Source organism: Pseudomonas sp. Tul2A7 (genome assembly GCF_054790505.1).
Genome location: NZ_CP186499.1, coordinates 4,333,015 through 4,563,700, shown reverse-complemented (window position 1 = coordinate 4,563,700; position 230,686 = coordinate 4,333,015). Strand labels below are relative to the sequence as shown.

Genomic DNA, 230,686 nt, shown 5'->3' with positions numbered 1-230,686 from the left:
TTTACGCAGGTCTGGTGGGCGCGTTCATGACGTCGCTGTACACCTTCCGCCTGATCTTCATCACGTTCCACGGTGAAGCCAAGACCGAAGCCCACGCCGGTCACGGCATCTCGCACTGGCTGCCCCTGTCGGTGCTGATCGTGCTGTCGACTTTCGTCGGCGCCATGATCGTGCCACCGCTGCACGGCGTACTGCCAGAAAGCGTTGGCCATGCCGGCGGCGAAGCCAAGCACAGTCTGGAAATCGCCTCGGGCGCCATCGCCCTGGCCGGTATCCTGCTGGCAGCGCTGCTGTTCCTCGGCAAGCGTCGCTTCGTCACGGCCATTGCCAACAGCGGCATCGGCCGTTTCCTTTCGGCCTGGTGGTTCGCTGCCTGGGGCTTCGACTGGATCTACGACAAACTGTTCGTCAAGCCTTACCTGGCGATCAGCCACGTACTGCGCAAAGACCCGCTCGACCAGACCATCGGTCTGATCCCGCGTATGGCCAAGGGTGGTCACACTGCCCTGAGCCGCACCGAGACCGGTCAACTGCGTTGGTACGCTGCTTCGATGGCTGCTGGTGCCGTGCTGGTTATCGGCGCCATCGTGCTGGTAGCGGTCTGATATGAACCTTGCGAATTTGCGAAAGGAAACGAGCCCGTCATGATTCTGCCTTGGCTAATCCTGATCCCCTTCATCGGCGGCCTGCTGTGCTGGATGGGTGAGCGCTTCGGCGCTACCCTCCCCCGCTGGATTGCGCTGTTGACCATGACCCTGGAACTCGCCCTCGGCCTCTGGCTGTGGGCCCACGGTGACTATTCATTTGCGCCGGCGCCTGGCGCCGATCCGACCTGGGCGCTTGAGTTCAAGCACATCTGGATCCAGCGCTTCGGCATCAGCGTGCACCTGGCCCTCGACGGCCTGTCGCTGTTGATGATCCTGCTGACCGGTCTGCTGGGTATCCTCTCGGTACTCTGCTCGTGGAAAGAGATTCAACGTCACGTTGGCTTCTTCCACCTGAACCTGATGTGGATCCTGGGCGGCGTTGTCGGCGTGTTCCTCGCCCTCGACCTGTTCATGTTCTTCTTCTTCTGGGAAATGATGCTGGTGCCGATGTACTTCCTCATCGCGCTCTGGGGTCACAGTTCTTCGGACGGCAAGAAAACCCGGATCTACGCAGCGACCAAGTTCTTCATCTTCACTCAGGCTTCCGGCCTGATCATGCTGGTGGCGATCCTCGGTCTGGTACTGGTCAACTTCAACAACACTGGCGTGATTACTTTCAACTACGCCGACCTGTTGAAAACCAAGATGTCGATGACCACCGAGTACATCCTGATGCTCGGCTTCTTCATCGCCTTCGCGGTCAAGCTGCCAGTGGTTCCGTTCCACTCGTGGTTGCCTGATGCCCACGCCCAGGCGCCGACTGCCGGTTCCGTCGACCTCGCCGGTATCTTGCTGAAAACCGCTGCTTACGGTCTGCTGCGTTTCGCCCTGCCGCTGTTCCCGAATGCTTCGGCCGAGTTTGCGCCGATCGCCATGACCCTCGGTCTGATCGGGATCTTCTACGGTGCGTTCCTCGCTTTCGCACAAACCGACATCAAGCGTCTGATCGCCTTCTCCTCCGTTTCCCACATGGGCTTCGTGTTGATCGGCATCTACTCCGGCAGCCAACTGGCCCTGCAAGGTGCAGTGATCCAGATGCTGGCGCACGGTGTCTCGGCAGCCGCACTGTTTATCCTCAGCGGTCAGTTGTACGAGCGTCTGCATACTCGTGACATGCGTGAGATGGGCGGTGTGTGGTCGCGTATCGCTTACCTGCCGGCGATCAGCCTGTTCTTTGCAGCCGCATCCTTGGGCTTGCCGGGTACCGGTAACTTTGTCGGTGAGTTCCTGATCCTGATCGGCTCCTTCGCGAGCTGGCCGTGGATCACCGCGATTGCCACCTCCGGTCTGGTGTTCGGTTCGGTCTACTCGCTGATCATGATCCACCGTGCCTACTTCGGTCCGGCGAAATCGGATTCGATCCTGCACGGTATGGACGCTCGCGAACTGATCATGGTGCTAGGCCTTGCGGTGTTGCTGATCTACATCGGCGTCTACCCGCAACCGTTCCTCGACACTTCTGCCGCCACGATGCATGGCGTTCAGCAGTGGCTCGGCACCGCCTTCACTCAACTCGCTTCGGCCCGGTAAGAGCGCTATGGAATTCACGATTCAACACTTTATTGCGCTTGCGCCACTGTTGATCACCAGCCTCACCATTATCGTGGTGATGCTGGCAATCGCCTGGCGCCGCAACCACTCGCAGACCTTCCTGATCTCGGTCGCCGGTCTGAACCTGGCCTTGCTGTCGATCCTCCCAGCCCTGAAAGTCGCGCCTCTGGCCGTGACCCCATTGCTGCAAATCGACACCTTCGCTTGCCTGTACATGGCGCTGATCCTGGTCGCCACCCTCGCCTGTGTGACTCTCGCCCACGCCTATCTGGGCGATGGCGGTTCGGGCTACCCGGGCAACCGTGAAGAACTCTACCTGCTGATCCTGATGGCCGCCGCCGGTGGTCTGGTTCTGGTCAGCGCGCAGCACCTGGCCGGTTTGTTCATCGGTCTGGAACTGCTCTCGGTACCGGTTTACGGTCTGGTGGCTTACGCCTTCTTCAACAAGCGCTCGCTGGAAGCCGGCATCAAATACATGGTGCTGTCGGCCGCCGGTTCCGCATTCCTGTTGTTCGGTATGGCGCTGCTGTACGCCGACTCGGGTTCGCTGAGCTTCGTCGGTATCGGTCAGGCGCTGGCTGCGACTGGCCTGCCAAGCTCGCTGGCGCAACTGGGCCTGGGCATGATGCTGATCGGTCTGGCGTTCAAGCTGTCGCTGGTACCGTTCCACCTGTGGACGCCGGACGTTTACGAAGGTGCTCCGGCACCGGTCGCCGCGTTCCTCGCGACCGCTTCCAAGGTTGCGGTGTTTGCGGTGATGGTGCGTCTGTTCCAGATCTCCCCTGCTGCCAGCAGCGGCGTGCTGAGCGACGTGCTGACCGTCATCGCCATCGCCTCGATCCTGTTCGGTAACCTGCTGGCCCTGACCCAGAGCAACCTCAAGCGTCTGCTCGGTTACTCGTCCATCGCGCACTTCGGCTACCTGCTGATCGCCCTGGTGGCGAGCAAAGGTCTGGCGGTGGAAGCCATCGGCGTGTACCTGGTCACCTACGTGATCACCAGCCTCGGCGCCTTCGGCGTGATCACTCTGATGTCCTCGCCGTACAACGGCCGTGATGCGGATGCCCTGTACGAATACCGCGGCCTGTTCTGGCGTCGTCCGTACCTGACCGCCGTGCTGACCGTGATGATGCTGTCGCTGGCGGGTATCCCGCTGACCGCTGGCTTCATCGGCAAGTTCTACATCATCGCTACCGGTGTTGAATCGCACCAATGGTGGCTGGTCGGGTCCTTGGTGCTGGGCAGCGCCATCGGCGTCTTCTACTACCTGCGCGTGATGGTCACCCTGTACCTGATCGAGCCAAACCTGCGTCGCCACGACGCCCAGCTGCACTGGGAACAGAAGGCAGGCGGCGTGATGCTGCTGGCCATCGCCCTGGTCGCGTTCTTCCTGGGTGTGTACCCGCAGCCATTGCTGACTCTGGTTCAGCAGGCGGGTCTGGCGGGCTGATTGCTTGGCTGGCTACACATGAAAACGGCACCTTCGGGTGCCGTTTTTGTTTTTACGGGATTCGACATCACCGGTGTTTGGGAAGCCCGCTCCCACAGGTTTCGGCGCTGCTCACCAACCTGAGTTACACCCGGATTAATGTGGGAGCGAGCCTGCTCGCGAAGGCGTCGGCACATCCAACATCTGACATTGCGCTATCGCGAGCAGGTTCGCACCTGCAGTTTGCCTTGCTGTCAGCCAGTGACAGTCGTTCCGTCATAGCCATTATGAATGGTGAAACTTACAACCTGGCCATCGTCATAGTAGACATAGATCCAACCATCTGACTGAGTACTGCGCTGCACATCTTCCGAACCGGAAACACTGACAGTCACCGCAACATCCCCCGCAGGCTGTCCCGAGAATGCGGACGTCACACGAATGCCATACCTCCAACGCCCATCAATCTGACTGGGGCCGTCCCTTTCAGTGATCTCGACCTTGTTGTGTCCAAGAGACATTGGCATTTCGCCAGACTTGAGGAACCACCCCAGCAATGCCAAGCGCATTGCGAAATTGCCACTTTTGCTGCTGTTGAAGCAATCCAGCGACCAGCTCACTCCGCTCTCCTTCATGGTTTGGACCAGCGGATGCAGGGTGACCCCGAGGTCTACTGCTTCCGGGGTAAACTCCGGCAATACGGGCAGGCCAATTATTGGGCTATCGGGTTTGGGTCGCACAGTTAGGGTATGCCTCGCACCCAGGCAGGGATAGACCGCTTCACCTCCGAAAACCTGCGGGAATGTATCGAGCTCGACATCCAGGGTATGAACAAAATCTCCCGTTATCACCCGCCCCGGTAATTGCCAGTCGGACAGCACTGGACTGGTCAGCCGTAAACCGAAAATACCGCTTTGACCCTCCGCCGAAGAAATGAACCAAGACAGCTCGGGTGCTTCCACTTTCTGCGGCGTTCCCAGTGGCGGGACTACGGTCAGCCCCTCCGCAGTGCCCCACATGTCTTGCAAGGTGACGTAAGTACCCCACAAGTGATTACCGTCTTTGAATGTGAGAGTCAGTAAGCGGGTTTTTCCTGCCGGCAGCACGAGATCGTGCAAGTCCAACTCAACGTTCTGACCGCCCAGAGTTAGCTGGGCTTGCTGCGCCCAGTCATCGTGCAATCGGGCGTTAACCTCATAGAGCTGGGTCATGACAACGCCGTCGTTATCGTTGGTGATATCCGCCACGACTTCACTTTTGCCCACAGTTTCAGGTGTGTAGGCGTAATAAGCCCAACCATCGCTGTCGGTCACAGTGGTATCCAGGATGTCCTCCTGGCCGTTGAGGCGCCATTGCACGGCCACCCCTTCGGCCGCCTCGCCACTGTTACCGGACAAGATCTGAACCCGCAACTTCACGCTTTGCCCGGAGCCGACCACCGGATTGGCGAGTACCGGGGTAGAGTCGCCGATTCCGTACAGGGACTCGACCACCTTGAAGGTGCGGGCGTCTGACCATCCAGAACTGTCCCCCTCATCTGTCTGCTGTACCTCAACGGCGTATTCGCCGATGGGCCAAGGCTCCTTGGCAGTCCAGTTCCATTGCCTTACACCGCGAATGGTGTCAATCAGCTTCTCGGAATCGGCATGACGCAGCACTATCTCCCCTCGGGTTTCACCTTTGCCTCTGATCGTGGGGGTGCGCGATGCATTATGGCTTTCTCCCGGCGCTTCAATGATGGGTTTTTGCGGCAGCTCTTTCACCGTGAAGCGATGAGGTCCACTCCATTCGGACACGGGTCCACCAGCCTTTTGTTTGGCCTGGAGGGCGTTCGTTCCGGGAGTCAACGGCGTCTCGACCGTAAACTCCAGAATGCCGTCGACGTCCGCGTTGTGCTCATGCAACGTAGCCCCCTCCTCAAGCCGCACGGTATGCAGTGCACCGGCCAGACCTCTGACCTTGATGGTCGGCCGTGTCGAGGTTCTGGCGCCCGGCATCGGTAGTAGAAATTGCGGGGCTTCAGGTTTTTCCCCCACCTCCACGGAGAACGTACATTCATCACTGGGATCGGAATCCACCGTGTTGACGGTCTGCACAACCTTGACCGTGTTGATGCCCGGCGCCCAATCATCCAAGGGTGTAAAGGTACGGCTTGTTCCGCCGTCGCTGAAGTCGCCAGCCACCGGATGGTTGGCCCCGGTAAACATGGCCAGGTTGACGCTACCCTCCCAAACGCCGGTAATCATCAAAGCCTCGTCCGCTGCCGCCGGGTCGGGGGGTGGGCTGATCATGGGTTTCGGTGGTTTGATTTTGAAGTTGATCACCCCGGTATCAGGAGAATCCTGCCCGGCTACTGCCTGTCTGGCCTGAACAACTTTGGGACCCGGTTGCCAGGTGAAGTCATTGGTCCAGCTCGTGTCGGTCACCTGCACAGGGCCAAGATCAGTACCGCCGCTCCAGACCGTCACCGTCGCGCCAGGCTCACAGGTGCCTTGCACTTGCAGGGCGACGTAGCTTTCCCCCTCTTTTGGGGTGGTGATTTGCGGTGCCAATGGTTTAACCCTGAGTGTAACCGGCTTGCTGGCATCGGAATCCGCAGAGTTCACCGTCTGTACGACCTTGACCGTGGTGCTTCCAAGTGCCCAGTTCGCCGTCGGTGTGAAGGTGCGGGTATCACCACTGCCGGTGAACTCGCCTGCCACCGGTACGCCGTGTTCAGTCAGCATTTTCAGGATGACGGTACCCTCCCAAACGCCGGTAATGATCAAAGCCTCGTCCGCTGCCGCCGGGTCGGAGGGTGGGCTGATCGTCGGCTGCGATGGCTTGATTTTGAAGTTGATCACCTCGGTATCAGGAGAATCCTGCCCGGCTACTGCCTGTCTGGCCTGAACAACCTTGGGACCCGGTTGCCAGGTGAAGTGATTGGTCCAGCTCGTGCCGGTCACCAGCACAGGGCCAAGATCAGTACCGCCGCTCCAGACCGTCACCGTCGCGCCAGGTTCACAGGTGCCTTGTACTTGCAGGGCGACATAGCTTTCCCCCTCTTTTGGGGTGGTGATTTGCGGTGCCAATGGTTTAACCCTGAGTGTAACCGGCTCGCTGGCATCGGAATCCGCAGAGTTCACCGTCTGTACGACCTTGACCGTGGTGCTTCCAAGTGCCCAGTTCGCCGTCGGTGTGAAGGTGCGGGTATCACCACTGCCGGTGAACTCGCCTGCCACCGGAGCGTTTGCGTCAGTGAACATTTGCAAGGTGCGAGTACTGGACGAAACACCGGTAATGGTCAGCGCTTGATTCTCCGCTGCCGGGTTGGGCGGCTGATTGATACTCGGTGCAGGCGGTTTCACCAACACAGTCACTGGGTCGCTTACCTCAGACGGTCTATTGTCGACCGACTGCCGAGCCGTGACCTTGGTCGCACCCACTGCCCAGTTATTGCTTGGAGTGAAGGTGCGCCTTTCCCCGCTGCCGGTAAAATTGCCAGTCACCAGGGAGCTGGTTACAAAAATCTCCAGGCGGTCAGCATTAGGCACAACACCGGTAACGATCAGCGTCTGTTTCACTGCAGCCGGGTTCGGCGGCAATTCGATTACCGGTTTGGGTGTATTCACCCACACATTTATCGGAACGCTTGGTTCGGACGCGACCCCGCCCATGGTCTGCACCACCCTGACACGGGTAAGACCTAATGCCCAATCTTCCGCCGGTAGGAAGGTCCGGGTCGTTTCGCTACCGGTGAATCTGCCAGCAACGTGCACTCCTGACTCGGTGAACATTTGCAGGATAATGGCATCGGAATCAAAAACGCCCGTAATAGTCAGCGCTTGATCCGCCGCGGCCGGGTAAGGCGGTGCGTCGATTGCCGGTTTGGGCGGTTTCACCGCCACCGTCACCAGGGCGCTTGGATCGGACGCTACACCGCCCACGGTCTGTACAACCTTGACGTTGGTGGTGCCCGTTACCCAGTCCGTCTCAGGGATGAATGTGGGGGCCACACTACTGCCAGTGAAACGGCCAGCTACTGGCGCGTCAGCCTCGGTGAACATTTGCAGGGTGACAGTGCCGTACGAAACACCGGTAATGGCCAGCGCTTGCTTCTCCGCGGCTGGAATGGGCGGCTGCCTGATCACCGGTGGAGGTGGTTTCACCTCAACAGTAAACACAACGCTGGGATCGGACTCCGCAATGCCAGCGTACTGTATTGCTGTGAGGTCGTGCTTACCGGGTGACCACAGTGCGTTTTCGCTAACCCACCAGATGCCATTTGATTGAAGCGTCTTTGATAATGAACCCCCTCCTGAACGCCGGACTACAAGCCTTGCATCCTTGTGCCCAACTGTTCCACGAACGATGGATTTGGAATCAAACTCTACGCTCGTGATCGTCGGGCGGTCCGGTTTTATAAGAAACGCCTTGGCAACGGCCAATTCTGAAGATTCCCCCCTCACGCTCTGTTTTGCAGTGACGGTGTACTCACCGGGCGGCCATGCTGAAGTGCCGGTAACCGACCAGGCACCGTGCGAATCAAGCGTCTTGGTCAATAGAGGATAGGTGGGTTGTGCCGAGTGGAGAATTTGCAGTTCTGCCCCTTTGAGCCCGTCTGTGCCGCTGACGGTGAGTATCCTGTCGGGAGAGACGCTGAAAGAAACGATCACCGGCTTGAACAGCACGGTGAAACTTTCCGGGACGGCCCAATCGGATACTTCACCGTTCAGCGTTTGCCTGGCGGTCATCATGAAAGGATCAGCCATCCACAATGATTCTGTAAGCTCGGTCGACCACTTTCCGAGACTATCGGCTTGCTTGGTTGCAAAAACTATAGTGCCAACACCGGCCTCAAACAGTTCGACCACGGCGCGAGGGGCACCGGTTCCACTGATTGTTGGCCGAGGCGTACGTACAACCCCCGGATTGGAAATCGTTGGAGGCTTGAGCGGGTTAGGGTTGCTTCCAATTATTCTGAAAAGATGACTTGTAGCCCAATCACTGTATTCCCCAGTGAAAGACTCCAGGTATCTAAACTTGCAGTAAATACCCGTTGCATAAGGTAGTTCATTGGGCACTTCGAATGTAACCGAACGAACTCCAGGTCCACCCGAATATCGTTTCAACAGAGCATCGTCGGCATACCTGAAGAACTCCAGCATCCATCCGACATGTGGCAGTGACACATGTGTGGACGCGTAGAAAGTGAATCCAGGATGAACACCACCACCGGCAGGCAAATAAATCTTGGGTACAGTCACAAAACCCTTACCCGATAGATCATCGTTATTACCTTCGATTTCATTCCCGTCAGACATGATTCCATTCTCCAAGATGCGCAGTGTGGTATCCGCGCCGATAACGACGTTCTACCTTCAGAACCACACAACGACTACCTGTCAAACCTGACAGTCCCGACGAACGGATTCGGTCGTTCTAAACCCCAGCATGGAAATAAAAAACAGAGAAAACTGAAGAATTCATTATTAAAAAACGCTCTGTACCTGTCAGGTTTGACAGGTTACGGCGCTTCCATTTTTCGTTAGCGTGATCCTGCCGGGCATTGCATCCCCCAATGCCACCCTTCTGGTAGGAGAACCACCGTCATGGCCGATGACAACAACTCGCTGATGAATTCACTCGTCAAGACTGAAGGTTCGTTGAAAAAGGGACGAGTCGATTTTGCGAAGGCCATGCAGAAAATGGGCTTCACCTCGGTTTTCGATATCGTTCGTTTGTCCAGGCCGGCGTTCATTCGCCAACTCGCCACGCTCTCTGACGCCAATGCCGGGCTGGCTTATGACAATGCCATGGCGTACGCGGCGCTGATCGCGCGCTTGTATCGTGAGCACAAGACTTCGTCCGGAACATTCCAGCAACTTGCCCAGCGCACGGGAATTCGTGCGCTGGCGCCGCTGGGGCCGACGTTTTCCAATCTGTTCAATGAGAACTGGGACGAGTTTTGCAAGGTCGACGCCATGGCCGCTCTAGATGGGCCGGTGGCTTTTCTGATTGAACAGAAGGTGTTTAACGAGCAGCTGGAGGGAACCAGCAATGACCCCAAACGCATCTTGCTGGACAGACGCCGCCCCGACCTGAAAGACCTGTTGATCACCCACGAAAGCACCTTTACCCCAAGGCCGATGCTGGAAATCGTCAATGAAGTGCTGGGCCGCAACCTGCGCACTTACCTGGATGGCAATGCGGCCGACAAACCCAAGTCTACTCATCAGGTGCTGGCCGAGCGGCGTTACCCCTTCGAACTGCCCTACAACTTCTATCACCATCAATGCCAATTGGCGCTGGCCGATAAAAAGCCGCGACTGGGGGAGTTGAATTACCGGGCCAGTCGGGTCTTGCCGATCCAGCAGCAAGCAACCAACCAATATGGCCGAGTGACCGTGCCGGTGCAGCAGGCGCAACGGCTATTGTCCGGGTTGAGCCCACAGCAGCAGGCATTGCTGATCGAAGCCTCGGTGTTCAGCAATTTCTATCTGACACGCCATGACCTGCTCAGGGGCTGGAAGAGCGCCGGCACGACTCATTTACGCCCTCATGCACCCTTGGGGACCTGTTATCTGCTCCCCCTGGCCCAAGAAGACATCGGCACGGTTACCCCGGCGGCGGATGTCCCCACCCTTGCGTCGGGAGACGGAGAAACAAACGTGACAAACGTCACCTTTCGCAAAGCGGATCAAACCGAGAACGGTATTGTCGGGCTCAGATCCATAACTTTTACTTCAGAAAAAGGCTGGTTACTCAACTGCCTGCACGCGCCCTCAGGCAACACGCTGACCACCTACCTCACGGTCGATCCGGCGTTACCCCGACCCGCCGAGGACGGATACACGGCCAGATTCGATCTGCTGACTGCCACCGGCACCGTTGCTGAACCGGTGAACCTGGCCCGCCAACGCTTCACCCTCACCCTTGATGAGGAATACAACCTGAGTGACCCGGAGCGGGATTTCTTCAAAAAAGCCTATGGGGTCGAAGTCACGCAAAGCTCGCCGCTGTGGCAGTTGACCCTGCTCACCGACTTCATGGCGCACACCGGCCTGCACGCCGAGCAGGTGGAAAGACTGCTGTGCCAACGCCAGTATGCGGTGCGTTTGTCAGCCAACTGCCCGAGCAGCAATGCGCAACACACCGGTGTGACGATCCCGGGCATTACCGGCAAGGTATTGGCCTTTCCCCACGCGAACCACTATGGCGCCTGCTACGTCAACGGCACTGGCACCGGGGCGGATCTTTACGACAGCGAACTGGCACCCACCCCCGAGTCGGTCATTCGTGACCAATTCGACAATGCCATGGGGCTGGAGCAAGACACGCTGGGCGACAACAAGCGCTGGCGTATGACCAAGACCTCACTTGAGCGTCTCGACCGTCTGCAACGCATGATCCGTCTGCAGCGCTGGAGCGGCATTCCCTTTGCCAAACTGGACACATTGATCATCAGCGCCATCCGCGCCGAGGGCGAAACCAACCTGGGCATGGAACTCAATGAAAACACCCTGCGCGCTCTGGGGGTCTATCGCTACCTGAACCAGCGTTACGGCATCGAGCCCGAAGAGTTCGCGGCGCTGATGCACGACCTCTCGCCCTACGCCAGCGGCAAGGATGAGGTGCCGTTGTTCGATCAGGTGTTCAACCGGGTGCAACTGTTCGACACACCGCTGATTCTCGATCAAACGCCCATTGACCTGGCCGCCACCGATGCCGCTACGCAGAAAACCCTGCTGCAACTGTGCGCCGGCCTCGGTGTACAACCGACCGAAGATTCATTGCTGTTGATTGCCAAACAGACCAACAGTTATCTGAATTCCTTGAAACGTGACCTGCCCACCATTTCTTCGCTTTACCGTCAGGCGCGAATTGCCCGGCTTTTCGGCTACTCCGTCGCCGACTTGCTGACATTGGCGGGATTGCTCGGTGGCGGCGCCTACAAAACGGCGCTGGCGAGTGGCCGGTTGAGTCCGCAGACAGAAACACCGGCTGCGGACATCCTCGATGTGCTGATGCAACTGGACTGGGCTGTCGACTGGCTCAAGGACAGCCAGCAGACCGTCGCGCAATTGCAGCAACGTCTTGGGCCCGATGTGCCGCTGGCGGCAGACCAGGGCGAGGATGACCTGCAAGCCAGAAGGGCTGCGTCCGCTCCCCTGCCCGACGACCTGCTCGAACGCCTCGCCCGATTGCAGACCGACACCCAGCGAAGCCGTGTTACGGCGCAACAGATTGCCGCACTGGGCTTGCCCCGCTATGACAATAGCACCCCCGATCCGTTGGAAATCGACTGGCCCTTCTTATTGGTCAACCACGATCTGCTCGATGAAGACGGCCTGTTACCCGGGCCCGATCAACCACTGACGCTGATGGACGAGCCCATCACCTGGCTGCAGGCAATCGTTGCTGGCCTGGTCAAAGACCTCAAGCTGACACAACCGGTCAAAGAGCTCTGCGCAGACAAAATCGTCGAACTCTTGCTCGCCGCCCACGACCGGCAAACACAGTTGCTTGAAGGGTTGTTCCAGGAAACCGCCAAGCTGCCGACGGAGCGCTGCGTCGCGGTGATCCACTGGGCGCATTCTTCGGTTTACAGCGTGTTGCTCGAGGCCCTCGAAGATGAAGTCACCTCCCGGCTGATCGAACACTTCCAGCGCGTAGCGCGCCATGCCGAGATCGCCGTGCAACTGCGCTTGAGCAACAGTGCATTGCGTCTGTTCGTGGTCAATCCGCACATGCTCGACGGTGATCTGTACAGCGGCGGCAGCGAGCCCTCGCTGAGCGACCTATATCTGTTCGAACGCTTCAGTCATTGGTTCCACAACCAAAGCCAATCGGAAGACAGCCTGCTGAGCTACTTCAGCCTTGCCAACCCACCTGCGGACAAACTGAAAAACAAAGCCCTGCGCAAGGCCGTCGGCGAATCGGCCAACAGCGCGCTGGCCCGACTGCTGGAGTGGTCCGAAACAGAAGTAAGCGCGCTGACCGAGACCCTTACCGAAAAACGTGCCCGCTCGATGGCAGAGGTGGATTGGGTACGTCGTTGTCAGGCGACCTGCCGCGCCAGCGGGCTCTCCGCCGCTGCACTGCTACGAGCCACCGGGTTGCATGACCAGAGCCCGCTGGAGGCCTGGAAAACCGTCGGTGATGCGGTCACGGCCGCCAGCACTCGCTCTGACGCCACACTTGCCAATGGTTGAGGAATGATCATGACGACTGCCTTTGACGCGCCCCTGAATGAGTCATTGCGTGACGCGATGCTCGCACTCTATTTGCACGAAGCCGTGCCCAACGATCCCTACCTGATCGAGCTGGGACTCGCCGCGCAAATCAAGACGGCCAACGACCTCTATGAATATTGGCTGCTGGACGTGCTGGTCAGCCAGAATGTGCCGACCAGCCCCGTAGCCTGCGCCATTGCCAGTGTGCAGCAACATACCAACAGCATAATGCTGAACATCGAACCCGGTTACGGCAATGACAGCCTGACGTCTGAACAGATCAATACCTGGCACGGTGGCCTGAACCGTTACCCGATCTGGGCCGCGATCCAGCAACTGCACTACTTTCCGGACATCTATCTGGACCCGACGCTACGGTTGACCAAGACCGCCAGTTTCGAGCAGTTCGAAAACGACCTCAACCAGGCGCAGATTCAACCCGACACCGTACAGGCGGCGGTACTGGCGTACCTGGGACGCTTTGAAGAAGTCGCCAATTTGAAGGTCTGCAACGGCTACATTCATGGCGAGGACTTCGCCAACAGCACCTATTACTTCATTGGTAAATCCCCGGCGGAAAACGCGTACTACTGGCGCTCGCTGGATATGAGCCAACGGCCGGTGAAGAACCCCGAAGCGACACTGGCCACTACGCCTACCAAATATGACAAGCCCCTGCCCAACGCCTGGACCGACTGGCAAAAAGCCAATGTGCCAATTTCGGAAAAAGCCCTGGAACACACCATCCGCCCCTGCTGGTTCAATAACCGTTTGTTCGTGATCTGGGCCGAGGTCGAGCTTCAGGACATGGATGCAATCAAGGACGAAACAAGAGCTGACACCGTCATTCTGTATCCGCGGTTCCGGTTATACGCCAGCTACAAGAAATACGATGACAACTGGAGCACGCCCCGGGTCTATATCGAAAATTATTGCCAGACGCCTGCGCTGATTGCAAAACCACTGGAAGCGATTCAACGGGAGACTCAGACCATTGCGGTGTATGACCATTCGACATCGCCGGAATCCATGTTTCTGGCTCTCTACTCTAATTACATTCCTGATCCGTCCACTCCGCCAGATATAACCGGCGATAAAGACAAGTACGATTTTCTAAGGACGGTACAAGTCGACAAAAACTTTAATGTGACGTCATTGTTCCCATCTCTGGGCGTTGTACCCAATGAGAAGCCAGGCAAGACGGCGCCATCACCCGAGTCCGACGAACAGCGTAGAGCTCATGTATTGTTGATCGGGTACATCTTTGCCAACATCGGCGAAAACCGTTTTCAATACTGGCTTCCAACAGCCCGACTTGTATTTGGCGCGGTAGATTACACAGCACCTGATACAGAGAAGAACACTTGGGACTATAACGATTGGCAATCACGAATCAAGAGCGGCGAGAGAGACATTGATCTTATCTATGATCGAACCACTTCCGAGATCAAGTTTGGCGTTACGCTTAACGAGGGATTTGATGACCTCCAGACTATTAGTTTCACAGTCTTCGACAGACTCGGCGCTGCCGCCGTTAAATTGAATCTAGTGTTCAGTCAGCCGAACCAGCAAAGCAAGTGGCTGACATTGCTGGCGGGCTCAACCATAGAATCCTACAGCGGCTTTATGGAGAGCCCGGATACATTTTATTGTTTCAGAGGTTCTCCAGATGACATCAGAAGTCTCATTTGCGATCCCGAGTCCACTAACCGAACGCAATTCTCTATTCCTCCAATCATGAACGGGGAGACGGCATCTCTCGCGGGAAAACTCGCCTCCTCATTCATACTTTCTTTACTTCGGGATAATCCCTTTCAGATAAAATTTGCTGACTTTTGGCGCTTCACTTCGGGCGTCGGAGGATCCTGGATGCCACTCAGACCAGACGTATCTCGTTATTGGACTGAGAGATTGGGCTATCAACTTTTCCTCGGACACCCTCTGAATGTGGAATCCGACAAGTTTCCAGATAAACCCGATAAAATGCGCAGGCTCAATAACTTCCAGATCGTCGACAGCTTGCCCAAGGACTCAAAAGCCTGGTATCGGTTCAATATCAACCAGACGACTCTTCAGCCCGAAGGTTGGCCAGTCGAGTGGCCCACCGATCCGAAAAAGATGAAAATCCCTCTTATCTATGGCGTGATGGTCTACCAACAGACCCCTATCATGAACACCCTTTTGGGAGGTGCGCTGAAGGCGGTAACCGTCGGCTGGTCGGAAGTACCGGAAAACGAAATACAGATTGCTCCGAGTATCAATACCCTGGGAGACAGTACTTCCTTGGGCAAAGCACAATTCATTGACTTCACGGGTTCAAGCATAGCGCTCAGCGAAGTACCGCCACCCCACGCGTCGGCTCGGGCGCCTATCCGAATGAATACCCTGTTCGCCCGCCAGTTGATCAAACTTGGCGAAGAAGGCATGGAAGCACTGCTGAGCTGGGATACCCAGACGCAGCAAACAGAGCCACCCATCCCCGATGGCCTCGGCGCACAATCGATGGATTTCGCGGGCGCCTACTACCGGTATTTCCTCGAACTGTTCCTGTACCTGCCATGGTTGATCGCGCACCGCTTGAACGAAGAACAACAATACGACGAGGCCACGCACTGGCTGTCGTTTGTCTTCGATCCTTCACGCCAGAGCAGCGACTCCGGCCACTCCGGTTACTGGCAATCGGTGCCACTGGAGCACGAGGTATGGCCCACCCCTCCCGATCCAAGCCAGGCCATTCTGTACCCGGACGATCCACACCAGATTGCCCTGAGTTTTCCGGTGCACTTTCGCAAAGCGCTGTACGCGCTCTATATCGATATCGAAAGCAATCGGGCAGACCAGGCCTATCGGGAACTGACCCCGGACGGTCTGGCCGAAGCCAAGTTGCGTTATGTGCGCATTCTCGACTTGCTGGGACCGCGCCCGGACGTTCGCCAGTTCGACGACTGGATCTCCACCGCACTGGGCAAATTGAGTTCGGCGAAGAATGACGACCTGCGCGAATTCGAAAAACAATTGATCAGTGCTCAACGCCAGCTTCAGGCACAGCCACCGTTGCGCATCGGCAAAACGCCGGACTCCGAAGCCGCACCGTTGCTGTGTCTGCGCCCCTGGGAAAACGACTCATCGCTGTCCGGTGACGACAACCCGTATTTGCGCCGCCCTTTCAACCCAAACTTGATCCGGTGCTGGGATCGGGCCGATAGCCGGCTGTACAACCTGCGCCACAACCTCGACATGGCGGGCAATCCGTTGAACCTGCCATTGTTCGCCGCGCCGCTGGATCCGCGCGCCTTGCTCGCCGCCTGGGGCCAGGGGCTGTCGGGCGCGGCGCTGAGGGGCCTGTTGAGTCCGCAGATTCCGCATTACCGCTTTACGTTCATGTTCGCCCTGGCACAAAACGCAGTGGACAGTGTGATCCAGTTCGGTTCGACCTTGTTGTCGTTGATCGAACGAAAGGAGTCGGCGCAGTACCTTGAGTTGCAACAACAGCAGGCGTGGAATCTGGCGAAAGTGGCGGTCGATATACAGATTCAGGTTTGCAAAACAGATGAAAAAAACGAGCTCGCTCTGCAAGCCAGTCAGAAAACCATTGCGGGACGGGTCTCCTATTACCAGCAGTTGTTAAAGGATGGGCTAAGCGCCGATGAACTTATCCCCGGTGAGCTACTTAATCTCGCTACCACATCTGAAAAGAGTGCACACATCATTTCAGGTACTGGAGCTCTGGCCAGATTGATCCCCAACGTTTTCGGATTCAGTACTGGGGGAGCAGATTGGTCAGGACCTTTTACTGCAGCCGCTGAGGGCTTATTGGCTGATGCAACGGTCAGTCGCAACTTGATGAACCTCACCGAATTGAAATCCCGATATGACCGCCGCACCCAGGAATGGACCCAGGCCTGCGAACAGGCTCTACTCGAAGCCGAACAGATCAAGGCGCAACTCGCCCTTTACGAAGAACAACACAAGGCCACCGAACTGCAATTGCGCCAGGCGCAAACCGCGCTGAACCAGGCCCGGGCGACCCACGATTTCCTGCTCAGTGGCAACCGCTTCAGCCGGTCCCAGACCTACGACTGGCTCAACAGCAAGTTTGCCGGTTTCTACAACACGGCCTTCACCACCGCCCAATCGCTGTGTCAGGCAGCCGAGGCCTGCTGGCAGTACGAAATGGGTGATTTCACTCGAACCTTTATCCGTCCCGGTGCATGGAACGCCAGCTACCGCGGTCTCGGTGCCGGCGAAGAGCTGAAAATGAGCCTGCAACGGATGCATGCCGATTACCTGAAAAACAACAGGCGCGACCTGGAAATCCGCAAAACCGTGTCGCTCAAAGACCTTGCGTCCAAGTACCCGAAAGTCGTCGGCAACAAGACCTGGGAAGAGATCAAAGAAGCGCTGAACGACAGCGGCAGCTGTGAGTTCGAACTGACACAGGAAATGTTCGACGATGATTACAAGGATCAGAATCATTACCTGCGGCGGATCAAGACCATCAGTGTGACCCTGCCGATCAGCATCGGGCCCTATAAAGATATCTGCGCCGTGCTGACGCAGAATTACAGCAAGGTCGAAATGGCCGCCACCGCCGGCACCGCCAAGGAAAACCTGCGCGTCAGCCAACAGATCGCCCTCTCCCACGGCACCGATGACAACGGCATGTTCCAGCTTAACTTTCAGGATGAGCGCTATCTGCCGTTCGAATACACCGGGGCCATTTCAAGGTGGAGTCTGGCCCTCACCAACCTCGCGGATCGGCCGGCCCAGATCAAATCCCTCACCGACATCATCGTGCACGTGTGCTACACGGCCAGACGCGAGGGCGGTTCGCTATGAACGAACAACAGCAGCAACAGTCGACGATGCAAATCAACACCCCCGCGCTCCCGAAAATGGGCGGCGCCATCCAAAGCATCGGCAAGGGCTGGGGAGCCGTCGGTACCAACGGTGCAGCGTCGCTGGAGTTACCGCTGCCGATTTCCCCCGGTCGCGGCTTTGCCCCATCGCTGGGCTTGAATTACAAAAGCGACGTGGGCAACAGCCCGTTCGGAATCGGCTGGCAAATGATGGTCGATGCCATCACCCTGCAGACCTCCAAAGGTGTCCCGGCCTACGATGGCACGGATCCAGTCATGGGGCCTGGCGGTGATGTGTGGATGCCCGAACGCAGTGAAAGCGACGGCACCTTGGTTTCCCGCATCGCCACCACCTACAACGGCGAGCCGCTGGGAAAAACCTACACTGTGGTGCGCCACTGGCCACGGGTCGAGGGTTCGTTCGCCTTGATCGAGCATTGGTCCACTGCGACGGATGCCGCGGGATTCTGGCTGATCCACGGCGCCGACGGCAGCCTGCATGTGTATGGCACAAGCGAAAGCTCGCGCCGGGTCGATCCGGCCGACCCGCAACGTGTCGGCGTCTGGTTGATAGAGGAAAGCCTCAACACCCGGGGCGAGCACATTATTTACGAATACAAGGCCGACACGGATTCACCCGCACCACCGCAATTGCGCGACTACCGTGCCCAGCGCTACATAAAACGCGTGTGTTATGGCAACGCCAAGGCCCACCCACATCTGTACGCGTGGAACGCCGACAGCTGGAAAGCACAACAGTGGCATTTTCACCTGGTGTTCGATTACGGCGAACGCAGCACCGATCTTGAACAGGTGCCTACCTTCGATGAACAACAACTCTGGCCGGGTCGCAGCGACACGTACTGGATCTACAGCTACGGTTTCGAGCTGGGTACCCGCCACCTGTGCAAGCAGGTGTTGATGTTTCATGACTTCCCCGAGGAACTGGGCGATAAACCGGTTCTGGTTCAGCGCCTGCTGCTGGAACACCGGTCAAGTCCATTGGGCTACCAACACCTGACCGCTGCCCATATTCAGGCCTACGACGCACTGGGCCAGATGGAAAGCCGGCCGCCAACGGAGTTCAGCTATAACGCCTTCGACCTTGATTCGAAGGATCAGGGCTGGGCGCAATTCCCCGACATGCCCGGGCTCAACGACGGTCAGCGTTATCAATTGGCCGACCTGTACGGCGAAGGCATGCCGGGGGTGCTGTGCCGTTACGATCAAGCCTGGTATTACCGCGAGCCGCTGCGCTGCGAAAGCGGTGACGACAACGTGTGCTACAGCGACTGGAAACGCCTGGAGCACATTCCAGTGGCCGATAGCAGCAAACCCTTTCACCAGTCGCTCACCGACCTGACCGGCGATGGCAAGCTCGACTGGGTACTCGCCATGCCGGGGGTGTGCGGTTTCTTCACCCTCGATCCAGAACGCAATTGGTCTGACTTTGTGCCCTTCGATGCCTTCCCCAATGAATTTCTGCATCCCATGGCGCAAATCACTGACCTGATGGGCGACGGCCTGAGCGACATGGCACTGATCGGCACCCGCAGCGTGCGCTTGTATGCCAACCGTCGCGCGCAAGGGTTCGCCGATGGTATCGACGTACCTCATGAGAAAAAAACCGTCGAGGGTGATGACGATGAACTGCCGACGCTGAGCAACACCCCGCTCGAACTGGTGGCGTTCGCCGATGTGCTCGGCAGCGGCCAGCAACATCTGGTGCGCATCCGCCACAACGAAGTCAAATGCTGGCCCAACCTGGGACGCGGGCGTTTCGGCAAGGGCTTTGTGCTGAGTGCCCTGCCGTTTGCCGCCCACGAATTCAACGCCGCCCAGGTATTGCTGGCTGATCTTGACGGCTCGGGGGCCGCCGATCTGATCTTCCTCGAAACTGAACGCCTGCGCATATTCATGAACCGTTGCGGTCAGGGTTACGAGCAGACGTCGACCAATCTGCCCTGGCCCGAAGGCGTGCAGTACGACCGACTCTGCCAGGTCAGCACCGCTGACCTGCAAGGGCTGGGTTGTTCCAGCATCGTCCTGACGGTGCCGCACATGACGCCACGACACTGGCGCTATGACTTCGTCAAAGCCAAGCCCTATCTGGCCAACCGCACCTGCAACAACATGGGCGCCAGCACCGGCGTGACCTATCGCAGTTCGGCACAGGAATGGCTGGATGAAAAACGCGAGCAACACGCGATCGGCATAGACAATCCGGTGTGCCGACTACCGTTTGCCATGCACCTGGTCAGTCGGCAAACACAGCTCGACGACATCACCGGTAATCGACTGACACAGTGTTTTACCTACCGTGGTGGCCATTACGACCGGCGTGAGCGCGAGTTTCGCGGCTTTCGTTTGCTGCAACAGACCGATACCGAAGCCAGCGCGGCGGAGCGTGCATCCGCCGGTTTCACCGCCCCGATCCTGAGCAAGACCTGGTTCCACACCGGTGACACTATCGATCCTGCGAGGGACGGCTATTACGATCGCGATACCTTGGCCGTAGACTTGCAACCCACGCTGTTGCACCACTACCACTTCAACGATCGGGCAACGCAACCCTTCACCGACCCGGATGAAGACACGGCCCATGAAATAGCCCGCGCCCTGAGCGGCCGGGTGCTGCGTTCGGAAGTCTTTGCGGCCGACGACGACCCGAAAACTGCTGTGCCCTACGTCGTACAGGAACATCGCGCACTGGTGCGGGTGCTGCGTCCCAAAGGGGTACACCAGCCCTACGCGGTGCTGCAACCGATGGACCTTGAGTCGATCAGCTACCAGTACGAGCCCTCGATTGATGACGACCCGTCATGCCAACATCAGATCAAACTTGAGCGGGACGAATTCGGCATATGTCTCCATGAGTTCACTGTGCATTACGCACGGCGCAAAACCGTCGAGGATACGCCGCCCTTCAGTGACGATTATCAGAAGACCTGGTGGAGGGACGCCCATGACGACGCACAACAAAACTGGTACCTGACGCAAACCAAAATCCTGCCGCTGCATTTGCCGGACCCCGAGGCGTGGCGTTTGAACCTGCCCTTCCAGATTCGCAGCAACGCCCTGGTTCTGCCGAAGCAGGCACTGACCCCGGCCACGATCAATTACGCGCATTTCCTTGAACAGAGCAAGGACGACGGCGAGTGGGCAGCACAATCGGTGCTGAAAGGGCTGTCCTTGCAGCACTACATGAACCCCGAGGACGGCGAAACCCCACTTGCACCGGGTCAGGCGAGCTTCGAAGGCCTGCCCGCTCATGTCGAAATAGCGGAACTGGATGAAGTCGCCCTGAGCGCTTATGACAAACTCAAGGATGAGCATGGCAACATGCCATTCAACCTTAAAGACAAACTCGAATCGCCTGAGGTGGGCTATCACATCATGGCGCTGTTTTTGCCCGAGGCGGCCGGGCAAGTGATTAAAGACCCGGGCGACGCGAAGAACTACCTGTGGTCGGTACATCGGGGATTCCCCATCTACCAGCTCGACGGGTTTTATAACGTCTGCAAGTACCGGGAAACCCGCAGTCACGGCGAGACACAGATCACCTACGACGCCTACGCTTGCCTGACCACCGCCGTGACGTTGCCCGACGGTTGCACCACTCGCACCCTTGGGGTCGATTACCGGACCTTCCTGCCGGCGGCCGTCGAGGATGCCAATCGTAATGTCCAGGAGGCACGGTATAACGCCTTCGGCGAGCCGCTGGTGATCAGTTTCCAAGGTACCGAGCTTGGGCAACCCGTGGGGTTTCACAGGTTGGACACCTATGTCCCGCCACCGGATCGCGACCCGGCCATCGCCATTGCCGATCCGAAAAAAGCCATCGGCAACTTTGCCAGCGTCGGTTTCAGCGACCCGTTCAGCTGGATGGGACGGATTTCCCGCACCTCGCCCCCCGCCCCGGCATGGCTGGCGTGGGCCAGGGGCGAAGGGTTTGTGCTGCCCGACGGGCACCTCTGCGACCGAGCGCGGCAGCACCTGGCCGGGCTGGAAAACCTTACCCCTGACGAGGCCCTGCTCAAACAGCAGATCGACGCGGCACAGCGTGAGCCGGTGTTTTCAGCAGCCCTGCAGGCCGACCGCTATCCCGGCGACGAAGCGATGCAAGTACGGATCAGCATCGTCTGCTGGGACGGCTTCGGCCGCACACTGCAAACCAAACAGGAAGTCGAGCCGGGCAAATCCTGGCGGGTCGATGCAAACGGTGAGCTGATCCTCAACTCCGATGGCACCCCGGAGGAGTCCGAAGTACCGCGACGCTGGCGCGTCAGCGAACCGGTGGAATACAACAACAAGGGCGAAACAGTACGGATTTATCGTCCCTACTTTGCCGATCAGCCGCGTTACATCAATGATCGGTCGATGCGTCAGCATGCCATTTTCGATCAACAGTTCTACGACGCGGCGGGCCGTCCGAGCGAAACGGTGCTGGCCAGAAAAATGCTGCAAGGCGATCCGCCGCAACTCAAACCGTTGCGACGCCAGGTGTGGTACTGGATCTGGTGCAATGTGGCGTTCGACGAGAACGATCTGTTTGAGCCGCCGCCAGAACAACGACGAAGCAACTGGTGGAGGAGCCCGCAAACATGATGACTGACACCCCACGCTTGTCCGCCGTCGACGGCCGTGGCCTGCCAGTGCGGCAGGTTGCGTACTGGCGCGAGGCTGTCGAGACCGAGGCTCGAATCACCCGTCAGTTGCATGACGCTGCCGGACGTTTGCGGGCACAGCGTGATCCACGCCAGCTGACGCCTGCCAACCTCACCACGCTTTATTCGCTGTCCGGCCAGGTATTGAGCACCAGCAGCGTCGATGCCGGATGGCGTGTCAGCCTGTTGGGTGAGGCACATCAATCGGTGCTGAACCGGGATGGCCGAGGCACTGAGCGCCGGATGGAATACGACAAACTGATACGACCGCTTGCGCTCTTCGAGCAGGCGGTGGACGGTGAACCGTTGTGCACGGAGCGTTTTGGTTATGGCAGCAGCGAGCCGGCATTTGCCACGCGCAACCAGTGCGGGCAACTGATTCGCCATGATGATCCGGCCGGCACGCAGTTGTTCGAACAGTTCGGGTTGAGCGGTGGCGTCATGCAGCAGACTCGACATTTTCTGCGCGCCCTCGATTCTCCCGACTGGCCCGAACCGCTGCCCGACCGCGACGTATTGCTCGAAACCGACGCCGGGGCTACAAGCCGCTCGGTGTTCAATGCCCTGGGCGAAACCATTGAACAGACTGATGCCAAAGGTCACCGCCAGTTCTTTACACAGAATCTCGCCGGACAGTTGCACGAAGTACGCCTGCAACTGGATAAACATCCCCTGCCGAAAACTCTGGTCCACGCCATTCAGTACAACGCCCAAGGCCAGACCGAGCGGGAAATCGCCGGCAACGACGTGATCACCGCACTGCAATACGATTCAGAAGACGGCCGCCTGACCCGGCTGCAAGCCAGACACGGCAATGACAGCCTGCAAGACCTGCGCTACGCCTATGACCCGGTCGGCAATGTAATCAGCATCGAAGACGCCGCGCTGCCGATTCGCTACTTTGCCAACCAGCGCGTCGAGCCGATCAACCGCTATGGGTATGACAGCCTTTATCAACTGGTCAAAGCAACGGGATGGGAGGCCGGCAGCGCCAATCAAGGCCCGCTATGGTCGCCTTTCAACGATCCGGCCGCAGTCACCCGGTACACCCAGACCTATCGCTATGATCGCGGTGGCAACTTGCTCGAACTGACTCACGAAGGCGCGCAAAAACACGGCCATCGCCTGCTCGCCGCCGCCCAAAGCAACCGCTGTCTACCCGTGTTGAATGACGTGGAGCCGGACGAAGACGACTTCCGTAACGGCTTCGATGCCAACGGCAATCTGCTCGCCCTGCAAGCGGGGCAGTCGTTGCATTGGGATCCGCGCAACCAGTTGCGCGAAGTCAGAACGGTTGAGCGTGACACCGCGCCTGGCGACAGCGAGCGCTACGTCTACGGCGCCGACGGCATGCGCCTGCGCAAAATCCGGCAAACGCAAACCAATGCCCGGACGCTGATCGCCGAAACCCGTTATCTGCCTAACCTGCAAATCCGCACCCACAGCGGCACGGGCGAAACGTTGCAGGTCATCAGTATTCAGGCCGGACGCAGCAGCGTGCAGGTGTTGCACTGGGAATCCGAACCGCCCAACGACATCAACAACGATCAACTGCGTTACAGCCTCAGCGACCATTTGGGTTCCTGCACGCTGGAACTCGACAGTGCGGGCCAGATCATCAGTCATGAGCGCTATCACCCGTTTGGCACCACCGCGTGGTTTGCCGGCCGTGAGGAAATCGAGGCGAGTTATAAAACGCTGCGTTATTCGGGTAAGGAGCGGGATGCGACGGGGCTTTATTACTATGGGTTCAGATATTACGTGGCGTGGTTGCAGCGCTGGGTTAATCCGGATCCGTCTGGTGCAAGCGATGGTCTGAATTTTTTTGGATTTTGTGGGAACAACCCGGTCGGCAGAACTGATCCCGATGGACGCATGTGGCAAGACGCCGAAGAACCTGCGTTGGACGCTGCGCTTGAGCAATTTCTGGACAACGAGACAGCGTTGAGATTTGGCTATGGCCTTGCGCCGTACAGCGATGCCTCCCCTGATACTGACGATGATGAGCCAATGGATGACCAGCAATCACCTGACTCATACCAAGACGACGCTTCGCCAAGCGAGTCCGATCCCGGTAGCCCCATGAGTCCAGGCAGTCCGGATAACCCGCCTTCCCCGACCACAGACCAACACATTGTTCTCGACCTTCTGAATGCAGCGGCTCCGGAGTTACGTTACGACTGGAACGGTAGGAGCTTACTCATCAGGGACAACTTCGGCGGGAAGGTCTACCGAGCCGATCAGCGCAAGCCTTATGAAGTGCTCCGGGATGGTTTCAACCCTTCGGATGAATTCACAGCTGTTAAAAAAATGATCAGCGGCGAAGCATTGATTGTTTCCGAAACTCTTGAAGGTGCGTTCTTTTACGCAGCCAACAGCAATTACGAACTCAACTTCTATGAAATAGATGCCACTGACGTAAGAGGCGTCTCTTTGACGGAGAACCTGGTTGTTAATAGTCCTGCGATGCTGGCACATCTCGAAGTCACCGCGAGCGACTCCCCATCCGAGCAAACCGGGGAAGCCAACAGAATGCATGAGGCGCATTTAAGACATAGTGATCTGGTACACCACGGGCGCCCCATAGTGTCGTTGGGATTGTTAACGGATGAAGTGGAGCGAGTGCGACGTGCGACGTTGCTCTGATCGTTAATGCAGACCGCAGACCCAAAGTCCCACAGGTTTGCGTGGCGTCCACACAATCCAGGTTCAGCCACATGACGAAATTGTAATTCCCTCATCACCTTGGCGTTATCCGCAGCTTGCAACGATGTGACCCGGCGACCAATGCCGGCGGGCCCTTGCCTGTCGCACAACAAAACCCACGCCGAAGCACGTTCCCGTTCTGCCGAACCCAAGGAGTGTTTGATGGTTAACCCTAGAAAAATATCGATGGCCGCTTTAGCGGTGGTGGTCGGCTCAGGGCCGTCCGTGGTGTTTGCAGAAGACAAGCCCGAAGGCTTTGTCGAAGGCAGCAGCCTGACGGTGCTAAACCGCAATTTCTACTTCAATCGTGATCATCGCAATGGCCAGTCCAGCCCCACCGGCAACGGTTATTCCGAAGCCTGGGCGCATGCCGTGATCAGCAAGTTCGAATCCGGTTTCACCCAGGGCACCGTCGGGGTCGGTGTCGATGCGTTTGCGATGATCGGGCTGAAACTCGATACCGGTGACGGGCGCAACGGTGGGCGCAGTTCGTTTGATGTGTTGCCGGTCAACAGCGACGGCGAGGCGCGGGACGAATACACCAAGGTCGGTGGCGCTGCGAAAGTGCGGGCGTTCGATACGGTGGTCAGGGTCGGTGATGTGTTCCCGGCCAACCCGATGGTCGCGGCCGGTGACTCGCGCTTGTTGCCGGAAAGCTTTCGCGGCGTGACGGCGACCAACACCAGCATCGACGGTCTGTCGGTGCAGGGTGGCCGGTTGCATGCGATGAGCCAACCGGTGTCCAGCGACATGCGCGAGAACTTCGCGACCTTCTACGCAGGCCCGGTCAGTTCGCCGTGGATCGCGTATGGCGGCGGCGATTATGTGCTGAACAAAAATCTCAGTTTCAGCCTGTACTCCAGTCGCCTCAAGGATGCGTGGAATCAGTATTACGCCGGTACCGCCTGGACCTATCCGCTGTCCGATGATCTGTCGCTGTTCGGTGGCCTGAACTATTACAAGGCCGTCGATGAAGGCAAACAACTGCTCGGCGAGTTCGACAACAACATCTGGAGCGGCCGCGTTGGCGTAAAACTCGGCGCCCACTCCGTCGCCCTCTCCCACCAGCGCAACAACGGCAATGACGACTTCGATTACCTGCGCCAGTCCGACTCGATCTTCCTCGACAACTCGATCCAGTACAGCGATTTCAACTCGCCGAAAGAGCGTTCGTGGATGGTGCGTTATGACCTCGACATGACGACCTATGGCGTGCCCGGTCTGTCATTCATGACCCGTTACGCACGCGGCACCGACGCCGATTATTCCAATGCCAACGCGGTGTACATGCGCCGCGATGCCGAGGGTAATCCGCTGACCGATCAGAAACGTTGGGAGCGCGATATCGAAGTCAAATACGTGGTGCAAAGCGGCTCGATGAAAGACCTGTCGCTGCGTTTGCGCCAAGCCACCACCCGCGCCACGGCGTTCGAGTCGGATCTGGATGAAGTGCGGGTGATTGTCGAGTATCCGCTGGCGATTCTTTGATTGCGCGGTTGATGCAAATTCACCTTTAGAAGCTCCTTGCTCCTTTGGTAAGAGGTGAATCTTTTGGCGTCCTTCGGGGCGCCTTTTTTTGCTCTGTGTTTTGCCGTGGTTATGTTTTTCAGGTTTAGGCCCGGCCCTCACCCTAGCCCTCTCCCAGAGGTAGAGGGGACTGACCGAGTTGGCTGTTGAAGATACATCGACCTGAAAAACCGAGGCGTACTCTGGTTTTGAATGGCTCAAAAGCCTGCTCCCTTTCCCCCTGGGTGAGAGGGGACTGACCGAGCTGGTTGTTGAAGATATATCGACCTGAAAAACCGGGGCGCACTCTGATTTTGAATGGCTTGAAGATCTGCTCCCTTTCCCCTGGGTGAGAGGGGACTGACCGAGCTGGTTGTTGAAGATATATTGACCTGAAAAACCGAGGCGTACTCTGATTTTGAATGGCTTGAAGATCTGCTCCCTTCCCCCTCGCCCCCTCGGGGGAGAGGGCTGGGGTGAGGGGGCAGGATTTTGAGGTCAATGCAAAAACAACGGTTAAAAACTGGCCATTAATAACTACGCGTTTGGATCTACGTTATCCAGCGCCTTGTTCACCGCCAGTTCACCAAGCATGACGACCTGCGCAATTCCGAGCAGAGTCTTGCGATGGGTGCCGCCTAATAGCGCGGCGAAGTCACCGAGCATCACCGTGGCCGAGGCCAGGGATTCGCTGGCATTGGCCAGTAGTGATTCGGTGTCGGCTTTGGGATTGACCAGGAACATCTGGTTGGGGATGTACGGTGCGGACATGATGGCGGCTGAGGGTTTGAGGTAGAAATCGAGGGCGCGGTCGGCGGCTTCGTGGAGTTTTCTAGTCTCAATGGAGACGTAGGGGGATGTTGAGTTGGCGTCAGGGATGGTGTCTGTTTCGGGGGGATTTGGGGTTGGCTTTTTCATAAGGTTCATCTTCTGTTCTGATAGTGGAGCTGGCCCATTCGGTTCCAATCGAAAGGGTGGCAGCTGTACGCAGGTTGGAACCCGGGGAACAGAAAACCCGACAGACTCGAAGTCTCCCGCGCACAGCTGCCATAACGAACTGCATACCATCAAAGGTGTGCAAGCATACGTCATGAAAAGTGCTTTCGCTTTCTGTAAAGCCACGGGGTTCCAATCCCGATCGCTGAATTGGCAGCGACCCACACAGGCTAGAGAGCTGACGTCCGACGGACAACCTGAAAACATTGTGGGAAGGTTCCGCACTTCCCACACAACCTTTAAACATCACGAATTGAAATACAGAACGTGTAGGAGCTGCCGAAGGCTGCGATCTTTTGATCTTTAAAATCAAAGTCAAAAGATCGCAGCCTTCGGCAGCTCCTACACGGGACCGCGTTTCGCCGTAAAGGATTCAGCTCCCGCCGTTCCGACACACGCCCATCACGCTGTACTTGATGGTGTAGAGCTGACCTTTGGAGTCCTCGTAGGTCATCGCGGTGGGCACGACATTGCACGCCGCCTGCGGCTTCACCACGCTCACCAATTTGGCCACGTCCAGCTTCATTCCGTATTCGTAATCCTTCACCACCGGCGGCGCTTTGCCCTGGTTGGCGGCGTACTGTTCCATGGCTTTGGCGTTGGCGCTGAGTGCACGTTCGAAAGTGCGGTCACCGCCACCTTCAGCCAGCACATTCACAGACATCGCCATGACAGCGGCGAATGCGATCAACTTGAGTACTTTCATATCCATTTCCTTCCCGTCCGGGCGTAAAAAAAGCCCGGCATCGATGCGCGATATCGGGCTTGTTCAGGTGCAGCAGGCTTACAGATCGCGGGTCTTGTCGTCTTTCTTGTCAGTGACGACAATCGGGTTGCCGGCGGCTTTTTCCTTGGCGACGAACAGTTCCATGGAGCGGTCGTTGCTGCTCATCATCCGCTCGAATGTGCGGTCACCGCCGCCTTCGGCCAACGCCACGGAAGAGATCGCCAGAGCGGCGGCGAAAGCACTGAGTCGGGCAAGTTTCATCGTTGATTCCTCGTTTAAGTAACTGACGGGATCAAGGTAACAATCCGAACCTTGCGTGACGGTGGCGGGGAAATTACATATCCGTTATGTATCGGGCACTCTTTCGAAGCCGGACACAAAACCAACTGTGGGAGCCTGCCTGACTGGCGATGAGCGCGAGCGCTCGTTTTTACTGAGCATCCTTGCATGATGCAAAGTTGAGGCGACTGCTTCAGATTCCTCAAAGATTTGGTTTTTCTATCCCGCCCCGAGCTTTTGGTCTTACAGCGATATAAAAACTCGGAAAATCAGCATGAGGGGAAACAGATCTTTTGACGCTGGTTGCTTCCATATCCAAGGCCTTCAAAATTTGCGCAGTATTTTTCCCATTGGGCGTTGTGAAAAAAGCTTCTTTCAACTCAATAGAATCACTTGCAAATTTTTCGGTTGCCGCCAACGTCTCCTTATTCTTCACTTCATTACGAACCATCATGGATGGGTAATCAGTTATACCCATATATGCAGCCTGAACCAGCTGAACATCACTTGCAAAAAACTGCTTCGTTTTGCTTTCTTTATAATTACCTCTGAAAACCCAAACGCCTGACGGGTGATATTCATTGATAAATTCATCCTTGATGACCTGCCCGTCACTTCCATGGTTTTCAGGAAAAATCATTCTGCCAGAGCTGATTTTTACAGCGTCTATAGGCTTGTGCTCCAGAAGCGTATTAAGTTGCGTAATTCGAGCAATGTTATTCTGGAAATAATCAGAAACACGACTCAAAAACTCCTCATTGACCTTCACCGTATTAATCTCGGGGATTGCATCAGGAGCGTCACGCGGTAAGTCATTCAAGAAATTATCAACTTGATCAAGGCGCTCTTGCTTAGTCGCTACGTTGTTTGGAGGCACCGGACTAAGTCCTGTGTACTCCCGCAGGGAAACGGGCGAGTTCCTCAATACACGAAACAAATTCAACCCATCAACGTCCCACGCTGGATCCGGATTCACCCATCGCTGCAACCATGGTGCGTAATACCGATAACCATAATAATAGAGCCCGGTAGCATCGCGTTCCTTACCCGAATAACGGATGGTTTTGTACTTCGCCACCAACGCACTTTTACCTGCCCAGCACGCCGTGCCACCAAAAGGGTAATAGTGTTCCAGGCTTAATACTCCCGCCCCCTCATCCAATTCCAGAGTGCTGGAACCGAGATGATCACTCAGGCTGTAACGCAGTTGATCGCTTTCCGCGCCATCAGGCCAATGCAGCATTCGCACCTGATTACGCCCGGCCTCGACACTGATGACATGCCGCTCTTTACCGGTAGTTTCGCGATGAACTTCAAGACCCGGCAGGTAACGCACTTCTGATTTAAGCGTCTGCCCGGATGTCTGGCTGAGGCGTGTTTTACGCAACCGATGGCCGGGTCGGTCGTAGACATAACCTTCGTCGTCATCCGGCTCGTCCTGGCGTTGCACCAGCGTCACTCGTCTCAGTTGATTGCGCACATCCCAGCTCATGGCCTGTCCGCGCTGCAATTCCAACTGATTGCCAGCGAGATCAAATCCTTCCGAAATCTGCGGTTCTCCCGGCAGGGAACCATCGTCGCGCTGGGCCAGACTTCGATTGCTGCAAGCAGAGGTAAACATCGAAAAACCCGGCGCACCGCTGTGATGACGGGTGAGCAGATTGCCCGCCGCGTCGTAGGCGAATGTCTGGGTGTAGTTGCGCCGCTGATTGGGGTCCAGCGGTGTGGGCAGCAGATCCGGTAATGCCGGGCCATGGCTCGGCTGGCTGACCTCCCAGCCCTTGGCTTCGACCATTTGATACCGGCTGTCATAGCGATAGCGGCTGACCGGTTCGATGCGCTGCTGATTGAAGTAAGTCACGGCCTGGGTTTTGTCTTCAAGGCTGACGATATTGCCCACCGGGTCGTAGACGTAATTTAAATCTTGCAAAGGAGTTTGCGCGCCAACACTGGCGACCAGTCTGAGCAGCCGACCGTCATCACGGCTGTATTGCGCTTGGGTGATAACACCATTACCGGCAGTTTCACGTTCAATCTGTTCGTGCGCGTTGTAACGGATATCACTGACCAGGCATTTGGGTTGTTTACCTTCACCGGCAGGGAGAAGCCATGTCGCGGAAAGTTCGCCCGCCACGTTGTATTGACGGGTCTGGACATTGCCCATGGCATCGGTCTGCTCTTTCAATTCGCCCGTCGGATAGAAAACGTAGCGGGTGACGTAGGACTGCTCCTCCAGCAACACATCACGGTGTTCAGGGTCGCTGGGCCAGTCGGGCAGATCGAGGTCCCTCAGCATGCACCGCGATTCCACCAGCTCGGCACCGGCCAGACCATAGTTATGGATGAGCCGGGTCCCCGCCGGGTCATCATGGCGGATCAGGCGACCGCACTGATTGTGCTGGGCAAAGACATCATCCGCATCGGCATAGCTCAATCGCTCAACCACACGAGGCAGTTCGCCACGGGCCTGCTCCGTCACAACAATCGGGCGCTGCAGGTCGTCATAATCACGATGCCATTCGCTACCTCGGGCGTCCCAGGAGCAACGTAATGAGCCGGCCTGATCCGGCAGACTCAATTGCCACCCGGCGTCGACGCTGTCCGTCAGCAATGCCTGCCCGCTCAATCCGTACGTGGTGGCCAGGTTCGGCTGCGGCGCCGTTCCCCACAATCGCGGATCCCACGATGCCACCTGACGCCCCGCTGCATCGAACACTTGCCGGGTAATGCGCGGGTCGATGTCGGGCGAGTCCGGATGCCGGCAGTAGCCGACGCTGCGGATCATCAGCGAACGGGAATCGATGACCGATAGCGTCGGCGTGGCGGTGTCGTGGTGAATATTCATGTTCACAAGCGCCCTTTCTCACCTTTGAGTGAAGAATGAGCGCTTTTGCGGTTTACCGATACTGTAAGAACTAACAGGTGCCATCCCGGCGATGGGCGAGTTGATAGAGCGCCGGCAAGATCAGCAGCGTCAGGATCGTGGAGGACAAAATCCCGCCGATCACCACGGTCGCCAGTGGCCGCTGCACCTCCGCACCTGTGCCGGTCGCCAGCGCCATCGGAATAAACCCCAGCGACGCCACCAACGCCGTCATCAACACCGGCCGCAAACGCGTCAACGCACCCTCATGGATCGCGTCCGACAACGACCGCCCCTCCTCACGCAAATTACGAATAAACGCAATCATCACCAAGCCGTTCAACACCGCCACCCCGGACAACGCGATAAACCCGACACCCGCCGATATCGACAGCGGAATATCGCGCAACCACAGCGCCATGACCCCACCGGTCAACGCAAACGGAATCCCGGTAAACACCAGCAAACCGTCCTTCAGGTTGTTGAACATCATGAACAACAGCCCGAACACCAGCAGCAGCGCAACCGGCACGACAATCTGCAAGCGCTTGGCCGCCGATTGCAGCTGCTCGAACTGGCCGCCCCAACTGGTCCAGTAACCGGCCGGGACCTGCACATCACGCTCGATCACTTCGCCGGCCTCGCTGACAAACGAGCCGATATCACGCCCGCGCACGTTGGCGCTGACGATCACCAGACGCTTGCCGTTCTCGCGGCTGACCTGATTCGGGCCGAGCACCAGGTCGAGGCTGGCGACGTCTTGCAGCGCGATAAAGCCGATTTGATTCGCCGCTCCATTCAAAGGCGCCGGCACCGGAATCAACAACGCCGACAGTCCGTCGATGTCCTTGCGCATGGCATCTGACAAGCGCACGACCATGTCGAAACGCCGATCCCCCTCATACAACGTCCCGGCCTTACGCCCGCCGACTGCAACGGCAATGGTGTCCTGCACATCCCCGACGTTGAGCCCGTAACGCGCCGCCTTGTCGCGATCAATGTTGATGGTCAGCACCGGCAAGCCGGTAGTCTGCTCAACCTTGACCTCGGAGGCGCCGTTGACCTTCTGCATCGCGGCGGCAATTTTCGCAGCCGTGGCATTGAGCACGTCTATATCATCACCGAACACCTTCACTGCGACGTCACTGCGCACACCAGAGATCAGCTCGTTAAAGCGCAACTGGATCGGCTGCGACAGTTCATAGTTACTGCCCGGCAACGTCGCGGCGGCGGTTTGCAGTTCAACCATCAAGGTTTCGCGAGACTTGCCCGGGTCCGGCCACTGCTCTTTCGGCTTGAGCATCACGTAGCTGTCAGAGATGTTCGGCGGCATCGGGTCGGAGGCGATTTCGGCGGTGCCAGTTCGGGCAAAAACACGCTCGACTTCCGGCACCTTCGCCAGAATCAGCGTTTCCAGCCGCTGCTGCATGTCCACCGATTGCGTCAGGCTGGTGCCCGGCACACGCAACGCTTGCAGGGCAAAATCGCCCTCACTGAGGCTCGGTACAAACTCGCTGCCCATGCGGCTGGTGAGCACGCCACTGAGCACGATCACGCCCAACGCCGCGCTCACGGCCACCGCGCGATTGGACATCACCCATGCCAGCGCCGGCGCATAAACGTGACGTGCGCCGCGCATCACCGCGCCCTCTTCTTCCTTGACCTTGCCCGTGACGAACAACGCAATCGCCGCCGGCACAAAGGTCACCGACAACAGCATCGCGCCAAGCAAAGCGATGACCACAGTGAACGCCATCGGGTGGAACATTTTCCCTTCGACGCCGCTCAACGCGAAGATCGGCAGGTACACGACCATGATGATCAACTGGCCGAAAATCAGCGGTCGCCGCGCCTCTTTCGCTGCGGCAAAGACTTCCTTGAAACGCTCGGCGCGAGTCAGCAAACGGCCGTGATGCTGCTGCGCATGGGCGAGTCGACGCAGGGTGTTTTCGACGATCACCACGGCGCCGTCGACGATGATGCCGAAGTCCAGCGCGCCGAGGCTCATCAGGTTGGCGCTGACCTTGTTGCTGAACATCCCGGTGAAAGTGAACAGCATCGACAGCGGAATCACCATCGCGGTAATCAGCGCCGCGCGGATGTTACCGAGGAACAGAAACAGAATCGCGATCACCAGAATCGCGCCTTCGATGAGGTTCTTTTTCACCGTGGCGATGGCTTTGTCGACCAGGTGCGTGCGGTCGTACACCGGCACGGCGATCACGCCTTGCGGCAGAGATTTGTTGATCTGTTCGAGCTTGCCGGCGACCGCTTGCGAGACCGTGCGGCTGTTCTCGCCGATCAGCATGAACACGGTGCCGAGCACTACTTCGCGGCCGTTTTCTGTGGCCGCACCGCTGCGCAATTCGCGGCCGATTTCCACGCTGGCGACGTTCTTCACCCGGATCGGCGTGCCGTCGACATTGGCCATGACGATGTTGGCGATGTCCTCGGTGCTCGCCACTTGCCCCGGCGCGCGGATCAGCAATTGCTCGCCGCTGCGTTCGATGTAACCAGCGCCGACGTTGGCGTTGTTACGCTCGAGCGCAGTGACCAGATCGGTAAGGGTCAGCTTGTAGGCGGCCAGGCGTTTCGGATCCGGCGCGATCTGGTATTCCTTGGCGAAACCGCCGATGGTGTTGATCTCGGCCACGCCCGGCACGTTGCGCAATTGCGGCTTGATGATCCAGTCCTGAATCACCCGCAGATCGGTCGGCGTGTAAGCGGTTCCGTCGTCCTTCAGTGCGCCCTCCTTGGCTTCCACGGTCCACAGGAAGATCTCGCCGAGGCCGGTGGAAATCGGCCCCATGACCGCTTCCGCACCTTCGGGCAATTGCTCCTTGGCGATCTGCAGACGCTCGTTGACCAATTGGCGGGCGAAGAACAGGTCGGTGCCGTCCTTGAAGATCACCGTGACTTGCGACAGGCCGGAGCGCGACAGTGAACGGGTCTGTTCGAGTGCCGGCAGACCGGCCATCGCCGTTTCAATCGGGAAGGTGATGCGCTGCTCGGTTTCCAGCGGTGAGAATCCGGCGGCGCCGGTGTTGATTTGCACCTGGACGTTGGTGATGTCCGGCACGGCATCGATCGGCAGTTTTTGATAACTGGCGATACCGAGGCCGGCCATGAGCAGAACGGCGAGCAGGACGATGATGCGCTGCTCGATGGCAAACTGGATCAGGCGTTCGAACATGGGAGTCTTCCGGATCAGTGGCTGTGCTCGGCTGAGGCTTTGCCCAGTTCCGATTTGAGGACGAAGCTGCCGGCGCTGGCGACTTGCGCGCCCGGTTCCAGGCCTTGGGTGATTTCCACATGGCCGGCGGCGCGGCGGCCCAGCTCAACCGGGCGCGCTTCGAAACCGTCGTCGGTGCGCACGAATACCGTGGGCTTGTCCTCGACGGTCTGGATCGCGGTTTCCGGCACGGCGACTTTCGCTTCGCGGCTGTCGGTCGCCACCAGCGCAGTGACGAACAACCCCGGGCGCCACGAGCCTTGGGGGTTTTCCAGAGTGACGCGAACGGTTGCCGTACGTGTCTGTTCGCCGAGCAAGCTGCCGACGTAAGCCACGCTGCCGACCACTTCCGCGTTCAATTCCGGGGCGCTGACGGTGACCGCTTTGCCGACTTGCACCTTGTTCAGATCCTTCGGTGAAACGCCGAATGTCACCCACACTCGCGACAGATCCGAAAGGGTGAATGCAGCGGTGGTTTCATCGACCACCTCGCCCGGCGTCAGGTGTTTTTCCACCACCACGCCGTCGAACGGTGCGCGCAATTCGTAGCGATTGCCGCCGGTGGCGACCACGCTGCCGCTGAGCACGCTGATCTTTTGCCGCGCATTGCTCACGGCGATTTCGGCTTCTTGCAGTGCCTGGCGCGCCTGGAGGAAATCCTGCTCGGCGGAGATCTTGTCCTGCCACAGCTTTTTCTCACGCTCGTAGGTGGTGCGCGCCAAGGCCAGGCGACGCTGCGCGGCAGCCTGTTCGCTGCGTTGATCGGAGATCTGCTGACTGGCGATCACCGCCAGCAACTGGCCCTTCTTCACCGTTTGCCCGAGGTTGACCGCCACCGACTCGACCACGCCCGGCACGCGCGGTACGACGTGGGCGGTGCGGTCTTCGTCAAAGCGCACTTCGCCGGGGAACGGCAGGCTGCGGCTGATGTTCTGCGCTTTTGCTTGGGCGAGTTGAATACCGGCAGCCGTGATCTGCTCGGCGCTCAATTCGATGTGCCCTTCTTCGGCATGTTCAGCCGCTGCACCTTCTTCAGCGTGATCGGCATGTTCGGAAGCCTCATCGGCATGCGCGTCGATGCTTGAGTTGGCTGACCACTGCGAGCCGATACCAATGCCCAGCGCCAACGTCGCCACCGCGACAATCATCAATTTTTTATCCATGGAAACTCCTCTGCGTCATACCTGCGCGCAGTTGTCTGAAAAGTGAAATTCAAGGGCTGACGCTGAGGTCGCCGAAGATCCGTTCAATGCGCACGCGGGCGTCGGTCGCTTCGCTGACGGCCTGGATGTATTGGCTGCGAGCGCTGATCAGCGTGCGCTGGGCGTCGAGTACATCGAGGAAGCCGAACTTGCCCATTTCGAAACCACGGGTGGCGCTGTCGACCGCACTTTGTGCGGCGGGCAGGATGGTCTGGTTGAACGCAGTGACCTCGCCGTTGGCGGTCTGCCATTGCTCGAGACTGGTCTGGATTTCCGTGCGCAATCGCAGCTCGGTGGCGTTGCGCAGATCCCGCGCCTGATCGGTGCGGCGGGCGGCGGCGAGCACGTTGCCCTGATTGCGGTTGAACAGCGGAATCGGCATCGACAGCCCGACTACGTTGACCCGCTCGCGCTCGGTTTCGCTGTACTGGCTGCCGATGCTCACGGTGAGATCGGGAATGCGCTGGGACTTTTCCAGGCCCAACGATGCTTCACGCTGATCGATCTGCAACTTGGCCAGACGCAGTTCGGCGGTGTCGTTCAAACGCTCGAGCAATCGTGTCGGTGGTGGTACGGCCGGCATGCTTTGCGTGGGCGCCTGCACCTTGGTCGAGGTCGGTAGCGGCGCGCCCATGACTTGCGCCAATTGCTGATAGGCATTGGCCTGATCGCGCTCGGCGCGGCTCAATTCAAGGCGCACTTGGGAGAGCTGCACTTGCGCCCGCGTGCCTTCGACCGGTGATGATTTGCCTGCTTCGATCCGGCCTTGCGCCACGCGCACACCGTGCTCGGCCAATTGCAGCGACTGGCGCGACAGCTGCAAACGTTGCTGCGCGGTTTGCGCGCTGTTGAACGCCTGAATGACATCGGCGCGCAGGGCATTGCGCTTGCGCTCCAGTTCGATACCGGCGGCATCTTGCGCACGGCTGGCGACGTCGATGCGCGCGCCGCGTTTGCCGCCCAGTTCGATTGGCTGACTGAGCATTACCGTGGTGGTGCGCGAATTGCGACGGGTGTCCTCGGCCTCCCACGACACTTCGGGATTGGGGATCAGCCCGGCCTGTTGGCGGTCACCTTCGGCAATGCCGATTTCCCATTGCGCGGCGGCTAAATCCGGGTTGCTGGCGAAGGCGCTTTGCAGGGCTTGATCCAGCGTCAGGGGCGCCGCGTTCGCAAGGCTGGTACAGGCCAGCAACAGGATGCCGCTGGCAGTTTTTTTCAGGCGTGATCGCGCCGTCAGTTCTATTAAACCGGGCAATGGAAGACTTCCTTTATTCAATAATCTCGGATGCCGCCACGGTAGGGTTTTGAACTTATCGGCAAGGTGACTGGAATATTACAAATCCGTTATCCACGGTTTTCCGAAGTTGTTTTGTTCTAGGATGCGAAGTGCTGGCGGCGTTATCGAAATACATCGAAACAAAAACGCGCTAGTTATCTGCTGAATTGCACTTGCCGGAATAAAAGTCATAGGGATTTTGTGGCTTGTGCTGCGACCGGCTGTCGCAGAGCACCGTTTTAAAGCGCTTGGTGGTTGACCCTGTAGCCACTACAACCTTTATTGTCCGCACTCCCCTCACCCCAGCCCTCTCCCGGGGGGAGAGGGAGCTGACCGAGGTGTCTGACACTTTCCATCGACCTGTTAAATCAAGTCGATTATGGATTCAGTAAAGTTTTTTCACGTCGGCGTAGTTCTGAAATATCCCGCATTCAGTCCCCTCCCCTCCCCTCCGGGAGAGGGCTAGGGTGAGGGGCCTTTTTAACTAAATACCCATTAAATAAAAGTGGTGAAAGATCATGCGAATCCTTGTCGTCGAGGACGAGCTTAAAGCTGCCGAATACTTGCATCAGGGTTTGACCGAAAGTGGTTATGTCGTTGACCACGCCGCCACCGGTGCCGATGGCCTGCATCTGGCGCAACAACAGGCCTATGACCTGATTATTCTCGACGTGAACCTGCCGGAACTCGACGGCTGGGGCGTGCTGGAACAACTGCGTCGCACCCATTCGACGCGGGTGATGATGCTCACCGCGCGCGGGCGTCTGGCCGACAAGATTCGCGGCCTCGATCTGGGCGCCGACGATTATCTGGTCAAGCCTTTCGAGTTTCCCGAATTGCTGGCGCGGGTGCGTACGTTGATGCGTCGCAGCGAAAACATCCCGGTGCCGCAGGTGTTGAAAGTGGCCGATCTGGAACTCGATCCGGGCCGCCATCGCGCGTTTCGCGGGCAACAGCGTATCGACCTGACCACCAAGGAATTCGCCCTGCTGCACCTGCTGATGCGCCAGTCCGGCGAAGTACTGACGCGCACACAAATCATCTCGCTGGTGTGGGACATGAATTTCGATTGCGACACCAACGTGGTCGAAGTGTCGATCCGCCGTTTGCGGGCGAAGATCGACGACCCGTTCGACAGCAAACTGATCCACACCCTGCGCGGTGTCGGCTATGTGCTGGAGGCACGGGAATGAAGCCCTCCAGCCTGTCGATGCGCCTTGGTTTGACGGTGAGTATTCTCGGCGCACTGTTGGTGGTGTTTCTGGCGATCCTCGCCTATTTCGCGTTGACTCATGAACTGAACGCGCTATTTCGGGACAGCCTGGAAAAGAAGATGGCGCAGGTCGAACACAGCCTGTCGCTGTACGTCGACGCCAATGAAATCAGCGGCAAGCCGCATATTCTGCTCGATCAGGTCATGGGCCATGACAACCTGACGTTGACGATTTATGACCGCTTGAATCTGCGCTCACCGCTGCTCAAATCCGGCAGTGGCTTGACTGATCCACGGGTTGAATTGAAGGCAGTGCGGGCAACCACTGATCAATTGACCTACTCCGACAGCATTGATGCCGAAGGGGCGAAATTCCTCACCGTGTCCAAGCTGATTCGTCTCAAGGACGGCAACAGCGTGCCGGTGCTGCTGTCGATGGACAACGCCCATGATCAGGCTTTGCTCAGCGCGTATCTGCGCTCGACGCTGATTGCCTTGCCGTTGCTGCTGGTGTTTATCGGCCTGACGGCCTGGGGCGCGGTGCAGCGTGGGTTAGCACCGCTGCGCGAATTTCGCAAAGTGGCGGCAATGGTCTCGACCCAGGACCTGGAACACCGGCTGTCGGTGGTAAACATGCCGCAAGAGTTGAGTGAACTGGCGCAGGGCATCAACTTCATGCTGCATCGGCTGGATGCCGGGGTGCAGCAGTTATCGCAATTTTCCGATGACCTGGCGCATGAGCTGCGTACGCCGATCAATAACCTGATGGGCAAGGCGCAGGTGACCCTTTCGCGCGAGCGCTCGGTGGATGAGTACAAAGATGTGTTGGTGTCATGCACCGAGGAACTGGAGCGCGTGGCGCGGATTGTCTCGGACATGTTGTTTCTGGCGCAGGTCAGTCATCCGTCGGCGCTGGCGCCGTTTGAAGCGGTGGCGCTGGAGGTTGAAGTCGCGAAAGTGGCCGAGATGTTTTCGTTGTCGGCGCAGGATAAGAACATTCACTTGAACGTCGTTGGCAGTGCGACGGTAATGGGCGATCGGCTGATGATTCAGCGGGCGATCTCCAATCTGTTGTCGAATGCGCTGCGCCACTGCCCGAACGGCAAAACCGTGACGTTGCTGATCGAACAAGGAGCGACCCAGGCCTCCCTCCTGGTCAGCAACCCCGGCGCCGGGATTGAAGCGCAGCATTTGCCACATCTGTTCGACCGCTTCTACCGTGTCGACAGCAGCCGCTCGCGCTCGCAGGGCAGCACCGGATTGGGGCTGGCGATCGTGCGCTCGATCATGAGCCTGCATCAGGGTGTGGCGGAGGTGAAGAGTTTGCCGGGGGCGATGACCGTGTTCCGGCTTGGGTTTCCTGCGGTGCCGACAATGGCCCCTTCGCTTGCAGGCAAGCTCCCACAGTGATTTGCGGGGTACTCAGGTTTTGTGGGCACCACTGAAACCTGCAGGCCTTCGTCTGCTCGCGATCGCGGTGGGTCCTGCAACATCTGCACTGCCTGATACTCAGCCTTCGCGAGCAGGCTCGCTCCCACAGGGGCAGTAGTCATCCACAAAATATGTGGACGCCGCCAAAACCTGTGGGAGCGAGCTTGCTCGCGAAAGCGTCGGATCAGGCGATATCCATGTTGAATGTCAGTAAGCAATCGCTTGCAGGCAAGCTCCCACAGTGGTTTCGGGTGCACTCGGAATTTGTGAGCGACGCAGAAACCTGTGGGAGCTTGCCTGCAAGCGAAAGCGGTAGATCAGGCGCGAAAGAAAACGGCACCTTACGGTGCCGTTCGCCTTTCACATTTCCAACATCACTTACGCGCATCCGCCCAGGATTTCAGCAGTTCGTTGTAGCTCACGGTCTCGCCTTTCGGCTTCTCGTTGGCCAATTTCGGTTTCGGTGCGCCCGGTTGATCGAACCAGTACTGCGCGTCGCGCTCCGGATTCATCTTCGGTGCACAAACCGCTTGGGCCTTGGAGCGTTCGAGGCGGGTCATGATCGCGTCCTGATCCTTGGCCAGACCATCGAGCGCCTGTTGCGGGGTCTTCTCGCCGCTGGCCGCTTCGGCGATGTGGCTCCACCACAGTTGCGCCAGACGCGGATAGTCCGGCACGTTGGTCCCGGTCGGGGTCCATTGCACGCGGGCCGGGCTGCGGTAGAACTCGACCAGACCACCGAGTTTCGGCGCCAGATCGGTCATCGCCTGCGAGTTGATGTCCGACTCGCGAATCGGCGTCAGGCCGACGATGGTTTTCTTCAGCGACACGGTTTTCGAGGTGACGAACTGCGCGTACAACCACGCTGCCAGCTTCTGTTTCTCAGGCGTGGATTTCATGAACGTCCACGAACCCACGTCCTGATACCCGAGCTTCATGCCCTCTTCCCAATACGGCCCACGCGGCGATGGTGCCATCCGCCACTTCGGCGTGCCGTCGGCGTTGACCACCGGCAGGCCCGGTTTGGTCATGTCGGCGGTGAACGCGGTGTACCAGAAAATCTGCTGAGCAATGTTGCCCTGCGACGGCACCGGACCGGACTCGGAGAAAGTCATGCCCGCCGCTTCCGGTGGCGCGTATTTCTTCAGCCAGTCGACATACTTGGTGGTGGCGAACACTGCCGCCGGGCCATTGGTGTCGCCGCCGCGAGTCACGCTGGAGCCGACCGGGTGGCAGTCCTCGACACGAATCCCCCACTCGTCCACTGGCAAGCCGTTGGGTATGCCCTTGTCGCCGCCACCGGCCATGGAGAACCAGGCATCGGTAAAGCGCCAGCCCAGTGACGGGTCTTTCTTGCCGTAGTCCATGTGCCCGTAAACGCGTTTGCCGTCGATTTCCTTGACGTCTTCGCTGAAGAATTTGGCGATGTCTTCATAGGCCGACCAGTTCACCGGCACGCCCAATTCGTAGCCGTACTTTTCCTTGAACTTGGCTTTCAGATCCGCACGTTCGAACCAGTCAGCGCGGAACCAGTACAGGTTGGCGAATTGCTGGTCAGGCAGCTGATAGATCTTGCCGTCCGGCGCGGTGGTGAAGGAGATGCCGATGAAGTCCTTGATATCGAGCGTCGGCGAGGTGAAGTTCTTGCCTTCGTTGGCCATCAGGTCGGTGATCGATTCAGTCTTGCCGTAGCGAAAGTGCGTACCGATCAGATCCGAGTCGTTAACCCAGCCGTCATAGATGTTCTTGTCGGACTGCATCACCGTCTGCATTTTCTCGACCACGTCGCCTTCTTGCAGCAGGTCGTGGGTGAGCTTGATTCCGGTGATTTCGCTGAAGGCCTTGGCGAGCACTTTCGACTCGTATTCGTGGGTGGTCAGGGTCTCGGAAACGACCTTGATGTCCATGCCGCGAAACGGTTCAGCCGCCTTGATGAACCACTTCAGCTCTTCGAGTTGCTGCTCGGCCGTCAGGGTCGACGGTTTGAATTCACTGCCGATCCATTTTTTCGCCGCGTCCTCGTAGGCATCGGCCCAGGCGGATGCGCTCAAACCGCTGAGTGCCAGCATGGCTGCCAATGAAATGCTATGTCGCAGCTTATTGTTTTTGTCGAACATAGAGACCTCCTGTTTAAGTTGTGGAGCCGCGTTGCCGAACGACTCGACTAGCCCCAACGCATCACAGCCAACAGCCACACCAGGGACAACGCGGACGCCACCCAGATGCTCCAGTCGGTGGCGCCGATCACCAGCAAATGCAGGTAGGCGCTGCCGAGAAGACCGATAAACAAGCGATCGCCACGGGTGGTGGCAATCGGTAGAAAACCTCGCCGCAGGATGCTCGGCGAACGCAATTCCCAGGTGGTCATGCCGACCAGAATCAGGCCGATGACGATGAAGAATGCTGCGGTAGGCGTGGTCCAGCTCATCCATTCCATCATCAGCTCCTCAGACTCGACCGAGGGCAAAGCCCTTGGCCACGTGGTTGCGAACAAACCAGATCACCAGCATGCCCGGGAGAATGGTCAACACCCCCGCCGCTGCCAGCACACCCCAATCGATACCCGAAGCGGACACCGTGCGCGTCATCACCGCTGCAATCGGCTTGGCGTTGACCGAGGTCAACGTGCGTGCGAGCAGCAGTTCGACCCAGGAAAACATAAAGCAGAAAAACGCCGTGACGCCGATGCCGGAACCGATCAGCGGGATGAAAATCTTCACGAAGAACTTGGGGAAACTGTAGCCGTCAATGTAGGCCGTTTCGTCGATTTCCTTCGGCACCCCGGACATGAACCCTTCGAGAATCCACACCGCCAATGGCACGTTAAACAGGCAGTGCGCCAAGGCCACGGCGATGTGCGTATCGAACAGACCAATCGACGAATACAGCTGGAAGAACGGCAGCAGAAACACCGCCGGCGGCGCCATGCGGTTGGTCAGCAGCCAGAAAAACAGGTGCTTGTCGCCGAGAAAGCGGTAACGCGAAAACGCATAGGCCGCCGGCAACGCCACGCTCAGCGAGATCACCGTGTTCAAACTCACGTAATACAGCGAGTTGAGATAACCGGTGTACCAACTCGGGTCAGTGAAGATCACCTTGTAGTTCGCCAGCGTAAAGGCCTGTGGGAAAAGTGTCAGGCCGCCGAGGATTTCGGTGTTGCTCTTGAACGACATGTTCAGCAGCCAGTAGATCGGCACCAGCAGGAACAGGATGTACACCAGCAACGGAATAAGCTTTCTTTTGCTCATGGCCGGGCCTCAGCGGTTGGCGTCGGAGTGCGTCATGGCGGTGTAGAACAGCCAGGACACCAACAGGATGATCAGGAAGTACACCAGCGAAAACGCCGCTGCCGGACCGAGGTCGAATTGCCCTACGGCCATCTGGGTCAACGTCTGACTCAAGAAGGTCGTGGCATTGCCCGGCCCGCCGCCGGTGAGCACGAACGGCTCGGTGTAGATCATGAAACTGTCCATGAAGCGCAGCATCACCGCGATCAGCAGCACGCTCTTCAGTTTGGGCAATTGGATATGGCGGAACACCGCCCAGGCCGAGGCCCGGTCGATCCGCGCAGCCTGGTAATACACGTCGGGAATTGCGCGCAATCCGGAGAAACACAGCAGCGCCACCAATGAAGTCCAGTGCCAGACATCCATCACCAGCACCGTCACCCAGGCGTCCATGGTGTTGGCCGCGTAGTTGTAGCTGATGCCCATCGCGTTGAGGCTGGAACCGAGCAGGCCAATGTCCGCGCGGCCGAAAATCTGCCAGATCGTGCCAACCACGTTCCACGGAATCAGCAACGGAATCGCCAGAATGATCAGCACCACCGATGACCAGCGGCCCTTGGTTGGCATCGTCAGCGCAACAGCGATGCCCAAGGGAATTTCGATCAGCAGCACGCACGCCGAATAGATGAACTGGCGCAGCAATGAGTCATGCAAACGCGGATCGAGCAGAACCTGCTTGTACCAGTCAGCGCCGACGAAGTAGCGGCTGGACTGGTCGAAGATGTCCTGCACCGAATAGTTGACCACGGTCATCATCGGGATCACCGCACTGAATGCCACCAGCAGGAACACCGGCAACACCAGCCACCAGGCCTTGTTGTTCTGCACCTTGTTCATGGCTGCACCTCTTCATCGGCTTCAAGCAGGAATTCATCGGCATAAACCATCAGCCACTGCGCCGGGAAACTGATGTACGCCGTGCCCTGCGGCACCGGTTTGTCTTCGGCCAGACGTACTTTCAGCGGTGCGCCGTCGAGGTCGAGGGTCATGATCTTGTAGGTGCCGAGGTCTTCGACGTGTACGACCCTGGCCTGCATCGCGTCATCAAACGGCTCGTCCCACACATGAATAAACTCGGGGCGGATGCCGACCTTCAGATTCTTCCACTGACCGTGTTCGATATGGCGTTGCATGGCGTCGGACAACGGCAAATGCGTCGAGGCGAAACCAACGCCGCCGGGCTGCGGCTGCACGTCGATCAGGTTCATCCCGGGGCTGCCGATGAAATAGCCGACAAAGGTGTGGCTCGGCCGCTCGAACAATTCCCGTGGCGTGCCGAACTGGACAATCTGGCCGCCGTACATCACCGCGATCTTGTCGGCGAAGGTCGAGGCTTCCAGTTGATCGTGGGTGACGTAGACCATGGTGATGTTGAACTGCTCGTGGATCTGCTTGAGCTTGCGTCGCAGCTTCCACTTCAGGTGCGGGTCGATCACCGTCAGCGGCTCGTCGAAGAGGATTGCGGAAACGTCGTCACGGACCAGACCACGGCCCATCGAGACCTTCTGTTTTTCGTCGGCGGTGAGGTTGCGCGCCTTCTTGCTCAGCAGATTTTGCAGGTCGAGGACTTCGGCAATTTCCTGCACCTTGCTGTGCACTTTCGCCTCGGCCATGCCCTGATTTCGCAGGGGGAAAGCGAGGTTGTCGAACACGGTCATGGTGTCGTAGACCACCGGGAACTGGAAAACCTGGGCGATGTTGCGCTTCTCCGGCGTCAGGTCGTTGACCGCTTTGCCGTCGAACAACACGTGGCCCTGCGAGGGGCTGAGCAGGCCGGAAATGATGTTGAGCAAGGTCGACTTGCCGCAACCCGACGGCCCGAGCAACGCGTAAGCGCCGCCCTGCTCCCAGACGTGATCCATCTCGCGGATCGCGTAATCCTCCGCGCCGCTCGGGGTTTTGCTGTAGCTGTGGGCGAGGTGCTGCAAACGGATTTCGGCCATCAGGCAACCCTCGCGACACGCCGGCCCGGTGCTTGCACCAGACGGCCCTGCGCATCGAAAACAAACAGTTTGTGGGTCGGAATATAGATGCGGATCGGCGCATCGACGTCGTATTCGTGAACCCCGGGCAGGTGCAGCACCAGCAGGAAATGCTCGTTGCGCACGTGCAGGAAGGTTTCCGAACCGCTGATCTCGGCGACTTCGACGGTGACCGCCAATTCAAGGTCGTCATCGTTGCTCGGCACCAGCGAGATGTGACTGGGGCGCACGCCAAAACGGAACTCGCCCTCGCCCACCGGACGCAGATCGACGTTCAACGGAAAGTGTACGAAGTTGGCAAAACTCACTTCGTTGCCGGCAATGCGCCCGGGCATCAGGTTGATCGGCGGTTCGGAGAACAGTTCGGCGGCGAGCACGGTTTGTGGCTGGTGATAGACCGAAGTCGACGGGCCGCTCTGAATCACCCGGCCTTCGTGAAGAATGGTCGTGGTGCCGCCCAAGGCCAGCGCTTCGTTGGGTTCGGTGGTGGCGTAAATGGCGATGGTGTGGCGCGCCTTGAACAGCTCGCGCATTTCCTGACGCAGCTCTTCGCGCAGTTTGTAGTCGAGGTTGACCAGCGGCTCATCGAAGAGGATCAGCTCGGCGTCTTTGACCAATGCGCGGGCCATGGCGGTGCGCTGCTGTTGACCGCCGGACAGTTCCAGCGGATAGCGCTGCAGAAACTTCTCGATGCGCAGCATCTTCGCGGTTTCCTGCACTTTGCTGTGGATGATCTCTTTCGAGACCCCGGCCTGACGCAGCGGCGAGGCAATGTTCTCGAACACGGTCATGGTCGGGTAATTGATGAACTGCTGATAGACCATCGACACGTTGCGCAGCCGCACCGGGCGTTGGGTGACGTCGACGCCGTTCATCAGGATGCGACCGCTGTCGGGCTTGTCCAGACCGGCCATTAACCGCATGAGGCTGGTTTTGCCGGACAGCGTGCGGCCGAGCAAAACGTTGAAGGAACCGGCTTCGAATTTCAGACACGCATCGTCGATCCAGGTCTGGCCCTCGACGGTACGGCTGACGTGCTCCAGGGTGAGTGACATGGCTCGGCCTTTTTATTATTGGAGTCAAGGGACCTGTGCACAGAAGCGAGTTTCGTGCCAGAAACGGCAAGTGGTTGATTTGTCGTGAAAATCGTTGAAAGCGTGGGGAACAGGCGTTCATTGCTGAACACATTTGAACAGTCGGGCGATTGACAATGAACAATAGTGAACAACACTCTATAAGCGCTTTTTCCCCGATCTCATGGACGCCGAAGATCCCTGTAGGAGTGAGCCTGCTCGCGATAGCGGTGTGTCAGTCGATGCAATTTTGTCTGATAGACCGCTATCGCGAGCAGGCTCACTCCTACAGGGGATCTGTGCAGGTTTCGAAGATCGGGTTCATAACAACAATAAAAATCGCTGCATCAGAGGCCCACTGCCATGGCCGCACCCGCCCCGCCGCTGTCCCACGACGCGATCGTCCAGACTTCCTGGCAACGTTGCCGCGCGTTCGGTCTTGACCACCAAAGCACGCCAGCCTTCGATCAATTGCCTGCCGCCGGCATCGCGCAGTTGCTCGACAGCCATCATTCACTGGTGCAGACCACGCACCAGGAAGTCCTGCCCTATTACGAAAACATCCTCAGCAATTCCAACTGCCTGATCATGCTCGCCGACAATCAGGGCCAGGTCCTGACCTCGTGGGGCACGCAACGCTTTATCGAGCCGAATCTGGCCCGGGGTTTTCAGGCGGGGGCGAGCTGGATGGAGCGCTGCAGCGGCACCAATGCGATCGGCACGGCGCTGGCCTGCGAGCAGGCCGTGCACATCGAACACGATGAACACTTTCTCAAAGCCAACCGCTTCATGACCGGTTCCGCCGCGCCGATTTTCGACGCCGAGCGCAAAGTGATTGCGGTGCTCGACGTGTCCAGCGACAGCTACCTGCCGCCCTCGCACACCTTGGGCATGGTCAAGATGATGAGCCAGACCGTGGAGAACCGGCTGATCCTCAACCTGTTCCATGGCCAGCACTTTCAACTGACCTTCAACACCGGGTTGAACAACCTCGACAGTCAGTGGGCCGGGTTGTTGATCTTTGATGAGAGTGGACAGGTGTTGTCGGCCAATCGTCGGGCCGACAATCTGCTCGGTGTGCGCTTGTCGCGGGTCAGCGTTGAAAGTCTGTTCAAGGTGTCGCTGCTGGAGTTGATCAATCAGCCCGACGGGTTGCCGTTTGCCTTGCAGACCTCCGGGCGTAACAGGTTTCAATGTTTGTTGAAGCGGCCGAAACAGGCGTCGGTTCAACCGCGCGTTTTTGCTGCTGAACCCAAAACCGCCGCGCCCACCGCCATCAGTCTCAACACCCTGCACTTCGGCGACAGCCGCGTGGAAAAAGCCGTGCGTCAGGCTGAGCGTTTGCTGGAGAAAGACATTCCGCTGCTGATCCATGGCGAAACCGGGGTCGGCAAGGAAGTTTTCGTCAAAGCCCTTCATCAAGCAAGCTCCCGCAGTAAACAGGCATTTATCGCCGTCAACTGCGCGGCGATCCCCGCCGAACTGGTTGAGTCAGAACTGTTTGGCTATGAGAAAGGCGCGTTCACTGGCGCCAATCAGAAAGGCAGCATCGGGCTGATTCGCAAGGCGGATAAAGGCACGTTGTTTCTTGATGAAATCGGCGATATGCCGTTGCCGACGCAGGCGCGGTTGTTGCGGGTGTTGCAGGAGCGTTGTGTGCAGCCGGTGGGCAGTAGCGATTTGTTCCCGGTGGATTTGCGGATTATCTCGGCGACTAACCGATCTTTACGCGAACAAGTGCAGTTGGGGCGGTTTCGTGAGGATTTGTATTACCGCATTGGTGGGCTGACGCTGGAGCTGCCGCCGCTGCGGGAGCGCAGTGACAAGGAGGCACTGTTTAAACGGTTGTGGGAACAGCATCGTGAGCCGACGCAGTGGGCGGGATTGAGCCAGGAAGTGTTAGAGCTGTTCAGTCGTCATCCGTGGCCGGGGAATTTGCGTCAGGTGAGTAGTGTGATGCAAGTGGCGTTGGCGATGGCTGAGGAGCAGCCGGTGAGGCTGGAGCATTTGCCGGATGATTTTTTTGTTGATCTGGAGATGGAGCCGGTGGAGAGTGCGGCGCCGTTGGGACTGGATTTGAATGATGTGGAAGCGTTGAACCGGGAGTTGAAAGCGGCTGGGGGGAATATTTCCCATTTGGCACGCAGGCTTGGGGTGAGCCGCAATACTCTCTACAAGCGGTTGCGGCAGATTGAAGGTTGAGTGAACCCCTTCCCCTCACCCCAGCCCTCTCCCGGAGGTAGAGGGAGCCGACCGAGGTGTCTGGCGTGGTGCATCGACCTGAAACACCCGGTCGATTATGGATTCGGCGCAAATCGGTCAGGTCGGTGTATCTCCTGAACATCCCCCATTCAGTCCCCTCTCCTGGAGGTAGAGGGAGCCGACCGAGGTGTCTGGCGTGGTGCATCGACCTGAAACACCCGGTCGATTATGGATTCGGCGCAAATCGGTCAAGTCGGTGTATCTCCTGAACATCCCCCATTCAGTCCCCTCTCCTGGGGGAGAGGGCTAGGGTGAGGGCGAAAATTCCGGCTCAACATGCGCAACCGAAGCCGCCTCCAATGTGCGCAACCCCACCAGTACAACAACCACCATCATGGTCCCAGCGCCAATGGCGACGCCAAACCCCGCCCGCGCGCCCCACGCATCAATCACCAACCCCGCCAGCATGCCGCCCAGAGCAACGCCAATGCTGATACCGGTGGTCATCCACGTCAGCCCTTCGGTGATCCGCGACGGCGGGATGATGATCGTCCCCAGCTTCATGACCACGACCATCGTTGGCGCAAACGAAATCCCGGCTATAAACAGCGTCGCTGACAGGACATAAACGTCCGTGGCAAAAATCGGCAGCACGCCGGTGAACGCCGTGACCAATATCCCGATCAGGAACTGTTTTTCGATCGCCAGCGAAACCCTCATCGCACCGAACGTCAGGCCCGCCACAAGCGAACCGAACGCATAGGCAGCAAGGATGAAAGTCGCCGACGCCGGCCAGCCTTGTGCATTGGCGAAAGCCACGACGGCGACATCGATTGCTCCGCCAATGACCCCCATCGCCAACAACGCGAGGACAATGGTGCGAACGCCGGGGATCAGCAGGGTTGAACCGCTATGGCTGGCGTGGCCCACGACAACTTTGGGTTCGGTCTGGCGTTGCAGCAGAAACGCCGTGACCCCGACGGCCAGCAGCCCGACCGCGACAAGGGGCCCCGCTTCGGCGAAAAAACTCACACTCAAACCGATCGCCAACGGCGGGCCGACGATGTAGGCCATTTCGGTTAGGACCGTGTCCAGCGAGAACGCCGTGTGCAACTGCGGCTTGCCCCGGAACAACTGCGACCATCGGGCGCGGATCATCGACGGCATGCTCGGCATCGTCCCCGCCAGTGCCGCCAGAACAAACAGCAGTGCGGCTGGAGCGCGCAAGTAGACGGCGGTGATCAGCGCCAGCAGCATGGCAATGCTGAACGCGGTGACGACGGGCAGTACGCGACTCTGGCCATGTTGATCGACCAGTCTCGAGATGTAAGGGCCGAGCAGTGCATTGGCCAGGGTGAACGTCCCGGCGACGGTGCCGGCCAGCCAGTAAACCCCGGTTTGCTGGACCAGCATGGTGATGATGCCAATGCCGATCATTGCCTGCGGCAAGCGTGCGATAGAACTCGCGAGCACTAGCCCGGTGGCGCCGGGGGTCGTTAGCAGTTCGCGATAGTGATTGGCCATGGTGTTTCCCTTACATGATCGTCACCGCTCAGCATCCGGCTGAACGCGTTGCCGACATCAAGACCTACGCGAACGCCAAAAGCAACCCTCACCCCAGCCCTCTCCCAGGGGGAGAGGGAGCTGACCGAGGTGTCTGGCGTTGTGCAGCGACCTGAAAGACCGAGTCGGTTATGGATTTAGTACGGAGCATTGAGGTCGGAGGATCTCTTTGACGCCATTCCCCTCACCCCCGCCCTCTCCCGGAGGGAGAGGGCGCTGACCGAAGTGTCTGGCGTTGTACATCGACCTGAAAAAACCAGTCGATTATGGATTCAAGGCAGGTTCAAGTCGGCGTGTCTCTTTGACACCCTCTCCCTCACCCCAGCCCTCTCCCGGAGGGAGAGGGAGCCGACCGAGGTGTCTGGCGTTGTACATCGACCTGAAAAGTTGTATCGATTATGGATTCGGCAGAAATCGCTCAGGTCGGCGTATCTCGCAAGCATCCCCCATTCGGTCGAGAGGGTTAGGGTGAGGGGCTTTTCTTGCGGCCAAACAAAAACCCGCACAAGGCGGGTTTTGTTGATCGTTCCCACGCTCCGCGTGGGAATGCAGCCCGGGACGCTCCGCGTCCCTGATCTCAGTCAGCCAGACGCCAGGTAGTCCCACCCTTGCCGTCTTCCAACACAACGCCCATTGCCGTCAGCTGATCACGAATCCGATCCGACTCAGCCCAATCCTTACCCGCCCGCGCCGCCAGACGCGCCGCAATCAGCGCATCAACCTCTGCCGCATCAACACGCCCTTCAGCGCCCGCCTGCAGGAAGTCATCCGCCTCCAACTGCAACACACCCAACACACTCGCCAGCTCTTTCAGACGCGCCGCCAGACCTGCCGCCGCATCGAGATCGCTCTCACGCAGACGGTTGATCTCACGCACCATCTCGAACAGCACGGCACAAGCTTCCGGCGTACCGAAGTCATCGTTCATCACCGTGGTGAAACGTTCGACAAACGCTTCGCCGCCGGCTGGAGCCACGTTCGGCAGGCCTTTCAACGCGTGGTAGAAACGCTCGAGAGCGCCTTTGGCGTCCTTGAGGTTGTCTTCCGAGTAGTTGATCGCGCTGCGGTAGTGGCTCGACACCAGCAGGTAGCGCACGACTTCCGGGTGGTACTTTTCCAGCACGTCGCGAATGGTGAAGAAGTTGTTCAACGACTTGGACATCTTCTCGCCATTGATGCGAATCATGCCGCAATGCATCCACGCGTTGGCGTAGGTCTTGCCGGTGGCCGCTTCGCTCTGGGCGATTTCGTTTTCGTGGTGCGGGAACTCGAGGTCGCTGCCGCCGCCATGAATGTCGAAGGTCTCGCCGAGGCAGCAGGTGGACATCACCGAGCACTCGATGTGCCAGCCCGGACGCCCGGCGCCCCATGGCGATTCCCAGCTCGGCTCACCCGGTTTGGCGGCTTTCCACAGCACGAAGTCCAGCGGGTCCTGTTTCGACTCGTCGACTTCGATGCGCGCGCCGATGCGCAGGTCTTCGATTTTCTTGCGCGACAGCTTGCCGTAGCCCATGAACTTGGCGACGCGGTAGTACACGTCACCGTTGCCCGGGGCGTAGGCGTAACCCTTGTCGATCAAGGTCTGGATCATCGCGTGCATACCCGGAATGTGATCCGTGGCGCGCGGTTCCATGTCCGGCTTCTTGATGTTCAGGCGCGCTTCGTCTTCGTGCATCGCGGCGATCATGCGCTCGGTCAACGCTTCGAACGATTCACCGTTCTCGTTGGCGCGGTTGATGATCTTGTCGTCGATGTCGGTGATGTTGCGCACGTAGGTCAGGTCGTAACCGCTGAACCGCAACCAGCGGGTCACCAGGTCGAACGCGACCATGCTGCGGCCGTGGCCGAGGTGGCAGTAGTCGTACACGGTCATCCCGCAGACGTACATGCGCACCTTGTTGCCATCCAGCGGCTTGAAGACTTCTTTGCTCTTGGTGAGCGTGTTGTAGATCGTTAGCACGTTATTTCCCTTGACGCTGAATCACTGGCCCCACGAATCACGCAGGGTCACGGTACGGTTGAATACCGGCTGACCTGGTTTCGAGTCCTTCAAATCGGCAACGAAGTAGCCTTCGCGCTCGAACTGGAAACGGTCTTCCGGCTGTGCATTGCCAAGCGATGGCTCAGCACGACAACCGGTGAGTACCTGCAGCGAATCAGGGTTGATGTTGTCGAGGAAACTCGCGCTGTCTTCGGCCTTCTCAGGGTTGGCCGAACGGAACAGGCGATCGTACAGACGCACTTCGCACTCAACGCTGGCGGCGGCCGGCACCCAGTGGATCACGCCTTTGACCTTGCGGCCTTCCGGGTTCTTGCCCAGCGTTTCCGGATCGTACGAGCAACGCAGTTCGACGATGTTGCCATCGGCGTCCTTGATCGCTTCGTCGGCACGGATCACGTAGCTGCCGCGCAGACGCACTTCACCGGCCGGTTCCAGGCGCTTGTAGCCCTTCGGCGGCTCTTCCATGAAGTCGTCACGGTCGATGTAGATTTCCCGAGCGAATGGCAGAGCGCGAACGCCCATGTCTTCTTTCGGGTGGCGCGGCAGTTCGAGGTTTTCGACCTGGCCTTCCGGGTAGTTGGTGATCACGACTTTCAGCGGACGCAGCACGCACATGGCGCGTGGCGCGGTGTGATCGAGGTCGTCACGGATGCTGAATTCGAGCATGCCGAAGTCGACCACGCCGTCGGAACGGTTGGTGCCGATCATTTCGCAGAAGTTGCGGATCGATTTCGGCGTGTAACCACGGCGGCGGAAGCCCGACAGCGTGGACATGCGCGGATCGTCCCAGCCGTTGACGTGCTTTTCATCGACCAGTTGCTTGAGCTTGCGCTTGCTGGTGATGGTGTAGTTGAGGTTCAGACGGCTGAACTCGTACTGACGCGGGTGCGCCGGCACTGGCAATGCGTCGAGGAACCACTCGTACAGCGGACGATGGCTTTCGAATTCCAGGGTGCAGATCGAGTGGGTGATGCCTTCGATGGCGTCCGACTGACCGTGGGTGAAGTCGTAGTTCGGGTAGATGCACCACTTGTCGCCAGTCTGGTGGTGATGGGCGTGGCGGATGCGATACATGATCGGGTCGCGCAGGTTCATGTTCGGCGAGGCCATGTCGATCTTCGCGCGCAGCACGCGGGCGCCGTCCGGGAACTCACCGGCGCGCATACGGGCGAACCAGTCGAGGTTTTCTTCTACCGAACGGTCGCGGAACGGGCTGTTTTTGCCCGGCTCGGTCAGGCTGCCACGGTATTCCTTGGCTTGCTCTGGAGTCAGGTCGTCAACGTAGGCTTTGCCGGCCTTGATCAGCTCAACGGCCCAATCGTGCAACTGGTCGAAATACTGCGAGGCGTAGCGCACTTCGCCGGACCACTCGAAGCCCAGCCATTTGACGTCGCTTTCGATTGCGTCGATGTATTCCTGGTCTTCCTTGGCCGGGTTGGTGTCGTCGAAACGCAAGTGCGTGACGCCGCCGAACTCCTGGGCCAGGCCGAAGTTCACGCAGATCGACTTGGCGTGGCCGATGTGCAGGTAGCCGTTGGGCTCCGGCGGGAAACGGGTGACGATCTGGGTGTGCTTGCCCGAGTCCAGGTCTGCCTGGATGATCGGCCGCAGGAAATTGACCGGCACGGCAGGGCCGGACTTGGCATTCGAGGTAGGGTCGACAGTGGGCTTGCTCATAGGATCCTTGACTTACATGTGCGCGGCCGCAGAGGGGGCCAGACAAAACAAAGCCGCTATCATAGCCGATGCTGTCAAGGGGCTGACAGAGCACGGCCTATAAAGGAGCGCATTTAATCGCAGGGATTTGGAAAAACAGCCTCGAAATTCGCGCCTGTCACGCTAAACTGCGCACCTTGGCCCACGGGCTGAACCGGTAACGGGCGCAAATGTCCCATTACCCACGAATTCCTTATAAAACGCTTCATTGAAAAAGAGCACCGATCATGACTCAAGTCAAACTGACCACCAATCATGGCGACATCGTCATCGAACTGAACGCTGAAAAGGCGCCGATCACCGTCGCCAACTTCATCGAGTACGTCAACGCCGGTCACTACGAAAACACCGTTTTCCACCGTGTCATCGGTAACTTCATGATCCAGGGCGGCGGTTTCGAGCCAGGCATGAAAGAAAAGAAAGACAAGCGTCCAAGCATCCAGAACGAAGCCGACAACGGTCTTTCCAACGAGAAATACACCATTGCCATGGCCCGCACCATGGAGCCGCATTCGGCTTCCGCGCAGTTCTTCATCAACGTCGCCGACAACACCTTCCTCAACCACAGCGGCAAGAACGTGCAAGGCTGGGGCTACGCGGTATTCGGTAAAGTGACCGCTGGCACCGACGTTGTCGACAAGATCAAAGGTGTTTCGACCACTTCCAAGGCCGGCCACCAGGACGTACCAGCAGACGACGTGATCATCGAGAAAGCCGAGATCATTGAGTGATATTGCTGATTTCAGACTTGCATCTGGAAGAGGAGCGCCCGGACATAACCCGGGCGTTTCTGGATTTGCTCGCCGGACGCGCCCGCTCGGCGAGTGCGTTGTACATTCTCGGCGACTTCTTCGAAGCGTGGATTGGCGACGACGCCATGACGCCCTTCCAGCGTTCCATCTGCCAGGCCCTGCGCGAACTCAGCGACAGCGGCACGGCGATTTTTCTGATGCACGGCAATCGCGACTTCATGCTCGGCAAGGCCTTCTGCAAGCAGGCCGGCTGTACGTTGTTGAAGGATCCGAGTGTCGTGCAGTTTTACGGCGAGCCCGTGCTGTTGATGCACGGCGACAGCCTCTGCACCCGCGACGTTGGCTATATGAAGCTGCGGCGCTATCTGCGTAATCCGATCACGCTGTTTATCCTGCGCAATCTGCCGCTGAGCAGCCGCCATAAACTGGCGCGCAAACTGCGCAGCGAGAGCAAGGCGCAGACGCGGATGAAGGCCAATGACATTGTCGATGTCACGCCGGAAGAGATTCCGCGGATCATGCAGGAATTTGGCGTGAAAACCCTGATCCACGGCCACACTCACCGCCCGGCGATTCACAAGTTGCAGCTTGGTGAACAAGCGGCGAAGCGGATTGTGCTGGGGGATTGGGATCGGCAGGGTTGGGCGTTGCAGGTGGATGAGAGCGGCTACGCGTTGGCGCCGTTCGACTTCGCCCCGCCACTGGCTTTGCCGCACGGCTAAAAGCTTTACCCCCTCACCCCAGCCCTCTCCCCCAGGGGGGCGAGGGGGAAAGGGAGCCGACCGAGTGCTGTTCAAACCTGAGTTCGACTCACGATTTCAAATCATGCTTTACCCAACCGGAGCTCAACTCGGTAGCTCAGGTCGGCGTACCTCGAAAGAAACCCACGATCAGTCCCCTCTCCCTCCGGGAGAGGGTTAGGGTGAGGGGCTTTTGACCTTAGTGCCCTGAAGCCGCCGGCCCCGCCTTGGCGGCAAACGGCGGCTTCGCCAGCCACACAATCAGAATCAACCCCATAAACCCCCAGCCCAACAACGTGAAGTAATCCACGGTGGACAGCATGTACGCCTGGCTCGTCAAAATCTGATCCATCTGCGCATAAGCCGATTGGCTCGCCCCGCCCAAATGATTCAAGGTCTCGCGCGTCGCCGGTTCAAAGGTACTGATGCTCTCACTCATATACGCATGATGCTGATCCGCGCGGCGAATCCAGATCCACGTAGTCAACGAAGCCGCAAAGCTACCACCCAACGTCCGCAGGAAAGTCGCCAGACCCGCGCCGTCAGCAATCTGACTCGGCGGCAGGTCCGACATGAGGATGCTCAAGGTCGGCATAAAGAACAGCGCCACACCAATACCCATGAACAACTGCACCAGCGCGATGTGCTGGAAATCCACTTCATTGGTGAATCCGGCGCGCATGAAGCAACTCAAGCCAATCGCCAGAAACGCCAGCCCGGCCAGTAAACGCAGGTCGAACTTGTTCGCATACTTGCCGACAAACGGCGACAGCAGCACCGGCAGAATGCCGATCGGCGCCACGGCCAAGCCGGCCCAGGTCGCGGTGTAGCCCATCTGCGTCTGCAACCACTGCGGCAGGATCAGGTTGATGCCGAAGAACCCGGCGTAACCCAGCACCAACACCAGCGTGCCGATGCGGAAGTTGCGGTAGGCGAACAGCCGCAGATTCACCACCGGGTGCTGGTCGGTCATTTCCCAGATAACGAACACCGCCAGCGCGATCACCGAAATCGCCGCGCCGATGATGATGAAGTTCGACTCGAACCAATCCAGGTCATTGCCCTTGTCGAGGATCACCTGCAACGCGCCGACACCAATGATCAGCGTGATCAGCCCGACGTAATCCATCGGCTGACGGCTGGTTTCCACCGGACGTTTGGCCAGTTGCGAACGCACCACCATCACCGCAAAAATCCCGATCGGCACGTTGATGAAGAAGATCCACGGCCAGCTGTAGCTGTCGGTAATCCAGCCACCGAGAATCGGCCCGGCAATCGGTGCGACCACCGTGACCATCGCCAGTAACGCCAGGGCCATGCCTCGCTTCGCGGGCGGATAGACCGCGATCAACAGGGTTTGCGTCATCGGATACAGCGGCCCGGCGACCAGACCTTGCAGGACGCGGAAGCCAATCAATTCCGGCATCGACGTGGAGATACCGCAGAGAAACGAGGCCAGCACAAACAGAATCGTGGCCCAGAGAAACAGCTTCACCTCGCCGAACCGACGGCTGAGCCATCCGGTCAGTGGCAGCGCAATGGCGTTGCTCACGGCGAACGAGGTAATCACCCAGGTGCCCTGCTCCGAACTCACCCCGAGGTTGCCGGAAATCGTCGGCAGCGCCACGTTGGCGATGGTCGTGTCGAGCACTTGCATGAAGGTCGCCAGCGACAGGCCGATGGTGCTGAGCAACAGGCTGGGCGGCGTGAAAGAGGCGTTATTGCTCATTGTGAATCCTATGAAACCTGATTAGCGCCGGGCCCTTTGTGGGAGCGAGCCTGCTCGCGAAGGCGGCCTTTCAGACAAATAAATGCTGAATGACCCACCGCTTTCGCGAGCAGGCTCGCTCCCACAAGGAAAAGATTCAGCGTTGCGCGGTTTTGCTGACCGCAGCGCTGTTGTCGTGGATCAGCTGCGCAATCATCGCGTCGGCTTCGGCCAGTTGACGGTCGTAGACGTTGGTGCTGAACGAGGCTTTTTGCGGCGGCTGCTGCGCCAGCACTGGGCCGCTCTGGTCGTGCAGGTTCACTTCAACATTGGTCGACAGGCCGACACGCAGCGGATGCTTGGCCAGTTCTTCGGCGTTGATGTGAATCCGCACCGGCACACGCTGAACAATCTTGATCCAGTTACCGGTGGCGTTCTGCGCCGGCAGCAGAGCAAACGCGCTACCGGTACCGGCGCCGAGGCTGTCGACGGTGCCGCTGTATTTCACGTCGCTGCCGTAGATGTCGGACTCGATATCGACCGGCTGACCGATGCGCATGTCACGCAGTTGGGTTTCCTTGAAGTTGGCGTCGATCCACAGCTGATCCAGCGGAATCACCGCCATCAACGCCGTGCCCGGTTGTACACGCTGACCGAGTTGTACGGTGCGCTTGGCGACGTAACCGGTGACCGGCGCGATCAAGGTGCTGCGGGCATTGGTCAGGTAGGCCTGACGCAGATCGGCGGCGGCCGACATCACGTCCGGGTGCGACGAGACCACGGTGTCATCGACCAGTGCGCTGGTGGTTTTCAGTTGCTGCTTGGCGTTGGCCAGGGCGTTTTGCGCCGAGGTCAGGTCGTCGCGAGCGTGGGACAGTTCTTCCTGGGAAATCGCCCCGCCCTGCGCGAGGTTTTTCCGGCGGTTGTAGTTGTCCTGGGCTTTCTGCACTTCGGCCTGTTGCGCGTTGACCTGAGCTTTCATACCGTCAACGTTGCTGTAGAGGCCGCGTACCTGACGCACGGTGCGCGCCAGTTTTGCCTGCGCACTTTGCAGGCCGACTTCAGCGTCGTTCGGGTCGAAGTTGATCAGCACCTGACCTTCGTGAACCAGATCACCATCGTCAGCACCGATGCTGACCACGGTGCCGGTCACCAGCGGGGTGATTTCAACGACGTTGCCGTTGACGTAGGCGTCGTCGGTGCTTTCGTTAAAGCGCCCGATGAATTCGTGATACGCCCAGACGCCGGCGCAGGCGAGCGCGACGACAACGGCCAGCAGCAACAGCATGACTTTGCGTTTGCGCGGGTTGCCGGTGTCGGGAGTGTTGCCTTGAGCTTGGGTGTTTTCGGCAGTGGCCATGACAATTACCTTGAATTAGTTGTGCGGCGTGGCTGGGCTGGCGTTGACTGCGGTCAGGGTGTCACCCTGGAAGCCGCCGCCCAGCGCTTGCATCAGTTGAATCGACAGGTCGATCTGCTCGGCATTGAGATTGGCCAGTTGACGCTGGGCCTGGAGCAATTGCTGCTCGATGCTGAGCACGTCCAGGTAGTTGCCGATGCCGGAACCGTAACGCTGGACGACGGTGTTGTAAGAATCCTGCGCAATGTCGGTGGCGTGTTGCTGCGCGCCGATCTGCCGACCGATGTCACGCAACTGGTTGATCGTGTCGCTGACATCGCCCAGTGCTTTCACCAGACTTTTGTTGTACTGCGCCACCGCCAAGTCGTAATCGGCGTCGCGAGCATCGAGGTTGGCGCGCAGGCGTCCGCCGTCGAAGATCGGCACCGAAATGGTCGGGGCAATGTTGAAGAAGCGACTGGCCGAGCCGAACATCGCGTCGCCCAAAAGGGATTCGGCACCGGCCGAAGCCGTGAGGTTCAAGTTGGGATAAAAGCGTGTTTTCGCCGAGTCGATGTCTTTGCTCGCCGCCTCGACGCGCCAGCGCGCAGCGACCAGATCCGGGCGCCGACCGAGCAGTTCCGCCGGCAACACCGACGGCACCGCGACGTCGCTGGCTTGCAGGACTTTCGGTCGGGCGATTTCGTTGCCGCGATCCGGGCCTTTGCCAAGCAGCACGGCCAAAGCGATCTTGGCACTGTTCAGGCGCTTTTCCGCGTCGATCAGGCTGGCTTCGGAACTGGCTTCCAGACTCTGGGTTTGCTGGAACTGGTACTGGCTGTCGATCCCGGAACTGAGGCGACGCTGGCTCAGGTCGAGCATTTGTCTGGTGCGTTTGAGGTCTTCGTTCGCCAGGTCGTAAACGATGTGCGCCTGCCCGAGATCGCTGTAAGCGCGAGCGACGTCGGCGGCCAGGGTCAGTTGTGCAGCCTGACGATCGACTTCAGCGGCACGGGCCTGACCGAGGGCAGCTTCCCACGCATCGCGCTGACCGCCCCACAGATCGAAGTTGTAATTGAAGCCGGCGCTGACATTGCGCACCGTCGAATAAGCCCCACCCTGCCCCAGCGGATCCTGATCGCGAGCCAGACGCGAACGACTGATGCCGGCGCTGGCGTCGAGGGTCGGATAACGTTCGGCATCTTCGGCATACGCGGCAGCGCTGGCCTGATGGGCGCGCGCTTCGGCGATTTGCATGTCCGGGCTGTCGTGCAACGCTTCGCGGATCAGGCCATCGAGTTGCGGGTCGCCGAGGCTGGTCCACCAGTCGCTTTTCGGCCACGCGGCCGGCGACAGGGTCACGCCGTTGAGGGATTGGCTGGCGTTGAGGCTTTTCGCATCAAGGCTTTTGCCTTGAGTGTCGAGGCCGCTGTAGTTGGCGCAGCCGGCGAGGATCATCGCCGACAGCACCAGCGTCAGGCTGCTGCGCAAGGTTTTACCGCTCATTGTGTTCACCTAACCGCTGGATGGTGATCGGGTCACCGGCTGCCAGCAGGATTTTCTTGAGGATGTATTCCAGAGTCTTCAACTCGTCCGGAGTGACGGCGCCGGCCAGTTCATTCATCGCATCGGCGCCGATGTGCGGCAGGCGATCGGCCAGTTGCTGGCCTTGTTCGGTCAGCTTGAGTTGCACCTGACGGCGATCGCCTTCGCTGCGCTGGCGAGCGAGGAAACCTTTCTGCTCCAGACGATCGAGCATGCGCGTCATCGAACCGCTGTCCAGCGACAGGTGCCGGCACAGCTCGGCCGGGGTATCGACGCCGAACTGGGCCATGATGATCAACACCTTGAACTGCGCGGCGGTGATGCCGTGGGGCTCCATGTGGGTGTCGATGATCCGGTCCTTGAGCAGCGCAGCACGGCCAAGCAACAGGCCGAGATGGCAATGTTTGAATTCGTCCGGGGTGAAGTGCTTCATTTGCTCACCTAATAACTGCCTAGGCAGTGAATGTATGTCGAGATGTTACTGCCTAGGCAGCGAATGTCAATGGAATAGTTAGGAGGCTTGGTAATTAGTTGACCAGTGGACTGGGTTTTATTACGTGGGCGCCCGCCTTCGCGAGCAGGCTCGCTCCCACAGAGAACGCATTCAATGTGGGAGCGGGCCTGCTCGCAAAGGCGGCAACACGGTGCAAGGGATGATTGCTTTCTAAGAATCGCCTGATGGGCGGGCTTGAATGCCTTGGCTAACGTACGCCGCTCACTGGCCGATACGTAAAGCCCTCTTCATGAAACGTTTCAAACTCCAGCGCCCGCTCCAGCTAACGAAATTGATACACACGCTATGTCTGTCGTTACTTTTCGCACCCAGCTACGCGGGCGCGGCTAATTGCGCGTTCTACCCGGGTCATCATCAAACAACTATCACTATGCAAGTACCCGCTACACTTTCGATTCCTCGTGATACACCTAACGGCACCGTGATATATGAAAGTCCTCCCTTCACAATGGGACCTACGCCCAGCTCGTATAAATGTACTAACGAGTTTTCATATGGTGTTCAGAACAACGTCGGTGTGTCTAAATCGGGCGACCTTGTTTACGCAATCGGAAACACCGGGCTCGCATGGCAGTGGTCCTACAAAGACAATGTAACCCTACCCATTTATCCGGGTATTCGCCGAGAGGCGGGCGGATACGGATGGGACACCACAAGACACGTGCTACGGCTATTCAAAATAGCGGATGTAATCGATGTACAGAAAATACCGGCAGGAACACTTGGGATTTTCCATGCAGATGGAGTGTCACCACTCGCAATGGCGACCAATGGCACAACGATTGTGCCTCAATCCTGTGAAACGCCTGACATCAAAGTAGACATGGGGTCGCATGACATAAGTAGCTTTGCCAATAACGGAGCGTATTCCGAACCCGTCAAATTTAACATCAATCTCAATAATTGCCCGGCAGGCATAAACAAAGTGACTTACACCCTCAAGCCCACCTCAACTTCCCCCTCGCAAAACTCCACGCGAGGCATCGTAAAGCTGAGTGCAGATTCGACTGCTCAGGGGGTGGCTCTGCAAGTACTCAATAGCGATGGAAACCCCTTGGTTTTACATCAAAGCTATGTATTCGCGGACTATTCCTCTGCGGGAGGCAACTTGAAGATCCCCCTGAGCGCTCGTTACTTTCGCGTCGCTGAAACAGGTGGCAATGGCGGTTTTGACAAGGGCATGCGCGCCGGTACAGCCAACGCAACGATTGCATTTGTCATGAGTTACCTTTGAATCCATTGATGGGTTGCTATAGCCAATTGTTCGCGCAGCCCTCTTTAAGAATCGTCTGATTTTCACCATGCCCGGCCGCTCCTACTGTGCCGGGATGCGATTGAAGAACTACCTCCATCAGATCAGCCCGGTCCTGTCCACACCCCACGCTGCGCGACGTTTGTTGCGCATTTTTGCGTGGGTGTTGCTGGTGGGCATCCTCGGCGGCGTGTACAGCTTTCTGCTGTTCACCTTCAACAACGAAATTTCTCAGCGGCGCAGCTACATGAGCAGCGCCATCGCCGAGGCGCACACCTTTTTCACCACCCGCGAGGCGCTGCTGGAAAGCCTGAGTTTGTCGGCGACTCGCCAGACCGCGTTGAGCGCGCCGCTGTCCGAGGAAGAAATCCGGCTGCTGCTGGGACAAACCCCAGGCAAGCAATGGAGCATCTGGCTGACCCAGCGCATGCGCGACTATCTGCAAGCGCGCAAATTGAATCTGCTCTACGTCAGCAGCGGCGCCGAGGCGCAGGTGCGCCTGTACAACACAACGCCCATGGCTGGCGATTTTCCGCGTGCGATGCTTGATCGCCTGGAAACCTTCAAACGCGACAACACCAGCGCCCTCAAAGAAATCTGGCTGACCCACCATTTGCAAGGGCACTCGCAGCTGTACATCTTCATTCGTCTGGATGATCGCGATCCCGATTCCGGCTGGCTCGGTCTGGAAATGGACGACCGTGAAGTCTCCAATGCGCTGAGCGACCACAGTGCCGGCGAGTTCACCATGTTCAACTCGCAAGGGATGCCGCTGTTCAGCAACAGCCACAAGCCGCCCCCCGGGCAGGATCTGCCACTGCTGCGCCAGCAGGATTTCTTCGGATTCGTCGGCGACGGCTGGCTGCCCGAGCAATTGGTATTGCGCAAACAGCTCAAGTCATCGGACTGGCAACTCACCTACTCCATCGACTTGCTGGCGGTGCTTTGGGCCTTGTGGCCGCAGATGCTCGGCGCACTGGTGTTCTGTCTGGCGAGCATCAGCCTGGTGTGCCTGCTGACCCGGCGTCTGGAACATCGCTTCATCACGCCGACACTGCACCGGATTCAGGCGCTGGTGGAAAGCGAGCTGTTCAGCCGCGACGTGATCCAGACCGCACCGGTGGCACTCTGCGTGTTGCGCCGCAGCGATGGCCAGGTGGTACTGGAAAATACCCTTGCCCAACAATGGCTGGGCACGTGCAGCCAGCAACTGGGCCCCGGCTGGATTCGCGCTGCGTTTGACGACAATGCGCCCTGCCTGACCGACTATTTCGACACCGCTGATGGCCGGCACCTGTACCTGAGCTGCGCGCCGACCCGCTACAAAGGTGAAGACGTATTGCTTTGCGCCTTCAGCGATATCAGCGCGCGCCGGCAAATCGAAGCGGCGCTGGAGCAGGCGCGCCAGTCGGCCGATGCCGCCAACGAAGCGAAAACCCTGTTTCTCGCGACCATGAGCCACGAAATCCGCACGCCGCTGTATGGCGTGCTCGGCACCCTCGAGCTGCTCGCCCGCACTCGGCTTGACAGCCAGCAGCAAAGCTATTTGCGCGCGATCGAAGGCTCGTCCGCGACGCTGCTGCAATTGATCTGCGATGTGCTCGACGTGTCGAAAATCGAGGCCGGGCAACTGGCGCTCGAGCTGAGCGATTTTTCCATCGTTGCGCTGGCGCAGGAGGTGGTGCAGGGGTACGCGGCGGCGGCGCAGAGCAAAGGTTTGCAGCTGTATGCGTGCTTTGATCCGCAACTGCCCGACAGCCTGGTGGGCGATGTCAGCCGGGTGCGGCAGATTCTTAATAACCTGTTGAGCAACGCGGTCAAATTCACCGATTCCGGACGCGTGGTGTTGCGGGTCAAAGCGCTGTCCCGTGAAGGCGAACGCGTCTGCGTGCAATGGCAGGTGACGGACACCGGTCGCGGCATTGCCCATGCTGATCAAGCATTTATCTTCGAACCGTTCTACCAGACCCAAGGCAATAGCCATGCGGTCGCGGGCACCGGCCTGGGCCTGCCGATCTGTCTGCGGCTGACGAATTTGATGAACGGCACGCTACGCATGGTCAGTGAACCGGGGCTGGGCAGCAGTTTTTCCCTGACCTTGCCACTGGAGCAGCGCGCGGGCAGCGGATTGCCCGCAGCAGCGCCGAAGCTGGCGGGTGAAACCGTTTACGTGGTGTCGCCGGTACGCGAACTGGCTGAAAGCCTCGCTGGCTGGCTGCGCCGCTGGGGCGCCCGACCGCATCTCGGCGCGCCGGACAACCACGAATCTGCCGACGCTGGCGTGTTACTGGAACTGTACCCGGCACCGATGGAGCCGCGCGGCGAACTGCACTGGTCAGGGCCGCGGGTAGTGGCCAGCAGCGATGCGGCCTGTGAGCCGCAATGCACGGACAAAGGCTGGGTGGCGAATCTGAGTGACCTGGCCGCGATCCGCCAAGCCGTGCGTCAGGCTCAGGGCGGTCAGACCATTGAACATCCGCAACAGGCAGAAACCCTGGCGCTGGCGCCGCTGCACCTGCACATCCTCGTGGCCGAAGACAATGCAATCAACCAGTTGATCCTGCGCGACCAATTGCAAGAACTGGGCTGCACGGTCGCGTTGGCCAGCGATGGCGAAGAGGCCTTGTCACTGTGGCAGGACGACACCTTCGATGTCGTGCTCAGCGACGTCAACATGCCACGACTCAACGGTTATGAATTGGCCAAAACCTTGCGCCGCCTGGGCTGCACCACCCCGATCATCGGCGCCACCGCCAACGCCCTGCGCGGTGAAGAGGCCCTGTGCCTGGCGGCCGGCATGAACCACTGCCTGGTCAAACCTTTTACGCTAAGAGCCTTGTCGATTGTCCTGGCTCCCTACGAACGAGTCGCCCATGAAGTCCTCTAGCCTGCTGATTGTCGAAGATCATCCGTTCCAGCACCTGTACTTGCAGAATCTGTTCAACGAGCTGGGCGTCTTCGATCTGGAGTTTGCCCGGGACGGCGAAGAAGCCTTGCGGCGCCTGAAGAACCGCGAGTTCGATCTGGTCCTCACCGATCTGCTGATGCCGGGCATGGACGGCGTGCAGTTCATTCAGGGCCTGGCCGCGCAACCCTCGCGCCCGGCACTGGCGATCATGAGCGCTGCCTCGCGGCGCATGCTGATGGGCGCGAGCCTGGTGGCGAGCAACCTGCAGGTCAAAGTCATCGGGCTGATTTCCAAACCGGTCAATAGCGCGGCCCTGCGTTGTCTGATCGAGCAGTTACAGACGCTGCGCCAGGCCGGCCCGGTCGCGACGCAGCCCGGCATTGATCGGCAAAGTATTGTGCATGCCTTGGACAAGGGTGAATTACAGGCCTGGTTCCAACCCAAAAAGGCGCTGGACAATGGCCGCATCGTCGCCGCCGAAACATTGGTGCGCTGGATGCATCCCGAACATGGCACGCTGTTGCCGGGGGCATTTCTACCGGCGCTGATTGCTTATGACCTCGAAGAACGGCTGCTCTGGCGAATGCTGGAACAGGCGATTGCCGCGCAAAGCGTATGGCGCCAGCAGGGCTATGACATTCCGGTGTCGATCAATCTGCCCACGCACCTGCTTAACAGCCATGATCTGCCCGACCGCATCCTCGCTTTCGTGCTGCAACATGAAGGCCTGCCGGCGCGGATCTGTTTCGAGTTGATGGAATGCTCGGTGCCCGATGACATCAGTAATTTCTATGCCGGCGCCTGCCGCTTGCGGATCAAGGGTTTCGGTTTGTCTCAGGATGATTTCGGCAAAGGCTACAGTTCTTACATGAATCTGGTGTCGGCGCCTTTCACCGAGCTTAAAATCGACCGCGCGCTGGTGCAGGGTTGCAACAGTAACGCCGAGCTGGCCCAGGCGCTGACCAGCATTGTCACCCTGGGTCGGCAACTGGGCCTGACGGTGGTCGCCGAAGGCGTGGAAACCGCGCAAGAACTTGCTCTGTTGCGTAAGATCGACTGCACTCAGGTTCAGGGTTTCCTGATCTCCCACGCCGTGTCTGCGGAGCAGTTCCAGCAGTTGCTGACCCATGATGGACCGGCCAATGCCTGGTGAACCCCAGACGCTGTTGACGACACCGTTTGCAACCGAGGTCTTTGTGTCCAGACACTTTTCCACTTTGACTGATCAGGCGTTGTAATGCCGCAGCCCAACGCATTTCTGGAAAGACTCGCCAGCAGTTCGCTTCGCCTGAACAAGAGCTTGCTGGTGCTCGGTGCGCTGGTCCTGCTATTGCTGGGCATCAGTTATCTGGGCGTGCAGCGCATGGTGGAAGAACAGCGCGATACCCTGCAGTTCCACTTCGCCCGGCTGATGGAAAACATTCACGAGCAGGAAGCCTTTCTCGACGCGATCTCAAGGGCCAGCGCCAAGGGTGTGTACCTTTCCGAAGCTGTGACGCCGCCTGTTGTCCAAAAGCTTTTGCCCGAAGAAGGGCCGAACATTTACGAAGGCCGTGGGCTGCCGTTTTCGCTGCCGTTCAGCGTAAAGATCGATCCGGAGCGAATCGCCCCCAGCCAACACCCCAAGGTGTTTGCCCTCGGCAGCTATCTGGCGGCTTATTACAGCGCCTTCTGGGCAGCCTCGCATTACCAGTCGCCGCAGGTGATCCTGCTCAATGGGCCGGACAATTTCGATATCGCCGTGCCCGCCGCCGGCCGTTTGCGTGGTGCAGGGCCGACGCAGATAAGCACCTTCGTCGAGATCATGACCCGGATGAGCATGCAACGGCGCACGCAGACTTCAGCGCAGGTTCACTGGGAGCCCTACGCGTTCGCCGAGGAGGACAACGTTACCCCGACTCTGCTGGCCTACGTGCGGATCAATCTGAGCAAACCGACGCAGGCCATCGAAGGCGCCAACGCCTGGGCGGTGGTCGGCTCGCTGCTGAAACTGTCCCAGGTCAACAACATCGAGCGTTTGATGGCGTGGTCGATTTACGACGACTTCACCCTGCTCACGCCCGACGGTACGGTGTTGATCGGTGCGCTGAAGCCCGGTCAAGTGCTCAATGAAGGCGCGAATCTGACCGCAGATGGCCTGGTGTTCCAGCTGACCAGCCCCGGCGAACGTCCGTGGATGGCAATTTACGTGATCAGTGTGCAGAGCTTTCTCGATTACGCGCTGTGGCCGTTGCTGTGCCTTTTGGTTCTCGTGCTCGCCCTGCTCGGCAGTGGCCGGGCACTCAATCGCTGGTACACCCAGCGCGTCATTCTTCCCGCGCAAAGTGCCCACGCGAGCATCGCCGAAAGCGAAGCGTTCAGCCGCGCGGTCATCGACACCGCGCCCACCGGTCTGTGCGTGATCAGCCGCCGTGATCATCAGGTGTTGCTGGAGAACCAGCGCGCCCAGCAATGGCACGACACCCGCGAACTGATCAACCTGCTCGACCGGCAGGCAGCGACCGGCCAGGGCCATGCCGAACTGGAAATTGACGGTCGGCATTTGCATGTCGCGTTCGTCGCCACCCGTTATCAGGGCCAGGACGCCTGGCTGTGTGCACTGCACGATGTGACCCGCCATGTCGAAGACGCGGCGGCGCTTGAGGTCGCGCGCCAGGCCGCTGATTCGGCCAATCGGGCCAAGAGCCGGTTTCTGGCGACGATGAGCCATGAAATCCGCACGCCGCTGTATGGCGTGCTCGGCACGCTGGAACTGCTCGGTCTGACCACGCTGAACCCGCGTCAACAGGCTTATCTGGACACCATCCAGCGCTCGTCGGCCAGTCTGTTCAAGCTGATCAGCGACGTGCTGGATGTGTCGAAGATCGAGGCCGGGCAAATGAATCTCGAGCTTCAGCCGTTTTGTCCGCTGGAGCTGACCGAAGACGTCGTGCGCAGCTTCGGCGCGTTTGCCCGTGGCAAAGGTTTGCAACTGTATGCCTGCATTGATGCGGCGCTACCGGATCAATTGCTCGGTGATGCGCAGCGCATTCGCCAGATCCTCAATAACTTGCTGAGCAACGCCATCAAGTTCACTGACAATGGCCGTGTGGTCATGCGCGTTCATGTGCTGCAAAACACGGGCGGTCGCGTCGAGGTGCAGTGGCAGGTAAGCGATTCGGGCGTGGGCATTTCCCAGGCGCAGCAACAGCAGTTGTTCGACCCGTTCTATCAAGTCAACGAAGCCGACAGTCATGCCGGCGCCGGGTTGGGTCTGGCCATTTGCAAGTGGCTGTGTGAGTTGATGCAGGGTCAGTTGAACGTGGTCAGCGAGCCGGGACTGGGCAGCCGCTTCAACTTGCAACTTACCCTGGATTGCGCGCCTGGCAGCCTCGCCGATTGCCCATCGTTTATGCCCGGTGGCGCCGCCGTATATGTACGGGCGCCGGTGGCCGAACTGGCGCAGCATCTTAGCGCCTGGCTTGACCGCTTTGGCCTTGATTGCCGCCTGGTGACGAACGAACTGCCGCCCTCCTCGGCGCTGCTGGTAGACCTCGCGCCGCTGCCCAACGCCACCGTATTCGATGGCCCGCGAATCATCGCCATGGCGGGCGGCCCCAATCCGGCGCAGGTGAGCGGCAGCGGCTGGCTGGTTGATGCCGACGATGTACGTGCAATTGGCTGGGCAATTGCGCTGGCCCGACACGGCGCCAGTCACCCGCGCGAGCCTTCGCAGCAGGAAAACAGCCGAGCACTGAATCTGCGCGTGCTGGTGGCCGAGGACAATACGATCAACGCGGCGATCATCAAGGAACAACTGGAGGCGCTGGGCTGTTCGGTAGTCGTCGCCGCCAATGGCGAACAGGCGCTGGTGCAATGGGCACCCGGACGCTTCGATCTGCTGCTGACCGACGTCAACATGCCGATCATGAACGGCTACGAGCTGGCCGCCGCACTGCGCCAGCAGGATGCAACGCTGCCAATCATCGGCGTCACCGCCAATGCCCTGCGCGAAGAAGGCGAACGTTGCGCCGCCGTCGGCATGAACGCATGGATGGTCAAGCCGCTGAACCTGGCGACACTGCGCACGCAGCTGCAAAGCCACTGCCAGACAGTGATCGCGCCGGTGGCAGACGCCACGCCGACCCTCTCACCAAAAATGCGCGAGCTGTTTGTCGCGACCCTGCGCCGCGACGTTCAGACCACACTGACCGCGCTGGATGCGGCCAACGCCAGCAGCGTCGCACAGCAACTGCACAGTATTGCCGGGGCACTCGGCGCCGTGCGGGTCGAGGCCCTGGCCTGCGCGCTGGTCGAGCTGGAATGTCGCCTGACCGGCATGGCGATCACCCCGGCGCTGGCCCTGCAAGTGCGCCAACAGCTGGCGCGTCTGACTGACCTGCTCGACACCCTCGAATAATTTCACTCTGGATAAAGCACCCATGGAAACCTTCAACGTTGTCATCGCCGATGATCATCCCATCGTCCTTCTGGGGGTACGGGAACTGGTCGAGCGTGACCGACGCTTCAACGTGGTGGGCGAGGCAGTGTGTCCCGATGGCTTGATCGAGTTGCTGAAGTCTCAGGCGGTGGACCTGTTGATCACCGATTTCAATATGCCCGGTGACTCGCGCTACGGTGACGGCCTGAAGCTGGTGGAATACGTGACCCGGCATTTTCCCGAAGTCAGGGTGCTGGTCCTGACCATGATTTCCAATCCTCTGATCCTGACCCGCCTGCAGGAACTCGGTGTGCTGGCGGTGATTCAGAAAAGCCAGCTGCACGCTGAAATAGAAGTGGCGCTCAAAGCCATTGCCAAAGGCAACCGGGTACGCCACAAAGAACCAGCCCCCACGTCCGTGCTGAACGATGGCGCGGATCTGGATGAACGCTTTTCCCGACTGTCGCCCAAGGAACATGAAATTCTGCGACTGTTCGTTCAAGGCCAAGGCGTTAACGAAATTGCCAGGGGATTGAACAGAAGTGCCAAAACCATCAGTACGCAAAAAATCTCGGCCATGCGCAAACTTGAAGTCAATAGCGATCAAGAGTTACTGGCTTATTGCATCGAACGCAACTTGTTCAAATAAACAACTGTGCACTTGCGCGTAACATCCGCGCATCTAGGAATCGTCTGATGTTCCACCGCGAACCCGAGTTCTATTGTGTTGCTTTAACCCCACCAATGGAAAAGCAACATGAAAAGACTGTCTCGCACACTTCTCGCCCTGTCGATCTTCGCTGCCGGTAATGTTCTGGCGGCCGATCCGGTTGTGCCGACCAAGGCTGGCAGTGGGACCATCAACTTTACCGGCACCATCAACAACGATGCCTGCTCGGTGGAAGGCGCCGGCAAGGACAAAACCATTTCGGTAAACATGGGTGAAGTGTCGATCAAGGACATGGGCACCGCCACTGCGCCAAAAGGTAACGGTACGCTGAGCGTCGAGAACTTCGACATGAAGATCAACTGCAACGCCGGGACCAAAGTGGCGATGATCTTTGAACCGACCAAGGGCGCAGGCTCGGGGATCGAAACCGGTACCAAGGTCTTGAAACTGATCGACGGTCTGGGTTCTGCGAAAGGCATCGGCATCGCTCTGCTGGATGCCAATGGCGCCGTGATCGACCTGACTTCGCCGACCACCGCCCGCATCGAAAACACCCTGCAGGACAGCAACACCACCCTGAAATTCTCGGCAGCCTACGTCACCACCGTTGACCCGAAACTGGCGGTAGCCGGCCGTGGCGACGCGACCCTGCCGTTCACCCTGCAATACGAATAAACCGCGCGATCCTTGAACACGGTGCAGGGCCGACTGGCCCTGCACTTTCCTTCTCTATGCGCGGTAACTTTCCATGTTTTTACGTCACTCTCTATCCCTTTGCGTCGGCCTTCTGGGCCTGTTTGCCGTCAATCAGGCCATGGCCGGTATTTCCTTGAGCAGCACCCGGTTGATTTTCGACGGCAAGCATAAGGAAGCCGGCATCACCGTGCGCAACAGCGGCGCAGACGTGTTGATTCAGTCCTGGGTCGATACCGACAGCAACGAAACCGGCACGGTGCCTTTCGCCGTAACCCCGCCGCTGGTGCGCGTCAGTGGTGATGAGCAACAGATTTTGCGGGTTATTTACGAAGGCACCGGCATGCCCACAGACCGAGAGTCGGTGGTGTGGTTGAACGTGCAGGAAATCCCGCAATCGGCAAAAACCGCCAATACCCTGCAGTTGGCGGTGCGTCAGCGCATCAAGGTGTTCTTCCGCCCTGCCGGTTTGAAAAACAACGCCTATCAAGCCCCGGCCGAGCTGACCTGGAGACTGATCGAGCGTGCCGGTAATAGTGTGCTGCTGGTAAAAAATCCGGGCCTGTATCACGTGTCGATTGCCGATATCACCGTGCAATCCGGCGCAACCAGCGAGCATCCCTTTGATTCAATGATGATTGCTCCGGGGGAACAAAAAGAGTTCGTGCTCAAACAACTTCACGCAATCAATTCGCCCCGCCTGTTATTCAGCAGCATCAACGACTATGGCGCCCGAGACCGTTATGTCGCGCAACTTTCCAGCAGCGCCGAAGTTAGCGCCAGTCTGGATAAACAAACACCATAACTCGCGTGCCGCTTTAACAGCCGCACTTTCACTGTATTTCTCTTCGCTCCGTTAGTTCGTACCGGAGGTGATATAGGGTTCCTGCATGTTTTTATTCAAGCGCGATGGCCTGGCGCCGCTTTCGGTTGCCCTGGTGTTCAGCACGACATGTCTGGCCGACGCCGATGAACAGTTCAATATTTCGTTTCTGCAAGGCGCGACATCCGCCGTCGATCTGCAATCGCTGCTCGCCGGCAGCCGCGTACTCCCCGGTACTTACCGGGTCGACCTGTACGCCAACGACACGCTGGTCGGCCGTCGTGACATCGATTTTCGGCGGCCAACTGGCAGCCACAAGGTCGAGGCCTGCCTGACCCTGGACATGCTCAAGCAAGTGGGCGTGGATATTGGCAAGCTGCAGGCCAGCGGCAAACTCGACGTCGCCGATGCGGATGCCTGCCTCGATCTGCCCGCGCTGATTGACCATGCCACCGTGCGCTATGACGTGCCGCGCCTGCGTTTGCTGGTCAGCGTGCCGCAAAGTGCCATGGAGCGTGGCCGCCGTGGTTATGTCGACCCGGCGCTGTGGGACGAAGGTGTACCGGCGGCGTTCATCAATTATCAGGTGAGCAGCAACCGCAACAGCACCGATGCAGAGACCACGTTTGCCAATAACATTGGCCTGCGCAATGGCATCAACCTCGGCGGCTGGCGCTTGCGCAACGAATCCAACTTCAACAGCAGCACCGGCCGGCCGAGTACCTTCAAGAGCAACCGCAGCTATCTGCAACATGACGTCACCGCGTTGAAAGGCCAGTTCAGTGCCGGGGATATTTTCTCCGATGCCGACCTGTTCGACAGCGTGCGCTATCGCGGCTTGAAACTGGCCTCTGACGACGGCATGCGCGCCGACAGCGAGCGCGGCTATGCACCGGTGATTCGCGGCATTGCGCAATCCAGCGCCACGGTGGAGATTCGCCAGAACAATTACATTCTGTACACCGCCAACGTACCGCCCGGGCCGTTCGAGATCAGCGACATCTACCCCAGCGGCTCCAACGGCGATCTGGAAATCACGGTGATCGAAGCCGACGGTCGACGCCGGGTGACGGTGCAGGCGTTTTCCAGCCTGCCGATCATGGTGCGCGAAGGTCAGCTGAAGTACAGCGTTTCAGCGGGCCGCTACAACAGCAACAGCGATGATCAGCAGACGCCGGAATTTATCAGCAGCACGGTGGCTTATGGCGTCAGCAGTAACCTGTCGGCGATTGTCGGCACCCAGGCCACCGAGGATTTTCAAGCACTGTCGATCGGCGCCGGGCGCAATACGGCGATCGGTGCGATCTCGCTCGACCTGACCCACTCCAGCAGTCGCACCTTCGGCCAGACGCTCAAGGGCAACAGCCTGCGCGCGCTGTACGCCAAGACGTTCACCGGTACTGACACCAACTTCACCCTCGCCGCTTATCGCTATTCGACCGAGGGCTATCGCACCTTGAGCGAACACGTCGAAGAACTGAGCCGTGAGGGTGAGCAGCGCACCGGCAATTCGAAAACCCGCACTGACCTGACCATCAACCAGAGCCTGGGACGCAACCAGGAATTCGGCAGCCTTTACCTCAACGCTACTGACCAGCGCTACTGGGGCCGCGGGGGCTCGCAAAGTCTGTCGGCCGGATACAGCAACTACTGGCGTGACGTCAGCTACAACCTCAGCGCGACCTACACCAAGGATGTCGGCAACTATGGCCCGGCGAACAACGACACGTTGCTCAACCTGTCGCTGTCTTTCCCACTAGGCTCAAAGCCCCGCGCGCCGCGCGCGTTCGTCTCGGCCAGCACGCAGAAGGACAACAGCAGCACTCAGGTCGGCATCAATGGTTACCTGTCCGAAGACAGCGACACCTATTACTCGGTGCAAGGTGGCAACAGCAGCACCGGCGGCAGCAGCGGATCGGCCAACCTCACTACCCGCACGTCGGTAATGGACATCAGCGCCGGCTACAGCCAGGGGCGCGGCTACAATTCGCAGAGTCTCAATGTTGCCGGTTCCGTGGTCGGCCACGCGGGCGGGATCAACCTTGGGCAAACCGTCGGCGAAACTTTCGCTCTCGCGCAGGTCGAGGGTGTGGAAGGCGTGAAGATCGCCAGTTTCTCCGGGGCCAAAACCGCTGGCAACGGCTTCGCCGTGGTATCCAATGCGCAGCCGTATCGGGTCAACTGGATCAGCCTCGACACCCGCGACCTGGGCGGCGACTTTGAAATTGAAAACGCCACCCAGCAAGTGGTGCCACGCCGCGGGGCGGTGGTGCTGGCACGCTACGCGAGCAAGACCGGTCGCCGTGTGCAATTTGCCTTGTTCGATGCGCAGCACCAGCCGATTCCCTTCGGCGCGTCGCTTGAAGATGGCGCGGGTAAGCAACTGGCAATCTCCGACCCGAGCGGCAAGGCACTGGCGCTGGTGGAAAGCGACACCGGGACGCTGACCATCAACTGGCAAGGCCAGCGTTGTGAAGCACCGTATGCGTTACCTGAACGTGACAAGGCGTTGAATTACGAGCGGGCCTCGCTGGTGTGCCGCCCGCCCCCAGTTAATCTGCCGTAAGAAAAATCCTTGCCTGCCGCAGATCAGTGTAGGAGTGAGCCTGCTCGCGATAAGGCCATCAGCAGCACCATTGATATCGACTGAAAAAACGCTATCGCGAGCAGGCGAAGGCCTACAGGGGAACGCATTCCAAATGTAGGCCTTCGCCTGCTCGCGATTGGAACGACTCGGTTCAGGAAAACGTGCGATCTAGAAATCCCGCTTGTAGAAGATATCCAGCGAACTCGCCACACCACTTGCAGCCTCGACATAGACCTTCTTGCTCAGCTTGTAACGCAGCGCAATGGTGCTGGCCGGTTCAAACACGCCCACGCCATAACGCAAACTGAGCTTCTCGGTAATATTGCCGCTGGCCACCACGCTGGTGGCATCGCCGCTGCCCGCCGTGTCGAGCTGGAAATCCTGAATACCCAAGTCCTTGGCCAGACTGCTGGTGACCCCGGAACTGCCCATCAAGCCCAGACCCAACGCCGCTTGCGCGAGCATGTTGTTGTCTTCGCCGTTGGTGCTCAGCGGTCGACCGAGGACCAGATAGGAAAGCGCCTGCTCCTGGCTCATCGCCGGCTCGGAGAAGATCTGCGTGGTCGGCTGCTCGGCGCTGCCGCTCAGGCGAATACCGGCGATCACGTCGTCGGTCTGGCGGATCGCTTCGATGTCCAGATAGGGCTGATCGAGGGGGCCGGCGAACAACAGACGTGCACGGCGCACTTGCAGGCGCTGGCCGTAGGCACTGTAGCGGCCGTCGTTGAGCCACAGTTCGCCACGGGTATCCATGTTGTCGCCGATGTGCACATGGCCTTGTACGTTGGCGGTCAGGCCAAAACCGGCGAAGGCCAGTTTGTCTTCGCCAACCACCACGTCGATGTCCATTTTCATCGCCAGCGGTGGTTTACCCTCTTCGGTCTGCGCACCAACAATGATTGTGTCATCGGAGACTTTTACCGTTGATGGCGGCAATTCACGCACGGTGATTTCGCCTTTGGGCACCTGCACTTTGCCAGCGATTTTCAGCTCGTCGCCGGCCATGGAAATCTTCAGGTCCGGCGCCATTTCCAGCTTGGCATACGGCTCGACGGTGACCGGCAACTGCGTGCCTTTCAACGCCAGATCGACCACCAGCGCCTGACCCCAAGCGACGTTACCGGTCAGGCTGCCCTGCCCGCTCTTGCCGCTTTTCCAGCCGCCATCGAGGCGTACCGATTCGCCGGCAATTACGGCGGTGAGTTGCAGGTTCTGCAGCTCCATCGGCAACTCGGCGCCGGACACTTCGCCGTCGCTGAGTTGCACGGTGCCGTTGACCAAAGGCGCGAGCAGCCCGCCGGAAATCGTCCCGCTGCCATTCAGGCGCCCGGTGAGTTTTTCAACCATCGGCACAAACGGCCGCGCCACCGACAGGTCCAGCCCGCTGAGGCGGAACGAGCCGCTCAGCGGTTTGTTTTTCGGCAGTGGATTGAGCTGTGCCTGCACCAGCAACTCGCCGAGTTTGCCGCCGACGAAATTCAGTTCGGTGTCGACGCGTTTCGGCGTCAGTTTGCTGGTGAGTTTCAGGGTCTGGTACGGGAAGTCCAGCCACTGATCCTTGTCCTTCATGCGCAAGGTGCCGCCGCTGGCGTCGATGCTGACCACGCCGTTCGGGCCGCTGGCCGGCAGATCCAGTTGCAGATCGGCATTGAGTTTGCCTTGCCAGGCGAAGTCTTTCGGCAACCATTGCGCCAGACTTTCGATCGGGAATTGCTTGAGGTGATAGCGCAGTTTCGGCTCCGGCATCAGCCGCTGATCTTCACCGCACAGGCTGGCATTGCCGGACATCCAGCAATGCGCGCCGAAGTTGATTTTGCCGTCAGCCAGACGTTCGAGTCTGGCCGGGCTTTGCAGTTTCCAGTCCTGGCCGCCGGCCTGAATGTCACCACTGGCCAAACGGCCGCGCCAGTTGCCCTTGTCCAGATTGCCGTCCAGACCGAGGGCCAGTTTCAGCTTCGGCCCGATCAGGTCGAGGTCGAGTTTCTGCTTTTTGATATCGCCCTGAGCGCTGGCGGTCAGCGTGCCCAACGCGGTGTCGCCGGCCTGAATGCCCGCGCCTTTCAGATCGATCTTCGCCCGTTGCGCGCTGTCGAGGGTGGCGTCGAGGTTGAGGCTTTGCAGGCGATTGTCCTGGAAGGCCAGTTGCGAACCTTGCAGGTCGAGTTTGCCCTGCGGTGCTTTCAACGTGCCGGCGACATTGACCTGCCCGTTGACCTGCCCGCGCAGTTGCGGCCAGAGCTGGGCCAGACGCGACAGCTTGATATCGATCTGCCCGGTGAGTTTCTGTTGCAGGCTGCCCTTGCCGTTGATGCTGTTGTCGCCGAGGCGGATTTGCAGGGCATTCAGATTCCACTGTTCGCCAGCGCCATCAGCCTTGGCCTGGAGGATCGCCGGTTGCCCGCGCAGTTTGCCTTTCAAGTCGAGGTCGGCGGTGAGACTCAGGCGCTCGTTCTTCATTTCGCCTTGGCTTTTCAGCGGTCCAGCTAACGTGCCCGGCAACTCGGCGACCCAGAAAGCCGGATTCAGCGCCGACAGTTCCAGCGCAGTGTCCCAGGCGATGCCATCGGCGAACTGCACATTGACGTGACCTTCCGCTTTGCCCTGCCCGGCTTCCATTTTCAACTGCGGCAAAGCGATCTGTTTAAGGCTGCCGCTGAACGGACTGCTCAGGGTAAACGCACCCGCCGGGCCATCCATTGCGGCGGCGAAGTTGCCGAGGTATTGGCCGTCGGTGTAGGAGACTTCGCCAGTAAACGTACGCAAGGCGACTTGTGGCTCGTCGATTTCGTTATAGAGACGATGCCACGGGAAATCCTGCCAGTTGATGTTGGCTTGGGCGCTGAGGCCTTTGCTCCAGTCAACACTGCCGGTGAGTTTCAGGCTTTGTTTATCGTTGGCCGTCAGGTCGAGGCCGGCAATCTGCGCGCCGCTGGCGTCGACTTTGCCTTGGAGCAGCAGCGCCACCGGGCCTTTATCGGCGGGCAGCGTGGCGTTGCCGTTGAGCTGGTAGCCATTTTTCAAGTCGCCTTCGCCGGTCAACAGCAATTGATTGAGTTGCAGGGTGTCCGGCAGGTCGGCGCTCGGTTTGAACGCGTCGCTGGTGATGCGCACTTTGGCCGGCAGGTTTTCCGCCAGCGGTTGCAATTCACCGCTCAACTGGCCGTCGAGGTAACCCCGGCTGTCGGCGTGCAGGTTGAGGGTTTTCAACAGATCGCCGTCGATCTTCAACGCCAGTGTCCACGGCCCCGTGCCGGGAGATGGCAAGGTCAGGTCACCGGCGATGTTCAGCGGCCAGTTGCCGGTCGGCGTGAGTGTTCCGGACAGGTTCAGGCTGAGGTCGTCGCGCTGCAACTTCACGCTGTCGATCTGCATGCCTTGCGCGGTCCAGTGCGCCGCCAGTTGCAAGCCCTTGAGCTGTTCGCTGCCGTTGAACAGCAGACTGCCAACCTGCACGTCGCCCAGTTCGATGGCCACCGGCAATTGCAGATCCGGCAGTTTGATCGGGCCGCTCTCGGTGGTTTCTTCGCTCGGCGGGAATTGCAAAATGACCTGATCGGCCTTGAGCTGTTCGATGCACAGGGTCATGCGCGTCAAGCACAGCGGTGACCAGGCGAAGATTGCCTTGTCCAGTTCGACGCGGCTGCTGTCCTGCTGCCACAGCAGATGATCGGCGCTCCACTGCCCGCCGAGACGACCCTGGAAATTCTCCACTGTCAGACCCGGCACGAGGCCCAGCACCCAGCGGCTGCCAGCCGCCGTGCCGAGTACGGCGGTGATGCTCAATACAATCAACAACAGCAGCGCCAACAACGCCAGCGCCGTAATTTTCAAACCACGCTTCACAGCTCAGGCCCCATGGAAAAGTGCAGCCGGATGCCGCCATCGTCGTCGAGTGCGTGGGCCAGATCGAGGCGGATCGGCCCCACCGGCGAGACCCAGCGCACACCAATACCGACCCCGGTCTTGAGGTTCGGCAGTTCGAGTTTGTTGAAAGAGTTGCCCTGGTCGACGAAGGTCGCCACGCGCCATTTCTCGGCGATCGAGTATTGATACTCGACGCTGCCGGCGACCATGTAGCGGCCACCGATCCGATCGCCATCGGAGTTTTTCGGCGACAGACTCTGGTAGTCGTAACCGCGCACGCTCTGATCGCCACCGGCAAAGAAGCGCAACGATGGCGGAATCGAGTTGTAGCCGTTGGTCGCGCTGCCGCCGACCTGCACGCGACCGAGAAAGCGGTGCTTGTCGAACACCGTGGTCAGGCCTTTGACCAGCGCGGTGCCATATAAAAGGTTGTTGTCGGAACCCAGGCCTTCCTTCGCCACTTTGCTTTCGAAGCTCAGGCGATAGCCGTTGTGTGGGTCGATGCGGTTGTCGCTTTTCAGGTAGGAATAGCTGATACCTGGCATCAACAAGGTACTCAGGCCGGAGTCGTCGCCTAGTTCATATTCTTCACGCTGCCATTTCAGCGAGATCACCCGCTGCCAGCCGCTCGGTAATTTGCTGTGCCATTCCGGGCCGAAAGTCAGCAGTTTGCTGAGCGTGTCGGAACCGTCGATGTCTTCGAACTGATAACCGCCGGCCCAACGCAATTTGTCGGTCAGCGGCGGGTCGAGCGGGATGTCGTAGAACAGCCCGACGTTTTGCCGTGGCGCCGACAGCTCGGCTTCCCAGCCATAACTGTCGCCTTGCGGGTTGACCCAGTGGCGTGTCCAGTTGGCTTTGATGCGCGGGCCGACGTCGGTCGAGTAACCGAGGCCCAGGCCCATGGTGCGCGGCTTGCGTGTGTCGAGTTTGACGTCGACCGGGATCACGTCATTTTTCGCTGTCGTCGGTGCGGCATCGACGCGCACGCCTTCGAAATAGCCGCTCGATTGCAGGTCGCGATTGAGTTCGGCGATCAGCTCGGAGTCGTACGGCTCGCCCTCCTTGAACGGCACCATGCGTTGCAGCAGGTCTTCGTCGAACGGCGTGTCGCCTTCGAATTTGACTTTGCCCAGCGCATAACGCGGGCCGCTTTCGTAGATCAGTTCGATGTCGGCCACCCCGGCGCGCGGGTCGACCATGAGTTTTTGACGGGTGAAATGGCCACTGAAAAAACCGAAACGCGAGGCCTGATTCTGAATAAGTCTTTTCGCGTCTTCATAACGCCCATGGTTAAGCACCGCGCCGGACTTGAGCGCGTCGCTTTTCGGGACTCGAAAGGATTTGAGGGAGGCCGCCGGGCCGTCGACACGGATGGTCACGTTACGCAGGTGAATCGGCTCGCCGGGATCGATGTTCAACACCAGGCGCGGTTTGTCGCCGCCCTTGACGTCACTTTCAATCTGCGGCTGGTAGTAGCCCAACGCCTGCGCGGCTTTGCGCGCCTGCTCTTCGGCACCGCGACTGAAGCGCTGCAGGGCTTCTTCGTCGCGATCGCCGAGGCTGCCGATATAGCCTTCTATATTGGCCTTGAGTTCATCGTTGGACGGTTTGATCCGCACATCCAATTCGCTTTGCGCCAGCGCCGCGCAGCTGGTTAACAGCACGAGCACGCCACTGGTAAATCTTCCTGGAAACTTCATAGGCGCGGATGCTATCACGGGCTTGGGAGCGTGATAGAACAGGAAATTTCCCGAGAAGTTCGATTGTTATGCTGTTGCAGTTTGTAACACCTGCGGATTGGCGTGGAAAAATACGTGTTCACGCACCGGGCCGACGGCAACTTCGCCGATCTCTTGGTAACCCTGCCTTTTATAGAATTCCAGATAGCGCGGGTTGCCAGTGTCGAGCACCACGCCTTGCGAGGTTTCATCGACCGCGCACCAGTTGTGCACGGCGCTCAGCAATTGCTCGCCGAAATGTTTGCCCTGGAACTGCGGGTGAATGCCCAGCAGCGGCAGCATGTGCACGGAATCACTGGGCACGCAGGCGGCAACGGCATCGTGGTATTCAAGGTAGCGCCGGGTGCAGCGGAATCCGGTGCTGAGCACCATGCGCAAACGCCACGCCCAGCTTTCGGTGATGCCCAAACGGCGTTGCGGCGGCGCGATCAGGGCGATGCCGATCAGGCGATCGTTGACCAGCAGGCCGATGGCCGGCAGATCCTGCAGAAAGTGTTGTTTGACCAGTTCTCGCACCGTCGCCCGCACGCGCTGTTCGTAGCCGGGGCGCTCGGCTTCGAACAGGTAAGCGAAGGTCGGCTCATGGCGATAAGCCTGATAGAGCAGCGATCGAGCTTCGCGGGAGTAGCCACGGTCGAGCATATGAATGTCGGCGATGGCGGTCTGGGTTTCAGGCATGACGGTGATTCTCCCCGGGGCGCGTGCAAATGGCGGCGCTCTTGTTGGTACGAACCTTTTACGGGTGGCGTGGTTCCCCACAGGTATAGACCAAGTCGGGATCTTCATCGACCAGGCGGCCGTCAATCGCGAGCAGGCTCACTCCTACAGGGGTACGCATTCCAATTGTAGGAGTGAGCCTGCTCGCGATGACGCCGGCCCTGACAACATCTATCTGGCAGGCAAAGACGATTTCCCCTACCCCACACTGGCCCCCATCCCACATGTCAGCTAGCATCGCCCTTTTGCCAGGACTGCCGACCATGAAGATCGTTTCCTTCAACATCAACGGACTGCGCGCCCGTCCGCATCAGCTGGCAGCGCTGATCGAAAAACACCAGCCGGATGTTATCGGCCTGCAGGAAACCAAGGTCCACGACGATCAGTTCCCTCTGGAAGAAGTCCGCGCCCTCGGCTATCACGTGTACTTCCACGGCCAGAAAGGCCATTACGGCGTGGCGATGCTCTCGCGTCAGGAACCGATTGCGATCCACAAAGGTTTCGCCACCGATGAAGAAGACGCCCAGCGCCGCTTTATCTGGGGCACCTTCGCCGACGCCAATGGCGTGCCGGTGACCATCATGAACGGCTATTTCCCTCAGGGTGAAAGCCGCGACCACCCGACCAAATTCCCCGCCAAGCAGCGTTTCTACAGCGATCTGCAAGCGCTACTGGAAAGCCAGTTCCACAATGAACAGCCGCTGGTGGTGATGGGCGATGTGAACATTTCCCCGGAAGACTGCGACATCGGCATCGGCCCGGACAACATGAAGCGCTGGCTGAAAACCGGCAAATGCAGCTTCCTGCCGGAAGAGCGCGAGTGGATGGCACGCCTGAAAAATTGGGGTTTGACTGACAGCTATCGTCACCTGAACCCGGACGTGACCGACATGTTCAGCTGGTTCGATTACCGCAGCCGTGGCTTTGAAGATGAGCCGAAGCGTGGCCTGCGCATTGACGTGATTCTGGCGTCCCATGGTTTGTTGCCGCGGGTGAAGGCAGCGGGTGTCGACTATGAATTGCGCGGGATGGAAAAGCCGTCCGATCATGCGCCGATCTGGCTTGAACTGGCCTGATCTAAAGCCTTACGCAATACCTGTAGGAGTGAGCCTGCTCGCGATAGCGGTGGATCAGTCAATATCTAAGTTGATTGATCCACCGCTATCGCGAGCAGGCTCACTCCTACAGGGGATCGCTGTCATCTTTCGGTCATGCACCTGACTTAATCTCCCCGGCAATCCCCTTGGCTTGATTCGGTGCCGGCATGACCCTGCGTGTTCTGTGCGTTTTTCTCTTGAGTGCGTGGCTGACGGTTTCTGCCGCCGCCCTGCCCCTTCCTGAAAACGGCCCCGCGCTGCGCATTCAAGGCTCCAACACCATCGGTGCCGAACTTGGACCGGCTCTGGTCGAAGGTCTGCTGCAAGAACAGGGCTTGCTGAAAATCCACCGCGAAACCCCGGACACCACCAACGAGTTGCGCATCGTCGGCCAGACCGCTCAAGGCAAACGCGTGATCGTTGAAGTCGCCGCCCACGGTTCCAGCACCGGTTTCACCGCGTTGAAAAATGCCAGCGCCGACCTTGCCGCCTCCTCCCGCGAAATCAAGGACAGTGAATTGCAGGCCCTGCAATCACTGGGCGATCTGAAAAGCGCCGCCGCCGAGCAAGTCATCGCCATCGATGGCCTGGCGATCATTTTGCATCCCGACAATCCACTGCAACAACTCGACACCGAGCAACTGGCGCGGATCTTCGCCGGTGAGGTGAAAACCTGGGAAGACCTCGGCGGACGTGGCGGCGCTATCCATTTATATGCGCGCGATGATCAGTCCGGAACCTACGACACGTTTAAGGAGTTAGTCCTGAGTCGTCGTGGGAAAAGTCTGAGCAACGCGGCGAAAAGGTTTGAGTCCAGCGAACAATTGTCCGACGCCGTCAGTACGGACCCGCAAGGTATCGGCTTCATCGGTTTGCCTTACGTGCGCCAAGCCAAAGCCGTATCGATTGCTGATGGCGCATCGCAGTCGATGCTGCCGCTGAACAGCCTGATCGCCACCGAAGACTATCCGCTGTCCCGGCGATTGTTCTTCTACCTGCCGCCCGACAGCAACAATCCTTGGGCGCAGGCGTTGGTGGAGTTTGCGCAAAGTCGTCAGGGCCAGGCGATTGTTGCGGCCAACGGCTTCATCAGCCAGACCGTGCACGCCATGACGGTGGCACCGAATGCGCTGATGCCCGAGGGTTATCAATCCCTCAGCCGTCACGCCCAGCGTCTGACGGTGAATTTCCGTTTCGAGGAAGGCAGCGCGAATCTCGATAACAAGGCGCATCAGGATCTGGCGCGGGTGTTCGACTATATAAAGCGCCACGACAAGACCGAGCGCGCGGTGACATTGGTTGGGTTTGGTGATGCCAAGGACGACCCTGCGCGGGCGGACCTGCTGTCGAAGCTGCGGGCGATGGCGGTGCGGCGAGAATTGGTGAAGAACGGCGTGGTGTTGCGTGAGGTTCGTGGCTTTGGCGCGTTGATGCCGGTGGCGGCGAACAATGCGGATGAGGGGAGGATCAAGAATCGGCGGGTTGAGGTTTGGGTGTATTAGCCCTACCCGATCGTTCCCACGCTCTGCGTGGTAACGCCGCCATGGACGCTCCGCGTCCACTGTGACGCGGAGCGTCACGGGATGCATTCCCACGCAGAGCGTGGGAACGATCAGGTGGATCAGCGCTCGCTACGCAGCATTTCCTTCGGCACATACTTGCCGATCTCGAACTTGCCGATCGCCGCGCGGTGCACTTCGTCGGGACCGTCGGCCAGGCGCAAAGTACGTTGCATGGCGTACATGTAGGCCAGCGGGAAATCGTTCGACACCCCGGCCCCGCCATGCATCTGGATCGCCCGGTCGATCACCCGCAGCGCGACGTTCGGCGCAACCACTTTGATCTGCGCGATCTCGCTTTTCGCCACTTTATTGCCGACGGTGTCCATCATGTACGCCGCTTTCAGGGTCAACAGGCGCGCCATGTCGATTTCCATCCGCGAGTCGGCGATCTTGTCGACGTTACCGCCCAGCCGTGCCAGCGGTTTGCCGAACGCCGTGCGGCTCACCGCACGTTTGCACATCAACTCCAGTGCACGCTCGGCCATGCCGATCGAGCGCATGCAGTGGTGAATGCGGCCTGGGCCGAGACGACCTTGCGCAATTTCAAAGCCGCGGCCTTCACCCAACAGGACGTTTTCATACGGCACACGTACGTTGTCGAACAGTACTTCGGCGTGGCCGTGTGGTGCGTCGTCGTAACCGAATACCGGCAGCGGACGGACGATTTTCACCCCGGGTGTGTCGACCGGCACGAGGATCATCGAATGCTGGGCGTGGCGCGGTGCATCGGGATTGCTCAGACCCATGAAGATCAGGATCTTGCAGCGCGGATCACAGGCGCCGGACGTCCACCATTTTTTGCCGTTGATCACCCACTCGTCACCATCACGCACGGCGCGGGCGGCCATGTTGGTCGCGTCAGACGAAGCCACGTCCGGTTCGGTCATGGCGAACGCCGAGCGAATCTCGCCGCGTAGCAACGGTTCGAGCCAGCGTTGTTTCTGTTCTTCGTTGGCATAGCGAACCAGCACTTCCATGTTGCCGGTGTCTGGCGCCGAGCAGTTGAACGGCTCCGGCCCGAGCAGCGAGCGACCCATGATTTCCGCGAGCGGCGCGTATTCGAGGTTGGTCAGGCCGGCACCGAGTTCCGACTCCGGCAGGAACAGGTTCCACAAACCTTCGGACTTGGCCTTGGCTTTTAGCTCCTCCATGATCGCCGTCGGCTGCCAGCGATCGCCTTGGGCAACCTGGCGTTCGAACACCGCCTCAGCCGGATAAACGTAAGTGTCCATGAACGCGGTCACGCGCTCACGCAGTTCTTGCACCTTGGGCGAATAAGCGAAATCCATGATCAATTACCTTCTTGGGCAGAGGTTGTTCAAGTCATGCAATCGATGCTAGAACAGCGCTGATAATTTACCTAGCCTATTCTCGGCGTGTATAAACATTCATCACCGATATATGATCCAGTGATCGTCAGCCCTTAAAAACAAGAGAAACCGCGTTATGAATCTGAGCAAGGTCGACCTCAACCTTTTCATCGTCTTCGACGCGATCTATACCGAAGCCAACCTGACCCGCGCCGGGCAGATTGTCGGCATCACGCAGCCGGCGGTATCCAACGCCTTGGCGCGGTTGCGCGAAACCTTCAACGATCCGCTGTTCGTGCGCACGGCTCAGGGCATGGTGCCGACGCCGATGGCGCAGAACATCATCGGCCCGGTGCGCAACGCGCTGTCACTGCTGCGTGTGTCGGTTCAGGAAAGCCGCATTTTCAACCCGGCACAAGCGGTCAAGACCTACCGCATCAGCATGACCGACCTCACCGAAGCGGTGATTCTGCCGCCGCTGTTTCAGCGCCTGCGCCGCTTGGCGCCGACCGTGATCATCGAAAGTTTCCTGTCCAAACGCCGCGAGACCACCAAGGAACTCGCGGCCGGACGCTTGGATTTTGCCGTGGATGCGCCGCTCAACACCGACCCGCAGGTGCGCCACGTCAAGCTGATGGAAGACCGTTACGTGTGTGCGATGCGCAAGGGGCATCCGATGGCGGGCAAGGAAAAACTCTCCCTGGATGATTACTTGTCGCTGACGCATATCCACATTTCCAGCCGCCGCAGTGGCCTGGGGTATGTCGATCTGGCGCTGGGCAAAATGGGCATTCAGCGCAAGATTGCCCTGCGTTCACAGCACTATTTGATGGCCTCGCAAGTGATGCAGCAGACCGACATGGTCATGACCGTACCGGAACGTTTTGCCCGTCGGCATGAATTGCAGGCGTTCAATCTGCCGGTGAATGATGTGCCGCCGGTGGAGACGCATTTGTACTGGCATGAAAGCACCGATCAGGATCCGGCGAATCGCTGGATGCGCGAGCAGATGATCGAGTTGTGCCAGCAGGTGACGGCGCAGGAGAAGAAGCTCGATAAGGTGTAGGGCTTTGAACCGCGGCGCTGCCATCGCGAGCAGGCTCACTCCTACAATTGGTTGCATTTCTTCAGATGAAACACGGTCAACTGTAGGAGTGAGCCTGCTCGCGATGAGGCCAGCATGAACACCACAGATCATCCTGCTTGACGTAAACGTCAACCTGCCATTAGCTTAGCGCCAAGACCTTTTTCCGAGCGCTTCCATGAGCAGCCAGACTTACAGCATCTCCGACCTCGCCCGCGAGCTGGACATCACCACCCGGGCGATCCGCTTTTATGAAGAGCAAGGCCTGCTCAGCCCTGAGCGCCGTGGCCAGGAACGCATCTATTCGCCGCGCGACAAGGTCAGCCTGAAGCTGATCCTGCGCGGAAAGCGCATTGGTTTCTCTCTGGCCGAGTGCCGCGAACTGATCGAGCTTTACGACCCGTCCAGCGGTAACACCAAACAGCTCAACAGCATGCTGACGAAAATCACTGAGCGCCGCGAGCAGCTGGAGCAGCAGTTGCTGGATATCGAACAGATGAAACTGGAACTCGATACTGCTGAAGAGCGCTGCGTGCAGGCGCTGGAGCAGACGCTCAAGAGCCAGCAGGCGATCTGACAAACAACACAAATCGCCTGTAGGAGTGAGCCTGCTCGCGATAGCGGTGTATCAGTCGAACAAATATTATCTGACACACCGCTATCGCGAGCAGGCTCACTCCTACAAGGGTTCTCCACGAATTCAAAAGAGCAGGTCAACCGCCATGTCCCTCCCCTCCCAAGTACGCCTGATCGAAGTCGGCCCGCGCGATGGCCTGCAGAACGAAGCCCAACCGATCAGCGTTGCCGACAAGGTGCAACTGGTCGATGCTCTCAGCGCCGCCGGCCTTGGCTATATAGAAGTCGGCAGTTTCGTTTCGCCGAAATGGGTACCGCAAATGGCCGGTTCTGCCGAGGTGTTCGCGCAGATTCAACGTAAGCCCGGCGTGACCTACGGTGCACTGGCGCCGAACCTGCGCGGCTTCGAAGACGCCATAGCCGCCGGGGTCAAGGAAGTCGCGGTGTTCGCCGCTGCCTCCGAAGCCTTCTCGCAGCGCAACATCAATTGTTCGATCAGCGAAAGCCTGGCGCGCTTTGCGCCGATCATGGAAGCGGCGAAACAGCACGGCGTTACCGTGCGCGGTTACGTGTCCTGTGTGCTCGGTTGCCCGTACGAAGGCACGGTCGCGCCGGAACAAGTGGCGATGGTCGCGCGCGAGTTGTATGCGATGGGCTGCTACGAAGTATCGCTGGGCGACACCATTGGCACCGGCACCGCTGGCGCGACTCGGCGCCTGTTCGACGTGGTTTCAGCGCAAGTGCCACGGGACAAGCTCGCCGGGCATTTCCACGACACCTACGGTCAGGCCATGGCCAACATCTACGCCAGCCTGCTCGAAGGCATTTCGGTGTTCGACAGCTCTATCGCGGGCCTCGGCGGCTGCCCGTACGCCAAAGGCGCGAGCGGTAACGTTGCTACCGAAGATGTGGTGTACCTGCTCAACGGCCTCGGCATCAAGACCGGACTCGACCTGGACGCCTTGATTGCTGCGGGTCAACAGATCAGCGCGGTGCTCGGCCGCCCGAGCGGTTCGCGCGTGGCCAAGGCTCGCAGCGCACAGTGAGGGGACAAGGTGTTACCGCTGTGTCCGGAATGTGGGTTGAAGCGAGTAACACGGAAACAAATTGTCTGGTTTCGTCGGAGTGAAAAAACACCGAAATTCTCAAGCTATTGATTTACAAAGGATTTTAAAAGTTGGCACGGCTTCTGCTATCTCTATGGCATAACAAGAATAAAAAGCGGCAAACCAATAAAAACAAGACGTACCGACTCTGACATAACAAAAACAACACGGCAGAGACGCAGCTAACAGATTTTTTTGGAGAAGGTGTACTTTTCAGGGTGCTCTCAGGAGTGACCCGCAACCGGGCAGAGAACAATAAAACTACCTTCAGGTAGCTCCCGAATCGGTTGGATCGCTTAGCGAGAAAGTAGATCAGCGCTCAAAAAAATACGTTTGCTCTTGACCCCGGATGGGGGTCGCCAAAAACAGCGGTAAAGGGCCACGGTTGCCAAAAACAACAACAGACCGACCCTCAATAATAAAAAAGAGCACGCGACGACAAAATTAAAGGGGAGCCTCGGCTCCCCTTTGTGCTTTCTGTGATTCCTCTTTCCAACACCGATCCCCTGTAGGAGTGAGCCTGCTCGCGATAGCGGTATACCATTCAATATTTTCATCGACTGACACGACGCTATCGCGAGCAGGCTCACTCCTACAGGGGGTTGGGTTTGTGTCAGGCCTGCTTTTCGCGCAGCTCCTCGATGGTTATTTCACGCATTCTGAATTTCTGAATCTTGCCCGTCACCGTCATCGGAAACTCTTCGACGAACTTGAAGTGCCGTGGCGTCTTGAAGTGCGCGATGCGCTCCTTGCACCAGGTTTGCAGTTCCAACTCCGAAGCGCTGTGGCCGGGATGAAATTTGATCCAGGCAACAATCTCCTCACCGTAACGCGAGCACGGAATGCCGATCACCTGCACGTCCGCCACCGCCGGATGGGTGAAGAAAAACTCTTCCAGCTCACGCGGATAAACGTTCTCGCCGCCACGGATGATCATGTCCTTGTTACGCCCGGCAATGTTGACGTAACCCTCCTCGTTCATGCTCGCCAGGTCGCCGGTGTGCATCCAGCCGGCCTCATCGATGGCTTCAGCGGTGGCCTGCGGATTGCTCCAGTAGCCGAGCATCACGCTGTAGCCACGGGTGCACAGTTCGCCGATGGTGCCGCGCGGCACGAGGTTGCCGGCTTCGTCGATGATCTTGCTTTCCAGCTGTGGCTGGGTGCGGCCGACGGTGGTCACGCGCAATTCCAGCTCGTCGTTCGGGCCGGTTTGCAGCGACACCGGGCTGGTTTCGGTCATGCCATAGGCGATCTGCACTTCGCTCATGTGCATCTCGCTGATGACCCGGCGCATTACCTCGATCGGGCACGTCGCGCCAGCCATGATCCCGGTGCGCAGGCTCGACAGATCGAACTCGGCGCGTTGCGGCTGATCGAGCATGGCGATGAACATGGTCGGGACACCGTAGAGGCCGGTGGCTTTTTCTTCGGCGACGGTTTGCAGGGTCAGTAAAGGATCGAAGGCATCGTTGGGGTAAATCATCGTGCTGCCGTGGGTGATGCAGCCGAGGTTGCCCATGACCATGCCGAAGCAGTGGTACAGCGGCACCGGGATCACCAGGCGGTCGTGCGGGGTCAGACCAATGCTATCGCCGACCATGTAACCGTTGTTGAGAATGTTGTAGTGGCTGAGGGTCGCGCCTTTGGGGAAACCGGTGGTGCCGGAGGTGTACTGGATGTTCACCGGCTGATCAAAGTGCAGGCTGTTGCTGCGTTCGTGTAGTTGCTCTTTAGAGACACTGGCTGCCATATCGGCCAATTGCGACCACGGCAGGAAACCTGACGGTGGCTGCGGGTCGAGGCTGATCATTCCACGCAGTTCTGGCAGACGTTCGCTGCGCAATTGGCCGATGGATTGCTCGGCCAGTTCCGGCACCAATCCCAGCAACATGGTGTGGTAGTTGGAGGACTTGAATGCCCCGGCGCAGACCAGCCATTGGCAGCCGGATTGTTTGAGCACGTATTCGAGTTCGGAGCTGCGATAGGCCGGGTTGATGTTGACCAGGATCACGCCGATTTTTGCGGTGGCGACTTGAGTGATGCACCACTGCGCGCAGTTCGGCGCCCAGATACCGAGGCGATCCCCCGCTTGCAAACCCAGAGCGAGCAGCGCTCTGGCGTGCAGGTCCACCGCGTCGGCCAGTTGTCGCCAGGAATAACGCAGTTGCTGATGGCGGACGACAAGCGCCTCGCCGTCAGGGTACTGCGCGACCGTTTGATCGAACTTCTGCCCGATGGTCATCGCCAGCAAGGCTTTGTCCTGAGAGCCACGGGTGTAGCTACGCTGCGGGTTTGCACTGGGTTGATCCATGACGACCCCTATTGTCTTTATTTATGGGTTGCCGACGATCACTTGTAGGAGTGAGCCTGCTCGCGATCTCGATCCATCAGTCAACATTTACGTCGACTGACACAACGCCATCGCGAGCAGGCTCACTCCTACAAAAACCAATCAGCTTTCAATCTTGAACTGCCCCTACTCTCGCTCAAGTTGACGTTAACGTAAAGGATGATTGACACCCATCCGTCACAGGCTTACGTTAACGTAAAGGTGGGAGCCGAGTGCGCGCTCTCCCCACCCTACAAAAAAGCCAAAAGGTGACCCATGAGCTATCCATCCCTGAACTTCGCCCTCGGTGAAACCATCGACATGCTGCGCGATCAGGTTCAGTCCTTTGTCGCCAAGGAGATTGCCCCGCGCGCGGCGCAGATCGACAGCGACAACCTGTTCCCCGCCGACATGTGGCGCAAGTTCGGTGACATGGGCCTGCTCGGCATCACCGTGCCGGAAGAGTACGGCGGCGCGGGTCTGGGTTACCTCGCGCACGTGGTGGCGATGGAAGAAATCAGCCGCGGCTCGGCCTCGGTGGCGTTGTCCTACGGTGCGCATTCCAACCTCTGCGTCAACCAGATCAACCGCAACGGCAACCACGAACAGAAATCCAAATACCTGCCGAAGCTGATCAGCGGCGAGCACGTTGGCGCACTGGCGATGAGCGAGCCCAACGCCGGTTCCGACGTGGTCTCGATGAAGCTGCGCGCCGACAAACGCGGCGACCGCTTCGTCCTCAACGGCAGCAAAACCTGGATCACCAACGGCCCTGACGCCAACACCTACGTGATCTACGCCAAGACCGATCTGGAAAAAGGCCCACACGGCATTACCGCATTCATCGTCGAGCGCGACTGGAAAGGCTTCAGCCGCAGCAACAAGTTCGACAAGCTCGGCATGCGCGGTTCCAACACCTGCGAACTGTTCTTCGATGACGTTGAAGTGCCGGAAGAAAACATCCTCGGCGTGCTCAACGGCGGCGTCAAAGTGTTGATGAGCGGCCTCGATTACGAGCGCGTCGTACTGTCCGGTGGCCCGACCGGGATCATGCAGTCGTGCATGGACCTGATCGTGCCGTACATCCACGACCGCAAACAATTCGGCCAGAGCATCGGGGAATTCCAGCTGATCCAGGGCAAAGTCGCCGACATGTACACCCAACTCAACGCCAGTCGCGCCTACCTCTATGCGGTTGCCCAGGCCTGCGAACGCGGTGAAACCACCCGTAAAGACGCCGCCGGGGTGATCCTCTACACCGCCGAGCGCGCCACGCAAATGGCCCTCGACGCGATCCAGATTCTTGGCGGTAACGGCTACATCAACGAATTCCCGGCGGGTCGCTTGCTACGTGACGCCAAGCTGTACGAAATCGGCGCCGGCACCAGTGAGATCCGTCGCATGCTGATCGGTCGCGAACTGTTCAACGAAACCCGCTAAACGGAGCTGACCATGGCTACCTTGCACACTCAGCTCAACCCTCGTTCAGCGGAGTTCGCCGCCAACAGCGCGGCGATGCTCAAACAGGTCGACGCGCTGCACACCCTGCTCGCCCAAGTGGCGCAGGGTGGTGGCGCGAAAGCTCAGGAACGCCACACTTCACGGGGCAAATTGCTGCCGCGCGAGCGCATCAACCGCTTGCTTGATCCGGGTTCGCCGTTTCTGGAAATCAGCCAATTGGCCGCCCATGCCGTGTATGGCGAAGAGGTTCCTGCCGCTGGCGTAATCGCCGGGATCGGCCGGGTCGAAGGTGTCGAGTGCATGATCGTCGCCAACGATGCGACGGTTAAGGGCGGTTCGTACTACCCGCTGACCGTGAAAAAACACCTGCGCGCGCAGACCATCGCGCAGCAGAATCGCCTGCCGTGCATCTATCTGGTGGACTCCGGTGGCGCCAACCTGCCGCGCCAGGATGAAGTGTTCCCGGACCGCGAGCACTTCGGGCGGATCTTCTTCAACCAGGCCAATATGAGCGCGATGGGCATTCCGCAGATCGCCGTGGTCATGGGCTCCTGCACCGCAGGCGGCGCTTACGTGCCGGCGATGGCGGATGAAGCGATCATGGTGCGCAATCAGGCGACGATTTTCCTCGCCGGCCCGCCATTGGTGAAAGCTGCGACCGGTGAAGTGGTCAGTGCCGAGGATCTGGGCGGCGCCGATGTGCACTGCAAGATTTCCGGGGTCGCCGACCACTACGCCGAGAGCGACGAACATGCCCTCGCCCTCGCCCGCCGCAGCGTCGCCAACCTTAACTGGCGCAAGCTCGGCGAGGTGCAGCAGCGCGCGCCGATTGCGCCGCTGTACGCCAGCGATGAGTTGTACGGCGTGGTCTCGGCCGATGCCAAACAACCGTTCGACGTGCGCGAAGTGATTGCGCGACTGGTCGACGGTTCGGTGTTCGATGAATTCAAGGCTTTGTTCGGCACCACGCTGGTGTGTGGCTTTGCGCATCTGCACGGCTACCCGATCGCGATTCTGGCGAACAACGGCATCCTCTTCGCCGAAGCCGCGCAGAAAGGCGCGCACTTCATCGAACTGGCCTGCCAGCGCGGCATTCCCCTGCTGTTTCTGCAGAACATTACCGGCTTCATGGTCGGGCAGAAATACGAGGCCGGCGGCATCGCCAAGCACGGCGCGAAACTGGTAACAGCGGTGGCTTGCGCCAAAGTGCCGAAATTCACCGTGATCATCGGCGGCAGCTTCGGTGCCGGCAACTACGGCATGTGCGGCCGCGCATACGATCCACGTTTCCTGTGGATGTGGCCGAACGCGCGCATTGGCGTGATGGGCGCCGAGCAGGCGGCGGGCGTGTTGGTGCAGGTCAAACGCGAACAGGCTGAACGCAGCGGCCAAAACTTCAGTGCCGAGCAGGAGGCCGAGATCAAGCAACCGATCCTCGACCAGTACGAAGAGCAGGGTCACCCCTACTATTCCAGCGCACGGCTGTGGGACGACGGCGTCATCGATCCGGCGCAGACCCGCGATGTGCTGGCCCTGGCCTTGTCCGCGTCGCTGAACGCGCCAATCGAACCGAGCCGCTTCGGCGTGTTCCGGATGTGATTTTTTGTGGGAGCGAGCTTGCTCGCGAATACGGTTTGTCAGGTACTGGAAATGTCGACTGATACAACGCTTTCGCGAGCAGGCTCGCTCCCACAGGAACCGTGGAGACGGATGAATATGAGTGACTTCAACACCCTCGAACTGCAAAGCGACCCACGCGGTTTCGCCACGCTGTGGCTCAACCGCGCGGAAAAGAACAACGCGTTCAACGCCGAGATGATCCGCGAACTGATCCTGGCGCTGGACAAAGTCGCCAGCGACGCCAGCCTGCGTTTCCTGCTGGTGCGCGGCCGTGGCAAGCACTTCAGCGCCGGCGCCGATCTGGCGTGGATGCAGCAATCGGCCGAACTCGATTACCACACCAACCTCGACGACGCCCGCGAACTCGCGGAGCTGATGTACAACCTCGCCAAGCTGAAGATCCCGACCGTGGCCGTGGTGCAAGGCGCGGCGTTTGGTGGAGCGCTGGGGTTGATCAGTTGCTGTGACATGGCGATTGGCGCCGATGATGCGCAATTCTGCCTGTCGGAAGTGCGCATCGGCCTGGCGCCGGCGGTGATCAGTCCGTTCGTGGTGCAAGCCATTGGCGAGCGCGCGGCGCGGCGTTATGCGCTGAGCGCCGAACGTTTTGGCGGCCAACGCGCACGGGAAATCGGTTTGTTGTCCGAAAGCTATCCGGCCGCTGAACTTGATCAGCAAGTTGAACAGTGGATAAACACCCTGTTACTCAACAGCCCCGCCGCGATGCGCGCCAGCAAAGACTTGTTGCGCGAGGTCGGCAACGGTTCGCTGACCCCGGCGCTGCGCCGCTATACCGAAAATGCCATCGCCCGCATCCGCGTCAGCCCTGAAGGTCAGGAAGGCTTGCGCGCCTTCCTGCAAAAGCGTCCGCCGAGCTGGCAAGCCGCAACCACCACCAAGGAGCCGCGTTGATGAGCGCACCTGTTCTCACCACCTTGCTGGTGGCCAACCGTGGCGAAATTGCTTGCCGTGTGATGCGTACCGCCAAAGCCTTGGGTCTGACCACGGTCGCCGTGCACAGCGCCATCGATCGCGAGGCGCGGCACAGCCGTGAAGCGGACATTCGCGTTGACCTCGGCGGCAGCAAAGCGGCCGAGAGTTATCTGCAAATCGACAAACTGATCGCGGCGGCCAAAGCCAGCGGCGCGCAGGCGATTCATCCGGGTTACGGGTTTCTCTCGGAAAACGCCGGATTCGCTCGCGCCATCGAAGCCGCCGGGCTGATTTTCCTCGGCCCACCTGCCTCGGCCATCGATGCGATGGGCAGCAAGTCCGCTGCCAAAGCGTTGATGGAAACCGCCGGTGTGCCTCTGGTGCCGGGTTATCACGGCGAAGCACAGGATCTGGACACCTTCCGCGATGCCTGCGAACGCATCGGTTATCCGGTGCTGCTCAAAGCCACGGCTGGCGGTGGCGGCAAAGGCATGAAAGTGGTCGAGGACGTCAGCCAGCTGGCCGAAGCTCTGGCCTCGGCACAGCGTGAAGCGCAGTCATCGTTCGGCGATTCGCGGATGCTGGTGGAAAAATATCTGCTCAAGCCGCGTCACGTGGAAATCCAGGTGTTCGCCGATCAGCATGGCAATTGCCTGTACCTCAATGAGCGTGATTGCTCGATCCAGCGTCGCCATCAGAAAGTCGTTGAAGAAGCGCCGGCACCAGGATTGTCCCCGGAGCTGCGTCGGGCGATGGGCGAAGCAGCCGTGCGTTCGGCGCAGGCGATTGGTTATGTCGGTGCCGGTACGGTGGAGTTTCTACTGGATGCGCGCGGTGAATTCTTCTTTATGGAGATGAACACGCGGTTACAAGTGGAGCACCCGGTGACCGAGGCTATCACCGGTCTCGATCTGGTGGCGTGGCAGATCCGCGTTGCCCGTGGTGAGGCGCTGCCGATCACTCAGGAGCAGGTGCCGTTGAACGGCCATGCGATTGAAGTGCGCTTGTACGCCGAGGATCCTGCGAATGACTTCCTGCCGGCAACCGGGCGTCTGGCGTTGTATCGCGAATCGGCTGAGGGGCCTGGGCGCAGGATCGATAGCGGGGTTGAGGAAGGCGATGAAATTTCGCCGTTCTACGACCCGATGCTCGGCAAGCTGATTGCCTGGGGTGAGGATCGTGAACAGGCGCGACTGCGTTTGCTGAGCATGCTTGATGAGTTCGCGATTGGCGGTTTGAAAACCAACATCAACTTCTTGCGGCGGATCATTGCGCACCCTGCGTTCGCGGCGGCGGAACTGGATACCGGATTTATTCCGCGCTATCAGGAGCAATTGCTGCCCGCCACGGGTACGTTGAGCGATGCCTTCTGGAACGCAGCGGCTCAGGCGGTTGCGCAGAGTCTGCCGCAGTTGGCGCGCCAGGATGACCCTGCTTCGCCCTGGTCGCTCAACAGCGGTTTGCGTGCGGGTCTGCCACGGGAAATCACTCTGCATTTGACTTGCGAGGGGCAGGACAGAGCCTTGACGCTGAGCGCCGCTGACCACGCCAGACTGTCCGGCGAGGTGCTTATCGTCGAGCACGAAGGCGTCCGTCGTACGTTGCGTGCGATTCGCCAAGGCGATGCGCTGTACCTGCAATGGGAAGGTGAGTTGCGGCGCATCGAAGCGTACGACCCGATCAGCGCTGTCGAAGCCAGCCACAGCCATCAGGGCGGCCTGACGGCGCCCATGAACGGCAGCATTGTCCGTGTGCTGGTCGAGGCCGGGCAATCGGTCGAAGCCGGCGCGCAATTGGTGGTGCTGGAAGCGATGAAGATGGAGCACAGTATTCGCGCGCCGCACGCCGGGGTGATCAAAGCTCTGTATTGCCAGGAAGGTGAAATGGTCGGCGAAGGCAGCGCTTTGGTTGAACTTGAAGAAGTGTGAATGTGAGGATCGATCCTACGCCTGGCGAGGATCGATCTGACTAGTAACGCGCCGTTGCCTGAACCACAACACCGATGATTCGACACTCATCGGTCAGCAGCGCCTTTGGCCACGTCGGATTGAGCGGCACCAGGTAACGCTGGCCGCCCTCTTCGTCGAGTTTGCGAAAAATCGCTTCAGGGCTGTCGGGCCACTGAGCGATCACCAGTTTGCCGGGCACCGCCTCGGCCGCCGGATCAACCAGAATCAGCATGCCTTCGGCGATGCTCTGGCCACTGGGAGCGGTCATCGAATCCCCCGTCACCGTCAGCCAGAACGCCGGGCCACGCGCGTGGTAATCCGTCAGTTCGAAACGCTGTTTGCCTGATGCCTTGGCGTAGGATGCCGCATCGCTCTCGCGCACCTCGCAGGTCGTCTGCCAATCGCTGACCGGGTAACGGAAGTAAGGGTTGTACTTCTGCGCCAGCGGCATGTCGTCGTCAGATGTTATTTGCGGTTCCCGGATCACCAGCACCACTTCCAGAAAATCCATGCCCAGCGCTTGCAGCACGCGATTCATTTCCGTGATGCCGGGTTCGCGACGCTTGTTCAGCCAATGGCCGATCCCGCCCTGGGACATGCCGACGCGCTCTCCGAGCTCTGTTTGAGTGATTTTGAGTTCACTCATCTTGGCCTTGACCAACTCAATCCATTTATCCATGTGCGGCACCTTAGCGGACGCCCTGCGGGCTACAAAACACAAATTGTAGTATTTAAATTTTAGTAATGACTACAACACGTACTATTCTGAGGTTCACGGATTTCCCCTCAACAAGGAGTGCCCTTCATCATGAATATCAGCAGCAAAGACTTGCCCGATCTGCAAATGGACACCACTTTCAGCTCGCCTCAGGGCAATGCGGCAGCCCAGCGAGCGCTGGACTATTACTTGAAACCAGCTGTGTCAGAACCCGAGGTCGACGAACGTTTTTTCGATGTCAGGCGCCATCTGAGCGGCGAAGAAGCCTTGGTGCACGCCTCGGATCTGTTGCGCTGTGCCGCAGCCACGGCGTTCAAGGCAGCGGAAAACCTGCAAGGCGCGAGTCGCGACCTGGCTTTTTCAGTGGTGCACATGGTGGATATGGCGCGGGCGATGGTCGACCATTCGCTTGATGGCGATGAAGCGTGAGGAACGGAAATGCAGACGGACAGGAAAGAATTTTCCAATCGCGCAGATAAAAACATTTGACTTGCAAATGATAATGATTATTATTGCATGCAGCTGGTCGCGAGATCAGTCGATGGACCAGAGACCTTAGGTCGGTCTTCTGGACTATCTCCTCATCAGGCTAATCACGGTTTTTGACCCGGCTTTTTGCCGGGTCTTTTTTTGCCCGTTTTTCGGGCTTGTGGCTTCAGGCTAATGAAGTCTTCAGGTGTTGCAAATTCTATGGCGCGGACAATATCAAAAGAATATCGAATGACAAGCCAACCCCGGCCACATTGGGGCAAACTAATGACAATTAGCACTTGAGAATCAATCGCACACTCTCTAAGCTGCATCCGCGTCATGGAGGACGCCCCCCGCCACACCCCGCAATTCCCCTCGGTTTCAGCCCTGCCTGCGTGTACAGTAACGGCCATAAAAATCATATTCAGGAATCGATTATGACCGTGGCCAAATCTTCGTTCGACATCAGCGCCAACTTCGACAGCGGCAACATCCAAGTCATCGACATCAGCAATCCGCTCAATCCGGTTCTGGCCATTCGTCCGGATACGCGCAGCGCCCACTTTCAATGGTTTCACTTCAAGGCCAGCGGCTTGCACGTCGGCCAGGAACACTGGTTTCGCCTGAACAACGCCAGCCAATCCACGTACAGCAAGGGCTGGCCGGGTTATCAGGCCGTAGCGTCTTATGATCACGTCAACTGGTTCCGCGTGCCGACCATTTTCGAAGGCGACTGTCTGCGTTTCTGCCTCGAAGCCACCCAGACCCACGCCTGGTTTGCCTATTTCGAACCCTACAGCCGTGGCCGTCACGACTGGCTGATCGAGCAGGCACTGAGCAAGGCCGGCACCGAATTACTGGCGACCGGTAAAAGCATCGAAGGTCGTGACATTCAGTTGCTGCGCAAAGGTTCGGGAGCCGAAGGCCAACGCAAAATCTGGATCATCGCTCAGCAACATCCCGGTGAGCACATGGCCGAATGGTTCATGGAAGGCGTGATCGAGCGCCTGGAAAGGCACGATGATCCGGTGCTGAACAAGTTGCTCACCAGTGCCGATCTGTACCTGGTGCCGAACATGAATCCGGACGGTGCGTTCCATGGCCATTTGCGCACCAACGCCATGGGCCAGGATTTGAACCGGGCCTGGCAGAACGCCAGCCAGGAGATCAGTCCCGAGGTGCTCTTCGTCCAGCAGCAAATGGAAAAGTACGGCGTCGATCTGTTCCTGGACGCCCATGGCGATGAAACAATCCCCCACGTATTCACCGCCGGCTGCGAAGGCAATCCGGGCTACACGCCGCGCATCGAGAAGCTCGAAGAGCACTTCCGCAATCACCTGAAACACACCACCAAAGACTTCCAGACCAAGTACGGCTACACCCGCGACGAACCGGGCCAGGCCAACATGACCCTGGCCTGCAACAGCGTCGGGCAGAAATACGACTGCCTGTCGCTGACCCTGGAAATGCCGTTCAAGGATCATGACGACCATCCCGACAAGGAAACCGGCTGGTCGGGCAAGCGCTCAAAACAGTTGGGTAAAGACGTGCTGACGACCATCGCCGACATGGTTGATACCCTGCGCTGATCCCCCCTCCGTCCCTCAAGAGATCGCAGCTTGTCTGCGATCTTTTGCTTTCTGCCATTCGTACTTTCGCGCAAACAGGTTGCAAAATAAAACCCGAATCAATACCGTAATCAAGGTTTTATTTTGAAACCTAAAAGGATGCGGGATATGAAACCTCTCAAAAGCAGTGTCGTTTTGCTTTTCTCTGTGGCCTGTGGGCTGGCCGTGGGCAACGTGTATTACGCCCAGCCTTTGCTGGACGCGATGGCTGAAGCGTTTGCGATGTCGCCGGCGACTATCGGCATCGTCATCACCCTGACGCAAATCGGTTACGGCATCGGTCTGGTGTTACTGGTGCCCCTCGGCGATCTGCTCAATCGACGCCGATTGATCGTCACTCAAACACTGCTGTCGGCAGTGGCGTTGTTGATGATCGCGCTGGCGCCCAGCAGTGTCTGGCTGCTGCTCGGCATGACGTTGACGGGGCTGCTCGCCGTGGTCACGCAGGTGCTGGTGGCTTACGCCGCCACACTTGCTGTCCCGGCACAACGCGGTCGCGTGGTCGGAGTGGTCACCAGCGGCATCGTCGTCGGCATCTTGCTGGCTCGCACGGTTGCTGGCGGTATGGCCGATCTGGCTGGGTGGCGTGCAATCTACTTTCTGTCAGCCGGGCTGACCCTGGTGATGGCATTGCTGCTGTTTCGCGTGCTGCCCAAGCATGAACCCCCGCAGCCGACGACTGGCTACATCGCACTGATCGCCTCGGTGTTCAGCCTGTTCAAAGAAGAACCGGTGCTGCGCCAACGCGCGATGCTCGCCCTGCTGACCTTCGCCAGCGCGATGGTGCTGTGGACGCCGATGGTGTTGCCACTGGCCGCGCCGCCACTGTCGTTGTCGCACAGTGAAATCGGTCTGTTCGGACTGGCCGGCGCAGCGGGTGCGCTGGCCGCCGCACGGGCCGGGCATCTGGCTGATCGCGGCCTCGGCCAATGGGTCAGCGGACTTTCGCTGTTGCTGATGCTTGCCTCCTGGCTGCCAATCGCCCTCACCCAATCCTCATTGTGGGCATTACTGCTTGGTGTGATCACCCTCGATTTGGGTCTGCAAGCCGTGCATGTCACCAGCCAAAGCATGATTTACGCTGTGCGCCCCGAAGCGCAAAGCCGTCTCACCGCCGGTTACATGTTGTTTTACTCGATCGGCAGCGCGCTCGGCTCCATCGGCTCGACCGCGATGTACGTGTGGGCCGGCTGGACCGGCGTGTGCCTGCTCGGCGCGGGCATCAACGCCGTGGCGCTGGCGTACTGGTGGCTGACCCTGAAAAGCGGCGCACCGGCACGATGCGCCACTCAAGCGGGTTAACTGCGATCGCGACCGCGCAACATACTGTCGAGCACCTCGTCGCGGCGGATCCAGCCATGAAACAGCGCCGCCGCCAGGTGCAGCAGCACCGTCAGGAATAGCAGATAGGCCAGATAGCCATGCGCCTTGCGCAGCAGCGCAAACAGCTGCGCGTCCGCCGGAACGATCGCTGGCAACTGCAACGCTGTGCTGAGCATCACCGGCTCACCCGAAGCGCTGATCATCGCCCAACCGAGCAACGGCAACACCAGCATCAACGCGTACAACAACAGATGTGAAGCCTTGGCCGCCAGCACTTGCCAACCCGGCAGATCCGCCGGCAGCGGTGGCTGGCGCGTAGTCAGTCGCACCAGCAAACGCACAATCACCAGCGCCAGAATCGCGATGCCCAGCGGTTTGTGCAGATGGATCAGCCATTCATGCCGCTCGGAAACCGAGGTGACCATGCCGGCACCGATAAACAGCATGGCGATGATCATCAGCGCCATCAGCCAGTGCAGCAGGCGCGCCAACAGGGCGAAATGCGTCGGTTGGGTTCTCATGGACGAGCCTCCTGCTTGGCAGCGGGCAACTGGCTGACTTCGCTGGTGCGACGCAGATAGGAATTGGCGTAACCGGCGGAACGGGCCGCGAGCAATGGGTCGTCGGAACCCTGAATGCCGGCTGGCAGTACCAGCGGGTCATAGTTGATGTCACGGCATTCGCCGCTCAGTTGCGGCTGGGTCTTTTCCAGCACCAACGTGCCCGCATTCAACACCTTGCGCCCTTGGGGCCAGGTCTTGCTGGCGTCGTTCACCGGATCCTCAGGATTGGCCAGGGTGATGTTCAACTGAAAGCGCAGCGATCCTGCGGCCAAACGTTGCACCAGATCCTTCTCAAGAAAGTCGCCGCCCTCAGGCGCAGTGGCGCCCGCCGCATCCCGCGCCAACGGCGTCATGCTCCAGCGTACGGCCTGCTTTTTACCGCTGGCGTCGACCAGATAGAACGCGTTGACGCTGTTATAGGTTTCGGTGGCGTAACTGGCCGAAGGTTTGGCGGTCTTCACCCAGGTCAGAAACGGCACGGTTTCCGGGTGCGAGGCAAAGAACGCCGGCACCTTGCTCGGATCCGGTTTACCAGTAGCCGGATCCGGCGACTGCGCCTGCTGCAATTGATAAAACGCCTCAGGCGTACCGACCGGGAACACCGGCATGCTGTTCATCCCGGTGCGCCACTGCTGCCCATTGGCCTGGGTGAACCGCAACGCCAGACTGCGAATCGGCACGCTGCTGTCCGGTGCGTACGGATTGCCCGCTGGCAGCGCGAAACGCCCGACCACCGGCGTCTGCGGTTCGTTGAACACCTGCGCAGTGGAAAACACCCGTGCCTCACCACTGCTCTCGAAATGGCCGATCACGCACACGCCTTTGGCGTGGTTACGGCGAAACCCGGGGTGTACGCCGTTATTCTTCTCCAGCACATCGACCAACGCTTTTGGCGTCAGGCGTTGTGGGTCAAAGTTGCCGTGAACGTAGGCAAACGCCCCGGCCACCGCGGCGACAACCACAGCAATGCCGCCCAGACGCAGAATCAGGCTCGCCGCACTCAGTGGCGGGCGCTGCGGCCCGCCGGGCGGTGCAGCATCGGGTGATGAACGATCAACCATGAAAAACTCCAGGGCCATCGGCCACAAGTAGGAAGAATCAGCAAGACGCACCTCGTGTGGATTTATTCCCCGCCTCGGTATTTATTTTTCCGAACGTGGAATAACCTCCAGCGACGGGCGTCTCCCTAGTCCACAGCGTAGTGACTAGCAGAATTTCATGAGCGAATTCGACGAACAGTTGAGAGAAATCATTCCCAGATTGCGCCGCTTTGCCGTGTCACTGACACGCAACAGCAGCAGCGCCGACGATCTGGTGCAAGCCAGCCTTGAGCGGGCGCTGTCGAGTTGGGGCGACAAACGCGCCGACGGCGATTTGCGTGCCTGGCTGTTTGCGATCCTGTATCGGCAGTTTCTCGACGCCCATCGCCGCTCCCGACGCTATGCGCGAATGCTCGAATTCTTCACCGGGCGCGACGATGCCGAACCCTCGGTGGAGCGCACCGTCATTGCCCAATCGACCCTGCAAGCGTTTGACCGTCTGCCCAGCGAACAGCGCGCCCTGCTGCTGATGGTGTCGGTGGAAGGCCTTTCCTATAAAGAGGTCGCCGAGATCCTCGGCGCCCCGATCGGCACCGTGATGTCGCGCCTGTCCCGCGCCCGCCAGGCCTTGCGCCAACTCAGCGACGGCGAAATCAGCAGCCCTTCTTTGCGGATACTCAAATGATCAGCCTGCCTCCCAACGAGCGTGACCTGCACGCGTATGTCGACCACCAGCTCAGCGACGCCGACCGGCGTGTGCTGGAGACCTGGCTAGCCAGTCACCCGGATGAAGCGGCGCAGGTTCGCGCCTGGCAACAGGATGCCCAGCAATTGCGCGCGGCACTCAGCGGCGCATTGCAGCAGCCGGCCAATCCGGCGCTTGATCCAGCGATGATCCGCCAGCGCCGTCAGCGCCAGTCGCGTCGTCATCTGGTCAGCGCGGCGGTATTGCTGATCGCGGTCAGCGTCGGCGGATTCAGTGGCTGGCAGGCGCGGGAAATAACCCTTGTGCGCACGTCCATGTTGCCGATGACCGATGCGTTGCAGGCCTATCGGCTGATTGCCCAGCAAGGCATGCTGCCAGCCGATTACAAAGTCGACAGCGATGGTGACATGCAGCGCTGGCTCGATCGTTATTTCAACCGGGCCAGTCGTTTACCGGATCTGAAGGCGGCCGGGTTCGAACCGGTCAGCGGGCGCTTGCTCAGCACTGATGAAGGTCCGGCGGCGATGGTCATGTATGAGGATGGCAGTGGGCACAAGGTGAGTTTCTACGTGCGCCCGCCGGGGCCGAAAAACACCTTTTTGCCGCGTGGCAGCCGCAGTGATGGCGACTTGCAGGCCGAGTACTGGTCGGGCGGCGGGTACAACTATGCGATGGTCAGCCCGGTCGATACACCGGCGGCGCAACAGCTCAAGCAATCGCTGCAATTCTGAGAGTTCCACCTCTCCCCTGTGGGAGCGAGCCTGCTCGCGAAGGCGCCAGATCAGTCGCATCGTTGCTGAATGACACACCGCATTCGCGAGCAGGCTCGCTCCCACAAGGGATCAGCGTCAGGCTCAGAAACCTACGTCGAGCACGACATTGTCCAGATAAGTACCGGCCGGCGGCGTGGTCTGGTCGGTGTAGATCTTCGCGTTGTAGTTGAAGATCTGACTGCCCGTGCCCAAGCCGTTCCCCGGATTGACCTCGGCGTCAGTACTCGCCCGCCGTGCCGCGCCGACACTGCCCCAGCGCGTGGTGCCGGCGCTTTTGAAAATGTCGTAAGCCAGATAATTGCTCCCGGAAATCATCCGGCGCCGCCCGCCGACACTCACCGCGTTCTGCCCGTCGCTCAACCCCACGGTGTAGGCACTGCCCTTGGTGCAGGCCAGATTGATCGTCTGACCGGTCACCGGGGTAAAAGCGCTGACCACCGGCGCGCTGCCGAAGGCGATGTTCGGCGCAGTAATCGTGCAGTCGTTGGACACCGTCAGATTCACCGTCAACGACGTCGTGCCGCTGGCGATATCGCGCCCGAGACAGATGGCACCGATGCCGATCCCCGAGCAGTAATTCCAGTTCCAGAAAATACTCAGGGTCTCGGTGTACACCCCGGCGGCGACATTGCTGCCAATGGTGGTACCGAGATACAGCGGCACCGTTTTCGGCGTCGTACCGTTGAGCAGGCCCAAGGCATCGATGATGCCGTTACGCGCAAAGTCATAGGCCGTGCCGCGCGTCAGCGGGTAGCTGGTGCTGTTGTTGGCGTAGATCGTGTAGCTGATGACATCGCCGGTCGGCCCGACCAGACCACCTTGAGTAGAAGAAACAGTGCCCCAGAAGTGGTCGTTACTGGTCAGCAGGGACAGCAGCGAACCGGTGCAACTCAAACCCGCATTCAATGTGGAACTGGGCTGCGAAGTCGTGCGCACGGCAATCGAACTGAGCGTACCGAACGCCGCCGGCGTGGTGCTGACCACCGAACACGCAGCCTGCACCGCCGCTGGCAGCATCAGCGCCAGCAACAGAAGCAAGCGTGCGCCGATCATTGACACACCAACGGGCCAATCAACGGCACCTGATCCTGATTCAGATCGACACTGAACTGCGCCTGACAGGTCTTGCCGTCGGCCAGCGTCACTTGCAGCGAGTTCTGCACCTGCAGGTTTTCCAGATACACCAGCCCGTCCCAACCGACCACCGTCCGCGTGCCGCTCTGCTGGTGCAAAACACCCGCGCCCAGCGGCAGTTCTCGCTGCTGCGCGTCGACCAGGACGATGCTCGCGGCGATCACCCGGCTCAGCGGAAACTCCAGCAGATAACCGCTGCCTCGGCGCACGGCAATGCGCTGTTCGACGTTGGGGCTGCGCACGTTGGCCGGCAGATTCAGGGGGTCGATTTCATACTTGCCGCGGTAATAAGCGCTGCTCCACGGGACCAGCAGATGACCATTCTTGTCGGTCTGACCGACCTGCTGGTTTTCGTAGCGCACCGGAATGTCGGCAAAACCATCGGTGCTGACCACCACAAACGCGTCGTCGATGCGGTTGGCAGCAAACACCTGACGGTCCATCCATACCAGCGAACCACTGGCATCGGCCCAACGGGTTTCGGCGTCAGAAGTACCGTAGACGCCGGCCTGCAACTGCACCGATTGCAGACGCCAGGTGACGTCGGCCTGACGATAATCGGCGCCGTCCCCCTTGGCGTAACCCAGATTGAAACCTACACCGCCCTCGGTCGGCACCGCGCGACTGTAATTGACCCGCTGCTGGCTCTGCCCGGTTTTACTGCGATCACTGCTGATCGCCAGGCTGCCACGCAGATCGAACGGAATCACCAATTGCGCCTGCACCGCCCAGTTGCTGTCGCCGATCTCACGGTTGGCCGACAGGTAGAAACTGCTGTTGCGCCACAGCGGTTTGCTCCAACTGAGGTTGAGCAGCCGCGTGCGCGAATCGTCCGCCGCGCGCACATCGAAATAACCCGCGCCGAGACTGCCCCAGCGGTCGAGGTTGAGACTCAGCGTCGCCTGTTCGCTGCGCCGGCTAAGGCTGATATAGGGGCTGTCGACCACAGTCAGGTCGGCATATTGATCGTGGCGTTGCAGGCGTTGGTAGGAAAAGCTGAACCGCTGATTACTGTACTGATAGCCCAGGCTTAATTGCTGACCACCCTCGCCGTCAAAACGGCTCTGACTCACAGCGCTGTTGAGTACACCGAAGTTACCGAGCTGCCAATTGCCGCCAAGGCCGCCCAGTGTCAGCGAGTCCGCCGCTTCGGCATGGCTTTCCAGAGTGAAGCTATCGCTGACGCCATAGCGCAGGCTGCCGGAGGTGACACCCGGCCCGTAGTTGAAATCCTTCAAACCGTAGTCGCGACGCAACGTACCGGCGGCCACAGAAAAATCGCTCAAACCTTTTTGCAGCAAAGTGCTGGTGACATAGAACGGCACCGTGGTCGAAACTTGCCGACCGAGCGCATCAGTGGTCACTACGACGGCTTCGCCCGCACCGTTGATGAAAGGAATATTGGTCAGCGTGTACGGCCCGGGCTGCAAATCTGCGCTGCTGGACTTGTAGCCATTGATGAACAGATCCACCGAGGACGGCACCGCCGCTTCACCGGCAAATTGCGGCAACGGATAGGTCACCAGATCCGGGCGTACGGCAAAGTCCCGCGAGAACTGCACGCCGCCCAGACGTACCGAATTGCTCCACGGCAACGCACCGCTGATGACGTCACCGGCCTCGTAGGTGAGCATTCGCTCATCGTCGGAGTAACGCCAGGTGGTGTCGTAGCGCAAGTAGCCGTTGTCCAGCGTGTTGAGCGAATCACCGGACAAGGTTTGCCGATACTGCCCGGTGTTGGACAGCGTGCCCCAGCTGTCGAACAGCCGCACTTCGTTCCACGCTGCCAGGTAAGTGCCAGCATCGTCGGTGTCATTGAGGTACAGGTCATAGTTGAACAACGTGCCGAAACTGCTCAGCGCCGGCGTTCGCGGATAGCTCTGGCGATTACCGATGAACTGTTCCGGTAGCCAGTCCGGCGGCACGTCCAGCAGCAAGCGTTGACCAACACTGTCGTAATCACTGTGCAGCCCCGCCAGGCTGTCGAGATCGACCTCGGCGCCGAGGCTGTCGGGCAGTTTCATGCCGGTTTCGCGCAATGCCGTCGCCGGGACAAACAAGCGCCCGTCGCGCTGCTGCACCGCCACTACGCGCCCGGTATTCATCTGATTGACCACCAATTCCAGAAACAACTGCGCATCACTCACGGCCTCCATGCCGCTAGGTGGCGGCGGCAGATCGCCGGCCCCGGATGGTTGAACGAACATCAGGCAACACGCGCCGGTGATGAGCCACAACGGACGCTGAATACGGCGAACCCGTCCTGGGTTCATACGCGCTTTACGTCCGTCAATGGACTGAATCCTCCCTGATACCGCTTTAGCCGACGCCAGATGCCTGCGCTACGACTCACTCACTTGGCGGGCGTGATGCTCTGCACCTGTGCCGCGCCATTTACTCGTACCTGCAATGCCGAATCATTGGTCAGCGGCGTCGGTGCCGGCCAGCGCATCACCGCGCCGGGCAGTACGTAACCCAGCAGCCCTTCGGCCAACGGTTTGCTCTGCCCGGCCTGTTTGATGGCCACGTCAGTCAGTCGCGCATGCACCGCGCCCTGATTGCGCACTTCGACATAAGGCTTGCCGTCCACCGCCACCGTGCGCCAGCTCAACTGCGGCAGGCCGACACCTTTGGGATCGCGCGCGCGGGTGCTGTCTTCTTTGCTCCACAGCCCGGCGCCATAGGCAAACAGCGGTAACGAGTAACGCATCTGGAAGCGAATCGCCGCCGCGGTTTTTCCGCCGTCAGCGGCGGCTGGTTGCGCGGAGGGAATTTCGTCGATGATGATCCGGTAGGCCAGTTCCTGCCCCGGCGGTACGTCCTTGGTTCGGGTCAGGCGCACCAGTTGTTTCTGCCCCGGCTCGATTTTCGCCACCGGCGGGCTGCCGATCACGTCGCGCTGGTTCTGGTATTGCTCGGCGAAACCACTCTGGCTCCAGCCGAATACGCGGATCTGCAGATTGGCCGTTTCGCTGCCACGGTTTTCCAGCCACAGCGCACTGGCCTGTTGATCAGCCTCCAGCACCGGATCGATCGGCCAGATCAGTACCGAACTCGCCGCTTGTGCCTGGCTTGCCCCAAGCATGACCATCGTCCACATCACACAGCGCACGAAAGAATGCCGTGACGTCACTGACCCCATAAACCTGCTCCTTGTCGGCCATTCAACTTCGCCTTACCACGACAGTTGCACCTGCAACACGTCGCTGTACGTCCCCCCAGGCTGATTGCCCGGCAATTGCACCTGACCGTAAATCGGCAGGCTGATGTTGTTCGCATCGCTGTAGGCCACCGCCACGCTCTGGCCAATGCCCAGGCTCTGGCTGTACGCCGCATCGCGAAACAGCGCATACGCCACCCGCGCACTGCCGCTGTTGACCTGCATGTGCCGGCCACTGCTGTTGTACTGGCCGCCATCAACGCTCATGTTCAGCGTCACCCCCGGCGTGCATTGCAATTGCACCCCGCCGGTCAGCGCGACCTGCACGGTGCCGGTGGCCAGCGCCGAACGTGAACCGAAGTTCAGCCCGCCATAATTCGACACCCCGCCCACCACCAGACACCCGGCAGTGACCGTGGCACTGACCTGAAAGCTCTGGCTCGTCGCTGCGGTCAGCGGCAGCGGTGCACTGCCCGCACAGAGCAGGAGCAGCGCGGCACAGCCATGGCGGCGCATGGCATCAGAACGTCAGTTCAACAGCGACGGTGTCGGTGTACGTCCCCGCCGGCAAACCGGCCTTGCCCACCGCCTGACCGTAGATGTTCACCGTCTGCGCGACACCGGTGCTGGCGGCGAGATTGATCGTCCCGTCGATCGCCAGCAGTTGCGAGTGCCCGGCATCGGTGTACAAGTCGTACGGCACGTAATTGGCCACCCCGTCGTACAACGCTCGGGTGCCGCCCGGCGACATGCCGTCATGTGAACCGGCGCGCACCTTGACCGTCGGCGTGGTGCCGCTGGAGCAGAGAATCGACAGCGCCCCGCCACCACCGCCCAACACTTGCCCGGTGGCCGTGGTGAACAGGCTGTTGGCGGTGCCGAAGTTCAACGCACCGAAGTTCAGCCCGGTGGAACCGCCCGCACCGTTGACCTGACAACTGCTGATCAGTATCAGGCTGGAGGTGATCTGGCCGGTGACCGTGGTGGCGGCATTGGCACTGGAAACCAGCGCCAGGCCAAGCAACGACAAACCTATCCTTGATGCAAACGTACGCATGGTGTCCGTCCTCTACGGGGTTACCAGTCGAGCGTCACCGTCAGCGTGTCGGTATAGACACCTGCCGGTACCGCACGGGTATTCGCCACCACCGAGCCAAATACCGGAATGGGTATCTGCGCAGCGCTGGTGACAGCGAAATTGTGTTGCTGGCCGATGCTGTAGCTCCGGGCGCCGGAGGGATCGACGAACAGCTGATAGGGAAGAGTCTGGCGGCCGTTGCTCAGGCGCCGGGTATTGCCGTCACCGTGGGTGCCGCCGTCGATGGTGACGGTGAAACCGGTGACCGAGGGGTTGCAGGCGACGTTGAGCTTGCCGCTGCTGTCACCGTCGAGACTGGCCTTGATCGGTGCGTTCCAGGTGGGCCCCTGAAGGCCGAAATCGAGGGTGCCGAGGGCACTGACCGGGCTGTCGGGAGTACTGGTGTTGGTGACTTCGCAGCCGGCAATCAGGATCAGCCGCGCATTGATCTGCCCACTGACCGCCGCTTGCGCCTCGTCTGCGAGCAATGCCAGCGTACCTGCCGCCACCACCATCCAGTGTTTTCCTGTCATCGCGACCGTCCCTGCTCCTTTACGCTGACTCAATCACCGCGCTCATCATTGAACGCCTTCCTTGTGCACCCGCGTCCACCGGTGCCTGTTGCCATCGCGATCACCAGGTGACCGTTACCTTGACCAGATCCGAATAACGCCCGACTCGCGGCACTTCGGCCAATCGCTCGATCCGCGCGTACAGTGGCAGCTCCACTGTGCCGCTGTCCGGCACCCGTCCGCTGACCGGCACATCCACCACCAGCGGCAGCCGTCGCGCCGCGTCCTGATACAAGCGGTACGGAATCGGTTTGCTGCCCGTCGAAGCGGCCATATAGCGGACCTCACCGACACCGCCATGCAAGCCACCGTCGACGCGCATCTGGTACGGCGTGTCCGGATTGCATTCCAGGCGTGGCAGGCGTTGATTGGTCAACGCGGCGGCCAATGGCCCGGCGGGGTCATCGAGGCGTGCGGTGCTGCCGAAGTCGAGCACACCCAGTTGCTCGATGCCGGCGTTACGCTGCTGGCCGACCAACTGGCAGCCGCGCTGCACATCGACGCGCACTTCAACCTGAAGATCTGCCGCATGAACAGGCGCAACGAGTGCCCCCAGCAGGCCCATGACCACATGTACATTCACTGCGCCGTTCCTTGTCAGTGATCACTTGCGACGTCGTTTCTGTGATTGAGGTTAGCAACGGTCGACGATTCCGCCAGTCGATTGGATCCAGGGATCGCCCGGGATATGTTTCGAAAGGTTGGCAACAGGTAGAGCCTTGTCGCTAAAAATAGCTGTACGTGCCGCACAAATTTGTTCAATTACCGCCCACTGTCGATCCGCTGTGGTGGCTGGCCAACCCGGCGCCTGGTTACACTGTGTCGCCGCGCTCCCGGGAGCCGGTCTTGACGAACACGGAGACGCCCACAGTGCCTGTCCACCCGCCGAAACGATCGCGATTGATCCAGCGCTGGCCGGCGTTGCGCCGCTGGTTGGGCAAGGGTTTGCCGGCCGGTGCCGGGCATGACGCCAGCGCCCAGTCGATCCGCGATTACTTCCGGCACAAGGCCGGCGGTCAGGGTTACACCCTCAGCCACAGCCAGCAGCGCGTCATTGATTGCATGGCGCAGCAGGCCAGTCTGCTGTTTGGCGCCAGCAACCGAACCGCGCCGAGTCTCTATCTGTTCGGCGCCGTCGGACGCGGCAAGAGCTGGTTGCTCGATGGCTTTTTTCAGGCCTTGCCGATCACCCAGAAACGGCGCCTGCATTTCCATCAGTTTTTCGCGCAATTGCATCAGGGCATGTTCAGCCATCGCGAGCAGGACGATGCTCTCGAAGTGACCCTCGACGAACTGCTGGAGGATTGTCGGGTGCTGTGTTTCGACGAGTTTCATGTGCATGACATCGGCGATGCCATGCTCATCACCCGGCTGTTCAAGGCACTGTTCAAACGGCGAATTCTGCTGTTGGTGACCTCCAACTATGCGCCGGAAGGGCTGCTGCCCAATCCGCTCTATCACGCGCGCTTCAAACCGGTGATCGAACTGATCAATACGCGCATGCAGGTGATGGAAGTCGGTGGTCCGCACGATTACCGCAGTCAGGCGCGCCACTCTGCACATCAGATCTTCACTCAGGGGCATTACGTGTGGCCGGCCACGCCAGCGCAACGCACCGCTCTGGAGCTGCCGCCGGCCGATACGCCAGCCATTCGGTTATCCGTCGGCAGCCGGCAGTTTCAGGCTCGATTGTGTGAAGAGCGGCGTGTTGGTTTTACCTTCAGCGATCTGTGTGAACAGCCAACGGCGGTCATGGACTATCTGGAGCTGTGCCGACGTTTCGATCGCTGGATCATTGATGATCTACCAGAGCTGGGGGAATGCTCGATTGCCGCGCAACAGCGCTTCATCAATCTGATCGACGTGCTGTACGACCAGGACAAACATCTGACGCTACTCGGCCGGCGGCCCTTGCGTGAAAGCCTGGACGGCCACGCCATTGACCTGGCGCGCACCCGCAGCCGCTTGGGGCAATTGCAAGAGATGCACAACGACGACTGACCACACAGCTCATGTGGGAGCGAGCCTGCTCGCGAAGGCGGGGTGTCAGTCAACACATAAGCAGACGACACTCCGCTTTCGCGAGCAAGCTCGCTCCCACAAAAGGCATCTGAAGTTTCGCCACCTATCCAATTTCAAATCCGGGTATTGCCGTTATCATGTCGCCCATCCTCAGTGCCCCAGCGGCGCGCCCCTGATCAATAGCGAACACCAACATGCACACCCTTGCTCAATTACGCGCCGGCGAGTTGTCGGGCATTACGCGACTGGATCTGTCCTGCGGACTGACCGAGTTCCCGCGCGAGATTTTCGATCTGGCCGATACCCTGGAAATCCTCAACCTCAGCGGCAACCAATTGAGTAGCCTGCCGGATGACTTGCACCGTCTGACACGCCTGCGCGTGCTGTTCTGCTCCGACAACCCGTTCACCGAACTGCCGGCCTGCCTCGGCCAGTGCGCTGCCCTGACGATGATCGGCTTCAAGGCCAACCGCATCGTCAACGTACCCGGCAACGCTCTGCCACCAGCGTTGCGCTGGCTGATCCTGACAGACAACTGCATCGAGAACCTGCCGAGCGAACTCGGTGATCGCCCTGCCCTGCAAAAACTCATGCTGTCCGGCAACCGTCTGCAAACGCTGCCGCCCTCCCTGAGCAACTGCCATCGCCTGGAGCTGCTGCGCATCTCTGCCAACCGCCTGAGCGAACTGCCGCAGTGGCTGCTCAACCTGCCGAGCCTGACCTGGCTGGCCTACGCCGGTAACCCGCTGGAGACCGAGGCGGACGCCGCCGCGCTGGAAGCGACACCACAAATCTCCTGGTCGGCGCTGCGTCTGGAACAGCGTTTGGGCGAAGGTGCCTCGGGGGTGATTTCCCGGGCGAACTGGCAACGCGACGATGGCTCAGTGACACCGGTCGCGGTGAAGCTGTACAAAGGTGAAATGACCAGCGACGGTTCGCCGCTGCACGAAATGAATGCCTGTATCAGCGCCGGCCTGCATCCCAATCTGATCCGGGTCGAAGGGCGCATCATTGGCCATCCCGACGGCCAGCAAGGCTTGGTGATGCAGTTGATCGACCCGTCGTTCGGCAACCTCGCCGGTCTGCCGAGCCTGGCGTCTTGCTCACGAGATGTTTACGCCGATGATTGCCGGTTCACTGCCGAGGTCGCGCTGAACATTGCCAAAGGCATCGCTTCGGCAGCCGATCACTTGCACCAGCAAGGCATCACCCACGGCGATCTCTACGCGCACAACATTCTGTTGAATGAGCGCGGCGATTGCCTGCTCGGGGATTTTGGTGGTGCGTCGTTCCACGCCATTGCCGATACAGCGGAAACTCGCGCGTTGCAACGCATCGAAGTGCGTGCGTTCGGGATTTTGCTGGGGGAATTGCTGGCGCGCATCGACTCGGGGTTGAGTGATGAGCGGCGTGCGGTGCTTGAGGAGCTGGAGCGGCGTTGCTGTCAGGCGGAGGTGCTGGCGCGGCCGGGGTTTGACGAAGTCATTCGGCAACTTGAGAATCTGTGACCGCTGCGCGGTCAATCGCGAGCAGGCTCGCTCCTACAGGGGATTTGTGAACGCCACAGATCCAGTGTGGGAGTGAGCCTGCTCGCGATGAGGCCATCACTGACGAAGTCGATCAGCCCGCCAGGCCGACAAACATGTCCTGCACGTCATCATGGTTGTCGAGGCCTTCAAGGAACGCTTCAACCTCAGCCATCTGCTCGTCGCTCAAACCGCTGACCGGGTTCTTCGGTTGGTAGCCGAGCTTGGCCGACAGCACGGTGAAGCCTTGCTCTGGCAGCGCTTTCTGCACCGCATCGAGATCAGTAGGATCGGTCAGGAACAGCGTCGCGCCCTCTTCGCCCGGCTCGAAATCCTGAGCACCGGCTTCGATCGCGGCCATTTCCGGATCGGCGTCCGGAGTGTCCGGCGAGGCTTCGATCATGCCGACGTGGTTGAAGTCCCAGGCCACCGAGCCGGAAGCGCCCAGTTGGCCCTTGCGGAAGGCCACGCGGATTTCCGCGACAGTACGGTTGATGTTGTCGGTCACGCACTCGACGATCAGCGGCACCTGGTGCGGGGCGAAGCCTTCGTAGGTCACGCGATGGTATTGCACGGTTTCACCCAGCAGACCGGCGCCTTTCTTGATCGCGCGATCCAGGGTTTCTTTTGGCATCGAGGCTTTCTTGGCCTGTTCGACCACCAGACGCAGGTGTGCGTTGGTGGTGGTATCGGCACCGTTGCGGGCAGCGATGGTGATTTCCTTCACCAGTTTGCCGAAGATCTTGCCCTTGGCGTTGGCTGCCGCTTCTTTGTGTTTAACCTTCCACTGTGCGCCCATTACTCACTCTCTTGATCTGTGGCGCCGAGACATCTATTGGCCGACGCGTGCCGGCAAGTTTATACGGCCTAAAGTCGGCAATCGACCAAAAAAACAATGTGGAATCGACATCTTCACCAGACCTTGTAGGGCGATTCTGAAAACACCCTTTGACATGACCTTTCGGCGCTGGGGTTTCGTACCCTCTTAAACCCGTATTGCCTGACAGAGCCTGTTCGAATGCTCAATGACAAGGAAAGTCCGTTTACCCTGACCCTGACCAATAGCGGTTTATGCCTGCCGGTGTTGCGCTTTCGCGGCGAGGAAGCGCTCAACCAGCCGTACCGGTTCGACATCGAACTTATCGGTCTGGCCCCCGCCGTGGCGCCGGGTACACTGTTGCAGCAACCGGTATTCCTGCGCCTGGACGACCATCACGGGATTCACGGGATCATCCACAGCGCCAGTTGTGAACATTGCGGTACCCATCGCATCGGCTATCGCCTGATGATAGTGCCGTCGCTGCAACGGTTGGCACAGCCGAGCAGGCGTCGGGTGTTCGTGCAACAGAGCGTGCCGCAGATTCTCCAGCAGTTGCTCGCGGAAAATGCTCTGCCCGCCGAGGGCTACCGGATTGAAATGACCGTGGGGTGCTATCCGGTGCGGCCGTTCTGCATCCAGTTCGAGGAAAGCGATCTGGCACTGCTGCACAGGCTCTGCGAGGAAGAAGGTATCCACTATCACTTCGAACACCGCGCGGACGGTCACGTCGTGGTTTTCGCCGATGACAGCCTGAGTTTGCCGCAAGAACCGGCCCTGGTGCCGTTCATGGATGATCAGCAAGCGCGCTCACCCTGCGTCAGCGCGCTATTCCAGCATCACCACGCCGCCCCCATGACGACACTGCCCACGGTACGCAATCGGGGGCAGCGGACCATCGACGAGGACGCTGCCAATCAAAGCCGATCAATGGCCCGGCCGCCGGTGCTTTCTCTGGAACAACGCCACAGCGAACAACGCAGTCGACGGCACTTGGAACGACAACGCTGCCACCTTCGTTCGGTCAATGGCCGCAGCGACCGTATCGGGTTGCTTAGCGGACATTTGCTGCAAGTCAGCGAACATCCGATCAACAGCTTCAACGAACAATGGCGGATCACTGCCATTAGCCATCAGGGTCAACACCCCTCGATTCTTGACCCGACGCCGACGGTACACCGCTATCACAACGATTTCACTGCCCAACCGTGGTCGACAGACTTTCGCCCGCCGCTTAAACAACAGCGCCCGAGCATCGCCGGGTATCACTTGGCGAACGTACTTGGTGTCGAGGGACAACCGGCAAGACTCGACGACCAGGGGCGCGTCGCCGTCAGGTTGTGGCCAGCGGATTCAGCACCCAATGACGATGCCAATGCCGATGCGATATGGCTGCCCATCGCCATGACCAGGGCCAACGGGCGAATCATCCCTGAGGAGTTACCCTGTGTCGGCAGCGAAGTGTGGGTGAGCTTTCTCGACAGCGATCCGGATCGGCCCATTCTGTGCTTGGGCAACTCACGCAAGCCCCCGCCCCGCGAGTCACCGCGCGCCCGCGACAGCAGCTTATTGCTCGACTGGCTGCTCAATAGCGACGCCCATTAGCCCCGATCGGCAGGAGCTGCCGCAGTTCCTGCCTGTGCAGCAGTGCATTAACCTTTGTCAGCCTTGCCGGCCGCTGCGGCGAATTTCGCCAGGCGCACGTCGAGATGCCGAGGTCGCCGCCCGTGATCCTCGGCGCGCTCCTTGCGGCGGATCGCATTGCGCACCATCAACGAGCCGAGGTAACGGATCGGCTCCGGCGGGAAATAACCCAGCGGCCCGTTGACCAGCGGCGAGCGCGTCCACGGGTTGTCCAGGCCTTGCACCAGTGACGCGAGAATCTGCCCGCCCATATGACACGGGCCGACGCCGCTGCCCGAATAACCGAAACCGTAAAACACATTGCCCGCGCTGCTCATCTGGCCGAAGAACGGCAAGCCAGTGACCGAGCGATCCGACGGGCCGTTCCAGGTGGCATCTACTTTTACATCGGCAAACGCCGGGAAGAAGTCGGCGAGGCTGTTTTTCAGCAGGCCGGCATAAGGCGATGGCTGATCGAACACCGGCAGCATGCGCCCGCCAAACGCGAAGGTGTTGCCACCCTTGCCGAGCATGATCCGGCCGTCGGGGGTGTTGTGGTAGTAGTGCACGAAAATCCGCGAATCGAGCACCGTCACGCCGCTGGTCAAACCGATCTCCTGCAACAGCTCCGGGCGCGGTTCGGTGATCAACATATCGCTGGAAACAATCGCCACGCTGCGCTCGAATTGCGGGAAAGCACGGGCCATCCACGCGTTCATCGCCAGCACCACGCGATCGGCAACGATGCTGCCGTTCGGCGTCTGCAGGCGTGCGGGACGCCCTTCTTCCAGCCCGGTCATTGCCGTGTTTTCGTGAATCTTCACACCCAACTGCAATGCCACCCGACGCAAGCCACGCACCAGTTTGCCCGGCTGCACACTGGCCGCTGCCGGCGAGAACCAGCCTTCCAGATGCTTGCTCGAACCGGCCATGCGCTGCACATCGGCGAGCGGACGCTGGGAGAACGAGTTGATGCCATTGCGTTCCAGTGCGGCAATCACCGCATCGGTCGAGCCGACTTGCGCGCGGTTGGTCGCGGTGTACAGCGTGCCGTCGAGACGGTAATCGGCATCGACGCCGTACTGCTCACAGAACTCGCCGATCGCGTGGATACTGCGTTCCGATTCCTTGACCAGACGCACCGCTTCCTCGACGCCAAACAGGCGCTCAAGGGTGAAATATTTCGCCGACCACGACAACGCACATCCGCCATTACGGCCACTAGCTCCGGCGCCACAGATGTCCGCTTCGATCAGCAACACATCGAGTTCAGGGTTCTGTCGCTTGAGCATGATTGCTGTCCACAACCCGGTGTAGCCGCCGCCGACAATGCACACATCGGTGCGGACCTCGCCCTGCAACGGCGGGCAGGGTTCAGACGTATCGGCCTGCAAGGCCTGCTCCAGCCAAAACGGTCTCATGGGAAGGTTCTCCAGTCAGTAGGCCACAACAAAGCCTGCCGCGAGCACCGCAGCAGGCCGTGAGGCAAGGGGTTTCAGGAGCGCAGCGGTTTGATCGTCAGCGGGCAATTGGGGATTGAGGCGCGCGGTTCCATCACGCCAACCGGGCGGCTGTTCCAGTGCGGAATCAGCACCAGCGCCGAGAACAGTGCGCAACCGGCGAAGACGATAAACACCGTCACCGAGTCGAAGTAACCCGGCAGCAAACCGCCAAGTACCGCACCGACCGAGCCGCAGCCGTTGACGAAACCGGCAGCGGTGGCGCCGGCCTTGGCTTTGCCGAAGTCGATCGCGGCGGCACCGCTGATCATCGAGTCCGGCCCGTACAAGGTCAGCCCCATGACGAACAGCAGCGCGACCACCAGCAACACACTGCCGCTCTGCAACGCAGCCATGAACAGCGCCAGCGTCACGGTCAGCGCCAGCAGGCTCAACACGCAGGCCGGCATGCGCCGGGCACCGAACAGTTTGTCCGAAGCCAGGCCGATCAGGATCGGCCCGAGCAACCCGGCCAGTTCAAACGAAGTGGGAATGATCGCCGCGCCAACCTTGCCGACACTGGGCATCTGTTCAAAGACAATCACCGGGCCCCACAACAGAATCGCGTAACGCGCCGGTTTCAACATGAAATACGCCAGGCCCAGCACCAGCACCGTGCGGTTACGGAGGATTTCCTTTAACGGCTCCCAGACACTGAGTTTGCTGTTGGCCTCGGTTTCTTCCGCCGTCAGTTCCGGCTCCGGCTCGACCGCCGGCAAGCCGACATCTTCCGGTTTATTGCGCTGGAAGATAAAGAACAACACCGCCACGACGGCGACCACCACCGCACTGGAAATGAACGCCGCGTGCCAGGTGCCCATCAAGGTGTACGCCCACCAGCCGGCGAACGGCGACGCCACCAGACCACCAAAGGCGTAGCAGGAACTCCATAACCCGAGCACTCGCCCGCGTTGTTGGGAGGGGAAAAAACTACCGAGGTTTTTGCACAATCCCGACCATCCGGTGGACTGCGCCAAGCCCTGAATCAACATGCAGGTGGCGAAGATCGGCAACGTGGCGTAACTGCCCATCACTAGCGCCGCTGCCGCGGAAATCAGTAGACCACCAAGCACCACGACCCGAGGACCAAAGCGGTCGGCGAGCATGCCCCAGGTGAACTGGCCGAGGGCATAAGCCGCCAGATAAATCGCATCGAGGTTGGCCATGGCCATCTTGTCGAGCATGAAGGTCGGGTCTTCGGCGATGCCCAGTTTGGCCACCGAAAACGCTTTGCGGGTGAAGTAGAAAGCGGCGTAAGCAAGCCAGGTAATCGCGAAAATCTGCACGCGCCAACGCGCAATGGTGCCGATGTGCTTGTTCATGGTGGTTCTGACCTCAGGGTGTGAGTGTGCCGGCAGAATCGTTAAGCAAAACGCCTGTGTTTTTATTGTTGAGCACTGCGATATCACCCCGTCCCTACGGCGATATCGGTCAGATGAGTCCTGCTGTTGCATGCACAGGCTCATGGCGACCGTGCTGCCCGAGCGGGCAGTCAGCGATGGCGTGAGCCGATCAAAGCAATTACTGTTTAATAAATAAAATCGATTTATCGTATTTCACACATAAGCTCAGCTTGTTACTGACTAAACGATCAGGTGACTTCATGTCGATGTCCCACGCCCAACTCAAAGCCTTCCACGCCGTGGCCGTGCATGGAAGCTTCACCAAAGCCGCCGGGCGCCTTTTTCTCACGCAACCGGCGATATCCGACCAAGTGCGCAAACTCGAAGAGCGTTTCGGCGTTTTGCTGTTTCACCGCAATAAACGTTCCGTGCGCCTGACCGACTTGGGCGAGCGCTTGCTGGCGATCACCCAGCGCCTGTTTGTGATTGAAGCCGAAGCGCAGGAATTGCTGCAGGAATCCCAGGCCCTGCAGACCGGCAGCCTGATTCTGGCGGTGGATGCGCCGGTGCACGTGCTGCCGCAGATCGCGCGGTTCTGTGAGCGCTATCCGGGAATCAGCGTAAAGATCGAGACCGGCAACACCGATGAATCGCTGTTTCGCCTGTTCAACTATCAGGCCGACTTGGCGTTGCTCGGGCGGGATGTCAGCGATGAGCGCTTGCTCTGTGTGCCGCTGCGCAACGATCCGATGGTAGCGTTCGTTTCGCGCAATCATCCGTGGGCCGAGCGTGAATCGATCTGCCTGGCAGACCTGGATGACACGCCACTGGTGCTGCGTGAACACGGTTCGGTGACCCGGCAAACGCTGGAAGAGGAAATGGCGCGGGCGGGGTTTCGCATTCGCCCGGCGATTCAGGTGGAAGGCCGGGAAGCAGCGCGTGAGGCGGTGGTGGTCGGGATTGGTGTCGGCGTTGTTTCGGCGGCGGAGTTTGGTGCGGATTCGCGGGTGTGTGCGTTGCCGATTGTCGACTGCACGCGACGGCTGACGGAGACGCTGGTGTGTTTGCGTGAGCAGAGCAATCGACGGGTGGTGGCGACCTTCCTCGATATGGTTCGCGACAGCCTTGCGTGAACAGTTCCCTGATCGTTCCCACGCTCTGCGTGGGAATGCCTCAACGGTCGCTCCGCGTTCGGCTTTGGATGGGACGCAGAGCGTCCCGGGCTGCATTCCCACGCAGAGCGTGAGAACGATCACGGGGCGGCTGGCGCCAGACCAAAGAACGCCTGAATCAAGCGCAACTCCCGGCGCCGCTCCATGCAGCCGATCATGTGCCGATTGACCAGCCCCTCGCCGACAATCGGAATCGCCACCACCCTCGGGTCATGACTGACCTCCACCGACGACACCACGCCAACACCCAACTCGGCCGCCACCGCTTCGGTCACCGCCTCTCGACTATCAAGTTCCAATAACACCCGCGGATGGATCGATGCCTGCGCACAGGCCTGATCAAACGTACGCCGGGTGATCGAACTCGGTTCGCGCAGCACCATGATCACCTGATCCAGTTCTTTGAGTTTCACTTCCCCGGAGCGCATCGCCCACGGATGCCCTGCCGGCACCAACGCGCAAATCCGTGATTCGCTCAGCGCTTGCAGATGCAGGCCTTTGCGCGGCTCGACTTCGGTCAACACCGCCACATCGGCGTGTTCCGACAACAACGCCGCGAGGGTTTCCTGAGCATTGCCCAAGCGCAGATTCACCGTGATCCCCGGATAGCGTGCACGCAGGCTGGCGAGCATCGGCATGACCATGTGCGGCCCGTCCGCCGCCACTTCCAGCCGCCCCGTCAACAGCTGCCGGTTGGCTTCCAGCATGGTCTGCGCCTCTTCTGCGAGGCCAAACATTGCGCGGGTAATCGCCGCGAGTCTGGTGCCCTCCTCGGTCAGTTCCACCCGTCGCGCGGTGCGCCGCAACAGGGTGATCTGATAGTGCTCTTCCAGCGCCTTGATATGCCCGGTGACTGCCGGCTGGCTGATAAACAAGCGCGCAGCGGCGCGGGTGAAGCTGCCTTCACGGGCCACGGCGTCGAAAGCGCGGAGCTGAAACAGGTTCATGAATAACTCTCGCTGATGGCTGGCATAACAACAAACAATTTGATTGATGCAACGGCGAATTGCAACGTATGCCCCGTAGCTTCATCCCACAGCGCTATCCGAGGACACACGAATGAGTATCGCCGAACCCATCCTGCTCACTCCCGGCCCGTTGACCACTTCGGCCCGCACCCGCCAGGCGATGCTGGTCGACTGGGGGTCATGGGATGACCGCTTCAATCAACTGACCGCCAGCCTCTGCGAACAACTGCTGGCGATCCTCAACGGCGCCGCCACTCACCACTGCGTGCCATTGCAGGGCAGCGGCACCTTCGCCGTCGAAGCGGCCATCGGCACTTTGGTGCCGCGTGACGGCAAAGTGCTGGTGCTGATCAACGGTGCCTACGGCAAGCGTCTGGCCAAGATTTGCGAAGTGCTCGGCCGCTCTTTCAGTACCTTCGAAACCGCCGAAGATGAGCCGACCACCGCCGCCGATGTCGACCGTTTGTTGCGCGCCGACAGCGACATCACCCACGTAGCGCTGATTCATTGCGAAACCAGCACCGGCATTCTCAATCCGCTGGCGGAGATTGCCCAGGTCGTCGAACAACACGGTAAACGCCTGATCATCGATGCCATGAGTTCCTTCGGCGCACTGCCGGTGGACGCACAGAAAGTGCCGTTCGACGCACTGATCGCCGCCTCCGGCAAATGCCTGGAAGGCGTACCGGGGATGGGTTTTGTCTTCGCTCGCAAAGAGGCGCTGGCCGCCGCTTCCGGCAACTCGCATTCGCTGGCGATGGACCTGTACGACCAGCACGCCTACATGATGAAAACCGGGCAATGGCGCTTCACTCCGCCGACCCACGTGGTCGCGGCGCTGCACGAAGCGTTGCTGCAATACAACGAAGAAGGTGGCCTGCCGGCGCGGCATGCGCGCTATGCCGCCAACTGTCAGGCACTGATGGACGAGATGGGCAAGCTCGGTTTGCGCAGTTTCCTGCCGGCGGCGATTCAGGCGCCGATCATTGCCACGTTCCATGCGCCGCAAGATCCGCGCTATCAGTTCAAGGATTTCTACGAGCGGGTCAAGGCCAAGGGTTACATCCTTTATCCGGGCAAGCTCACTCAGGTCGAAACCTTCCGTGTCGGCTGCATCGGCCATGTCAGCCCGGACGAAATGCGCCAGGCCGTAGCGGCGGTCGGCGAAGTGCTGCGCGAGATGGAAGTCCTCGAAATCTAAGAACACCACCAATCCCCTGTAGGAGTGAGCCTGCTCGCGATGAGGCCGTGCCAGTCGACGAAGATGTTGAATGATCAACCGCTATCGCGAGCAGGCTCACTCCTACAGTTTGAATTGCATTGCCAACTCAGGAATTTGATCAACATGAACTACGCAAACCCAACCAAGCTGCAAGCCGCGATCCTCGACTGGGCCGGCACCGTGGTCGATTTCGGCTCTTTCGCGCCGACGCAGATTTTCGTCGAAGCCTTCGCCGAGTTCGACGTGCAGGTCTCCATCGAAGAAGCCCGTGGCCCGATGGGCATGGGCAAGTGGGACCACATCCGCACCCTTTGCGATCAGCCGCAAGTGGCCGAACGTTATCGCAAGGCGTTCGGCCGCACGCCAAGCGATGACGACGTGACGGCGATCTACAACCGCTTCATGCCGCTGCAGATCGAGAAGATCGCCGAGCACTCGGCGCTGATTCCCGGCGCGCTGGAGACCATTGCCAATCTGCGTCAGCAAGGGATCAAGATCGGTTCCTGCTCCGGCTACCCGAAGCAAGTGATGGACAAGGTCGTCGAACTGGCTGCCACCAACGGTTACATCGCCGATCATGTGGTTGCCACCGACGAAGTGCCAAATGGCCGTCCGTGGCCGGCCCAGGCCTTGGCCAACGTGATCGCGCTGGGCATCGACGATGTCGCGGCGTGCGTGAAGATCGATGACACCGTGCCGGGCATTCTCGAAGGCCGCCGCGCTGGAATGTGGACCGTGGCGCTGATCTGCTCGGGCAATGCACTGGGTCTGGATTACGCCGGATTCCGCGCCTTGGGCAGCGATGAACTGGCCAGCGAACGCAAGCGCATTCACGCGCTGTTCGAAGACTCGCGCCCGCATTACATGATCGACACCATCACCGATCTGCCGGAAGTCATCGCTGACATCAACAAGCGCCTGGCCAACGGTGAGATGCCGCAATCGAGCTGATTCCTGGCGCTGGCTGCAAACGAAAACGCCAGCGTCTGCACGACGCTGGCGTTTTTTTTGGCAAAGCCCTGATTCAACGTATTGAAACTCCGATCAGCCTCAGGCAAATCCGCCAAAGCGGATTACAGTTAAAGCATGCCGTCGCCCAAGAACGGCCGTTTTGACCCTGATCTGTGAGGAAACACCGTATGCCGTGGACAAGTTCCGAATCGCGCTACAGCACCGTCTCGGTCCTGTTGCACTGGCTGATGCTGGTCCTGTTGGTGCTGGTTTACGCCAGCATGGAGTTGCGCGGTCTCTTTCCCAAAGGCAGTGGCGGGCGCACGCTGATCCGCGAAGTGCACTACATGCTCGGCCTGACCGTGTTTGTGCTGGTGTGGTTTCGCCTGCTCGCGCGCAGCATTGGCCCGGCGCCGAAAATCTTCCCCGCCTCGCCGCAATGGCAAACCGTGCTGGCGCGGCTGATGCACTGGGCGTTGTACCTGTTCATGATCAGCATGCCGATTCTGGGCTGGCTGATCACCAGCGCCGAAGGGCATCAGGTGATGTTCTATGGCTTTGATCTGCCGCTGCTGGTCGCGGAGAACAAGGAGTTTGCCAAACAGGTCGAGTACTGGCATGTGCTCATTGCCACGATCGGCTACTGGCTGATCGGCCTGCATGCGCTGGCGGGGATCTATCACCATTATGTGGTGCGCGATAACACCCTGCTGCGGATGATGCCCAAGCGCGGTTGAGCGTCAGGGGCTGGCGATAAACCCGCGCCGCCCCTGCAAACCTCCGGTATGAATGAAGATCAGCCGTATGCCTGCTGCGAACCTGCCCGCCTCGACTTGCTGTTTGAGCGCCAGCAACGCCTTGCCGGTGTACAAAGGCTCCAGAAGTATGCCGCTGGCCTGCTCGGTTTGTTCGATGAACTCAAGCAACGCCGGATCGACCTTGGCAAAACCGCCGCGGCTGGCGTCGATCAGTTCATATCCACCGGCGCCCTGACCAGTTGACTGAACAATCGCCTCGACCTGCGGCGCCACGCCGTGATCTTCAGGTACTGCGAGCGCGCCATAGACCGGATGCGCGCCGGCCTCGGCGAGGACCAGCCCGGCGAGTGTCGTGCCGGTGCCGCAAGCCAGCCACCATCCGTGGTAATCGCTCCAGCCGAGCGTGGCCAATTGCGCTTGCGCCTGTTCCTTGATCGCGGCACAACCGAGCGCCCCCGATAAACCGCCACCACCCTCGGGCACCGCATACAACTGCGGATACTGCGCGCGCCAAGGCTCCCAGAATCCCGGTTCATTGCGTGCGCGATAGCCGCCGTAACCCATCCAATGCAATTGCATGCCGAACGCCTGCAGATCCAGCACCGTCGGAGTTTCCTGCGCGTGCCCGCGCAACAGGCCCACGGTTTTGAACCCCAGCCGTTTTCCCGCCGCCGCCAACGCATGCAGATGATTAGAGTGAGCCCCACCGAGACTGATAATGCCTTCGGCACCCGCGCGATCGGCGGCTTTGAGGTGTTCGAAGAGTTTGAACCACTTGTTGCCGCTGATCAGTGGGTCGATCTGGTCGAGGCGCAGGATCGCGACTTCAATACCGGCGGTTTTCAGCCAGTCGAGGTGAAGGTGTTCGAGAGGGGCTTGGGGTAGCCAATCGGAGGGAGGCAAAAGCATGGGGGGCGATTCGATCTGGACAGAGCTCGCATTCTAGTCGCTCACAAGCAGCCATCGCGAGCAGGCTCACTCCTACATTTGTTCGATGGTGTTCACTGCATCTGTGAACAACACAAACCCTGTGGGAGCGAGCCTGCTCGCGAAGGCGTCGTGTCAGTCGACAGGTCTATTGGCTGACACTTCGCTTTCGCGAGCAGGCTCGCTCCCACAGGTCAAGCAGCGTTGCTTAGAGCTCAGCGGCGAGGCGCGAGCCCTGGTTGATCGCACGCTTGGCATCCAGCTCGGCCGCGACATCGGCACCACCGATCAGGTGCACATTCTGCCCCGCTTCAACCAAACCATCATGCAGTTCGCGCAGCGGATCCTGCCCTGCACAAATCACAATGTTGTCCACCGCCAGCACTTGCGGCTCGCCGGTTTCACCGATGCGGATGTGCAGGCCTTGGTCGTCGATGCTCAGGTATTCAACGCTGTTGAGCATTTGCACCTGTTTGTTCTTCAGACCGGTGCGGTGAATCCAGCCAGTGGTTTTACCCAGCCCATCGCCGACCTTGGTTTTCTTGCGCTGCAACAGGAACACCTGACGGGCCGGTGCATGCGGAGCGGCTTTGATACCCGCCACGCCACCGCGAGCCTCCAGTTTGGTATCAATGCCCCACTCTTTCCAGAACGCGGCGCGATCCTGACTGGTGGCCACGCCTTGGTGAACGAGAAATTCCGACACATCGAAACCGATACCGCCGGCGCCAATCACCGCTACGCGTTTACCCACCGGTTTGCGCTCAAGGATCACGTCGATGTAGCTCAGCACCTTGGCATTCTCGACACCCGGAATCGCCGGCAGACGCGGCGCAATGCCGGTGGCGAGGATGATTTCGTCGTAACCGCCTTCAACCAGTTTCGCCACATCGACGCGGGTGTTCAGGCACACCTCGACATTCGTGGTCTGCAGCTTGCGCTTGAAGTAACGCAGGGTTTCAAAGAACTCTTCCTTGCCCGGCACGCGCTTGGCGATGTTGAACTGGCCGCCGATTTCACTGGCCGAATCGAACAACGTCACCTGATGGCCACGCTCGGCGGCCACGGTCGCAGCGGACAACCCGGCAGGGCCGGCGCCAACCACCGCAATCTTCTTGATCTGCTGCACGGGCAGGTAGTTCAGTTCGGTCTCGTGGCAGGCACGCGGGTTGACCAGGCAACTGGTCAACTTGCCGCCGAAGGTGTGATCGAGGCACGCCTGGTTGCAGCCGATGCAGGTGTTGATTTCGTCGGCGCGGCCTTCGGCGGCCTTGTTGACGAAGTCCGGATCGGCGAGGAACGGCCGCGCCATCGAGACCATGTCGGCATCACCTTCGGCGAGAATCTGCTCGGCGATTTCCGGGGTATTGATGCGGTTAGTAGTGATCAGCGGGATCTTCACCGATCCACGCAGCTTGGCCGTAACCTTGCTGAATGCCGCACGCGGCACTTTGGTGGCGATGGTCGGGATCCGCGCTTCGTGCCAGCCGATGCCGGTGTTGATGATGGTCGCGCCGGCCTGCTCGATGGCTTTGGCCAGGGTGACGATCTCATCCCAGGTGCTGCCGCCCTCGACCAGATCGAGCATCGACAGACGGAAAATGATGATGAAGTTCGGGCCGACGGCTTCGCGGACACGGCGAACGATTTCCACCGGCAGGCGCATGCGGTTTTCGTAGCTGCCGCCCCAACGGTCGGTGCGGTGGTTGGTGTGCGCGGCGAGGAACTGATTAATGAAATAACCTTCCGAGCCCATGATTTCGACGCCGTCGTACTCGGCGGTCTGCGCCAGCACCGAACAGGTGACGAAATCGCTGATCTGCTTCTCGATGCCTTCTTCGTCCAGCTCTTTAGGCTTGAACGGGTTGATCGGCGCCTGGATCGCACTCGGCGCGACTTGTTTCGGGCTGTAGGCATAACGCCCGGCGTGGAGGATCTGCATGCAGATCTTGCCGCCCGCCTCATGCACCGCGCGGGTGACGATGCGGTGCTTGAGCGCTTCTTCTTCGGTGGTCAGCTTGGCCGCGCCGGAATACACGCCGCCCTCGTCGTTCGGGCCAATACCGCCGGTGACCATCAGGCCAACACCGCCGCGCGCACGCTCAGCGAAGTACGCCGCCATGCGCTCGAAACCGCCCGGTTTTTCTTCCAGGCCGGTGTGCATCGAACCCATCAGGGTGCGGTTGCGCAGCGTGGTGAATCCCAGGTCCAGCGGGGCCAACAGGTGCGGGTAATGAGCGGCGGTCATCGGTAACTCCACAACGAGCAATCACGGAAAAGTTGCGGGGGCTCTGCGGCTCCCGTCAGTCATGTTCGTCAGACTAAGAGTCGCATCGCTGTCACTCAATGACCGTAACTGACAACTTATTGATCCAAATGCGCAGCGCCCCTTGGCAACCCGGTCCATGGGCCCTACCCTAGTCGCCATACCCTGTACCCGGTAGTTGTTGGTTTACATGCGCAAACTTTTGTATCTGTTCTTTTCCATGGCCATTGTCGCCGCTCTGACCACCTACGCCATGTGGGCGGCGGATCGGCCGACGGGACATTACTTGTCGGACCTGCGTATCAAGCTGGCGGTCGACCAGGGCACGCCCGCCGACCGTGGCAATCTGCTTGGTATCCAGCCCGAATTGTTTCCCACGGACTACCAGAGCCCCGAGCGCCTGCGTCGTAAACTGGCGGCCTACCTTCAGCAAGCGCAGGATCAAGGCTTGTTGAACGACAAAACCGTCGTGGTGTTGCCGGAGAACGTCGGCACCTGGCTGCTGCTCAGCGGCGAGAAAGACGAGTTGTATCAGGCCCCGACCCTCGCCGAAGCAATGAACTGGCTGGCGGCGAGCAATCCGTTATTGTTCGCCCGCGCCTGGCTCAGCGCCCACGGCAAAGACCGTCTCAACGATGCGTACCTGCGCATGAAATCCAAGGCCATGGCCAAGGACTATCAGGCGCTGTTCGGTGGTCTGGCCAAGGAGTTTCATGTGACGCTGGTGGCCGGCTCGATCGTGCTGCCAGAACCGAGCATCCGCGACGGCCAGCTCAAAGCCGGCAGCGGCGCGTTGTTCAATAGCAGTGTGGTGTTCAGTCGTGATGGCGTGCCGCTTGGCCAGCCGCAACGGCAGATGCACCCGGTGTTCGATCAGCGAGAAGTGATCGAAGGCGCAGACAAACACTTGCTCAATGTCGTCGATACTCCGGCCGGACGCCTCGGCGTGCTGATTGGCAGCGACAGCTGGTATCCGGATAACTACCGCAAACTCGACGAGCAAGGCGCGCAATTGGTCGCGGTGCCCGCGCAAGTACTCGGTCATCGTGCCTGGAACCTGCCTTGGCGCGGCTACAAGAGTTCCAACACCCCGAGCTCGGTCAGCCTCAAACCCGGCGAACTCACCGAAGGCCAGGCCTGGCATCGGCTGACCCTTACTGCACAACCGCCGAGCAGTCGAGCGATTGCCGGCATGAGCGTTTTCCTGCGTGGGCAGTTCTGGGACAAGGCCAGTTCCGGCCAGAGTTTCCTCAGCAGCAACGGTCAGCAGTTTGCCGATGGCGAGGCCCGTGGCGCGCGCTTGCTGAACATCTGGTTGTAAACCATGAAGCCGCTGCCGATGCGCCTTGGGGATCTGTCGGTGGGCTTTGTGCACAGCCTCGCCGATGCCGTGCGCAGTCATGCAGCCGATCCACAGCCGTTGCTCGAGCAATATGGTCTGGACCCCGCGCGACTGGCCGAGGCCGGGGCGCGTTTGTCGATTCCGCGCTATATGCGCCTGGGCCACGCGGCGATTCAGTTGACCGGCGATTCGGCGCTGGGCTTGCGCATGGGCCAGCTCAGTCGCCTGAGTCAGGCCGGGCTGGCCGGCGTCACCGCCGCACAAGCGCCGACCGTGCGTGAGGCCGCGCGCTGCCTGATCCGTTTCGAGGCGTTGTACGGTTCCAACTATCGCGGCCAGTCCAGCTTCCACGAAGATGCCCATGGCGCGTGGCTGCGTTTCTATTCGATCAGCCCGTACAACGCCTATAACCGTTTTGTCGTGGACTCCATCATCGCCGGGTGGCTGCATCAGCTCTCCAGCGTCAGCCGCGAACCGCTGCGCGCTGAACGTATCGAAATCGAATTCGAAGAACCGGATTACCGCGATGCCTATAGCGTGTTGGGCGATTGCCCGATCCAGTTCGGTGCAGAGCGTAATCAACTGCGCCTGAGCCTCGACAGCCTCGCACAGCGTAATCCCGAGCATTGCCCGAGTACCTGGCGGCATCTGCTGCAACTGTGTGAACGGGAACTGGAGCAATTGACCCGAACCCGCAGCCTGCGCGAACGCATCACTCAGCTACTGGGGCCTTTGCTCAATGGTGGCCGGGAACCCGACCTGGAAGAAGTGGCGGCACGCCTGAAGCTGCCTACCTGGACCTTGCGGCGTAAACTGGCCGAGGAAGGCACGCAGTTTCGCGCGATCCTCAACGACACGCGCCGGGATCTGGCGATGACGTATATCCGCGATACTGAACTGGCCTTCGGTGAAATCGCCTACTTGCTGGGTTTTGCTTCAGCCGAAGCATTCCAGCGAGCCTTCAAACGCTGGAGCGGTCAGACGCCCGGCGAATTCCGCCGCAGTCACCGCAAAACGGCATAAAAGCAGCTGCTAGTTACAAGCTTCAAGCTGCAAGTTAAAGCTCGGTGGCGTCTTCGGCTGGCTCGGGTTGGTCCAGTTCAAAGGCCTGGTATTCGAGCAGCTCTTCTTGATATTCATCCATCGCGTAATCCCCCTGCTGCTCTCTTGAATGGGCCTGAGCAAATGCCCAGTGCCTCGAGCTTAACGTGCTCGTGTGAAGGAAAAGTGAAACCCGGCCTTCATGAATAAAACGTAGCAGGTGGTCAGGAATTTATCGCGGGAATTTTGTCAGGGGAATGTAACGAGATTTTAAGTGCATCAGAAACCACTGTGGGAGCGAGCCTGCTCGCGAAGGCGTCGGCCCCTTCAGCACATAGGTGACTGAAAGTCCGTCTTCGCGAGCAGGCGCGCTCCCACAGGAAATTGGGTCAGGCCGGTTATTGGCCGGACGCTGGCATCGCCGGAATCGGCTCGGAGGGCGGAGGGATGTCCGGGTTGGCCGGTGGCGTGATGGTTTCGGTCGCCGGTGCCGGTTCTGCGCTCGGGGCCGGAGTGATCGGCGCCGCCTCTGCGGGTGGCGCAACCGGTTCCGACGTCATTGGCGCGGCCTCGGCAGGCGCGGGAGCCGGCTCCGTTGCAGGCACAGGGGTTGCGGCGGGTGCTGGTGCTGACGCAGGCGTTGGCGTTGGCGTTGGCGTTGGCGCCAGCGCTGCCGGAGCAGCCTTCGCCTCAGGCACGCCGAGGTCAGCCTTCGGCTTCTCTTCAATGTGCGCAGCTTTCTTTTCTTCCGCCGGCAGGAACAACTCGACCAATGTGAAGAAGCGCTCATAGAACTTCTGCGACGTCACCGTCTCGCTGGCGACCTTGACCATCGAATCGTCGGACGAGCCGATCGGCATCGACACCGAACCCAACACGCCTACGCCGAGACTGGCCGAGTTGTTGGTCTTCTTCAGCGCATAACGATCCTGCAAGGCGTTGGCAAACATCGTCGCATGGTGCCCGGCGCTGCCGTCATCGGCGCAGACCACGTTGAAGCTGATCTCCATATGGGTATCGCCGGTTTGCTGGAAACTCTTGTGGCCACTGACCAGTTTCGGGTCACTGCTGGTGATGATGTAACCCTGACTGAGCAACGCACGACGGGCCGCTTCGCAACTGACCGAATCGGTCACCGGGTAATTGCGCGAAAACGTGCCGGAGTCATCGAAGTTCTCATGCTCATACATCGGCTTGTCTTTCGAACAGCCGGCAACAGCGGTCAACAACAGCGCCAACCCGACAACACGCATGGGAGTGGAAATCAACATTGAACATCCTGAGAGAAAACAGTCCGGGGCGTATTGTGCAACAGATCACGCCCCCGCGGCGCATGGATTAGTGTCTTAAAGCAGTTACAACTCTATCGACCGTCAGTTGCGGGAAAAAGTCGCAACGCCAAGTGATCGATGAACACGCGCAATTTCGCCGTGGCGTGGCGACTCGATGGCCATAGCACCCAGAACTGCCCGGTGTGCTCCAGATGCGCGTCGAGCACCCGCTGCAAGCGGCCTTGCGCCTCGGCCTCGCAGGTCATGAAATCCGGTAGACAGGCAATGCCCATACCGGCCAGCACGGCATGGCTCACTGCCTCGATCGACGTACTGACCAGCCGAGTCGGCAACGTCGGCTCGGCGGCGCCCTCCGCGCGAATCAACGGCCAGGCTTCCAGTTTGCCAGTAGCATGAAACGTATGCCGAAGGCACGCATGAGTTGCCAGGTCGCCGGGCGTTTGCGGCACACCGCGCTGCTGTAAATAAGCGGGGCTGGCCACCAGCACCATGTGAAACTCGCCCAACGGTCGCGCCATCAGTCGCGAATCCCGTGGTTTACCGGTGCGGATTACGGCGTCGAAACCTTCTTCAACCACATCAACCATGCGATCGGTCAAATCCAGATCCAGTTCAATCTGCGGGTACAACGCCATGAACTCGTTCATGACCGGCATCACCAGTCCATGCACCTGAGGCAGGCTGATGCGCAACTTGCCATGGGGTTTCGCAGCCGCATCGCACAACTCGAACTCCGCCGCCTCGACCTCCGCGAGAATCTTGCGACAGCGCTCCAGAAACAGTGCGCCTTCACTGGTCAGCGTAACGCTGCGAGTGGTGCGTTGAAACAGCCGCACGCCGAGTCGCGCTTCCAGCCGCGCGATACTTTTGCCCACCGCCGACGATGACACCCCTTGCAGTCGGCCAGCCTCAGTGAAACTGCGCGTCTCAGCGACCTGAACAAATACCGAAATACTGCCAAGGCTATCCATACCAACCTCCCATTGCTGACATCCGTGTCCGATATGTTCGGAACCTTAACCCGTTTTTCGCCGATGTGCAGCGCCCTACCCTGTGCTCCTCGTCAACTTTGCACATGGATGCCGGCTAATGAACGACGCACAACTCAATTGCCCCACACTTGAACACCCTCTCGATAGCCAAGAGCGATTACCCCTCGGCGCCCTGTTGGCGTTGGCCACCGCCGGATTCATTACGGTCATGACCGAAGCCATGCCCGCCGGCCTGTTGCCGCAGATGAGCAGCGGCCTGAATGTGTCCCAGGCGCTGATCGGGCAACTGGTCACGCTGTACGCGATCGGTTCGATACTCGCAGCAATTCCCCTGACGATCGCCACCCGCGGCTGGCGCCGCAGACCGCTGTTGCTGTCCGCCATCGGCGGCTTTGCCATCGCCAACAGCATCACCGCTCTGTCAGAGCTGTACTGGCTAACCCTGATCGCCCGCTTTATCGCCGGGGTATTTGCCGGTTTGCTTTGGGCACTGCTGGCGGGATACGCAAGCCGCATGGTCGCCCCGCACCTGCAAGGCCGCGCCATTACCGTGGCCATGCTCGGCGCGCCGCTTGCGCTGTCACTGGGGATACCGGCAGGCACCCTGCTCGGCACCCTCGTCGGGTGGCGCTTGAGCTTTGCCATCATGACCGCGCTGACCGTTGGGCTGGTGATCTGGGTACGCTGGCAAGTACCGGACTTCGCCGGCGAACGCGTGGGAAAACGCATGCCGCTGCGTCAGGTGTTTACCTTGCCGGGCGTGCGATCGGTATTGCTGGTCACCCTCACCTACGTCGTTGCGCACAATCTGCTGTACACCTACATCGCGCCTTTCCTGCAACCCTCCGGGCTAGATGCGAGTGTCGACCGCGTGCTGCTGGTATTCGGCCTCGCCTCGGTGCTGAGCCTGTGGATCGTCGGCAGCCTGATTGACCGCTGGCTGCGCGAACTGGTGTTGATCAGTGCCGGGTTGTTCCTACTGTCCGCGATAGCACTGGGCCTGTGGCGCGACTCGCCAAGCGTGGTTTACATCGCCACCGCTGTTTGGGGCCTGGCGTTTGGTGCAATGCCCTCGCTGCTGCAAACCGCCTCGGCGAAAGCTGCGAAAGAGGCTGCCGATACGGCGCAATCGATGCTGGTTACGCTGTGGAATGTCGGGATTGCTGGCGGAGGGTTGGTGGGTGGTTTGTTGCTGGGGAACCTTGGTGTGGGGGTATTTCCGTGGTTTGTTGCTGGATTGTTGGTGTTGACGCTGTATGTGGCGGCAATGGCTCGGGGCCATGGTTTTCCAAGAGCCGAATGAGACCGAATGCGCTGTTGGGTTGAGGTCAGACAGCTGGAAATCGGTCGATTGGCAGGTCGCCTTCGCGAGCAGGCTCACTCCTACAGTGGAACTGAGTACATCAGACAGAGGATTGGTCGGCTGGCAGGCCGCCTTCGCGAGCAGGCTCGCTCCTACAGTGGGATTGAGTACATCTGACAGAAGATTGGTCGGCTGGCAGGCCGCCTTCGCGAGCAGGCTCGCTCCCACAGGTTTAATCTGTGTGCGGCCCACGCGGCAAAGCCGCCCCACTCAACAGGATGAGCGTTAGCTCGGCTGCAGCTTTTGATCTTGATCCACCGGTCCCGTCGGCAGGCTGAGTGGAGGGATTTATCCGGGGGTGGGAGCGCAGCGACCGTTCGACGAAGTCGAACACATCGAGAGGAGGTGCAGCGAAGCAAACCGTAGGCGATGCCCCCCGGATGAATCCCGGAGCGAAGGAACCCCGAGCTTTAGCGAGCGGGCCGAACGTTGGGACAAGCCTTTTTGGGTACTTTTTCGGCGTCTGGAAAAAGTGCCTCGCCGTAAGGGCGAAACCGCCAGCGGCCGCACCCGCAGCAACGGATATTCACCCAAAACCCCAAGAACATGGTCGGCCCAAAGGCCGCCACGACCCAACGCCCAAAAAAAAGCCCCGACCTATACAGGCCGGGGCTTTCACATAACAGCTCAATCAGACATCAAAACCGCTTGATCTCAGCCTGAGCTTCCAACTGCTTGCGATACGCAGCAAAGTCCTGCTGTCCCTCACGCGAAGCAAGGAAGCGACGGTACTGAACCTTCTCTTCATCCGTCGGTGCAGCCGCTTCGTTGACGCCATTAAGACGCACGATCATCAGACTGCCATCCGCCAACGTCACGCTGGTGAACGTCGGCTTGTCCTTGGCAGCCGGCTTCGGCATACGGAACAACGCTTGCAGCACCGCCGGATCAACACCTTCCTGACCACGGGTGGCCGCTTCGGTGGTTTTCCAGTTCTGCCCCTCAACCGCTTTGTCCAGCGGAGCCTTGCCGTCACGCAGATCAGCAATCAGCTTCTCGGCCTTGGTCTTGGCAGCCGCGCTGGCGTGCTCTTTGGTCAACTGAGTGCGGATCGCCGCATTCACGCTTTCCAGCGGCAGTTGCGCAGGCTTCAGGTGTTCCTTGGAGCGCAGCACGATCACGGTTTCCGGATCCAGCTCGATGGCGGTGCTATTGGCACCCTCGTCGATCACTTCGGTACTGAACGCAGCAGTAACCACGGCACGGTTGGCCGCAACACCTTCGCCACCTTCACGGCCGAACGGCTTGGAGGTGTGCACGGTCAGCTTCAGATCCGCCGCTGGCTGAGCCAGGTCAGACGCTTCGAACGCCGAGTCTTCCAGTTGCTTGGTTGCCTCGACGAAACGCTGCTCGACCTGTGCGGCTTTCAGCTCGCGGGTCAGCTTGTCTTTCAGGCTGGCCAGGGTCGGCACTTCCGGCGCTTCGACACCCAACAGCTTGATCAAGTGGTAACCGAAGTCAGTACGAATCGGCTCGGACACCTGGTCTTTCGACAGGGAGTACAAGGCTTTTTCGAACGCCGGGTCGTAGACGCCCGGACCTGCATAACCGAGGTCACCGCCATTGTTGGCCGAACCCGGATCCTGCGAGAACTCTTTGGCCAGCGCTTCGAACTTCTCGCCCTTGGCCAGACGCGCCTGGACTTCGTCGATCTTCGCTTTGGCCTGAGCCTCGGTGGTCTTGTCGTTCACTTCGATCAGAATGTGCGCGGCACGACGCTGTTCCGACAGGTTGGCGATCTCTTTCTGATACGCCGCCTGCAGGTCTTCGTCCTTGACCGTGACCTGATCGAAGAACGACGACTTCTTCAGCTCTACGTAATCGATGATCACTTGGTCCGGAGTCATGAACTCCTTGGCGTGTTCGTCGTAGTAAGCCTTGACCTCGTCGTCGGTCAGTTTGACCGCAGCCGGGTCAGCCTTGACGTTCAAGGTGGCGAAATCGCGGGTCTGTTTTTCCAGACGGGCAAATGCCAGCACTTCGGCGTCGGTGACGAAACCGCTGCCCGCCACACCGGCGCGCAGTTGGCCGATGAGCATTTCCTGAGCCAGCATCTGGCGGAATTGCATACGGCTGTAACCCAGTTGACGGATCACCTGGTCGAAGCGCTCGGAGCTGAACTTGCCGTCCACCTGGAATTCAGGTGTTTGCAGGATCACTTGATCCAGTGCGCCTTCGGAGAAAGCGAATTTCGCTTGTTCGGCGCCTTGCAGCAGCAGCTTGCGATCGATCAGACCCTTGAGGGCCGATTCGCGGAGCATTTTTTCGTCGAGCAAAGAAGCATCGAAGTCTTTGCCCAGCTGTTGCATCAGCTGACGGCGTTGCATATCAACGGCCTGGCTCAGCTCGTTCTGGCTGATTTCATCACCGTTGACCTTGGCCGCCTCATTCTTGTGAGTCGTGGCCTGGAAAATGGCGTCGAAACCGGTCAGAGCCATCAGTGCAACGATGACCCCGATAATGGTCTTGGCAATCCAGCCTTGTGAATTGTCCCTGATATTCTGCAGCATGCGTCCCCCAGAAACGGTTGAACTTCAAAATTAGGCAACCGTGGAGCGTGGGTAGAATCCGGATAGAAGAAAGGCGCATCCGAGGATGCGCCTTCTCGTAACTGGCGGAGCGGACAGGGCTCGAACCCTCGATCCCGGCGTTACAGGCAACTGTTTCAGCTACCTGCTCTACCGCTCCGCTGCCAAGTCAGGCATGACCCCGACCCGGATGGGTAAAAACCTGAAAACTTAGTTAACAGCTTCTTTCAGTGCTTTACCGGCTTTGAAACCTGGCTTCTTGGCAGCCGGGATTTCCAGAGTCTTGCCGGTTTGAGGGTTACGACCGGTACGAGCCGGACGGTCCGTCACGGAGAAAGTACCGAAACCAACCAGAACAACGGAGTCGCCAGCCTTCAGAGCGCCAGTGACGGATTCGATTACAGCGTCCAGCGCACGGCCAGCAGCAGCTTTCGGGATATCAGCGGATGCAGCGATAGCATCAATCAGTTCCGACTTGTTCACTCTAAGTCCCCTTATATCTATTTTGAGATGATTCTAAGTTTTTTGGTGAAAGCAAAAACGAGTGCTGAATGGCCTACAGACACTTAAGAGCCGCTTTATAACAAGGGCTCTAAAAAACTGTCAAGGAAGCCCCCCAGGCAAAAGCGTATTAATGCGTGCTAATTCTTTCCTTAGAGTCAGACTCACGTTTTTCGTCCTTGGCAACTATCTCCGGAGCCACATCCGGCAAGGGCTCCGGCGCGTATTGCAGCGCAATTTGCAGGACCTCGTCAATCCATTTAACCGGTTTAATCTGCAGATCCTGCTTGATATTGTCAGGAATCTCCTTCAGATCACGCACGTTCTCTTCCGGAATAATCACAATCTTGATTCCGCCGCGGTGAGCCGCCAGCAGTTTTTCCTTCAGACCGCCAATCGCCAGCACTTGACCACGCAGCGTGATTTCGCCGGTCATGGCGACATCGGCGCGCACCGGAATGCCGGTCAACGCCGACACCAGCGCCGTGCACATGCCTACACCGGCGCTAGGGCCGTCCTTCGGGGTCGCCCCTTCCGGCATGTGGATGTGCGTGTCGCGCTTCTCGTGGAAGTCCAGAGGAATGCCCAGGCTCTTGGCACGACTGCGGACCACGGTCAGCGCGGCAGTGATCGATTCGACCATCACGTCGCCCAGCGAACCGGTCTTGATCAATTGCCCTTTGCCCGGCACAACAGCGGCTTCGATGGTCAGCAATTCACCACCAACCTGAGTCCAGGCAAGGCCGGTGACCTGACCGATCTGATCCTGTTGCTCGGCCAGACCATAGCGGAATTTACGCACGCCGAGGAAGTGTTCCAGCAGTTCAGCTGTCACTTTCACCGAGAAGCGTTTTTCCATCGCATGCTCTTTGACGGCCTTGCGGCAGACCTTGGCGATCTGACGTTCAAGGCCACGCACACCGGCTTCACGGGTGTAGTAACGAATGATGTCGCGGATTGCTTCGGCGTCGAATTCCAGTTCGCCTTTCTTCAGACCGTTAGCGGCGATCTGCTTTGGCGAGAGGTATTTGACGGCGATGTTGATCTTCTCGTCTTCGGTGTAGCCCGGCAGACGGATCACTTCCATCCGGTCGAGCAGCGCCGGCGGGATGTTCATCGAGTTCGAGGTGCACAGGAACATCACATCCGAGAGGTCGTAATCGACTTCCAGATAGTGGTCGTTGAAATTGTGGTTCTGCTCTGGATCGAGCACTTCCAGCAACGCCGACGCCGGGTCGCCACGCATATCGCTGCCCATTTTGTCAATTTCATCGAGCAGGAACAGCGGGTTGCGAACACCCACCTTTGTCATCTTTTGAATCAATCTTCCCGGCATCGAACCGATGTAAGTCCGGCGGTGACCGCGAATTTCCGCTTCATCACGCACGCCACCGAGGGCCATGCGCACGAATTTACGGTTGGTGGCGTGAGCGATCGACTCTGCCAGCGAGGTTTTACCCACGCCCGGAGGACCGACCAGGCACAACACCGGGCCACGGATTTTCTTCACGCGTTTTTGCACGGCGAGGTATTCAAGGATACGTTCCTTGACCTCTTCGAGGCCGTAGTGATCGGCATCGAGAATATCTTCTGCGCGTGCCAGGTCCAGGCGAACCTTGCTCTGCGCCTTCCACGGCACTTGCACCAGCCAGTCGATGTACGAGCGCACCACGGTGGCCTCAGCGGACATCGGCGACATTTGCTTGAGCTTGTTCAGCTCGGCAGTGGCTTTGGCCAACGCGTCTTTCGGCAGACCGGCAGCGTCGATACGCTTTTTCAGGTCTTCGATTTCGTTGTGGCCTTCGTCGCTGTCGCCGAGTTCTTTCTGAATGGCCTTCATCTGCTCATTCAGGTAGTACTCGCGCTGACTGCGCTCCATTTGCTTTTTGACGCGACCACGAATGCGTTTTTCGACTTGCAGCAGATCGATCTCGGCGTCCAGCAAAGCCAGAACGTGTTCGACACGAGCCGACAAATCGATGATTTCGAGGATTTCCTGCTTCTGCTCGATTTTCAGCGCCATGTGCGCCGCCATGGTGTCGACCAGACGACCCGGCTCATCGATGCTGTTGAGCGAAGAAAGGACTTCAGCCGGGACCTTCTTGCCCAGCTGTACATATTGTTCGAACTGCGACAGCAGTGTGCGCACGAACACTTCGGATTCGCGCTCTGCAGCGTCGACTTCTTCAATCAGCGAGACTTCAGCACGGCAGTGGCCGTCGACTTCGCTGAAGCGTTCGACGGTGCCACGCTGCTCACCCTCGACCAGAACCTTTACGGTGCCGTCAGGCAGCTTCAGAAGCTGTAGAACAGTGGCGATGGTACCTACGCGATAGAGAGCGTCTTCACCGGGATCGTCGTCAGCCGGGTTTCTCTGGGCCAGCAGCAGGATCTGCTTGTCGCCCGCCATCGCGGCCTCGAGGGCTTCGATGGATTTCTCGCGCCCCACGAACAGCGGGATAACCATGTGCGGATAAACCACGACATCACGCAATGGCAGGAGAGGCAATTCGATGGTTGTCTTCATGATTTCGCCTCTACGGCGGCCATATGGCCGTAATCAGATGGAATTGAGCTTGAAACCAAGATGGGGGCTGCCTTGAAAAAAAACAAGCGCAAAGCGGATGTAATAAATGACATAAAAAAAAAGAGGCCCGAAGGCCCCTTCTTTATTCCAGCAGACTGGACGCTTACGCGTCCGGTGCTGCCTTGGCCGTCGGCTCACTGTTTTCGTAAATATACAGTGGCTTGGACTTGCCTTCGATCACGCTTTCATCGATCACGACTTTGCTCACCTCGGACTGCGAGGGGATTTCATACATCGTGTCGAGCAGTACACCTTCGAGAATCGAGCGCAGACCACGGGCACCGGTTTTACGTTCCAGGGCACGCTTGGCGACCGATTTCAGCGCGTCGGTGCGGAATTCCAGATCCACGCCTTCCATCTCGAACAGCTTGGCATACTGTTTGGTCAGAGCATTTTTCGGCTCGGTGAGGATCTGCATCAGCGCAGCCTCATCCAGCTCGTCCAGCGTCGCGAGGACCGGCAGACGACCGACGAATTCCGGGATCAGACCGAACTTGACCAGATCGTCAGGCTCGACTTCACGCAGGGATTCACCGACTTTCTTGCCTTCTTCCTTGCTGCGCACTTCTGCGTTGAAACCGATGCCGCCCTTGGTGGAACGGTTTTGAATAACCTTTTCCAGACCGGAGAACGCACCACCGCAGATGAACAGGATGTTACGGGTGTCGACCTGCAGGAATTCCTGCTGCGGATGCTTGCGGCCACCTTGCGGCGGTACGGAAGCGACCGTGCCTTCGATCAACTTGAGCAAGGCCTGCTGCACGCCTTCACCGGAAACGTCCCGGGTAATCGACGGGTTGTCGGACTTGCGGGAAATCTTGTCGATTTCGTCGATGTAGACAATACCCATCTGGGCCTTCTCTACGTCGTAATCGCACTTCTGCAGCAGCTTCTGAATGATGTTCTCGACATCTTCACCCACGTAACCCGCCTCGGTGAGGGTGGTTGCGTCGGCAATGGTGAACGGAACGTTCAGCAAGCGGGCCAGTGTTTCGGCCAGCAGGGTCTTACCGGAGCCTGTCGGGCCGATCAGCAGGATGTTGCTCTTGCCGAGTTCGACGTCGTCAGCCTTTTTGTCACGCTGGTTCAGGCGCTTGTAGTGGTTGTACACCGCTACGGCCAGAACCTTCTTCGCACGCTCCTGACCAATCACATACTGATCAAGGATGCCGCTGATTTCTTTAGGCGAAGGCAATTTATGCGCGCTGCTTTCGGCCTGGGCTTCCTGCACCTCCTCACGGATGATGTCATTGCACAGGTCGACGCACTCGTCGCAGATAAAGACCGAGGGGCCGGCAATCAATTTGCGCACTTCATGCTGGCTTTTGCCACAGAAGGAGCAATAGAGCAGCTTGCCGTTGTCCTCGCCGTTGCGGGTGTCAGTCATTCGTTCGATCCAAATCCGATAGGCTTGCAACACAAGATGAAGGCTATTGCGGGCTTTTTCAAGCCCGCCGCTGATCAGACAAGCCGACCAAGCCTATTTTGAGCTGCTTATTTTAAGCTGGGCGCTGGTTGATCACTTCGTCGATCAGGCCATATTCCTTCGCAGCTTCTGCACTCATGAAGTTGTCGCGATTGGTATCGCGCTCGATTTCTTCCAGAGTACGGCCGCTGTGCTTGGCCATCAGCGTGTTCAGACGCTCGCGAATGAAGAGGATTTCCTTGGCGTGGATTTCGATGTCCGACGCCTGGCCCTGGAAACCGCCCAGTGGCTGGTGAATCATCACGCGCGAGTTCGGCAGGCAGAAACGCTTGCCCGGGGCACCTGCGGTCAGCAGGAATGCGCCCATGCTGCAGGCCTGACCGATGCAGGTGGTCGACACGTTCGGCTTGATGAACTGCATGGTGTCGTAGATCGACATGCCCGCTGTCACCGAACCGCCCGGGGAGTTGATGTAGAGATGGATGTCCTTGTCCGGGTTTTCCGCTTCAAGGAACAGCAGTTGCGCGCAGATCAGGTTGGCCATGTAGTCCTCTACCGGACCAACCAGAAAGATCACTCGCTCCTTGAGCAGGCGCGAATAGATGTCATAGGCGCGTTCGCCACGAGCAGATTGCTCGACAACCATCGGGACCAGGCCGCCGGCGGCCTGGATATCAGAGTTCTGCTGAATATAAGAATTACGGAACATGCTCTGCAGTCGCTCCCAAATAGTTATGTCTTGAATACGCATAAGCCAGCTCGAGAGCTGGCTTATGGTGTGTACTTCTTAACGCAAAACCAATCAGTCGGCTGTTGGAGCTTCTACCGGCTTGACTGCTTCTTCGTAAGAGACCGCTTTGTCGGTCACACTAGCTTTCTGCAGAACAGTATCCACAACTTGCTCTTCCAGCACAACCGAACGCACTTCGTTCAGCTGCTGCTCGTTTTTGTAGTACCACGACACAACCTGCTCAGGCTCCTGGTAAGCGGAAGCCATTTCCTGAATCATTTCGCGGACGCGAGCGTCGTCAGGCTTCAGGTCGAATTGCTTGACCACTTCAGCAACGATCAGACCCAGCACAACGCGGCGCTTGGCTTGCTCTTCGAACAGCTCGGCCGGCAGTTGATCAGGCTTGATGTTACCGCCGAACTGCTGAACAGCCTGCACGCGCAGACGGTCAACTTCGTTGGACAGCAGAGCCTTAGGCACTTCGATCGGGTTGGTGGCCAGCAGACCGTCCATTACCTGATTCTTGACCTTGGATTTGATCGCCTGACGCAGTTCGCGCTCCATGTTCTTGCGAACTTCAGTGCGGAAACCGTCGATGCCGCTTTCCTTGATGCCGAATTGAGCGAAGAATTCTTCGTTCAGCTCTGGCAGCTTAGGCTCGGAAACAGTGTTGACAGTTACGGTGAACTCGGCGGTTTTGCCAGCCAGGTCCAGGTTCTGATAGTCCTCTGGGAAGGTCAGGTTCAGAACGCGCTCTTCACCGGCTTTAGCGCCAACCAGGCCTTCTTCGAAGCCTGGGATCATGCGGCCGGAACCCAGTACCAGCTGAGTGCCTTTGGCGGAGCCGCCAGCGAACACTTCACCGTCAACCTTGCCAACGAAATCGATGTTCAGTTGGTCTTCGTTCTGGGCAGCGCGATCTGCCACTTCAAAACGAGTGTTCTGCTTGCGCAGGATGTCGAGCATTTTGTCCAGGTCAGCGTCAGCCACGTCAGCGCTCAGGCGCTCAACGGTGATGCCGTCGAAGCCGGCAACGGTGAACTCAGGGAACACTTCGAATACAGCAACGTATTCCAGGTCTTTGCCAGCTTCGAGCGACTTGGGCTCGATCGAAGGCGAACCAGCAGGGTTCAGCTTCTGCTCAACCACAGCTTCGTAGAAGGAGGACTGGATCACGTCGCCTACAGCTTCCTGACGAGCATCAGCACCGAAACGGCGCTTGATTTCGCTCATTGGCACTTTGCCTGGACGGAAGCCAGCAATCTTGGCCTTTTGGGCGGTCTGCTGCAGACGCTTGTTGACCTGAGTCTCGATGCGCTCAGCCGGCACGGTGACGCTCATGCGGCGCTCGAGAGCAGTAGTATTTTCAACAGAAACTTGCATGGATATTCCTCGTTGCACAGACGTTAGCCGGCCGTTTCCGACCCCAGAATCAAGGGCATGCATTCTAGTGGGTCAAACTCAAGAAGTCACCCTACTGAAAACGGGTAAAAAAACAGCAGGCATTTTATCGGGACCGCCACACCAATGCAGCGCGCCCCACAGGCGAATACAACCAATCACGCCAGGGCTCTGCGCCAACCGCTTCTATATATAGAAGAGACTGCCGATCACTCCCTGACGGCCGTTCTTGCAAGCAAGCCCGGCGAGCAGTGCAGCATCATCGAGCAACATAAATACGACGAAGCGCCCTACTCCTGCGTCCCGAAACCGGCCATGCCGGTTTTCAAAACCGCAAAACAAAAAAGGCGCCAGACTGTTAAATCTGGCGCCTTTCGAAATATGGGGTGGACGATGGGGATCGAACCCACGACAACGGGAGTCACAATCCCGTGCTCTACCAACTGAGCTACGCCCACCATATTGCGTAACAAAAAAGCCAAACAACTTCTTTGTTGAAACCTCACCAGCCCGAAGACATGAATGAAGCTTTAATTGGTGCGGATGAAGAGACTCGAACTCTTACGCCTCGCGGCGCTGGAACCTAAATCCAGTGTGTCTACCAATTCCACCACATCCGCAGGTGAAGCTTTAAAGCAAAGGCGCCAGACTGTTACATCTGGCGCCTTTCGAAATATGGGGTGGACGATGGGGATCGAACCCACGACAACGGGAGTCACAATCCCGTGCTCTACCAACTGAGCTACGCCCACCATATCGCGTTACTTGTGCCAAAGCTGCCTAATGGCGCACCCGGCAGGACTCGAACCTGCGACCATCCGCTTAGAAGGCGGATGCTCTATCCAGCTGAGCTACGGGCGCCTTATTAATCTGTACTCTTAAAGGACTACAAACTAAGTGCTTTCCAGTGTTGCAGAACCTTGATTCCGCTTCACCTTCTTAACCAGTGCTAGGCTGTGCCCGACAAGTGCGACGAATAGTATAGAGCGCTCCGAAGGTCGTCAAATCCTTTTTGAAAAAAATTCATTTAATTAAAGGAGTTAGAGGAATTTGCTGACCAAGCGCCTTTGCCCTCACCGCTCGACATGCGAGAATGCGTTCTCATTTTTTCCCCTCTCGATGGTTAATCACGCGCAATGACTGCACAACTAATCGACGGCAAATCGATCGCCGCCAGCCTGCGCCAGCAGATCGCCCAACGAGTTGCCGAGCGTCGCCAGCAAGGCCTGCGCACTCCCGGCCTCGCGGTGATCCTGGTCGGCAGCGATCCTGCCTCTCAGGTTTATGTCTCGCACAAGCGTAAAGACTGTGAAGAGGTCGGCTTCCTCTCTCAAGCCTACGACCTGCCCTCCGACACCACGCAAGACGCGTTGACCGATCTGATCGATCGCCTCAACGACGACCCTGCAATCGACGGCATCCTGCTTCAGTTGCCGCTGCCCGAGCACCTGGACGCCTCCAGACTGCTGGAGCGCATCCGCCCGGACAAAGACGTCGACGGCTTCCATCCTTATAACGTCGGCCGCCTGGCCCAGCGCATTCCGCTGCTGCGTCCATGCACGCCTAAAGGCATCATGACGCTGCTGGAAAGCACCGGCGCTGATCTTTATGGCATGGACGCAGTGGTCGTCGGCGCTTCCAACATCGTCGGTCGCCCGATGGCGATGGAACTGTTGCTGGCCGGCTGCACCGTGACCGTGACCCACCGTTTCACCAAGGATCTGGCCGGCCATGTCGGCCGTGCCGATCTGGTGGTCGTGGCCGCCGGCAAGCCGGGCCTGGTCAAAGGCGAGTGGATCAAGGAAGGCGCGATCGTGATCGACGTCGGCATCAACCGTCAGGACGACGGCAAACTGGTCGGTGACGTTGTCTACGAAACCGCCCTGCCCCGCGCCGGCTGGATCACCCCGGTACCGGGTGGCGTCGGTCCGATGACCCGTGCTTGCCTGCTGGAAAACACTCTTTATGCGGCAGAAACCCTGCACGCGTGAGTGGTACTTTCAGCACTAAGAAAAACCCGCCTCGTGCGGGTTTTTTCATGCCTGAGAAAAAACTGTAACCGTTCGCCGGAAACCCCTCTTTTTACAGGCCTTTTCACGAGATTTTCAGGTCACTCAAACAACCATCGACAGATCTTCAGCCATACTCCTAGAATGCGACGCTTTGAAGAAATAACCCGTTACAAACTAACGGAATATCCAACTTTTATGAGTTCGCCCGCGTGAAAATTCGTCTTTCGATTCTGAGCCTGTTTCTTGCTTTTACAGGCACATTCATCACGCCAACGATCAACGCTGCGGAAACCACCGCTGCCCCACGTGACGCTTCGAGCCTGAAGATCGCCTCCGGCAGCGCCCTGCTCATGGATATGCAGACCAACAAAGTCATCTACTCAAGCAACCCTGACGTGATCGTGCCGATCGCTTCTGTCAGCAAGTTGATGACCGGACTGGTAGTGGTTGAAGCCCGGCAGAACATGGACGAATGGATCAATGTCGATATCAGTAACACACCGGAAATGCGCGGTGTGTTCTCCCGAGTCAAACTCAAGAGTGAACTGCCGCGTCGCGAGATGTTGCTGATCGCCTTGATGTCTTCGGAGAACCGCGCGGCCGCCAGCCTCGCGCACCACTATCCGGGAGGTTACGCGGCCTTCATCGCGGCGATGAACGCCAAGGCCAAGGCACTGGGCATGACCAGTACGCACTTTGTCGAGCCGACCGGCCTGTCGGAGCGTAACGTTTCCACCGCCCGTGACCTGAGCAAGCTGCTGGTGGCCGCGCACAAGTACCCGCTCCTCAGCGAACTGACCACCACCAAGGAAAAAACCGTGTCGTTCCGTAAACCCAATTACACCCTGGGTTTCCGTAACACCGATCACTTGGTCAATAAAGCCGACTGGGACATCAAGATCACTAAAACCGGCTTCACCAACCCCGCCGGGCATTGCCTGGTTCTGGTGACGAAAATGGGCAATCGCCCGGTCGCGTTGGTGATTCTCGACGCGTTTGGCAAGTACACCCATTTTGCCGATGCCAGCCGCATCCGCAGTTGGGTGGAAACCGGCCGAAGCGCCAATGTCCCTGCTGTGGCTCAGCAATACAAGGCGCAGAAAAACCTCAAATCGCGCCAGAGCGGCGTGGTGGAGGCCTCCAAATAACCCGTCGCACAAGAAAAAGCCCCGAACCTTCGGGGCTTTTTTTCATCTGTGAATCAGTCATTGGGCAGCGGCATCTGGTCGTCATCAGGGATGCCATCGCCCGCACTCGGATCCCGCGAAGGCTCCGGGGTCAAGATATTGGGCCGGGCCAACGGATCACGCAGCGGGCTGTCCGGATTGAGCACTGGGTCAACCTCTGGTTCTGGTGTAGTGGGCACGCTATCCGGTTTTTGGTCATCGAAGCTTGAATCGGTACTCATACGCACCTCACATCAAGGTTTCAGATTGGCTAACGGGTCATAAGGCTTGGCCGGCTTCTTGGCATCCTCGCCGGGCTCGACGTCGAGAGGCGCTTTGGCGGGGCCGACAGGATCGACCTGCGGATCATCAAGATCGGGCGAGTCCGGATCGAAACCCAAATCATCTCCCGAGGAATGCTCGGAGGAATGCGGGCCTTTCGCTGCTGGGGAATCTTTCATATCGCCTCCTGATTCACCCGCAAAACACGGGATGTATAAATAGGAGGCTTGCCGGGCGCCGTCGTGCCCGGCAGATGACGAACGGAAAACTCAGTGTGCGGCCAACGCCTTGCGAGCCTGCGCCGCTTCATTTTCCTGACCGGCCTGGGCCAGTTCATCGGCCGCTTTGAGCCAGCGCTGACGGTCAATGGCTGCCGGGATCTGCGACGGTTTCTGAATCAGCACGGCCCAGCCACCGGATTTCTCCAGTGCCGACTCAAAGGAACTGAAACTCATCAGTTCGCGACGGTTCATCCCGGCACGCAGCAAGACCTTCTGTTTGTTGCGGTCGTAGCCGGACAGGATCGCGTAACGCGGCTCGGCCCAGAACGCCGAGCCCTCGCTGAAGCGCACCATCACCGGATAACCCGCCGCCACTTGGGTCAACAGCGCGGGCAAATTGCTGTCCAGCGGATACACCACCATGCCGTACTCGCGGGCAAGGTTTTGCAGATTCTGCTGCAATTTGTCTTCGGCACCCGGCAGGTGCAATGGTTTCTCGAGCAGCCCCGGGGTAATCACGATGCCCTGCTGTGACAACAGGCTGGCCAGCACTTGCGGCCCACTCTGATTGGCTTCGCCGCGATAGAACGTGCCGCTGAGTTCGACCCGTTCCGGCAGACGCTTGACCTCGGGCGCCACAGTGCCTGCACACCCGGCCAACACGGCCGCACAACCCGCCACCAGCAGTGCCGCACGAATTCGAGAAAATACCTGCACCATCGTCACTCTCTGTTCAGACGCCGGTCATCGTGTTCCGGCAACGCCTGCGATCATAGAGCCGCGTCAGGCTGCGGTATAGCCTTAAGCGGCAGACACATCGATTGCATAGAGCAAACTGATTGGTCGCAATCGACCTTTGGTCAATAGTCTGAAACACCCCATTGTCTAGACTGTCACTGAAACAGAGCGAATTGAAAAAGTGTGGGCCCGATGCAGGGCGAAGAGGAGGCACTGATGAGCCTGACCATGACCATCGTAATGTTGATTGCCGGCTGGCTGGCCGTGGCCGCTGCCATGTTGTGGGGGGTGCTGCGGATTTCGCGGCGCCACCATCATCATCCGGTTCAGCCTGCTGCGGTTGCGAAGACCGAGAAGCATCGGGTACACCACGCGGCCGCGCACTAAGGCTGCACGGCAAAGGCAAAAGCCCCTCACCCTAGCCCTCTCCCAGAGGGAGAGGGGACTGACCGGGGTGACTTTCGAGTTACGCCGACCTGAAATACCCAGCCGAACTCAAGTTTGAAAACCACACAGATCGGCTCCCTCTCCCTCGGGAGAGGGCTGGGGTGAGGGGCTGATCTTGCACGGCATAGAAAACCTGAAATGAAAGAAGGCCGCTTGAACTGAGTTCAAGCGGCCTTTTTTTGGCTTATTGGCGGTTACGCCTGCTCAGCCAGCTTCTTCTGCCTCGCCCTGCGAGACATCATGTTCAGCACTTCAATCGCTGCCGAGAATGCCATCGCCGCATACACGTAACCTTTCGGTACATGGGCGCCGAAGCCTTCAGCGATCAAGGTCATACCGATCATGATCAGGAAGCCCAGGGCCAGCATCACCACCGTCGGGTTGTCGTTGATGAACTTGGCCAGCGGCTCAGCAGCAAACAACATCACCAGTACCGACACCACCACCGCGATGATCATGATCGGCAAGTGTTCGGTCATGCCGACCGCGGTAATGATGCTGTCGATCGAGAACACCATGTCGAGCATCAGGATCTGGCCAATAGCGGCAGCGAAACCGAGGGTAACCGTCGAGGTCGCCGACTTCGGATCTTCCGGTGCCGGGTCCATGCTGTGATGGATCTCGGTCGTGGCTTTCCAGACCAGGAACAGACCACCGGCAATCAGGATCATGTCCTTCCAGGAGAACGCCTGACCCAGGATTTCGATCACCGGCGCAGTCAGTTGCACGATGAAGGCGATGGTGCTCAACAGCGCCAGACGCAGGATCAACGCCATGCCGATACCGATGCGGCGCGCCTTCTGCTGATATTGCTTAGGCAGCTTGTTGGTCAGGATCGAGATAAAGATCAGGTTATCGATGCCGAGCACGATTTCCATCACCACCAATGTGGCCAAAGCAACCCAAGCGGTGGGGCTGGCGGCGAGCTGTAACAGATATTCCATGGGTCAGTCCTGACTCTGTGTAAGACGAATTAGATGGTCTTGGAGGAAGATTCGGATTTTTCCGTGTCTTTTTCCGGTACTTCTTTTTTCTCGATCAACCCGCCGGTGGCATCGCTGAGTGCCTGCTCGGCAGCTTTATGCGTGTCGTCAATCGCTTGCTTGGCGCTTTCGGCGGCTTTGCCCATCAGTTGCTGGGCGCTTTTTTCAGCCTGATCGCAACCGGCAAGAAGCAGTAAAGACGTAAACATCAATGCTGGGATTGTGTATTTCATAAGGTTTCCTTCGAATGAACAGACAGGCTCACAGACCGGCCGTCGATGGCTGGGCATTCTAGGGAGATGAACACTTCAGGAAAATTCGTATTTTTAGCGGCTATACTTCGGTTTTCACGAACTGTAGAACGTCATGCTCAATTACCGACAAATGCATTACTTCTGGGTCGTAGCCAAGACCGGCAGCATCGTGCGCGCCTGCGAGCAGCTTAATCTGACCCCACAAACCATCAGCGGGCAAATTTCCCTGCTTGAACAGACTTATGGCATCGAGTTGTTCAGACGGGTCGGCCGGCAACTTGAATTGACCGAAGCCGGGCGACAAGCCCTGCCCTACGCCGAGCAAATGTTTCAACTGGGCGGCGAACTGGAACTGATGCTGCGCGCACAACCCAACGAACAACAGATCCTGTTCCGCGTCGGCGTGGCAGACGTGGTGCCCAAGTCCATTGTTTATCGCCTGATCGCGCCGACCATGGAGTTGAACGAGCCGCTGCGCATCACCTGCCGCGAAGACAAACTCGAGCGTTTGCTCGCCGATCTGGCGATCCAGCGCCTGGATCTGGTGATTTCCGACAGCCCGATGCCCTCGCACCTCGACATCAAGGGCTACAGCCAGAAGCTCGGTGAATGCGGAATCAGCTTCTTCGCCACCCCTGAACTGGCAGCCAGATACGGTCAGGATTTTCCACGCAGCCTGCATGGCGCGCCGCTGTTGATTCCCGGCGCAGAAACCGTGGTGCGCAGTCGCTTGCAGCGCTGGTTTGCCGAGCAGCAGATCCAGCCGCAAATCGTCGGCGAGTTTGATGACAGTGCCTTGATGCAGGCCTTCGGCCAATCCGGCAGCGGGATTTTTATTGGCCCGAGCGTGATTGCCGATGAGGTGAAGCGCCAGTACGGCGTCGAGTTGATTGGCCAGACTGACGCGGTGACCGAGTCGTTCTATGCCATTTCGGTGGAGCGCAAGGTCAAGCACCCCGGCATCGTTGCGATTACCGAAGGTGCCCGACGCGAACTGTTTACTGCGTTATGAGGCCTCGGCGCACATTTCGCGCGGTTTGAGCGTCATCAGCACCATGGCGAGGAACACCGACAGCAAGATGAATCCGGCGGCGGCAAAGCCGAGGAAACCCAGCCCTGCGCTGTCGATGACCCGACCACCCACAATGGCGCCCAGGCCGATCCCCAGATTGGCCCCGGCGATGTTCAACGAAGCGGCAAAGGCCGGCGCTTCCGGCGCGGCTTTCATCAGGCGCACATGGCTGACCAGGAACAACGCGGCCTGAGTCACGCCCCAGATCCCCATCGCCACCGCCAGCCCCAGCGGCGAATGAATGTTCGGCACCAGCGAGACCATGCCGGCAATCATGAATGCACAGAACAACACCGACGCCCCCAGCGGATGCCGGTCTACCGCACGACCACCCAGCGAGTTGCCGATCAGCCCGACCGCGCCGAAGGCCATCAGGCACCAACCGACCACGGTGCCGTTGAAACCGGCGAGGCGCTCAAGAATGTCGGCCAGATAGGTGTAAGCGGTAAACATGCCACTGAACACCAGAATCGACAGCACGATATGGCCGATCATCAACGGGCTGCGCAGGATCTTGAACTGCGAACGGAAGCTGACCTGATGCTGGTGCAGGCTGGTTTTCGGCAGGTAAACAAACAGTAGCAAGGCCTTGGCAAAGGCGATTACCGCCAGAATACCGAAGGCACTGCGCCAGCCGAAGGCGTCGGAAATCAGCGTGCCGACCGGAATGCCAAACACAGTGGCGCAAACAATACCGAAACCGATCTTGGCGATGGCGCGCCCGGCGAAATCCGGGCCGACGATGTCCACGGCGGTCTCGCTGGCCAAGGCCCAGAACACCGGCAGACCGAGCGCCGGAATCAATCGGGCAATCGCCATTACCCAAATATTCGGTGCCAGCGCGGCCACGGTATTGGCCAGGCCAAACATGATCAGGATGCTGATAAACAGTTTGCGTCGCTCGAAGCGGGCGAAATACGCGGTCAGGAAAGGCCCGAACATCGCCACCGTAAAAGCGAACAACGTCACCAGCAACCCGGCCTGCGGGATGGTGACTGCTAGGTCTCGGGCAATCGCCGGCAACAGGCCGACGATAACGAATTCCGTGGTCAGCACCGTGAACCCGGCAGCGGACAACAGAAGAATGGGCAACAGCATGCGCAACTCCAGCAAAACGACGACACCAGCGTTGACCCGGAGGCCCGCTGGCAGAGTTTGAAAATAAGGATGCGCAATCTTAACAGAGTGTGTCCGGGCTGACTTGCACAAACCTGCCGACTTTGTTGCCTGATCCGGTGGCAGATCGTCACATGCCTGAAGGATAAGGCCTACGCTGTGATAAAGTCCGCGCCCTGAAAAACGTACAGCCTGTTCAACGACCGGTTTATTGGCGTTGATGTCGCGTCAACACTTTCGGTTCGTGGCGGTGGTCTGCCCCCTGTTTTGCCATCGCTTTTCGCAACCTTGCACCCTATAAAAAATCAGAGATGCCGCTATGACTGCTTCATCCCCTTCTCTATTGCAACGCCTGAAGAACCTGAGCCTGGTCGCCCAGATCCTCATCGGCCTGATTGCCGGTATCGCCTTGGCGATGTTTGCCCCGGACGTGGCAAAAGACACCGCGTTCATCGGCAAAGTGTTCGTCTCGGCGTTGAAAGCCGTCGCGCCGATCCTGGTGTTCGTGTTGGTGATGGCCTCGATTGCCAACCACAAGCACGGCCAGGAAACCCATATCCGCCCGATCCTGTTCCTCTATCTGCTGGGCACCTTCGCCGCGGCAGTGGTGGCCGTGATCGCCAGCATGGCGTTCCCTTCGCATCTGGTGCTGTCCACCGAAAACGTCGCGGTTACCGCGCCGGGTGGCATTGCCGAAGTGTTGCAGAGCCTGTTGCTGAGCGTCGTGGATAACCCGGTGAATGCACTGATCAACGCCAACTTCATTGGCATTCTGGCGTGGGCAATCGGCATGGGCGTCGCGATTCGCCATGCTGGTGACACCACCCGCGAAGTGCTGGGGGATCTGTCCAACGGCGTGACCTTGATCGTGCGCGTAGTGATTCGCTTTGCACCGCTGGGTATTTTCGGTCTGGTCGCTTCGACGCTGGCCACCTCCGGTTTCGGCGCATTGATCGGTTACGCACACCTGCTGGCCGTGCTGCTCGGCTGCATGCTGTTCGTGGCGCTGGTGATGAACCCGCTGATCGTGTTCTGGAAGCTGCGTCGCAACCCGTACCCGCTGACCCTCAAGTGCCTGCGTGAAAGCGGCATCACCGCGTTCTTCACTCGCAGTTCGGCGGCGAACATTCCGGTGAATCTGGAGTTGAGCAAACGTCTGGGTCTGCATGAAGACACCTATTCGGTGTCGATCCCACTGGGTGCGACCATCAACATGGCCGGTGCGGCGATCACCATTACCGTGTTGACGCTGGCGGCCGTGCACACATTGGGTATTGCCGTGGACATTCCGACGGCGATTCTGCTGAGTGTTGTCGCCGCGATTTGTGCCTGTGGCGCTTCGGGTGTGGCCGGTGGTTCGTTGCTGTTGATTCCGTTGGCGTGCAGCCTGTTTGGCATTCCGAGCGAAATTGCCATGCAGGTGGTGGCGGTCGGTTTCATTATTGGTGTGTTGCAGGATTCGGCAGAGACGGCGCTGAACTCGTCGACTGATGTGCTGTTTACCGCTGCGGCGTGTCTGGGTGAAGAAGCGAAAGCCCAGCGCACTGCGTAACAATTGCTGCAATGAAAAGCCCGCCGAGGTGTGAACCCGGGCGGGCTTTTTTGTGGCTGAGATTTTTCCCCCTCACCCCAACCCTCTCCCCCCAAGGGGGGCGAGGGGGAAAGGGGGCAGACCGAGTGTTGTTCAAAACCTGAGTTCGACTTGATAGATCAGGTCGGCGTATCTCGAACCAACAACGCGATCAGTCCCCTCTCCCTCCGGGAGAGGGCTAGGGTGAGGGGCTTCTGGCTGTTTAGAACGCGCCCATGTAATCACGTTTGCCCACTTCCACGCCGTTATGACGCAGCAGCGCATAGGTGGTAGTGACGTGGAAGAAAAACTGCGGCAAGCCATAAGTCAGCAAGTAAGACTGACCGCTGAAGCGCTTCTCTTTCGGCGTGCCCGGACGGGTTACGATTTCGATGCCTTCCTTGCCATCGATCTGCTCTGGCTTGATCTCGCCGATGAAGGCCAGAACCTTGGCGATCAGCGCTTGCAGCTCGGCGAAGGTGGTTTCTGTGTCGTCGTATTTCGGCAGCTCAACTTCAGCCAGACGTGCCGAAACACCTTTGGCGAAGTCGACGGCGATCTGCACCTGGCGGGTCAGCGGGAACATGTCCGGGAACAGACGGGCCTGCAGAAACGCGTTCGGATCGATGTTTTTCTCGGTGGCGTGGGCTTCAGCCTTTTTCAGCACATCGCTCAAAGCGTTGAGCATTTGTTGAAAAACCGGGACGGATGCGGCGTACAGGGAAATGGTCATGGCAGTCTCGTGTAGTGGCTGGGTGGAACAAGGAGGCGATTATAGCCATGCTTGATGACCACACGGCTTGCCTTTTGTTTGGCAAGGATTAGGCTAGGCGCCTTCGACTGCAGAGGGAACGCGCGATGACCACAGAACCAGAATCCACCTTCGACGAGCCACGGCTCAACGCCACGGAAATCCGCATCCTCGGCTCGTTGATCGAGAAACAGGCCACCAGCCCGGAAACCTATCCGCTGACGCTCAATGCGCTGGTCACGGCCTGCAATCAGAAAACCAGCCGCGAACCGGTGATGAACCTGACCCAGGGCCAGGTCGGCCAGAGTTTGCGGGCGCTGGAAGGTCGCGGTTTCGCCAAACTGGTGATGGGCAGTCGCGCCGACCGCTGGGAGCACAAGGTCGACAAGGCGCTGGAACTGGTGCCGGCGCAGGTGATTCTCAGCGGATTGATGTTTCTGCGCGGCCCGCAGACCGTCAATGAGCTGCTGACCCGCAGTGGGCGCATGCATGAATTTGAAGATACCGAGCAAGTGGTGCATCAGCTTGAGCGCTTGATCGCGCGCGGGCTGGCGGTGTTGATTCCGCGCCAGGCCGGGCAACGTGAAGATCGTTATACCCACGCGCTGGGTGATCCGGCGGATATCGAGGCGATCATGGCGGCACGGCAGAATCCGTCGGATCGCGGAGCAAGCAGTGGCGTTTCGGTTGAGCGCATCGAAGAGCTCGAAGCGCGAATCGCCGCGCTGGAAGAACGCCTGGCCCGCCTCGAATAATCACCCCTGAACCAATGTAGGAGTGAGCCTGCTCGCGATAGCGGTGTGTCAGTCACATCATGTTTGGATGACACACCGCTGTCGCGAGCAGGCTCACTCCTACAAGGGATCTGCGTGTTATTCACCATTCCAGTAGTCCACACCATCCGCCTGCCGCGCCACCGCGACAAAACCTGAGGCATTGCCCTCGGCATCCACCTTGAAGTTATCCATCACCGCATATTTGTTCGAATCCGGGTATTCGCAGATTTCCGGCTGTTGCTGGGTGCTCACCGCCAGATAACGCAGTTCGGCCTGGCTGGTGTTGATGATCTGATGCGCCTTCTCCGGCCCACCCGGCGGACAGGCGATCACATCACCTTCGCGAATCGGAAAACGCTCGGCGCCGAGACGCACCTCACCCTCCCCGGCCACCACGTAGAACATTTCTTCGTTGACCCGATGACTGTGAAACGGGCTGCCACGCATGCCCGGCGGCAAGGCGTACAAGCGATAACCGAGTTTTTGCGAACCCAATTGCTGACCGACGCGGGCCATGCGCTGCTGATAGCGGCCGGCGGTTTCGCCTTCCGGGGCCAGGGCTTCGGGCAGGGATTCGAGTTCGACCTGATGCAGGTTGAGGATGGGCGGGTGCATGGGAGCCTCGGTCACGGTTTTTGTGGTGGGCAAGTCTGGGCTTGCTGGGGAGGCAGTATAGGCAATCGAAGTTTGAAACCGAGTCGCGGCCTTCGCGAGCAAGCTCGCTCCCACAGGGGAACGCATTCCAATGTGGGAGCGAGCTTGCTCGCGAAGAGGTCCGCCAGATCAACACAAAACCAAAGAATCAGCTCCGCGCAAACGCCACCGCCGCCGCAAACTGCTCTTCATTCGGGCGCACGCCGGTGTACAGGACAAACTGCTCCAGTGCCTGAATCGCTATCACCTCAAGCCCGGTAATCACCCGCTTGCCCTCGGCCCGACCTCGCACGATCAACGGTGTCTCCGACGGAATCGCCACCACATCAAATACCGTCTCAGCCGCAGCAATAACTTGAGGCTCAAACGCCAACTGCCCCGCCTCCGGCCCGCCATCCATGCCCACTGGTGTCACATTGATCAGCATCTGCGGGCGTTCCTCGCCCAGTTCCGCCTGCCAGCGATAACCCAGCGAATCCGCTAACGCACGCCCTGCCCGCTCATTGCGCGCAACGATCAAACCGTTTTTATAACCACCGTCACGCAGGGCGCTGGCCACCGCTTTGGCCATGCCGCCGCTGCCTCGCAGGGCGAAGGTCGAATCCTTGGGCACCGCGTGGGTTTCCAGCAACTGCGCGACGGCAATGTAATCGGTGTTGTAAGCCTTCAGATGGCCGTCGGTATTGACGATGGTGTTGATCGACTGGATCGCTGCCGCCGATGCATCCAGCTCATCGACCAGCGCGATACAGGCTTCCTTGAATGGCATCGACACGCCGCAACCGCGAATGCCCAAAGCGCGAATTCCGCCCACGGCGCCTGTCAAATCCTGGCTGCTGAACGCCTTGTAATAGAAATTCAGGCCCAACTGCTCATACAAATGGTTATGAAAACGCAGACCGAAATTGCCTGGGCGCCCTGACAGGGACATGCACAGCTGAGTGTCTTTGTTCGGGTTCATCTGCATGAAACTTCTCCTTCAAACGCACTTTCGGATAGACGGGATTAGCCAGGCCATCGGGTTCTGAACGATCATAAAGGCCTGTTTTAAACGTGTTCCGTGGCCCTTGCACGGCCCGGTAAAGAAGCCGGTACAGACCTTACACAAAATTTACCCAGCGGCTGTGCTGATTTTCAGAATTTCGCTGTCTTAGAAGTATCCCCGCGACAACTGTGGGCCTGGTGCAGGCCCTCCGCCGGGTCGAAGAACCGAGGACTTATCATGATTCGTAAACTCCCCATTCTGGCCTTGCTGATTGGCGCACTCGCTGTCACAGGTCAGGCAGAAGCCGGTGGTGGCCACGGCTGGCAAGGCCCTGCGGTGTTTGGCGCGATCGTCGGCTCGGCCATCATCGGCTCGGCACTGATCAACCAGGATCGGCCGGTGTATGTGCAACAACAGCCGGTTTATGTTCAACCGCAACCGGTCTACGTGCAGCAGCCACCACCACCGGTCTACTACCAGCCGGCGCCGGTGTATGTGCAACAGCCGGTTTACATCCAACAGGCCCCCGTCTACTACGGCCCGCCTCGCGGTTATTACGGTCGACCACATGGCTACTATGGCGGTCCACGCTGGTAACCAAAAAACAGAGCCCCGCTTTTATAGCGGGGCTTTTTTATGACCGTTGGTCGGCGAGCGTCTGAAAAAATCTCGCCAAGGTCGCTGTGAGGACAGTTTTACCGGCTAAAGTCGGCATGATTGACTCGACCGTTATGTAGATTTCCACAAAACGGTCACTTATTTGTCATGACGGAACCGCAATCTGAATCCGTCCGTAAACAACAGGTTGATAACAACAAGGACGACTGTATGCCAACACAAAACCCGCACCGCATCGTCGGCCTGTGCACCTCAAGCAAGGTGTACAGCGCGCTGACCGAACTCAAGCACCTGGAAGGCCATCGCTGCGCCAAGTTTCTTTCGCTGCTGGCGGAGAATCTGGTGCACAAAGGTTTGCTCAACGAACGCGAAGTCATGCACATGCTCGATCAAGTGGTCGATTGAGCCAGCCCTCAACGGCGTCAATGACTACTATCGAAAGCGTTGATTGTCCGTAGAAGCGGCGAATCTCTAAGGTAGCTCCATTGTTAGATGGAGGTACTCGTCATGGCTCAGGTTCAAATCATGTCCGTTATCGGCAGCGCCGTTCCCGCCTCGCTCAGAGCCTCGGGCTTGCTCGCCTGCTGGTATCTGATGCGCGACGGTGAAGCGATCAGCGGCCCGCTCACTTCGCTGCCCGCTGCGCAGGCACTGTCGCAGAAGATCGTCAGCGAGCCTTTCCACGCTTAAGGCAGTTGCACCTTGGGCTTGGTCTCGGCGAACAACGCCCAGCTCGACATGAACAGCGCCGCGATCAACGGCCCGATCACAAAGCCGTTGAGGCCGAAAACTGCCAGACCGCCAAGGGTCGAAATCAGAATCATGTAATCGGGCATTTTGGTGTCCTTGCCCACCAGAATCGGTCGCATCACGTTGTCCACCAACCCGATCACAAACACCCCGAACAAGCCCAGAACCACGCCTTGCCAGATCATCCCGCTGAGCAGGAAATACACCGCGACCGGCGCCCAGACAATCCCCGCGCCCACTGCTGGCAGCAACGACAAAAACCCCATCAAGACCGCCCAGAGCAATGCGCTGGGGATGTCGAGAAACCAGAAAATCGCTCCGCCCAGCGCGCCTTGAGTCACCGCGACTACGAGATTGCCCTTCACCGTCGCCCGTACCACGCGGTTGAACTTCAACTGCAAGCGCCGCTTGTGGCCTTCCTCCAGTGGCACGGCGGTGCGCACTTTGCGCGCCAGTTCGGCGCCGTCGCGCAAGAAGAAAAACAGCAAGTACAGCATGATGAAAAAACTCACCACGAACTCGAATGTGCCCTGGCCGAAACTGAACGCCTGACTGGCCAGCACCTGGCTGCCCTGCATCGCCGATTTGACGATTTTCTCGCGCAGGCCATTGAGTTCGCCCATGCCGAAACGGTCGAGCAAGTGCTGAAAGTATGGCGGCAAGCTGTGCTTGAACTGCGCCAGATACGCGGCAATGTCCAGCTCGCCGCTTTCGATGTTCTTGTAGACCGCCGCGCCTTCCTGAACCAGCAGCACACTGAGGATGATCACCGGCAGAATCGCGATCACCAGGCAGATCGACAAGGTACACAGCGACGTCAGGTTGCGCTGCCAGCCGAATTTCGCCTGCAGCCGGCGTTGCATCGGCGCAAATACAATGCCGAGAATCACCGCCCAGAACACCGCGCCGTAGAACGGCAAGAGGATCCAGATAAACGCCACCGTGACCAGCAACAGCAGCACGGTGAGGGATTTGAATTGAAGGCTTTTTTCGTTCATGTCCGATCCATGTCAGTCAGGCGTCATGCACGCCCCGATGCTTAGTCAACCGGGGCCTGCACGAGTGCCATCTTTATTCATGGAGCATAGATCCAGATCAACAAATCCCCACCGCATCTGACTTACCCTGCCGCGCTTTGCGACCGACACCGCCATGACCTCTATCCTCGCCGCCCCCGAACTGCTCGCTCCCGCCGGCACCCTGAAAAACATGCGTTACGCCTTCGCTTACGGCGCCGATGCGGTCTACGCCGGCCAGCCGCGTTATAGCCTGCGGGTGCGCAACAACGAGTTCGATCACGCCAACCTGGCGTTGGGCATTCGTGAAGCCCAGGCGCAGGGCAAGCGCTTCTACGTGGTGGTCAACATCGCCCCGCACAACGCCAAACTGAAGACCTTTCTCAAGGATCTGGCGCCGGTCATCGAAATGGCGCCGAATGCGCTGATCATGTCCGACCCGGGGCTGATCATGCTGGTACGCCGGCATTTCCCGCAGATGCCGATCCACCTTTCCGTGCAGGCGAACACGGTGAACTGGGCGAGCGTCGAGTTCTGGCAGCAACAGGGTCTGAGCCGAATCATCCTGTCGCGAGAATTGTCGCTGGAGGAAATCGGCGAAATCCGCGAACAGGTGCCGGGCATGGAGCTGGAAGTGTTCGTCCACGGCGCATTGTGCATGGCCTATTCCGGGCGCTGTCTGCTGTCGGGTTACATGAACAAACGCGACGCCAATCAGGGCAGTTGCACCAACGCCTGTCGCTGGAAATACTCGGCGCAAGAGGCCACGGAAAACCAGCTCGGCGAGATCGTCCAGACTTTCCAGCCCGAGCCGACCCTGGGTCTGGGCGCGCCCACCGATCAGGTGTTCCTGCTGCAGGAAGCCAATCGCCCCGACGAGTTGATGCCGGCGTTCGAGGACGAACACGGCACCTACATCATGAACGCCAAGGACCTGCGCGCGGTGCAGCATGTCGAGCGCCTGACGCGCATGGGCGTGCATTCCTTGAAGATCGAGGGGCGGACCAAATCGCACTTCTATTGCGCACGCACTACCCAGGTGTATCGCCGGGCAATTGATGATGCGGTGGCCGGGCGTGAGTTCGATCGCAGTCTGATGACCGATCTGGAGTCACTGGCGCAGCGTGGCTACACCGAGGGTTTCCTGCGTCGGCATGTGCATGACGAGTATCAGAATTATCAGAATGGAAGTTCGGTGTCGGAGCGTCAGCAGTTTGTTGGCGAGCTGACTGGGGAGCGGCGTGAGGGGCTGGCTGAGGTCAAGGTGAAGAATCGCTTTGCACGGGGTGATCATCTGGAATTGATGACGCCCATGGGCAATTTTCATTTTTATTTGCGTGAGTTGCAGAGCCTCAAGGGTGAGGCGATCGAGGTGGCGCCGGGGGATGGGCATACGGTTTATATGCCGATTCCGGAGGTTGTGGATTTGCGGTTCGGGTTGTTGATGCGGGATATCGGTGTTGCCTGAAATGGCCCCCTCACCCTAGCCCTCTCCCAGAGGGAGAGGGAACCGATTGGGGGATATTGGAGAAATCCACCGACTTGAAAGCACGCCAGTGAATCCAAAATCGGCTTTTCTGACCAAGCACACTGGACTTGGTTGAATCCATAATCGACTCGGTCGTTCAGCTTGGCTGAATCCATAATCGACTCGATTGTTCAGGTCGGCGTATCACCCGAGACACCGCGGTCGGCCCCCTCTCCCTCCGGGAGAGGGCTGGGGTGAGGGTAGCTTCTCCTACGCAACAAACTCCTCCCGCAACATCGCTACAAACGCCTCCCGCGCCGGATGCACCCCAGCGTTTTCATGCCAGTAAAACAAATTGTCGACGGCGGTCAATTCAGGAAACTCATAGCCCACACACCCAGCCCCTTTCGCGTACTGCTCAAACACGCCCTTGGGCACCAGCGCCACCCCCGCTCCGGCACTCACACAACCGACAATCGCGCCATAACTGGCGAGACTGACGATCGGCAGCGACAACCCCTGACGCAACAGCCAATGCTCCAGCGCCGCCCGATACGGACAGCCTTGCGGCCACATGAACACGGTTTTGTCCTGCAGGTCATCGATGCCGCGCACTGGCCCGAACGACGTCGATGCAATCAGCAGCAATTCTTCGCGATACATCGGCGTGCGCCTGAGCTGCGAACGTTCGACATCCACCGCGACAATCGCGCCATCGAGGCGGTGGCTGACGGTGTCGTCGAGCAACTGCGCCCAAGTGCCGGTGGTGAGTTCCAGCGCGACCTGCGGGTAGCGCTTGTGAAACTTTGCCAGCAAGCGCGGCAAGCGCCCGGTCGCCGAAGATTCGATCGCGCCAATGCGCAACGGCCCGGACGGTTCGGACGAAGGATCAACCGCGCGTTTGGCCTCGGCGGTCAGCGCCAGAATCTTTTCCGCATAGGCGAGAAACGTCTGCCCCGCCGGACTGATGCGCAACCCGCGTCCCTCACGCAGAAACAGCGCAACGCCCAGTTCCGCCTCGAGCGCCTTGATTCGCGCAGTGATGTTCGACGGCACGCAGAACAGCTTTTCCGCCGCCCGCGCAATGCTGCCGAGCTCGGCTACGGTCTTGAACATACGGATCTGCGCCAGCTCCATACTCATCACTCTGAGTGAACATTCTGCGCAGTATAAGTCAGTTGTGGCGAATGATTGGCGACCCGGATACTCGGCGCATCGACACCACCGAGCGCCTGATCATGCCGCACCCTTCCCCGTTGAAAATCCTCTTGGCGATGGTCTTCGTCGTTGCTTGCTGGGCCTACTCGCCGACCGGTATTCACATCGGCCTGCAAGCCTACGACCCCGGACATCTGGCGTTGCTGCGGTTTCTGTTGGCGTCGTTGTTCATGGCGCTGATCGCCGTGTTTAAAGGCATTCGCCTGCCGCACTGGCGCGATGTGCCGCTGTTGTTTGCCTTGGGTTTCTTCGCCGTGAGCCTGCATCACGTGGCATTGAACATCGGCCAGCAAAGCGTCAGCGCCGGCGCTTCCAGCGTGTTGGCGCAATCGAGCCCGTTATTCAGCACATTGCTGGCGCGGTTCTTGTTCAAGGATCGGGTCAGCGCCTGGCGTTGGGGCTGTGTGTTACTCGGTTTTGTCGGCGTGGTGATTGTGGTCAGCGGCGATAAGGGCTTGGGCGCTATCGATGTGCATGCACTGCTGATCCTGTTGGCGGCGGTTTCATGGAGCGTTTACTTCGCTCTGCAAAAACACCACGCGCGGCGTTACGACGGTTTCAGTCTGGCGTGTTACGCGGTGTGGTCGGGGACGTTGATGCTGCTGGTTTATCTGCCGGGGCTGAGTGACGCCGTGATAAATGCGCCGTTGCGGGTGCAGTGGGCGGTGTTGGCATTGGGCGTATTTCCCAGTGCGCTGGCTTATCTGGCGTGGGGCTTTGTGCTCAAGCATGTGGATTTGAGCCGGGCGACGATGACGTTGTATTTGATACCGCTGACGGCGATGGGGATTGCTTCGTTTGGTTTGGGCGAGCGACCGACGTTGCAGGTGCTGGTGGGGTCGGTGGTGGTGTTGATCAGTGTGTTGGCGTTGAATCTGGAGCGGCAGATTGGTCTGGTCAGGACAGCCCGGATCTGATCTGAAATCTGTTTTGAAGCGTATGCCGTCTTCGCGAGCAGGCTCGCTCCCACAGGGAAATGCGTTCCAATGTGGGAGCGAGCCTGCTCGCGAAGGGGCCAGCACAGACAACGCATTAATCAAATGCCAATCACCGATCAGCGCCGATCATCCGACAACGGCGTCGGCTCATCCGCGGGCGGCACATCCTCATCATCAGCCGCCGGATCCTGCCAGTCCTCCGGCCGATCAGCATCGCTCAACGGATCACGCCCCGGGTTCATCCCCGGCGGTGCATCGTGATCGGCCAGTGTCGGCTCATCGGTACCTGGCATCGGCCGGGTTGGGTCGGTGGGCAGCACACCGCCCTGAAACAGCAAATCATTAGCCATGACACACCTCACTCAGGAGGTCCGGAATACCCGGGCCGTACAACTTGGAATCAGGCCTGTGTACCGCGTGCTATCGAACAGACCAACGGCGCTCAACCCTGCGCGGAAAAGCGGTCGCGGCTGTTGGTCAGGTGCAGCCACATTGCAGCACGCGCGGCGTCCGCATCCTGACGCTTGATCGCGTTCAGAATCGCCTCATGTTCCAAGTGGGCCAGTTGCCCGAGCTTGCTCAGATCCGCCGCACCGCGTTCAGCAGCATTGATCCGGTTACGTGGAATCATCGCACTGCCCAGGTGTTGCATGATTTCGCTGAAGCAGACGTTGCCGGTGGCTTCGGCGATCAGCAGATGAAAGCGTCGATCGGCCTCGACGCAACTGTCGTTGTTATCGAGCAGACGTTGATAGTCGTCGAGCGCCTGACGCATTTGCAGCAATTGCTGCTCGGTACGCCGTTGCGCCGCCAGCGCCGCCGCTTGGGTTTCCAGGCCCAGACGCAGTTCGAGAATGCTGCGCACACCGAGTGCGGTATCGACATTCAGGCGCAAGCCCTGCTCCGGCGCACGCTCGATGACAAACGTGCCGATGCCGTGCCGGGTCTCCACCAACCCGGAGGCCTGCAATTTGGAAATCGCCTCGCGCACCACCGTACGGCTGACACCGTGCTCCTGAACGATGGAATTCTCCGACGGCAGTTTGTCGCCGGGCGACAGCTGACCAAGAAGAATGCTCTGGGTGAGTTTCTCCACCAGATCATGGGCGAGGTTGTGCGCACGTTTGCGAGCGGGAGCGTCGAGGTCTTCTTGCATGGTCGGTTCCGGTGATCGGGGCTTGCCGATCGTAGCATTGCGAGGCTGGCTGACGGGATTGATTCTAACGGCTCAACTTGTATGACAACATTCAAATAAATCGGAAGAAATCAGGACATCTTGGAGATTACTCGTGCGCAGCCGGGGAAATTTATCGTGACCCTAAAGGTGAAAAACCCAATAAACGCTAGGATAAAATACCAAAAAGCATAAGAAACCGGCCTTCCAGATAAAATTAATCGGCACTTCCCACTTGTAGGACAAAAAATCTCAGTTGTATGATGTCTAGCAACAACGCAGCACCTGCCCTACCCCCGCATAAAAATAATCAGTGGGAGAAAACCAAGTGAAAACCTCCGTCTCCGGGATGAACGAGGGCGTCGATTCGACACTCGCATCAGCCATCTCGAAAGTGAAACGCCACGTCCTGCCGCTCTTCGTGATCATGTTCATCGTCAATTACATTGACCGGGTGAACATCGGTTTCGTCCGCACCCACATGGAACACGACTTGGGCATTGGTGCCGCCGCTTATGGCTTCGGCGCTGGTCTGTTCTTCATCGGTTACGCGCTGTTCGAAGTCCCGTCAAACATGCTCCTGCAGAAAGTCGGCGCACGCATCTGGCTGACCCGCATCATGTTCACCTGGGGCCTGGTTGCCGCCGGCATGGCGTTCATCCAGAACGAAACCCACTTCTATGTCTTGCGCTTTTTGCTCGGCGTTGCCGAGGCCGGGTTCTTTCCCGGGGTGATCTACTACTTCACCCGCTGGCTGCCCGGCGCCGAACGCGGCAAGGCGATTGCGATCTTCCTCAGCGGCTCCGCCGTGGCCTCGTTGATCTCCGGCCCGTTGTCCGGCCTGCTTCTGCAAATCAACGGGCTGGGCATGCACGGCTGGCAATGGATGTACTTCATTGAAGGGATGTTTTCCGTGTGCCTGTGCGTGTTCGTCTGGTTCTGGCTCGACGCCAAACCCCACGACGCGAAATGGCTGAGCCGCGCCGAACAGGACGCACTGGTCAACGCCATCGACGCTGAACAGAAGGCCCGCGAAGCCGCGACGCCGATCCGGCCATCGATGGGCAAACTGCTCAAGGATCGCCAGATCATTCTGTTCTGCCTGATCTACTTCTTCATTCAATTGACCATCTACGCGGCAACCTTCTGGCTGCCGAGCATCATCAAGAAAATGGGCGAGATGAGCGACTTCCAGGTCGGCCTGTTCAACTCGATTCCGTGGTTGCTGTCGATCATCGGCATGTACGCCTTCGCCTCGTTCTCGGCCAAGTGGAAGCACCAGCAGGCGTGGGTCGCCACCGCCCTGTTGATTGCCGCAGCGGGGATGTTCATGTCCACCACCGGCGGGCCGATCTTTGCTTTCGTTGCGATCTGTTTTGCCGCGCTGGGTTTCAAATCCGCGTCGTCGCTGTTCTGGCCGATTCCGCAGGCGTATCTGGATGCCCGCATTGCCGCTGCGGTGATCGCGTTGATCAACTCGGTGGGCAACCTTGGCGGCTTCGTCGCGCCGACCACGTTCGGCCTGCTCGAAGAACACACCGGCTCGATTCAGGGCGGCCTCTATGGCCTGGCCGCGACCTCGATCATTGCCGCAATCATCGTCTTCTTCGCGCGCACCACACCGAAACCTGCTGCTGAAATTCCCGTGGCCGATGCCGCGCCAAAGCACGCCTGACGTCCATTTTTAAAGATTGCGTATTAAAAGGATAAGAACATGACCGCACACGACACCGCCAAAGCCCCGATCATCACCGACATGCAAGTCATCCCGGTGGCCGGCCATGACGGCATGCTGCTCAATCTGAGTGGCGCCCACGGGCCGTTTTTCACCCGCAACATCGTCATTCTCAAAGACAACGCCGGCCACACCGGCGTCGGTGAAGTGCCCGGTGGCGAGCGTATTCGCCAGACCCTGGAAGACGCGCGCAGCCTCGTGGTCGGCAGCCCGATCGGCACCTGGCAGAAGATCCTCAATCAAGTGCGCCAGACCTTCGCTGACCGCGATGCCGGCGGCCGTGGCCTACAGACTTTTGACCTGCGCATCACCATTCACGCCGTGACCGGACTTGAAGCCGCGCTGCTCGATCTGCTCGGTCAGCATCTCGATGTACCGGTGGCGGCGCTGCTCGGCGAAGGTCAGCAACGCGATGAAGTGAAGATGCTCGGTTATCTGTTTTACGTTGGCGATCAGCGCGAAACCGACCTCGCCTATCGCAGCGAACCGGATGCCGACAGTGACTGGTTCCGCGTGCGTCACGAGAAGGCCATGACCGCCGAAGCCGTGGTGCGCCTCGCCGAAGCGGCCCATGCGAAATACGGTTTCAAGGACTTCAAACTCAAGGGCGGCGTGCTCAGCGGTGATGCCGAAATCGAAGCCGTCACAGCGCTGGCCGAACGCTTTCCCGAGGCGCGGATTACCCTCGATCCGAACGGCGCGTGGTCATTGAAAGAAGCCATTCGCTTGTGCCGCGATCAGCATCAGGTGCTCGCCTATGCCGAAGACCCATGCGGCGCGGAAAACGGTTATTCCGGCCGCGAAGTGATGGCTGAGTTCCGCCGTGCCACCGGGCTGAAAACCGCCACCAATATGATCGCCACTGACTGGCGCGAAATGGGTCATGCGATCCAGTTGCAGTCGGTGGATATTCCACTGGCCGACCCGCACTTCTGGACCATGCAGGGTTCGGTGCGCGTGGCGCAGATGTGCCATGAGTGGGGCCTGACCTGGGGTTCGCATTCCAACAACCACTTCGACATCTCGCTGGCGATGTTCACCCATGTCGCTGCGGCCGCACCGGGCGAGATCACCGCGATCGATACCCACTGGATCTGGCAGGACGGCCAACGTTTGACCAAGGCGCCGCTGCAAATTGTCGACGGTCTGGTGCAGGTGCCGAAGAAGCCGGGACTGGGTGTCGAGCTGGATATGGATCAGGTGGCCAAGGCTCATGAACTGTATAAAGGCATGGGCCTCGGCGCGCGGGATGACAGCGTGGCGATGCAGTTTCTGATTCCCGGGTGGAAATTCGATAACAAGCGGCCGTGTCTGGTGCGCTGAACCTGACCTCCAATCCACCACGGTCCCTGTAGGAGTGAGCCTGCTCGCGATAGCGATGTGTCAGTTGATGTGAGTGTTGACTGACACCCCGCTATCGCGAGCAGGCTCACTCCTACAAGGGTTTTGTATTAACCAGGGAGTTGCAGCAGCCAGGTTTTGAACGCTGTCATGGCCGCCGTTTCAGGTCGCGACTGCAACCGCGTCAACCAATAACTCCCCGTCGTAATCTCAATCGCAAACGGCTGACAAATCGCCTCCGCCGCCAGTTGCCGGGCGAACATCAGCGGCGGCGCCAACGCCACCCCGCAGCCCTGCAACGCCGCCTCCATCATCGCCAACGATGAATCGAAAACAATGCTCTGCGGCGGCGCTGCATGGGTTGCCAACCCGGCAGCCTGAAACCACTCCGGCCATTCATCGGTGCGATAGGAACGCAGCAAGGTCTGTTGCAGCAAATCCCCCGGCGAATGCAATTGCCGAGCGATTTCCGGCACGCACAACACCGACAGCGGCGCATCGAGCAAACGCGTCGCCTCGATGCCATGCCACGCGCCAGCACCGAAGCGGATCGCATAATCCAACCCTTCTGCCGCGACATCGACGCGATTGTTGTTCGTCGACAGCCGCAAATCTATGAGCGGATGTTTCGCCCGGAAGTCCGCCAGCCTCGGCAACAGCCAACCCACGGCGAAGGTACCGACCGCGCCGACCGTCAACATTTCCCGGTACTGTCCACCGGCGAGGCGTTCGAGAATCTGCGCGATGTGATCGAACGAGGTGCTCAGCACCGGCAACAAAGTTTCGCCTTCACTGGTCAGCATCAGCCCACGGGGCAGGCGTTTGAAGAGCGTGACGTTGAGTTGCGCTTCCAGGCTTTTGACCTGATGGCTGACAGCAGCCTGGGTGACGCACAGCTCCACGGCCGCGCGAGTGAAGCTCAAATGGCGCGCGGAGGCTTCAAAGGCGCGCAGTGCATTCAGCGGCAATTGCGGTCGAATCATGCCCAGTCCCAAATTTTTCTAATGGCTCGTGCGAGTTTTCGTCGTTTGTCGATTGGCGCCGCGCTGACTAGATTGGCGGCGCTGATCAGTCGCCCAACTAGATAATCGCCCGCAGTGTAGCGGGATAACTTCATCAACACTCATGGAGAGTGGTTCATTCATGTCATCCATTCAATCGAGCAAAGTCATTTCCTGCGCCGCTTTCGGTCTGTTTTTTGGCGCTACATCCTGCCTCGCCGCCGCGCCCGACGCTGCGCAGCTGCAAGCATTGGTCAACGACGCTGTAACGCCCGTGATGCAACAACAGAACATTCCCGGCCTGAGCGTGGCACTGACCATCAACGGTCAGCCGCATTACTTTAACTACGGCGTCGCCAACAAAGACACCGGGCAAACAGTCAGCAAAAACACCCTGTTCGAAATCGGCTCGGTGAGCAAAACCTTCACCGCCACCCTCGCCGGTTACGCCCAAGCGACCGGCAACCTGGACCTGTCGACCAAGGCCAGTCAGCTCTGGCCTGAATTGAAAGGCAGTGCCTTCGACAACATCAGCGTGGTGCAACTGGGCACCTACAGTGCCGGCGGTTTGCCGCTGCAATTCCCGGCGCAATGGGATTCGTCTGACAAGATGCTCGGCTATTTCCAACAGTGGAAACCGGTGTATCCGGCAGGCAGCCATCGCCAGTACTCCAACCCGAGTTTGGGTTTGTTCGGTTATCTGGCCGCGAAAAGCCTGGGCCAGCCTTTCGATCAGGCAATGACGCAAACCCTGCTGCCGAAACTCGGTTTGCAGCACACCTACCTCAGCGTGCCTGCCGCGCAAATGGGCCTGTATGCGCAGGGCTATGACAAGAACGGCAAACCTGTGCGCGTCACGCCCGGCGCGCTGGACGCACAAGCCTATGGCGTGAAAACCAGCGCGGTGGACATGCTGCGTTACGTACAGGCCAACCTGAAACCTGAAACGCTTGAAGCGTCCCTGCAAAAAACCATCGCCAACACCCACACCGGTTACTACACCGTCGGCGACATGACCCAAGGTCTGGGTTGGGAAATGTACCGCTATCCGATCAGCCTCGATCGCTTGCTGGCGGGCAACTCGACGGGAATGGTCATGGAGGCGCACAAGGTGCAGTGGCTGAACCCGCCGCAATCGCAACCGCATGACGTGCTGATCAACAAGACTGGCTCTACCGGTGGTTTCGGGACTTACGTGGCGTTTGTGCCGAGCCAAGACATTGGCATCGTGATCATGGCCAACAAGAACTTCCCGATTCCTGAGCGGGTGAAGATCGCCCACAAAATCCTCAGCGCTGTCGCTGACTGAAAATCAAAAGATCGCAGCCTGCGGCAGCTCCTGCAAGATCGGGTTTTCACTCGGTCGATGTAGGAGCTGCCGCAGGCTGCGATCTTTTGTCTTTAAAGCTGCGCCTGCAACTTCCAGCCGATGACATCCATCAAGTCGCAACTGTCACGCAACGGAATAGCCATCACCCGGGCGAAATCCTGTAGCAGCAAGGCGTCGTGGCCCTTGCCGTCCCCCAGCGCCAAGGTTTCCATCAACTGCGTCACACAGCGCAAACGGTAAGCCGCCGTGCCATGCAGCACATCCACCGGTGCTTCGCGGTCGATCAGCAGGCAGGGAATGGTGCAGTCGATGCCGGTTATGGGTATGTATCGAGCCATGTTTGAACCTCCCTGTTTAATGTTGCGTCGCCGCTGGTGGGTCGAGATTGTCCAGCGCGCGGTTGACCAGCAACTCGCCGAGGATTGCCAACTGCTGAATCGACAAGGCGAGACTGCGCGGTGAACCCTGCAGTTCTGCGGCCAGATCGGTAGTCAGGACGTTGAGTGAAGCGAGGGTTTCGCAAGCGTGGCATAGCAGCGTGGGCGTATCGATATCGGGGAGGATGGTGAAGAGGTGGCTGATGGGATCGGGGTGATGCGGGTTGCGTAATCGGGGGTTGTTGGCGTCGAAGGATCCTGAATCCATGGGGGATTCGGGAGGGTTTGGCGTGTGTTTTTTCATAAGTAAATGACCTCTAAACATGGGAGAAAAAACTGCCAAACTCACTTCCACGAGAGGGTGGCAGCTTTGCGCAGGGGTGGAAGTCCGGGGAGGTCGAGAGACCCGGTGCACTCGAGAGTGCTCCTGCGCATAGCTGCCATAAGCAAACAATGTTGGCATAAAAACCGCCAACATGTGTTCACAGGCGCACATGCGCTCACGACCAACACCGGACTTCCACATCCGACCACTGTGTTTTGCAGCGGCCAACGAAGACTATCCCTCCTCTCCAAAACCCACCAGTTCACCACTGCCGCCGCGACTTGCAGGAAAAATCCACGGGGATTGAAGGGGGTTTGCGTCAGACATTTCGGCAGGCACATGCTGCAACGACTTTGGGTTACCAAATGAATGTTCTGTATCTACACTGCATCGGATCAATCTGTGGTTGGGAATGACATAATGCGCGACGAAAAATTGAACTGGCTGACCCTCGAAGGGCGATTTAATGGAAATCAACAAATTTAAGCTAACTGATGTCGGTCGGTTTACTAACCTGGAAGTTGAGTTAGCCCCCACGGATAAGCACTCTTCAAACGTTACGGTTTTTGTCGGTAACAACGGTGCCGGGAAAACGACCATTCTAAAATCGCTAGCTACTTCGCTCAGTTGGTTGATCGCAAGAATACGTAATGAGAAAGGTACCGGTAGCCATCTCGCGCAAGAAGAAATTCGAAATGGCGCAGCCACGGCATATATCCTAATTGGCGTAATTGACACAGCACAGGGTCGCACCAGCCCCCTCAATGCCAATGAGGTTCTGTTCACATGGGGGCTTGCGCGAACCAAGTTGGGTCGAAAAAATGCTGTTCATAGTTCATTGGCGGAGGTCAGCCTCTTTTCTGATTACTACCGATCGCAGTTGACCGCCAACAATAAAGCCTCTCTCCCCCTAATAGCCTACTACCCGGTCGAACGCTCAGTCCTCGAAATCCCGCTAAAAATCCGCACCAAACACACCTTCGACCAACTCGACGGATACGACAACTCGCTCAACCGAGGTGTCGACTTCCGCCGCTTCTTCGAATGGTTCCGCGAGCGTGAAGACAGCGAGAACGAAACAGGTATTTCCGATACTGCACTGACTAAAGTCTCGGAAAAGTTCGGCACCGACAGCGACGTTTGGAGAACCTTGGCTAATCTCAAAGCCTCGTCCCGCGACCGTCAACTAACCGCCGTCCGCTCCGCCATCGCCGCATTCATGCCCGGTTTCACCAACCTGCGCGTCCAACGTAAACCGCGCCTCCACATGGCAATCGACAAGGACGGCGTAACCCTCAACGTCGCTCAACTCTCGCAAGGTGAGAAATCGATGATGGCGCTGGTCGGCGACATTGCGCGTCGCTTGGCGATGATGAACCAGTCGCTGGACAACCCGCTTCACGGTGACGGCATCGTGTTGATCGACGAGGTTGATTTGCACCTGCACCCGAGATGGCAACGCAGCCTCATCCGTCAGTTGAGCGAAACCTTCCCTAATTGCCAGTTCGTCCTGACTACGCACTCACCGCTGGTCATCAGTGACGCTAAAGATGTGCTGGTTTATGTGCTCAATGACGGTGAAATCCACGAACACGATGGCCTGTACGGGCTGGACGCAAATCAGGTGCTTCTGGAAGTGATGGATACTGATATCCGCAATGAAGACGTACAGAAGAGCCTGAATCAATTGCTGAAACATATTCAGGACGCAGACCTAGAAAGCGCTCAAAAGCTCTTCGCCGAGCTTTCAGGTGAACTCCCCGAAGGTCATATCGAGCTGGCAAAAGCCGCTCTACTGATCCGCAAACTGGAGTTGCGTCGTGCGTAAGATCATCAAAGGAACTGAGCCGGATTCATTTGCAAAATGGAAGCTGAAAAACAAAACCTCCACTTATCCCGACTTGCCGCCCGAAGAGCGTCAATACGTCCGCGCCGCCTGCATTACCGAACAATTCGGACTGTGCGCTTATTGCTGCCAAGCCATCACCGTAGATGGCTCTCACAACGAGCATGTTGAAGCCCAAAATCGCGCACACAATCGCACACTGGATTTCACCAACATCGTAGCCAGTTGCGAGAACCGCCCGCATTGCGGGCATGGACGAGGAACACAACCGCTGCGGCTGACTCCGTTCATGGATGAGTGTGAAACCGAACTCAAGTTCTACCTTTCAGGGCTGGTCGCTGGAAGAACTGCACGCGCAGAAGAAGCCATCAAGGTGTTGAATCTGGGTCACACCGAAGAGAGCAATCGAGCACTTATCGGCAGAAGAAGAACATTGGTCGATGCACTGATTTACAAGGTTGGAGTCCAACCTGGCGAATTGCCGGAGATTGAGGACAAGGAAATACTCGACCTGCTCCTGGATGATCTACTTCTTCCTAAAGCGCATAAGCTCGAACCCTTCTCCCCCGTGCTGGTGAACATCATTCGCCAAATGCCCGCGTAAAAAAGGGGCGAGAAGATTGAATCCTCTCGCCCCTTTTGACGTGAAATCGTCTCTACAAAAACCGATCAATCATCCGGCATTTCTGGCGGCTTGGCTGGTTTCGCAGGCTTGGTGGGTTTGGCGTTCTTCGCGCCTTTTGCAGGTTCCGGGGTAGCAGCAACCGGCGCCTGAGCCGCAGCGGCCGCTTCCTTCTCGGCCATTGGCATGGCGTCGATGGTGTCGAAGATTTTCTTCAGATCCACCGCTTTCGCTTCATCCCCCGACGCCGAGAGTTTGGTCTCGCCGTCCTTGCCCACCAGGAACACTTTCGGATAGGCCCCGGCACCGAGCTTCAGCGAGCGCAGCAGCGCCATGGTGTCTTGCTGGCCCATGTCCTTGCCGTCGAGCTGGCCGGCCATGTTGAGGATGGTGTAGACCTTGATGTTGCGGTCGGCGACGCCTTTTTTGTTGGCGGGATCTTCCAGCGACTTTTTCAGGGCCACCCACACAGGGTCGACGGTGCTTTGTGCGATCACGATCAGCGGTCGGGCGCGGCCCATATCCCCGGCGATGGGCGAATCGTTGTCAGCGGCGAACAAGGGGCCGGCAATCGCCAGCAAGAGTGTCAGGGTCAGTGACCTGATGAGCATGCGCATCTCCTTTTGATATCCACGCTCTAATGATTGCGCATCGTGGCGATTGTTCCGGGACAACCCGGCAAATATCTTCCGCCTAGTCAGAAGCTTAGGACAGGCGCGACATTGCGCAACATATCCGGCGTGATCGCAACGCGGATTTGATTACCTTTTATGACCGCATTAGGGTGGCAGTTCTGCCCATGAAATGGAGTTCACCCGCATGCACATCGATTACCTGTGCGATCACCCCGAATTGATCGAAGAACTGGCCACGCTCAACTTCGAGGAATGGGGCGAGTTTCGTCCCGGGCAAACCGTCGAGGACCGTATCGAACACATGCGTGAATCTTGCGGCAAAGGTGCCGTGCCGAGTGTTGTGGTAGCGCTGGAGGGTTCGCGACTGCTGGGCGGTGCGCTGCTGATCGAAAATGATTTGAAGCTGCGCCCGAATCTGACGCCATGGCTGGCCGGGGTTTATGTGAAGGCTGAAGAACGCGGTCGCGGGATCGCTTCGCAACTGGTCATTCGAGTGGTGGAGGAAGCGAAAGCGCTGGGTGTGCCTGAGTTGTATCTGTACACCGACACGTCGCAGTCGCTGTATGCGCGACTGGGTTGGGAAGTGGTTGAAGAGCTGGTGTACGAAGAGTTGCCGGTGACGGTGATGAAATACACCTTCCAACGCTGACCCGTGTGGCGAGGGCGCTTGCTCCCTCGCCACAGCTTGATGTTCCGTTGCAGAAATTGAAGTCGGATCAGAACGCCAGTTTGTAACCGATCAGCACCAGCATCGTCGCCAGGCACGGGCGCAGCACTTCATCGGAAATGCGTCCGGTCAGGTGGCTGCCGAGCCAGATGCCAGGCAGCGAGCCGACCAGCAAGAAGCCCAGCACGCCCCAATCCATATTGCCCATGCTTGCGTGGCCAAGACCTGCAACCAGCGTAAGCGGCACGGCGTGGGCGATTTCGGTGCCAACCAGGCGCCGGGTCGGCAGCAGCGGATAAAGGATGAACAGCGCGACAGTGCCGAGGGCGCCCGCACCGATCGAGGTCAGGGCAACCATGGTGCCGAGGATCAGACCGGTGATCACGGTCATCACGTTCAGCCGTGAACCGCTCGGGTTGTAGTTACCGCCAGCGCGTTTGTGGGCGAAGTCGAGCAAGCGTTTCTTGAAGAAGATCGCCAGCGCGGTGGCGAACAGGACGAAACCCAGCGCCTGTTTGATGATGGCGTTCATCGCGTCCGGCGCGGTGTGCAGGGTGCTGAGGAACCACAGGGTCATGGCCACCGCCGGCACGCTGCCGAGGGTCAGCCAACCGGTGATGGCCCAGTCGATATTCTTGTTCTTGCGGTGAACGAGGACGCCACTGGATTTGGTAATGGCGGCGTACAGCAGGTCAGTGCCCACCGCCGTTGCCGGGTTAATGCCGAACCACAACAGGATCGGCGTCATCAACGAACCACCGCCGACACCGGTCATGCCGACGATAAATCCCACTACCAGCCCGGCAATCACCAGGCCGAAATTTGCCAATTCCATTAAACCGTCCAGAAAAACGACAGGAAAAATCTGGCCCGCAGCATAGCGATTTTTCTTATAACCACATATATCGATGCGGTCTATCGTTATGCCATATCGAACTCACTATCGCTTTACTGTAGGAGTGAGCCTGCTCGCGATAGCGGTCTGTCAGTGACGGATTCAGTGACTGACCCTCCGCTACCGCGAGCAGGCTCACTCCTACAGGGTTAGGTGGTGGATGCAGATTCAGTGCACCCTTCGGCCAGGTTTGAAGCTGTGGTTTTTGTTGATCCACACAGTGGCCAGCGCGATCAGCGACAGGATCAGCAGCGCCCACGGAAACGACATCGCCCCGGCCCGATCCAGCAACAAGCCACCAAACAACCCGCCCCCGGCAATCGCCACGTTCCAAGAGGTGGTGAGCATCGCCTGCACCACATCGACGTGATCACCAGCCGAATCCGCCGCCGAGGTCAGCAGCAAGGTAGCCGAGCCGCCAAACGACAATCCCCACACCGCCATGCAGGCGTAAATGATCAGAGGCGACGGCGCAGCCAACGCCAACACCAATGCCGTCAGCGCGAACACCGCGAGGCTGATCAACGTCAGCCAGCGCAGCCAGCGATCCACCAGCATGCCAATAATCCAGATCCCCACCAGCGAACACAGGCCAAACACCAGCAGCACCAGATCGACCCGGTCAGCCAGCCCGGCCTGCATCAGAAACGGCGCGATGTAGGTGTAGAGAATGTTGTGCCCGAGCATCCACGTCAGCACCACGAACAGCACCGGCCGCACGCCCGGCAAACGCATCGATTCGAGCAGCGGCAGACGCTCGTCACTGGTTTGCCCTGGACGATCCGGCACGGCGATGACAATCCACGCCGCCAGCACCAGAGCCAGCGCCGACATGATCCCGAACGACGCACGCCAGCCGATCAGATTGCCCAGCCACGTACCCGCCGGTGTGCCCAACGACAAAGCCACCGGCGTGCCGAGCATGGCAATCGCCAGCGCCCGCCCCTGTTGATGCACCGGCACGATGCCACGCGCATAACCGGCCATGATCCCCCACGACAGCCCCGCCGCCATCCCGGCGAGGAAGCGCGAGGCCAGGGTCAGGCCGTAATGGCTGGAGAATGTGGTGACAGTGTTGAATATCAGAAACCCGCCGACCGTCATCAATAACACCCGCCGTCGCGGCCAGCCGCGCGTAGCGACGGTCAGCGGAATCGCCGCGACAATCGAACCCAGTGCATACAGCGTCACCAGTTGCCCGGCGAGTACTTCACTGACGTTGAGCCCGGCGCCGATTTGCGGCAGCAGCCCGGCGGGTAGGGTTTCGGTGAGGATGGCAATGAAACCGGTCATGGCGAACGCCAGCAACGCGGCATAGGGCAGTTTGTCCGCACGGGCGGTGCGGTCGACGCGGCTGAAATCGGCGCTGGCGGGGTCGGTCATGACGGGTACGGCTCCATTTTGATCAATAGCGGTGACGGATTGTATACAAAAACAACCTTCACTATTCGATCAATGTGGGAGCGAGCCTGCTCGCGAATGAGGTGGACCAGTCAACTCTTCAGCGTCTGAAGGAACGCTTTCGCGAGCAGGCTCGCTCCCACATTGGATCTCTGCACACCACAAAAACTTGTGGTAGCTGCATAGATCGTCATCACCGCCCCACCAAATTCACTGCACCGGCAAGAAATTCAGGAACAGCAGACTCTGCGCGTAGTTAAGGCCGATCCGTCGGTAACGCTCATCGAGCATCTGCGTGATCAGGTCCAGCCGCGCGACGATTTTGCCGAACTCGGTGGCGAAACTCAGGTTGCTGCCCTCCTCCGAGATCTCATTGGAAAACAGCAGCGGCTGGCCTTCCTTGTTCTGCCGCTGGGACAAAATCCACGTGGCTTTTTCGATATTGCGTGCAGCGTTGTGAACGAACGTCGGGTTGATCGCGTCCGTCATGTAGAACTCAGTGCGATTGCCGTGGGCGGTGACCAGCATGCTGCCGATGGCATAGATGAAGGCGCCGACGCGATCGCCAAGGAACTCCGGACTCATCGCATAGCTGAGCGCGGCCAAATCCTTGCGCCCCCCCAGCACCGGCAGCGGCTGTTGCTGATCGATGGCTTGGCGCACCTGTTTCACGGCCGCATGGATGTTGAGAAAGCCCGACTTGCGCAGTTCTTCCGGGTTGCGCAAGTACAGCTTGCCCTGCAAGCGATAGAGACTGTTGAGGTTGTCGCGCATCGCCAGCGTGGCCATGCGGTCGACGCTGGTCTGCAGGAACTCCTGCGGCTTCCCTTCACGCATCTGGTTGAAGAAGCCGTTGCCGTCCTGGTGACTGCAACCGCTGAACAGCAGCGACGACAGACAGGCCAGCAACAGGCACGGGCGGCGGAAAAAAGCAGCGATCGGGGCAAAAACTCTCGGCATGAAATCTCGAACAGGCACATTCCTGTGCGGCGGGAGTCACCGCATCCTGGCCATGGATAGAGCCGCCGATTGCGAAAAAGTGCAGTGCGCCGAATGCCCGGTCGTCCTTCGACCAACCCCGACCTGCAATTTAGTCTGTCTTTATTGTTGAAATAAACGACTAATCAGCTATAAATTTTCACTTGCTGAGCATTTAGTATGACTACTTTGTTTTTTCGGTGATTAACATACCGATAGAACGCCGCTTTCAAAAACAACAACAAAAAGGAAGGTCAACCATGCTTCAATCCCGTCACCTGCTCTCCGGCCTCGGACTGTCCCTGATGATCGCCACCCTCTCCGCCAACGCAGCCGGCCTCAGCGCCGAACACAAAGCTTTCGGCAAAACCAATGACGGCACGCCCGTCGAGCAATACATCCTGCGCAACAGCCACGGCATGCAGGCCACCGTCATCACCTACGGCGCGACCCTGCAATCGCTGAAAGTGGCGGACAAGCACGGCAAGTTCGACGACGTCGTGCTCGGCTTCGACGATGTGCAGGGTTATCAGAAAGGCACCGCCTACTTCGGCGCGACCATCGGCCGTTTCGGCAATCGCCTCGCCGAAGGCGCGTTCGAACTCGACGGCAAGCGCTATCAAGTGCCGCAGAACGACAAAACCAACGCACTGCACGGCGGCACTCTAGGCTTCGACAAGAAAGTCTGGAAGGCCCAGGAAACCAAGGACAAGGACTCAGTCGGCGTGACCCTGACCTATCTGTCGGCGGACGGCGAAATGGGTTTCCCCGGCAACCTCACCACCGAAGTGACCTATCGCCTCACCGACAACAACGAGCTGTGCATCGACTACAAGGCCAGCACCGACAAACCGACGGTGCTCAACCTGACCAACCACAGCTACTTCAACCTCGCCGGCGCCGGCAATGGCGACATTCTCAAACAGGTCGCCACCCTTCACGCCAGCCATTACACCCCGGTCACCGCCAAACTGATCCCGACCGGCGAACTGGCCCCCGTGGCGGGCACGCCGATGGACTTCAGCAAACCCACTGCGATTGGCACGCACATCAAGGCTGATCATCCGCAGCTAAAATTTGCCGAGCCGAAACAGGGTGGGTTTGATTTCAACTGGGCGCTGGATACCAAAGGTGATATCGGCAAAGTTGCGACTGAGGTGAGTGACCCGCAGTCCGGTCGCGTGCTGCGGTTGTTCACCACGGAGCCGGGTGTGCAGTTCTATACCAGCAACTTCCTCGACGGCACCGTCAAGGGCAAGGGTGGCAAGGTGTATCCGCACTGGGGCGCGTTTACTCTGGAGACTCAGCATTATCCGGACTCACCGAATCAGCCGGACTTCCCGAGTACACGGCTTGATCCGGGGCAGACCTACAGCCACAGCGTGGTGTTGAAGTTCTCCGCTAAATAACCTCCAACGCTGATCGTTCCCACGCTCCGAGTGGGCATGCAGCCGGGACGCTCCGCGTCCCTTCGCGAACTGGAGCGTGGAACGTCCCTTGAGGCATTCCATTACTGCGCGTGGGAACGATCAATCACCAAGGAGATTACAGACCCACACGCTCCAATCCCTGACGCATGCCTTGATCCGCCTGCTCGCACCACTGCTTCAGCGTCAGACTCGACGGCAGATTGGCCTCCAGGGTTTTGTATTGACCATCGTCCAATACTTCACCCTTGCGACCATGGGCTTCATTCTTGTCGCCATCACTTTTGTCCATCTGCCCTGGAATTCCTGCTACAAACGCCACCATTTTATTGGCGTTCACTGTGCTTTCAGCTTTCAGGAAACCTTTGTCGACGCAATGGTTAATCAGCCCGGACATGTTGCGCCCAGTGTCGTACATCCCTTTCAACGTAGCGGCGTCCGGTCCTTCTGCGTGAGCAACATTGACGGTGCCGAGAGCGGCGGTCAGTGCGAGGATCAAAGCGGTGTTCTTCATGTTTATTCCTTTAATGGATGAAGCCAGGTTGTTTACTTACAGTATTCCTGAGCGCGAACGAAGAGCTCACCCTCGCGGATTCAACTGACCACCGCTCCTTTCGGGCCACTGGCAATCAGCGCGGCCCCGCAGGCGGTTTTCATGCCGTCCAACGCGATAGGCGTGCCATCGACGGTGTAGGTGCTGCTGCCTTCGGCAATCGGAAAATGCCTTTGCACAGAGGACAGCTGACCTTTTGGCCAACCCCGGCGATGCGCTTGCCGTTTAGGTCGGTCTGGGAAAAGGCTTCGAGGACTTTGCCACCGTGAGTGGTGGAGTCGCCCAGACGAATGGCGTCTTTTATGTTGTCATTCCTTCGACTACGAGGGTTGACTGCAGCCTCGATCAATTTCGCGTCTTTCGGCCACCAATGGCAGAGAGTTTTATCAAAGGCAGGTTGCGTTTAATCAACCTTCAAAAACGTGGCCTGCCCCTGATACATTTCATGAATTTTTAGAGATTAAAAAGGGGCATTCGGCTGCAATTTGACCGAGAGTCAACCTACACGCGGAAGGCCTCATTTAAGCCAACCTCTTCATCCTCGTCCCCATCTTCAAGACACCTGAAATTTCTTCCATTGAGTGCTGTTTTAAGTAGGGCGTACAGTTCTGCTGATTGGAAATTCACTTGGAGCCACAGGGATCCATCACTCCCATTGATCAGACGAGCATCGTAAGCTCCACTGCTATTTAACGAGTAATCCTTCAAATAAAGATCACCCTCTTCCGCGCGAACACAAGCACTACTAGTTTTGACAACGTCGATGAGATGCTGAGCTATAAAGCTGTCGTCAAATAATAATTTGTATTCATAACTCATGATCCGTGTGGTCTCCACCGTTTAGGCGTAGGCAGCTTTGATGACATATGAATATGAAGTACTTAACCAAAATTCCAGGTGCATCCGTTGGCTGCAACGTTGATCTTAGCCTTCTGCTAAACGTGGGGAAGATCAATGTTATTCCTACGGAGAATCAAAGACATCTTCTCTATGAATTTCTCAGGTAGATTGGTTGGTGCGCCATACAAATTGACTATCCCGATCTCGACCGCGCTATCCACAACCTGGCAAAAATCGACAATATCATGTGGTGGAATCGATTGATTAAGGTCTGGTGGTATACAATCGCCCCTTCCATTAAGTGGCAACACCCCCCTTCTCTCCCACTCATCCAGATTATCGTTTTCAGGATAATTGTTCAGGTGGGCTATCAAATCGTTGATAGCCAAGTGCTGAAAAGACTTTGCGTTGCAATAAGCCTGTAAAAATTTTGATGCATAAATTTGTAAACCCCTCGGGGAAAGCGAGGAAAGTTTGTTTGAAATCTCTGACATGATTATTCGCCTCCCCACCACAATGAGATTCAAGTTAAAGTTCTTCGCCAAACTGAATACTGCGGTTTATTCGAAAACCTTTCAAAACCAGACTACGCTTAAGAAATAATCAAAAAACAGTTTGCCTTAAGAAGGCCATCGAATCGCTATTGAGCCAGGACCCACGCTGAAATTTTTGTCTTTATCTTATCCATAAAGGACAGTCGTCCGAATATTACAAGCTCACACCCCGCGTCCTTGTCGTAATAAAATGAAAGTTTCTCGGCGCCCTCGTCTAACACCACTCTGAGAATCTGTCCACTCAGTTCATTTCTCGCAGAAAAAATTGGATTTCCGTCCATAAGCGGTGTGCCGTTTGAAAAAAATATATTGTAATAGGGCACTTTGAATATTTTAAAGTCGATTTGTTTTTTAAGCGCTTCCAAGTAGAAGAAATCATAAAAATCCTGCTCTAGTCGGAGGTAGCAGCTCTTGCTATTTAGATAGTAATTAAACATTAATTTAAATTCCTCAGACTTTCGCGACTCGACTATTAAAAAAAATCGCCATCCAAACCATTAGTATCGCGCAAAACATACGCTCTAAGGCGCCAAACTTAAAGAGTTCGAGTGCTCAGTATCTCTACTTAACCGAATATCTATTTTCACCAAGCACTAACTCACATCAACTCGTGCACAGATGATTTTCTTCAGAGACCGGTTTAGGGCTAAATCGCATCACGACGCTCCCATTTCTCACTGCTAGCGCGCCAAACGCTAACCCCATCAATTTTTGGTTCATCACGCTCTACGATCACGGTGTATCGATAACGTTGTTTCAGCCCTTTTTTTCTGACTGCCTGAATATTCGTTTCCTTATCTAGTTGTTCTTCGGTATCAGTCAAAATGGTCTGTTCATACTCCGGAGGCTGTCCAGTACCTAATGTATCGAGCCTTGCTGATCCAAGGGCAATTGAAGCTTTCACACTCAGATTTTCAGAGAATATCGCTTCCAACCTTGATTTTGCTGCTTCATTCGCCTTAGTCCGATACCCCGAATCCGTCTTATATGCGTCGCATCGCTTCTCGGCATGAAATCCCACCTCCCACTCATGCATCTGCGAAAGAAAATTTTGTAATCGCTCACTAGGTGATATAAAACGCTCCTATCAACAATCGCACGAACAAGGGTTGTGGAATAGCCGAGTTTCAGTATTCCCGTCAACTCTCGCCTGGTACAAAACAGAATGAGGTCGAGTGGCACCTTCATCGTACTGAGGGGTGACACGTACTATTACGTTACTACCGCCTTTAACAGCTTCGGCAATATCTCCCTCAAAGTCACGGAACTCACCACGGTTAACACTAGGGGCTTGAGGAAAAATGTTCCCCTTACCACCGCTTCCACCCAGTCGATTTCCGATGGCATGGCCAGCGTCGTCCGTATTACAGCCCAAGTTACGCGCAAACCCCCATGAACTAGTGTTGGTATTTGTCCCAGTTCCCAAATCTTCAGGTCGAATTTTCGCGGTTACCTGTTTGCGCCATATCCTTGCCCTTCTCCAACATGTCCCAACTCTTGCTCGGCAATACTTTGGCGACCATCGCCTGCACCTGACTCGGCACCTCTTCAGGCCCCGGCGGGTTCAACGGCCACTCCGGTTTACCGATGTAGCTGCCATCGCTCCAGGTGTCCGCCGGGTCTTTGCCGAACAGCACACGCGCCGGGCCCATCAAGAAAACTCCTAAGACTCTTATCGTTCCTGGATCCGCGAGAACTGATATTTCGTCAAGCTTGATATTCTGATCACAATCGACTGCAGTGCCATGAAGGGTGAAGCATCTTAGACTCTTTATAATTTGAACCCCAGGGTTCACGTTTTATAAACATCAAAAAACGGTGCACCCTGAAGGATTCTAGAAGTGTTATTGCGCCTTGACCCACGCGGAAATCATTTTCTTTATTTCATCCATCAAGGATAGTTTTCCGAATATAACAAGCTCACATCCCGCTTCCTTGTCGTTGTACGAGGAAACCTCATCGACCTCCTCGTCTAATACTATTCTAAGAATTTGACCATTTACCTCATTTCTTGCAGAAAAAATTGGATTTCCGTCCATGAACGGCGTGCCGTTTGAAAAGAATGTATTGTAAAAAGGCGCCTTGAATACTTCACTAGCGACTTCGTTTTTCTGAACCTCTAGATAAAAGAATTTATAAAGATCCTGCTCTAGCTGGAAATAGCTGTCTTTGTTGCTCAGGTAGTCATCAAACATTTTTTCTACTCCACAAATGCTTTGCCAGTAATTACTTCGATATCAACGCGCTCACCTTTGGTATCGTTTACCTTGAACGTCTTACTGATATACGCATCCGCTCCGCCGCACTTAGCCGAATTATCGATATATTTGTCCGCTTTCTTGAAAGCATCCTGTCGGGCTGCTAGGTCTTTTTTATTGAGTTTTCCTTTCAACTCCTCAAGCTTTTTCTTAGCATCGCTAGCGGTCAGAGGCGTATCTTGGTTCCATGCGACAGACTCTTCAAGCTTGGCACCTTGAGCTTGAATACGTCCTCTATGGGCTGCCAATCCTAAAGGATCGACCCACCCCATAGGATTCGGGGCATACTGATAAATATTTATGCCACCCTCATAACTTATTGGGTCCTTACTAATAAACCGCCCTACCCCCGGATCATAGTACCGATACCGGTTGTAATGCAGCCCCGTCTCATGATCGTGATACTGCCCCTGGAACCGTATCGGGTTCATCACGCCATGCTGCCGCGCCCATTCCGAACGCTGCTCCGTCACCTGTCCCCACGCCTTGTACTGCGCGGTCCAGGCGATGTCGCCTTGCGCGTCCGTCAATTCCTGCGGCGTGCCGAGGTGATCACACTGATACCAGGCCAACGCATCAATCGGTAACGCCGTTGCCTTGTGATTCCACACCGGGTCTTCATCGAGGCTGTATTCACCACTGTAATCCGGCAGCCTAATCAGATCGATCGGCGCGTGCCGCACAGCCTGTGCCACAGGGACAAAAGTCCCCGGTTCGAAGACGTAGTGCACCGTGCGACCCGGTTCGCCATCGCTTTGCGCTGGGCTGCTTTCAAAGGCGAGGTTGTCGCCATCCCAGCCGTACAAGGTGAAGCCGCAGCCGAGTTCGCGCTGCTTGCGCGCGTGCTCGTTTCTGTTCCAGAGAGAGCCGGCTTCAGGACGTTGTTTGTAATGCGCGCGCGAGTTTTTATGCAGGCGGCGTCCCAGTGCGTCGTAAGCGAAATCCACGCTCAGGCGCGGATCTTCGAAATGCACCAGTCGATCAAACAGGTCCCAACGCAGATCACTGCGTTGACCGTTGTGCCAGCGCTGGATCTGATTACCGCGTTCGTCGTAGTCGTAGTGGGTGCCGGCGTATTCGCGCAGCAGGTTGTCGACCAGTTTGCTGCGCGGTGGCGTCAGATCCAGTGGGCGACGGATTTCGGCAGTCTTGTCATCCAGCAGGTTACCGGCCGGGTCGAAGGCGAAAGTTTCAACGCCTTGACGCGTCACGGCGCTGAGCAGTCGGCCGACGGGATCGTAGCGATAGGCGAGCGGGCCGCGACGACTGTCGTTGATGTCAGTCAGTTGGCCGGCAGCGTCGTATTTGTATTCGCGCTTGAGCAGAGTGCTTTTGTCATCGCTGCGCCCTAGCAGTTGCTCCTGCAAGCGACCGGCCGGGTCCCAGCTTTGAGTTTGCAGCAAATGGTTACCTTGATGACGGGCAACTTCGCGGTGCAGGTCGTCGCGTTCATAACTGATCAGCTCATGCTCGTCCAGGCGCATGCCCAGCAGATGGCCGCTGCCGTAAGTGAGCCAACTGACGCGGTGGCCGTCGGGGCGCACGGTGGCGACTCGTTGGTTGAGCACGTCGTACTCGTGCTGCCAGATCGCGACGGTGGGTTTTTCCAGGCCGAGGTAATGTTGGTGCTCGCGCAGCAGATTGCCGGCCGGGTCGTGGAACCATTGCAGACGGCTGCCGGCGTTGTCGGCCAGCACCATATTGCCGTTGCCGTCGTAGGCAAAAGTCTCGCTTTGTGACTGCTCGCCCTGGGTAGCACGACGCTCGATCAGGCGGCCCATCGGGTCAAAGCTCGCCGAGATGATGCGTTTGCCATTGATCAATTGGGCGAGGCGACCAGTTATCGGGTCGTACTGATAGCGAGTGCTGCGCCCGTCAAATCCGCTTTCCTCCAGCAGTCGACCGACCGGGTCATAGTGGAAGTGCGCGCGTTGTTCGTTTTCGTTTTCCAGGGCCGTTAGCCGTCCGAGCCGGTCCCAGCGATAGCGCAGGGTTTGCTCGGCAGCGTCGATGCGTTCGGCGATCAAACCGGCAGCGCTGTAGCTCCAAGTGGTGCAACGATCGAGACCGTCGACATGTGCCAACAACCGACCTTCGGCGTCACGCTCAAAGCGCTCTTCGGTCTTGTCCGGGTGCTTGATCAGCACCAGTTGGCCGGCCTTGTATTCGTACTCGGTGGCGTTGCCGGCAGCGTCGGTGAAGCAGATCATCTGCCCCAGTTCGTTGTACTCCCAGGCGCTGGTCTTGCCCGAGCAATCGACGTACTCGACCAGTTGCCCGGCATCGTTGTAGTCGAGGGTTTTTTCGTTGCCGTTGGCGTCCTTGATCGCGGTGGGCTGGCCGGATTTGTTGTAGGCGTATTCGGTTTTGTTGCCCAGCGGATCCAGCGCTTCGACCAGGTTGCCTTGGTCGTCATAGGCACGCTGCCACTGACCGCCCTCGGCATCGCTGATCTTGATCAGCAGATCCTGATCATCGTAGGCGTAATGCATCACCGTGTGATCGGCGCGAATGTGTTCGAGCAGGTTGCTGCGTTCATCGTAGCTGTAGCGATCGGTGCTGCCGTCGGCATTCACACGGCGCACGATGTTCTTCGCCTCGTCGCGGAAGAACCATTCCGAACGCTCGTCCGCGTAACGGATGCGATAGGTGTAGCCAAGGATGTCGTAGTAGTGCCAGGTCTCGTTGCCGAGGGCATCGGTGACATAGGTCAGGCGGATGTTTTCGTCCCATTCCAGACGCGTGTCGAAACTGGCGTCATCGGCCCATTCGCGCACGGCTTTGGCCTTGGCGCTTGAACCGTCCCATTGCAGGTTCATGCCGCGCCCGGTGCGGTCGGTGTAGCGGGTGATCAGGTGGTGCTGGAACTGATACGACCAGACGGCGCCGTTCTCGTCCTGCGCCTGAATCAGGTCGCCATAGGTGTCGTACTGATAGGCGCAGAGCTGGCGCAGCGGTTCGCCATCAACGATCTGCCAGAGGCCGATAAACCGGCCGTGATCGTCGAGCATCGTGCCGAGGTGCAAATGGACTTTGGTGAAGTCTTTTTCCTGATAGGTGATCAGATCCGAGAGCAGCGAGTGTTCGCCGTGACGATGCTCGTAATGCAGCATCACTCCGGCGCCGTTGCGCAGCGAAATGTTACTCAGCACAAAGCGCTGGCCACGGCGGACGTAGGTTTCCTTGCGCTCGAAACCACGGCACACCAGCAACTGATCTTCGCTGGCACGAACGAGGGTGATACTTTCGATGGCGTCGTAGTGGAACAGACCGACTTTGGGCAACGGATAGCTGTGATCGCGGCCATCGGCGCCGTAGAAGGTCAGGCCATCATCCACGCAATCGAAACGTGTGGTGAACTCGTTGATCCAGCGGGCGCCGAGTTCGTTTTGGTCGTATGCACCCAAACGTGAATTGTAGGTACGCATCCACACAACCGGGAAAGCCCCGGGTAAACTGAAATCGGTATGGCTGAGACTTTCCGAACCCAGGGCAAAGTTAATGCTGTGACGGGTGCTGGAGCAGGCACAGTTTCTTTTCGGATTAGGGGCGTGAGTCGCCGGAGCCTGTCGGCCCGTCGCTCCCAGCGCCCCTTCCGAGGCAGTGCGCTTGGCCTGACTGGTCTGATCTGGTTTGACACCGGCCCCTTGACCATGGGCATTGCGCTTGCGCCACAGAGCCACGGCACTGGACAGTATCAACAGCAACCAGCCGATGGAGTTCTGAACGGACTCGTCGTCCAGCTTACTCAACTGGGTGCGCAGCTCCGGGCCCATCGCTCGCAGTTTTGCGGTTTCCGTAGCAACCCGCTTCTTCACGTCATCGGGCAGCAGGTGATCGGCTGCACTGTTGGCCAAACCTTTGCCTGCGGCTTTATAAGCGCTGCAAGCGGCGCCGAAGATGTTGCCGAACGATGCAAGGGGATCATTCTTGAATTGATCGACCGCTGCACTCGCTTGTGCGCCGGCCGCATTGAGATCGCCCTTGGCATCAAGCTTGCCATTGGCCACCGTATCGAGACCTTTGGCTATTTCGTTAATGACGTCCTCACCTAGCTTGCCAGCGTCCGCCAGAATCCCCGGCAGCTTGCCTTTGGCCTGTTCAACGAAGTCATCGAGGGTGCCGATGATGGACTCGTTCAAGTGGCCGATCAGGACTTCGATGACCGATGAACTGAGCAGCATCTTGCTGCTGGCCTTCATCTCCTGACGCACCAGGAACAGTGTCGGACGCAGGGTCATACGGGCTGCCGCCATCGCCGGTGGCAGCGGCAAAACACCGATCAGGTTGATGCCCAGACTGGCCCAGGCCAACAGGTCGCGTTTCTGCGCGTTCGACAGCGTGACGATGTCACCTAGCGCATCAACCAACGCCATGATGTTGCCCACCACTGGTAAGGCCCCGGCGACATTCTTGATCCGGTCGAGAGTGACCACACCACCACTGGCGGATTGCAGCCAGGCGTCGAAGGTTGTCGCACCGCTGGCGACATCCTGAATGTCGATGGCATTCAGGGGAACGATGGCAACCTGGGGTTCACGTTTTACAGCAGCATTTTCAGTGGTCATGACAGCATCTCACCCGCCAACAGGCCCGGGGTTTTCAAGGAAGGTTTTGGCAGACTCGGTGCAGGCAGGCTCGGCAACTTGCCGGCCTTGCTTGCTGCCCCCAAAATCCCCGACGCACTCGGCAACGCCGCACTCGCCAATTTCGGCAACCCGGCCACACCGCCCTGCACCACACCTTTCACTTGCTGCGCCGTTTGCATCGCACCTTGCGCCGCCTGCATCGCACTCATCCCTGTCTGCGCCATGTCCTTGCCCTTCTCCAACATGTCCCAACTCTTGCTCGGCAACACCTGCGCGACCATCGCCTGCACCTGACTCGGCACGTCTTCGGCCCCCGGCGGATTCAACGGCCACTCCGGCTTGCCGATGTAACTGCCATCGCTCCACGTGTCCGCCGGATCCTTGCCGAACAACACCCGCGCCGGCCCCGGTGCGGCACCGGCGACGCTGGCGAAACCCTTGCCGTCGAGCTTGCCCTTGATGCTTTTGCCCAGCGCATCGATGACTTCGTAATCACCTTCCTTGATGCCCTGACGCCCGGCGTACTGGTTGAACAATTCCAGATTGCCCTTGCCCGGTTTCGGTGGTTCCGGGAATACCCCGGCGAGACTTTTCGCGCCGGTGTAGGCGAAGTTCGCCGCGTGCGCGGTGTACGGGCCGCTGGTGGCGTGGGTGATGCCGCCGGCGTTGTAGGTGGTGGCGCTGCCGCCGCCCTGGATCACCAGTTCGGTTTTTGCGGTGATGGTGATGCGGTCGGCGTTGGCGGTGATGTTGAGTTTGGCCAGCAGGTTGATGCTGTCCTTCAGTGCGCGTACATCGATGTCGCCGGAGGCCGCGACCAAGCGCCAGCCCATGCTCTGCACGAACAGGCGCATGCCGCGACTGGCACTGGCGAGCAGGCGTTTGCCGATCGACAGGCTGGTGTGGCCAGTGCTGCTCAGCGCCAGGTGTTCGCCAGTGGCGATGTGGCTGGAACGCGGCGTGGTCAGGGCGATGCCGGCGGGACTGGCGAGGACCAGATGCGGTTCGGTGAACTCGGGGAATTCGTTGGCGGTGAGGTTGGCCGGACCGCTGCCGAGTACGCCTTGATGCTGGGCGTGCAGCGCTTTGGCGACGTCGTCCTGATCGCCGGCTTCTTGGGCCTGAAGCTCTTTGGCCTGCACCGCAAAACCGTCTTGCTGGTCGCTCGCGGTGGCGAGGCGTTCAGCGGTTTCCGGCAGATCCTTGTGGTGCTTGGATTCGTTCGGACGCGGCTCGGTGGTGATGAGCAGGCCGGCACCGGCACGCACCGCACCGTGGCGGTCGGTTCTTAATTCAAAACCTTCACCGCGCGGCTGACCGCCGCTAGGGCGCGGATGGGTCAGATAACCGAGGTTGATTGCACTCGCGCCGTGATCACTGCGCAGCGCGATGCTGATCTCGCTGGTGGTATCGTCGATGCGCAGTTCGTTGGCGCGGCTGCCCTTGTATTCCTTGCTCTTGACCGTGGCCAGGGTCTTGAAATCCGGCAGTTTGTACGGCGGCAGATTGGCGCCGTGGTACAGGCAACCGGTGATCAGCGGCTGATCGGGATCGCCTTCGAGGAAGGTGATCAACACCTCCATGCCCACGCGCGGAATATTGATCGAACCAAAGGTCTCGGCTGCCCAGCTCGACGCGACGCGCATCCAGCAACTGGTCATGTCGTCGTGTTTGCCTTCGCGGTCCCAGAAGAACTGCACTTTCACCCGGCCGTACTGGTCGCAGTAAATCTCTTCGCCTTCCGGGCCGCAGACCACCGCGCTCTGAGTGCCGAGGACTTTCGGTTTCGGGTGATCGAGCGGCGGACGGTACGGCACGTCCCACGGAATCGCGCTGAAGCGGTTGCGGTAGCCCTGGTGGAAATCGTCCTTGTTGTCAGTAGTGTCGCTGGTCACCGATTCTTCGAGCACCTGCGGCTGCTTGCCTTCGTGGAAGATTTCGGTGAGCAGCCAGAGGTCGTTCCACGTCGGGTTGGCGTGCTCGGTCAGGGCGAGAAAATGTCCGCTGACCAGAATCGGCTGATCGCTGTTGCCTTCGGCCAGACGGTAGTCGCTGCGATGGCGTTCCAGCGCGCGATTGGCCAGGTGTTTGCCGCGCTCGCGGTCAACGAAACGGCCCGGGTAATCGTAGTCTTCGAGGTCCGGTTGCGCGCTGCTTTTGGCGTCGCTTTCCAGCTCGATCTTCGGTTTGACGAAGTCGTAATCGCGGCGGGTGGTGCGGCTGGTGCGGGTGGCCAGACGCAGGCCGAAGCGCTTGACCACCGGTTTGTCGGCGACCAGTCCGGAGTCCTGCTGATAGGCCACTGGCGCCAGTTTCGGAAACACCGTCTGGTCATCGCCGAAGGTCAGTTTGTGGCCGCTGGACGTGTGCTGGAAGTGGTAGTGAATCCCCTCCTCTTCGCACAGGCGCTGGATGAAATCCAGGTCCGACTCGTCGTACTGCACGCAGTAAATGCGCTCGGGATAAATCGCGCTGAGCTGGAAGTGGTAATCGCTGGCGAGAATGCCGTGTTCTTCCAAGACCTTGCTGATGATCTGCTGCACGGTCATCTGCTGGAAGATGCGCTGGTTGACTCGGTGCGCGAGGTAGGCCAGTTGCGGACGCAAGGAAATCTTGTAGCGGGTCAGGCGCTTGCCCGCCTCGCCCTGGGCGACGCTGTAGACCAGCCCGTGAATGCCCGTACCGCTGGGCGACAGCTGCAGAAACGCCAGTTTGTGCAGCACGCTTTCGAGGTTGATCGAGGCCTTTTCGCTGACCAGTTCCAGCTCGAATTCGAACGGCGTGTTAAGGGCCTCACGACCGGTGAACGACAGCACTTGAAAGTCGCTGTCGATGCCATCGACGGTCAGATTGAAATGAGGCTGGTTGGCCGGTGAGAACATCCCTTGTTCCTCGCGCAGTGCTGCGACGCGCAACAGCCCGCTGTGGGGCTATTGGCAAAATTTCTTTAGAAGTGAATCCGCCCCGACCGGCGAAACCGGCCGAGGGGGTACAACAATCAGTCGCGATTAAACGACTGGAGCACGCCAGTCATCGGAACCCGAAGTACCGGATACTTCGTGGGTCCAGGTGATTTTGCGGTAGGTGAACTGCACTTCTTCCAGGTGGGTGAAGTGGGCGTTCGACGGGTCCTGGCAGTTGTGCATTTTGTTGTTGATGGCGACGATGATCGCGTCTTCCAGTTTGGTGGTGTAGTAGTGCTCTTGGGTGCCTTGAGCCGAAGTGCGGTACCACTGGATAACGATTTCGCTCATGCGCTCGCCGGAAGTCAGCGCCGCTTGCAGCAGCGGCGAAGCCTTGTCGTAGACCTTGGTGATGACCACTGGCTTGTGCACGCGCTGACCGGTTGGCTGACCGGACTGTGGGTCACGCGGGATGATCACGTCGTGGGTGAAAGCCTGAACCATGACCTGGTCTTCGTGGCCTTCCTGGTAGGTGTTGCCGACGGAGTCAGCGGTGAATGCGCCTGCAGTGATCAGGCCTTGTTTTTCGCCGGTAACCGACATGTACGCTGGTGTTGCCATGGGGTGCTCTCCTTGCTTGAAAAGACATACCTCACAGGCACCATTGCCTGAAAGGATGGCCATGCGCCATCAAACTTCGTGCCAGCTTTTATGCAGCCCATACGGATCAATGCCTTGAGCTCATCGACTGATCTTTTCCTGTGATTAAGCCAATGAAAAACAAGGGAAAGTGCGCAACTTTTTGCGCAGTGGTGTGCAAGAAGTTGCGCACTTGGCTGGAGGCCACGAGCTACGCGGCCTGTAGAGACTTACCCGGGTCAAAACAGGCAAGGCACTGCGCAACTTCTTGCGCACTTGTACGTGGATGGATAAAGAAGAGCGCCAGATCAAAAGATCGCAGCCTTCGGCATCTCCTACATGGGAAACCGGTACGCATAAGGAAAGCGCTGCCGAAGGCCGCGATCTCTTTGCTTATTGAACCCCTGAGCTATCCTGCTGCCCACTAAAAGGTATCGACACATTCAGCAAGGAGGTTTGCATGCGTACCCTCGAATTGGCCGGCGTCCAGGTTCCGGTGATTGGCCAAGGCACCTGGCGCATGGGTGAAGATCGCTCGGCGCATAAGCGTGAAGTGGCGGCGCTGCGCACGGGTATCGAGCTGGGCATGACCCTGATCGACAGCGCCGAAATGTACGCCGAGGGCGGTGCCGAAACCGTGGTCGGCGAGGCCATCGCCGGCCTGCGCGATCAGGTGTTTCTGGTGAGCAAGGTCTACCCGCACAACGCCAGCCGCAAGGGCATCCCGCAAGCTTGCGAGCGCAGTTTGCGCCGGCTCGACACCGACTACATCGACCTCTATCTGTTGCACTGGCGCGGCCAGTATCCGCTGGAAGAAACCGTCGAGGCGTTCGAACGTCTGCGCGAGGACGGCAAGATCGGCCGTTGGGGCGTGTCGAATTTCGATGTCGACGATCTCGAAGAACTCTCCAGTTCGGTCTGCGCGACCAATCAGGTGCTTTACAACCTCGAAGAGCGCGGCATCGAATTCGATTTGCTGCCGTGGTGCCAACATCAGCGCATGCCGCTGATGGCTTACTGCCCGATTGGCCAGGGCGGCGCGATGCTGGCTGAACCGGTGCTGAATGAGATTGCCGCTCGTCATGGCGTGACCCCGGCACAGGTTTCGCTGGCGTGGATTCTGCGTCAGGATGGTGTGATTGCGATTCCCAAGGCTGTGCGGCCGGAACACGTGCAACTCAATGCACAAGCCGCGCAACTGCAACTGGAGGCCGGGGATCTGGCGGCGCTGGACCAGGCGTTTCAAGCGCCACAACGCAAGCAGCGGCTGGCCATGGTCTGAGCCAGCGGCTGGCGAGGGCTTCGCGATGAGAAGCACTGATCAGTACGACCCGTTCAACCTGCAACGTTTTGTCCAGGCCCAGGATCCGGTGTTCGAGCGCGTGCAACGCGAACTCGACGAGGGCCGCAAACGCAGCCACTGGATGTGGTTTGTCTTCCCGCAGTTCGCCGGTCTGGGCGGCAGTGAAATGTCCCGGCGCTTCGCCATCGGTTCGGCCGAGGAAGCCCGGGCTTATCTGGCTCACGAACTGCTCGGAGCCCGACTACGCACCTGCACGCAGCTTGTGCTGAAGGTGCAACAGCGCTCGATCGCGGAGATTTTCGGCCATCCCGATGACCTGAAATTTCATTCCTCGATGACCCTGTTTGCTCAGTTTTCCGCTGATGACAGCCTGTTCACACAAGCGCTGGAACGCTATTTCCACGGCATTCTCGATGAGTGGACGCTGCAACTGCTCGACTCAAAACAGGCCCAGTTGCCCGCCGATCAGGGTTGAGAAATCGTCGTCGACAAACGGCAGAATCGCATCCGCCACCGGTTGCAGTTGCCGGGTGATGTAGTGGTCGTAGTCGATGGCGGCGCGGCGCACTTCCAGCGGCTCGGGACCTGCCAGGGTGATGACGTAGCTGATCCAGCCGCCGTTCTGGTATTGGCGCGGGCGCCCATGCTGCGCGTTGTAGTCGTCGGCCAGCCGTGCGGCGCGCACGTGCGGCGGCACGTTGCGTTCGTAATCGTCGAGGGTGCGGCGCAAGCGCTTGCGGTAAACCAGGCGATCGTCGAATTCACCGGCGAGGGTTTTGCGCACGTAGTCGCGCACGTAATCCTGATACGGCTTGCGCTGGAATATCCGCTCGTAGAGCTCCTGCTGGAATTGCCGGGCCAGCAGCGACCAGTCGGTGCGCACGGTTTCCAGGCCCTTGTAGACCATTTCATCGCTGCCATCGGCTCGGGTGACGAGGCCGGCGTAGCGCTTCTTGCTGCCCTCCTCCGCGCCGCGAATGGTCGGCATCAGAAAGCGTTTGTAGTGAATTTCGAATTGCAGTTCGAGGGCGCTTTCCAGGCCATATTCATCGCGCACATGCTCGCGCCACCAGTCGTTGACGTGCTTGACCAGCGCATGACCGATGCTGGCCGCTTCTTCCTGCCCGTGCGGGCGACGCAGCCAGACAAACGTCGAGTCGGTGTCACCGTAGATCACCGCGTGGCCCTGTTCTTCGATCAGCTTGCGCGTGCGCAGCATGATCTCGTGACCGCGCAGGGTGATCGATGAGGCCAGCCGCGTATCGAAGAAGCGGCAGCCGCTGGAGCCGAGCACGCCGTAGAAGGCGTTCATGATGATTTTCAGCGCTTGCGACAGCGGCGCATTGTGTTCGCGCTTGGCGATCTCACGACCTTCGGCCACCCGCGAGACGATCGACGGCAGGCAATGGCGGGTGCGCGAGAATCGGGCGCCACGGAAGCCTGGCACCGAGTCGGTATCGTCCGGGTGTTGCAGGCCTTCGATCAGGCCGACCGGGTCGATCAGAAAGGTGCGGATGATCGACGGATACAGACTCTTGTAATCGAGCACCAGCACCGACTCATACAGGCCCGGTTGCGAGTCCATGACGAAGCCGCCGGGACTGGCCTGCGGCGGATTGGTGCCGAGGTTCGGCGCGACAAAACCCTGTCGGTGCATCAACGGCATATACAGATGGGTGAACGCCGCCACCGAGCCGCCGCTGCGGTCTGCCGGCAAACCGGTGACGCTGGCGCGCTCCAGCAGAAAGGTCAGCAACTCGGTCTTGGCGAAGATCCGCGTGACCAGTTCGCAGTCCTTGAGGTTGTACTTGGCCAGCGCCGGTTTGTCCTCGGCGAACATGCGGTTGATCTCGTCCATGCGCTGGTACGGGTTGTCGATGGACTTGCCTTCGCCGAGCAGGGTCTGCGCGACGTTTTCCAGGCTGAACGAGGGGAAACTCCAGGTCGCCGAGCGTAGGGACTCGATACCGTCGATGATCAGTCGCCCCGCTGCCGAGGCGAAGTAGTGATTGCGGCTGCCGTGTTCGCGCCATTGCATCTCTTCGCCGCCACGGCCGATTTTCAGCGGCACACCGAGGCGCCTAGCGTGTTCGTGAAGGATGCGCAGATCGAACTGCACGACGTTCCAGCCGATGATCGCATCGGGGTCGTGGCGGGCGAACCAGTCGTTGAGCTTCTTCAGAATGACCGTGCGCGATTCGCAGTATTCAAGGTCGAAGTCGACGATGCTGTCATCGCCGTTCGGCGCACCGAGCATGTACACCTGACGCTCGCCACAACCTTCGAGGGCAATCGAATACAACTCGCCCGTCTCGGTGGTTTCGATGTCGAGCGAGACCAGGCGCAGCTTCGGTCGGTAATCGGGGTCAGGTTTGAGCTGGGCGTTGAGCAATACGCCGTCGGCATCGGGCGTGCCGCTGAACCGCACCGGTGCGGTGATAAAGCGCTCCATCAGATAGCGTTCCGGCGGGCGCACATCGGCTTCGAAGACGTCGACCCCGTTACGGTTGAGCGCGGTTTCCAGGCGCATCAACTGGCCGTGTTGCTGGCAATACAGCCCCAGTACCGGGCGATGCTCGAAATCCTGCAGGGCCAAGGGGCGCAATTCGACATTCTTTTCGTCGTGCAGCAGACGTTCGGCCGCTTCGCGCTGCTCGGCAGGAATAAACGCCACCGACGGCTGATGCGGCAAGCGCACACGGCGCGGCCCGGCGTCAGTCGCCAGCCAGAACTCGACTTCGGTGCCGGCCGCTGTATCGCGCCAATGCCGGGTCAGGACGAAGCCCCGCGGTAAATCCACCACTGCAACCTCAGGAATTGAAACAGAGGGGCATTCTACGCGGCATTGCCTGGGATGACCCTGGCGATAAATCGCCGTCAGCCACGGAAAAAACCGGCAAATGACGTTTTTTGCGTGTTATCTGCCGCTTTGCCACCTTGCCCTGCGCGCTTGCGTCTACGATGCTTGGATAACAACGACAACACCTGAGTAACCACCATGAAGACCGTCGCCCAACTGCTCAAGCTCAAAGATCAGAAGAATCAGGATGTGCACCAGATCAAACCCGATCACATGGTGCTCGAAGCGCTGATGAAGATGGCCGAGAAAAACGTCGGTGCCTTGTTGGTGGTCGAAGACGAAAAAGTGGTCGGCATCATCAGCGAACGCGACTACGCGCGCAAACTGGTGCTGCATGGCCGCTCATCCGTGGGCACACCGGTGCGCGACATCATGGTGGCTAACGTGATCACCGTGGACACCCATCAAACCGTCGACACCTGCCTGGGCATCATGTCCGACAAACGCCTGCGCCACTTGCCGGTGGTCGAGAACGGCAAGTTGATCGGCTTGCTGTCGATCGGTGACCTGGTCAAGGAAGCGATTGCCGAGCAGGCGGAGCTGATCAAACAGCTGGAGCAGTACATTCGCGGGGAATAAATCCCTCAACATCCCCCCAATCCCCTGTGGGAGCGAGCCTGCTCGCGAAAGCGGTCTGTCAGTAAAAATGCTGCGACTGACAAGACGCTTTCGCGAGCAGGCTCGCTCCCACATTTGGTTTTGTGGTGAATTCAGGACGGCCAATGCCGGGCGAACACCGGCGCCAGCACCGGATGCCGGTCAATGCGCTGCAACCACGCATAAAACCCCGGTCGCGCCTGCCGTAAATGCTCGCGGCTCCCCGCCCAACGCGTCACTACTGCCGCCAGTACATCCAGCGCCCCCGGCGTTTCGTCATCCAGATACAACTCGGCAGAAAACTGGTCGGCGAACACCTCCCAACTCCAGTGCAAACGCTCGCGCGCACCGGCCACCAGGTTCTGCCGCGAGGCTTCGTCAGGCATCAGCAGCCAGCGCTCCGGATAATCAATGACGCCGATCGCTGCGTAGCAATTGCTGACGATGTAGACCAGACCACGAATTGCCTGATCACGATCATCCGACTTGGCGGGCAGCAGGCCGGACTTGGGAAACGTCAGGCCCAGATGAATCAGGATCGCCGCGCTCTCGGTGATGGCGCTGCCGTCGGGCAGTTGCAAGGTCGGTATCTGCTTGAGTGGATTGAGCTGGGCCAGCGCCTCGGCGGCTTCGGTGCTGGCTTCGATATCAATGAAACGGTAAGCGATCTGGCACAGCTCCAGCGCCGCTTCGATGGCGGCGGCGCCTGAGTTTCTGTGCCCGTAGAGCTGGTACATATCCAATCCCCCCGAAAAGACCATTGCCACAGGGTAGATGGCTGTAGCGCGGGTGTAGAAATAATCTGCCTGTGTATCGGTTTTGGCACGGTTTTCCCATGCACTCGCGACTTGCGAATTCAAACCTCGCAAAACAGCGCTGGCGGTGCCCATCCCGCACCAAGAGCAATCATCGAACGCTATCCGCGTTCTTGTAAGGTGCGATACCGAACCAAAAGTTCGCGTATCCGAGCTGGCAACAAGGAGTTCACCGCGTGAATCTTCAAACGCTCTGCCGCATCAACCTCTGCTCGCCTCTTTGTGCACAACGCCGAGTTCATTCGAACAGTCCCGGCGACCAACGCCTTTACTTTATTACCTGACTCCACGACCGCGCCCTGTGATCGGCAATGACTTATTCGCCGGCAATGGCATGCTATTTATTTTTTAAATACAACTCACAAAGTTATTGCACAACCAATGCATTAAATGAACGCAAGCAGGATTGTCGAACAATAACTTTCAGCGATTTTACAAGTGCACCAAAACAGCTCCAGCGACTTGGACTAAACAGCACAGCAAACATTGATTTCATTTAAACAAGAACAAGGAACATACGCCGTGACCCGCTAAAACATTGGCCCGCACCAAATCAGTCCGCCGCGCACCAGCAAGTGCCCCGGCCGCCAGCCACGCCGCCGCTCTATCCCGCCGATCAGCGTGATAGCGCGTAGAGCCTGACTCGCCTCTGAAAAAGCTCCGTTAACCGGAGTAACGGGAATCCGTGCGCCGGAGAAAAACCACGGCGATGGCAAAACTTATATAAATGCGACATGGGTAACACTCATGAAATAACCGATCTACATTTCGGCAATATCTGGCACAACGGTTGCAATATGTAACAAGCATGAGACACCGACAGTGCGCTCACGCAATAGAAGAACAACCAGGGAATGGCCAATGAACACTCGAAGTCGATGACGCTAAGCCAGTAAGTCTGCACAAGCCTTGTTAACCGGATAGTTGAACTATCGGCTTCTGCACACCTTGAAGAAAGTTGCACCCACCCACTCGAATATCCCTTGGATGTTCGGACGGCACCTTATTGCCCTTCATCAACCCGAGGGAGCTTTAATGAACGATGCGGTAAAGCACAGAACCCTGCCGGGGCCGTTGCGGGAAGCGCCAGTCCCGCCGCCACCGGGCAGGCCGGCGTTTAAAGCCAATACCTCGCAACCCGGCAGTCTGAATAAACAGCAAATGGTCTTGCTGGTGGCTGTGTCGGCGCTGATACATGGCGGCGCCTGGTGGTTTCTCCAGCAATCCAAAACAGAGCCATTGCCAACGCCGCCGCAGATTCCGGAAATGACCGTCGAGCTGACCAGCCCGACGCCACCGGCACCGCCGACACCGGAACCGCCACCACCGCCTCCCCCACCACCGCCTCCCGAACCGGAGCAACCGGTGGAAGACGAGGACGCGGTCAAGCCACCGCCAAAACCGGTGGAGAAGCCCAAACCGATCGAAAAACCGAAACCGGTCGAGAAGCCGAAACCGGTGAAAAAAGTCGAGCCGCCGAAAGCTCCACCGGCCCCGGCACAACCGGCTGCACCCGCTGCCCCGGCCACCCCGAGCGCACCGCCGGCCCCTGCCGCTGCGCCCGGTCCGGTCAAGGAATCAGCAGCGATCTCGGGCCTCGCCAGCCTCGGCAACCCGCCGCCGGAATACCCGTCGCTGGCCCTGCGGCGCAACTGGGAAGGCAGCGTGGTGCTGCGCATTCAGGTGCTGGCCAACGGTCGCGCAGGCTCGGTGACGGTGACCAAATCCAGCGGCAAGCCACAACTGGATGACGCTGCTGTCGCCGCGGTGAAGAACTGGAAATTCATCCCGGCCAAACGCGGTGACACGCCGATCGACGGCTTCGCCACCCAGACCATCGATTTCAAATTGCCGCAATAACCGAACGCTCAATCAACGCACAACCGAATAACGCAAGCGAGGTGTAACCATGAACGATTTGTCTTCGATGATTGTCCCCGGCGTGCTCTGGGGTCTGGTGCTGTTTTCCGTGGTCAGCTGGGCGATCCTGCTGGTCAAGTCGGCGCAGTACCTGCGGCAGAAAGCGCAGAACAAACAATTCACCAAGGCCTTCTGGGGCGCGCCGGATCTGCTTACCGCCGCCGAACACGCCAGCCAGTACCCGGGCTCACTGGCGCGCATCGCCAGCAGCGGTTTCGAAGCACTACTGGTGGAAGACTCGCCACGCACCACGCAACAACTGGCGCACACCATCAACCGCTCGGATCGCCTGGAACGCAACCTGCGCCAGCAGATTCAGAAAGAACGCCGCTCGCTGGAAAACGGCCAGGCGATCCTCGCCAGTATCGGCAGCACCGCGCCGTTCATTGGCCTGTTCGGCACCGTGTGGGGAATCATGGAAGCGCTGAAAAGCATCGGCGAAACCGGCTCGGCCAGCCTTGAAGCGGTCGCCGGACCCATCGGCCACGCACTGATCGCCACCGGTGTCGGCATCGCTGTCGCCGTGCCAGCGGTGCTGATCTACAACTTCTTCCTGCGTCGTCTGAAGCTCGCCTCGGCAGACATGGATGACTTCGCCCACGACTTCGACGCCCTCGCCTCGCGCAGTGCGTTTTCCATCAGCCGTCAGGCCATCGCCAGCAAAACCACAGCCGCCGTGCGGGAGGCCAGCTGATGTCGTTCTCCACTCAAGACAGCGATGAAGTGCTCAGCGAAATGAACGTCACGCCACTGGTCGACGTGATGCTCGTGCTGCTGGTGGTGTTCATCGTTACCGCACCGCTGATGACCAACGCGATCAAGGTCAACCTGCCGAAAACCGACGCCGTCGCCCCCGCCGAAAAGAAAGACCCGGTGGTGGTCAGCGTCGATCAGGACGGCAAGTTCTATCTGGCGAAAACCGAGTTGGCCCCGGAATCACTGGAAGCCAGCCTCAAGGAGGTCAAGGCCAAGGACGCCGAAGTCCGCGTGCAGTTGCAGGCCGACTCCGCCGTCAATTACGGCCAGGTGGCCAAGGCCATGGCGTCGATCGAACGCTCAGGCATTACCAAAATATCGGTGATGACCACCCACTGAGTGCGGTGGCGGGCGCGCCTTGAAAGACGCGCCCGCCACCGCCCGCTGAATCCTGTCGCAATCAGCCGACCGAAAAAACGCCACGCGTCTTCGGAGGGGATCGGCTTGCTTGAAGAAAGTGGTTTTCCGCACGCGGTATCACCGATAGCGGAGCAATGAGGGGCTCACAAGGCCAATTCGATAACGTCTAAAAAGTCGGAAATAACCATGCTGATGAACACTCCACGCTTCACGCTCAAACCCTTGGTGGCCACGATTTCTCGCCACCGTTTTGTTCCGTTGTATCTGGTGGCCATGGGGATGGGCGCCGGGACTGTGCAGGCGGCCGAGGACGACAACGCTTCCGTCCCGGCAGCTGCGGCGGTGGTTGCGCCGACCACGCAACTGCAACGGGTCGAAGTGACGGGCTCGGCGATTCGCCGGGTCGATGCGGAAACGGCGGTGCCGATCACCATTCTCAAAGCCGATGAGCTGCGCAAACAGGGCGTGACCACCACCGCCGAACTGGTCCAGCGCATCACTGGCAGCCAGTCGATCAACAACAGCGCCGGCTCGGTCGGCGCGGCGACTGGCGGCGCTTCGTTCGCCGACATGCGCGGCATCGGCGCGAACAAGACGCTGGTGCTGCTCAACGGTCGACGCTTGGCCAACAACGCCTTGTCGGGAACCAACTCGGCCGGCGGCGCGGTGGATCTGAACATGATCCCGTTTGCCGCGATCGAGCGCGTCGAAGTGCTGCGCGACGGCGCCTCGGCCTTGTACGGTACCGACGCCATCGGCGGCGTGATCAACTTCATCACCAAGAAATCCCTGACCGACGGCCAGTTGACCCTCGGCGGCGAAACCCCGACCCACAGCGGTGGCGGCGCGACCAAAGACATGAGCGCCAGTTGGGGCTACGGCGACCTGGAAGAAGACCGCTTCAACGTCCTCGGCGTGTTCAACTACAACAAGCAGCAGAACCTCGACGCCAACGATCGCTCTTTTGCCACCGACTACGCGCCCGGTCGTGGTCTCGATCAGACCTCCGGCACCGCGTTTCCCGGTAACTACAGCCAGAACGGCAACGCCACCAATCCCTTGGCCAACAGCAATTGCAACGGCCCCAACCTCATCGCCCGCGATGGCTTGTGCCGCTTCAGCACCCGCGAATACATCGACCTGGTGCCGCAAACCGAGAAGACTTCGTTCTTCGGCAAAACCACCGGCAAGCTCGGCGACGATCACAACGTCAACCTCGAATACTTCTGGTCGCGCAACAACAACGCCGTCGCCGTCGGCCCTGCGCCGCTGACCGGGCTGAGTCTCGATTCCTCGTCACCCTACTACCCCGGCAACGGCATCACCCCGGCACCGACCGAATTCGCCCTCGACCCGACCCAACCGGTCGATGTGAACTGGCGTGAAACCGCGGCCGGCCCGCGTGAATCGAAAGACCAGAACACCAGCCAGCGCTTTTTGCTCAGCTTCGATGGTCTGGTCGGCGGTTGGGATTACAACGTCGGCGCCTCGTACAACCAGAACAAAATCGTCTCCAGCGTCACCAGCGGTTATGTCAGCGATCAGGCAATGATCGACGGTCTGGCCAGCGGTCTGCTCAACCCGTTCGGCCCGCAGTCGGCCGCCGGTCAGCAGTACATCGATAACGCGGCGTACCATGGCGCCTATTCCACTGCTGTGGGCCGTGTAGCCGGTTTCGATGGACGTATCAGCCGCGAAATCGGCGACTGGTTCGGCGCTGGCCCATCCGGTCTGGCGCTGGGTGGCGAGTACCGCAAAGAAAAATTCCACCAGGACTTCGAGTCGTTCGCTGGCGACATCCAGAGCCTCGGCATCGACCCGGCCGGCAGCGTTGAGGGCGACCGCAGCGTCAAAGCTGCGTACGCGGAAATCAACGTGCCGGTGCTCGACAGCCTCGAACTGTCCGCCGCTGTGCGTCACGACAAATACAGCGACTTCGGCAGCACCACCAACCCGAAATACTCGTTCCGTTATCAGCCGTTGAAAGAGCTGGTGGTGCGTGGCGCCTACAGCGAAGGTTTCCGTGCGCCGTCGCTGTACGAGCTGTATTCGCCGCGCAGCATCACCTTCACTCAGGGCTACTACAACGACCCGGTACTGTGTACTGGCGGCGTGGTGCAACCGGGCGGCAACGGCGGCCGCGATTGCGGTCAGCAGTTCCTCAACCAGATCGGCGGCAACGAAGACCTGGCCCCGGAGAAGGCGCGCAACGTGACCCTCGGCTTCGTCTATCAGCCGATCAACAACCTCTCGGTGGGTCTGGATTTCTGGTGGATTCACATCTCCAACCAGATCCAGCCGTTCCCGGAATCCACCGTGTTTGATCAGGCCGGTTCCTACCCCGATCGCTTCGTGCGCAACGCCGACGGCACGCTCAACTACATCGTCACCGGCAACGCCAACCTTGGCATCGTCGAAACCAACGGTGTCGATGTGTCGCTGGATTACCGCTTCCCGAACACGCCGTACGGCCAGTTCGGTCTGGGCCTGCAAGGCACTTACGTTGACGAGTACGACTTCCAGAGCACCATCAAAGGCCCGTTCACCGACAAGGTCGGCGACTTTCAGGGTGACGGCGTGATCGCGCGCTGGAAGCACAACCTCACCGGCAGCTGGACCTTCGGCGCGGCGCGGGCGGCGCTGACTAACCGTTTCACCACCGGTTACAACGATTACGACCGCGACACCCACGCGCGCGTGGCGTCGTATTCGGTGTGGGACCTGTCGGCCGGCTACACCTTCAACAAGGTGCTGGATGTCGATGCCGGGATGAAGAACGTGTTCGACCGCAACCCGCCGTTTTCCAACCAGGCCTACAACTTCCAGAGCGGCTATGACCCGCGCTACACCGACCCGCTGGGCCGTACCTTGTTTGCACGTATGACTTACCACTTCTAAAGAACGAGCACCATAAAACCCTGTGGGAGCTGGCTTGCCAGCGATGGCGGTGTGTCAGTGAAGTAGATGTCGACTGACACGACGCCATCGCTGGCAAGCCAGCTCCCACAAGGGTTCCGTGACCATTCAGGGATTTTGGGGAGTGACTTCATGAGACTCATGCGCAACATGGCAGGCCTGTTACTCGGCAGTGCGCTGCTGTGCACCGGCACCTCGGCGCTGGCCGCTGGCAGTTATGCGCTGACGGTGTACGGCGAGCCGCCGAAGTATCCGGCGAACTTCCAGCACTTCGATTTCGTCGACCCCAAGGCGCCCAAGGGCGGTTCGCTCAGTCGCGCGTCGATGGAGATCGGCCAGTACAACTACATCAGCCCGTATGCCGATCAGGGCATTTCCGTGGTGCAGGTCAACGACTGGGTGTACTCGCCATTAGCGTTCCGATCGCTCGACGAGCCCTACACCGTTTACGCATTGGTCGCGCAACAGATCGAGCGCGATCCCGATGGACTCTGGGTGCGTTTCACCCTCAATCCAAAAGCACGTTTCGCCGACGGCACGCCGATCACCGCCGAAGACGTGCGCTACACCTTCAACCTGTTGATGACCAAGGGCAGCCTGAGTTATCGCCAGCAATACGCCGACGTCCAGGACGTGCTGATCGAAGGCCCGCGACAAGTGCGTTTCACCTTCAAGAACAACCTCAACCGCACCCTCGCGCTGGATCTGGCGACGATGCGTGTGGTCCCCGAACACTGGTGGCAAACCCGCGACTTCGCCAATGGCGGCGGTTTCGAGCCACCGCTGGGCAGCGGCCCGTACCGGGTCAGCAAGGTCGATGCCGGCCGCAGCATCAGTTTCGAGCGCGATCCGGACTGGTGGGGCAAAGACCTGCCGGTCAGTCGCGGCATGTACAACTTCGACACCCTCACGGTGAATTTCTACGGCGACACCGACGTCGCCCGGCAGTTGTTGCAGGCCGGCGCGTTCGACTACAACCGCGAGTTTTCCTCGTCCGGTTACGTGGTCGGCTACGACAGCCCGGCGTTGCGCGACGGTCGCTTGCAGCAGTCGATTCTGGCGCCGGAGAAACCGACGGCGGCGCAGGGCTTTGTGTTCAACCTGCAAAACCCGATCTTCCAGGATCGCCGCGTGCGTCAGGCGATCAGCCTGCTGTGGGATTTCGAGTGGACCAACAAGCAGATGATGCGCGGCTTCTACGTGCGCCAGAACAGCTTCTGGCCGAAGAGTGAAATGGCCGCCAAAGCCCTGCCTGATGCCGAGGAATTGAAGATCCTTGAACCGCTGCGTGGGCAGGTTCCAGAAGAAGTTTTCACCACGGTGTATGAGGCACCGAAAACCGATGGCAGCGGCTACATCCGTGACAAACAACTGCAAGCACTGAAGCTGCTCGCCGAGGCTGGCTGGACGCCGCAACACAATCGTCTGGTCAACGCTGCTGGCGAACCGCTGGAGTTCACCTTTCTCGACGGTCAGGGCGGCTTCGACCGCATGTTGCTGCCGTTCAAACGCACTCTCGCGCAGATCGGCATCACCCTCAATTTGCGCCGGATCGATTCGGCGCAATACGTCAACCGCCTCAACGCCCGCGACTACGACATGATCGTCACCAGTTTCCCGCGCAGCGGCGATCCGATCGTCTCTCCCGGCCGTGAGTTGTACAGCCTGTATGCCTCGCAAAGTGCCACGCAAGTCGGCAGTTCCAACTCGATGGTGCTGGCCGATCCGGCGGTCGATCAACTGATCGACGGACTGGTCCAGGCCAACACCCGCGAAGCCATGGTGCATTACGCCCGCGCCCTCGACCGGGTGCTGCAATGGGGTTACTACATGATTCCCAACTATTACTCCAAAGGCACGCCGACGGTGTATCAGAACCGCTTCGGCATGCCGCCCGTGCAACCGGCCTACGACGAAGGCCTCAACACCTGGTGGGAGATCTCGACCAAGGCGCTGACCACGCAACAGATGCACACTCAGCTTGCGGGGGGTCAGTGACATGCTGCGTTATCTGAGTCGACGTTTGCTGCTGATCATTCCGACGCTGTTGTGCATTCTGGTGGTGAATTTTCTGATTGTGCAGGCCGCGCCGGGTGGCCCGGTGGAGCAAGCCATCGCCCGCCTGCAAGGCTTCGGCGGGCACAGCATGGGCGGCGGTGGCGAGGTTGCCGCGATTGGCGGCGCGGGCCGCAGCAGCCGTGGCCTCGATCCGGCGCTGATCGAGGAGATCAAACACCATTACGGCTTCGACAAACCCATGCACGAACGCCTGTGGTTGATGCTGAAAAACTACGCGCAGCTGGATCTGGGCAGCAGTTTCTTTCGCGGCGCCAAGGTCACCGATCTGATCGTGCAGAAGCTGCCGGTGTCGCTGTCGCTGGGCTTGTGGGCGACGTTGATCACCTACCTGATTTCGATCCCGCTGGGCATTCGCAAAGCGATCAAGAACGGCAGCGCCTTCGATGTCTGGAGCAGCACGGCGATCATCATCGGCTATGCGATGCCAGCGTTCCTGTTCGCGATTCTGTTGATCGTGGTGTTTGCCGGCGGCAGCTACGTCAACTGGTTTCCGGTACAGGGGCTGGTGTCGGACAACTTCGACAGCCTCAGCACCTTGGGCAAGATTGGCGACTACCTCTGGCACCTGGTGTTGCCGGTGACGGCGCTGGTGATTGGCGGCTTTGCCACGCTGACGATCCTGACCAAGAACAGTTTCCTCAACGAGATCAGCCGCCAGTACGTGATCACCGCGCGGGCCAAGGGTTTGACCGAGCGCCGCGTACTCTACGGCCATGTGTTTCGCAACGCGATGTTGTTGGTGGTGGCCGGTGTGCCGTCGGCGCTGATCGAGGTGTTTTTCGCCGGTTCCCTGCTGATCGAAACCATCTTCAACCTCGACGGCCTCGGGCGCATGAGCTACGAGGCGGCGGTGTCGCGGGATTACCCGGTGGTGTTCGGCGCACTGTTTCTGTTCACCCTGTTCGGCCTGTTGATCAAGCTGATCGGCGATCTCTGCTACACCCTGCTCGACCCGCGCATCGACTTCTCGGCGAGGACTGCCTGATGTTCACTCTTTCTCCTCTCGGTCAGCGCCGCGTTGCGCAGTTCAAGGCCAACCGGCGCGGGCGCTGGTCGTTGTGGTTGTTTATCGGCCTTTGCCTGATCTGTCTGGGCGGCGAGTTGATCGCCAACGACAAGCCGCTGGTGATCCGTTACCACGACGCCTTTTACTTCCCGATCCTCAGCGATTACCTGGAAACCGATTTCGGTGGCGAGCTGCCGTTTCAGCCGGATTACGCCAGCGGTTACGTGCACAAACTGATCGAGGATCAGGGCGGCTGGATGCTGTTTCCGCCGATCCCGTTCAGCTATGACACGGTCAATTACGACCTCAGTGAACCGGCGCCGAGTCCGCCGTCCTCGAGCAACTGGCTGGGCACCGATGATCAGGCGCGCGACGTGTTGGCGCGGGTGATTTTCGGCACGCGGATTTCGATTCTGTTTGCGCTGATCCTCACGGGTATCAGTGCGTTGATCGGCATCGTAGCCGGAGCATTGCAGGGTTATTACGGCGGTTGGGTCGACTTGCTCGGGCAGCGCGTACTGGAGATCTGGTCAGGTTTGCCGGTGCTGTACCTGCTGATCATTCTGTCCGGGTTCGTCTCGCCGAGTTTCTGGTGGCTGCTAGGGATCATGGCGCTGTTTTCCTGGCTGGCGCTGGTCGATGTGGTGCGCGCCGAGTTTCTGCGTGGGCGCAATCTGGAATACGTCAAAGCCGCGCGGGCGCTGGGCCTGACCGACAACGAGCTGATGTGCCGGCACATCCTGCCCAACGCGATGACCTCCACCCTCACCTACCTGCCGTTCATTCTGACTGGCGCGATTGCGACGCTGACTGCGCTGGATTTTCTTGGCTTCGGCATGCCCGCCGGCACCGCGTCGCTGGGCGAATTGATCGGTCAGGCCAAGCGCAACCTGCAAGCGCCGTGGCTGGGGCTGACGGCGTTTTTCGCGTTGGCACTGATTCTGTCCTTGTTGGTTTTTATTGGTGAGGCTTGCCGTGATGCGTTTGATCCCCGGAGCTGACATGAACGACAACCTGATTGAAATTCGCGATCTGCGCGTCGCATTCGCCGGGCAGGAAGTGGTGCACGGATTGAACCTGGATATTCGCCGTGGCGAATGTCTGGCACTGGTCGGTGAATCCGGCTCGGGCAAGTCGGTGACGGCGCATTCGATTCTGCGTTTGTTACCGGGCAAGAACGTCAGCAGCAGCGGCGCGATCCGCTATAACGGCGTGGATTTATTGCACGCCAGCGAGCAGCAGGTGCGCGGTTTGCGCGGCAACCGCATTGCGATGATTTTCCAGGAGCCGATGACCTCGCTCAATCCGTTGCACACGGTGGAAAAACAGGTTAGCGAAGTGCTGGAAATTCACAAAGGTCTGAAGGGCCGCGCTGCCCGCGAGCGGACGTTGGAACTGCTGGAACTGGTCGGCATTCGCCAACCTTTGCAGCGTTTGAAAGCCTATCCACATCAACTCTCCGGCGGTCAGCGGCAACGGGTGATGATTGCCATGGCGCTGGCCAACGAGCCGGAACTGTTGATCGCCGATGAGCCGACCACGGCGCTGGATGTCACGGTGCAGCAGAAGATTCTCGAGTTGCTGATCGAGTTGCAGCAACGCCTTGGCATGTCGCTGTTGCTGATCAGCCATGACCTCAATCTGGTGCGGCGCATTGCGCAGCGGGTGTGCGTGATGCGCCATGGCGAGATTGTTGAGCAGACGGATTGCGAAGCGCTGTTTCGGGCGCCGCAGCATCCTTACAGTCGCTTGTTGATCGAGGCTGAACCCAGCGGTGCGCCAGTGCCGAGTGAGTTCGAGCACAACCTGCTCGAAGTCGATGATTTGAAGGTGTGGTTTCCGTTGCCCAAAGCGTTGTTCAGTCGCCAGCAGGATTACATCAAAGCCGTTGACGGGGTCAGTTTCACCCTGCAACGGGGCAAGACTTTGGGCATTGTTGGCGAGTCGGGTTCGGGCAAATCAACGTTGGGTCAGGCGATCCTGCGACTGGTCGAATCCGAGGGCAATATCCGTTTTGGCAACAAGCAACTCAGTCTGCTCAATCAGCGCTTGATGCGGCCGTTGCGGCGGCAGATTCAAGTGGTGTTCCAGGATCCGTTCGGCAGCCTCAGCCCAAGGATGTCGGTGCAGCAGATCATTGCCGAGGGGTTGCTGACTCACGGTATCGGTAACGAAGCCGAGCGTGAGGCGGCGGTGATTCGCGTACTGGAGGAAGTTGGCCTCGATCCACAGAGCCGGCATCGTTATCCCCACGAATTTTCCGGTGGGCAGCGCCAGCGTATTTCCATCGCCCGCGCACTGGTGCTGGAACCGGCGCTGATTCTGCTCGATGAACCGACTTCGGCGCTGGATCGTACGGTGCAGAAACAGGTGGTGGAGTTGTTGCGGCAATTGCAGATCAGGCATGGGCTGACGTATCTGTTTATCAGCCATGATCTGGCGGTGGTGCATGCGTTGGCGCATGACTTGATGGTGATCAAGGATGGCAAGGTGGTTGAGCAGGGTTCTTCGCAGGACATCTTTGCCGCGCCGCAACATCCCTACACCCAGGAACTGCTGAAAGCCTCCGGCCTCAAGCCCGACAAAAATCCCTGTAGGAGTGAGCCTGCTCGCGATAGCGGTATTCCAGTGACATGAGTGCTGCCTGACACACCGCCATCGCGAGCAGGCTCACTCCTACAGGGACGGTGGTGAGTCATTGAAATTTATTTTTCAGGCACTGCATCCAAACGCCTCCGTCACGGGTAGTCCCTGTAACAGCCCTCTTCGGCTGTCAGCGGTCTACCCTTTTCGGAGATAACACTGATGAACATCACTCAACTGATTGGCCTCACCGGTTTGCTCGCCCTGTCGTCGACAACCTTCGCCCAAAGCAGCTATCCCGACGCGATCAAAGTCCCGGACGGCCACAAGATCGCGATGGAAACCACCGGCGTCGGCGAGATCACCTACGAGTGCCGCGATAAGCCCAACGCGGCCGGGCAGACCGAGTGGACCTTCGTCGGCCCGAAAGCGGTGCTCAATGATCGCAGCGGCAAACAGGTCGGCACCTACTTCGGCCCACCTGCCACCTGGCAGGCCAAGGACGGTTCGAAAGTCACTGGCACGCAATTGGCCGTGGCGCCATCAAGCCCGGGCAACCTGCCTTATCAACTGGTCAAGGCCAATCCAGCAGAAGGCAAAGGCGCGATGAGCGGCGTGAGTTACATCCAGCGTGTCGCGCTCAAGGGTGGCGTGGCGCCGGGCAGCGAATGCACAGCGGCGAACAAGGGCAAGCAGGAAGTGGTGAAGTACCAGGCCGATTACATTTTCTGGGCGGCGAACTGATTCCTGGCACCACTGATAAACCCTGTGGGAGCGAGCTTGCTCGCGAAGGCGGAGTGTCAGTCAACACAGTCTTCTCTGACCGGCCGCCTTCGCGAGCAAGCTCGCTCCCACAGTGGACAATGTGTTCTGGATGTTTGCGGAATGTGAGCTAGATTGCACGACATGCCTTTAGCCGAATCCACATTCGATTACGAAGCCCGTCTCGCTGCCTGTGCCCGTGGCGAGCGGTCGGCCCTGCGCGATTTGTATGTGCAGGAAGGCCCGCGTCTGCTCGGTGTGGCCAAGCGGCTGGTGCGCGACACGGCGCTGGCGGAGGACGTTGTCCATGAGGCGTTTATCAAGATCTGGAACGGTGCGGCGGGGTTTGACCCGGCGCGCGGTTCGGCGCGTGGCTGGATGTTCAGTGTGACCCGACATCTGGCGCTGAATCTGCTGCGCGATCACGGCCGGGAAACACCATTCGACGAAGCTCACGAGGTGGCTGCGGATGATGACGACTTCGACGCCCACGCGCATTCGGCGCGCATCCACCGTTGCCTGGAACAACTGGAGCCGCAACGCCGCCACTGCATCCTGCATGCCTATGTCGACGGTTACAGCCACGCGCAGATTGCCGCGCGCCTCGACACGCCGCTGGGCACGGTCAAAGCGTGGATCAAACGCAGCCTCAACGCCTTGCGGGAGTGCATGGGATGACCAGCGAATCGGCACAGGAACGCGATGAACTGGCCGGCGAATATGTGCTCGGCACATTGCCTGCCGAACAGCGGATCGAAGTACAACGGCGCTTGCCGAATGAACCCGAGCTGCGTGCCGCGGTGGATGCCTGGGAACGGCGCCTGCTGGAGCTGACGGATCTGGCCGAACCGCAACAACCGTCGGCGCAGTTGTGGCCGCGCATTGAGCGCAGTGTCGGGCGTCTGACGCGGGAAGCAGCCGCAACTTCATGGTGGAACCTGCTGCCGCTATGGCGCGGGTTAAGCGCGGCCGGATTGGCCGCCACGGTGATTTTGGGTTCGATCCTGCTGACCCAGACCACGCCGAAACCAAGCTTTCTGGTGGTGCTGGTCGCGCCGCAGGACAAGGCTCCGGGCTGGGTGATCCAGGCGAGCAATTCGCGGGAGATTCAGTTGATACCGCTGGGTGTGGTCGAAGTCCCGGCGGACAAGGCGCTGGAATTCTGGACCAAGGCTGATGGCTGGCAAGGGCCGGTATCGCTGGGTCTGGTCAAGCCAGGACAGGCTTTATCGGTACCGTTGGACAAGTTGCCGCCACTGCAACCGAACCAGTTGTTCGAGCTGACACTGGAGGGCGCCAACGGCTCGCCAATCGGCAAGCCGACCGGGCCGATTCAGGCGATCGGGCGTGCCGTGAAGGTACTTTAAGGCTCTAGCGTGCGGGTCCTGGCTACCATCATCGGCGTCGATGTTCACCATCACGGCAATGAAGTTCTCATAAAAAATCCGCGGCGTAACATCTGCTCCATACCAACCAATAACACCCCGGAGCACACCATCATGAAACGCCAGACTCTTCTCAGCATCGCTTTCTCGGTTTTCGCAGTTAACGCTTTCGCCGCTACCCCGGCCCACACAATGATCGCCGCCGACGGCTCGGATCGTCTGTACCAGAACGCTGTTGCGGCGGATGGTTCTGATCGTCTGCAAGGCAACACCGTCGCCGCTGATGGCTCTGATCGTCTGCAGGGCAACACTGTCGCCGCCGATGGCTCTGATCGTCTGCAAGGCAACACTGTCGCCGCTGATGGCTCTGATCGTCTGCAAGGCAACACCGTCGCCGCTGATGGCTCTGATCGTCTGCAAGGCAACACTGTCGCCGCTGATGGCTCTGATCGTCTGCAAGGCAACACCGTCGCCGCTGATGGCTCTGACCGTCTGCAAGGCAACACTGTCGCCGCTGATGGCTCGGATCGCCTGCAGGGCAACACTGTCGCCGAAGGTGGCGCAGATCGTTTGAACGAACTTCGCAACGCTTGAATGAAGTGGAACATCGCAGCAACCCAGAGAAACCCGGCGCAGTCAGCCGGGTTTTTTATGTCCGCCTGTTTTAACTGCCCTTGGCCATGCAGCGCTTGTAGCGCTCATCCACCCGTTTGGCGAACCACGCTGTAGTCAACTTGCGAGTGATTTTCGGACTTTGCAGCACGATCCCCGGCAGCACCGCGCGCGGCAGCGTCTTACCTTCCGCTTGCTCCGCCAGTTCGAACACCCGTTGATAGAGTTTGGTCTCTTCGAACTCCAGGGTTTTGCCCTTCTCCAATTGATCGCGAATGGTCGGGTTGCGCATACCCAATGACTTGCCGAGGGTGCGTACCGCCAGTTCCGTGCCGCCGGGCATGATCGAGTCGTAGCGGATCAGGTCGCCATCGAGCGCCAGCGGGATGCCCGAAGCGCGGCTGACCGCGTTTTGAAATGCGGCATTGCGACTGGCGTACCAACCGGCGTTGAAATCGGCAAACCGATACAGCGGCTCGCGGTAGCTCACCGGATAGCCGAGCAAATGCGCGATACCGAAATACATGCCACCACGTCGACTGAACACTTCACGGCGGATCGTGCCGTCCACCGGGTACGGATAATCCTTGGCGTGCTGTTCGGCAAACTCGATGCTGACCTGCATCGGACCGCCGGTGTGCACCGGGTTAAAGACGCCGAACAGCGTGCGACCCATCGGCACCCTGCCGATGAAATCATCGAAGATTGCACTCAGTTCTTTTTCACTGCGCGCCGCATTCAGGCGTTCGCTGTAGGTCTTGCCGTTGGTTGAACGCACTTGCAGAGCGCCGCTGACCAACAGGCTGGGGATGTGCACTTTGGCGGCGCGGCGGTCAATTTCGTCGCGGGCGATCTTGCCCAGGCCGGGCACCGTGGGGTCGGCCTGGAAGGTGGATTCCTGCTCGGCCACGGCCAGCACCGAACACAGATTCTGCGTGGTCGGGCTGATGTTCTGCGCGGCAAACGCGGCGTAGATATCAGTGGCCCAGCCTTGCCGATCGGCCGTCTTGGCCGGCATCAGCCGCACAATCTCGGCCTTCACTTCGGCAGGCGCACGCGGCACCGGTTCCTGACTGCGCTGCCCCGCGCAACCGGCGAGCACCAGCAGTGCGGCAAGGGTGATCGGTAATCGAAAGTTGTGCATGAAACTTCATCCAGTCCGTTGTGCCGGGTTCACCATACGTTCAATAGTGTGGCGCAGGCTAGGACTGCGCTGATTTGGCGCTGTTCCCTTGATGCTCATCTCCCTGTGTCGCCAAGTGCCGCGAAATAGACCTTTCCAAGACTGATGACAAACTGATTGCAAAACGTTACTGAGAAAATCTATCATTTGCACCTGGAGTCGCATTTGCGCAAGGAGTTCCCGCGCCGCCCTTATTTTTCTCACCGGCCGCGTGCCTCCAGGTCCCTACATGCCCGCTTCAGCTCGACTCGCCGTCCCGTTTCGCCCGACGCTTCTCGCCCTGCTGTGCTCCCTGACAGTCGCCGCCCACGCCGCAGACGGCGATAACAAGGCGCTGGTGCTGGACGACGTCAACGTCAATGCTCAGGCCCCGACGCCCAACGCCTTGCCCCCGGTTTACGCGGGTGGTCAGGTCGCCCGCGGTGGTCAACTTGGCGTGCTGGGCAACCAGGACATGATGGACGTGCCGTTCAGCGCCGCCTCCTACACCGAACAATTGATTCAGGATCAGCAGGCCGAAAACGTCGCCGATGTGCTGCTCAACGATTCGTCGGTGCGTCAGGCCTCGGGTTTCTCCAACCAGGCGCAGGTCTTCATGATTCGCGGCCTGCCGCTGAACGGTGACGATATTTCCTATAACGGCCTGTACGGCGTGCTGCCACGGCAGATCATTTCCACCGATGCACTGGAGCGCGTGGAAGTGTTCAAAGGCCCGAACGCCTTCATCAACGGCGTAACCCCGACCGGCTCCGGCATCGGCGGTGGCGTCAACCTGCAACCGAAGCGCGCCGGCGACGTGCCGCTGCGGCGTTACACCACCGACATCAACAGCGAAGGTCGCATCGGTCATCACTTCGACATTGGCCAGCGCTTCGGTGAAGACAACCGCTTCGGCGCCCGGATCAACCTGTCCCAGCGCGAAGGCGACACTGGTATCGATCACGAGAACCAGCGCTCGAAACTGTTCGCCATCGGCCTCGATTATCGCGGCGATGCCCTGCGCATCTCTGGCGACTTCGCCTATCAGAAAGAACGCGTCAACGGTGGCCGCAACTCGGTCAACCTCGGCACCGCCACGCACATTCCGGACGCGCCATCGGCCGATACCAACTACGCGCCGAAGTGGGGCTACACCGACATCGAAGACACCTTCAGCATGCTCCGCGCCGAGTACGACCTGAACGACAACTGGACCGCATACGCGGCCGGCGGCGCCAAGCACACCCGTGAAGTCGGGCGCTACAACTCAACCACTTTGGTTGGCAACAGCGGCGCGTCGTTTACCACGGGTTCGTTCATTCCGCACGATGAAGACAACACCAGCGTGATGGCCGGCCTCAACGGCAAATTCAACACCGGCCCGGTCAGCCACAAGCTCAATTTCGGCCTGACCGGTATCTGGGCCGAACAGCGCAGCGCCTATGATTTCGACCTGACCCAATACGCCAACAACATCTATCACCCGGTGCAAACACCGTCGCCGGTCGGCAACTTTGCCGGTGGTGATTTGAATGATCCAGGCATCGTCGGCAAGACCTTCAACCGCAGTATCGCGATTTCCGACACCCTCGGTTTCTTCGATGATCGCCTGTTGGTCACCGCCGGCCTGCGTCGCCAGCAACTGGTGGTGCAAGGCTACAACTACGCCAGCTGGGGCAGCGGCGACCGCAAGTCGAGCTACGACGAATCGATCACCACGCCGGTGTACGGCGTGGTGTTCAAGCCGTGGGAACACGTGTCGTTCTACGCCAACCACATCGAAGGCCTGGCCCAAGGCCCGACTTCGCCGACCAGCTCCGGTGGTTTCAGGGTGACCAACGGCAACGAAGTCTATGCACCCGCGCGTTCCAAGCAGACCGAAGTCGGGGTGAAAGTCGACATGGGCACTTACGGCGCGAGCCTGGGTGTTTATCGCATCGAACAGCCGAGCGATGGTTACTGCGAAATCGATAGCGCCACCACCTGCACCTACGTACGTGAAGGCGAGCAGGTCAACAAAGGCTTGGAAATGAACGTATTCGGCGAGCCGATCCAGGGCCTGCGTCTGATCAGCGGCCTGACCCTGATGGACACCGAACTGAAGAACACTCTCAACGGCGCCAACGACGGCAACCGTGCGATCGGCGTGCCGACCTTCCAGTTCAACGCCGGCGCCGACTGGGATGTACCCGGCCTGCAAGGCGTAGCGCTGAATGCGCGGATGCTGCGCACTGGCGGTCAATACGCGGACGCGGCGAACAATCTCAGCCTGCCGACCTGGAACCGTTTCGATGCCGGCGCGCGTTATGCGTTCAAGGTGTCGGAGAAGGACGTGACCGTGCGTCTGGGCGTGGAGAATCTGGCGAACAAGAAGTATTGGGAATCGGCTCAGGGTGGTTATCTGACTCAGGGTGAGCCGCGGGTGGCGAAGTTGTCCGGGACTATTGATTTCTAAGGCTGAAAAGCCCCTCACCCTAACCCTCTCCCAGAGGGAGAGGGGACTGACCGTGGTGTTCTTGCAAGTTACACCGACCTGAAATATCGAGTCGAACTCAGGTCTTAAAAAACACACAAATCGGCTCCCTCTCCCTCGGGAGAGGGCTGGGGTGAGGGGCCCGGATCTACGCAGCACAACAGCCCCCTTGCCGAACACCCAAAAAAGGCCCCACAGCCTCACCGCTGCGGGGCCTTCTTCCGTCTGGCCGATCAACTGGCCACCCTCTCCTTCTGATCCATACTTGCTGCACAGCAAACGGAGGACAGGCCCATGAACCGCAGCGACGTCCTGATCATCGGCGCCGGCCCCACCGGTCTGGTGCTGGCCCTGTGGCTGAGCAAACTCGGCGTGCGCGTGCGCATCATCGATAAAACCTCCGCGCCCGGCACCACTTCGCGAGCGTTGGCGGTGCAGGCGCGCACCCTTGAGTTGTACCGGCAACTGGACCTCGCCGACACTATTGTGCGCAACGGCCATCGGGTGGCGGCGGCGAATTTCTGGGTCAATGGCAAACCGGTCGCGCAATTGCCGCTGAACCGCATCGGCGAAGGCCTGACGCCCTACGCGTTCGTTGAAATCTTCCCGCAGGATGAACATGAGCGGCTGTTGATCGAGCGTCTCGAAGACTACGGCGTCACGGTCGAACGCAACACCACGCTGGACAGTTTCGAGGAAACCGGCGATGGCCTCACCGCGCATCTGCGCCTGCCCGATGGCGAACAGGAAATCTGCCAGGCCTGTTATCTGGCCGGCTGTGACGGCGCCCGCTCAGTCGTGCGCAAAACCCTCGACACCGGTTTTCCCGGCGGCACCTATCAGCAGATTTTCTACGTCGCCGACGTCAAAGCCAGCGGCCCTGCGATGAACGGCGAGCTGCACCTGGATCTGGATGAAGCGGACTTTCTCGCCGTGTTTCCACTGGCCGGCGAAGGCCGCGCGCGGCTGATCGGCACTGTGCGTGATGAACGTGCGGATCGCGCCGAAACCCTGGCGTTTTCCGATGTCAGCAGCCGCGCCATCGAACACCTGAAAGTGCATATCGAAGACGTCCACTGGTTTTCGACCTACCGCGTGCATCACCGCGTGGCTGAACATTTCCGCAGCGGCCGCGCGTTTCTGCTCGGCGATGCCGCGCATGTGCACAGCCCGGCGGGCGGTCAGGGCATGAACACCGGCATCGGTGACGCGATCAACCTGGCGTGGAAACTTGCCGCAGTGCTCAGCGGCGCTGCCGAACCACGCCTGCTCGACAGCTACGAAACCGAACGCAAGGCCTTCGCCCGTCGACTGGTGTCGACCACCGATAAAGTCTTCAGTTTCGTCACCGCCGAGGGGCGCATGGCCGATCTGCTGCGCATGCGTGTGGCACCGTTTCTGATCCCGAAAATGGCCTCGTTCGAGGCCAGTCGCGAATTCCTTTTTCGCACGGTGTCGCAAGTCACCCTCAACTATCGCGGCATGCCGCTGAGTCGGGGCGCAGCCGGCCATGTGCATGGCGGCGACCGCTTGCCGTGGGCGCATGATGGTGAGGGGGATAACTACGAACCGCTCAGACAGCCGTGCTGGCAGGTGCATGTGTACGGCGACACCAGCGACGAAATGATTGCCTGGTGCCAGGAACATCATTTGCCGCTGCACGTGTTCGACTGGCGCCCGGCGTTTGAAACGGCGGGGTTGGGGCGTAACGGTTTTTATCTGCTGCGCCCGGATACGTATGTGGCGATTGCCGAGAACAGTGCGGATCCGAAAGTGATCGGACGCTACTTCCGCGATCACGGGATCCGGCCATTCTTCAACTGCCCCTGACACACTACAAATCAAATGTGGGAGCGAGCCTGCTCGCGAAAGCGTCGTGTCAGTCAACACTAATGTCAGCTGATAAACCGCTTTCGCGAGCAGGCTCGCTCCCACAGGGGTAACGCGGTGGTCTTTAGATCCCCGCCAATGCCAGATCCATCGCAAAATAGGTGAAGATCAAATCAGCACCCGCACGCTTGATCGCGCCCAGGCTTTCACGCACCACACGATCCTCATCGATCGCCCCGGCCTGTGCGCCGAACTTGATCATCGCGTACTCGCCGCTGACCTGATACGCCGCCAGCGGCAGGTTCGAGGCTTCACGAATATCACGAATGATGTCGAGGTACGCACCGGCCGGTTTGACCATCAGCGCATCGGCGCCTTCCTGTTCATCCAACAGTGATTCACGCAAGGCTTCGCGGCGGTTCATCGGGTTCATCTGGTAGCTTTTGCGGTCGCCCTTCAGCGCACTGCCGCCGGCCTCGCGGAACGGGCCGTAGAGTGCCGAAGCAAATTTGGTCGAGTAAGCCATGATCGGAATCTGCGTGAACCCGGCCGCATCCAGGGCCTGACGAATCGCCCGCACCTGACCATCCATCGCTGCCGACGGCGCGATCACGTCCGCACCGGCGCGGGCCGCTGCCACGGCTTGTTTGCCGAGGTTGATCAGGGTCTGGTCGTTGTCGACTTCATGGTTGTGCATCACGCCGCAGTGGCCGTGATCGGTGTATTCGCAGAAGCAGGTGTCAGACATGACGATCATTTCCGGCACGGCATCTTTGGCAATGCGCGACATTCGCGAGACCAGGCCTTCTTCGCGCCAGGTGTCACTGCCGTTGCTGTCCAGGTGGTGGGACACGCCGAAGGTCATTACCGATTTGATGCCGGCGCGGGCATAGCGCTCGATTTCGCTGGCCAGTTTGCGCTCAGGAATGCGCATCACTCCGGGCATGCTTTTGATTGGCACGAAGTCGTCGATTTCCTCTTCGACGAAAATCGGCAGCACCAGATCGTTCAGGCTGAACTCGGTTTCCTGGAACAGGCTGCGCAGGCTCGCATTGCGGCGCAGACGGCGGGGACGTGCTTCGGGGAACTGACTGGACATGGGGGCCTTTCCTGAAAACGGCAGATGAGACGAAAGTCGTAGGGGGCGAAGCTTATGCCTTGCGGGGGGCGAGGTACAAACCTGGATCAATCAAGAGTGCATTACTGGGGGTGCAACAATCTATGCGCCGCAACACCAATTCCCTTGTGGGAGCGAGCCTGCTCGCGAAAGCGTCGTATCAGTCAACCCAATTGTTTCTGATACACCGAATTCGCGAGCAGGCTCGCTCCCACAGGGGTTATGTGTGTAGTCAGGAAGGGATGGTCAGGCCGCGAATGACTGCCGGGCGCGCGAGGAATCGCTCCAGCACACGGGTAACATTCGGGAAGTTGCTGATGCCAACCAGATCACCCGCTTCATAAAACCCGATCAAGTTACGCACCCACGGAAACGTGGCGATATCGGCAATGGTATAGCGCTCACCCATGATCCAGTCACGGCCCTCGAGCCGACCGTCGAGCACTTTGAGCAGGCGTTTGCTTTCATCGACATAACGATCACGCGGACGCTTGTCTTCGTAGTCCTTGCCGGCGAACTTGTTGAAGAAACCGAGCTGGCCGAACATCGGGCCGATGCCGCCCATCTGGAACATCAGCCACTGAATCGTTTCGTAGCGCAGCGCGCCTTCCTGGGCCAGCAACTGGCCGCTTTTGTCGGCCAGATAAATCAGGATCGCACCGGACTCGAACAGCGGCAGCGGCTTATCTTCGGGACCATGGGAATCGAGGATCGCCGGGATCTTGTTGTTTGGGTTCAGCGACAGGAACTCCGGCGACAACTGGTCATTGCTGTCAAAAGCGACCTTGTGTGGCTCGTACGGCAGGCCGATTTCTTCGAGCATGATCGAGACTTTGACGCCGTTGGGCGTGGGCAAGGAATAGAGTTGAATCCAGTCAGGGTACTGCGCCGGCCATTTCTGGGTGATCGGGAACGCGGACAGATCGGTCATTGGAAGCATCCAGTCACAAATTAAAGCCTGATCATAATGTAGGCCTGCTGCAGCGCCTACACGAACGGTAACATCCTGTCGCTAACCTGCGTCCAAGCCCTTAAAAGATGCCGTTAGAGTGCCGCGCACTCGCTCGGATCGAACCAACGGGCCTCAGAGGACTCTGAGCTATGTCTTTCTCGCAGAGGAAGCTGTTCACGACAGGGAAAACACCCGGTGCTGGGAGCCCGCGGTGTAAAGGTTTGTCAGCCTTAATTGAATCAGCTGAAGAACTTTCTATTTGATGACGAACCTTATGCGTTTCGCCAAACGTTTCAAACATCGCGCGTATGTGGCCCTGCCTTCCCTGCTGGCCGTCAGTGCGCTGTTCCTGTCTCTTGAGTCGAGCGAGAGCCGCGCGCAACCCGCGGACGGCACCCAGACGCTGGTGTTCCTGCGCCACGCGGAGAAGCCCGAGGGTGGTCTCGGCCAGCTCAACTGCCAGGGCCTGAACCGCGCCATCGACCTGTCGACGCTGCTGCCGGAAAAATTCGGCAAGGCCGATTACGTGTTCGCCGCCAATCCGACGCGCAATGTCGAAGAAGGTGAGCTGGATAACTCCTACAGCTACATCCGCCCACTGATGACCATCAGCCCCGCCGCGATCAAGCTCGGCCTGCCGGTGAATATCGAGTTTTCGGCCAACGACACCAGCGATCTGGCCCGCGAACTGCTGGAAGACAAGTATCACAACTCGACGATCTACACCGCCTGGTCCCACGGCTATCTGCCGGAGCTGATCAACAAGGTGGCGGGCAAAGCGGTCGGCGAGAAACAGAACATCACCGAAGACTGGGCGGGCAACGACTTTGACTCGCTGTATGTGCTGACCCTGACCTGGCACAACGGCAAGGCCAGTTTGCAGAGCCACAGCTACAAGCAGGGCCTGGATAACGGCAAAGACACCTGCCCGACCTGAGTTTTGTATGGCCTGAACCGGCCCCTTCGCGAGCAAGCTCGCTCCCACAGGGGATTTGTATTTCACGCAGATCCAATGTGGGAGCGAGCCTGCTCGCGAAGAGGCCAGCCGCTACAACCTCAAACCTTCTGATTGACCCGCTCGCGCAGATACTCAAGCACCGCCCCACGCTCCCCGGCGAATTCGATCCGCCCGCCCTTCTTCTCGCGCTGGAACACGTACATCGGGTCGTAATACTCACGCAGCAATCCTTCGATCCAGCCACGATGCAAGTCCACCGCGCCGCTTCGGCCCTGCTCCGCCAACGCGTCTTCCATCAAAATCAGCATGCGTCGATGGCGCTCGCCACCCAGCCGTTTCTGCACATTGTTCAGGCTTTCCAGCAGGCGTTCAGCGAACAGCGTAAAGCCCTCCTCGCCGTGCACCGCGGAGAACTCCGCCGACAGGTCCACCACATAATCCCGCAGGATCCGCTCGACGCGATCGTCAAAACTGTCTTCCAGCCAGACCATCGGGTACTGCTGCATACCCTGATACAGCGGCAGCGGCAAGGCGCAACTGCCGACCACCCGGCTCTCGTCCTCCAGCACAAACTGCGCGAAACCAGCGTCACGTTTCTTGAGGATGTCGATGGCCAGGCGGTTCTCAAAATCGATATTCGACGGCTGCCCGGTAGCGCGTTTGCCGAAGCTGGAGCCGCGATGATTGGCGTGCCCTTCCAGGTCCAGACCATTGCGCAACTGCACCAGCACTTCGGTCTTGCCAGTGCCGGTCATGCCACCCAGCAAGACGAAATCACATTGCGCGATCGCTTGCTCAAGGGTGTCGATGAGGAAGTTGCGCATCGCCTTGTAACCACCGCCGACACGCGGATAGTCAATGCCGGCCTCGTCACGCAGCCATTGCTGAGTGATCTGCGAACGCAGGCCACCGCGAAAACAATAGAGATAGCCGTCAGGATGGGCGCGGGCAAATTCGGCCCAGGCCTGGATGCGCTCGGCCTTCACCGCGCCAGACACCAATTGATGACCCAATTCGATGGCGGCCTGCTGACCGTGCTGTTTGTAGCAGGTGCCGATCTTCTGCCGTTCGACGTCGTTCATCAGCGGCAGGTTGATCACACCGGGGAACGCGCCCTTGTGAAACTCGACCGGCGCGCGGGCATCCATCATGGGCCGGTCATTGAGAAAAATGTCACGGTAGTCAGTGCAGTCGCGGAGCATCAAATCACCTCGACTGCGTTCGTCTGTCGCTCAACCAGTTCGCCGATTGGCGCCAGGTTCAGGCCCAGTTCGGCGGCGACGGCAAGAAACTCTTCATTGCCTTCAGGCGTGACGGCGATCAGCAGACCACCGCTGGTTTGCGGGTCGCAGAGCACGCGTTTGTGCAACTCCTGCACGCGGCCGACCTTGCTCGCATAGCTGTCGAAATTGCGCAGCGTTCCGCCGGGCACACAGCCCTGATCGAGGTAATACTCGACGCTGTCCAGACGCGGCACGCTGTCATAGGCAATGCGTGCGGTGAGCTGGCTGCCATCGGCCATTTCCACCAGATGCCCGAGCAGACCAAAACCGGTGACGTCGGTCATCGCCGTAACGCCGGCGAGTTTGCCGAAGCGGCTGCCGGGTTTGTTCAGGGTGCACATCCAGTCGCGGGCCACGCCGACGTCGGCGGCGCGCAATTTGCCCTTCTTCTCGGCGGTGGTGAGGATGCCGATGCCCAGCGGTTTGGTCAGGTACAACAGGCAACCGGCGGTGGCGGTGTCATTGCGTTTCATGTGGCGTTTTTCCACCAGACCGGTGACAGCGAGGCCGAAGATCGGCTCCGGCGCATCGATCGAATGCCCGCCGGCCAGCGGAATGCCCGCGGCGTCGCACACGGCACGGCCACCGCGAATCACTTCGCGCGCCACTTCCGGCGCCAGTACATTGACCGGCCAGCCGAGAATGGCGATCGCCATCAGCGGATCGCCGCCCATCGCATAGATGTCACTGATCGCATTGGTCGCGGCGATGCGGCCGAAGTCGAACGGGTCGTCGACGATCGGCATAAAGAAATCGGTAGTCGAGACCACACCGCGTTCGGCATCGATCTCGTACACCGCCGCGTCATCGCGCGAGGCATTGCCGACCCACAGTTTCGGATCAAGGTTCTGTGCGCCGCTGCCGGCCAGAATCACTTCCAGCACCTGCGGGGAAATCTTGCAGCCGCAACCGGCGCCGTGGCTGTATTGGGTCAGACGAATCGGCTCACTCATGGGGGAGTCTCAGGCTGTTGATGGGGCGGATTCTAGCAGAGCACGAGGCAGCAGATTTTTGCACTCACCGAGCGGCCCCTTCGCGAGCAGGCTCGCTCCCACATTTGCACCGCACTCCCCTGTGGGAGCGAACCTGCTCGCGAAGGCAATCAACCAGCCACCGCAAACGTCAATGAAGGGCGCAAGAGTCTTTTTGATGAAAAACCAACTGCCGCCGCTCCCCCCGCCGGCGCCACATCGAACTGCGCAAACTGTCCGTCTCTGTTTGCGATATTCGGCTTTACCTTAGTGCGCACGATCAAAAAATCGCTGCCTGCGGTTTTTTGCTTTATTAACGCTCGCGCTGCACCTGCGCAAAAATTTCGGTGATTGGTCGATGAGGTTGACGCTTTTGCATCTGCCGCACCTGTTCACTCAGCCGCAGCAGCTCTTCACTGGGTTTGGCCCATTGGTCTTGCGGCAGCGGTTCTGACCACTGGCGCATGACGTCGGGCAGTGCTTGCTTGCCGATTCTTTCGAGGCGGCGCACTTCCCATTCGACGAGGTGGTTGGGGATCGTCCACAGGGTCATGACGTGGTAGAGGTACCAGAAGAAGCCCGACAGCCTTGTTCGTGAGCCTTCACAGATCTGCTGGTGCATGCGTGCGCGAGCGTTGCGAAAGGTGTGCAGACCTTCGTGGGGAGGGTCGTCGGGGCCTTGCAGGTCCTGGATGGATTTGAGGTCGTTGACTTCGTATTCCATGTAACCGCGAATGGCCTCCCAGTAGCTGATCGCGAGGGGCAGGCCAGCGCATTGGAATTCGAGGCTGATGAGGGTTTCGCCGTGATAGAAACCGATACCCATGCCGTATTGGCGGTGGATGCCGTATTGGGTCGCGCCTTGGGCTTCGATGATCCAGGCGGAGAGTGATTCCCATGGGACGAAGACGGGCTCGGTGGCGCCTTCGGGCATGAAGCAGACTTCGCGGCGTTGGCGGTTGAAGCGGGTCGGGATGATTGAGGCGCGTTTTTTGTGGGCGTGGTGCCAGACTCCTAAGCAGATTACGAGAATCAGAAAACCAGTTTGCAATGCGAGCACATTAGTTTCCTCGAAGATCTCTTCTACGTAGACCCAACTGGTGTCCCAACCATCACCAAACATCAGCCCAAGAAAACCGCCTATCAATGGAAAGAGAAAGGCCACTGAAAAAGAAACACTGAATGTGCCACCCAAAATTACTTGCCATGAAAAGACTTGGGGTGATCCCAATCCAAAATCCATATACACATCATCCAGATTGCCGATATGCGGGCCGTGGGGTGGCATTGGTGATGGTAATGGTAGTGGTGCGAGATAAGTAACCTTTCCACTTTGAAATGCCTCCGTGTCTCCGGCTTTTCGAGGTTGATCAATCTGCGAGCTAACTAATGGCTTATTCGGCATGATCGGCTAGCTCCAGAAGCGGGGTTTCAACGAGCAATACCGGTGGTTTCTCTTTGACCAACTCCGGCGCAACCACTGAAAAATGACCATCTCCCCTGGGATCTAAATGGATTACGCGGGTCCGCGACGCCCACTCACCTTTGCCGTTCACGCTCTGAATACAGACTGCCAGTTCCAGCGTTTCTTTCGCTGGAGTGAATTCAGAGTTGGGGTCCACCGGGTACTGAAGGCAGAGCACCAATCCCTTCGTCGTAGACTCAACAATCCTCACGCTACTGACGACCTCATCGCTGATTACATCCTTGCGCTCTCGTGGCGCTCCCCGACTATGCAAGGGAATGGAAATACGGTGCGCGCCGAGGCCTAACCGATATTTCGATTTGCCGCCAAGAGGAGGTAGGAGATCGCTCAGCGTGAGTCTTGGCAGCACCAGATGGATATCGCTGGGCTTGGCTTTGAACAGCAGATTTTTCAGCCAGGAGTCGTGTGGGTTTGGCCCAAGTTGTGCGTAAGGCGCGTGGATCAGGAATGCCAGATAACTCTGATAGTCATCCAATGAGTGATCACCGCGCATCTCGGCATCCCGACTCCAAGGTGTAATTTTCAGCCATTTATCGTGAGCACTGAGGTTGTAGCGGTTGTATAGCCAAGTACCACTGAGTTCCAAAACGGTGAATAACGCACCCGCCAGATTAAAGCGGAAAAATACGCTAGAAAGACGTGTGCCGGCCGCGGCCCAAGCGGCTGTTCGTGCACTCTTGTTTGGAGCAGTCAATACAGTGAAAGTGGCGTGAACGGTATGACTCAGCCCGTAAGCGTTAACCGTTACCATGCCGCCAGCACCTAATGTGGCTAGCGCGGCGGCACCCTGCGCCGATTGATTTCCACTGCGAATCGCCCGCTGCCAATTCTGTTGCTGTTTTTTTAAGCTGACAGCTGAAGACACCAAACCAAAGCTATAACTGATGAAACCTAATCCAATATGCAGTTTGCCCATTTGCACATGTACATTCTGCAAGGCATGGAGCTGCAAGCCTGCTACAAGCGACGTACTACGCGCCTTCAACGCTGTATCCGCAAGGCTCTGCGCAGCGGTAAATCCAGCGGCCCCCGTCGCGGCTACCGCTTCGGCGAATGGCTTCCACACTCGCTCATTTCGGGCCTGCCTACGCACTTCACGGAATACCCCCACCAAATTCACCACCTGCACCAAAACCACCACCAACCCCATCCCCTCTGTCTTCACCAAACTCCCCGCCGACACCCCACTCACGCCCAACCGAATATTCCCCAACAAACTCCTCAACTCCCCCTGCTGCGCCGGCGGAAACACCACTGTCACCCCCGCCCGCGCAGGCGTCGCGCCGTACAGCCGGGCCGAGCGATCCGGCAGTTCTTCAATCGGGCTCAGCGCCGCTGCCAGTCGCCCTTCGATCTGCGTCAATTGCGCTCGTACCCGCACAATCTCTTCCTGCAACTCCACCGCCCGTGCCGCTTTGTGGCCCTGACGATTCTTGTTGTGGGTGAGTTGGTTGCGTTCGCGATTGAGGGTTTTCAGGTATTCGCGTTCGCGCAGCACTTCCTTGATCGCGCCTTGCAGTGCGGATTGTTCGGCGGGGCTGGCGACGGTGAAGGTCACGCCGCTGGTTTTTGCCGCGTCGAAAAGGCGCAGGCGCAGTGCTTTGGGCAGGCGCTGGAACAGTTCATCCAGATCGGGGATTTTCTCGCCCGACAGGTCGAAGCCTTCCAGTACGCGGTTCAGGCCCAGGTTCAGTGCCGGGCTGTAGGTGTCCTGCACGGCTGCCGCGACGGTGCGGGAGTGCTCGGGCAGATCGTCGAGGGCCGGCAGTTGCGGATGCTCGATTTTGCGCAGCTTCGCCAGCCAGTCCGGCAAGTTGTTGAACGTGGCCATGAGGGCATTGAACAGCGTTGAGTATTGCCCGCTCTGCTCCAATTGCAGGCGCAGCGGCAAGGTGTAGAACAGGGTTCGGGTCAGTTCCGGGTGCTCCTCCAGATAGCTGAGCATTTTTTCGCTTGCTTCGTCGCTGCGGCACAGGTCCTTGAGGCAGGCGTATTCGGTGCTGAGCGCTTGATGGAGTTACCCACGTCTGAAGGCTTGGTGAGTGGCATTTGAAAAACAGCTCATGCACGCCGCTTACCGTTTGAAGCCGTGCGTTGTACTTCAGCAAAGATCTCGGTGATCGGTCGATGTGGCTGGCGCTTTTGCATTTGCCGCACCTGCTCACTCATCCGCAGCAACTCTTCACTGGGCTTGGCCCATTGGTCTTGCGGCAGCGGTTCTGACCATTTGCGCATGACTTCAGGCAGGGTTTGCTTGCCGATCCTTTCCAGGCGGCGCACTTCCCATTCGACGAGGTGGTTGGGAATCGTCCACAAGGTCATGACGTGGTAGAGGTACCAGAAGAAGCCCGACAGCCTTGTTCGTGTGCCTTCACGGATCTGCTGATGCATGCGCGCCCGGGCGTTGCGGAAAGTGTGCAGGCCTTCGTGGGGGGGATCGTCGGGGCCTTGCAGGTCTTGCAAGTCCTGAATTGATTTGAGGTCGTTGACCTCGTATTCCATGTAGCCGCGAATCGCTTCCCAGTAGCTGATCGCGAGGGGCAGGCCAGCGCATTGGAATTCGAGGCTGATGAGGGTTTCGCCGTGATAGAAACCGATACCCATGCCGTATTGGCGGTGGATGCCGTATTGGGTCGCGCCTTGGGCTTCGATGATCCAGGCGGAGAGGGATTCCCAGGGGACGAAGACGGGTTCTGTGGCGCCTGCGGGCATGAAGCAGACTTCGCGGCGTTGGCGGTTGAAGCGGGTCGGGATGATTGTGGCGCGTTTTTTGTGGACGTGGTGCCAGACGCCGAGACTGATAAGGAGCATGAGCGGGCCGATGAACAATATATTCTCGCAGGCTATTTCAAAGATACCGACCATCGAGTCCCAAATGGATTCCTGTCCATACCCAAAAATAACTCCCAAAAACCCGGTAATCAGTGGGAATAAGAAAACTACTGTGAAAGACACGCTGAATGGTCCGCCCAACGTCATTTGCCACATAAAAACCTGGGGAGATCCCAAGCCAAAGTCCATGAAAACGTCGTTCAGCTCACCAATATGTGGACCGTAAGCCGGTATCGGTGTTGGCAAGGGCAGCGGAGCGAGATAGGTGATCTTTGCGCTCGGAAATGGCTCGATGTCCCCTGCTTTTCTTGGCTGTTCGAGATATGGCCTACCTACTGGTTCATCGCGATTATTAGGCATGGTCGGCCAGCTCCAGAAATTGGGCTTCGACGAGCAGCATGGGTGGATTCCCCTTGACCAGTTGGGGATCAACCACTTCAAAGTGGTCTTCACCGCGAGGATCTATATGGATCACACGAGTTCGTGATACCCACTCACTTTTAGCATTCAGGGTCTGAATACAGACTGCCAGTTCAAGTGTTTCTTTCGCTGGATTGAATTCAGAGTTGGGGTCCACCGGGTACTGAAGGCAGAGCACCAATCCCTTCGTCGTAGACTCAACAATCCTCACGCTACTGACGACCTCATCGCTGATTACATCCTTGCGCTCTCGTGGCGCTCCTCGACTATGCAAGGGAATGGAAATACGGTGCGCGCCGAGGCCTAACCGATATTTCGATTTGCCGCCAAGAGGAGGTAGGAGATCGCTCAGCGTCAGTCTTGGCAGCACCAGATGGATATCGCTGGGCTTGGCTTTGAACAGCAGATTTTTCAGCCAGGAGTCGTGTGGGTTTGGCCCAAGTTGTGCGTAAGGCGCGTGGATCAGGAATGCCAGATAACGGTGATAGTCATCGAGTGAATGGTCGCCACGCATCTCGGCGTCACGACTCCATGGAGTGATTTTTAGCCATTTGTCGTGGGCACTGATGTTGTATCGGTTGAACAACCAGGTGCCACTGAACTCCAGAACAGTGAACAGCGCTCCCGCCAGATTGAACCGGAAAAATACTTTTGAAAGTTGTGTCCCCGCTGCGGCCCAGGCTGCTGTTCGTGCGGCACTGTTTGGTGCGGAAATTACGGTATAACCGGCGTAGAAGGTCTGCCCAAAACCATATGCATTGGCGGACATCATTCCGCCCGCACCCAATGTGGCCAGCGCAGCCGCACTTTGTGCCGATTCATTACCACTACGAATAGCCTGCTGCGATCTTTGATATTGGCTTTTAAGACTGATCGCTGAAGCCACCAGACCAACGCCGTAGGTGAACATGCCCAACCCAACATGCAATTTGCCCATTTGCACATGCACGTGCTGTAAGGCTTGAGGTTGAAGCGCAACTATTAGCGCTGTGCTACGAGCCTTCAACGCTGTCTCCGCAAGCCCCTGCGCCGCAGTAAACCCGGCCGCCCCTGTCGCAGCCAAAGCAGCAAAAAAGTCCGCCCGCTTCTTCTTGTCTCGGGTCTGCTTCATCAACTCCCGGTACGCCCCCACCAAATTCACCACCTGCACCAAAACCACCACCAACCCCATCCCCTCTGTCTTCACCAAACTCCCCGCCGACACCCCACTCACGCCCAACCGAATATTCCCCAACAAACTCCTCAACTCCCCCTGCTGCGCCGGCGGAAACACCACTGTCACCCCTGCTTGAGCCGGTGTTGCGCCGTACAGCCGGGCCGAGCGATCCGGCAGTTCTTCAATCGGGCTCAGCGCCGCTGCCAGCCGCCCTTCGATCTGCGTCAATTGCGCTCGTACCCGCACAATCTCTTCCTGCAACTCCACCGCCCGTGCCGCTTTGTGGCCCTGACGATTCTTGTTGTGGGTGAGCTGGTTGCGTTCGCGGTTGAGGGTTTTCAGGTATTCGCGTTCGCGCAGCACTTCCTTGATCGCGCCTTGCAGCGCGGATTGTTCGGCGGGGCTGGCGACGGTGAAGGTCACGCCGCTGGTTTTTGCCGCGTCGAAAAGGCGCAGGCGCAGTGCTTTGGGCAGGCGCTGGAACAGTTCATCCAGCTCTGGGATTTTCTCGCCCGACAGGTCGAAGCCTTCCAGTACGCGGTTCAGGCCCAGGTTCAGTGCCGGGCTGTAGGTGTCCTGCACGGCTGCCGCGACGGTGCGGGAGTGCTCGGGCAGATCGTCGAGGGCCGGCAGTTGCGGTTGTTCGATCTTTTTCAGTTTGGCCAGCCAGTCCGGCAAGTTGTTGAACGTGGCCATGAGGGCATTGAACAGCGTTGAGTATTGCCCGCTCTGCTCCAATTGCAGGCGCAGTGGCAAGGTGTAGAACAGGGTTCGGGTCAGTTCCGGGTGCTCCTCCAGATAGCTGAGCATTTTTTCGCTTGCTTCGTCGCTGCGGCACAGGTCCTTGAGGCAGGCGTATTCGGTGCTGAGGGCCTGGCCGATTTGCGCCGTCACTTGCGCGTCGTAGTACCAGGCCGAACGATGGAAGCGTCCGGCGATCAGCAGTTGCGTGCGGTCAGCGGTGATGCGTTCGAGCACGCGGTTCCAGCGGCCGAGGTTGTCGCGATGACGGTTGAGGACTTCGTCCATGGCCGGGCGGTCGATCAAGTCGTTGACCCCGCGTTTACCGCTGAGGAACGGGCCGTCGAGCACGTCGCGCATGCGTCGGTCCTGATCCTTGCCGAGGTCGACCAGTGTCGAAAGGTGCTGCTCGACAAAGTCTCGCGGGGCGACTTCAGCAAAATACTCGCGTGTATAGAAGCGTCTATCCGCTTCGGCGGCAGCGCGACCATAAGCCTTGGCGTCCGGCGCTAAACCATCGAATCGATTTAACGCCAACGCATCATCAAGGGCCTTTTCGCGAAGTTGCGAAAGCTCTGGCGTTGCCTCCGCAGAAGCGGGCTCAACCTTGCCGCCCTTGTTCAAATACTCAAGCAACGCCTTGCGGGTATTCTCCCGATCCGGCTCGGGCAGTTGCTCCAGTTCGGCATAAAAAGCCTTGGCCCGCGGATCGGCACTGGCCTTGGCCAGACTGTCGAAATCTGCGCTGCCGAGCTGGCTCAGGGACTCGATGTAACTGGCCAGCAGATAATCGCGCTCGTTGTTGCCGCTGTTGCTCCACTCTTCGACCCAGCCGACCACGGTGTCCTGATACTCGGCCAGATCGCGCATCACGCCCAGGTCATCATTGACCAGCAGAAACAGCGTGTCGTCCTGATAAGGCCCGCGCACCCGACCGAGAAACTCGCCGATGTGCGCTTCCCGAAAGCGTCGTGGCTGCTCCCACAAATAAGGCTCGCGCTCGTGCTCCGGCGCATCGCTGACCTGCACCGCCGGCATTCGCGTCGTATCGGTTTCGGTAATGGGTTCAGCGCCAGTCGCCACTTCTGCGAGCCACTGCTTTGCCTGCGCCACGGTCAACAAATGCTCGCCGCCAACCAGGCAATTGACCGGCCCCAGATCGACTGCCTGCATGAAGTACTCGCGCTCTTCCGTGCTGTCCAGCACTTGCCGGCATTTGGCAGCCGTTAACTGCACCTCGGCAAAAGTCACGTACAGCGTGCTCTTGCGCGAAAAGATCAACGCCGGACGTTCTTCGATGGCCGCGCGTTGATCCTCAGTGACGGTTTTACCTTGGTGCAGCAGCGCGGTGACGATGCCGTCGAGCACGCGGTATTCGTACAACTCGCCACCGAGACTGTCGATGATGTACAGCCAGCCATCACGCAACCGGCGAATGCCCATTGGCCGCGCGGTCAAGGCATAGGGCAGCGTCAATTCAGCGGCCGGGTCGTGAGGTCGTTCCACCAGGCCATAAGCCAAGGGCAACAGTTGCACATGGGTTTGCCGCAATGGGCAGGCGCCGGGAGAACCGATAGGGGTTTTGGATGCGGCGGCAGCGGCGAGGTTGGCGGGATGGTTCATGATCGACCTCGTTCAGCTGCCCACTGATGCGCCAGGGCCGCAGCCAGCGCGACGCGCTCGCCGGGTGATTGCAGCGAGGGCGTGTGGAGTAAGTGATGGATTTGCGAATGCTGTTCGAACTCGCTGCTGTCGAGCCAGAACACGACGTTGGCGTAATAAAACAACGCAGAGGGACCGCCGAGGCCGAGGGCAGATGCTTGAGTTTCCAACTGATCAAGTACGCCCCAGCGTTGTGCCAGACTCTCGCCGCTATGGCGCTCAGAGAAGTAGCGGAGCAAATGCGCATCGAGCTCAAGCAGCGTTCGGCGCCGGTCAACCTGATCTAGCGCAATGTCCTGCTCAGGACTCAGGCGATAGGGCACGGTAAGCTCTGGATGTTGCGTCTGGCGGGGCCGCTGAAGCCGCCAAAGGTCATTGACGACGTCGGCTGTCACTACACAGGTCAAAGGCCCGAACAAAGACTGATCGGCACTGGCAAACAACGCCTGCGCCACTGCCGCATCCGCCAGCCGCAACAGCACTGCCGGGCCGCTCGGCAACTCGACCGTGATGAGTTTGCGCAGGTGTTCGGCGACGCTGTGCAGCGGCGCAGCACTGAACAACAACACGCCCCACTCCTCCTGCGCGCTGTGCAGATAGAACTGCGCCAAGGGATCGTCCGGTTGCTCGATCGCCACCAACAATGGCGAGACATCGCGCAACGCTGAAAACGGTGGTTGGTCGTAGAGGGCAAGCGTTCTGGCCGTCGGGTTGAGCTGTTTCAACCGCTGCGGCAGATCGCTGATCGTCGCACCGTCCAGCAACAAAAAGGCCTGCTGCTCGCCCCAAGGCAAACCCTCGGGAAAGGAAGTCAACCCGCTCATGCTTGCGCGGCCTCGCAAATCTGGCAGCGCGCAGGGCGCTTGGAAACCAGCGCCTGTCGCTGTTGAACCGGATCAAATGCCACCGTCAACGACGACACCGCCCCCGGCACCAACGGCTCTGCCGCCAACCTGACCGCCGGCACACCGCCCTGAACAATCGGCACGCTGCTGAAAATCCCTTCCGGCCCCAGCGTCAGCCAATGCCCCCCGCACTGCAGCACCAACTGCGTGCCGCCATCGATGACGACTTGCGCAGTGGCACCAAAATGCAGGTGCTGCGTAGCGCTGAGCCGCTGGCTGCTGACCCGGATATGGCGGTCACCGTGTACCCACAGGTGATCGTCCTGCTTGAGTTCGGTCAGGCGATTGCCGTGGGTCATATGGTGTTCGTCGCTGCGCAGCTCCTGGCTGCTGATACCGCCAACGACCAGGGTGTGTTGATTGTCGACTTGCACGCGCTGGTCATTGAGCACCAGTTGCGCAAAGTCACGCTGGGCGCGGATGGCGATTTCTTCGGCGCCTTTGCGGTCTTCGATGCGCAGCTCGTTGTAGCCACCGCCGCCAGGACTGCTCTGGCTGCGCCAAATGCTGCGCGTGCGCTCGGCCGGCAGGTCCAGCGGCACCGGTGTCACCGCGTTGGGCAAGCAACCCAGCACGAACGGCTTGTCCGGATCGCCCTCGGTAAACCCGACCAGCACTTCCATGCCGACGCGCGGAGTCTGCACGCTGCCGTATTGTTCATGAGCCCAGCTTGTGGCGACGCGCAGCCAGCAACTGGACTGTTCATTGAACTGGCCTTCGCGGTCCCATAACAGCTGGATTTTTATTCGCCCGTAGCGGTCGTTGTAGATTTCTTCGCCGGGCGGACCGGTCACCACTGCATGCTGGTTGCCGGTCATGCGTGGTTTCGGATGCTTGAGTGCGGGTCGGAAAATCACCTCCCCCGGTGTTGCGACGAAGTGGTTGCGATACCCCTGCTTGAAGCCGTCGTCGGCAGCCGGGACGGTTAAAGATTCCTCCAGCACCTGCGGTTGTCGACCTAGATGTTCGACGCTGGTCAGCAACCATAAACCGTTGTAATCGGCGCGCGGGTGTTCACGCATGTCGACGAAGCTGCCACTGCGCAGCAGGGTTTGTTCGCTGCGTCCGTGGCTCTGCCGGTAATCGGCACGATGGCGTTCAAGGGCTCGCTGGCTCAGGTGTTTGCCGCGATCACGGTGGGTGAACTGTCCGGGAAAGGCGTAATCCTCAAGCACTGGAAGCTGCGCTTCCTTGGCTTCGGCATCCAGTTGCACGTTGGGTTTTTCAAAGTGGTAATCACGGCGACTGACCTGCGTGGTGCGTGTTTCCAGGCGCACGTTGAAACGGTCGATCACTGCCGCGTCGGCGACCATGCCACTGTCCTGTGCATAGACCGTGGGCTGGGCTGGCGGAAGGAAAACGCTTTGATCGTCACCGAACACCAGCAGGTGCCCATCGCGGCTGTGCTGGAAATGAAAGTGAATGCCCTCTTCCTCGCACAAGCGCTGAATGAAGTGCAGGTCAGTCTCGGCGAACTGCACGCAATAGGTGCGAGGTTGATAGTCGGCACTGAGCTGGAAGCGCCAGGCATCCGCTTGCATGCCGTGGTCACTCAACACCCGGGCGACCATTTGCGGCACGCTCTGTTGCTGGAAGATTCGCTGGTTGTGTCGATGCGCCAGATAGGCCAGATGCGGCACCAGCGTGATCTGGTAGCGGGTCAGGCGTTTGCCCGAGTCGCCTTGGGCAATTCGATAAACCTGCCCATGCAGGCCGGCGCCGTCGGCACTGAAACAGAGGAAGGCGGGACGGTGCAGCAAGGATTCAAGATCAAGGTCGGGGCGCTCGCTGACCAGTTCCAGTTCGACCTCATAAGTTCGGTTGAGCGCCTCCTTCGCGCTGAATTCGTATACCTGGAGATCATGGGAAAAACCTTCGATATCGAGTCTGAACATCACGGACTTGCCAGCAGTCAGCATCCACATTTCCCTGTGTCTGTTTAAGGCTCGGGACTGTGGCGGGCGACGGCTGAATTGGTGAAGTCAGATGATTCGATGTTTGACGTAAGTTTTTTCTGACCAGGGAGAAACGGTCGACCTCAGGCCATATTTCCTACAGACATGACCGCGACTTTTTGCCCGTGCAAAAAAAACCGCCCTTGCGGGCGGCTAAAAGTGCTTCGACCCTAAATCAGAAGCCCAGGCTGAAGCTGATGGTCATCGCATGGTCGTTGCTGTCGTTCGACAGTTGCCCCGAGTAGCCGACACCGAGTTTGCCGGTCGGGCTGATCTGGAAGTCGACACCTGCTTCAACGATGGCGCTGTCCTTGGCGATCGGCACGCCCTGTGTGCTGAACGAGGCGCCGCCGTCGATGAAGGTCAGATCAGCATCAGGCTTGGTATCACCAAAGGCATGGCGCCAGCCGATGGCCGCGCGCGGAGTGAATTGCCCGCCGTTGGCCAGGGTGATGACTTTGCCGGCACGTACGCCGAGGGTCGAAAAGGTGATGTCTTGATCGGCATCGGCCTCCAGGCGCCCTACTCCACCCTTCTCCTTGGCTTTGTCAGTGTCGTAGTTGACGTAGGCCAGACCGGCAAACGGTTCGAGGGCAATGCCGCCAGCGTCGATGGCGTAGCCGACTTCACCGAATACCTGGGCGCTGCGCGCATCGTAATTGGCCTTCAGGCGATCGTTGTAGCTGCCGACGCTGACGTTGCGTTTGGTCTCGATGTCGTGCCAGCTATAAGCCGCGCCGAGGCGCACTGCAAGGGCGTCGAACTGCGAGTTGAGGTACGCAGCCAGGTGGTAGCTTTCGACGGTCGCATCTGAGCGACGATCATGGGCATCGAGGTCGCTGCGGGTGTAGCCGGCGGCCATGCCCACGCGCCACTGGTCATCGAGTTGCTTGTCGGTGCCGAGCATGAAGCCGCTGAGATTACGGTCGAGTTTCGCCGCGTTGCTGTCGCCATCCGACTCGCCCCACGCGCCGAGTGCACGGGCCCAGCCGACCATTTCACCGTGGCAACCGTTGCTGCTCAGTTGGTTGCCACTTGGCGCCAAGGCACGGCGTGGATCGTCCGCCGCGCTGCATGACGGTTGGCGCATACGGTCGTTGACCGCGTCACGCACGTAGCGCGAATCCTCGAGGATGGCGCTGGCGGTGCTGGCGTGGATCTCACCGGACAGACTGTCGAAGGCATTACGCGCGCCGGCGACACTGAGGTTGACGATCTCGTTCTGCAACGCCGCACCCGCCGGGCCGTTGTTCGAGAGCGCGGTGGCGGTGCGGAACTGGTTGTCGGTGGCGGCGACATCAGCGAACGAATTG

Annotated in this window: 177 protein-coding genes, 4 tRNA genes and 1 pseudogene (2 of these 182 running past the window's edge); 81 read left to right on the top strand and 101 right to left on the bottom strand. The window is 59.0% G+C overall.

All coding sequences use genetic code 11. The annotated features are described in order from the left end of the window. The 3 genes in view from nuoL to nuoN are tightly spaced (at most 39 nt apart) and all read left to right on the top strand, a layout consistent with a single transcriptional unit that may run on beyond the window. A protein-coding gene (gene nuoL / locus ACOYXJ_RS20425; protein WP_007920175.1) for an NADH-quinone oxidoreductase subunit L crosses the window boundary here: on the top strand, positions 1-605 show its end. 1,249 nt of this gene lie to the left of the window's left edge; 605 of the gene's 1,854 nt are visible here — the last part of the coding sequence; its start codon lies off the left edge, out of view; it ends in the stop codon at positions 603-605. A gap of 39 nt (positions 606-644) precedes the next feature. Beyond that, entirely contained in the window at positions 645-2,177 is a 1,533-nt protein-coding gene (gene nuoM, locus ACOYXJ_RS20420; RefSeq protein ID WP_150793617.1) for an NADH-quinone oxidoreductase subunit M, read from the top strand. 7 nt (positions 2,178-2,184) lie between these two features. Next, positions 2,185-3,648 (top strand): NADH-quinone oxidoreductase subunit NuoN, encoded by a 1,464-nt coding sequence (gene nuoN / locus ACOYXJ_RS20415; RefSeq protein ID WP_007920173.1) that lies wholly within the window; start codon positions 2,185-2,187, stop codon positions 3,646-3,648. A gap of 233 nt (positions 3,649-3,881) precedes the next feature. On the opposite strand, the gene ACOYXJ_RS20410 is transcribed toward nuoN, so the two are convergent. Further along, on the bottom strand, positions 3,882-8,930 hold the full coding sequence (locus tag ACOYXJ_RS20410) for a DUF5585 domain-containing protein (RefSeq protein ID WP_460371211.1): 5,049 nt from the start codon (positions 8,928-8,930) through the stop codon (positions 3,882-3,884). A 288-nt stretch (positions 8,931-9,218) separates the two neighbouring features. Here ACOYXJ_RS20410 and ACOYXJ_RS20405 point away from each other — a divergent pair, with 288 nt between their 5' ends. From ACOYXJ_RS20405 to ACOYXJ_RS20385, 5 genes are all read left to right on the top strand, one after another. Then, a complete protein-coding gene (locus ACOYXJ_RS20405) occupies positions 9,219-12,821 on the top strand; it encodes a Tc toxin subunit A (protein ID WP_460371210.1) in 3,603 nt (1,200 codons plus the stop codon). A 9-nt stretch (positions 12,822-12,830) separates the two neighbouring features. Next, positions 12,831-17,681 (top strand): Tc toxin subunit A-related protein, encoded by a 4,851-nt coding sequence (locus tag ACOYXJ_RS20400; protein WP_460371209.1) that lies wholly within the window; start codon positions 12,831-12,833, stop codon positions 17,679-17,681. Continuing rightward, complete coding sequence (locus ACOYXJ_RS20395; protein ID WP_460371208.1) at positions 17,678-22,309, top strand: SpvB/TcaC N-terminal domain-containing protein; 4,632 nt, start codon at positions 17,678-17,680, stop codon at positions 22,307-22,309. Before ACOYXJ_RS20400 ends, ACOYXJ_RS20395 begins: the two co-directional genes overlap by 4 nt. Next, positions 22,306-25,014, top strand: a complete 2,709-nt coding sequence (locus ACOYXJ_RS20390) for an RHS repeat domain-containing protein (RefSeq protein ID WP_460371207.1) — start codon at positions 22,306-22,308, stop codon at positions 25,012-25,014. The genes ACOYXJ_RS20395 and ACOYXJ_RS20390 overlap by 4 nt, the downstream gene beginning before the upstream one ends. A gap of 222 nt (positions 25,015-25,236) precedes the next feature. Next, positions 25,237-26,562: an OprD family porin gene (locus ACOYXJ_RS20385; protein WP_460371206.1), complete on the top strand. Its 1,326-nt coding sequence runs from the start codon at positions 25,237-25,239 to the stop codon at positions 26,560-26,562. Between the two features lie 555 nt (positions 26,563-27,117). Here the strand turns inward: ACOYXJ_RS20385 and ACOYXJ_RS20380 are convergent. The 7 genes from ACOYXJ_RS20380 to ACOYXJ_RS20350 form a co-directional block, all read right to left on the bottom strand. After that, a complete protein-coding gene (locus ACOYXJ_RS20380; RefSeq protein WP_460371205.1) occupies positions 27,118-27,498 on the bottom strand; it encodes a DUF6124 family protein in 381 nt (126 codons plus the stop codon). Between the two features lie 451 nt (positions 27,499-27,949). Then, positions 27,950-28,282 carry a DUF2790 domain-containing protein gene (locus tag ACOYXJ_RS20375; RefSeq protein ID WP_460371204.1) on the bottom strand — a complete coding sequence of 111 codons (333 nt, stop codon included), beginning with the start codon at positions 28,280-28,282 and terminating at the stop codon, positions 27,950-27,952. 78 nt (positions 28,283-28,360) lie between these two features. Next, on the bottom strand, positions 28,361-28,564 hold the full coding sequence (locus ACOYXJ_RS20370; RefSeq protein ID WP_460371203.1) for a co-regulatory protein PtrA N-terminal domain-containing protein: 204 nt from the start codon (positions 28,562-28,564) through the stop codon (positions 28,361-28,363). Between the two features lie 220 nt (positions 28,565-28,784). Next, a complete protein-coding gene (locus ACOYXJ_RS20365; RefSeq protein WP_460371202.1) occupies positions 28,785-31,427 on the bottom strand; it encodes an RHS repeat domain-containing protein in 2,643 nt (880 codons plus the stop codon). A 70-nt stretch (positions 31,428-31,497) separates the two neighbouring features. Continuing rightward, complete coding sequence (locus tag ACOYXJ_RS20360; RefSeq protein ID WP_460371201.1) at positions 31,498-34,638, bottom strand: CusA/CzcA family heavy metal efflux RND transporter; 3,141 nt, start codon at positions 34,636-34,638, stop codon at positions 31,498-31,500. Between the two features lie 14 nt (positions 34,639-34,652). Further along, on the bottom strand, positions 34,653-35,840 hold the full coding sequence (locus ACOYXJ_RS20355; protein WP_460371200.1) for an efflux RND transporter periplasmic adaptor subunit: 1,188 nt from the start codon (positions 35,838-35,840) through the stop codon (positions 34,653-34,655). A 49-nt stretch (positions 35,841-35,889) separates the two neighbouring features. Continuing rightward, positions 35,890-37,137: a TolC family protein gene (locus tag ACOYXJ_RS20350; RefSeq protein ID WP_460371199.1), complete on the bottom strand. Its 1,248-nt coding sequence runs from the start codon at positions 37,135-37,137 to the stop codon at positions 35,890-35,892. Positions 37,138-37,676: 539 nt separating this feature from the next. Between ACOYXJ_RS20350 and ACOYXJ_RS20345 the strand changes: the two genes are divergently transcribed. Both ACOYXJ_RS20345 and ACOYXJ_RS20340 read left to right on the top strand, forming a co-directional pair. Next, positions 37,677-38,351 carry a heavy metal response regulator transcription factor gene (locus tag ACOYXJ_RS20345; RefSeq protein WP_095048087.1) on the top strand — a complete coding sequence of 225 codons (675 nt, stop codon included), beginning with the start codon at positions 37,677-37,679 and terminating at the stop codon, positions 38,349-38,351. Further along, positions 38,348-39,781, top strand: coding sequence for a heavy metal sensor histidine kinase (locus ACOYXJ_RS20340; RefSeq protein WP_460371198.1), 1,434 nt, complete (start codon positions 38,348-38,350; stop codon positions 39,779-39,781). The genes ACOYXJ_RS20345 and ACOYXJ_RS20340 overlap by 4 nt, the downstream gene beginning before the upstream one ends. Positions 39,782-40,176: 395 nt before the next feature. Here ACOYXJ_RS20340 and ACOYXJ_RS20335 read toward each other — a convergent pair whose 3' ends face one another. Genes ACOYXJ_RS20335 through ACOYXJ_RS20310 form a run of 6 tightly spaced genes read right to left on the bottom strand, consistent with a single transcriptional unit; the run spans position 40,177 to position 46,126 of the window. Continuing rightward, entirely contained in the window at positions 40,177-41,919 is a 1,743-nt protein-coding gene (locus ACOYXJ_RS20335) for an ABC transporter substrate-binding protein (protein ID WP_064389298.1), read from the bottom strand. Between the two features lie 47 nt (positions 41,920-41,966). Continuing rightward, on the bottom strand, positions 41,967-42,239 hold the full coding sequence (locus ACOYXJ_RS20330) for a DUF2160 domain-containing protein (protein ID WP_007912485.1): 273 nt from the start codon (positions 42,237-42,239) through the stop codon (positions 41,967-41,969). A 10-nt stretch (positions 42,240-42,249) separates the two neighbouring features. Further along, positions 42,250-43,050 (bottom strand): carbohydrate ABC transporter permease, encoded by an 801-nt coding sequence (locus tag ACOYXJ_RS20325; RefSeq protein ID WP_090284391.1) that lies wholly within the window; start codon positions 43,048-43,050, stop codon positions 42,250-42,252. A gap of 9 nt (positions 43,051-43,059) precedes the next feature. Continuing rightward, positions 43,060-43,926, bottom strand: coding sequence for a carbohydrate ABC transporter permease (locus ACOYXJ_RS20320; protein ID WP_007912484.1), 867 nt, complete (start codon positions 43,924-43,926; stop codon positions 43,060-43,062). Next, complete coding sequence (locus ACOYXJ_RS20315; protein WP_038362660.1) at positions 43,923-45,032, bottom strand: ABC transporter ATP-binding protein; 1,110 nt, start codon at positions 45,030-45,032, stop codon at positions 43,923-43,925. The genes ACOYXJ_RS20320 and ACOYXJ_RS20315 overlap by 4 nt, the downstream gene beginning before the upstream one ends. Then, positions 45,032-46,126, bottom strand: coding sequence for an ABC transporter ATP-binding protein (locus ACOYXJ_RS20310; protein WP_064117772.1), 1,095 nt, complete (start codon positions 46,124-46,126; stop codon positions 45,032-45,034). The genes ACOYXJ_RS20315 and ACOYXJ_RS20310 overlap by 1 nt, the downstream gene beginning before the upstream one ends. A gap of 381 nt (positions 46,127-46,507) precedes the next feature. Here ACOYXJ_RS20310 and ACOYXJ_RS20305 point away from each other — a divergent pair, with 381 nt between their 5' ends. After that, complete coding sequence (locus ACOYXJ_RS20305) at positions 46,508-48,346, top strand: sigma-54-dependent Fis family transcriptional regulator (protein ID WP_460371197.1); 1,839 nt, start codon at positions 46,508-46,510, stop codon at positions 48,344-48,346. A 306-nt stretch (positions 48,347-48,652) separates the two neighbouring features. Here the strand turns inward: ACOYXJ_RS20305 and ACOYXJ_RS20300 are convergent, their stop codons facing one another. From ACOYXJ_RS20300 to ACOYXJ_RS20290, 3 genes are all read right to left on the bottom strand, one after another. Beyond that, positions 48,653-49,870, bottom strand: a complete 1,218-nt coding sequence (locus ACOYXJ_RS20300; protein ID WP_460371196.1) for an MFS transporter — start codon at positions 49,868-49,870, stop codon at positions 48,653-48,655. 616 nt (positions 49,871-50,486) lie between these two features. Continuing rightward, positions 50,487-51,869 carry a cysteine--tRNA ligase gene (gene cysS / locus ACOYXJ_RS20295; protein WP_077573639.1) on the bottom strand — a complete coding sequence of 461 codons (1,383 nt, stop codon included), beginning with the start codon at positions 51,867-51,869 and terminating at the stop codon, positions 50,487-50,489. Positions 51,870-51,890: 21 nt separating this feature from the next. Next, positions 51,891-53,588 (bottom strand): glutamine--tRNA ligase/YqeY domain fusion protein, encoded by a 1,698-nt coding sequence (locus tag ACOYXJ_RS20290; protein WP_034154737.1) that lies wholly within the window; start codon positions 53,586-53,588, stop codon positions 51,891-51,893. A 266-nt stretch (positions 53,589-53,854) separates the two neighbouring features. Here ACOYXJ_RS20290 and ACOYXJ_RS20285 point away from each other — a divergent pair, with 266 nt between their 5' ends. Beyond that, positions 53,855-54,358 carry a peptidylprolyl isomerase gene (locus ACOYXJ_RS20285; RefSeq protein ID WP_460371195.1) on the top strand — a complete coding sequence of 168 codons (504 nt, stop codon included), beginning with the start codon at positions 53,855-53,857 and terminating at the stop codon, positions 54,356-54,358. Next, positions 54,355-55,101 (top strand): UDP-2,3-diacylglucosamine diphosphatase, encoded by a 747-nt coding sequence (lpxH, locus tag ACOYXJ_RS20280; protein ID WP_007912467.1) that lies wholly within the window; start codon positions 54,355-54,357, stop codon positions 55,099-55,101. Before ACOYXJ_RS20285 ends, lpxH begins: the two co-directional genes overlap by 4 nt. Positions 55,102-55,318: 217 nt before the next feature. Here lpxH and ACOYXJ_RS20275 read toward each other — a convergent pair whose 3' ends face one another. From ACOYXJ_RS20275 to ACOYXJ_RS20260, 4 genes are all read right to left on the bottom strand, one after another. Beyond that, positions 55,319-56,848, bottom strand: a complete 1,530-nt coding sequence (locus ACOYXJ_RS20275; RefSeq protein WP_095050765.1) for a DHA2 family efflux MFS transporter permease subunit — start codon at positions 56,846-56,848, stop codon at positions 55,319-55,321. Positions 56,849-56,984: 136 nt separating this feature from the next. Beyond that, on the bottom strand, positions 56,985-58,187 hold the full coding sequence (locus tag ACOYXJ_RS20270; protein ID WP_150774797.1) for an HlyD family secretion protein: 1,203 nt from the start codon (positions 58,185-58,187) through the stop codon (positions 56,985-56,987). A gap of 15 nt (positions 58,188-58,202) precedes the next feature. After that, positions 58,203-59,672, bottom strand: a complete 1,470-nt coding sequence (locus tag ACOYXJ_RS20265; RefSeq protein ID WP_460371194.1) for an efflux transporter outer membrane subunit — start codon at positions 59,670-59,672, stop codon at positions 58,203-58,205. Continuing rightward, a complete protein-coding gene (locus ACOYXJ_RS20260) occupies positions 59,662-60,144 on the bottom strand; it encodes a MarR family winged helix-turn-helix transcriptional regulator (RefSeq protein WP_077573642.1) in 483 nt (160 codons plus the stop codon). The genes ACOYXJ_RS20265 and ACOYXJ_RS20260 overlap by 11 nt, the downstream gene beginning before the upstream one ends. A gap of 310 nt (positions 60,145-60,454) precedes the next feature. Here ACOYXJ_RS20260 and ACOYXJ_RS20255 point away from each other — a divergent pair, with 310 nt between their 5' ends. The 8 genes from ACOYXJ_RS20255 to ACOYXJ_RS20220 all read left to right on the top strand — a co-directional run bounded on the left by ACOYXJ_RS20255 (position 60,455) and on the right by ACOYXJ_RS20220 (position 73,557). After that, on the top strand, positions 60,455-61,459 hold the full coding sequence (locus ACOYXJ_RS20255) for a fimbrial protein (protein WP_460371193.1): 1,005 nt from the start codon (positions 60,455-60,457) through the stop codon (positions 61,457-61,459). Between the two features lie 94 nt (positions 61,460-61,553). Further along, on the top strand, positions 61,554-64,364 hold the full coding sequence (locus ACOYXJ_RS20250) for an ATP-binding protein (RefSeq protein WP_460372990.1): 2,811 nt from the start codon (positions 61,554-61,556) through the stop codon (positions 64,362-64,364). Beyond that, positions 64,351-65,538, top strand: a complete 1,188-nt coding sequence (pvrR, locus tag ACOYXJ_RS20245) for a response regulator cyclic di-GMP phosphodiesterase PvrR (protein ID WP_336346346.1) — start codon at positions 64,351-64,353, stop codon at positions 65,536-65,538. The genes ACOYXJ_RS20250 and pvrR overlap by 14 nt, the downstream gene beginning before the upstream one ends. 84 nt (positions 65,539-65,622) lie before the next feature. Then, complete coding sequence (locus ACOYXJ_RS20240) at positions 65,623-68,784, top strand: hybrid sensor histidine kinase/response regulator (protein WP_460371192.1); 3,162 nt, start codon at positions 65,623-65,625, stop codon at positions 68,782-68,784. Between the two features lie 22 nt (positions 68,785-68,806). Then, positions 68,807-69,454 (top strand): response regulator, encoded by a 648-nt coding sequence (locus tag ACOYXJ_RS20235; RefSeq protein ID WP_460371191.1) that lies wholly within the window; start codon positions 68,807-68,809, stop codon positions 69,452-69,454. Between the two features lie 108 nt (positions 69,455-69,562). Next, positions 69,563-70,150, top strand: coding sequence for a fimbrial protein (locus ACOYXJ_RS20230; protein WP_460371190.1), 588 nt, complete (start codon positions 69,563-69,565; stop codon positions 70,148-70,150). A gap of 73 nt (positions 70,151-70,223) precedes the next feature. After that, on the top strand, positions 70,224-70,973 hold the full coding sequence (locus ACOYXJ_RS20225) for a fimbrial biogenesis chaperone (RefSeq protein WP_460371189.1): 750 nt from the start codon (positions 70,224-70,226) through the stop codon (positions 70,971-70,973). Positions 70,974-71,058: 85 nt separating this feature from the next. After that, positions 71,059-73,557, top strand: coding sequence for a fimbria/pilus outer membrane usher protein (locus ACOYXJ_RS20220; protein WP_460371188.1), 2,499 nt, complete (start codon positions 71,059-71,061; stop codon positions 73,555-73,557). Positions 73,558-73,746: 189 nt separating this feature from the next. On the opposite strand, the gene ACOYXJ_RS20215 is transcribed toward ACOYXJ_RS20220, so the two are convergent. The 3 genes from ACOYXJ_RS20215 to ACOYXJ_RS20205 all read right to left on the bottom strand — a co-directional run bounded on the left by ACOYXJ_RS20215 (position 73,747) and on the right by ACOYXJ_RS20205 (position 79,862). After that, positions 73,747-77,421 carry a translocation/assembly module TamB domain-containing protein gene (locus ACOYXJ_RS20215; protein WP_460371187.1) on the bottom strand — a complete coding sequence of 1,225 codons (3,675 nt, stop codon included), beginning with the start codon at positions 77,419-77,421 and terminating at the stop codon, positions 73,747-73,749. Continuing rightward, a complete protein-coding gene (locus ACOYXJ_RS20210; protein ID WP_460371186.1) occupies positions 77,418-79,145 on the bottom strand; it encodes an autotransporter assembly complex protein TamA in 1,728 nt (575 codons plus the stop codon). Before ACOYXJ_RS20210 ends, ACOYXJ_RS20215 begins: the two co-directional genes overlap by 4 nt. A gap of 66 nt (positions 79,146-79,211) precedes the next feature. Further along, on the bottom strand, positions 79,212-79,862 hold the full coding sequence (locus ACOYXJ_RS20205) for a GNAT family N-acetyltransferase (protein WP_150793593.1): 651 nt from the start codon (positions 79,860-79,862) through the stop codon (positions 79,212-79,214). A 302-nt stretch (positions 79,863-80,164) separates the two neighbouring features. On the opposite strand from ACOYXJ_RS20205, the gene xthA reads away from it, so the two are divergent. Next, entirely contained in the window at positions 80,165-80,977 is an 813-nt protein-coding gene (gene xthA, locus ACOYXJ_RS20200) for an exodeoxyribonuclease III (RefSeq protein ID WP_122607816.1), read from the top strand. 188 nt (positions 80,978-81,165) lie between these two features. Then, positions 81,166-82,500, top strand: a complete 1,335-nt coding sequence (locus tag ACOYXJ_RS20195; RefSeq protein WP_150793591.1) for a substrate-binding domain-containing protein — start codon at positions 81,166-81,168, stop codon at positions 82,498-82,500. Between the two features lie 119 nt (positions 82,501-82,619). Here ACOYXJ_RS20195 and ACOYXJ_RS20190 read toward each other — a convergent pair whose 3' ends face one another. Continuing rightward, a complete protein-coding gene (locus ACOYXJ_RS20190) occupies positions 82,620-83,849 on the bottom strand; it encodes an acyl-CoA dehydrogenase (protein WP_460371185.1) in 1,230 nt (409 codons plus the stop codon). Between the two features lie 157 nt (positions 83,850-84,006). On the opposite strand from ACOYXJ_RS20190, the gene ACOYXJ_RS20185 reads away from it, so the two are divergent. The 3 genes from ACOYXJ_RS20185 to ACOYXJ_RS20175 all read left to right on the top strand — a co-directional run bounded on the left by ACOYXJ_RS20185 (position 84,007) and on the right by ACOYXJ_RS20175 (position 86,576). Continuing rightward, complete coding sequence (locus ACOYXJ_RS20185) at positions 84,007-84,936, top strand: LysR family transcriptional regulator (RefSeq protein WP_016986544.1); 930 nt, start codon at positions 84,007-84,009, stop codon at positions 84,934-84,936. Between the two features lie 196 nt (positions 84,937-85,132). Continuing rightward, complete coding sequence (locus ACOYXJ_RS20180; RefSeq protein ID WP_460371184.1) at positions 85,133-85,531, top strand: MerR family transcriptional regulator; 399 nt, start codon at positions 85,133-85,135, stop codon at positions 85,529-85,531. Positions 85,532-85,676: 145 nt separating this feature from the next. After that, complete coding sequence (locus ACOYXJ_RS20175; RefSeq protein ID WP_460371183.1) at positions 85,677-86,576, top strand: hydroxymethylglutaryl-CoA lyase; 900 nt, start codon at positions 85,677-85,679, stop codon at positions 86,574-86,576. Positions 86,577-87,249: 673 nt separating this feature from the next. Here ACOYXJ_RS20175 and ACOYXJ_RS20170 read toward each other — a convergent pair. Next, a complete protein-coding gene (locus tag ACOYXJ_RS20170) occupies positions 87,250-88,947 on the bottom strand; it encodes an AMP-binding protein (protein ID WP_460371182.1) in 1,698 nt (565 codons plus the stop codon). A gap of 294 nt (positions 88,948-89,241) precedes the next feature. Between ACOYXJ_RS20170 and ACOYXJ_RS20165 the strand changes: the two genes are divergently transcribed. The 4 genes from ACOYXJ_RS20165 (at position 89,242) to ACOYXJ_RS20150 (ending at position 94,907) form a co-directional block, all read left to right on the top strand. Next, positions 89,242-90,405 (top strand): isovaleryl-CoA dehydrogenase, encoded by a 1,164-nt coding sequence (locus ACOYXJ_RS20165; RefSeq protein WP_007917237.1) that lies wholly within the window; start codon positions 89,242-89,244, stop codon positions 90,403-90,405. A 12-nt stretch (positions 90,406-90,417) separates the two neighbouring features. Next, entirely contained in the window at positions 90,418-92,025 is a 1,608-nt protein-coding gene (locus tag ACOYXJ_RS20160; protein WP_460371181.1) for a carboxyl transferase domain-containing protein, read from the top strand. Positions 92,026-92,142: 117 nt separating this feature from the next. Continuing rightward, positions 92,143-92,958, top strand: a complete 816-nt coding sequence (locus ACOYXJ_RS20155) for a gamma-carboxygeranoyl-CoA hydratase (protein WP_150793586.1) — start codon at positions 92,143-92,145, stop codon at positions 92,956-92,958. Beyond that, positions 92,958-94,907: an acetyl/propionyl/methylcrotonyl-CoA carboxylase subunit alpha gene (locus ACOYXJ_RS20150; RefSeq protein WP_460371180.1), complete on the top strand. Its 1,950-nt coding sequence runs from the start codon at positions 92,958-92,960 to the stop codon at positions 94,905-94,907. Before ACOYXJ_RS20155 ends, ACOYXJ_RS20150 begins: the two co-directional genes overlap by 1 nt. A 40-nt stretch (positions 94,908-94,947) precedes the next feature. On the opposite strand, the gene ACOYXJ_RS20145 is transcribed toward ACOYXJ_RS20150, so the two are convergent. Then, positions 94,948-95,607 (bottom strand): LexA family protein, encoded by a 660-nt coding sequence (locus ACOYXJ_RS20145; RefSeq protein WP_102901258.1) that lies wholly within the window; start codon positions 95,605-95,607, stop codon positions 94,948-94,950. Positions 95,608-95,736: 129 nt separating this feature from the next. Between ACOYXJ_RS20145 and ACOYXJ_RS20140 the strand changes: the two genes are divergently transcribed. Further along, positions 95,737-96,075 carry a DUF6124 family protein gene (locus ACOYXJ_RS20140; protein WP_016983927.1) on the top strand — a complete coding sequence of 113 codons (339 nt, stop codon included), beginning with the start codon at positions 95,737-95,739 and terminating at the stop codon, positions 96,073-96,075. A gap of 164 nt (positions 96,076-96,239) precedes the next feature. Here ACOYXJ_RS20140 and ACOYXJ_RS20135 read toward each other — a convergent pair whose 3' ends face one another. Next, the gene (locus ACOYXJ_RS20135; protein WP_460371179.1) at positions 96,240-96,458 is read right to left on the bottom strand and encodes a hypothetical protein; all 219 of its coding nucleotides are present in this window, start codon (positions 96,456-96,458) and stop codon (positions 96,240-96,242) included. Between the two features lie 96 nt (positions 96,459-96,554). Here ACOYXJ_RS20135 and ACOYXJ_RS20130 point away from each other — a divergent pair, with 96 nt between their 5' ends. Together ACOYXJ_RS20130 and ACOYXJ_RS20125 are read left to right on the top strand one after the other, a co-directional pair. Continuing rightward, entirely contained in the window at positions 96,555-97,706 is a 1,152-nt protein-coding gene (locus ACOYXJ_RS20130; RefSeq protein ID WP_460371178.1) for a M14 family metallopeptidase, read from the top strand. A gap of 147 nt (positions 97,707-97,853) precedes the next feature. Next, positions 97,854-99,047 carry an MFS transporter gene (locus ACOYXJ_RS20125; protein ID WP_460371177.1) on the top strand — a complete coding sequence of 398 codons (1,194 nt, stop codon included), beginning with the start codon at positions 97,854-97,856 and terminating at the stop codon, positions 99,045-99,047. On the opposite strand, the gene ACOYXJ_RS20120 is transcribed toward ACOYXJ_RS20125, so the two are convergent. Further along, positions 99,044-99,589: a cytochrome b gene (locus ACOYXJ_RS20120; protein ID WP_460371176.1), complete on the bottom strand. Its 546-nt coding sequence runs from the start codon at positions 99,587-99,589 to the stop codon at positions 99,044-99,046. The genes ACOYXJ_RS20125 and ACOYXJ_RS20120 overlap by 4 nt on opposite strands. Beyond that, positions 99,586-100,692: a catalase family peroxidase gene (locus ACOYXJ_RS20115; protein ID WP_460371175.1), complete on the bottom strand. Its 1,107-nt coding sequence runs from the start codon at positions 100,690-100,692 to the stop codon at positions 99,586-99,588. Before ACOYXJ_RS20115 ends, ACOYXJ_RS20120 begins: the two co-directional genes overlap by 4 nt. Positions 100,693-100,849: 157 nt before the next feature. On the opposite strand from ACOYXJ_RS20115, the gene ACOYXJ_RS20110 reads away from it, so the two are divergent. Continuing rightward, positions 100,850-101,356 carry a sigma-70 family RNA polymerase sigma factor gene (locus tag ACOYXJ_RS20110; RefSeq protein ID WP_038362727.1) on the top strand — a complete coding sequence of 169 codons (507 nt, stop codon included), beginning with the start codon at positions 100,850-100,852 and terminating at the stop codon, positions 101,354-101,356. Beyond that, positions 101,353-102,108 carry an anti-sigma factor family protein gene (locus ACOYXJ_RS20105; protein WP_460371174.1) on the top strand — a complete coding sequence of 252 codons (756 nt, stop codon included), beginning with the start codon at positions 101,353-101,355 and terminating at the stop codon, positions 102,106-102,108. The genes ACOYXJ_RS20110 and ACOYXJ_RS20105 overlap by 4 nt, the downstream gene beginning before the upstream one ends. Positions 102,109-102,231: 123 nt before the next feature. Here the strand turns inward: ACOYXJ_RS20105 and ACOYXJ_RS20100 are convergent, their stop codons facing one another. The 7 genes from ACOYXJ_RS20100 to ACOYXJ_RS20070 all read right to left on the bottom strand — a co-directional run bounded on the left by ACOYXJ_RS20100 (position 102,232) and on the right by ACOYXJ_RS20070 (position 108,659). Then, positions 102,232-103,203, bottom strand: a complete 972-nt coding sequence (locus ACOYXJ_RS20100; protein ID WP_460371173.1) for a Csu type fimbrial protein — start codon at positions 103,201-103,203, stop codon at positions 102,232-102,234. Then, on the bottom strand, positions 103,200-105,557 hold the full coding sequence (locus ACOYXJ_RS20095) for a fimbria/pilus outer membrane usher protein (RefSeq protein WP_460371172.1): 2,358 nt from the start codon (positions 105,555-105,557) through the stop codon (positions 103,200-103,202). Before ACOYXJ_RS20095 ends, ACOYXJ_RS20100 begins: the two co-directional genes overlap by 4 nt. Positions 105,558-105,637: 80 nt before the next feature. Beyond that, complete coding sequence (locus ACOYXJ_RS20090; RefSeq protein ID WP_460371171.1) at positions 105,638-106,426, bottom strand: fimbrial biogenesis chaperone; 789 nt, start codon at positions 106,424-106,426, stop codon at positions 105,638-105,640. 33 nt (positions 106,427-106,459) lie between these two features. Next, positions 106,460-106,960 (bottom strand): Csu type fimbrial protein, encoded by a 501-nt coding sequence (locus ACOYXJ_RS20085; protein WP_016983916.1) that lies wholly within the window; start codon positions 106,958-106,960, stop codon positions 106,460-106,462. 4 nt (positions 106,961-106,964) lie between these two features. After that, entirely contained in the window at positions 106,965-107,501 is a 537-nt protein-coding gene (locus ACOYXJ_RS20080) for a Csu type fimbrial protein (RefSeq protein ID WP_034154702.1), read from the bottom strand. A 20-nt stretch (positions 107,502-107,521) separates the two neighbouring features. Beyond that, positions 107,522-108,055 carry a Csu type fimbrial protein gene (locus tag ACOYXJ_RS20075; protein ID WP_034154701.1) on the bottom strand — a complete coding sequence of 178 codons (534 nt, stop codon included), beginning with the start codon at positions 108,053-108,055 and terminating at the stop codon, positions 107,522-107,524. Positions 108,056-108,155: 100 nt separating this feature from the next. Next, complete coding sequence (locus ACOYXJ_RS20070; RefSeq protein ID WP_181429355.1) at positions 108,156-108,659, bottom strand: Csu type fimbrial protein; 504 nt, start codon at positions 108,657-108,659, stop codon at positions 108,156-108,158. A gap of 305 nt (positions 108,660-108,964) precedes the next feature. On the opposite strand from ACOYXJ_RS20070, the gene zapE reads away from it, so the two are divergent. Both zapE and ACOYXJ_RS20060 read left to right on the top strand, forming a co-directional pair. Then, complete coding sequence (gene zapE / locus ACOYXJ_RS20065) at positions 108,965-110,095, top strand: cell division protein ZapE (RefSeq protein ID WP_460371170.1); 1,131 nt, start codon at positions 108,965-108,967, stop codon at positions 110,093-110,095. A 215-nt stretch (positions 110,096-110,310) separates the two neighbouring features. Beyond that, positions 110,311-111,624, top strand: a complete 1,314-nt coding sequence (locus ACOYXJ_RS20060; protein WP_460371169.1) for a leucine-rich repeat-containing protein kinase family protein — start codon at positions 110,311-110,313, stop codon at positions 111,622-111,624. Positions 111,625-111,736: 112 nt separating this feature from the next. Here the strand turns inward: ACOYXJ_RS20060 and ACOYXJ_RS20055 are convergent, their stop codons facing one another. Next, a complete protein-coding gene (locus ACOYXJ_RS20055) occupies positions 111,737-112,441 on the bottom strand; it encodes a YebC/PmpR family DNA-binding transcriptional regulator (protein WP_007917279.1) in 705 nt (234 codons plus the stop codon). Between the two features lie 219 nt (positions 112,442-112,660). Here ACOYXJ_RS20055 and ACOYXJ_RS20050 point away from each other — a divergent pair, with 219 nt between their 5' ends. Beyond that, a complete protein-coding gene (locus ACOYXJ_RS20050; RefSeq protein WP_460371168.1) occupies positions 112,661-114,064 on the top strand; it encodes a type VI secretion system Vgr family protein in 1,404 nt (467 codons plus the stop codon). Between the two features lie 47 nt (positions 114,065-114,111). Here ACOYXJ_RS20050 and ACOYXJ_RS20045 read toward each other — a convergent pair whose 3' ends face one another. Together ACOYXJ_RS20045 and ACOYXJ_RS20040 are read right to left on the bottom strand one after the other, a co-directional pair. Then, positions 114,112-115,503: an FAD-dependent oxidoreductase gene (locus tag ACOYXJ_RS20045; RefSeq protein ID WP_460371167.1), complete on the bottom strand. Its 1,392-nt coding sequence runs from the start codon at positions 115,501-115,503 to the stop codon at positions 114,112-114,114. Positions 115,504-115,577: 74 nt separating this feature from the next. Then, the gene (locus tag ACOYXJ_RS20040) at positions 115,578-116,903 is read right to left on the bottom strand and encodes an MFS transporter (protein ID WP_095118172.1); all 1,326 of its coding nucleotides are present in this window, start codon (positions 116,901-116,903) and stop codon (positions 115,578-115,580) included. Between the two features lie 281 nt (positions 116,904-117,184). Here ACOYXJ_RS20040 and ACOYXJ_RS20035 point away from each other — a divergent pair, with 281 nt between their 5' ends. Beyond that, entirely contained in the window at positions 117,185-118,057 is an 873-nt protein-coding gene (locus tag ACOYXJ_RS20035) for a LysR family transcriptional regulator (protein WP_460371166.1), read from the top strand. 119 nt (positions 118,058-118,176) lie between these two features. Here the strand turns inward: ACOYXJ_RS20035 and ACOYXJ_RS20030 are convergent, their stop codons facing one another. After that, positions 118,177-119,043 (bottom strand): LysR substrate-binding domain-containing protein, encoded by an 867-nt coding sequence (locus ACOYXJ_RS20030; protein WP_460371165.1) that lies wholly within the window; start codon positions 119,041-119,043, stop codon positions 118,177-118,179. A 112-nt stretch (positions 119,044-119,155) separates the two neighbouring features. Between ACOYXJ_RS20030 and ACOYXJ_RS20025 the strand changes: the two genes are divergently transcribed. The 3 genes from ACOYXJ_RS20025 (at position 119,156) to ACOYXJ_RS20015 (ending at position 121,974) form a co-directional block, all read left to right on the top strand. Further along, on the top strand, positions 119,156-120,265 hold the full coding sequence (locus ACOYXJ_RS20025) for a 2-aminoethylphosphonate--pyruvate transaminase (RefSeq protein WP_460371164.1): 1,110 nt from the start codon (positions 119,156-119,158) through the stop codon (positions 120,263-120,265). A gap of 144 nt (positions 120,266-120,409) precedes the next feature. Continuing rightward, positions 120,410-121,237 (top strand): phosphonoacetaldehyde hydrolase, encoded by an 828-nt coding sequence (gene phnX, locus ACOYXJ_RS20020; RefSeq protein ID WP_460371163.1) that lies wholly within the window; start codon positions 120,410-120,412, stop codon positions 121,235-121,237. 188 nt (positions 121,238-121,425) lie between these two features. Continuing rightward, entirely contained in the window at positions 121,426-121,974 is a 549-nt protein-coding gene (locus tag ACOYXJ_RS20015; protein ID WP_460371162.1) for a cytochrome b, read from the top strand. Between the two features lie 3 nt (positions 121,975-121,977). Here ACOYXJ_RS20015 and ACOYXJ_RS20010 read toward each other — a convergent pair whose 3' ends face one another. Further along, positions 121,978-122,904, bottom strand: a complete 927-nt coding sequence (locus ACOYXJ_RS20010) for a 1-aminocyclopropane-1-carboxylate deaminase/D-cysteine desulfhydrase (protein WP_460371161.1) — start codon at positions 122,902-122,904, stop codon at positions 121,978-121,980. Positions 122,905-123,130: 226 nt separating this feature from the next. Further along, on the bottom strand, positions 123,131-125,170 hold the full coding sequence (locus ACOYXJ_RS20005; RefSeq protein ID WP_460371160.1) for a 2,4-dienoyl-CoA reductase FMN-binding domain-containing protein: 2,040 nt from the start codon (positions 125,168-125,170) through the stop codon (positions 123,131-123,133). 208 nt (positions 125,171-125,378) lie between these two features. Between ACOYXJ_RS20005 and ACOYXJ_RS20000 the strand changes: the two genes are divergently transcribed. After that, positions 125,379-126,509: a carbon-nitrogen hydrolase family protein gene (locus ACOYXJ_RS20000; RefSeq protein ID WP_150793568.1), complete on the top strand. Its 1,131-nt coding sequence runs from the start codon at positions 125,379-125,381 to the stop codon at positions 126,507-126,509. Positions 126,510-126,512: 3 nt separating this feature from the next. Further along, a complete protein-coding gene (locus tag ACOYXJ_RS19995; RefSeq protein WP_150793567.1) occupies positions 126,513-127,553 on the top strand; it encodes an AraC family transcriptional regulator in 1,041 nt (346 codons plus the stop codon). A 416-nt stretch (positions 127,554-127,969) separates the two neighbouring features. Here ACOYXJ_RS19995 and ACOYXJ_RS19990 read toward each other — a convergent pair whose 3' ends face one another. Both ACOYXJ_RS19990 and ACOYXJ_RS19985 read right to left on the bottom strand, forming a co-directional pair. Beyond that, positions 127,970-128,842, bottom strand: coding sequence for a DUF2242 domain-containing protein (locus ACOYXJ_RS19990; protein ID WP_460371159.1), 873 nt, complete (start codon positions 128,840-128,842; stop codon positions 127,970-127,972). Between the two features lie 92 nt (positions 128,843-128,934). Beyond that, on the bottom strand, positions 128,935-129,834 hold the full coding sequence (locus ACOYXJ_RS19985) for a LysR family transcriptional regulator (RefSeq protein WP_460371158.1): 900 nt from the start codon (positions 129,832-129,834) through the stop codon (positions 128,935-128,937). Positions 129,835-129,952: 118 nt separating this feature from the next. Here ACOYXJ_RS19985 and ACOYXJ_RS19980 point away from each other — a divergent pair, with 118 nt between their 5' ends. After that, positions 129,953-131,158, top strand: a complete 1,206-nt coding sequence (locus tag ACOYXJ_RS19980; RefSeq protein WP_460371157.1) for an MFS transporter — start codon at positions 129,953-129,955, stop codon at positions 131,156-131,158. 698 nt (positions 131,159-131,856) lie between these two features. On the opposite strand, the gene ACOYXJ_RS19975 is transcribed toward ACOYXJ_RS19980, so the two are convergent. The 10 genes from ACOYXJ_RS19975 to ACOYXJ_RS19930 all read right to left on the bottom strand — a co-directional run bounded on the left by ACOYXJ_RS19975 (position 131,857) and on the right by ACOYXJ_RS19930 (position 141,252). Then, entirely contained in the window at positions 131,857-133,728 is a 1,872-nt protein-coding gene (locus ACOYXJ_RS19975; protein ID WP_150793563.1) for a SurA N-terminal domain-containing protein, read from the bottom strand. 228 nt (positions 133,729-133,956) lie between these two features. Then, a complete protein-coding gene (locus tag ACOYXJ_RS19970; RefSeq protein ID WP_003183171.1) occupies positions 133,957-134,229 on the bottom strand; it encodes an HU family DNA-binding protein in 273 nt (90 codons plus the stop codon). 148 nt (positions 134,230-134,377) lie between these two features. Then, positions 134,378-136,774 carry an endopeptidase La gene (lon, locus tag ACOYXJ_RS19965; RefSeq protein ID WP_460371156.1) on the bottom strand — a complete coding sequence of 799 codons (2,397 nt, stop codon included), beginning with the start codon at positions 136,772-136,774 and terminating at the stop codon, positions 134,378-134,380. Positions 136,775-136,937: 163 nt separating this feature from the next. Continuing rightward, complete coding sequence (clpX, locus tag ACOYXJ_RS19960) at positions 136,938-138,221, bottom strand: ATP-dependent Clp protease ATP-binding subunit ClpX (protein WP_003223632.1); 1,284 nt, start codon at positions 138,219-138,221, stop codon at positions 136,938-136,940. Positions 138,222-138,333: 112 nt separating this feature from the next. Continuing rightward, the gene (gene clpP, locus ACOYXJ_RS19955; RefSeq protein ID WP_007951559.1) at positions 138,334-138,969 is read right to left on the bottom strand and encodes an ATP-dependent Clp endopeptidase proteolytic subunit ClpP; all 636 of its coding nucleotides are present in this window, start codon (positions 138,967-138,969) and stop codon (positions 138,334-138,336) included. Positions 138,970-139,062: 93 nt separating this feature from the next. Further along, entirely contained in the window at positions 139,063-140,373 is a 1,311-nt protein-coding gene (gene tig / locus ACOYXJ_RS19950; protein WP_016986883.1) for a trigger factor, read from the bottom strand. 400 nt (positions 140,374-140,773) lie between these two features. Continuing rightward, positions 140,774-140,849 (bottom strand) — tRNA-His (locus ACOYXJ_RS19945). Between the two features lie 77 nt (positions 140,850-140,926). After that, positions 140,927-141,011, bottom strand: a tRNA-Leu gene (locus tag ACOYXJ_RS19940). A 56-nt stretch (positions 141,012-141,067) separates the two neighbouring features. Then, positions 141,068-141,143: transfer RNA gene (locus ACOYXJ_RS19935), tRNA-His, on the bottom strand. Between the two features lie 32 nt (positions 141,144-141,175). Next, positions 141,176-141,252: transfer RNA gene (locus ACOYXJ_RS19930), tRNA-Arg, on the bottom strand. A gap of 275 nt (positions 141,253-141,527) precedes the next feature. Between ACOYXJ_RS19930 and folD the strand changes: the two genes are divergently transcribed. Further along, positions 141,528-142,382 (top strand): bifunctional methylenetetrahydrofolate dehydrogenase/methenyltetrahydrofolate cyclohydrolase FolD, encoded by an 855-nt coding sequence (gene folD, locus ACOYXJ_RS19925; protein ID WP_007917331.1) that lies wholly within the window; start codon positions 141,528-141,530, stop codon positions 142,380-142,382. 230 nt (positions 142,383-142,612) lie between these two features. Continuing rightward, on the top strand, positions 142,613-143,551 hold the full coding sequence (pbpG, locus tag ACOYXJ_RS19920; RefSeq protein WP_150793560.1) for a D-alanyl-D-alanine endopeptidase: 939 nt from the start codon (positions 142,613-142,615) through the stop codon (positions 143,549-143,551). A gap of 53 nt (positions 143,552-143,604) precedes the next feature. Here pbpG and ACOYXJ_RS19915 read toward each other — a convergent pair whose 3' ends face one another. From ACOYXJ_RS19915 to ACOYXJ_RS19905, 3 genes are all read right to left on the bottom strand, one after another. Continuing rightward, complete coding sequence (locus tag ACOYXJ_RS19915; protein WP_150793559.1) at positions 143,605-143,811, bottom strand: hypothetical protein; 207 nt, start codon at positions 143,809-143,811, stop codon at positions 143,605-143,607. 12 nt (positions 143,812-143,823) lie between these two features. Next, positions 143,824-144,030, bottom strand: coding sequence for a DUF6021 family protein (locus tag ACOYXJ_RS19910; protein WP_034154676.1), 207 nt, complete (start codon positions 144,028-144,030; stop codon positions 143,824-143,826). Positions 144,031-144,120: 90 nt separating this feature from the next. Continuing rightward, on the bottom strand, positions 144,121-144,792 hold the full coding sequence (locus tag ACOYXJ_RS19905; RefSeq protein ID WP_095123380.1) for a peptidase C39 family protein: 672 nt from the start codon (positions 144,790-144,792) through the stop codon (positions 144,121-144,123). A 234-nt stretch (positions 144,793-145,026) separates the two neighbouring features. Between ACOYXJ_RS19905 and ACOYXJ_RS19900 the strand changes: the two genes are divergently transcribed. Further along, a complete protein-coding gene (locus ACOYXJ_RS19900) occupies positions 145,027-145,197 on the top strand; it encodes a hypothetical protein (RefSeq protein ID WP_460371155.1) in 171 nt (56 codons plus the stop codon). Between the two features lie 254 nt (positions 145,198-145,451). Here ACOYXJ_RS19900 and ACOYXJ_RS19895 read toward each other — a convergent pair whose 3' ends face one another. Both ACOYXJ_RS19895 and ACOYXJ_RS19890 read right to left on the bottom strand, forming a co-directional pair. Continuing rightward, positions 145,452-146,201, bottom strand: coding sequence for a TerC family protein (locus ACOYXJ_RS19895; protein ID WP_007917342.1), 750 nt, complete (start codon positions 146,199-146,201; stop codon positions 145,452-145,454). A gap of 29 nt (positions 146,202-146,230) precedes the next feature. After that, the gene (locus ACOYXJ_RS19890; RefSeq protein WP_095123384.1) at positions 146,231-146,473 is read right to left on the bottom strand and encodes a hypothetical protein; all 243 of its coding nucleotides are present in this window, start codon (positions 146,471-146,473) and stop codon (positions 146,231-146,233) included. Between the two features lie 133 nt (positions 146,474-146,606). Here ACOYXJ_RS19890 and nhaR point away from each other — a divergent pair, with 133 nt between their 5' ends. Beyond that, entirely contained in the window at positions 146,607-147,506 is a 900-nt protein-coding gene (gene nhaR / locus ACOYXJ_RS19885; RefSeq protein WP_460371154.1) for a transcriptional activator NhaR, read from the top strand. Here the strand turns inward: nhaR and ACOYXJ_RS19880 are convergent. Next, on the bottom strand, positions 147,501-148,664 hold the full coding sequence (locus tag ACOYXJ_RS19880) for an MFS transporter (protein WP_150731483.1): 1,164 nt from the start codon (positions 148,662-148,664) through the stop codon (positions 147,501-147,503). The genes nhaR and ACOYXJ_RS19880 overlap by 6 nt on opposite strands. Before the next feature lie 337 nt (positions 148,665-149,001). Here ACOYXJ_RS19880 and sstT point away from each other — a divergent pair, with 337 nt between their 5' ends. Further along, the gene (gene sstT, locus ACOYXJ_RS19875; protein WP_110719312.1) at positions 149,002-150,234 is read left to right on the top strand and encodes a serine/threonine transporter SstT; all 1,233 of its coding nucleotides are present in this window, start codon (positions 149,002-149,004) and stop codon (positions 150,232-150,234) included. Positions 150,235-150,475: 241 nt separating this feature from the next. Here sstT and ACOYXJ_RS19870 read toward each other — a convergent pair whose 3' ends face one another. After that, on the bottom strand, positions 150,476-150,985 hold the full coding sequence (locus ACOYXJ_RS19870; RefSeq protein WP_102901659.1) for a DUF1993 domain-containing protein: 510 nt from the start codon (positions 150,983-150,985) through the stop codon (positions 150,476-150,478). Between the two features lie 125 nt (positions 150,986-151,110). Here ACOYXJ_RS19870 and ACOYXJ_RS19865 point away from each other — a divergent pair, with 125 nt between their 5' ends. Next, the gene (locus ACOYXJ_RS19865; protein WP_110719311.1) at positions 151,111-151,758 is read left to right on the top strand and encodes a YceH family protein; all 648 of its coding nucleotides are present in this window, start codon (positions 151,111-151,113) and stop codon (positions 151,756-151,758) included. Between the two features lie 117 nt (positions 151,759-151,875). On the opposite strand, the gene ACOYXJ_RS19860 is transcribed toward ACOYXJ_RS19865, so the two are convergent. Together ACOYXJ_RS19860 and ACOYXJ_RS19855 are read right to left on the bottom strand one after the other, a co-directional pair. After that, positions 151,876-152,394 carry a cupin domain-containing protein gene (locus ACOYXJ_RS19860; RefSeq protein WP_460371153.1) on the bottom strand — a complete coding sequence of 173 codons (519 nt, stop codon included), beginning with the start codon at positions 152,392-152,394 and terminating at the stop codon, positions 151,876-151,878. Positions 152,395-152,581: 187 nt separating this feature from the next. After that, positions 152,582-153,400: a shikimate 5-dehydrogenase gene (locus tag ACOYXJ_RS19855; RefSeq protein WP_460371152.1), complete on the bottom strand. Its 819-nt coding sequence runs from the start codon at positions 153,398-153,400 to the stop codon at positions 152,582-152,584. Positions 153,401-153,655: 255 nt separating this feature from the next. Here ACOYXJ_RS19855 and ACOYXJ_RS19850 point away from each other — a divergent pair, with 255 nt between their 5' ends. From ACOYXJ_RS19850 to ACOYXJ_RS19840, 3 genes are all read left to right on the top strand, one after another. Further along, positions 153,656-154,015 carry a hypothetical protein gene (locus tag ACOYXJ_RS19850; protein ID WP_007917357.1) on the top strand — a complete coding sequence of 120 codons (360 nt, stop codon included), beginning with the start codon at positions 153,656-153,658 and terminating at the stop codon, positions 154,013-154,015. Between the two features lie 231 nt (positions 154,016-154,246). After that, entirely contained in the window at positions 154,247-154,441 is a 195-nt protein-coding gene (locus tag ACOYXJ_RS19845; protein ID WP_016984641.1) for a hypothetical protein, read from the top strand. A gap of 102 nt (positions 154,442-154,543) precedes the next feature. Continuing rightward, positions 154,544-154,726 (top strand): hypothetical protein, encoded by a 183-nt coding sequence (locus ACOYXJ_RS19840; RefSeq protein ID WP_007917359.1) that lies wholly within the window; start codon positions 154,544-154,546, stop codon positions 154,724-154,726. Here ACOYXJ_RS19840 and ACOYXJ_RS19835 read toward each other — a convergent pair. Beyond that, positions 154,723-155,784 carry an AI-2E family transporter gene (locus ACOYXJ_RS19835; protein ID WP_110719308.1) on the bottom strand — a complete coding sequence of 354 codons (1,062 nt, stop codon included), beginning with the start codon at positions 155,782-155,784 and terminating at the stop codon, positions 154,723-154,725. The genes ACOYXJ_RS19840 and ACOYXJ_RS19835 overlap by 4 nt on opposite strands. Before the next feature lie 154 nt (positions 155,785-155,938). Here ACOYXJ_RS19835 and trhP point away from each other — a divergent pair, with 154 nt between their 5' ends. Then, entirely contained in the window at positions 155,939-157,270 is a 1,332-nt protein-coding gene (trhP, locus tag ACOYXJ_RS19830; protein WP_460371151.1) for a prephenate-dependent tRNA uridine(34) hydroxylase TrhP, read from the top strand. Between the two features lie 270 nt (positions 157,271-157,540). On the opposite strand, the gene ACOYXJ_RS19825 is transcribed toward trhP, so the two are convergent. Next, positions 157,541-158,407, bottom strand: a complete 867-nt coding sequence (locus ACOYXJ_RS19825; protein WP_460372988.1) for a LysR family transcriptional regulator — start codon at positions 158,405-158,407, stop codon at positions 157,541-157,543. A gap of 50 nt (positions 158,408-158,457) precedes the next feature. Between ACOYXJ_RS19825 and ACOYXJ_RS19820 the strand changes: the two genes are divergently transcribed. Further along, on the top strand, positions 158,458-159,405 hold the full coding sequence (locus ACOYXJ_RS19820; RefSeq protein WP_460371150.1) for a DMT family transporter: 948 nt from the start codon (positions 158,458-158,460) through the stop codon (positions 159,403-159,405). Positions 159,406-159,542: 137 nt separating this feature from the next. On the opposite strand, the gene ACOYXJ_RS19815 is transcribed toward ACOYXJ_RS19820, so the two are convergent. Further along, on the bottom strand, positions 159,543-159,776 hold the full coding sequence (locus tag ACOYXJ_RS19815) for a hypothetical protein (protein ID WP_457465011.1): 234 nt from the start codon (positions 159,774-159,776) through the stop codon (positions 159,543-159,545). A gap of 92 nt (positions 159,777-159,868) precedes the next feature. Further along, on the bottom strand, positions 159,869-160,582 hold the full coding sequence (locus ACOYXJ_RS19810; protein ID WP_095121179.1) for a FadR/GntR family transcriptional regulator: 714 nt from the start codon (positions 160,580-160,582) through the stop codon (positions 159,869-159,871). Between the two features lie 346 nt (positions 160,583-160,928). Here ACOYXJ_RS19810 and ACOYXJ_RS19805 point away from each other — a divergent pair, with 346 nt between their 5' ends. Then, a complete protein-coding gene (locus ACOYXJ_RS19805; RefSeq protein WP_460371149.1) occupies positions 160,929-162,275 on the top strand; it encodes an MFS transporter in 1,347 nt (448 codons plus the stop codon). Between the two features lie 39 nt (positions 162,276-162,314). Next, complete coding sequence (gene gudD, locus ACOYXJ_RS19800; protein ID WP_460371148.1) at positions 162,315-163,658, top strand: glucarate dehydratase; 1,344 nt, start codon at positions 162,315-162,317, stop codon at positions 163,656-163,658. Between the two features lie 128 nt (positions 163,659-163,786). Here gudD and ACOYXJ_RS19795 read toward each other — a convergent pair whose 3' ends face one another. Further along, positions 163,787-164,659 (bottom strand): LysR family transcriptional regulator, encoded by an 873-nt coding sequence (locus ACOYXJ_RS19795; RefSeq protein WP_150793549.1) that lies wholly within the window; start codon positions 164,657-164,659, stop codon positions 163,787-163,789. Between the two features lie 160 nt (positions 164,660-164,819). Between ACOYXJ_RS19795 and ampC the strand changes: the two genes are divergently transcribed. Then, positions 164,820-165,986 (top strand): class C beta-lactamase, encoded by a 1,167-nt coding sequence (ampC, locus tag ACOYXJ_RS19790; RefSeq protein WP_460371147.1) that lies wholly within the window; start codon positions 164,820-164,822, stop codon positions 165,984-165,986. Between the two features lie 92 nt (positions 165,987-166,078). On the opposite strand, the gene ACOYXJ_RS19785 is transcribed toward ampC, so the two are convergent. Together ACOYXJ_RS19785 and ACOYXJ_RS19780 are read right to left on the bottom strand one after the other, a co-directional pair. Beyond that, positions 166,079-166,345, bottom strand: a complete 267-nt coding sequence (locus ACOYXJ_RS19785) for a hypothetical protein (protein ID WP_016984652.1) — start codon at positions 166,343-166,345, stop codon at positions 166,079-166,081. Between the two features lie 16 nt (positions 166,346-166,361). After that, positions 166,362-166,688: a DUF6124 family protein gene (locus ACOYXJ_RS19780; RefSeq protein WP_331691536.1), complete on the bottom strand. Its 327-nt coding sequence runs from the start codon at positions 166,686-166,688 to the stop codon at positions 166,362-166,364. 487 nt (positions 166,689-167,175) lie between these two features. On the opposite strand from ACOYXJ_RS19780, the gene ACOYXJ_RS19775 reads away from it, so the two are divergent. Together ACOYXJ_RS19775 and ACOYXJ_RS19770 are read left to right on the top strand one after the other, a co-directional pair. Next, a complete protein-coding gene (locus ACOYXJ_RS19775) occupies positions 167,176-168,537 on the top strand; it encodes an AAA family ATPase (RefSeq protein WP_460371146.1) in 1,362 nt (453 codons plus the stop codon). Further along, complete coding sequence (locus ACOYXJ_RS19770; protein ID WP_460371145.1) at positions 168,530-169,159, top strand: retron system putative HNH endonuclease; 630 nt, start codon at positions 168,530-168,532, stop codon at positions 169,157-169,159. The genes ACOYXJ_RS19775 and ACOYXJ_RS19770 overlap by 8 nt, the downstream gene beginning before the upstream one ends. Positions 169,160-169,224: 65 nt before the next feature. Here the strand turns inward: ACOYXJ_RS19770 and ACOYXJ_RS19765 are convergent, their stop codons facing one another. Next, positions 169,225-169,788 (bottom strand): DUF4174 domain-containing protein, encoded by a 564-nt coding sequence (locus tag ACOYXJ_RS19765; protein ID WP_460371144.1) that lies wholly within the window; start codon positions 169,786-169,788, stop codon positions 169,225-169,227. A 208-nt stretch (positions 169,789-169,996) separates the two neighbouring features. Here ACOYXJ_RS19765 and ACOYXJ_RS19760 point away from each other — a divergent pair, with 208 nt between their 5' ends. Next, entirely contained in the window at positions 169,997-170,461 is a 465-nt protein-coding gene (locus ACOYXJ_RS19760; RefSeq protein ID WP_460371143.1) for a GNAT family N-acetyltransferase, read from the top strand. Positions 170,462-170,528: 67 nt separating this feature from the next. On the opposite strand, the gene ACOYXJ_RS19755 is transcribed toward ACOYXJ_RS19760, so the two are convergent. From ACOYXJ_RS19755 to ACOYXJ_RS19745, 3 genes are all read right to left on the bottom strand, one after another. Continuing rightward, complete coding sequence (locus ACOYXJ_RS19755) at positions 170,529-171,314, bottom strand: sulfite exporter TauE/SafE family protein (protein ID WP_034154648.1); 786 nt, start codon at positions 171,312-171,314, stop codon at positions 170,529-170,531. Between the two features lie 228 nt (positions 171,315-171,542). Beyond that, positions 171,543-172,757: an MFS transporter gene (locus tag ACOYXJ_RS19750; RefSeq protein WP_460371142.1), complete on the bottom strand. Its 1,215-nt coding sequence runs from the start codon at positions 172,755-172,757 to the stop codon at positions 171,543-171,545. A gap of 228 nt (positions 172,758-172,985) precedes the next feature. Continuing rightward, the gene (locus ACOYXJ_RS19745; protein ID WP_460371141.1) at positions 172,986-173,735 is read right to left on the bottom strand and encodes a hypothetical protein; all 750 of its coding nucleotides are present in this window, start codon (positions 173,733-173,735) and stop codon (positions 172,986-172,988) included. 278 nt (positions 173,736-174,013) lie between these two features. Between ACOYXJ_RS19745 and ACOYXJ_RS19740 the strand changes: the two genes are divergently transcribed. Continuing rightward, positions 174,014-175,162, top strand: a complete 1,149-nt coding sequence (locus ACOYXJ_RS19740) for an aldose epimerase family protein (RefSeq protein ID WP_460371140.1) — start codon at positions 174,014-174,016, stop codon at positions 175,160-175,162. A gap of 136 nt (positions 175,163-175,298) precedes the next feature. Here the strand turns inward: ACOYXJ_RS19740 and ACOYXJ_RS19735 are convergent, their stop codons facing one another. From ACOYXJ_RS19735 to ACOYXJ_RS19680, 12 genes and pseudogenes are all read right to left on the bottom strand, one after another. Beyond that, positions 175,299-175,694 (bottom strand): hypothetical protein, encoded by a 396-nt coding sequence (locus tag ACOYXJ_RS19735; protein ID WP_460371139.1) that lies wholly within the window; start codon positions 175,692-175,694, stop codon positions 175,299-175,301. A gap of 80 nt (positions 175,695-175,774) precedes the next feature. Continuing rightward, a pseudogene (locus ACOYXJ_RS19730) lies at positions 175,775-176,037 on the bottom strand (PAAR domain-containing protein). Positions 176,038-176,234: 197 nt separating this feature from the next. Beyond that, entirely contained in the window at positions 176,235-176,552 is a 318-nt protein-coding gene (locus tag ACOYXJ_RS19725) for a hypothetical protein (RefSeq protein ID WP_150793544.1), read from the bottom strand. Between the two features lie 116 nt (positions 176,553-176,668). Next, complete coding sequence (locus ACOYXJ_RS19720; RefSeq protein ID WP_460371138.1) at positions 176,669-177,067, bottom strand: hypothetical protein; 399 nt, start codon at positions 177,065-177,067, stop codon at positions 176,669-176,671. Between the two features lie 146 nt (positions 177,068-177,213). Beyond that, positions 177,214-177,564 (bottom strand): hypothetical protein, encoded by a 351-nt coding sequence (locus ACOYXJ_RS19715; RefSeq protein ID WP_460371137.1) that lies wholly within the window; start codon positions 177,562-177,564, stop codon positions 177,214-177,216. Positions 177,565-177,773: 209 nt separating this feature from the next. After that, positions 177,774-178,148 (bottom strand): NTF2 fold immunity protein, encoded by a 375-nt coding sequence (locus tag ACOYXJ_RS19710; protein WP_460380836.1) that lies wholly within the window; start codon positions 178,146-178,148, stop codon positions 177,774-177,776. A 66-nt stretch (positions 178,149-178,214) separates the two neighbouring features. Beyond that, positions 178,215-178,502: a DNA/RNA non-specific endonuclease gene (locus ACOYXJ_RS19705; RefSeq protein WP_224793247.1), complete on the bottom strand. Its 288-nt coding sequence runs from the start codon at positions 178,500-178,502 to the stop codon at positions 178,215-178,217. A 55-nt stretch (positions 178,503-178,557) separates the two neighbouring features. Then, entirely contained in the window at positions 178,558-178,779 is a 222-nt protein-coding gene (locus ACOYXJ_RS19700) for a hypothetical protein (RefSeq protein WP_224793246.1), read from the bottom strand. A 192-nt stretch (positions 178,780-178,971) separates the two neighbouring features. After that, positions 178,972-179,322, bottom strand: a complete 351-nt coding sequence (locus ACOYXJ_RS19695) for a hypothetical protein (RefSeq protein ID WP_095191122.1) — start codon at positions 179,320-179,322, stop codon at positions 178,972-178,974. 5 nt (positions 179,323-179,327) lie between these two features. Next, a complete protein-coding gene (locus ACOYXJ_RS19690) occupies positions 179,328-183,953 on the bottom strand; it encodes an RHS repeat-associated core domain-containing protein (RefSeq protein WP_460371134.1) in 4,626 nt (1,541 codons plus the stop codon). Continuing rightward, complete coding sequence (locus tag ACOYXJ_RS19685; RefSeq protein WP_460371132.1) at positions 183,950-186,856, bottom strand: type VI secretion system Vgr family protein; 2,907 nt, start codon at positions 186,854-186,856, stop codon at positions 183,950-183,952. Before ACOYXJ_RS19685 ends, ACOYXJ_RS19690 begins: the two co-directional genes overlap by 4 nt. A gap of 126 nt (positions 186,857-186,982) precedes the next feature. Continuing rightward, positions 186,983-187,498, bottom strand: a complete 516-nt coding sequence (locus ACOYXJ_RS19680) for an Hcp family type VI secretion system effector (RefSeq protein WP_007958075.1) — start codon at positions 187,496-187,498, stop codon at positions 186,983-186,985. Positions 187,499-187,976: 478 nt separating this feature from the next. Between ACOYXJ_RS19680 and ACOYXJ_RS19675 the strand changes: the two genes are divergently transcribed. Next, positions 187,977-188,798 (top strand): aldo/keto reductase, encoded by an 822-nt coding sequence (locus ACOYXJ_RS19675; protein ID WP_460371130.1) that lies wholly within the window; start codon positions 187,977-187,979, stop codon positions 188,796-188,798. Between the two features lie 25 nt (positions 188,799-188,823). Beyond that, a complete protein-coding gene (locus ACOYXJ_RS19670) occupies positions 188,824-189,294 on the top strand; it encodes a DUF1810 domain-containing protein (RefSeq protein ID WP_460371128.1) in 471 nt (156 codons plus the stop codon). Here the strand turns inward: ACOYXJ_RS19670 and ACOYXJ_RS19665 are convergent. Continuing rightward, positions 189,259-191,619, bottom strand: a complete 2,361-nt coding sequence (locus ACOYXJ_RS19665) for a DNA polymerase II (RefSeq protein WP_460371126.1) — start codon at positions 191,617-191,619, stop codon at positions 189,259-189,261. The genes ACOYXJ_RS19670 and ACOYXJ_RS19665 overlap by 36 nt on opposite strands. Positions 191,620-191,817: 198 nt before the next feature. Here ACOYXJ_RS19665 and ACOYXJ_RS19660 point away from each other — a divergent pair, with 198 nt between their 5' ends. Beyond that, positions 191,818-192,258 carry a CBS domain-containing protein gene (locus ACOYXJ_RS19660; RefSeq protein ID WP_150795859.1) on the top strand — a complete coding sequence of 147 codons (441 nt, stop codon included), beginning with the start codon at positions 191,818-191,820 and terminating at the stop codon, positions 192,256-192,258. A 131-nt stretch (positions 192,259-192,389) separates the two neighbouring features. On the opposite strand, the gene ACOYXJ_RS19655 is transcribed toward ACOYXJ_RS19660, so the two are convergent. Next, the gene (locus tag ACOYXJ_RS19655; RefSeq protein WP_460371124.1) at positions 192,390-193,013 is read right to left on the bottom strand and encodes a glutathione S-transferase; all 624 of its coding nucleotides are present in this window, start codon (positions 193,011-193,013) and stop codon (positions 192,390-192,392) included. 1,113 nt (positions 193,014-194,126) lie between these two features. On the opposite strand from ACOYXJ_RS19655, the gene ACOYXJ_RS19650 reads away from it, so the two are divergent. The 12 genes from ACOYXJ_RS19650 to ACOYXJ_RS19595 all read left to right on the top strand — a co-directional run bounded on the left by ACOYXJ_RS19650 (position 194,127) and on the right by ACOYXJ_RS19595 (position 207,452). Next, entirely contained in the window at positions 194,127-194,951 is an 825-nt protein-coding gene (locus ACOYXJ_RS19650) for an energy transducer TonB (protein ID WP_401044289.1), read from the top strand. 67 nt (positions 194,952-195,018) lie between these two features. Further along, complete coding sequence (locus tag ACOYXJ_RS19645; RefSeq protein WP_371857975.1) at positions 195,019-195,705, top strand: MotA/TolQ/ExbB proton channel family protein; 687 nt, start codon at positions 195,019-195,021, stop codon at positions 195,703-195,705. Next, positions 195,705-196,106 carry an ExbD/TolR family protein gene (locus ACOYXJ_RS19640; protein ID WP_007918272.1) on the top strand — a complete coding sequence of 134 codons (402 nt, stop codon included), beginning with the start codon at positions 195,705-195,707 and terminating at the stop codon, positions 196,104-196,106. Before ACOYXJ_RS19645 ends, ACOYXJ_RS19640 begins: the two co-directional genes overlap by 1 nt. A gap of 207 nt (positions 196,107-196,313) precedes the next feature. Then, entirely contained in the window at positions 196,314-199,025 is a 2,712-nt protein-coding gene (locus ACOYXJ_RS19635) for a TonB-dependent receptor (RefSeq protein WP_460371121.1), read from the top strand. Positions 199,026-199,175: 150 nt separating this feature from the next. Next, positions 199,176-201,041 (top strand): extracellular solute-binding protein, encoded by a 1,866-nt coding sequence (locus ACOYXJ_RS19630; protein WP_460371119.1) that lies wholly within the window; start codon positions 199,176-199,178, stop codon positions 201,039-201,041. A 1-nt stretch (position 201,042) separates the two neighbouring features. Beyond that, positions 201,043-202,107, top strand: coding sequence for a microcin C ABC transporter permease YejB (locus tag ACOYXJ_RS19625; protein ID WP_150731466.1), 1,065 nt, complete (start codon positions 201,043-201,045; stop codon positions 202,105-202,107). Continuing rightward, entirely contained in the window at positions 202,107-203,129 is a 1,023-nt protein-coding gene (locus ACOYXJ_RS19620) for an ABC transporter permease (RefSeq protein WP_102902438.1), read from the top strand. The genes ACOYXJ_RS19625 and ACOYXJ_RS19620 overlap by 1 nt, the downstream gene beginning before the upstream one ends. Position 203,130: 1 nt before the next feature. Next, positions 203,131-204,765, top strand: coding sequence for an ABC transporter ATP-binding protein (locus ACOYXJ_RS19615; RefSeq protein ID WP_460371117.1), 1,635 nt, complete (start codon positions 203,131-203,133; stop codon positions 204,763-204,765). Between the two features lie 168 nt (positions 204,766-204,933). Continuing rightward, positions 204,934-205,455 (top strand): DUF3455 domain-containing protein, encoded by a 522-nt coding sequence (locus ACOYXJ_RS19610; protein WP_460371115.1) that lies wholly within the window; start codon positions 204,934-204,936, stop codon positions 205,453-205,455. A gap of 162 nt (positions 205,456-205,617) precedes the next feature. Beyond that, positions 205,618-206,151, top strand: coding sequence for a sigma-70 family RNA polymerase sigma factor (locus tag ACOYXJ_RS19605; protein ID WP_150795788.1), 534 nt, complete (start codon positions 205,618-205,620; stop codon positions 206,149-206,151). Next, complete coding sequence (locus ACOYXJ_RS19600; RefSeq protein WP_460371112.1) at positions 206,148-206,840, top strand: anti-sigma factor; 693 nt, start codon at positions 206,148-206,150, stop codon at positions 206,838-206,840. The genes ACOYXJ_RS19605 and ACOYXJ_RS19600 overlap by 4 nt, the downstream gene beginning before the upstream one ends. A 132-nt stretch (positions 206,841-206,972) precedes the next feature. Further along, positions 206,973-207,452 (top strand): hypothetical protein, encoded by a 480-nt coding sequence (locus tag ACOYXJ_RS19595; protein WP_460371110.1) that lies wholly within the window; start codon positions 206,973-206,975, stop codon positions 207,450-207,452. A 70-nt stretch (positions 207,453-207,522) separates the two neighbouring features. Here the strand turns inward: ACOYXJ_RS19595 and ACOYXJ_RS19590 are convergent, their stop codons facing one another. Next, positions 207,523-208,614, bottom strand: coding sequence for a DUF1615 domain-containing protein (locus tag ACOYXJ_RS19590; RefSeq protein ID WP_460371108.1), 1,092 nt, complete (start codon positions 208,612-208,614; stop codon positions 207,523-207,525). A 268-nt stretch (positions 208,615-208,882) separates the two neighbouring features. Here ACOYXJ_RS19590 and ACOYXJ_RS19585 point away from each other — a divergent pair, with 268 nt between their 5' ends. Continuing rightward, on the top strand, positions 208,883-211,087 hold the full coding sequence (locus tag ACOYXJ_RS19585; protein ID WP_460371106.1) for a TonB-dependent receptor: 2,205 nt from the start codon (positions 208,883-208,885) through the stop codon (positions 211,085-211,087). Positions 211,088-211,399: 312 nt separating this feature from the next. Next, positions 211,400-212,935 (top strand): FAD-dependent oxidoreductase, encoded by a 1,536-nt coding sequence (locus ACOYXJ_RS19580; protein WP_460371104.1) that lies wholly within the window; start codon positions 211,400-211,402, stop codon positions 212,933-212,935. Between the two features lie 124 nt (positions 212,936-213,059). Here ACOYXJ_RS19580 and hemB read toward each other — a convergent pair whose 3' ends face one another. Together hemB and ACOYXJ_RS19570 are read right to left on the bottom strand one after the other, a co-directional pair. After that, the gene (gene hemB / locus ACOYXJ_RS19575) at positions 213,060-214,034 is read right to left on the bottom strand and encodes a porphobilinogen synthase (protein ID WP_047300672.1); all 975 of its coding nucleotides are present in this window, start codon (positions 214,032-214,034) and stop codon (positions 213,060-213,062) included. Between the two features lie 250 nt (positions 214,035-214,284). Continuing rightward, positions 214,285-214,983, bottom strand: coding sequence for a glutathione binding-like protein (locus tag ACOYXJ_RS19570; RefSeq protein WP_460371102.1), 699 nt, complete (start codon positions 214,981-214,983; stop codon positions 214,285-214,287). Positions 214,984-215,266: 283 nt separating this feature from the next. On the opposite strand from ACOYXJ_RS19570, the gene ACOYXJ_RS19565 reads away from it, so the two are divergent. Beyond that, a complete protein-coding gene (locus tag ACOYXJ_RS19565) occupies positions 215,267-215,941 on the top strand; it encodes a histidine phosphatase family protein (protein ID WP_122608618.1) in 675 nt (224 codons plus the stop codon). A 119-nt stretch (positions 215,942-216,060) separates the two neighbouring features. Here ACOYXJ_RS19565 and mnmH read toward each other — a convergent pair whose 3' ends face one another. From mnmH to ACOYXJ_RS19520, 9 genes are all read right to left on the bottom strand, one after another. Then, entirely contained in the window at positions 216,061-217,164 is a 1,104-nt protein-coding gene (gene mnmH, locus ACOYXJ_RS19560; RefSeq protein ID WP_460371100.1) for a tRNA 2-selenouridine(34) synthase MnmH, read from the bottom strand. Continuing rightward, complete coding sequence (selD, locus tag ACOYXJ_RS19555; protein WP_186616671.1) at positions 217,164-218,198, bottom strand: selenide, water dikinase SelD; 1,035 nt, start codon at positions 218,196-218,198, stop codon at positions 217,164-217,166. Before selD ends, mnmH begins: the two co-directional genes overlap by 1 nt. 331 nt (positions 218,199-218,529) lie before the next feature. Beyond that, positions 218,530-219,621: a hypothetical protein gene (locus tag ACOYXJ_RS19550; protein ID WP_460371098.1), complete on the bottom strand. Its 1,092-nt coding sequence runs from the start codon at positions 219,619-219,621 to the stop codon at positions 218,530-218,532. Continuing rightward, complete coding sequence (locus ACOYXJ_RS19545; RefSeq protein ID WP_460371096.1) at positions 219,611-221,647, bottom strand: hypothetical protein; 2,037 nt, start codon at positions 221,645-221,647, stop codon at positions 219,611-219,613. The genes ACOYXJ_RS19550 and ACOYXJ_RS19545 overlap by 11 nt, the downstream gene beginning before the upstream one ends. Before the next feature lie 116 nt (positions 221,648-221,763). Further along, positions 221,764-222,894 carry a hypothetical protein gene (locus tag ACOYXJ_RS19540; protein ID WP_460371094.1) on the bottom strand — a complete coding sequence of 377 codons (1,131 nt, stop codon included), beginning with the start codon at positions 222,892-222,894 and terminating at the stop codon, positions 221,764-221,766. Then, the gene (locus tag ACOYXJ_RS19535) at positions 222,887-226,474 is read right to left on the bottom strand and encodes a toxin VasX (protein ID WP_460371092.1); all 3,588 of its coding nucleotides are present in this window, start codon (positions 226,472-226,474) and stop codon (positions 222,887-222,889) included. Before ACOYXJ_RS19535 ends, ACOYXJ_RS19540 begins: the two co-directional genes overlap by 8 nt. After that, positions 226,471-227,337 carry a DUF4123 domain-containing protein gene (locus tag ACOYXJ_RS19530; protein ID WP_460371090.1) on the bottom strand — a complete coding sequence of 289 codons (867 nt, stop codon included), beginning with the start codon at positions 227,335-227,337 and terminating at the stop codon, positions 226,471-226,473. The genes ACOYXJ_RS19535 and ACOYXJ_RS19530 overlap by 4 nt, the downstream gene beginning before the upstream one ends. Beyond that, positions 227,334-229,337: a type VI secretion system Vgr family protein gene (locus tag ACOYXJ_RS19525; protein ID WP_460371088.1), complete on the bottom strand. Its 2,004-nt coding sequence runs from the start codon at positions 229,335-229,337 to the stop codon at positions 227,334-227,336. Before ACOYXJ_RS19525 ends, ACOYXJ_RS19530 begins: the two co-directional genes overlap by 4 nt. A gap of 211 nt (positions 229,338-229,548) precedes the next feature. Then, positions 229,549-230,686: the final stretch of an autotransporter-associated beta strand repeat-containing protein gene (locus ACOYXJ_RS19520; RefSeq protein ID WP_460371086.1), read on the bottom strand. 9,389 nt of this gene lie beyond the right edge of the window; 1,138 of the gene's 10,527 nt are visible here — the last part of the coding sequence; the start codon falls outside the window, past its right edge; it ends in the stop codon at positions 229,549-229,551.

Coding starts and splice junctions, on each gene's coding strand:
- ACOYXJ_RS20035 (WP_460371166.1), top strand. CDS start 117,185: ATGTCGATGTCCCACGCCCAACTCAAAGCCTTCCACGCCGTGGCCGTG.
- ACOYXJ_RS20270 (WP_150774797.1), bottom strand. CDS start 58,187: ATGGCCACTGCCGAAAACACCCAAGCTCAAGGCAACACTCCCGACACC.
- ACOYXJ_RS19620 (WP_102902438.1), top strand. CDS start 202,107: ATGTTCACTCTTTCTCCTCTCGGTCAGCGCCGCGTTGCGCAGTTCAAG.
- ACOYXJ_RS19670 (WP_460371128.1), top strand. CDS start 188,824: ATGAGAAGCACTGATCAGTACGACCCGTTCAACCTGCAACGTTTTGTC.
- ACOYXJ_RS19585 (WP_460371106.1), top strand. CDS start 208,883: ATGCCCGCTTCAGCTCGACTCGCCGTCCCGTTTCGCCCGACGCTTCTC.
- ACOYXJ_RS20185 (WP_016986544.1), top strand. CDS start 84,007: ATGAATCTGAGCAAGGTCGACCTCAACCTTTTCATCGTCTTCGACGCG.
- ACOYXJ_RS19740 (WP_460371140.1), top strand. CDS start 174,014: ATGCTTCAATCCCGTCACCTGCTCTCCGGCCTCGGACTGTCCCTGATG.
- ACOYXJ_RS20255 (WP_460371193.1), top strand. CDS start 60,455: ATGAAACGTTTCAAACTCCAGCGCCCGCTCCAGCTAACGAAATTGATA.
- ACOYXJ_RS19755 (WP_034154648.1), bottom strand. CDS start 171,314: ATGGAATTGGCAAATTTCGGCCTGGTGATTGCCGGGCTGGTAGTGGGA.
- ACOYXJ_RS20370 (WP_460371203.1), bottom strand. CDS start 28,564: ATGAAACTTGCCCGACTCAGTGCTTTCGCCGCCGCTCTGGCGATCTCT.
- ACOYXJ_RS20355 (WP_460371200.1), bottom strand. CDS start 35,840: ATGGATAAAAAATTGATGATTGTCGCGGTGGCGACGTTGGCGCTGGGC.
- ACOYXJ_RS20235 (WP_460371191.1), top strand. CDS start 68,807: ATGGAAACCTTCAACGTTGTCATCGCCGATGATCATCCCATCGTCCTT.
- ACOYXJ_RS19565 (WP_122608618.1), top strand. CDS start 215,267: ATGACGAACCTTATGCGTTTCGCCAAACGTTTCAAACATCGCGCGTAT.
- ACOYXJ_RS20045 (WP_460371167.1), bottom strand. CDS start 115,503: ATGAGACCGTTTTGGCTGGAGCAGGCCTTGCAGGCCGATACGTCTGAA.
- ACOYXJ_RS20365 (WP_460371202.1), bottom strand. CDS start 31,427: ATGAATATTCACCACGACACCGCCACGCCGACGCTATCGGTCATCGAT.
- sstT (WP_110719312.1), top strand. CDS start 149,002: ATGACTGCTTCATCCCCTTCTCTATTGCAACGCCTGAAGAACCTGAGC.
- hemB (WP_047300672.1), bottom strand. CDS start 214,034: ATGTCCAGTCAGTTCCCCGAAGCACGTCCCCGCCGTCTGCGCCGCAAT.
- ACOYXJ_RS19630 (WP_460371119.1), top strand. CDS start 199,176: ATGAGACTCATGCGCAACATGGCAGGCCTGTTACTCGGCAGTGCGCTG.
- ACOYXJ_RS20410 (WP_460371211.1), bottom strand. CDS start 8,930: ATGTCTGACGGGAATGAAATCGAAGGTAATAACGATGATCTATCGGGT.
- ACOYXJ_RS19860 (WP_460371153.1), bottom strand. CDS start 152,394: ATGCACCCGCCCATCCTCAACCTGCATCAGGTCGAACTCGAATCCCTG.
- ACOYXJ_RS20195 (WP_150793591.1), top strand. CDS start 81,166: ATGACCCTGCGTGTTCTGTGCGTTTTTCTCTTGAGTGCGTGGCTGACG.
- ACOYXJ_RS20240 (WP_460371192.1), top strand. CDS start 65,623: ATGCCGCAGCCCAACGCATTTCTGGAAAGACTCGCCAGCAGTTCGCTT.
- ACOYXJ_RS20250 (WP_460372990.1), top strand. CDS start 61,554: ATGCGATTGAAGAACTACCTCCATCAGATCAGCCCGGTCCTGTCCACA.
- ACOYXJ_RS19550 (WP_460371098.1), bottom strand. CDS start 219,621: ATGCCGAATAAGCCATTAGTTAGCTCGCAGATTGATCAACCTCGAAAA.
- ACOYXJ_RS19760 (WP_460371143.1), top strand. CDS start 169,997: ATGCACATCGATTACCTGTGCGATCACCCCGAATTGATCGAAGAACTG.
- ACOYXJ_RS19985 (WP_460371158.1), bottom strand. CDS start 129,834: ATGGATAGCCTTGGCAGTATTTCGGTATTTGTTCAGGTCGCTGAGACG.
- ACOYXJ_RS20130 (WP_460371178.1), top strand. CDS start 96,555: ATGACCGTGGCCAAATCTTCGTTCGACATCAGCGCCAACTTCGACAGC.
- ACOYXJ_RS20025 (WP_460371164.1), top strand. CDS start 119,156: ATGAGTATCGCCGAACCCATCCTGCTCACTCCCGGCCCGTTGACCACT.
- ACOYXJ_RS20060 (WP_460371169.1), top strand. CDS start 110,311: ATGCACACCCTTGCTCAATTACGCGCCGGCGAGTTGTCGGGCATTACG.
- ACOYXJ_RS20260 (WP_077573642.1), bottom strand. CDS start 60,144: ATGAAGCACTTCACCCCGGACGAATTCAAACATTGCCATCTCGGCCTG.
- ACOYXJ_RS20305 (WP_460371197.1), top strand. CDS start 46,508: ATGGCCGCACCCGCCCCGCCGCTGTCCCACGACGCGATCGTCCAGACT.
- ACOYXJ_RS19835 (WP_110719308.1), bottom strand. CDS start 155,784: ATGAACGAAAAAAGCCTTCAATTCAAATCCCTCACCGTGCTGCTGTTG.
- ACOYXJ_RS20225 (WP_460371189.1), top strand. CDS start 70,224: ATGTTTTTACGTCACTCTCTATCCCTTTGCGTCGGCCTTCTGGGCCTG.
- ACOYXJ_RS19855 (WP_460371152.1), bottom strand. CDS start 153,400: ATGCAGATGAACCCGAACAAAGACACTCAGCTGTGCATGTCCCTGTCA.
- ACOYXJ_RS20345 (WP_095048087.1), top strand. CDS start 37,677: ATGCGAATCCTTGTCGTCGAGGACGAGCTTAAAGCTGCCGAATACTTG.
- ACOYXJ_RS20175 (WP_460371183.1), top strand. CDS start 85,677: ATGTCCCTCCCCTCCCAAGTACGCCTGATCGAAGTCGGCCCGCGCGAT.
- ACOYXJ_RS20360 (WP_460371201.1), bottom strand. CDS start 34,638: ATGTTCGAACGCCTGATCCAGTTTGCCATCGAGCAGCGCATCATCGTC.
- ACOYXJ_RS20125 (WP_460371177.1), top strand. CDS start 97,854: ATGAAACCTCTCAAAAGCAGTGTCGTTTTGCTTTTCTCTGTGGCCTGT.
- ACOYXJ_RS19590 (WP_460371108.1), bottom strand. CDS start 208,614: ATGCACAACTTTCGATTACCGATCACCCTTGCCGCACTGCTGGTGCTC.
- ACOYXJ_RS20145 (WP_102901258.1), bottom strand. CDS start 95,607: ATGGATAAATGGATTGAGTTGGTCAAGGCCAAGATGAGTGAACTCAAA.
- ACOYXJ_RS19685 (WP_460371132.1), bottom strand. CDS start 186,856: ATGTTCTCACCGGCCAACCAGCCTCATTTCAATCTGACCGTCGATGGC.
- ACOYXJ_RS20375 (WP_460371204.1), bottom strand. CDS start 28,282: ATGAAAGTACTCAAGTTGATCGCATTCGCCGCTGTCATGGCGATGTCT.
- ACOYXJ_RS20085 (WP_016983916.1), bottom strand. CDS start 106,960: ATGCGCCGCCATGGCTGTGCCGCGCTGCTCCTGCTCTGTGCGGGCAGT.
- ACOYXJ_RS19735 (WP_460371139.1), bottom strand. CDS start 175,694: ATGAAGAACACCGCTTTGATCCTCGCACTGACCGCCGCTCTCGGCACC.
- ACOYXJ_RS19910 (WP_034154676.1), bottom strand. CDS start 144,030: ATGAAAGATTCCCCAGCAGCGAAAGGCCCGCATTCCTCCGAGCATTCC.
- ACOYXJ_RS20335 (WP_064389298.1), bottom strand. CDS start 41,919: ATGTTCGACAAAAACAATAAGCTGCGACATAGCATTTCATTGGCAGCC.
- ACOYXJ_RS19725 (WP_150793544.1), bottom strand. CDS start 176,552: ATGAGTTATGAATACAAATTATTATTTGACGACAGCTTTATAGCTCAG.
- lon (WP_460371156.1), bottom strand. CDS start 136,774: ATGAAGACAACCATCGAATTGCCTCTCCTGCCATTGCGTGATGTCGTG.
- ACOYXJ_RS19880 (WP_150731483.1), bottom strand. CDS start 148,664: ATGCTGTTGCCCATTCTTCTGTTGTCCGCTGCCGGGTTCACGGTGCTG.
- ACOYXJ_RS19610 (WP_460371115.1), top strand. CDS start 204,934: ATGAACATCACTCAACTGATTGGCCTCACCGGTTTGCTCGCCCTGTCG.
- ACOYXJ_RS20120 (WP_460371176.1), bottom strand. CDS start 99,589: ATGAGAACCCAACCGACGCATTTCGCCCTGTTGGCGCGCCTGCTGCAC.
- phnX (WP_460371163.1), top strand. CDS start 120,410: ATGAACTACGCAAACCCAACCAAGCTGCAAGCCGCGATCCTCGACTGG.
- ACOYXJ_RS19870 (WP_102901659.1), bottom strand. CDS start 150,985: ATGACCATTTCCCTGTACGCCGCATCCGTCCCGGTTTTTCAACAAATG.
- ACOYXJ_RS19975 (WP_150793563.1), bottom strand. CDS start 133,728: ATGCTGCAGAATATCAGGGACAATTCACAAGGCTGGATTGCCAAGACC.
- ACOYXJ_RS19645 (WP_371857975.1), top strand. CDS start 195,019: ATGATTGTCCCCGGCGTGCTCTGGGGTCTGGTGCTGTTTTCCGTGGTC.
- folD (WP_007917331.1), top strand. CDS start 141,528: ATGACTGCACAACTAATCGACGGCAAATCGATCGCCGCCAGCCTGCGC.
- ACOYXJ_RS19780 (WP_331691536.1), bottom strand. CDS start 166,688: ATGAAAAAACACACGCCAAACCCTCCCGAATCCCCCATGGATTCAGGA.
- ACOYXJ_RS20330 (WP_007912485.1), bottom strand. CDS start 42,239: ATGGAATGGATGAGCTGGACCACGCCTACCGCAGCATTCTTCATCGTC.
- ACOYXJ_RS19675 (WP_460371130.1), top strand. CDS start 187,977: ATGCGTACCCTCGAATTGGCCGGCGTCCAGGTTCCGGTGATTGGCCAA.
- ACOYXJ_RS19765 (WP_460371144.1), bottom strand. CDS start 169,788: ATGCTCATCAGGTCACTGACCCTGACACTCTTGCTGGCGATTGCCGGC.
- ACOYXJ_RS20320 (WP_007912484.1), bottom strand. CDS start 43,926: ATGAACAAGGTGCAGAACAACAAGGCCTGGTGGCTGGTGTTGCCGGTG.
- ACOYXJ_RS20100 (WP_460371173.1), bottom strand. CDS start 103,203: ATGATCGGCGCACGCTTGCTTCTGTTGCTGGCGCTGATGCTGCCAGCG.
- ACOYXJ_RS20395 (WP_460371208.1), top strand. CDS start 17,678: ATGAACGAACAACAGCAGCAACAGTCGACGATGCAAATCAACACCCCC.
- ACOYXJ_RS20290 (WP_034154737.1), bottom strand. CDS start 53,588: ATGAGCAAGCCCACTGTCGACCCTACCTCGAATGCCAAGTCCGGCCCT.
- ACOYXJ_RS20220 (WP_460371188.1), top strand. CDS start 71,059: ATGTTTTTATTCAAGCGCGATGGCCTGGCGCCGCTTTCGGTTGCCCTG.
- ACOYXJ_RS20070 (WP_181429355.1), bottom strand. CDS start 108,659: ATGGGCCTGCTGGGGGCACTCGTTGCGCCTGTTCATGCGGCAGATCTT.
- ACOYXJ_RS20385 (WP_460371206.1), top strand. CDS start 25,237: ATGGTTAACCCTAGAAAAATATCGATGGCCGCTTTAGCGGTGGTGGTC.
- ACOYXJ_RS19640 (WP_007918272.1), top strand. CDS start 195,705: ATGTCGTTCTCCACTCAAGACAGCGATGAAGTGCTCAGCGAAATGAAC.
- ACOYXJ_RS20165 (WP_007917237.1), top strand. CDS start 89,242: ATGAGCTATCCATCCCTGAACTTCGCCCTCGGTGAAACCATCGACATG.
- ACOYXJ_RS19715 (WP_460371137.1), bottom strand. CDS start 177,564: ATGTTTAATTACTATCTAAATAGCAAGAGCTGCTACCTCCGACTAGAG.
- ACOYXJ_RS19900 (WP_460371155.1), top strand. CDS start 145,027: ATGAGCCTGACCATGACCATCGTAATGTTGATTGCCGGCTGGCTGGCC.
- ACOYXJ_RS19580 (WP_460371104.1), top strand. CDS start 211,400: ATGAACCGCAGCGACGTCCTGATCATCGGCGCCGGCCCCACCGGTCTG.
- ACOYXJ_RS20075 (WP_034154701.1), bottom strand. CDS start 108,055: ATGACAGGAAAACACTGGATGGTGGTGGCGGCAGGTACGCTGGCATTG.
- ACOYXJ_RS20170 (WP_460371182.1), bottom strand. CDS start 88,947: ATGGATCAACCCAGTGCAAACCCGCAGCGTAGCTACACCCGTGGCTCT.
- ACOYXJ_RS20050 (WP_460371168.1), top strand. CDS start 112,661: ATGCTCAATGACAAGGAAAGTCCGTTTACCCTGACCCTGACCAATAGC.
- ACOYXJ_RS19845 (WP_016984641.1), top strand. CDS start 154,247: ATGCCAACACAAAACCCGCACCGCATCGTCGGCCTGTGCACCTCAAGC.
- ACOYXJ_RS19635 (WP_460371121.1), top strand. CDS start 196,314: ATGCTGATGAACACTCCACGCTTCACGCTCAAACCCTTGGTGGCCACG.
- ACOYXJ_RS19745 (WP_460371141.1), bottom strand. CDS start 173,735: ATGCCGAGAGTTTTTGCCCCGATCGCTGCTTTTTTCCGCCGCCCGTGC.
- ACOYXJ_RS20010 (WP_460371161.1), bottom strand. CDS start 122,904: ATGCTTTTGCCTCCCTCCGATTGGCTACCCCAAGCCCCTCTCGAACAC.
- ACOYXJ_RS19530 (WP_460371090.1), bottom strand. CDS start 227,337: ATGAGCGGGTTGACTTCCTTTCCCGAGGGTTTGCCTTGGGGCGAGCAG.
- ACOYXJ_RS19720 (WP_460371138.1), bottom strand. CDS start 177,067: ATGTCAGAGATTTCAAACAAACTTTCCTCGCTTTCCCCGAGGGGTTTA.
- ACOYXJ_RS19650 (WP_401044289.1), top strand. CDS start 194,127: ATGAACGATGCGGTAAAGCACAGAACCCTGCCGGGGCCGTTGCGGGAA.
- ACOYXJ_RS20180 (WP_460371184.1), top strand. CDS start 85,133: ATGAGCAGCCAGACTTACAGCATCTCCGACCTCGCCCGCGAGCTGGAC.
- mnmH (WP_460371100.1), bottom strand. CDS start 217,164: ATGCTCCGCGACTGCACTGACTACCGTGACATTTTTCTCAATGACCGG.
- ACOYXJ_RS20110 (WP_038362727.1), top strand. CDS start 100,850: ATGAGCGAATTCGACGAACAGTTGAGAGAAATCATTCCCAGATTGCGC.
- ACOYXJ_RS20325 (WP_090284391.1), bottom strand. CDS start 43,050: ATGAGCAAAAGAAAGCTTATTCCGTTGCTGGTGTACATCCTGTTCCTG.
- ACOYXJ_RS20310 (WP_064117772.1), bottom strand. CDS start 46,126: ATGTCACTCACCCTGGAGCACGTCAGCCGTACCGTCGAGGGCCAGACC.
- ACOYXJ_RS19680 (WP_007958075.1), bottom strand. CDS start 187,498: ATGGCAACACCAGCGTACATGTCGGTTACCGGCGAAAAACAAGGCCTG.
- ACOYXJ_RS20285 (WP_460371195.1), top strand. CDS start 53,855: ATGACTCAAGTCAAACTGACCACCAATCATGGCGACATCGTCATCGAA.
- gudD (WP_460371148.1), top strand. CDS start 162,315: ATGACCGCACACGACACCGCCAAAGCCCCGATCATCACCGACATGCAA.
- ACOYXJ_RS20315 (WP_038362660.1), bottom strand. CDS start 45,032: ATGGCCGAAATCCGTTTGCAGCACCTCGCCCACAGCTACAGCAAAACC.
- ACOYXJ_RS19895 (WP_007917342.1), bottom strand. CDS start 146,201: ATGGAATATCTGTTACAGCTCGCCGCCAGCCCCACCGCTTGGGTTGCT.
- ACOYXJ_RS19990 (WP_460371159.1), bottom strand. CDS start 128,842: ATGTTGATTTCCACTCCCATGCGTGTTGTCGGGTTGGCGCTGTTGTTG.
- ACOYXJ_RS20155 (WP_150793586.1), top strand. CDS start 92,143: ATGAGTGACTTCAACACCCTCGAACTGCAAAGCGACCCACGCGGTTTC.
- ACOYXJ_RS20400 (WP_460371209.1), top strand. CDS start 12,831: ATGACGACTGCCTTTGACGCGCCCCTGAATGAGTCATTGCGTGACGCG.
- ACOYXJ_RS19850 (WP_007917357.1), top strand. CDS start 153,656: ATGATTCGTAAACTCCCCATTCTGGCCTTGCTGATTGGCGCACTCGCT.
- ACOYXJ_RS19890 (WP_095123384.1), bottom strand. CDS start 146,473: ATGAAATACACAATCCCAGCATTGATGTTTACGTCTTTACTGCTTCTT.
- clpP (WP_007951559.1), bottom strand. CDS start 138,969: ATGTTCCGTAATTCTTATATTCAGCAGAACTCTGATATCCAGGCCGCC.
- ACOYXJ_RS20150 (WP_460371180.1), top strand. CDS start 92,958: ATGAGCGCACCTGTTCTCACCACCTTGCTGGTGGCCAACCGTGGCGAA.
- ACOYXJ_RS19700 (WP_224793246.1), bottom strand. CDS start 178,779: ATGGGCCCGGCGCGTGTGCTGTTCGGCAAAGACCCGGCGGACACCTGG.
- ACOYXJ_RS19600 (WP_460371112.1), top strand. CDS start 206,148: ATGACCAGCGAATCGGCACAGGAACGCGATGAACTGGCCGGCGAATAT.
- ACOYXJ_RS19540 (WP_460371094.1), bottom strand. CDS start 222,894: ATGCCTAATAATCGCGATGAACCAGTAGGTAGGCCATATCTCGAACAG.
- ACOYXJ_RS19615 (WP_460371117.1), top strand. CDS start 203,131: ATGAACGACAACCTGATTGAAATTCGCGATCTGCGCGTCGCATTCGCC.
- ACOYXJ_RS19775 (WP_460371146.1), top strand. CDS start 167,176: ATGGAAATCAACAAATTTAAGCTAACTGATGTCGGTCGGTTTACTAAC.
- ACOYXJ_RS19820 (WP_460371150.1), top strand. CDS start 158,458: ATGATTGGCGACCCGGATACTCGGCGCATCGACACCACCGAGCGCCTG.
- ACOYXJ_RS19785 (WP_016984652.1), bottom strand. CDS start 166,345: ATGGCTCGATACATACCCATAACCGGCATCGACTGCACCATTCCCTGC.
- ACOYXJ_RS20160 (WP_460371181.1), top strand. CDS start 90,418: ATGGCTACCTTGCACACTCAGCTCAACCCTCGTTCAGCGGAGTTCGCC.
- ACOYXJ_RS20190 (WP_460371185.1), bottom strand. CDS start 83,849: ATGGATTTCGCTTATTCGCCCAAGGTGCAAGAACTGCGTGAGCGCGTG.
- nhaR (WP_460371154.1), top strand. CDS start 146,607: ATGCTCAATTACCGACAAATGCATTACTTCTGGGTCGTAGCCAAGACC.
- ACOYXJ_RS19605 (WP_150795788.1), top strand. CDS start 205,618: ATGCCTTTAGCCGAATCCACATTCGATTACGAAGCCCGTCTCGCTGCC.
- ACOYXJ_RS20080 (WP_034154702.1), bottom strand. CDS start 107,501: ATGCGTACGTTTGCATCAAGGATAGGTTTGTCGTTGCTTGGCCTGGCG.
- ACOYXJ_RS20090 (WP_460371171.1), bottom strand. CDS start 106,426: ATGGGGTCAGTGACGTCACGGCATTCTTTCGTGCGCTGTGTGATGTGG.
- ACOYXJ_RS19915 (WP_150793559.1), bottom strand. CDS start 143,811: ATGAGTACCGATTCAAGCTTCGATGACCAAAAACCGGATAGCGTGCCC.
- nuoM (WP_150793617.1), top strand. CDS start 645: ATGATTCTGCCTTGGCTAATCCTGATCCCCTTCATCGGCGGCCTGCTG.
- ACOYXJ_RS19570 (WP_460371102.1), bottom strand. CDS start 214,983: ATGACCGATCTGTCCGCGTTCCCGATCACCCAGAAATGGCCGGCGCAG.
- ACOYXJ_RS20005 (WP_460371160.1), bottom strand. CDS start 125,170: ATGACCGCCGCTCATTACCCGCACCTGTTGGCCCCGCTGGACCTGGGA.
- ACOYXJ_RS20380 (WP_460371205.1), bottom strand. CDS start 27,498: ATGAAAAAGCCAACCCCAAATCCCCCCGAAACAGACACCATCCCTGAC.
- ACOYXJ_RS20115 (WP_460371175.1), bottom strand. CDS start 100,692: ATGGTTGATCGTTCATCACCCGATGCTGCACCGCCCGGCGGGCCGCAG.
- trhP (WP_460371151.1), top strand. CDS start 155,939: ATGACCTCTATCCTCGCCGCCCCCGAACTGCTCGCTCCCGCCGGCACC.
- ACOYXJ_RS19655 (WP_460371124.1), bottom strand. CDS start 193,013: ATGTACCAGCTCTACGGGCACAGAAACTCAGGCGCCGCCGCCATCGAA.
- ACOYXJ_RS19995 (WP_150793567.1), top strand. CDS start 126,513: ATGAAGCCGCTGCCGATGCGCCTTGGGGATCTGTCGGTGGGCTTTGTG.
- ACOYXJ_RS20265 (WP_460371194.1), bottom strand. CDS start 59,672: ATGAGCGGTAAAACCTTGCGCAGCAGCCTGACGCTGGTGCTGTCGGCG.
- ACOYXJ_RS20405 (WP_460371210.1), top strand. CDS start 9,219: ATGGCCGATGACAACAACTCGCTGATGAATTCACTCGTCAAGACTGAA.
- ACOYXJ_RS20105 (WP_460371174.1), top strand. CDS start 101,353: ATGATCAGCCTGCCTCCCAACGAGCGTGACCTGCACGCGTATGTCGAC.
- ACOYXJ_RS19625 (WP_150731466.1), top strand. CDS start 201,043: ATGCTGCGTTATCTGAGTCGACGTTTGCTGCTGATCATTCCGACGCTG.
- ACOYXJ_RS19535 (WP_460371092.1), bottom strand. CDS start 226,474: ATGAACCATCCCGCCAACCTCGCCGCTGCCGCCGCATCCAAAACCCCT.
- ACOYXJ_RS19595 (WP_460371110.1), top strand. CDS start 206,973: ATGAAACGCCAGACTCTTCTCAGCATCGCTTTCTCGGTTTTCGCAGTT.
- ACOYXJ_RS20140 (WP_016983927.1), top strand. CDS start 95,737: ATGAATATCAGCAGCAAAGACTTGCCCGATCTGCAAATGGACACCACT.
- ACOYXJ_RS20210 (WP_460371186.1), bottom strand. CDS start 79,145: ATGAAGTTTCCAGGAAGATTTACCAGTGGCGTGCTCGTGCTGTTAACC.
- pvrR (WP_336346346.1), top strand. CDS start 64,351: ATGAAGTCCTCTAGCCTGCTGATTGTCGAAGATCATCCGTTCCAGCAC.
- ACOYXJ_RS20275 (WP_095050765.1), bottom strand. CDS start 56,848: ATGAGCAATAACGCCTCTTTCACGCCGCCCAGCCTGTTGCTCAGCACC.
- ACOYXJ_RS19795 (WP_150793549.1), bottom strand. CDS start 164,659: ATGATTCGACCGCAATTGCCGCTGAATGCACTGCGCGCCTTTGAAGCC.
- ACOYXJ_RS19695 (WP_095191122.1), bottom strand. CDS start 179,322: ATGTTTGATGACTACCTGAGCAACAAAGACAGCTATTTCCAGCTAGAG.
- ACOYXJ_RS19905 (WP_095123380.1), bottom strand. CDS start 144,792: ATGGTGCAGGTATTTTCTCGAATTCGTGCGGCACTGCTGGTGGCGGGT.
- ACOYXJ_RS19980 (WP_460371157.1), top strand. CDS start 129,953: ATGAACGACGCACAACTCAATTGCCCCACACTTGAACACCCTCTCGAT.
- ACOYXJ_RS20230 (WP_460371190.1), top strand. CDS start 69,563: ATGAAAAGACTGTCTCGCACACTTCTCGCCCTGTCGATCTTCGCTGCC.
- xthA (WP_122607816.1), top strand. CDS start 80,165: ATGAAGATCGTTTCCTTCAACATCAACGGACTGCGCGCCCGTCCGCAT.
- clpX (WP_003223632.1), bottom strand. CDS start 138,221: ATGACTGACACCCGCAACGGCGAGGACAACGGCAAGCTGCTCTATTGC.
- ACOYXJ_RS20040 (WP_095118172.1), bottom strand. CDS start 116,903: ATGAACAAGCACATCGGCACCATTGCGCGTTGGCGCGTGCAGATTTTC.
- ACOYXJ_RS19865 (WP_110719311.1), top strand. CDS start 151,111: ATGACCACAGAACCAGAATCCACCTTCGACGAGCCACGGCTCAACGCC.
- selD (WP_186616671.1), bottom strand. CDS start 218,198: ATGAGTGAGCCGATTCGTCTGACCCAATACAGCCACGGCGCCGGTTGC.
- ACOYXJ_RS20000 (WP_150793568.1), top strand. CDS start 125,379: ATGCGCAAACTTTTGTATCTGTTCTTTTCCATGGCCATTGTCGCCGCT.
- ACOYXJ_RS19525 (WP_460371088.1), bottom strand. CDS start 229,337: ATGCTGACTGCTGGCAAGTCCGTGATGTTCAGACTCGATATCGAAGGT.
- ACOYXJ_RS20015 (WP_460371162.1), top strand. CDS start 121,426: ATGCCGTGGACAAGTTCCGAATCGCGCTACAGCACCGTCTCGGTCCTG.
- ACOYXJ_RS20095 (WP_460371172.1), bottom strand. CDS start 105,557: ATGAACCCAGGACGGGTTCGCCGTATTCAGCGTCCGTTGTGGCTCATC.
- ACOYXJ_RS20135 (WP_460371179.1), bottom strand. CDS start 96,458: ATGACGCGGATGCAGCTTAGAGAGTGTGCGATTGATTCTCAAGTGCTA.
- ACOYXJ_RS19750 (WP_460371142.1), bottom strand. CDS start 172,757: ATGACCGACCCCGCCAGCGCCGATTTCAGCCGCGTCGACCGCACCGCC.
- ACOYXJ_RS20390 (WP_460371207.1), top strand. CDS start 22,306: ATGATGACTGACACCCCACGCTTGTCCGCCGTCGACGGCCGTGGCCTG.
- tig (WP_016986883.1), bottom strand. CDS start 140,373: ATGCAAGTTTCTGTTGAAAATACTACTGCTCTCGAGCGCCGCATGAGC.
- ACOYXJ_RS19825 (WP_460372988.1), bottom strand. CDS start 158,407: ATGGAGCTGGCGCAGATCCGTATGTTCAAGACCGTAGCCGAGCTCGGC.
- ACOYXJ_RS20205 (WP_150793593.1), bottom strand. CDS start 79,862: ATGCCTGAAACCCAGACCGCCATCGCCGACATTCATATGCTCGACCGT.
- ACOYXJ_RS20340 (WP_460371198.1), top strand. CDS start 38,348: ATGAAGCCCTCCAGCCTGTCGATGCGCCTTGGTTTGACGGTGAGTATT.
- ampC (WP_460371147.1), top strand. CDS start 164,820: ATGTCATCCATTCAATCGAGCAAAGTCATTTCCTGCGCCGCTTTCGGT.
- ACOYXJ_RS19815 (WP_457465011.1), bottom strand. CDS start 159,776: ATGGCTAATGATTTGCTGTTTCAGGGCGGTGTGCTGCCCACCGACCCA.
- ACOYXJ_RS20300 (WP_460371196.1), bottom strand. CDS start 49,870: ATGGCCAATCACTATCGCGAACTGCTAACGACCCCCGGCGCCACCGGG.
- ACOYXJ_RS19810 (WP_095121179.1), bottom strand. CDS start 160,582: ATGCAAGAAGACCTCGACGCTCCCGCTCGCAAACGTGCGCACAACCTC.
- ACOYXJ_RS19545 (WP_460371096.1), bottom strand. CDS start 221,647: ATGCTCAGCTATCTGGAGGAGCACCCGGAACTGACCCGAACCCTGTTC.
- ACOYXJ_RS19840 (WP_007917359.1), top strand. CDS start 154,544: ATGGCTCAGGTTCAAATCATGTCCGTTATCGGCAGCGCCGTTCCCGCC.
- ACOYXJ_RS20030 (WP_460371165.1), bottom strand. CDS start 119,043: ATGAACCTGTTTCAGCTCCGCGCTTTCGACGCCGTGGCCCGTGAAGGC.
- ACOYXJ_RS19690 (WP_460371134.1), bottom strand. CDS start 183,953: ATGACCACTGAAAATGCTGCTGTAAAACGTGAACCCCAGGTTGCCATC.
- nuoN (WP_007920173.1), top strand. CDS start 2,185: ATGGAATTCACGATTCAACACTTTATTGCGCTTGCGCCACTGTTGATC.
- ACOYXJ_RS19660 (WP_150795859.1), top strand. CDS start 191,818: ATGAAGACCGTCGCCCAACTGCTCAAGCTCAAAGATCAGAAGAATCAG.
- ACOYXJ_RS20055 (WP_007917279.1), bottom strand. CDS start 112,441: ATGGGCGCACAGTGGAAGGTTAAACACAAAGAAGCGGCAGCCAACGCC.